This is a genomic window from Agromyces sp. CF514 (genome assembly GCF_900113185.1).
Lineage (GTDB): Bacteria > Actinomycetota > Actinomycetes > Actinomycetales > Microbacteriaceae > Agromyces.
The window spans coordinates 1,829,615-2,058,655 of sequence record NZ_FOZD01000001.1 but is presented as its reverse complement, the minus strand read 5'-3'; the positions used below and the strand labels follow the sequence as shown (position 1 = coordinate 2,058,655).

Genomic DNA, 229,041 nt, shown 5'->3' with positions numbered 1-229,041 from the left:
TTGCCCGCGTCGGCCGCCCGCTGGAACCCGATGACGTCGGCGCCGAGCAACCCGTCGATGACCTGGCGGCGCCAGGGCAGCTGCGAGTAGATGCCGTATGCCGGGAACGGAATGTGGTTGAAGAAGCCGATGACCAGGTCGGGGCGGGCCTCGCGCAGCATCTTCGGCACGAGTTGCAGCTGGTAGTCCTGCACCCACACCACGGCGCCGTCGGAGGCCGCGCGGGCCGCGGCCTCCGCGAAGCGGCGGTTGACGCGCACGTAGGCGTCCCACCACTCGCGGTGATAGGTGGGCGGTGCGATGACGTCGTGGTAGAGCGGCCAGAGCGTGTCGTTCGAGAAGCCCTCGTAGTACTCCTCGAGCTCGGAGGCGCTGAGCGGCACCGGGATGATCGAGATGCCGTCGTGCTCGAAGGGGTCGAACTCGCGGTCGGCGACGCCGGCCCAGCCGATCCAGGCTCCGTCGGCCGCACGCATGACCGGCTCGAGCGCCGTGACCAGCCCGCCGGGCGAGCTGCGCCAGCCGACCTCTCCGTCTGATCGCTCCTCGTAGTCGACCGGGAGGCGGTTCGACACCACGATCATGTCGTACACGTGGTCGACGTACAGGTCTTCGGAATCCGGGTGAACGGTGTTCATGCGACGGGAGTCCCTCCTCGCGATCGTCCTCAGGCTAACAGCGGGCCCGCGGATGCGGCCGGGCGGCCCGCCCTCTCGCCACGCACCGCATCGCCGGGTAGCGTTGCCCCCATGCGCAAGTACCTCTTCAGCGGAGCCGTCCTCGGAGCGATCATCAGCGGAGTCGGAGTCGTGCGCGCCACCGCATCGGGCCCGCGCGACTGGCGCCTGCTGCTCATGTGGGTGTCGTGGGCGGCCAGCCTCGCGATCGCGATCGGCACGGTCGCCGAAGAGGCGCGCGAAGGCGAGCTGACCGAGGAGTAGCATCGGGGATCGCGCCGATTGCGGCGTGTTCAGCGGCATCCCGCCCGCCTCCGGGCTGAGACTGGATGCAGTTCCGCACGGCCCGAACCGTGCGGCCACCGTTCCCACGAGAGGGGCCACCGATGTTCCGCCGTTGGCGCAGAGCGCGGCTCGCCGCACAGGCATCCGCGCACGCCGTCGCAAAGCCGCCGCGCCCCACCGCGGCCGACCTTCGCGGCGAGCACCTCTTCGAGCTGCTGAACGCGAAGCTCTCGGAGTTCATCGGCCCGAACGGCGCGTGGTCGCTCGTGCGTCGTGCCGAGGGCGACACCGATCGCATCTTCGACGCGGTCATCACCCACCAGATCTCCGCCGAGCTCACCCGTGCCGTGCTCGACGAACGCGACGCCGTCGCGGTGATCGTGCCCGCAGAGGCGGAGCCGCTCGCGCTCAGCTGGGAGCCCGCGCCCCTCGTGGTGTGGGCCGAGCCCGCCGTCGACGAGACGTCGGACACGTCGGCCGAGACGATCGACGAGACCCCCGTCTACACCGAGCACGGGTTCGAGGCGCGCGCCGCCTGAACGCACGGGTCCGCAGCGACCCCGGCCGGGCCGCTCCAAATTCCGGCCCGGATTCTTGTACGGCGATCGGAGCGGCGGCCCGTCGGCGTTGCCTAGCGTGAGGTGCGGGCCATCCGGCCCGAATCGGGCCACGGGCCCGCATCCCCACGACCCGGGAGACGACGATGACCGCCGCCGAACCCACCACGCACGACTCCCCCGACGACGAGCGCGCGCAGAGCCCGAGGCGTCGCGGCACCGCGACCGACCTCGCCCAGATCGCGGTCTTCGCGGCCCTCATCGCGGCGCTGGGCCTGCCCGGTGCGCTCTACCTCGGCGGCACTGCCGTGCCGATCACGTTCCAGACGCTCGGCGTCATGCTCGCCGGCGCCATCCTCGGCGCGCGCAAGGGCTTCCTCTCGGTGCTGCTGCTCATCGCGCTCGTCGCTGCCGGCCTGCCGCTGCTCTCGGGCGGTCGCGGCGGCCTGGGCGTGTTCGTCGGCCCGTCGGTGGGCTACCTGCTCGGTTGGCTGCTCGGCGCCCTCGTGATCGGCTGGGCGACGGCTCGCCTGCTGCCGAAGTACCCGATCCTGCCCGCGCTGCTCTGGACCGCGCTCGGCGGCATCGTCGCGATCTACCTCGTCGGGGTGCCGGTGTTCGCCGCGATCACCGGCACGCCGCTCGGCGTCGCGCTCACCGGATCGCTCGTCTTCCTGCCGGGCGACCTGGTGAAGGTCGTCATCACGGTGCTCGTCGCCAAGGGCGTCCACCGTGCGTGGCCGGGCCTGATCGCCCCGAAGCAGTGGCCATGGAAGCGCGAGAAGCCGGTCACCGCCTCGGCATGATCGACTGGCTGAACGGATCCGCCGCCGACGTCGCACTCGACTTCGGCGGCGAAGCCGTGCGCTTCGGCGAGTTGGCGCGCGCCGTCGGCTCGACGGCGCTGGGCACCGGGGTCGGACCCGTCGGATGCCCCATCGGCAGCGACCCGATCTCGCTCGTCACGCGCGTGCTCGCCGCCCTCCATCGCGGTCGGCCGGTGCTCGTGGGCGGCTCCCAGCGCGAGGCCGACGCGGTGGCGCGCAGGCTTCCGGCCGGAACGCAGCTCGCGCTGCTCACGTCGGGATCCTCGGGCGCCTCTCCCCGGGTGGTCGCTCGTACGAACGAATCCTGGCTGGCATCGGCCGAACCGCTCGCCGCGCTCGCGGGCCTCGCCGCCGACGATCGCATCGCGGTGACGGGCCCGCTGCACGTCTCGATGCACCTCTACGGGGTGCTGCACGCCCTCTGGGTGGGCGCGACGGCGACCGACCGGCTCGACGGCGCGACCACGATGCACGCGACGCCGACGAGGCTCGCACGGGTGCTCGACGGCGGGGCGCACCCTCCGGCGGCGATCGTCGCGGGCGCCACGCTCAGCCCGGCGCTGCGCGAGCGGGCGGCCGCCCGAGGCATCCGCCTCACCGAGTACTACGGCGCGGCCGAGCTCTCGTTCGTGCTCGCGGGCCACGACGGCGCGCTCCGACCGTTCCCGGGCGTCGAGGTCGAGGCCCGAGCGGATGCCACGGGCGACGCGCTCTGGGCGAGGTCGCCGTACCTCGCGCTCGGCGTGGTCGGCGGCGGCATGCTCCGACGCGACGATGCCGGGTTCGCGACGGTCGGCGACCTCGCCGAGCGCACCGCGGACGGCGGCTGGCGGGTGCTCGGACGCGGCGACGCGGCCATCACGACGGCCGGTGCGACGGTCGTCGCGGAGTCGGTCGAGGCACGGCTGAACGGCTTGGCCGGCGTGCGTGCGGCGGCCGTGCTCGGCGAACCCCATGCACTGCTCGGCGAGCGCATCGTGGCCGTCGTCGAGCTGCTCGACGGCGCCTCGCTCGACGAGGTCGCCTCCGCCGCTCGCCGCGAGCTCCCGGTCGAGGAGCTGCCGCGACGCTGGTTCGCGGCTCCGGTGCCGCTGACGGCGGCGGGCAAGGTGGCCCGCGGCGCGCTTCGCGCCGCGATGGCCGACGGCGCGCTCGGCACGGCCTCCGCCGTCATGGTCGAGCGGAGCAGCTCGTGAGCGGCGCCATGGCGCCCGGCCCGCCCGTGATCGTCGCCGCCAGGCGCACTGCGATCGGCACCGCAGGTCGCGGGTTCGCCTCGCACACCGTCGATGCGCTCGCGGCGCCCGTCCTGACCGAGGTCGCGCGGCTCGTCGCACCCGCCGGCGTGCCGATCGACGACGTGGTGCTCGGCAACTGCATGGGCCCCGGCGGCGACGTCGCGCGGGTCGCCGCACTTCGCGCGGGCCTCGGCGACGAGGTTCCGGGCGTCACGGTCGACCGGCAGTGCGGCTCGGGGCTCGACGCCGTGCTCCAGGCCGCATCGCGCGTCAAGGCCGGCGACGCCCGGCTCGTGCTCGCGGGCGGCGCCGAGTCGGCCTCGACCGCCCCGCACCGCACGTGGCCCGAGTCGGGCGAGCGGTACACGCGCGCGCCCTTCGCTCCCCCCGGCCTGCCCGATCCCGACATGGGGCCCGCGGCCGATCACCTCGCAGCGGTGCGCGGCATCACCCGGGCCAGGCAGGACGCCTGGGCGGCGCGGTCGCATCGGCTCGCGGCATCCGCTCGCGACTCGGGCGTCTTCGACGCCGAGCTCGTGCCGGTCGACGGCGTCGACCGCGACGACCGTCCGCGTGCGAGCCTGGCCGTCGAGCGCCTCGCGCGCTTCGCACCCGCGTTCTCGTCGGCTCCCGACGCTACCGTCACGGCCGGCAACTCGTGCGGGTTCTCCGACGGCGCGGCCGCGATGGCCGTGACCACCGAGCAGGTCGCGCGCGAGCTCGGACTGCCGGCGATGCGCATCCGCGCCGTGGCCGTCGCCGGCGGCGACCCCGCCCTGCCCGGCCTCGGCGCCGCGCCCGCCGCGCGTGCGGCCCTCGCCCGCGCGGGGCTCGACGCCCGCGATCTCGGCTTCGTCGAGATCACCGAGGCGTTCGCCGCACAGGTGCTCGCCGTGAGCGACGAACTCGGCCTCGACGAGCGCCTCATCAGCGGCGACGGCGGCGCCATCGCCCTCGGGCACCCGTGGGGGGCATCCGGAGCAGTGCTACTCGTGCGGATCGCCGCCCGCATGGCGGCGGCGTCCGACGACGACCGCCCCGGCCTCGCGGCCTGCTCGATCGGCGGCGGCCAGGGCGTCGCGATGATCGTGGAGCGGCTCGCATGAGGGCCCGAACCCGCAACCGCATCCGGACCGAGCAGGAGCACACCGCATGACCGTGATCGCCTTCGAGGGCGTCAGCCACGACTTCGGCGCCGAGCGCGTGGTCGACGACGTGTCGCTCGTGCTGACCGAGCGGCGCATCGGCATCGTCGGGGCCAACGGCTCGGGCAAGTCGACCCTCGCCCGCATGATCAACGGTCTCGTCACGCCGACGACGGGGCGCGTGCTCGTCGACGGGCTCGACGTCTCCCGGCGGGCGCGAGACGTGCGCCGCCGGGTCGGCTTCGTCTTCACGAACGCCGACAACCAGATCGTCATGCCCACCGTGCGCGAGGACGTCGCGTTCACCCTGCGACGCCACAAGCTCGAGAAGGCGGATGCCGCAGCTCGCGTCGATGCGGTGCTCGACCGCTTCGGGCTCACCGACCTCGCCGACCGTCCGGCGCACCGGCTCTCGGGCGGGCAGAAGCAGCTGCTCGCGATCGCCGCCGTGCTCGTCGCACGGCCCGAGATCGTCGTCGCCGACGAGCCCACGACCCTGCTCGACGCCCGCAACGCGCGGCTCATCGCCGGCCACTTCGCGGGCCTCGAGCAGCAGCTCGTCGTCGTCAGCCACCAGCTCGAGCTGCTCGAGGACTTCGACCGCGTGATCGTCATGGAGGACGGACGCGTGGTGGCCGACGACGTGCCGGGGGTCGCGCTCGACGCGTATCGGGCACTGATCGCATGAGCGGCGCAGGCTCGGAGCCACGATCGTGATTGGCGTCTTCCATCCCGGCACGTCGATCGTGCACCGCGCGCCCGCACTCGTGAAGCTCGGCCTGCTCGCCGTGCTCGTCACGGCGGTCGCGCTCCTGGGGTCGCCGGCCTGGCTCGCCGCGGCATCCGGCGTCGTGCTGTTGCTCTTCGTGCTCGCGCGCGTGCCGGCGCGTCTGGCGATGCGGCAGATCGTGCCAATCCTCTGGGTGCTCGCGTTCGCGGTCCCCGTGCAGGTGATCTTCGGCGGGTGGGAGGCCGCCGCGATCATGGCCGTGCGGCTGCTCATCGCCGTCGCGCTCGCGGCGCTGTTCACGCTCACGACGCCCGTGAGCGAGACGCTCGACGCCATGCAGGCGCTGCTGCGGCCATTTCGCAGGTGGGTGGACGCCGACCGGGTGGGACTCGCGCTCGCACTCACGATCCGCTGCGTGCCGCTGCTCGCCGAACTCGTGCGCGAGGTCATGGACGCTCGCCGGGCGCGCGGTGCCGAGGGTTCGCTGCTCGCCCTCGCGGTGCCCGTCATCGTGCGCGCGCTCCGCACCGCGGAGCACCTCGGCGAGGCGTTGACCGCGCGCGGCTTCGACGACTGAACCCGTCGCCCGCGCTCGGTCGAGCGGATGCCGCGGCGCCCGCTCGCACGTCCGTCCCCGCCCGGCCGCACGATGTCGGGGGCACCCGGCAGACTGGTCGGCGGCCGATCGGCCGAGCACCGCGCCGACCTGGAGCACCAACGCCATGATGGGCATCACCCACGCCACGAGCGGCGCCGCCGCGTGGATCGCCGTGACCAGCACGATGCCCGTACTGGGGCTCGGCGTGTACCCGCTCGACCCCGTGGGCGTGCTCGCGGGCACCGCCGTCGCCGCCGGCGCGGCGCTGCTGCCCGACGCCGACCATCACAGCGCCACCATCTCTCACTCGGTGCCCGTGCTCGGGCGGCTCGCCGCGCGCACCATCGGCACGATCTCCGGCGGGCACCGCCAGGGTGCGCATTCCGCGGTCGCCGTCGTCGTGATCATGGTGCTCGCATGGGCGCTCACGCTCATCCGGGTGCCGGTCGAGGGCGCCGGCACGATCGCGATCGGCGCGGGCGTCGGCACGGCCGTGCTCACGTGCTTCGGGCTCAAGGCCCGCGACTTCGCGAAGTCGTGGTTCGCCGCCTGGGTCGCCGGGGCCGCGGTCGGCGCCGCCATCGTCGTGTTCGCGCCCGAGCAGGTCGCCTGGTTCCCGCTCGCCGTGACGCTCGGGTTCGTCGTGCACCTGCTCGGCGACTACCTGACGACCGGCGGCGTGCCCAGCGTGCTCTGGCCGCAGGTGATCCGCCCGCCCGAGCGGTTCCGCGAGACGCCCGTCGTCAACCGAATGTGGCTCGCGAGCGGGCACGTCTCGCTGCCGCTGCTCGGCGACACCGGCTCGTTCCGCGAGACCCTGCTCGGCGCGGCGCTCGGCCTCTACTGCCTCGCGAACTTCGGGTACGAGTGCCTGCGCATGATGGGCTTCGCCCCGCTCGTCGGCGGCTGACCGTCGCCCGCCCGCCCGCGACATCCGACGCCCGAAGGCGCCCGTCACGAGGCGAGTGCCCGCTGTGGCCGACGGCGGGTCGTGGCAGGATCGCCCTGTGACCGATCGCCTGATGCTCCTCGACACCGCCTCGCTCTACTTCCGCGCGTTCTACGGCGTGCCGGATTCACTGAAGGCCGCCGACGGCACGCCCGTGAACGCCGTGCGCGGGCTGCTCGACATCATCTCGAGGCTCGTGACCGACTACGAGCCGACCCGGCTCGTCGCCTGCTGGGACGACGACTGGCGGCCCGCCTGGCGCGTCGACCTGATCCCGAGCTACAAGGCGCACCGCGTCGTCGAGGTCGTCGCCGACGCAGCCGACGTCGAAGAGACGCCCGATCCGCTCGTCGTGCAGATCCCGCTCATCCGCGAGGTGCTCGGCATCCTCGGCATCCCGATCGTCGGCGCGGCCGAGCACGAGGCCGACGACGTCATCGGCAGCCTCGCGACGCAGGCGACCGTACCCGTCGACGTGGTCACGGGCGACCGCGACCTGTTCCAGCTCATCGACGACGCCCGCGACGTGCGCGTGATCTACACCGCGCGCGGCATGAGCAAGCTCGAAGTGCTCACCGACGCGTCCGTCGTCGCCAAGTACGCGGTGCTCCCGCAGCAGTACGCCGACTTCGCGGCCCTGCGCGGCGACGCCTCCGACGGACTGCCAGGAGTGAAGGGCATCGGCGAGAAGACCGCCGCGACCCTCCTGCGCGACTTCGTCGACCTCGACGGCATCCGTGCGGCCGCGGCCGACGCATCCGTGCCGCTCTCGGCGACCATGCGCGCTCGCATCTCGGATGCCGCGGCCTACCTCGACGTGGCCCCGAAGGTCGTCGAGGTCGTACGCGACCTGCAGCTCGGCGAGTTCGACGCGACGCTCCGTCCGCTCGACGACGACCGTCGCGCGGCGTTCGACCGCTTCGCCGAGCGGTACAACCTCGGCGGTGCCGCGCCGCGTGTGCTCGCGGCACTCGGCAACGCCGGCTGACCCACGCGGGTCGAGCACCACGCCACCTGCCCACGGCGACCCCGATGTGCTTTCATGAGGTGAGCGACCGCGACACCCGAGGCCGTCGACGATCCGGGTGACCGGTCGTCGCACGGGACCGGGGATGGAGTCTGCATGCACGCACGTCGGTGGTTCGCACCTCTCGCGGTGATGGCCGCGGCGTTGCTTGCGGGCGGTGTCGCACTCGCCGCGATACCCGGATCCGCCTCGGCCTCAGTCTCCGCCGTGGCGTCGAAGGTGCTGCCAGCCAGGAGCGCGGTCGTGCTCGCGCCCGGCACCTCGGCCGTGAACCCGCTGACGCTCGCGGGCGGCTACACCGTCTACGCGCAGGGCAACGCGACGCTCGGCAACTCCGAGTTCGAGGGCAGCATCGCGGTGGGCGAGCGCCTGCGACTCACGCACAGCGCGACCTACCAGTTCGCCCACGTCATCGCCGGAACGGGCTCCTACGTGCTGCCGACGGTCGACGGCGACCCGACCCGGGTGCTCATCGGCGACTACGCCTCCGACCCCGCCAACAACCAGGGTCGCGTGCAGATCACGAGTCTGGGTGCGACCGAGCCGTCGCAGGTCGGCGACCTGAAGATCGTCGACCGCGCCGCGCCGTTCGTCTCGTTCACGCGCGGCGACTGGCTGCGCTATGCGCGCACCGCGGGCACCGACGACCCGCCGCTCATCGACGCGCAGAACCAGGACTACCCCGACGACGCGAACCCCCCTGGGACCTCGGCGGGCGACGGCAGCATCTTCACGTACGAGACCGGCGCCGACTCACGGGCGATCGTCGCCGACTACGTGCAGGCCAGTGCCGACGCGAACCAGGACGAGATCGACGAGTGCTTCGCGAACGTCGTCGACCCGACGCAGCTCGTGGGCCACCCCGTCGAGATCCTCGAGGACGCCGGCGATCGGATCGTGCTCGGGCCGCTCTCGCCCGACCAGCCGAACGTGCTCCAGTACGCCGACATCGAGGGTGCGAGCCTGCTGCAGTTCTCGGACGGCACGCCCGGCCCCCTGAATCCGCTCGTGATCCACGTCGCCGCGGGCACCACGACGATCATGCCGCCCGCGATCGACCCCGAGGGCACCTACTCGCCGTACACCGTCTGGGACCTATCGGAGGTGACCGGCGCGGTCACCATCAGCACCGGGGGGCGCGGTGACGGCTCGATCTACGCTCCCGACGCGAACGTGACCATCTCGGCCCAGCCGTGGGACGGCCAGATCATCGCGAACGACGTCACCATCCTCGGCGGCGAGGTGCACTCGTACCTGTTCGCCGGAGCCCTCCCGTGCGACACGCCGGTCGAGGAGGGCACGTTCTCGGTCGCGAAGGAGCTCTCGGGGGTCGCACCGGGCGACGTCGCCCCCGGAACGACCTTCCAGGTGCGCTATGTGGCCCTGGCCCCCGACGGCACCCGTTCGACCGGCGTGCTCGAACTGAGCCCGGACGGAACACCGGCGTCGCCCGACGTGCAGTTCCCGTTCGGCACCCGGATCGCGCTCTTCGAGGTCCCGCCCGACGACGACGTGCTGCCACCCGACCTCGCCTGGACAGACGTGACGTGGGACGGCGACACCACCTTCGTCATCGACGGGACGCATCCGACGACCGAGCTGGTCGTGACCGACACGGCCGCCCCGATCCCCGCGGGCTTCAGCGTGTCGAAGCAGCTCACCGGCTCCGGCGACACTGCGGTGCCGTCGGGCGCGGAGTTCACCCTGAGCTACACCGTGAACGGCGGCGACCCGATCGGCCTGACGGTCTCGCCCGACGATCCTGCGGTCGTCGCCGACCTCGAGGCCGGCGACGCCGTGACGATCGGCGAGATCGAGTTCCCCGAGGTCGAGGGCATCACGTGGGGCACGCCCGTCTGGACCGTCGACGGCGTGCCCGTCGAGCCCGATGCGAACGGCGACGTCACGTTCACGCTGGTCGGCGGCGAGACCATCGCCGTGCAGCTCACGAACGAAGCCGACGCCGTCGGCTGGATCGCGATCTCGAAGACGGTCGCGGGTGACGGATCGAGCGCCCTGCCCGATGGCACGATGTTCCCGCTGATCTACACGCTCGACGGCGGCGGGGAACAGACGACCGAGATCCCCGCTTCGGAGGCGATCACCTTCCCGCCGCTCCCCGCGGGCACCGTGGTGACCGTACGCGAGGGCGAGCTGCCCGAGATCCCGGGTGTCGAGTGGGGCGCGCCCGGATGGACGGTCGACGGTTCGCCGCAGGTGCCCGACGCCGACGGGAACATCACCTTCGTCGTCATGCCCGGGACGACCGTCTCGCTCTCGCTGACGAACACCATGGACGGCTTCGGCTCCCTCTCGGTCGTGAAGACGGTGACGGGGCCCGGTTCGGACCTCGTTCCGGCCGACACGGCGTTCCCGATCGAGTACCGCATCTCCAACGGCCCGATCATCACGACCGAGGTGACGGCCGGCGTTCCCGTGACTCGTGACGGCCTGCCCACCGGGGTTCCCGTGTCGGCGCGAGAGGCCGCGCAGCCCGACGTCCCCGGCGTCGTCTGGGGGTCGCCGACCTGGACCGTCGACGGCACCGTGCTGCAGCCCGATGCCGACGGCTGGGTCACCTTCGTGCCGACGACGGGCACCACGGTCGAGATCGAGCTCGAGAACACCGCGACGCAACCCGCACCGACGCCCACACCGACGCCGACGCCCGGTCCGACGCCGGACTCCGGCCTCGCCGAGAGCGGCTTCGACGGCGCGCAGTGGTCGGCGTTGGCGGTCGGCGCGATGATCGCGGGCGCGAGCGCGATGGCGGCAGCGGGCCTGGTCCGTCGTCGGACGAAGGGACACCGGGCCTGAACGTCCTCGGCGACGCGATGCGCGCCGAGCGACCCTCGGGCCGAACACGCTGAGCCGGCACCCCGAAGGTCGGCGGCCGGGTGCACTAGCGTTGGCCCCACGACTTGGGGGAGTCGCCGCAGCCCGTTCTCGGGTCGCGACGCAGCCCCCTTTCCATCGGGGGGATGGCGAGCGTGATCGATTCTGGGTCGGCACGAGGGCTCCGACGTCGCGGAGCGTTGCGAGCATCGGGAATCTGGGCCGTCTCGATCGTCGTCGCCCTCTCGCTGGTCGGGGTGATCGGCGATGCGGCCCTGGCATCGGATCGGCCGTCCGTGCGGGAGGCGTCGGCATCGACCGTGGTCGCCGAGGCCGTCGCCCCGGTCGAGCACGCGGAAGCGGATCTGCGGGTGCATCCGAGCATCCTGATCATCGCGACGCCCGAGCGCGTGGCACGGGTCGCGGCATCGCTCCGAGGTGCGACGGATGCCGTCGCCGAGGGCGAGGCCGCACTCGAGGCCGCAGCGGGTCGCACGCTCGACGATGCGGCCGCCGATCAACTCCGAGAGCTCGTCGATCGTCTGCATTCGACGGTGGAGTCGACGCGGGCGGCCCTGCACGACGGCCTGACGGTCGGACACGCGGCGGAGGTCGTCCGGGCATCGGGTTCGGCATCCTCGCTCGCCGAGACCCTCGACGAGGCGACGACCACGCTCGATGCGGACGCGGACGCCGCCGCGAGCTCGATCGCCCTCCTCGACGAAGCGGTCGCGGCATGGCAGCTCGAACAGGACCGCCTGGCCGAGGAGGCCCGACTCGCCGAGGAACGCGCGGCGGCCGCTGCCGCGCAGGCCGCCGCGGATGCCGCGGCATCCGAGTCCGCACTCGAAGGCCGGGACGACGGGGGCGACGGCGGAACCGACACGCCCGTGGCGACGGCGACACCCGGCCCGGCATCGGCCGACTGGACCGAGTACGTCTGGACCAGCGGATTCCAGGCCGAGCTCGACGCCTGCGCAGGCGGAGTGGATCTCTCCGGCACCTACGGCGTTCGGGTCGTCGGCGAGCACTGGCACTGCGGCGGCGCCGGATTCCCGACCTGGTCGGGTGCGATCGTCGACATGAGCGGCGTGATCTCGGGGCGCTACCGGGTCGAGGGCATCGCCGCGGTGCTCGACGGCGCGACCGCCGATTCGAACGACATCCCGGGCGGATTCGACCTGCTGTACCAGACCTGCCTCAACGACTCGCAGTCGCAGATGGCCTTCGTCGGGATGACGCGGATCGGATGAGCCAGGCAGCCGGCGCGACCGGCTGGTCCGAGACATCCTCGCGCCACGCGCTGAGGTCCTTGTCTTCGAGCGTCGGGCGACGATACTGTTCGGCCAATCGCCGACGATGGCGTCGCGCGGGGGTCACCTACGAGTAAGGGGATACCGCAATGAGTGATACCGAAACCAAGGGGATGTCCGGTTGGGTCGGGTGGGTCGGCTTCGCGGCCGTCGTCATCCTCCTGAACGGCCTGTTCAGCATCATCCAGGGCTCCATCGCCCTGATCGGCTCCAACTACTACTACGTCATCGGCGAGGGCGGCCTGGTGCTGTTCGACCTGACCGGGTGGGGCTGGTGGAACCTCATCATCGGCGCGCTCCTGGCGATCACCGGTTTCGCGCTGTTCAGCGGTGCGACCTGGGCCCGCGTGCTCGCCGTGATCATCGCGAGCCTCAGCGCCCTCGGACAGCTCTTCCTCATCCCGGCGCAACCGTGGTGGTCGCTCATCGTCATCGCGATCGACGTGCTCGTGATCTACGCCATCACGGTTCACGGCCGCGACCTGAAGCACTGACGCCGAACCCGCGCACGGGCATGAGAAAAGCCCCGATCCTGGCGAGAGGATCGGGGCTGTTCGTGCACCCCCTGGGACTTGAACCCAGAACCCACTGATTAAGAGTCAGTTGCTCTGCCGATTGAGCTAGAGGTGCGTGATTCGGGCTGTTTTTCGCTTTCCGAACCGAGAGATGACTCTAGCAGCACATCACGGCGAATCGCGAATCGAGGCCGCCGGCCCGAATCCGCCGGGCGTGTCGCGTCCGCGAGCGACATCGCGGACCCGGCCGGCGAGTCGGTCCCGATAGCCTGACACGGTGAACGGCGAACCCACCCCCTCCCCCGGCACCGACCTCTCAGAGGATCTGGCTCTCGCGCTCGAGCTGGCCGACCTCGCCGATCGCGTCGCGCTCGAGCGCTTCCGCTCGGCCGACCTCGCGATCTCGACGAAGCCCGACCGCACGTTCGTGACCGAGTCCGACCTCGCGGTCGAGCGGGCCATCCGCGACCGGCTGGCCGAGGCCCGCCCGTCCGACGGCATCCTCGGCGAGGAGTTCGGCCGAGACGACCGAGGCTCGCGGCAGTGGATCGTCGACCCGATCGACGGCACCTCGAACTTCCTCCGCGGCGTGCCGGTCTGGGGCGCGCTCATCTCCCTCGCGATCGACGGCACGCCGGTCGTCGGCGTCGCGTCGATGCCGACGTTCGGGCGTCGCTGGTGGGCCGCCCGCGGTCACGGAGCCTGGACGAACGCGACCACGACCGCGAGCGCAGCGGATGCCGCGGCCGCACCGGGCGACGACGAGAACGCCGAGTCGGCCTCCGTGCGCCGCGTCCGGGTGTCGGGCGTCGCCGATCTGGCCGACGCCTCGCTGAGCTTCCAGAGCATCGCGCAATGGCGCGACGCCGGACGCCTGCCCGAGCTCCTCGCGCTCGGCGAGGCCGTGTGGCGCGACCGCGCCTACGGCGACCTGTGGTCGTACATGCTCCTGGCAGAGGGGCTCGTCGACATCGTCGGCGAGTTCGACGTGAAGGAGTACGACCTGGCCGCGCTCGTGCCGATCGTCGAGGAGGCGGGCGGCGTGTTCACCTCGGTCGACGGCGTTCCCGGCCACGCCCACGGCTCGGCACTCGCGACGAACGGGGTGCTGCACGAGCAGGTGCTCGCGATCGTGGCCGCGCCACCGGCATCCGGCTCCCCCGTGGCATCCGGCGCCTCGAACGAGCCGAACGCATGACCGACCCGACCCGAGAGGCCCCCATCATCGACACGACGCCCGACCGCCCCGCCTTCGAGGTGTGCCTGTTCACCGAGCCGCAGCAGGGCGCGAGCTACGACACGCAGCTCGCCCATGCGCAGGCGACCGAGCGGTTCGGGTTCGACGGCTGGTTCCGCTCCGACCACTACCTGCGCATGGGCGGCGGCGACCCGCTGCCCGGGCCGACCGACGCGTGGACCACGCTCGCCGGACTCGCGCGCGAGACGAGTCGCATCCGCCTCGGCACGCTCGTGTCGTCGGTGACGTACCGCGTGCCCGGGATCCTCGCGATCCAGGTCGCGCAGGTCGACCAGATGTCGGGCGGGCGGGCCGAGCTCGGCCTCGGCACGGGCTGGTTCGCCGAGGAGCACGCTGCGTACGGCATCCCGTTCCCCGAGAAGCGGTTCGGCCTGCTCGACGAGCAGCTCGCGGTCGTGACGGGCCTGTGGGAGACGCCGGTGGGCTCGACGTTCGACTTCGCGGGCGAGCACTACACGCTCGAGGGTGCGCCGGCACTGCCGAAGCCCCATCAGCAGCGGGTGCCCCTGATCGTCGGCGGCGGCGGTCCGAAGCGCACGCCGGCCATCGCGGCGCGGTACGCGACCGAGTTCAACCTCGGGTTCCGAGGCGAAGACGAGATCATCGCGAAGTTCGAGGGCGTTCGCCGCGCGTGCGAGGCGATCGACCGCGATCCGGCGACCCTGAAGCTCTCGGTCGCGCTGCCCACGGTCGTCGCGACCGACGACACGACCTACCTGCGGCGCCTCGCGGCCATCGACGAGGACCCGGATACCTTCGCCGAGGTGAACGTCGCCGGCACGCCCGCCGCCGCGATCGACAAGATCGAGCGCCTGCGCGAGCTCGGCGCCGACCGCGTCTTCCTGCAGACCGTCGACCAGCTCGACCTCGAGCACGTCGAGCTGCTCGGCACCGAGGTGCTCCCCCAGCTGAGCGGGCGCGCATGAGCGAGCGGCCGAGGTCGGCGAGCGACACGACCGGCCCGACGGATGCCGCGGTCCACCCGGCCGCGCCCGAGACCGACGTGAGCCCCGGCCTCTACGAGCACTACAAGGGCAACCGCTACGAGGTGCTCGAGCTCGCCCGGCACTCCGAGACCGAGGAGTGGTTCGTCGTCTACCGAGCCCTCTACGGCGACCACGGCGTCTGGATCCGTCCGCTCGGCATGTTCGCCGAGACGGTCGACGGCGCCCGGGTGCCGCGGTTCAGGCGAGTCGAGACACCCTGAGCCGGACGTCGGGGCCCGAGCGGAGCCCCGACGCCCTGCGCCGTCAGGTCGACGCGGCGAAGCGCGTTGCGCCCGCTGCGCCGCGGCGGCCGCTCAGCTCGTGCAGGCGCGCCCGTTGAGCGTGAATTGCCACGGCTCGGCCGCCGGTCCCGTGCCCGAGACCACGATCAGGGTCTTCTTGCCCGGTGCGAGCTTCGCGAGCCGCTTGGGAGCGTCGACGGTCACCACGGCGCCGACCTGCTTCGCCGAACCCCCGAGCACCCCGGTCACCTTCTGCGGCCCGGAGAAGGTCCACGTCAGCTGCCACGGGTCGAGCGTCGTGGTGCCGCGGTTCTCGAGCACGACCACGGCCGCGAAGCCCTTGCCGATGCGCGTTCCCGTGACGTCGACGTCGCACGCGAGCGGGGCGAGGGCGGGCGAGGCGAGCGAGACGAGCTCTCGTGCCTGCACGGCGAACCACTGTCCGGCGGCCGGGTCCTCGATCCCGCGCGCGGGGTCGAGCGGGCCGGCCGTGCCGCGGTAGCACTTGCCGTCGGATTCGCCGGGCACCTTGATCCAGAGGTAGGCGTCGACGAGCGCCACGCCGGTGTCGGTGGTCGGCAGCGCGCCCGCGCCGCGGGCGGGTGGGTTGCACCAGTCCTCGTGCACCGGGTAGGCGCCCGCCGGATACTGCCACGGTCCGAGGCCGTTTCGACTGGTGTCGATCACGAAGCGCGTGCTCGGTTCGACGCCCGCGAGGATGCTCGCGTAGCGGGAGTCCACGCCGGCTGTGTTGGCCGCCGGGTCGGCCGCGTCGGTGCTCCATTCGGCGTACTGGCTCATGGCGACGCCCTGCCAGCCGTTGGCGGGTCCGCCGTTCCAGTACTGGTTGCCGCAGTCGCCGAACGCGCCGGGATTCACCTGCGTGACGTAGGCGATGCACGAGGAGACCCAAGTGCCGAAGGACGTGGAGTTCGCGGTGAACTGGTAGTTCGAGGCGTTCAGGAAGAACCCGTCGGCGCGTTCGACGCCCGCCTTGATGAGGCGGTCGGAGATCTCGCCGACGTTCAGCCAGCTCGCGCCGGTTCCGTCGAGGTAGACGGATGTCGCGGCGCCGGCCTTGAGGCGATCGACGGCGCCGTTCAGCTGGGCGAACCGATCCGACGTCGCAGTGGCGGGATCGAGCTCGGCCGGCTGGCACCATTCCTGCTGGCCGTCGAGGGTCGTGTAGTGCGGGATGATGCCGACCCCGTCGGGTTCGAGGATGACGGTAGCCGACCGATCGCCGATGCCGGCCGCGACTCCGTCGACCCAGGCCTCGTAGGCGGCCGTGTCCGCAGCACCACCGGCCGAGTACTGGGCGCAGTCGCGGAACGGCAGGTTGTAGACGACGAGCAGCGGCATCTCGCCTCGCGCCGTCGCGCGGTCGACGATCGAGTCGGCCGCAGCCCGGGCCTCGGCCGGGGTGCCCTTCGTGATCCACGAACCCGACGGGATGCTCCCGAGCAGCTGGGCGTCGGCGCGGGCCTGGCCGCTCAGCGTCTGGGCTGCTTCGAGCGTGGTGCTGAGCGGGTCGACGTAGAGCGTCGACCCGGCGAGGCCCACGGGTTCGTCGGCCGAGGCCGGTGCCGCCAGGGCGGTCAGGCTGACCGTCAGCAGGCCGGCCGCGGCGACCGCCGCGCCGGTCCGCCAGATGTGTCGGGGGTGGGAAGTCATCGTCACGCTCCAGGATCTTCGTCGACCAGCACGGATTCGCATCCGCCGGAACATCTGACTCTCACATCGTGAGAGCGCTCTCATCGTCGAGGGCGATCCCCACGATTCCGTGCATCGCGGTCCGGTGTCAAGGGGTCGCGTCCGTCGAACGCACTGCGGCGGCTCTGCGCCGCCTCGACGCGGAGCGCAGCGCCCGGCGGCACCCATACGATGGCAGGCAGGCCCGAACGACAGGAGACGCGTGATCCGTGGACCTCGCAGCATCGGTCCCGACGAGGTCCGATGTTCCGCATGATCCTGCCTGCGACGCTCCCCGATGTGCTCGAGGCGGAGGCCGGCACCGGCGCACGGCTCGGCGCGATCGACGCCGACGCCGCCGCCGAGCGCACGCGCGCCGACTACGGCCGAACGTCGCGATGGGCGCTCGGACTGCTCGGCACGGCGGGTGCGGCGGTCGCGGTGCTCATCACGAGCTTCGCGATCGAGGTGCTCGCGTCGGGCGCAGACCCGCTCGGCGACGCCGTGTTCGCCGCGTTCGTCATCCTGGTCGCCGCGGCCTTCGGCGTGCCGTCCATCGTGCTGCTCGTGGGGCTGCACCGCTCCGGGCGCAGGCTCGCGCGGGCGGCCGCGTACTGGGCTGAGCTCCCGTACGCGCACGGCCGCCGAGCACCCGGGCGGGGCGACTGGTTCGCGGTTCGCTTCGCCGGGTACTCGGGCGACCTCCTCCCCCGCCTGATCACGTCCTCGCTCGCCGGCCTCGCCGCGGTCTTCGCGGCGTCGGCGGCGATCCGCGCCCTGGTGATCGCCGCGCCCGTGTCGCAGACCGCATTGTGGGCGGGTTGGGCCGTGCTGTTCGCGTGCGTCTGCTGCGGGCAGTTCGGCGGCGTGCAGCGCATCCAGAACGGCCTGCTCGCACGCGAGCCGGCCTGACGCCAGTCGCTCGCCGCGGCATCCGTCGATCGCCCCTGAGCGCCCTCAGGCCTTCGGAGGCCGCGGCGACCGCCTGCTGATCGCGACGCCGGCGAGGCACAGCGCGCCGCCGATCATGCCGAGCAGGGTGGGCAGCTCGCCGAGCAGCAGCCGGCTCAGCAGCACGACGATCGCCGGGACCGCGAGCGTGGCCGAGGCCGTGAGCCCGGCCGGGGTGCGCTTGAGCACGTACGCCCAGAGCAGGAACGCGATCGCGGTCGGGAACACCCCGAGGTACGCCATCGCCCAGACGGCGGGCGCCGGTGCGACGGCGAGCTCGCCGACCGCCTGCGGCAGGAACGGCAGCAGCACCGCGGCACCGATCGCGCACCCCACCCAGGTCGCGCTGAGGGCGTCGGCCGTGCGCAGGGCGACCTTCTGCACGAGCACGCCGAGCGCGTAGAGCACGGCGGCGAGGATGCCGAGCGCGATGCCGAGCGGATCGCTGTGCGCGCCGACGCCCCCGGTGGCGATGACGACGACGCCGACGAACGCGACGAGCATGCCGATCATGAGCGACCGCGGGAAGCCCTCCTTGAGGAACGCGCCCGCGGCGAGCGCGACGAGCAGCGGTGCGATGTTCACGAGCATGGCGGCCGTGCCCGCGTCGAGGTGGCGTTCGGCGAGGTTGAGCACGAGCGTGTAGCCCGCGAACCAGAGCACGCCGTAGAGCGCGATGAGCGCGAGCGTGCGTCCGCGCGGCAGGGGCGGACGGCGGATGATCGCGACCGAGATGAGCGCGGCGGCGCCGACGAGCTGGCGGCCGAGCGCGAGCGGTCCGGGTGAGATCGCGTCGCCCACGTACCGGATCGCGATGAACGCCGAGGCCCACAGCACGAGCACGACGGCCATCGCGGCGAGCACGCGCCATCCGGTCGTCGAGGTCGAGGCGGGCGAGACGAGCGTCGGTGCGGGCACGGATGACTCGGCGGAAGTGGTGCGCATGGGTGAAGCCTGCTCGAGACCACGCTGAAGAACAAGCGAACGATCATTGGCATTCATGTAGCAACGCTGTAGTGTCGGGCCATGGTCGACCCGCATCGCCTCACCGTGTTCCGTGCCGTCGTGCAGACCGGCTCGATCAATCGGGCCGCCACGAGGCTCGGCTACACGGCGTCCGCGGTGAGCCAGCACGTCAGCGCACTCCAGCGTGAGACGGGTCTCACGCTCGTCGAGCGTCGTGGCCGAGGCATCGTGCCCACGGCGGCCGGCGTGGCCGTCGCCGAACGGGCCGCGCGCGTGCTCGACCACCTCGCCGACTTCGACGGCGTCGTCGACGACCTGCGCACGGGTCGCACCGGCACCGTGCGCATCGGAACGTTCTCGTCGGCGAACCGCGCGTGGCTGCCGCAGGTCGTCGCCGCCCTCGCCCGCGAGTTCCCGCAGCTCAGGCTCGAGCTCACGATGATCGAGCTGCGCGGACAGCTCACCGGCGACCCCGACATCGAGCTGTACGTCGCCGAGTCCGTGCGCGCCGACCGGGACCCGTCCGCAGGCGAGGGCGTGGCCGACGCGTACGACCTCGAGGAGCTCCGCGGCGAGGGCTACGTCGTGGTCGTGCCCGCCGGCCACGCGCTCGCCGGCCGCACCGAGGTCGGCCTCGCCGAACTCGCCGACGAGCCGTGGATCGACAACGACCACAGTCGCGGTCCGTGCCGCGAGATCGTGATGGCCTCCGCGGCGACGGCCGGCTTCGCGCCGCGCTTCCGCATCCAGGCGCCCGACTACACGAGCGCGTTCGACTACGTCGCGACCGGCGTCGGGGTCACCGTGCTCCCCCGGCTCGGGGCGATCGCCCTGCCGCCCGGCACGGTCATGATCCCGATCACGGATGCCGCGGCCCGCCGCCGCATCATGATGCGGGTCAAGCGCACGATGCGCACCAACCCCGCCGTGCATCGCGCGAGCGAACTGCTGCGCGCGGCATCCGCCGCCTGACCACGCGCACTCCGAGACCACGAGAGGCCGCCCCGAAGGACGGCCTCTCATGGAGTTCCACAACGTGCGACAACGGCTGATGGTGGAGATGGGGGGAATTGAACCCCCGTCCATCGCTGAGTTTCCACGCCTTCTCCGGGCGCATCCTGTGCAAGCGTTCTGCTCGGCCCCGACCTTTGCCACAGGCACCTAAGTCGACAGGCCCAGCCTGAAGAAAGTCCCACACGGCGCTCAGGCGACGACGTGCAGCGAGTTTCCTAGATGACGCCAGCGACCGGGGCGGAAACGAACCCGGGCTGACGGACTATCGAGCTCGCTTAAGCAGCGAGGGCGAAGTCAGACTGCGTCTTATTGGCAGTTATTTTTTTCCAGAGATCGTTTACGAGATAACCCTGGATCCTCGGCCCGCTTCTCGTGGGTACACAGACGATGTCGAAACCGATCATCCCCATGTCGCACCGCCCGGTCGTACCGGTTCGGCGAGCCGTTGTCACACGCTGTGGAGTTTCCAATGCCGCCCGAACCCGAGGGTTGCGCGGCCTTACAGGATACAACAGTCGGCGGGCGCTGTCATTCCCGATTCAGGCCGACCGCGGCATCCGAGGCCCTCGTCGAGCGGATGCCGCGGCGAACGCGCACCGCGGGCCCGCCCGTCATCGTTCATCGGCCCGTAACCTACGGCGAGCGCCGAGCACGTAGCGTCCCCACATGGCCACGTTGCACGCGACCGACGTTCGACCGGCGTCACCGAAGATCCGGCCGGGGCGAGGATGCCCGGCATGATCGGCCGCGTCGACCCGTTCATCGGAACCGAGGCGACCGCGCTCCCCGCGCAGACGGGGCTCGCGGCGACCTGGTGGTGGCCGAAGCCGCAGGTCGGCAACACGCATCCGGGTGCGACGTATCCGCTCGGCATGGTCTCGGCCTGCGCGTACTCCGGCGCCTACCCGACGGGCTACGGCCGGTACGACCTCGGCACCGAGGGACTGCCGGTCGCGATCCACGATCGCCCCGTGGCCTCGGGGTTCACGCATTTCCAGCAGTCGGGCACCGGCGCGATCCGCAAGTACTACAACTACTTCCGGGTGACGCCCATGATCGAGCCGCTCGACGAGCTCGGCCGCCAGTGGGACATCACCGACGAGACGGCGGAGCCCGGGTACTACCAGGCGACGCTCGAGAACGGCATCCGCTCCGAGCTCACGGTCGGGCCGAAGAGCGCCGTGCACCGGTACACCTTCCCGCGGCATCGCAACGCCCGGGTCGTGATCGACTTCTCGCTCGGCGGTCTCGGCATCCCCTATGGCGAGACGATCCCGCTGCGGGCCAAGCTCGAGTCGGTGGGTCCGGGCGTCGCGCAGGGCGAGATCGTCGTCGAGGGCACGCCGCTCGCGGTCTACATCGAGTGCGACGCGAGTTCGTGGCGGCAGATGCTCTGGTACGACCGACGACTGATGCCGGGCGGCACGCGCCTCGCGTTCGACCACATCCGGCCGACGACCCTGCGGCCGTTCGGGCTCATGTGGGCCGGGCCGAGCGAGCCCGGCCAGTCGATCGAGGTGCGCATCGGCTTCTCGCTGCGCGGGGTCGAGCAGGCGAAGGCGAACCTGCGCGCCGACTGCGGCGAGGGCGACTCGCGGTTCACCCCTCGACGCGAGCGCACGCGCAAGACCTGGCGACGTCAGCTGAAGGCGATCGCGGTCGACGCCCCGAGCGCCGAGCGCGACACCGTGTTCTCGACGGCGCTCTACCACTCGCTCATCAAGCCGTGCCTCGCACCAGAGGAGAGCCCGTTCTGGCCCACCGACGGGCCGTTCGTGTTCGACCTGTCGACCATGTGGGACATCTACCGCACGCAACTGCCGCTCATCACCGCGCTCATGCCCGAGCGCGCGATCGAGCTGGGCACGGCGCTGCTGACCATCTGCGAGGAGGAGGGCAACTTCCCGATCGGCTACCGCATGGCGCGAGGCAGCGACCGGTTCTCGCGGCAGGGCAGCGCGCTCGCGCAGACGTTCCTCGCCGACCTGTGCCAGCTCGACCTGCCGGGCGTCGACTGGGACTGGGCACTCGTGCACATGAATGCCGACCTCCGGCGCACCTACGGAGAGGACTTCCTGCTTCGCGGGCACGCGCATCCGATCAGTCACACGCTCGATCTCGCGTTCGGCTACTGGTGCACGTCCAAGGTGGCCGAACGCGTCGGCGACCGTGCGCTCGTCGAGCAGTTCGTCGGCCTCTCGTCGCGGTGGCGCAACGCGTTCGACCTCGAGACGGGCCTCCTCGTCGATTCGACGTTCTACGAGGGCAGCCGGTACAACTACTCGTTCCGCCTGCTGCACGACATGCGCGGCCGCATCGATCTCGCGGGCGGCGACGAGCGATTCGTCGACATGCTCGACCGATTCTTCGGCTACGGTGCGCAGCCCGTGCAACAGCCAGGGCTCCAACCGGGCATCGACGAGATCACGGCGGGCTACGCGCTCGGCCGGTTCGAGGGCATGAACAACGAGCCCGACATGGACGCCCCGTGGGCCTATCACTACGCGGGCCGGCCCGACCGCACCGCCGAGGTGGTGCACGCCGCGGTGCAGCAGCAGTTCGGCACCGGCCGGGGCGGGCTGCCGGGCAACGACGACTCCGGAGGCCTCAGTTCCTGGTACGTGTGGGCGTCGCTCGGGCTGTTCCCCGTCGCCGGTCAGAACCTGTTCCTCGTGAACGCGCCCGCGCATGCCGAGAGCCGAATCGCGTTCAGCGGCGGCGACCTCGCGATCGAGACGAGGGGCTTCGTCGAGCCCCGGCACGACGGTCCCCCGCAGTACGTGCAGTCGGTCCGCCTGAACGGCGATCCGATCGATCGCACGTGGCTCCGCGGCGACGAGGTGCACCGCGGCGGCCGATTACTCGTCGAGCTCGGGCCCGAGCCCGGCGCGTGGGGCACGGACGCCCGACCGCCCTCGACCCCGAGCGGATGACCCGGCACGACCGCCAGCGCTGAAAGGAACCGTCATGAGCACCAAGCCACGCAATCGCCTCGTCATCGTCAATCGCGCCGACCCCGTGATCTGCGGGCACTCGGTCGAGGGTCGCAACCTCGCCGAGGCCGCGATCGAACGCGGCTTCGACGAGGTGCGCATCATCACCTGGCCGATCGAACGCCTCGAAGCGACGGGCCTGCCGCTGAAACCGCTCGACACGATGCTGCCGTACAGCGAGGGCATCTTCGTCGAACGACCCGACCCGGTCGGCGACTACAAGGTGCCCGACGGCCGCTATCTCGCGGGCATCACGGGCCGCCTGATCGAGCTGTTCACCGACGGCGTTCCGACGGTCTGCCTCTCGCTGTACCTGAGCCCGCACACCATCGCCGTGGCCGACGCCGTGCGCGCCGCGTGGAACACGGGCCTCCCGGTCAACGTCACCACGATCGCCGAGGCCGTCGGGTCGGATGTCACGAACGTCGTGCGCTCGTGCGTCGAGGAGGGTCGCTTCGGCGCGGCCGCGCACGTGCTGTCGAGCTACCTCTCGCAGGACCACTGCGTGGCGGTCTCGGAGTACACGCGCGAGCTCATCGTCTCGTCGGCGGCCGAGATCGACGCCGTGCACGGCACCGCGTTCGCCGAGCAGTGCCGCCAGCGCATCGAGATCTCGTACCCGGCGATCGACACGTCGGCGTATCTCGACCTCGATCCGGCCGTCATCGAGGCGACGCTCGCGGTGCGCGGCCTCGAACGCGACGGCTACGTGCTGTTCCTCTCGCGCCTGACGAAGGCGAAGGGCGTCGACGACCTCATCACGGGCTTCGAGCGCACGGGCGCGAACGAGCGGCTGAAGCTCGTCATCGTTGGTCGCGGGCCCGAGGAGCAGGCGCTCCGAGCGTTCGCGGCCGCCTCGCCCATCGCCGACCGCATCGTGTTCTTCGACGACGTCGACGACGCCGAGAAGCCGTACCTCATGGCCGGCTGCGCCGCCTACGTGCTGCCGAGCAAGCCGCGTCCGGAGTTCGTCGAGACCTTCGGCATCGCGCTGGCCGAGCAGATGCTCGCGGGCGGCGGCGCGGTGATCACGACCGACACGGGCGGCATCATCGAAGCGGTCGGCGATCACGCCGCGATCGTGCCCGTCGACGACCCCGACGCGATCGCCGCGGCGATCGACGCGGCACTCGCCCGCACGCCCGCCGAGCGTGCCGAACGTGCGGTCGCCGCGCGTGCCCACGCCCTGCAGTTCGATCGCGGCGTGGTGTTCGAGCGGCTGTTCGACCGGGCCGGGGCGCTCCCGGCACGGTTGCCCGTCTGAGCCGGCGGCGGCGCCCGAGCAGGTCGGGCGCCGCCGCCACCCCTCCGGTGTCCGCACCTCGGCCTAGGCTGGGCATGTCGAAGAGGGGGACCCATGCAGACCGCCATCACCGTCACCGGGCGCGCCGAATCCCGCGTCGCTCCTGAGCTCGCGGCAGTGCCGCTCTCCGTCGGCAGCTCGGGCGAGGCTCGCGACGAGGTCGTCGCCCGCACCGGTGCGGCGCACGAACGCCTGCTCGCGGCCGTGCGCGAGCTCGAGTCATCCGGAGCCCTCGAGACCTGGTCGGCGCCGCAGCTGCGCGTGTGGTCCCATCGGCCGTGGAACGCCGACGGCCGTCAGCTGCCCCTCGTGCACGAGGCGAGCGCCGACGTCGAGGTCGTCTTCCGCGACTTCGACCGGCTGGGCGAGTGGCTCGGCGTCGTCACCGGCTCAGCCGAGCTCACGGTCGGCGGCATCGACTGGCGGTTGACGGATGCCTCGCGCACGCGCGCCCGGGAATCCGCCCAGCGAGCGGCGATCGCCGATGCGGTCGCCAAGGCGGGCGTATACGCCTCAGCCCTCGGGCTCGGCACCCCGGTCGCGGTCGAGGTGACCGATCACGGGCTGCTCGGCTCGGCTCCCTCGCCCATGCCGAAGGCCATGATGATGCGCGCCGCGGCAGATGTCGGCGGCCCCGCAGCAACCGAGTTCGCGCCGCAGGAGCTCGTCATCGAGGCATCCGTCGACGCGAGGTTCGTGGCCGAACCGGCCTGATCGGCAGGCGTCGACGGCGCGCACCCGACGCGGAATTGAAAACCGCGCGCTACTTGGTATTGTGATCGGCGCCCACCGACGCACTGCAAAGGAGCAGCATGGCCACGTCCACCCCCACGGCCGATTCGCCCGCCACCCCGACGGCGAAGCCCCGGAAGCGCCGCCTCAAGCGCGCACTCGTCATCACGGCCTCCGTCATCGGCGGACTGGCGCTCGTGGTCGGCGCGCTCGGCGCGTGGTTCCTCTACTCGCCCATGCCCGCCGAGCCCGAACTCGCGGCGACGGTCGAGACCCACGCGCTCACGGTCGACGGCCTCGAGCGCACGTACACGACCGTCGTGCCCGACGACCTGCCCGCCGACGCCCCCATGATCCTCGCGTTCCACGGATCGAACGCGAACGGCGCCCAGATGCGCACCATGACCGGCTACCGATTCGACGAGCTCGCCGTCGAGCGGGGCTTCATCGCGGTCTACCCCGACGGCTACCGGAACACGTGGCACGACTGCCGCACCTCGACGCCGTACCCGGCTCGCCTCGACGACATCGACGACGTCGCATTCACCGAGGCGATCATCGGCGCGACCGAGGCCGAGTACGGCATCGACCGCTCGCGCGTGTTCGCCACGGGGCTCTCGAACGGCGGGCACTTCTCGATGCGCCTCGGCGCCGAACGGCCCGACCTCGTGAAGGCGTTCGCGGCGTTCGCGGCGGCGTATCCCGAGGCCTCGAACTTCTCGTGCACCGACTCGACGACTCCGGAGGCCGCGATGTTCGTGCTCGGGACGGCCGACCCGATCAATCCCTTCACCGGCGGCGAGGCGAGCGCCTTCGGCACCGACCTCGGCATGGTCAACTCCGCGGATGATTCGGCGCGCCTCTGGGCCGAGCGCAACGGCATCACCGCCGAACCCGTCGTCACGAGGGTGAAGGACGGCGTCGAGACCGAAGACGGCGAGGTGACCCGCACGGTCTACGGTGCGGACACCGCTGCTCCGGTCGTGCTCTACGCGGTAGAGGGCGGCGGCCACGTCGTGCCCAACCCGAAGTACTCGCAACCGCGCATCATGGGCGGCACCACGCAGGACCTCGACGGTCCGCTCGCGGCGGTCGAGTTCTTCCTCGGACTGGGGTGATCCGGGGTCGCGTCAGTCGGCAGCGACCAGCAGACGCTCGAGCCGTGCGAGCTCGTCGAGCGAGAGGCCCGAGGCGAGCAGGTACTCGCGTGCCGAGCCGTGCGCCCGCTCGACGGTCTCGATGGCGCCCTCGATGGCCTCGCGCGGGCTGCCGCCCATGAGCGTGCGCAGCGCGGGGCTGTCGGGAACGCCGTACCGCCCGATGAGCTCGATCATCTCTTCGAGCCACTCGCCCGCGAGGTTGCCCTCGGTGCGCGCGTAGTCGTCGATGACGGCCTCGCGATCGACGCCGACCGCCAGCAGGGCGATCGCGACGACGACGCCGGTACGGTCCTTGCCGGCCGTGCAGTGCACCAGCACCGAGCGCTCGCCGGCACTCGAGATCTCGCGCACGGCATCGACGACGATCGGCGCGTGCATCGTCACGATGCGGTCGTAGAGCGCCTCGAGCGAGATGCCCGCCGTGCCCTGCGAGGCGCCGGAGCCCTCGAAGACGGGCAGGCGCAGCACCTCGACGTCGAGGCCGTCGATGTCGTCGGGCATGCGCGCGGCCTCGTTCTCGTCGCGCAGGTCGATGATGATGCCGACGCCGAGCTCGCGGAGCTGCTCGCGGCCCTCGTCGCCGATGCGGTACAGCCCGTCGGAGCGGTAGAGCACGCCGTCGCGCACCGTTCCGGTGGCGGCGGGAAGCCCCCCGACGTCGCGGAAGTTGTAGGTGCCGGCAACCGGGATGCGCGTCGGAGTCTTCATCGCGTCGAGCCTACTCCGCGGCACCGGAGGTGCGACTGGGAGCCCGCCGCGAACCGACCGCTATTCGCCGAGGTGGCGCCGGCTCGAGATCGCCCGATCGGCCTCGCGCTTGTCCTGCTTCTCGCGCAGCGCCTGGCGCTTGTCGTACTCGCGCTTGCCCTTGGCGACCGCGATCTCGACCTTCGCCCTGCCGTCGGAGAAGTAGATGCGCAGCGGAACGAGGGTGTACCCGCCCTGCGCCGTGCGCTGGCTGATCTTCACGATCTCCTGCTTGTGCAGCAGGAGCTTGCGCTTGCGCCGCGGCGCGTGGTTGTTCCACGTGCCCTCGGTGTACTCGGGGATGTGCACCGCGTCGAGCCACATCTCGCCGCCGTCGATGAACGCGTAGCCGTCGACGAGCGATGCCCGGCCCTCGCGCAGCGACTTCACCTCGGTGCCCCAGAGCACGATGCCCGCCTCGTAGGTGTCCTCGATCGTGTAGTCGTGGCGCGCCTTGCGGTTGGTCGCCACCACCTTCTGACCGCGTTCCCTGGGCACGGCATGCTCCTTCTGCTCGACGGATGCCCCGGCATCCGGAGCAGCCTTTCACTCTAGTGCACGCGGGCGCACCGTTCGGCACCTGCGACGACCGGCGGTCGAGACCGACCGGCAGTCACGCACGACGGATGCCGCGGCATCCGCTCAGACGCGCAGGTACCGCCTGATCGCGATGCCGGCCGACAGGGCCGCGAGCAGCACGCCGACCACGATCAGGAGCGGAACCACGAGCAGCGCGTCACCGAGGTCGACGAACGTGAACGACAGTCGTTCCGCGAGGTAGCCCTGCACGAAGAAGTGCACGATCGCCACGACCGCCCCGCCTGCGAGCACGGAGCCTATGAGTCCCGCGAACACGCCCTCGAGGATGAACGGCGTCTGGATGAAGCGGTTCGAGGCGCCCACGAGCCGCATGATGCCGAGCTCCCGCCGACGCGAGAACGCCGACAGCCGGATCGTCGTCGCGATGAGCAGCGCCGCGGCGACGAGCATGATCGCGGCGACCGCGATGGCCGTGTAGCTCGCGGCGTTCAGCACGTCGAAGATCTGGTCGAGGTAGCGCCGTTGGTCGACGACCTGCTCGACGCCCGCGAGACCCGCGAGGGCCTCGACGAGCACGTCGGACTGCGAGGGGTCGACGAGGTTCACCCAGAACGTCTCGTTCAGCACCTCGGGCGTCACGTAGTCGGCCGCGGGCGTGCCCGCGAACTGCTCCTGGAAGTTCTCGTACGCCTGCTGGTGGTCTTCGAAGTAGTACTCGTCGATGAACGGCGAGAGCGTGTCGGAGGTCAGCTGCGCCTCGATCGCGTCCTTCTGCTCGACCGTGGCCTCGCCGTCGACGCAGCCCGCGGCCGTCGAGACCGACGTGCAGAGGTAGACCGCGACCTGGGCGCGGTCGTACCAGTAGTTCTTCATCTGGGCGATCTGCAACTGCAGCAGCGCGGCGGTGCCGACGAAGGTCAGCGAGATGAAGGTCACGAGCACGACCGAGACCACCATGGTGATGTTGCGCCGCAGGCCGTTGCCGGCCTCGGCGAGCACGAGTCCGAACCTCATCGCGTCGGGCCAACTTCCTGGTCGTCGTCGCCCTCGCGCGGGCCTCCGGGGGCTCGCAACCCCAGTCGTTCGGCGAGCGTGAGGTGCTGCTTGACGTCGGCCGGCGCGTCCGTCGCGGCGGTGGTTCCGGATGCCGCATCGTCGCCGGGTTCGCCTCCGTCACCGGATGCCTCGGGCTCGCCGCCCGTCGAACCCCGCGGGATCTCGATCGACGCGGTCGCGGCGGCCGTGATCTCGGCCGCGGCGTCGGTCACCTCGTCGGTGGCCTCGGGCTCGACGTAGAGCGGCTGGCTCTGCTGCATCATCTCGGGGGTCACCTTGGGCGCGGCCGCGGTCACGGTCGGCGGGGTCTCGGGTGCGGGCACGATGGGCTCGGGCTGCTCGGCCGCGGCCCGCTTCTTCGAGCGGCCGGCGCGCTTCGACTTCGCGGCGGGAGCCGCGTCGGCCGCCGCGGCCTCGCGTTCGCGTTGCTCGTGGACCAGCGCGGCCGATGCCGCCTCGGCCGCGGCGACGGCTGCCGCTGCGGCAGCCGTGTCGTCGTCGACGGGCAGCGTGCCCTGCACGGCGCCGTAGCCGGCCGAGCGTTCGTCGCGCACGATGTCGCCCGCGGAGAGCTCGATCACTCGGCGGCGCATCTCGTTGACGATGCCGGCCTCGTGCGTGGCCATGACGACCGTCGTGCCGCCCGCATTGATGCGCTCGAGCAGGGTCATGATGCCGGCAGAGGTGACCGGGTCGAGGTTGCCGGTCGGCTCGTCGGCGAGCAGGATCTGGGGCTTGTTCACGATGGCGCGCGCGATGGCCACGCGCTGCTGCTCACCGCCCGAGAGCTCGTGCGGCATGCGCTTGCCCTTGCCGTCGAGGCCGACGAGTTTGAGGGTCTCGGGCACCGCCGTGTGGATGTACCCGCGCGACTTGCCGATCACGCGCAGCGTGAAGGCGACGTTCTCGTAGACGGACTTGTCGCGCAGCAGCCGGAAGTCCTGGAACACCACGCCCAGGTCGCGCCGGAAGTACGGCACCTTGCGGCTCGAGATCGAGCCGAGGTTCTGGCCGAGCACGTGGATCGTGCCGCTCGACGGCTTCTCCTCCTTGAGGATCAGCCGCAGGAAGCTGGACTTGCCGGATCCCGATGCGCCCACGAGGAACACGAATTCGCCGCGGAGGATCTCCACGCCGATGTCGTTCAGCGCGGGCTTCGCCTGCCCGGGGTAGGTCTTGGTGACGGAGTCGAAGCGGATCATCGCGTTCGAGCCTAAGCATCAACGGCTCGAATGCGGGCAGCGACACCGCGAATCCCTGCACCGTTCACCCGAGGAAACCTCAGGTAGCCCTTGACGCGGGCGCGATGCGCCACCATCCTGTGCCGTAGGGTCCGCGGAGCGCCAGAAGCGTGGCGAACACAGGGGTACGGACAACGACGTCGTCACCACCTCCCGCTGGTTGCCGGAATCCGGGCCGAAGGGGTCGTCATGCCTGGAACCCGATCCACCTGGAAGCGCCTCGCCGTCGGCACCGTCGGGCTCGCCGTCGCCGCCGCGATGCTGAGTCCCCTCGGTGCGGCGGCCGCGCCGAGCGACGACGGTTCGCTCGACATCTATCGAGCGGAGGTCGACGCCGCGCAGGCCGCGGAGATCGCCGACGCCGGCTACGACGTCGCCGCGACCGAGGCCACCGTCGACGGCGTCTCGATGGATCTCGTCCTCACCGAGGAGGAGGCCGACGGGCTTGCCAGACGCGGCGTCGACGTGAAGGTGAAGCAGGGCAAGGACGGCCTGTCCGCGCGCCAGCAGGCCGAGGCGCAGGCCGCCTCGGGCTACGACGTCTGGCGGTCGTGGGACGAGCAGGGCGGCATCCGCGACGAGCTGTACCGGCTCGCGAAGGACAACCCGCAACTCGTGAAGCTCGTGGTGCTCGGACACACCTACGAAGGCCGCGAGATCATCGCGCTGAAGCTCACGCAGGGCGCTCGCGGCCAGGCCGACGGCAGCCGTCCCGCCGCGCTGTTCAGTTCGACGCAGCACGCACGCGAGTGGATCTCGACCGAGGTCAACCGCCGGCTGCTGAACTGGTACGTCGACGGGTGGCGGGCGAACGACAGGTCGGTGCGCAACCTGCTGAAGTCGACCGAGCTCTGGTTCCTCGTCGTCGCGAACCCCGACGGCTACCAGTACACGTTCGACCACGAACGGCTCTGGCGCAAGAACCTGCGCGACAACGACGGGAACGGCGAGGTGAACCGCGGCGACGGCGTCGACCCGAACCGCAACTTCCCCGAGCACTTCGCGTACGACGAAGAGGGTTCCTCGGCGCAGGCCGTGAGCGAGACCTACCGGGGCCCGTCGGCGGGCTCCGAGCCGGAGACGAAGGCGATGATGGCGCTGTTCAAGCGAGCCAAGCCGGAGTTCCAGGTCAACTACCACTCGTTCGGCCAGTACCTGCTCTACCCCGAGGGATGGCAGACCGCCACGCCTACCGCGGACGACCCGATCTACACCGCCCTGTCCGGCAACCTCGACAGCCCGGCGGTCGACGGCTTCGAACCGGGCCTCTCGTCGGACGTGCTGTACGTGACCAACGGCGAGACCACCGACTTCGCGCACGTGTCGCGCGGCACGCTCTCGTGGACGCCCGAACTCGGAGAGGGCGACGGCGGCGGCGGCTTCGTGTTCCCCGACGACGAGGCGCAGGTGCAGGCCGAGTTCGAGCGGATCCTCCCGTTCTCGACGGATGTCGCGAAGTCGGCCAAGGACCCGGCGAACCCGGTGTCGCATCTCGGGGCGAAGACGAAGGCGTTCTACCTCCAGAGCGACGACGACTACAAGGTCGGGTTGCCGCAGTCGAACTTCACGTTCCAGTACTCGTTCGGCGACCCGCAGGAGGTGCGCGTGCTCGCCAAGCGGAGCCTCGGCAAGGTCACCGTGAAGTACTCGATCAACGGCGGCAGGGCCCGAAGCGCGCCGACCTCCGAATGGAAGGGCGGCGAACGCTACGGCGGCGCGACCGACGTGTACTACCACGTGATGAGCGGGGTCGTCCGGGGTACGAGCCCCGGCGACTCCGTCAAGGTGTGGTTCGAGAGCGGGCGCACGAAGAGCAACTCGTTCACCTATCAGGCCGTCTCGGAATCGAAGGCCGACGTACTGGTGCTCGCGTCCGAGGACTACACGGGCGCCTCACCGGTGCAGGCCGGCACGACCGCGCCGAAGTACCTCGCCTCGTACACGGACGCGCTCGACGCGAACGGCGTCGCCTACGACGTCTACGACGTGGATGCCGCGGGGCGGGTCGCCGCCGACGCGCTCGGCGTGCTCTCGCACTACGACGCGGTCGTCTGGTACACGGGCGACGACATCATCACGCGTGAGCCGGGCTGGGGCGCCGGCAACGCCTCGCGCCTCGCGATGGACGAACTGCTGAACGTCCGCGACTTCATGAACGAGGGCGGCAGGGTGCTCTACACGGGCGATTGGGCGGGCACCCAGTACGCGTCGGCCTCGTACTTCTTCGACCCCACGTCGGCCAACGCGCAGTGCCAGGCCGACCCGGCGGTGTTGGCCCGATGCAAGCCGCTCGGCGGCTCCGGCGACTCGGTGAACGACGTGCTCCAGTACTGGTTCGGCGGCTACGTCGCGGTCGATTCGGCCGGGCTCGACGACAACGGCGCCGTGCTCGACGCGTTCGGCGTCGACGAGCCGTTCGGCGGGCTCTCGTGGACGTTCAACGGCGCCGACAGCGCCCAGAACCAGGACCACACGAACTCGTTCATCACGACGAGCGGCATCCTCGACCCGGCGACGTATCCGCAGTTCGAGAGCTCGGTCGCGGCCCGCTGGGATCGCGAGGGCGGCCCCTTCGAGCCGCGCACGGGCGACTCCTACGTGTACTCGCAGCTCGGGGATGTCTCGTACAAGCAGGTCACGCGCACGATCGACGTGCCGGCCGGCGGCGCGACGCTGTCGTTCTGGTCGTCGCACGACACCGAGGCGGACTGGGACTTCACCTTCGTCGAGGCCCACACGCCAGGCCAGGACGACTGGACGACGCTGCCCGACCTCAACGGCAACACGTCGCAGTCGACCGGTGAGAGCTGCCCGGCAGGGTGGAACGAGCTGCACCCGCAGCTCGACCACTACCAGACGGTGAACGGCGACGGCACGTGCAGCCCGACCGGTTCGACCGGCTCGTGGAATGCGGCATCCGGCAACTCCGGCGGGTGGCGGCAGTGGACGGTGGATCTCGGCGCCTACGCGGGCGGCCAGGTCGAGGTGGCGCTGTCGTACGCGAGCGACTGGTCGACGCAGGGCCTCGGAGTGTTCTTCGACGATGTCGAGGTGTCGACCGGCCAGGGTTCGACCTCGTTCGAGTCGGATCTCGGCGGCTGGACGCTCGGCGGCCCGCCCGCCGGCAGCGCGCCGAACCCGAACACGTTCATCCGCACGACGGCCGGCGGGTTCCCGGAGGCCGCGGTCGTGGCCACCCCGCAGTCGCTGCTCGCGGGCTTCGGCTTCGAGGGCATCACGGATGCCGCGGTGCGGGCGGACTGGATGGGCCGGGCGCTGGAGCACCTGCTCGACTGAGCGATCACGCGCGCCGATCACGCGCGAACGGCCGGCACCTCTCGAAGGGTCGGCCGTTCGGGTGCGATGACTCACCCGGCTTCCGTCAGGGGGCGAGCACCACCTTGCCGCGCAGTTCGCCGGCGGCACCGCGCGCGTGCACGAGCGGGAGATCTGCCAGCGGATGCCGCTCGCTCACGTCGATCTCGAGCTCGCCCGCGTCGACGAGCTCCGAGAGTCGGGCGAGCTGCTCCGCATCGCTTCTGGCGAAGACGCTCGACACGCGGATGCCGGCGCCTTCGGCGATGCCCGGCGTCGTCGTGGAGACGAACGCCCCGCCCGGCTTCACGAGCGCCACGAGGGCTGCCGTCTCGTCGGGGGTCGTGCGCACGAGGTTCACGACGACGTCGACCGGGCCTTCCACGGCATCGGGAACGGGGGTCGCCGTGTAGTCGATCACCTCGGCTGCGCCGTGCGCGATGACGGCGGCTCGGCTGCGCGCACCCGCGGTCGCGATCACGGTCGCGCCGGCACGTGCCGCGAGCTGCACGACGAACCCGCCGACGCCTCCGCCCGCGCCGTTCACCAGCACGCGCTGGCCTGCGCGCACCTCGGCGTGCTCGGCGACGGCCTGCCACGCGGTGAGTCCGCTCGACGCCAGCGCCGCGGCATCCGGGAGCGGGATCGAGACGGGCGCCGTGGCGAGGAGTGCCGCCGGCACGATGACGAACTCGGCCGCCGAACCCGGCGCGGTCATGGGCAGGAACGCGATGACGTCGCGGCCGACGAGCTCGCCCCCGACCCCGGTGCCGACCTCGACGACGGTCCCGCTGACGTCGATGCCGGGCGTGTGCGGCAGGGCGATCGGGAAGGCCCCCTGCATGAAGCCCGAGCGGATCGCGGCGTCGACCTGGTTGAACGTCGTGCCCGCGACGCCCACGAGCGCCTCGCCCGGCCCGGCGACCGGACGTGGGACGTCGACGGCGCTCAGCACGGCCGGGCCGCCGAAGGTGGAGAACTGGATGGCGCGCATGAGCGTTCCTCTCTGGGTCTGGTGGAGCTGGTCGGTCTGGTGCAGCTGGTCGGGCCGGTCGGCATGGCTCGGTCGGCGGCTCATGCTGCGAGCCGCGGGTAGTCGGTGTAGCCGCGCTCGTCGCCGCCGTAGAGCGTGGCGCGGTCGGGTTCGTTCATGGCCTCGCCGGCGCGGATCCGCTCGACGAGGTCGGGGTTGGCGAGCGCGAGGGCGCCGACGCTGACGACGTCGGCGAGCCCGTCCTCGAGGTCCTGTGTTCGGCGCTCGAGGTCGGCGCCCGCGCGGTTCAGCACGAGCCCGCCCGACCACCGGGAGCGGATGTCGCGGACCAGCGACTCGTCCCCGAGGTGCACGACGTGCAGGTAGGCGAGGTCGAGCTCCGCGAGTGCCGTGACGAGCGCACCGTAGACGTCCGCGACATCCGCTTCGATGATGTCGCCGAGCGGACTGCCGGGGCTGATGCGGTACCCGACCCGGTCAGCCCCGATCTCGTCGACGACGGCCGCGGCGACCTCGAGCGGGAATCGGATGCGGCCGGCGATGTCGCCGCCGTACCCGTCGGTTCGCCGGTTCGCGTTGGTGCTGACGAACTGCTGCAGCAGGTACCCGTTGGCGCCGTGCAGTTCGACGCCGTCGGCGCCGGCGTCGACCGCGAGTCGCGCGGCCCGCCGGAAGTCCGCGATCGTCGTGGCGAGGTCGTGCTCGGTCATCGCCCTGGGCACGGGCATGGGCTGCGGGCCGGAGGCGGTGAACATGTCGCCTGCGGCGGCGATCGCCGAGGGTGCGAGCGGCATCCGGGCGTGCGTCGTGTTCGCCGGGTGCGCGATCCGGCCGACGTGCATGAGCTGGATCACGAGCGACGACCCGGCCTCGTGGACCGCGTCAGCGACGCGTCCCCACGCCTCTGCCTGCGCCTCGGTGTGGATGCCGGGGGTCGAGAGGTAGCCCTGTCCGTCCTCGGAAGGCTGGGTGCCCTCGGTGATGAGCATGGCCAGCGATGCCCGCTGGGCGTAGTAGGCGCGGGTGAGGTCGGTCACGCGCCCGTCGGCCGAGGCGCGGCTTCGGGTCATGGGCGCCATCGCCAGGCGGTGCGGCAGCGCGATGCTGCCGAGGGTGGTCGGCGTCCAGAGGGACTCGGCGGTCGTCATGGTAACTCCTTCGAATTCGAACCAAACTGGTCATCATTCGAAACGAGCGCAGTGCGTGATTTATTTCTGATTCGAAGCAAATCGTTCGTAGAATGTGCGTATGTCCGACGCAGCCCGCGATCACCGACAGCACGAATCGCCCCCGCAGCACGAATCGCCCGCGCAGCAGGTGCCGCCGGGGCTGCCCGCCGAGTTCGGCGTCTACTTCGCGCTGCTCGAGGTGAGCGCGCTCCTGCAGTACGGCGTCGAGCGGCAATTGAAGGTCGACGGCGGCCTGAGCTTCACCCAGTTCCAGATCCTCGCGACCCTCGGCGAACCCGCGGAGACCCCCCGCACGATGACCGATCTCGCCGACCGGCTCGTGCACAGCCGCAGCGGACTCACGTATCAGGTGGGCCGACTCGAACACGCCGGCCTGCTGGCCCGCGAGCCGTCCGTCGACGATGAGCGCAGCGTCGAGGTCTCGCTCACGCGCGCGGGCACGGAACTGCTGTCACGCGTGATCCCGGGTCACGTCGAGATCGTTCGCGAGCTCCTGGTCGACTCGCTCGACGCGCACGACCGTGATGAGCTCATGCGCATCCTCGGCCGGGTCGGCCGGCACATGCGCTCACGGCCGCCACGATCGGCCGCTCGGTGAGCCGCCCGTCTGGCCCGACTGCGACGCCTAGTCGTCGTCCTTGCGCTTGCGCCACTTGATGCCCGCGGCAATGAGACCGTCGAGGTCGCCGTCGAACACCGAGGCCGGGTTGCCGACCTCGTAGCCCGTGCGCAGGTCCTTCACGAGCTGCTGGCCGTAGAGGAAGTACGAGCGCATCTGGTCGCCCCAGCTCGCCGTGATGGTGCCGGCGAGCTCCTTCTTCTTCGCGGCCTCTTCTTCGCGCTTGAGGAGCAGGAGTCGCGTCTGCAGCACGCGCATGGCCGCTGCACGGTTCTGGATCTGCGACTTCTCGTTCTGCATCGAGACCACGAGTCCGGTGGGGATGTGCGTGAGGCGCACGGCCGAGTCGGTCGTGTTGACCGACTGCCCGCCCGGGCCCGACGAACGGAAGACGTCGACCCGGATGTCGTTCTCGGGGATCTCGACCTCGACGGCCTCTTCCATGACCGGAATGACCTCGACCGCGGCGAAGCTCGTCTGGCGCTTGTCGGCCGAGCCGAACGGGCTGATGCGCGCGAGGCGGTGCGTGCCGGCCTCGACCGAGAGCGTGCCGTAGGCGTAGGGCACGTCGATCTCGAAGGTCGCCGACTTGATGCCGGCGCCCTCGGCGTACGAGGTGTCCATGACCTTGACGGGGTACTTGTGCCGCTCGGCCCAGCGCAGGTACATGCGCATGAGCATCTCGGCGAAGTCGGTGGCGTCGTCGCCGCCCGCACCCGAACGGATCGTGACGACCGCGCCGCGCGGGTCGTACTCGCCGTCGAGCAGGGTCTGCACCTCGAGCTGGCCGATGACCTCTTCGAGGGCGGCGAGCTCGGCGCGCGCTTCGGCGGCCGAGTCTTCATCGTCCATCTCGAGGGCGAGTTCGACGAGCACGTCGAGGTCGTCGAGGCGCTGCTCGACGTCGGTGATGCGCTTGAGGTCGGACTGCCGGTGGCTGAGTGCGCTCGTCACCTTCTGCGCGGCGGCGGGGTCGTCCCAGAGGTCGGGCTTGCCGGCCTCCTCGGACAGACGGGCGATGTCGGCCTTGACGGCTTCGACGTCGACGACGGCGCTGATATCGCTGAAGGTGGAGCGCAGCGCGGCGATCTCCTGCGTGAGGTCAAGATCCAACATGGCTCCCCCAGCCTAGTCGCGCCGGGTTCGACGCGAGAACGTCGGTCGAACGGATGCCGCGGCTCGGCGCGTCAGCCCGAGAAGCCCGCCATCCAGACGATGGCGCCCTGGGTCACGAAGATGAAGCCGCCGAGCAGCATGGCGACGAGCGACACCCACGACGGCCCCGTCGCCGGGTCGACCTTCAGCTGGCGCCGCGCGACGAGCCCGAGCACGAAGGCGATGAACGAGACGACGAGCGCCGGGATCGCGGGCAGCAGCAGCGAGATCACGGCGGCGGCGAGGCCGGCGAGCGCGATGCGCGAGGTCGATCGTCCGAAACGTGCACGGCCCTGGGGGTCGGTGGTCATGCGTCCAGTCAAACGCATCCGACCGGGTGCTCGCGCCTTCGCGCGTGCCGACCGACGCTCAGCGTGCGCCCGGCGGTCAGCCGATCGGGATCTCCGTCGAACCGAAGTCGTGGATCGTGTACCGCCCGCAGTCGACGGTCGCGGCATCCTCGAGGCTCACGCCCTCCGGCAACACGAACTCCTCGCTCTGCGAGTCGGTGACGAGGTACGAGACCGAGGGCACCTCGAAGTCGGTGCGGTTCACGAGCCAGGCGTACGGATGCAGGTCGTGCGTCACCTGCAGCAGCATCGCGGGGTCGGCGGCGTACGCCTTCGGGGCGCGGATCGTCCAGAACTGGCCGGCGCCGTCGCGGTCGGTCGCGCCCGCCCAGTCGACGACGCACGCGAGCGAGTCCGATGACGCCGCGGTCGGGGTCGTCGCCAGGCGCACGACGCCGATGCCGCCGAGCACCACGATGACGACGGATGCCGCGGCCAGCGCTGCTGCGATCCCCCGCCGGGTGAGCGCAGCGCCGTCGCCCCGCAGCCGGCGTCGCAGCCCGGGCGGCGCCCAGTCCGCGAGGCACGCGAGCACGAGCACCGGGGCGAACACCCACGGCTGCAGGTAGCGCGGCGACGGGTTGCCGAGCAGCACGACGCCGATCGTGCAGGCCACGGGCGCGATCCACGCGACGGCGACGAGCAGGCCGGTGCCCGGCTGATCCGACGCCGTGCGCGAGAACGTGAGCAGCACGGCGAGCACCGTCAGCCCGAGCAGCACGATGCCGCCGAGGATGCCGCCCGGCCGCTGCAGCTCGAACGCGGCAGCCCGAAGCAGGTCGCCCAAGGCGGTGAGCTGGTTGCCGTCCTTGAGGTACTCGCTCGACTGGGCCACGATGAGGTCGCCGAGCGCCGTGCGAGCGACGATGCCGGCAGCGGATGCCCCGGCGAGCACGAGCAGCGCCTGTGCATGCAGCGTGGGCGACGGCAGCGTTCGCCGCGGCATCCGCCCCCGGTTCCGGATCATGAGCGCGACGAGCACGAGCGCGACCGGGGCGACGGCCCACACGACGATGAGCGGGTTGCTGAACGCCGAGACGGCCACGACCGCCGCGAGCGGCAGCCAGACTCGGGTGCGCAACCGCCCGGAATCGAGCGCCCGTCGCACGAGGCCCACGACGACGACCGCCGCGATCACCGTCGCGCTGTAGTACGTGGTCGTGCCGAGCAAGCTCGCGAGCTGCATGCTGTTGCGGTCGCCGCCGGCCTCGAGCAGGGCGATCGCGCAGAATCCGGCGTACCCGGCAACTGCCCCGACGATCGGTGCGGTCGCGTGGAGCCGGCTGCCGGATGCGACGCGGAACGCGCCGTAGAGCGCGACGAAGTTCAGTGCCGAGCTCACGATCAGCGCCGAGTGGAGGTCGGGGGTGACCAACGAGACCACGGCGAATGACACGACCTCTGGCACGAAGAGCACCGGCGAGAGCGCCCAGTCCTGCGGGGCTCCCGACGCGACCGAGTGCACGACGAGCGCATTGAACATCGAGTCGGCGTCGACGAACACGAGCTCGTCGCGCGTGGTCGCGATGTGCGCCGTGACGAGCACGGCCATCGCGAGCGCGAACGCCCAGCCGAACCCTTCGCGCGCGACGGCACGGCGCGGCGACTCGCGCCTGTGGCCTCGGTCGGGAGTGGATTCGGTGTGGATGCTCACTGCGACGTATCGTATGGCGCGATCGCGAGCGCTGCCTGCGGGCACGCGACGGGGTCGGTGGCGACCGGCGCCCCGGCCGAGGTCAGTGGAAGACGGAGCGTGCCGTCGTGGTGACCTCGATCGGCACGCTGAGCGGCAGGACTTCGGTGTGCAGTGGCGCCGTCCAGACGGCGCGGAGGGTCACGGTCGCGCTTCGGCCGTCTCGGGAGGTGGCCCGCACGAGCTCGACGCCGGTGAGTCGCCCCGCCGCGTCATCGAGGTAGGCGGCTGCCGCGTCGCGGACGGCGGCATCGTCGAGCGCGATCTCGAGCGACTCGTCGCCCACTTCGACCTCGTCGAGGCTCCAGGCCTCGGCTGCGGCGAGCGCGGCCCCGTCGGCGAGCGTGAACAGGCGTTTGCGCTCGAGGTACAACGAGGATGCGGCCACGACGACGAGCACGATCGTGAGCGCGAGGAAGCTGAAGAAGATCGTGAGGAGCATCGTCGAGCCCGCATCGTCCTGGATCGGCCGACCTCTGTTCGGACGACGGCGGCGCACCTCTCGCGACCCCCCGCTCACTCGACGCTCGCGAACCGCGAGATCGTCTGCGTCGCGGCGGACTCGACGGGCACGCTCGCCATGCCGCCGAGATCGAGCACGTCGGGCACGAGCGGCAGGCCGACGCGGGCCTCGATCGTGACATCGAGGCGATCGCCGGGCGCGCAGTCAGCGGTCTCGCATTCGATCGAGACCGATGCGGTGTCGGGGTCGACGCCGAAGTCCTCGAGGGCGATGCGAACGGCGAGCGCGACGTCGCCGGAACCGCCCGCACGCCCGGCTTCGTCAGCGGCGATGCGCGCGGCATGTCGTGCCGCTCCCTCGACCGCGAACGCCCCGGCCTGGATCGCCGCCACGCTCAGCACGAGGTAGACGATCGGCACCAGCAGGAGCAGTCCCACGGTCAGGAACTCGAGGGAAGCGGACCCGCGTTCGTCACCGATCCGCACGCGGTCGGCCGGGGCCGGGCCGGTCGGCGCCGGCGCCGGCGCCGGCGCCGAACTGTCACCCGACCGACTCGAGCGGCGCATGCCCGGTCACCTCCAACCCGTTCGCGACCCCGAGCAGGCCGATGACCGGAAGCGTGGAGCGCACCCGGACCTCGATCGCCGGCGCTCCCCCGATCGAGGCGGTCGTCGCGACCACGTCGCGGGAGTATTCGGCCGAGATCGCCGCGTCGATGAGGTCGCGCGTTCGCGCGACCCCGTCTGCGGGCGACGATCCGGCGAGCGCGGCGAAGCGCGCCCCCTCGGCGGCGGCGTCGAGCAACGTGTTGCGCACGTGCAGCGCGAGCGCCAGTTGCACCACGGCGAGTGCCAGCACGGTCAGGAGCACTCCGACCATCGTGAACTCGGCGACCGCGGAGCCGCGCTCGTCGGCGAGGAACGCTCGTACCTCCAGAGACCGACGACTCCTCGAGCACGAGGCCGAACACCCACCCTCGGCTCGCGCGTCGGGGCCCGTCAGAAGCCCGTCACCCGGTCGATCGCCTGCTCGAACACACCCGAGAGCGCCGGGCCTGCCAGCCCCCAGATCACGATCACCAGTCCTGCGGTCATGAGCGTGATGAGCACCCAGCCCGGCACGTCGCCCCGCTCGTCCGCGAGCGGCGCGAGCAGCTGTCGCGCGGCCCGACGGTACAGACGATCGAGGTGCTTCCGCATGGGGATTCCTTTCGTTCGCGCCGACCTGGCGCGTGGTGGACGAAGCGATGTTCGACGGCATCAGAAGCCCGTCTGGAGCACGAGGTAGCCGGGCAGCAGTGCGAAGGCGATGGTCACCGGCAGGATCAGGAACACGAGCGGCACGAGCATCGCGATCTCCTTCCGACCGGCGAGCTCGATGATCGTGCGTTTGGCCTGATCCCGGGCATCGCCCGCCTGGGATGCGAGGACGGTGGCGAGCGGTGCGCCGCGATCGAGGGCGCCGAGCACCTGGTCGAGCGCACGCGAGAGCGCCGGATGGTCGAGCTCGTCGCGCAGCGAGGTGATCGCGTCGATCACTGGAACGCCGGTGCCGACCGCGGCGACGACCGCCGTGAACTCGCTCGGCAGCTCGCCCGATCCGATCCGGGCGACGCGACGGAGGGCGTCGAGCATGCCCTCTCCGGCGGTCAGGCTGAGGGTCAGGAACTCGAGGACCGTCGGCAGCTCCTCGGAGATGCGTGCGAGGCGCCGCACGGCCGCGCGCTGGAGCGCCCATTCGCGGGCGAGCACGCCGAATGCCGCTGCGAGGAATGGAGCCGCGAAGCGCACCGGGACCGGCAGCGTGGCGAATCCGGGCGCGAACATCGCGAGGACCGCGGCGGCCGCGAACGCCGTCGCGCCCCACGCGAGCTGTTCGCCGCGGAACCGCTCGACCGACTTGGACGAGCCCGCCTGCCTCAGCCGACGGGCCACCGCTTCAGGGCCGCCGAGCCAGGACGCCACCAGCGCACGCACCAGGCGGAGGATCGGCCCAACCACGACGCCGAGGACGGGCGTCGGGTCTCCTGCGCGGCGAACCAGCATCGCCCGTGCCTCCGGCGAGAAGTCGGCGACGTACGGCGCGACGCGCTCGGCGAGCCGGGGTCGCCCGATGCGCGGGATCGCGCTGACCGCGAACCACGCGCCGAGTCCGAACAGGACGCCGAGCAGCACAGCGAGCGGCACCGTGGCGTTCAACGGAACCATCGACGCTCCTCGGGAAGTCGTCCGAGCGCGGTCATGGCCTGGTATGCGACCACGGTCACGATGACCCCGACGACGAGGAGCACCGCCCCGGCAGGCGAGTCGTAGGCGACCATGGTCTCGTGGCGCGACGAGAGCACCACGAGCAGGAGCCAGGGCGCCGCGACACCGAGGCGGGCCGCGTTGCGGATCCACGACTGCCGGGCCACGACCTCGGCGCGCAGTGCGGCGTCGTCACGCAGGTAGCCGGAGAGGGCCCGCAGCACGGTCGTCAGCTCGGTGCCGCCGACCTCCCTCGCCATGCGGAGCGTCTCGAGGATGCGATCGGCGATCGGATCGGCGAGCACCGCTTTCAGCCGATCGAGGCAGAGCGAGAAGTTGCCTGTGCGCCGATAGTCGGCCTCGAACGCCGCGAACGCCGATCGCGTCTGGGCCGGACCGAGCGTTCCGAGCGCGCCGACGCTCTCGGGCAGCGGCACTCCCGAGCGCACCGACGCGACGAGGTGGTCGACCACGTCGGGCCAGACCGCGCGGTTCGCGGCACGACGCCGGTCTGCGCGCGATGCGATGGCGAGCGGCACCGCGGCCGCGCCCAGCAGGGCGGCGACCGCAGTGATGGTGGGCACCTGCATGGCGGACTGCACCACCGCGCCGAGGACCATCGACAGGACGAGCGCGACGATCACAACGACCGCGATCGGCACCTGGCCGAGCCCGGCGAGCGCGAGGTCATCGCGGATACGACGCCCGACGCCCGAGCCGCCGACGGCTGCGGCCGAGACCGGCTTGGCGGGCCAGAGCCGAGGAGCGAGCACGAGCAGCAGTCCGACGCCGAGCATCGCGCCGAGTGCGAGGCTCACGAGCGGTCCTCGTCGGGAGCATCGGGCACGCCGGAGCCCTCGCCCGCGCGCGCAGCCTCGGCGCCGACCGGGGATCCGACCGCGCCCGGCTCGGAGGTCTCGGCGCCATCGTCGGCGACGAGACCGGCGGCCCGGTACTTCTCGAGCCGCTTCGGGCGTCGCCCGGTGGCCCGCAACCGACCGCGGACCGTCGTGAAGATGGGGTCGGCCTCGACGACTCCGCCGGACGACTCGCCGGTCGGTGCGGAGATCTCGACCACGCTGCGACGACCCGCCGCGTCGATGCCGAGGTGCACGACGAGGTCGATGCAGGTCGCGACCGTCGGAACCACGAACGACGAGTCGATGTTGCGGCCGGCCAACAGGGGCAGGGTGCAGAGCTTGGCGAGCGCGTCGCGAGCGGAGTTGGCATGGATGGTGCACATTCCGGGAAGCCCGGAGTTGAGCGCGATGAGCAGGTCGAGGCTCTCCGCCTCGCGCACCTCGCCGACGACGAGACGGTCGGGGCGCATGCGCAGGGACTCCTTGATGAGTCGTCGGAGGGTGATCTCGCCGGTGCCCTCGAGGCTCGGCTGGCGACATTGGAGCGACACCAGATCGCGCACGTCGAGGTCGAGCTCGAAGGTCTCCTCGATCGTGATCACGCGTTCGTCGTTGCGCGCCGACGACATGAGCGCGTTCAGCAGCGTGGTCTTGCCCGTGTGGGTCGCGCCGGAGACCAGGATGTTCGCGCCCGCGACGACGCTCGCACGCAGGAAACCGGCGGCCTCGACCGTGAGCGAGCCCAGCTCGACCAGCGCTTCGAGGGTGCGGATGCGGCGCTGGAACTTGCGGATGTTCACGGCCCAGTGCGTGCGCGCGACATCGGGGATCGCGACGTGTAGCCTGGATCCGTCGGGCAGCGAGGCGTCGACGAACGGCGAGCTCAGGTCGACGCGGCGCCCGCTGTGCTGGAGCATGCGCTCGACCAGCTCGCGCACCTCGCGGTCGCCGAGCACGATCGGCGTGAGCTCGGCGACGCCGTCGCGGGCGACGAACACCCGGGTCGGGCCGTTGATCCAGATCTCCTCGACCTCGGGGTCGTCGAAGTACGGCTGCAGCGGACCGTAGCCCGTGATCGCGGCCTCGACCTCGCGCGCGGTGGCCAGCTCGTCGAGGAGTTCGGCCTGGGAGCCGGCAAGCGCGCGCTCGCTGTAGCGGCGCACCTCTTCGCGGGCGTAGCGCGCTGCGGCCGAGCCGTCGCGACCGAGATCGACGCCCTCGTGCAGCACCCGGGCGCGCACGCGCTCGGTGATCGTGCGCACGGGGTCGGTCATGGGACCCATCTTGGGGTGCTGCCCGCGACGCACCGCGAAGTTATCCACACGGCGGGCCGCGGCATCCGCTCGATCAGCGGGACGGATGCCGCGGGCCGGCCGCGTGCGCGCCCCGACTCAGTCGAGCGTGACCATGACCTTGTCGGCGGCGCCGGGCGTCGCGGCGACCTCGAGGGCGCGCTGCACGTCGGCGATGTCGAAGCGGTCGCTGATGATGAGCTGGTACTTCCGCCAGTTGGCGATGAGGTCATCGGTGACCTCGAAGATCTCGGTCGGGTAGCCCATCGACATGATGATCGAGATCTCGGTGGTGAGCAGGCCGCCGAAGTCGACCTCGACGGGCTTCTTGTGCACGGCCGGAATGACGAGGCGTGCGCCCTGCTTGACCAGGCCGAACACGGTGGTCGGCACGACTGGGGCGCCGGCGGCGTCGAGGTAGACGTCGGTCGCGGGGCGGGCGTCGCGGATGCCGATCACGGGCGGTGCTTCGCCGTGCAACTCGATGAGCCGGGCCTTGACGTCCTCTTCGGCCGAGTTGATCACCGCATCGGCGCCGATCGCGAGGGCCTTCTCGAGCCGCGTCGGCAGGATGTCGATGACGACGACGTGCTCGACGCCCTTGGCCTTGAGGCTGAGCAGCGCGCCGAGGCCGATCGGGCCCGCGCCGAACACAACGGCCTTCTCGCCGGACTTCGCTCCGGAGCGGTTCACGGCGTGGCGGGCGACGGCCATGGGCTCGTTGAGCGCGGCGACCTCGAACGGGATCTCGTCGGGGATCACGCGGAAGTGCGTGCCGGCCACCGCGTCGAACAGCACGACGAACGGCGAGAACGCGCCCTGTGCGCCGCCGGAGCCGATGATGCCGTCGCTCGCGGCCATCGGGTTGATGACGACGTGGTCGCCGACCTGCGCGCCCCGCACCTCGTCGCCGACGTAGACGACCTCGCCCGCGGGCTCGTGGCCGAGCGGGGTCGCGCCCTGCCGCGGCGGGATGCCGCCGTACATCGTGTACATGTGGTCGCTGCCGCAGATGCCGCACGCGCGGATGCGCACGAGCACGTCGCGCGGTCCGGCGGTGGGCTCGGGCACCTCCACGATCTCGGTGGTGTTGGGCGCGGTGACCATGACCGACTTCATCGCCGTCATTCCTCTCTCGTCCGCCTCGCGCTGGGTTCGCGTCGCGGATCACTAAATCGAATAAGTGCAGTCTACGCTGGGATGCTGAGAGGTGGATAAGCCGATGCGATCCAAGCGCGTGACCATGAAGGACGTCTCCGTCGCGGCCGGCGTCTCGCAGGCGACCGTGAGCTTCGTGCTGAACGACAAGCCGACCGAGACCATCTCGCCCGAGACCCGCGAGCGCGTGCGCCGCGCCGCCGCCGAGCTCGGGTACGTGCCGAACGGCTCGGCCCGCGCGCTCCGCGAGGGCACCTCGCGCATCGTGATCCTCAACGTCGCGCGCCTGCCGCACGGCGGCACCGGCCTCGCGGCCTTCATCGACGCGCTCGATGCCGAGCTCGAACGGCTCGACCACATGCTTCTGGTGCGTTACCGGGCCGGCTCCCAGGACATCGACCGCCTGACCGCCATGGTCTCGCCGCGCGCGGTGCTCGACCTCGATCGCATCTACGACTCCCCCGACGCCGAGCAGGCCGACGGCGGCTGGATCGAGGGCCTCGCCGCGCACACCGCGGTGCAGATCCGCCACCTCGTCGGCACCGGGCACTCGGACCTCGGACTCGCCGTGCCCGGCGCCCGCGGCGAGGCCGGTCTCGCACGCCTGGCCGACCTTCGCATCGACTACGCACGTCGAGTGCTCGAAGACCTGCGGATGCCGCAGCCCCACCTGCTCGCCATGGGCCCGACCGTCGACGACGACCGCCGCAGCCTGGCCGAGTTCGTCGAGCTCCACCCGCAGGTCACCGCCGTCGCCGCGCTCGACGACGAGACCGCGCTGCGAGTGCTCGCCGCGGCGAGCACGCTCGGCATCGACGTGCCCGGCCGCCTGGCCGTGATCGGCTTCGACGATGCGGGACTCGGCGAGTTCTCGAGCCCCGCGCTCACCAGCGTGCGCATCGACACGGCGGCGTTCGGCCGGCGGCTCGCCCGAACGGTGCTCGGCCTGCCCGCCGACCCGGCCGCGCCGGCGCCTGCCGCAGCCGCCGTCGTGCATCGCGCCTCCACCTGAGCCGAGACGCCTGCTCGCGACATCCGTAAGGTGAATTGTTCACATCAGGTATTTGATCTGTTACAGTACTGGTCATGACCAAGGACACAGCTTCCGGCGCGACGCCGGACGACGCCTTCGCAGCCGACCTGCTGCGCGGTCACACCGACACGATCGTGCTCGGCGTGCTGCGCCGCAACGACAGCTACGGCTTCGAGATCTACAAGCTCATCCGCGACGCCACCGGCGGCGCGTACGAGATCAAGGAGGCGACCCTCTACGCGAGCTACCGGCGCCTCCAGCGCGACGGGCTCGCCGAGGCCTACTGGGGCGACGAATCCCAGGGCGGTCGCCGCAAGTACTACCGCATCACCGACGCAGGCCGGGCCGCGTTCACGCAGAACGTCGCCGCCTGGGTCGCGACCCGAACCATCATCGACTCCCTGCTGGGCAGCACGCCTGCAGCAACGAAGGGCTCCTGACATGAACGACCACCGCTCCTCCGGCGGCGACCTGCACCGACTGCTCGACGAGGCATTCTCCGGCATCGAGGTCACGCCCGACATCCAAGACCTGAAGGAGGAGATCCGCGGCAACTTGCTCGCACGCATGGGCGAGCTCGAGGCATCCGGACTCTCCCAGCACGACGCCGCGCGCCGCGCCGTCGACGAACTCGGCGACGTGCGCGAACTCGTCGACGCCGACGGCGGGTTCGCTCCCGCAGCGGATGCCGCGGGCACCGCATCGGCACCGTCCGGCCGCATCGGCGGCTCGACGCCCGCCGCCCGCGCCGAGTCGGCGGCCGCAGCCGCGCTGCGCAACCGCGTGCGCCCGAAGCCCGGCTTCGTCGTGCGCACCGTCGTGCTCTCGATCATCGCTGCGGCTGCGCTCGTACTGCTCGTGCTCGGCCTCACGCCGCTGCTCGCGCTCGGCACCGGCGCGCTCGTCGGCCTCGCCGTCGTGTTCGGCCTCGCGCTCGGCGTGGTCACCGCCGACGCGCTCAGCCAGGAGACCACCACGAACCACCGCATGCCCTCCGGGCGCGCGATCGGCTACGGCGCCTCGACCGGCCTGCTGCTGGTCGGCCTCGCCTTCACGCCCGTCGTGATCCTGCACCTCGAGCTCGCCTGGCTCGTGCTCGCCGGCGCCCTCGTGATCGGCTCGATCGGCGCGCTCAGCTACCTCGGCGCGACGCAGACCAACCGGCACAAGCCGTGGGTCGTGCAGCAGCACCGCGAGGCCGCCACGATCGGCAACCGCTTCGAGGAGGACCCCGCCGCCGGCGCCAGGTTCGGCATCTACAGCGCCGTCATCTGGACCGTCGCGTTCGTCGCGATCCCGGTCATCGGGTTCACCGCCGGGTGGATCTGGGCGCCGCTCGCCTTCGTCGCCGGGTTCGTGACGATGATGCTCGTGCTCGCGCGCATGCTCTTCGGCGGCAAGCCCGACCAGGCCGACTGACCTCGACCCAGGCCCGCGCGCGGCATCCGCTCACCTGATCGCAGGGCGAGCGGATGCCGCGTCACGGCGTCTCGGTGAACCCGACGCCCGAGCGCTCGCCGATCGACCGCGCGCGCCGGACGCGAGTCGGCACACGCCCTGCGCACCCGTTGCACAGCGCGCGCCTAGACTGAACGGGCACTCGCGGGAGTGGTGAAATCGGCAGACACGCAGGATTTAGGTTCCTGTGCCTTCGGGCGTGAGGGTTCAAGTCCCTCCTTCCGCACGACGACGACGACGACAACGAAGGACGCCGCCGCCCGCGCGTCAGCGTGCCGCGTTGATGATCCGCGAGACGGCCCATCCGAGCGCCGACACGAACGGCGTGGCCACGACCAGCAGCGTGATCGGGTTCGGCTGGAAGCGCAGGCCGTTCGGTCCGCCGACGTAGGCGCCGATGGGCACCGAGTAGCCGCCGCCCCCGCCGCCGCTTCCCTCGCCGTGGCCCGCAGGCACTGAGCCGCCCTCGGGCGAGTCGCCAGACCCCTGGCCCGCGCCGAAGCCGAAGGCGACGAGTGCGACCGGGATCAACTCCTGGCCGTTCAGCGTCGTCTTCTCGCCGAAGGCCACCTTCGCGCCCCACGAGGGCACCGACTCCGCCAGTCTCTCGGTGATGTTCGTCATGGTTCGACCGTACGCGCGCGCGGGCGTACCGTCGAGAGGCATCGTCGGATGCGACGCCCCAAGTCGGCGGGCCGATGCAGGCGGAGTCTGGCCGCGTGATTCAGCGTCGGGTGATTCAGATCTGCGGCGGCCCTGCCGCGATGCGCGCCCTGGCGTAGGCCTCGACGCCCTCGGCGGGCACGTTCCAGTCGGCCTCGAGCCACCACGTCGCCCCCGATTCGGCCCAAGGCCGCACGACCGCGGCGTCGGCCACCGGGTCGACGCCCGGCGTCGCACCCTCTTGCACGACGTCGAAGGGGCGATCGGCGAGGCCGAGCCGCTCGCGCTCGCGCTGAAGCCACTCGATCGCCTCTGCGGCCACCTCGGGGGTGAAGCCGGGCGATCCGGGCGCGACCTCGGCGCCCGGCGGCGCGAAGTTCGGCAGCCACCCGTCGTAGTGCGCGACGCGGCGCATCGACTTCGGGGCGGGCCACACGCCGACGACCCAGATCGGGATGCGGGGCTGCTGGACCGCGGCCGGCGGGAGCATGGTCTCGGCGCGTGCAACGGAGTAGTGCGCTCCGTCGTGCTCGAACGGCTCGCCCCGCCAGAATCGCTCGAGCAGCCCGAGCGACTCGTCGAGCAGGTCGGCGCGCTCGCGTCGACCCGGGTCGGACTCGAACAGCCAGAAGCGCGGCTCGACCTGCTCGGGCACGCCGAGCCCGGCCGAGAGGATCACGCGCCCCCTCGAGAGCCGGTCGACGGTCATGGTCTGACTCGCGAGCTCCCACGGGCGCCGCCGCGGAACCGGCGTGAGCATGGTGCCCAGCCGGATCGTCGAGGTCTTCACAGCCGCAGCGGCGAGCGTCGACCACGGATCGGTCGCCCAGATGCCCTCCCACACGAAGAACCCGTGCCAGCCCTTCGCCTCGGACAGCGCGGCCAACTCGACCGCGAGCTCGGGATCGTCGCCGGTGTAGATGAAGCCGTACCGCATGCACCGAAGCTAGCGCCGGCCACCGACATCCGCCCGCAATGCGAACCATGTAAGGTGAGCCTTACCTGAATCCCGTACGAAGGACGCGTTCCGATGACCATCGCTCCCCCTGCCGAGGCCGCGGCCGCCACCGAGCCGCTCGACGTCGCCGCGCTCGTGCGCGCCGCCACCGCCGACGACCACCGCAACGCCGAGACCCGCGGATTCATCACGCGTCTCATGGGCGGCGAACTCTCGCTCGACGACTACACGCGCTACCTCGCGCAGTTCGCATGGGTCTACGAGGCGCTCGAGGAGCGCGGCAGCCGCGAGGGCGACGGCGAGGTCTTCGACCCCAAGCTCGCGCGCCTCGCGGCGATCGAGTCCGACCTCGCAGCCCTCGGCGCGGCCGACTGGCGCGAGACCCACCCCGCCCTGCCCGCGACCGCCGCGTACGCCGCACACCTGCGGGCCGTCTCCGACGACGACGTGCGCTACCTCGCGCACCACTACACGCGCTACCTCGGCGACCTCTCGGGCGGCCAGGCCATCGCCGCCCTCGTCGGCCGCCACTACGGCGCGACGCCCGAGCAGCTGAGCTTCTACGACTTCGACCTCGGCGCCGAGGGCCCCGTGCGCTACAAGCGCCGCTATCGCGAGGCGATGAACGCGCTCGCACTGCAGCCCGGCCAGGTCGACGTGCTCATCGAGGAGGCGAAGGCCTCGTTCCGCCTGAACGGCGCGATCTTCGAGGCGCTCGGAGCGTAGTCGAGCAACCTGCACCCAGCGCACCCGCCGGCGCCGCGGCATCCGTTCGACCCGATCGGATGCCGCGGCGCCGATGGTGTCTCACCCCCTGGTTCGAGACGACTCACCCCAGAGGATGATTTCGGGGTTCTCCCCCAGTCGGCAGCCACCTCGGATCGCTAGACTGCAACGACACCACGCCGCACCGAGCCGCTGCACGGCCGCGTCTCGACGCCGACAGGAGCCCCCTTCGTGATCCACACCGCACTCATCCCGTGGCTCGACCCCGAGACCATCATCGGCGGAGCCGGCCCGTGGGCCCTGCTCGTCGTGTGCGGCATCATCTTCGCCGAGACCGGTCTGCTCGTCGGGTTCCTGCTGCCGGGCGACACGCTCCTCGTGATCTCGGGCCTGCTCTCGCACCCGCTGCCCGGCTCGGAGCACGGCGTCTTCGGCATCTCGGTGTGGTGGGTCTCGCTGCTCATCGGGCTCGCGGCGTTCGTCGGCGGAGAGGTCGGGTACTACATCGGCCACAAGGCCGGCCCGTCGATCTTCGAACGCAAGGAATCCGGGCTCTTCAGCGTCAAGAACGTCGAACGCACGAACGCGTTCTTCGACCGCTTCGGCGCCCTCGCCGTGATCCTCGCCCGCTTCGTTCCCATCGTGCGAACCTTCACGCCCATCGCCGCCGGCGTCGGCCACATGCACAAGGGCAAGTACACGATCTACAACCTCATCGGCGCAGTGCTGTGGGGCTTCGGACTGACGATGTTCGGCTACGCGATCGGGTTCATCCCGCCTGTCGCCGACTTCGTGAAGTCGTACATCGACCTCATCCTGCTCGCGGCCGTCGGCGGCACCGCGATCATCACGCTCTGGCACTACCTGCGCGAGCGCTCGAAGGCCAGGAAGGCCGAGCGCGCGGGTGAGGACGTCATCACCGACGAGCACGAGGCCGAGGCGCTCGTGCTCGACCCCGAGGTCTTCGAGCGGGGCCCCGAAGACCAGCGCTGACCTCCGGCCGGGCTGCCCGCGCTCGCGGCTCCGGCTCCGGATGCCGCGCGAGGCGCCGCGCGGGTCACCGCGACGGTTCGAGGCGCCGCGCCGCGACTCAGCGGTGCGAGCCCTGCTCCTGGCCCGCGCGGCCCGCGGGCTCGAGCTGGAACGTCGAGTGCTCGACGTCGAAGTGCGCGGTGAGGCATCCGCCGAGCTCGTCGAGCAACGCCCCCGTCCGACCCGAGGCGAAGACCTCGGGCTCGACCTCGACGTGCGCCGAGAAGACCGGCTGACCCGACGTGATCTGCCACACGTGCACGTCGTGCACGGCGACCACGCCCGGCGTGCGCAGGATGTGCTCGCGGATCTCGGCGACATCCGTGTCTGCCGGGGCCGACTCGAAGAGCACGTGCATGACGTCGCGCAGCAGCGAGACGGCGCGCGGCACGATGAGCACGGCGATGCCGATCGAGGCGATCGGGTCGGCCGCGTCGAAGCCCGTGAACACGATCACGAGCGCGGCGATCATCACGAGCACGGAGCCGATGAGGTCGCCCAGCACCTCGAGGTAGGCGCCCCGCAGGTTGATGGAGTCCTTCGCGCCGCCGCGCAGCACGAGCATCGCGGCGATGTTCGCGACGAGACCGGCGGCGCCCACGATCAGCATGCCGCCGCCCGCGACCTCGTGCGCCTCGCCCGAGGCGCCCTCGACCAGGCGGGACACCGCGCCGATCGCGACCGTCACCGCGACGACCACGAGGATCACGCCGTTCACGAGCGCGCCGAGCACCTCTGCCCGGCGGTAGCCGTACGTCTGCCGGTCGGTCGCCGGGCGTGCCGCGACCGTGGCCGCGACGAGCGCCACCACGAGTCCGATCAGGTCGCTCGACATGTGCCCGGCGTCGGCGAGCAGGGCGAGCGAACCGGTGAGCGCCGAGCCCACGACCTGCACCACGAGGAACACGCCGATGATGGCGATCGCGATCCAGAGCCTGGTGCGATTCGCCGCCCCGTGGGCGTGGCCGTGCGAATGATCGTGTGAGTGAGCCATCACCTCAAGGGTAGGCGGCGAATCGACGCGCCGCCGGTGATGGGAATGAGTCGCGTTCTCAGGCCCCGGCGCCGGCCCGTGCCGCGACCCGCGCCGCCACGCGCTCGAGCTCGGGCAGCAGCTCGACGAATGCGAGCGCCCGGTGGCTCTGCGCGTTCTTCTGCTCGGGCGTGAGCTCGGCCGCGGTGACCTCGAGGCCGTCGGGCTCGAAGATCGGGTCGTAGCCGAAGCCGTGCGAACCACGCGGCTCGTACGCGAGCGTGCCCCGCCAGCGGCCCTCGGCGACGAACTCGGTCGCGTCGTCGAGCAGGCCCTCGGGCACGACGAGCGCGATCGTGCACCGGAACTCGGCCCCACGGTTCGGGCGCGCGAAGTCGGAGAGCTGGTCGAGCAGCAGCAGCCGGTTCGCCTCGTCTCCGGCCCGGTGCCCGGCCCAGCGCGCCGAGAGGATGCCGGGGGCTTCGCCCAGCACGTCGACCACGATGCCGGAGTCGTCGGCCAGCGCGATGCGTCCGGTGTGCGCCGCCGCCGCACGCGCCTTGATGAGGGCGTTCGCGGCGAAGCTGGTGCCGTCTTCGACCGGCTCGGGGCCGTCGTAGGACACGACGGTGGCGTGCGGCATCCGCTCGCCGATGATGCGCTGGAACTCGGCGACCTTGTGCGCGTTGTGGGTCGCGAGGACGATCTCGAGGTTCACGCGTTCGCCCGCGCCTCGGCGAGCACGGCCTTCTGGATCTCGGTGAGCGACGCGGTGCCGCTCAGCGCGAGGTCGAGGAGCGCGTCGAGCTCGCGACGATCGAACGGCGCCCCCTCGGCCGTGCCCTGCACCTCGACGAAGAGGCCGCGCCCCGTCGCGACGACGTTCATGTCGGTCTCGGCGCGCGAGTCCTCGGTGTAGGCCAGGTCGAGCATGGGCGTGCCGGCGACGATGCCGACCGAGATCGCCGCGACCGAGTCGATGAGCGGCTGCGCCTTCTGGCCGATGAACTTCTTGCCGCGGGCCCACTCGATCGCGTCGGCCATGGCGACGTAGGCGCCCGTGATCGCGGCCGTGCGCGTGCCGCCGTCGGCCTGCAGCACGTCGCAGTCGATCTGGATCGTGTTCTCGCCGAGGCCCTTCATGTCGACGACCGCACGCAGGCTGCGGCCGATGAGGCGGCTGATCTCGTGGGTGCGGCCGCCGATGCGGCCCTTGACGGCCTCGCGGTCGTTGCGCGTGTTCGTGGCGCGGGGCAGCATCGCGTACTCGGCCGTGACCCAGCCCTTGCCGCTGCCCGACATCCAGCGCGGGACGCCGTTCGTGAAGCTCGCCGTGCAGAGCACCTTGGTGCGGCCGAACGAGATGAGCGCGCTGCCCTCGGCGTGCTCGCTCCAGCCGCGTTCGATCCGCACCTCGCGGAGCTGGTCGGGGGTGCGCCCGTCGGCGCGCAGGATCTGGTTCTCGGATGCCTCGGTCATGCGTTCTCCTGTCGAAGTCTGACGTGGTCTGGAATGGTCACGGCACCGGTCTGCACGAGCTCGACGCTCGGGATCTCGGGCGCGATGAGGCGGTGCGCGAGGTCGAGGAACGCGCTCGTCGAGCCGCCCGTCGCCTCGTATCGGTAGGTGGGCGGCATGGCGGCGCGCCGCTCCATGCCGTTCGAGACCAGCACGCGGTAGACGTCGTTCGCCGTCTCGACGTCGCTCGACACGAGCGACACGCCCTCGCCCATGACGTACGAGATGGCGCCCTTGAGGAACGGGTAGTGCGTGCACCCGAGCACGAGCGTGTCGACGTCGGCCGCGCGCAACGGCGCGAGGTATCGCTCGGCCACCTCGAGGAGCTCGTCGCCGCTCGTGACGCCCGCCTCGACGAACTCGACGAAGCGCGGGCAGGCGACCGTGTGCAGGTCGAGGTGCGGAGCGGCGGCGAACGCGTCGTCGTAGGCCCGCGACGAGATCGTGCCCGCCGTGCCGATGACGCCGACCCGACCGTTGCGCGTGGTCGCGACCGCACGGCGCACGGCCGGCTGGATCACCTCGACCACTGGCACGTCGTAGCGCTCGCGCGCGTCGCGCAGCATCGCGGCGGAAGCCGTGTTGCAGGCGATCACGAGCATCTTCACGCCCTGCGCGACGAGGTCGTCGAGCACCGCGAGCGCGTAGCCGCGCACGTCGGCGATCTTCTTCGGCCCGTAGGGCGAGTGCTCGAGATCGCCGATGTAGAGGATCGACTCGTTCGGCAGCTGCTCCTTCACGGCTCGGGCCACCGTGAGCCCGCCCACGCCGGAGTCGAAGATCCCGATCGGTGCATCCGTCACGACAGACCAGCTTAGGCGAGTCGGCGGGGGCGGGCGGCCGCCGTTCGCCGGGTCGCGGCATCGCGGCATCGCGGCACTGCGATGCGGCATCCGTCGCTAGGCTGATCGGGTGACCGGGTCTTCAGCGCTGCTCACCGACCGATACGAGCTCACCATGGTGGATGCCGCGTTGCAGAACGGCACCGCGCATCGGGAGAGCCTCTTCGAGGCGTTCGCGCGCCGCCTGCCCGACGGGCGACGCTACGGCGTCGTCGCCGGCACCGGGCGCCTGCTCGAGCTCATCGCGGAGTTCCGGTTCGACGAGGCCGAACTCGAGTGGCTGCGCGCCAATCGCGTCGTGCGCTCCGAGACGCTCGACTGGCTCGCCGACTACCGCTTCCGGGGCGACGTGTGGGGCTACCGCGAGGGCGAGGTGTACTTCCCCGGATCCCCGCTGCTGACCATCCAGGCGTCGTTCGCCGAGGCCGTCATGCTCGAGACCGTCGTGCTCTCGACGCTGAACTTCGACTCCTCGGTCTCGAGCGCGGCGGCGCGCATGGTGTCGGTCGCGCTCGGTCGCCCCATCGCCGAGATGGGGTCGCGACGCACGGGCGAGCGTTCGGCCGTCGCGGCTGCACGGGCGGCCTACATCGCCGGATTCGACGCGACCTCGAACCTCGAGGCCGGACGCACCTGGGGCATCCCGACCATGGGCACCGCCGCGCATGCGTTCACGCTGCTGCACGATTCCGAGGAGCAGGCGTTCCGCGCCCAGGTCGAGGCCTTCGGACCGAACACGACCCTGCTGGTCGACACGTACGACATCCGGCAGGGCGTCGAGACCGCCGTGCGGGTCGCCGGCACGGGCCTCGGGGCGGTGCGCATCGACTCGGGCGACCTGCCGACGGTCGTCGCGGGCGTCCGCGACCAGCTCGACGAGCTCGGCGCGGTCGACACGCGGATCACCGTCACGAGCGACCTCGACGAATTCACGATCGCCGGGCTCTCGGGCGCACCGGTCGACGCGTACGGCGTCGGCACCTCGGTCGTGACCGGCTCCGGGTCCCCCGCCGCGGGCATGGTCTTCAAGCTCGTCGCGCGCCGCGACGACGCCGGCGAGTGGGTCTCGGTCGCGAAGGCCTCGGCCTCGAAGGCGAGCGTCGGCGGGCGCAAGAACGCGGCGCGGCGCCTCGACTCGACGCGCACGGCGCGCGAGGAGCTCGTCTTCGTCGGCGACGGACCGGGCGGCGAAGCCGAGTTCGAGGAGGGCACGCGCCTGCGCCCGCTCATGGTGCCCCTCATGACCGGCGGCGTGGCGGATGCCGCATACCTCGGGTCCGAGGGCACCGCGGCCGCCCGCGCGCACCGCGCCGAGGTCATGCAGGAACTGCCGATCGAGGCGTTCCGGCTCGGACGCGGCGACGCCGCGATCCCGACGACCTACCGCTGAGCGGCGGCGGCGTCGTCGCCGTCGCCGGCGCCGGAGGTGTCGCGCATGCCGGAGTGATGGAGCGGGGCGATCAGCCCTTCTTCATCTTCTCGTAGATCTCCTTGCACGTCGGGCAGACCGGGAACTTCTCGGGGTCGCGCCCGGGGGTCCACTTCTTGCCGCACAACGCCTTCACGGGCTTGCCGGTCATGGCCGACTCGAGGATCTTGTCCTTCTTGACGTAGTGCGAGAAGCGCTCGTGATCGCCCGGCTCGATGGCCTCCTCTTGCAGGAGCTTCTCGAGCTCGCGGTCGAGCACCGAGGTCGTGCCGCCGGGGGCGTCGGGGTCGGCGATGCTGGCGTTCACGGGCATGATCATGGGTTCGATTCTACGGCCAGCGGATGCCCGTCGGTCCGAGCCCGTGGAACGCGGCCGTGCGCGCGGCGAACCGTCCTACGCCTCGCGCGCGAACCGTCCGAGTCGCCGCGAAGGCATGCGGACTCAGGCGCGGAGCGCTGCGCCCAGGATCTCGGGACCGCGTCGGTCGAACACGCGACCGCCGGCGAAGATGCCGAGCACGAGCACGAGCACGCCCGCCGCCGTACCGGCGATGAACGAGTAGGCGTGCCACGTCGCGTCGCCCGTGAGCCCCCGGTACGCGAAGTACACGGCCGGAGTCGCCACGAGCAGCGAGCCGATCATCGTGATCGACTGCACGAGCGCCGAGATCGCCCCGGTGGACTGCGGCTGCTGGAACGGCGAGTCGCCGGGCTTCACAGCCGGATAGGGGAACCGCGCCGACGCGATCGACCCGACGCCGAGCCCGCCGAAGAGCAGCGCCGTGCTCACGCCGATCAGCGAGGGCAGCACGGTGTCGTCGTCGATCGCGATCATCGTGAGCGCGGCGCCCACGCCGATCACGAGCACGCCGCCGACGAGCACGGGAACGAGGCGCCCGAGCCGATCGGCCCATCCGCGCACGCCGGACGCGACGTGCAGCCAAATGGCGGTGCTGTCGTACGCGGTGTCGTTGTGCAGGGTCCAGCCGAGCAGCAGGCAGAGCAGGGGAACCGGGATGAGCGCGGTCACCGTGAGCGGGAATCCGGCGAGCGTCAGCGGCACGAGCACGAGCAGGGGCACGAGCGGCAGCATGACGATCGACACCCAGTAGCGGGCGTCGCGACCCCAGTAGGTGATGCTGCGCGCCGCGATCGCACCGGCGGCGGTGCCCGGCATCCGGTCGAACCAGCCGAGGCCACGGTAGTTCCGTGCGGATGCCTCGCGCCCGGGCGTGACCAGCATGTGGGCGACGAGCGCGCGCCACCCGAGCCAGAGCACGGCCAGGCTCGCCGCCGCGATGAGGAGCTTCAGGATCGCGATCCACCAGAGACCGGCGGCCGCGTCGCCCGGAACGGCGAACGCGGCGCCGAGCGGGGTCCACCCGAGCACGCCGGCGACCGCTTCGAGCAGCAGCAGGCCCTCGGTCTGCCAGTCGAGCGTCACGAGCACCACGATCACGGGCGACAGCACCACGATCAGGACGATGCCCAGCACTCCCCCGATCTCCTTCGCCCGCCGGGTTGCGAGCACGAGCGACGCGACCGAGGTCGCGACCCGCCCGATCAGGAGGCAGGTCGCGAACGCGAGGGCGGCGCCGATCAGCGCGAAGACCACTTCACCGACCCCGCGCGACCAGGTGACGACCGTGCCGAGCAGCGCGATTCCGAGCACGATCGCCGGGATGCCCACGGTCGCGGCCAGCGCGAGGCCCAGTGCGAGCGAGCGATCGGGGATGCCGAACAGTGCGAAGCGCCGCGGGTCCATGGTGTCCTCGCTGCCGAACAGCAACGGGAACACCACGAAGCCGAGCATGGTCAGGCTTCCGGCGACGATGAGGCCGTCGCGCACGAGGGTGACGTCTTCGACGAGCCTGAGGCCGACCAGCACGCTGAACAGCAGCGCCGACATCGCGACGCCGTACACGATGCCCAGCGAGACGCCGACGACCTGCCACGCGCTGCGCTGGAAGATGTTCCCGAGCAGCCGGAGCTTCAGTCGGAGAAACTGTGCAACCACTCCATGCCCTCCGCTGCCTTGCGCCCGCCGGCGAGCTCGACGAACCGATCCTCGAGCGTCTCGCCCTGGCGGACCTCGTCGAGGGTTCCGGATGCGAGCACGCGCCCGCCCACGATGATCGCCGCCGAGTCGCAGACGCGCTCGATCAGGTCCATGCCGTGGCTGGAGAGCACGACGGTGCCGCCGCCCGCGACGTAGCGCTCGAGGATGTCGGTGAGGTTCGCCGCGGACACGGGGTCGACGGACTCGAACGGCTCGTCGAGCACCAGCAGGCGCGGCGCATGGATCATCGCGCACGCGAGCGCGACCTTCTTCGTCATGCCCGCCGAGTAGTCGGCGACGAGGCGGTCCACCGCGTCGTCGAGTCCGAAGGCCGCGATCAGGTCGGCGCTGCGCTCGCGGACCGTGCGGCTGTCGAGGCCGCGGAGCGATCCGGAGTACGCGAGGAGCTGGCCGCCGGTGAGCCGGTCGAACAGGCGCAGCCGGTCTGGAAGCACGCCGGTCGCCCGCTTGGCCGCCACCGGGTCGGCCCAGACGTCGATGTCGTGGATGCGCACGGTGCCCGCGTCCGGGCGGAGCAGCCCGGTGACCATCGAGAGCGTCGTGGTCTTGCCGGCACCGTTCGGCCCGACGATGCCGTAGAACGAACCGGCCCTGACCTCGAGCGAGATGTGGTCGACCGCCGTGTTGCCGCCGAACTGCTTGACGAGGCCGTCGATCAGGAGCGCGCGCGGCGCGTCGGCCGAGGGCGCGGCCCTGGCGACGCGGAGGGTGCGCTTCTTGCGCGGCGCGTTGCGGGCCGTCGTCGGCGCCGCGATGACGGCGACCGCAGTCGCTGCGGCGGCCTCGAGGACCTCGGGTTCGGCCGCAGGAGCGGCGAGCACCTCGGGTTCGGCGGCGGCGGAATCGGCGGCATCGACCTCGGCAGGCTGTGCGGCATCTGCGAGCTGTGCGGCATCTGCGGGCTCCGACTCGGCGGTGTCGTCGACCGTGACGGGCTCAGCTGCTGCGGCGTCATCGGTCGGCGCCGAGGTCTCGACGGCGATCTCGTCGACCGCGACGTCCGTCTCGACCGCCGCCCGAGCACGCGCCGCCTCCGCCTGTGCGGCGGCGACCGCCGCGGCGGTGATGACCGCACCCGAGGCGTTCTCGTCGGCGGCGGGCGTCTCGACGTCCGTCGACTCGACGACGGGCAGCACGACGGCGTCGGGTTCGGGAACGACGTTCGGCGGCGTCTCGAGCGATGCGCTCTTGCGCGAGGTTCGCTCGGCTGCCGTGGTCTCGGTCGTCAGTGCGGCGGCGACGCGCTGCGTCTGACGCTCCTTCGCCGCCGCGGACGCCGCGCGGGTGCGAGCCGTGGGGGCCTCGGTCTTGGCCGCAGTGCGCGCGGATCGCGCCGTCTTCGCCGCATCGGTGCGGGCGGAGGCGGCGCCGGCTGAGGCGGCGCGCGACGCGGCCGTGCGCTTGGAGCCCGTCTGGGCTGCGGAATCGTCGGTAGGCGGTTCCGCGGACTTCGAGGCGGACGACTTCGCCGCGGCGCTCTTCGCCGAAGCGCTCTTCGCCGAAGCGCTCTTCGCGGCGGCGCCCTTCGCCGCAGAACCCTTCGCGACGGTGGTCTTCGCCGTCGCGGGCCTGGCCGGAGCGCGCTTCGCGGCGCTCGTGTCGGAGGCCGTCGACTTCGCGGCGGCCCCCTTCGTCTCGGCCGATGCATCGGCGGCCGCGGTTGGCGCACGTCTGGCCGGAGCGCGCTTCGCCGCCGGCGATGACGCGGGCTTCGAGGCGCCGCCCGTGCCCGAGCGCGCTGATGCCGCCCCCCTGGTGGCAGACACCCCCGTGCCCGTGCCTTCGGGAGCCTCGTCGTCATGTTCTGAGCGCGAAACGGAAGTCACCCAGCCAAGGTATCAACACCGGGGCCTCCGGCGCTCACGTTCGCCCTCTGACGACGCGCGGCGTCTCTGTGCATCTCCTGTGCGCTCGATCACGATCGCGCTACGAAGCGTGAGATCATTCAGGCATCCGTGACCTCGTCCCGCTACGCTGGTCACGGCATAACGGTGTGTCTTCAACAGATCTTCCGGATGAACTGCGCGTAAATTCTCGGCCTCGAGGCGCGGCATCCGATCCTTCCGAAGGAGAACAGCATGACCACCCAGATCGTGATTCTCGCGGCCGGCATGGGGAGCCGGCTCGGGCGATCCCTCCCCAAGCCGCTCACCGAACTCAGCGACGGTCGCACGATCATGCGCCAGCAGTTCGACAACATCGAGCACGCGTTCGGCGCAGGCACCGACGTCACGATCGTGGTCGGCTACAAGCTCGAGCACATCATCGAGGCGTTCCCGCAGGCGTCCTTCGTCTACAACGAGGAGTACGACCAGACGAACACGTCGAAGTCGCTCATGCGTGCGCTCGCGGCATCCCAGCCCGGCGGCGTGCTCTGGATGAACGGCGACGTCGTCTTCGACCCGAGCATCCTCGACCGCGCCCTGCCGTACATCGCGCGCGACCAGTCGTTCGTCACGGTCAACCACGCCAAGGTGTCCGACGAAGAGGTGAAGTACACGATCAGCGCCGAGGGCTACGTCAAGGAGCTCTCGAAGACCGTCAAGGGCGGGCTCGGCGAGGCCGTGGGCATCAACTACATCTCGAGCCGCGACAAGGCCACCTTCCTCGCGCACCTGCGCCGCGTCGGCGACCAGGACTACTTCGAGCGCGGCCTCGAGCTCGCGATCGAGAAGAACGGCCTCCTCGTCGAGCCGATGGACATCACCGACCTCTACGCGGTCGAGATCGACTTCGCCGAAGACCTCGAGCGAGCCAACCACTTCGTGTGATCGCGCGTCGGCCACGGCCGACCCCGCAGTTCGACACAGCAGTGAAGAGCGGATGCCACGCGGCATCCGCTCTTCGCTGTTCGTGGCGCAGACCGGGGCTTTTGGTGGCGCAGACCGGGCCGAGTCCCTGCGGGACGCGCTCGGTCGTCGAGGGTCAGGGTGCGTCGCCCACCGACTGCGCGACGCCGGCGCGCGCGAGCCTGGCCGCGATGAGCCGGCCGACCCACGTGAAGGCCACGGGGCTCAGCACCCAGAGCGGCAGCGCGATCGCCCACGCCCAGACCGTGTAGTGCTCGGCACCGAGGCCGATGAACACGCCGATCGCGAGCACGATGCCCGAGAACACCGCGGAGACGTAGAACATCCAGGGGCTCCAGCGCCGGTAGCGCGTGATGAGGAACGGCAGTTCGATGAGCGCGCCGACGAGCAGCCCCGTTCCGACGAAGCGGCCGATCCACCAGGGCGCGAACACCGCGCCGACCAGACCCGCGATGACCCCGGCGAGCACGGCGGTGCCCGGGCGCTTGAGCAGCGCGAGCGCGACGATGCTCGGCAGGAAGTGGGCGCCGACGGTGATGCCGTAGAACAGCGGACCGAACGCCGCGAACGCCGCGGCGAGGTAGCCGGACGCGCCTGCGACGAGCCCGCCTCCGACGCCGATCGCCGCACAGCTCAGCAGGACCCGGGTGGTTGTACGCCGCACGACGCTCCTCTCAGAAGGCGCCGCAGGAGGCGCCGCTCCAAATCTACCGTCGCTCGCCATCTACGATGAGATCGTGATGAGCACCACCTCGGTCGCCTACGGCGACGCCCACCCGCTGCAGCGCACGCGGTGGTCCCGCTACCGCCATTCGCTCTGGCTGCTCACCACGCGCGATCTCAAGGTCCGGTACTCGACGTCCGCCCTGGGGTACGTGTGGTCGGTGCTCGACCCGCTCGTGATGGCCGGCATCTACTGGTTCGTCTTCACCCAGGTCTTCCAGAAGGGTGTGGGCACCGAGCCGTACATCGTGTTCCTGCTGTCGGCGCTGCTGCCGTGGATGTGGTTCAACGGTGCGGTCTCCGACTCGACGCGCGCGTTCCTGAAGGACGCGAAGCTGGTGCGCTCCACCATGATCCCGCGAACGATCTGGGTCAACCGCATCGTGCTCTCGAAGGGCATCGAGTTCCTGCTCGCGCTGCCCGTGCTCGCCCTGTTCGCGATCATCTTCCAGGCGCCCGTGAACTGGAACCTCCTGCTCTTCCCGCTCGGCATCCTGCTGCAGGCGGTGCTGACCGCGGGCGTCGCGCTCATCGTCGCACCGCTCGTGGTGTTCTTCCGCGACCTCGAACGCGCCGTCAAGCTCGCCCTGCGGTTCCTGTTCTACGCGTCGCCGATCATCTACGGCGTCGCCGACCTGCCGAGCCAACTGCACGTGTGGGCCGCGTTCAACCCGCTCTCGGGCATCTTCGGCATCTACCGCTCGGCGTTCTTCCCGCAGGAGCTCGACTGGTTCGACGTCGTCATCGCGGCGCTCATGTCGGGCGCGCTCCTCGCGATCGGGCTGCTCGTGTTCCGCGGCAGCGTCCGCCAGGTGCTGAAGGAGATCTGATGACGGATGCCACTGCCACCGCACTGCCCGTGGGCGAGGCGTTCGCGATCCGGGCCGAGGGCCTCGGTGTGCGGTTCCGCCGCAACCGCCGGGGTCGGCGCTCGTTCAAGGACCTCCTCGCCGGCCGTAGGCGACGCACCCGGCCCGACGAGTTCTGGGCGCTGCGCGACGTGTCCATCGCGGTGCGCCCGGGCGAGGCCATCGGCGTGGTCGGCCGTAACGGCCAGGGCAAGTCGACCCTGCTGAAGCTCGTCGCCGGCGTCATGATCGCCGACGAGGGCACGGTCGAGGTGACGGGGGGCGTCGCACCGCTCATCGAGATCACCGGCGGGTTCGTCGACGACCTCACGGTGCGCGACAACGTCTACCTGACCGCGGGCCTGCACGGCATGACGAACCGGCAGATCGACGAGAAGTTCGACGAGGTCGTCGAGTTCTCGGGAGTCGGTGCGTTCCTCGACACGCCGTACAAGCACCTGTCGAGCGGCATGAAGGTGCGCGTCGCGTTCGCCGTCATCTCCCAGCTCGAGGAGCCGATCCTGCTCGTCGACGAGGTGCTCGCCGTGGGCGACAAGGCGTTCCGCGAGAAGTGCTACAAGCGCATCGAGGAGCTCCTCGCGGGCGGACGGACGATGTTCTTCGTCTCGCACAACGAGCGAGACCTCCGACGATTCTGCACGCGCGGCCTCTACCTCGACGGCGGCAAGCTCCAGCTCGACGGTCCCATCGACGCCGTGCTCGACCGGTACAACGCCGAGCACGGCACGACCTGACCAGCAGCTGCGAACGATCCGCGCCTCCGCGCAACCCCCCGCTCCGCCCCAGCGCGCTCACGTATCATCGCCGCATGCCCGAACGCGTGCACAAGATCACCTCGATGGGCGTGACCGCGCCCTCCGAGCCCAACGCCGAGTCGTCGGGCGGCGATTCGGGGCGAGCGGATGTCCCGGCGCAGCCCTCTGGCCTCGATCGCGGCATCGACCTCGTGCTGTCGATCCAGCGCCCCGTCGTGGTCGCGCACATCCGCAGCATCCGACGCCGTGCCCCGCAGGCCACGCCCGACGAGCTCATCCGGATGCTCGAGCGGCGCTACCTCGCCGCCGTCACGACCGGTGGGGCGGCGGTGGGCGCGACCGCGGTGATCCCGGGCATCGGCACGGGCGTCACCCTGGCACTCTCGGGCGTCGAGACCGCCGGGTTCCTCGAGGCGACGGCGCTGTTCGCGCAGTCCGTCGCCGAGGTGCACGGCATCGCCGTCGAGAACCCGGCCAGGGCGCGCGCGCTCGTCATGACCCTGATGCTCGGTCGCGAGGGCGTCGACCTCGTGCGCCAGTTCGCCGGACAGGCGGGCGGTCGCGGCGTGGCACGAGACGCGTACTGGGGCGAGCTCATCACGAACGGCCTCCCCCGCGCACTCGTCGGGCCCGTCGCCGACCAGCTGCGCGCGACCTTCATCAAGCACTTCGCCGTCAAGGGCGGGGCGGGCATCATCGGCAAGGCGCTCCCGTTCGGCATCGGCGCGGCGATCGGCGGCACCGGCAACCACCTGCTCGGCCGCAAGGTGCTGCAGCAGTCCAGGCTGGCGTTCGGGCAGGCGCCCGCGGCGCTGCCGCTCGAACTCGAACCGGGCGACTCCCCTGCGCTCGCGCAGGCGGCCGCCTCGGGAGTCATGCGTGCGGCGGCCGCGTTCGGCGCGGTCGCGGTCTCGACGAGCCGCGGCCTGCGAGAGGTCGCCGCGCGCGCCGTGAGACGCGATCGACGGCGCATCGAGTCGACGGATGCCGCGGCATCCGTTCCGGAGCCCGAACCCGAAGCGGCCGGCGAGCGCTGACGCCGAGCGCCCCGCGGTTCGAGGGGCGCGCCCGCGACCCGTCAGTCGGCCCCGTGCGCCCGGGCGCGCCGGACCCGCGCCGCTCTGGCACCGACCGGACGGCTACGCCGTCGTCTCGAGGTCGTCGTCGTCGTCCTCGTCGTGTTCGTCGATCTCGCCGTCTGCGGCGTGCAGGGCCGCGAACCGCTCCCACTCGGCCATGAGGTGCTCGACTGCTGCGTGGAAGCGCGCGGTCGTGACGCCGGGCGTCGTGTCGCCGAAGTAGCGCTCTACCCAGAACCCGAGACGCTCGAGGGCCGCCGCATCGTGCGCGACCTCGTCGACGCGGGCGACGAGACGCGCCGCATCCGACACCGCGAGCCACTCGCACGCCTGCAGGTAGCCGCTCGAGTCGATCTGCGCCGCGGGGTTCGCCGGACGCGTGACGAGCAGGGGCTTTCCGGCCGCGAGCCGGTCGTAGACCATCGCCGAGATGTCGACGATCGCGACGTCGGCCGCGGCGAGCTGCCAGCCGAGGCTCGGGCCGTCGTCGTAGACGTGCCGAGCCGACGGGTCGGCCGCGTTCGCCGCGGCGAGCGACTGGATGATCTGCCGGTTCGCGGCACCGTACGCCTCGTCGACCACGCCCGAACGCGGGTGCGGCCGATAGATGACCCGGTGGCGCCCCGTCGCGAGCAGCCCGCGCACGAGCTCGACGCCGTGGGTCGCGATCGACCCGTAGGCGGCGGCGTCGCGGTCGCCCTCCCAGGTCGGCGCGTAGAGCACGACCTCGCGCTCATCGGGCGTGTACGGCAGCTCGGTGCCGTCGAGGTAGTGGTCGGCCTGCGGGCGCCCGATCGGGATCGCCCGCTTGTCGAAGTCGTAGTCCCAGAGCACCTTGTCGAGCCGTGCGCGCGCGGCGTCGCCCGCGATGAACGCGTAGTCGTAGGCCTTGAACTGGTTCGTGGTCATGTACATCTTGTCAGACTCGCCGTGGTTGATGAACACGTGCCAGCGGCGCCCGTAACGCATCATCTGGAAGTTCTTGGCGTTCTGGTTGACGTAGAAGACCACGTGCAGGTCCTGCTCGTGCACGACCTGCTCGAGGTCCGCGACCCGGCGCACGTACGCGACCGGCAGCGGGGACTCGTCGACCAGCGTGAGGGCGGCGCCGGACGCGCGGCTGAGCAGCAGCACGGGGTACGTCTCGGCGAGCTCGGCCAGGGGCGCGTACCACTGGCGCAACTGGTACAGGTTGACCTTGCCGTCGGCGAAGTACACGCCGATCTTGAAGCGGTGCGGTTCGAGCGGCGCCTGCTCTCGGAGCTTCTCGCCCAGAGCACGCTGCGCCCGTCGCGACCACATGATCTCTTTGGCCAGCTTGACGGCGCGGCGCGCATCTCTTCTCAATCCCACTCACCAAGGGTAGCGATGCCGCCCTGAGCAGATGCCTCGGACGGCCGTCCGCGGGCGGTGACGGGCCTTTCGAGAGCCGATCGTTATCCGGCGCACGCCCGGCCCGACGCCGGATCGGGCAGGTTCAGACGATCGGCGGGCGCCCGGCACGCGTCATGCGCCACACCGTGCGCCAGCGCATCGGCCGACGCGCTCCGGGCGATTCGCGCCAGCCGGCGCGCCAGCCCCCGAACCAGGCCTTGAGCGCCGCGGGCTGCCGCGCCCAGCGCAACATCTGGATACCGGTCCACGAGCCGACGTAGAGCGGCACCAGCACGGCCGGCAGGTTACGGCGGGCGAGCCACACGCGGTTGCGCGCGTTCAACCGGTAGTAGTAGGCGTGCCGGGCGGGATCGATGACCGGGTGCGCGGCTTCGAGGTCGCCCGCGTACCAGGCCACGTGCCCGGTGTCCCAGACGCGCCAGGCGAGCTCGATGCCCTCGTGCGCGTAGAAGAACGGATCGGCCCAGCCGCCGGTCGCGTCGAACACGCTGCGGGGCATGAGCACCGCACCCTCCCAGCACGAGAACACGGGCGAGGAGTCGGCCGGGTCGCCCTTGCGGATGCGCGGGATCCACCGACGCGGCGACGTCAGCCCGGTCGGGTCGACGACGCGCGGCTGGATCAACCCGAGTTCGGGTCGCGCGGCCAGCATGCGGCATCCGTCTCGGAGGAACACGTCGCTCGGCAGGAACGCGTCGTCGTCGAGGAAGAAGAGCGTCTCGCCGCCGACGTCGGGCACGCCGGCGTTCCGGCCGGCGGGGATGCCGAGGTTCTCGGGCAGGTGCCGGGTCTTCACACGCGCGGGCAGCGGCGGCTCGGATGTCGCGGGGTCCCAGCCGTTGCCGACGCAGACGACGTCGACCTCGACGCCCTGCTGGTCGAGCACGCTGCGGATGCCGCGTGCGAGGTCGTCGGGCCGCTTGCCCATGGTGAGCACGACCACGCCGACGCGCGGCAGCGATGCCGCAGCCGCGGGAGCGTCAGGAACGGACACGGTTCGAGGCCATGATCGCGACGAAGTGCCCGATGACGGCGAGGATCGCGAGCGGCACCAGCGCCACGAGCACGATGCGGTCGACGAGCGGCTGCCCGAACACGAGACCGACGAGCGACGCCGCGAAGACGATGAGCGTGAGTTCGACCGAGTGGTAGAGACGGTGGAACGGCACGAACCGTGCGGCCTTGCGGAGCTTCGCGACGAGGCCGCCGCGCGGCGCGGTCTCGCCGTGGGTGTCGGCGAGCCTCGTGAGCCCGGCGTTGGCGCGCGCCACGTGCACCATGTCGTTGAGCGCCTTGTTCAGCACGATCACGAGCGCGAGCAGCGCGCCGAGCGTCGTGAACAGGAAGTCCGCCGGGAACTCGAGCGGATAGGCCGCGGCCCGGATGCCGAGCGCCAGCGGGATCAGCGCCTCGGTCGAGTAGTGCCCGACCTTGTCGAGGAACACGCCCGCCGGCGACGACGTGCGGCGCCACCTCGCGACCTCGCCGTCGCAGCAGTCGACGAGCATCTGCAGCTGGCCGAGCACGACCGCGAGCAGCGCACCCCAGACGCCGGGGATCAGCAGTGCCGCTGCCGTCGACCAGCCCACGAGGATCATGATGCCGGTGACCGCGTTGGCGCTGATGCGCGTGCGCAGCAGCAGCCAGGTGAGGTACGGCGAGAGGTTGCGCAGGTACAGCGACGCCGTCCAGTGCTCGGCGTTGCGTCGACCGCGCACCTCGGGCGGCTGCGCGACGGCGCGGAGTTCGGCGATGCTCGAGGGCTTCGCGGTGTTCGGGTCGGTTCGCGACATCCGTGTCACCTTCCCGTGTGCTGTGCGATGTTGCTCGTCAACGCGAGGTATCCGGGAATGAAGCCGGCGCCCCAGAAGACGTGGATGCATGGCAAGACTACGAGAAACCAGAGCGCCGTGCGCACGCCGTGCCCGCGCGCGTAGACCAGGGTCGCCAGCGCCACGAACACGAGGTAGACCGCCGGGACGACGAATCCGAGCAGCAGCCACGGCGTCGCACCCAGTGCGGCCTGCACGAGACCCGCGATGCCGAGCGCGAGGCCCAGGAACACGCCGACGACCATGAGCGGCGGGATGAAGTACCGGATGCCGCTGGCACCCGGGAAACTGCGTGCGAGCTCGCCCCGCCAGAGCCCCGTCGAGAACATCTGCCTGGCGAGGCGTTCGAGGTTCGCACGCGGACGGTAGATGACGGCGAGCTCGGGCGTGAACCACACGACGCCACCGGATGCGCGGAGGCGGCGGTTGAGCTCCCAGTCCTGCCCGCGCTTGATGCGCTCGTCGAAGAGCCCGACGCGCAGCAGCGCCTCGCGGCGGAACACGCCGAGGTACACCGTGTCGGCCGGGCCCGCCTCGCCGCCGATGTGGAAGGACGAGCCGCCGAGTCCCACCTTGGTCGTGTAGGCCAGGGCGACGGCCTTCTGGAACGCCGTCTCACCCTGTGCGTCCATGATGCCGCCGACGTTGTCGGCACCCGTCTGCTCGAGCACGTCGACCGCGATGCGGGTGTAGTCGACCGGCAGCATCGAGTGCGAGTCGACGCGCACGACCACGGGATGCACCGCAGCCCGGATGCCGAGGTTGAGGCCGGCCGGCGTCGAGCCCACCTCGTTGTCGAGCACGCGCACCCGCGCATCGCGGGCCGCGAGGTCGGCCACGAGCTCGCTCGTGCCGTCGATCGAGGGACCGAGCGAGATGAGCACCTCGACCGGGCCCGCGTAGTCCTGCGCGAGGATCGACTCGACCGCCTGGCGCACGTGCGACGCGTCGTTCAGCACGGGCATGACGTAGGAGACGCCGACGAGCGGCGACGGGGTCGCCTGGTGGTACTGCTCGGGCATGGTCCTCACTCGTGATCGGGTCGATCGAGCCTAGCAGCCGACACCCTGCGAACCTCCGGTGCGCCACCCGGGGGAAGACGCCGAAGCGGGGCCGGGCCGAGTGGCCTGACCCCGCTTGGTGCGGTGCGGTTCGCGCGTGCTCCGGCTCAGCCCTCGAAGGTGCCGAGCGTCACGTCGACGGTCTTCGACTCGCCGTCGCGCGTGTAGGTGAGCGTGGTCTTCGCACCGCCGGGCAGCGCGCGCACCTGCGCGGTCAGGTCGGTCTGGTCGGTGATCGGGTGGCCGTTGAACTCCGTCACCACGTCGCCGGCCTGCAGGCCGGCGTTCGCGGCCGCGCCGCCCGCCGCCGGGTCCTCGGCGATCAGGGCGCCGACCGTGTCGCTGGAGCCGTCGGTCTCTGCCGAGGTCACGGATGCCCCGAGCAGGCCGTGCGTGGCCGACCCGTTCTCGATGATCTCCTTCGCGACGCGCTCGGCGAGGTTCGCCGGAACGGCGAAGCCGACGCCGATGTTGCCGGACTCCGACGACGAACCCGTCGACAGGATCGCGACGTTCACGCCGATGAGCTTGCCGTCGGAGTCGAGCAGCGCGCCGCCCGAGTTGCCCGGGTTGATCGCGGCATCCGTCTGGATCACCGGGAGCGAGACCTGGCTCGTGGCCGTGGCCTGCTGGCCGCCGCCGGAGCCTCCTTCGCCGTCGGGCAGGTCGAAGAAGAAGTCGAACGGGCTGTCGGAGCCGCCCTGGCCGCCGTCGCCGCTGTCGCCGCTTCCGCTGTCTCCGGACGAGTCGTCGGGCGTCGTCGGCGCGGCCGAGGAGGCCACGTCGATCGAGCGGTTCAGCGCGCTCACGATGCCGTTGGTCACGGTGCCCGAGAGGCCGAGCGGCGCACCGATCGCGATTGCCGTGTCGCCGACGTTGAGCTTGTCGGAGTCGGCGAACTCGAGCGGCGTGAGGCCGGACGCGTCGGTCAGCTTGATGACCGCGAGGTCGGAGAGGGGGTCGGTGCCGACGACGGTCGCCGCGTACAGGTGGCCGTCGCTCGTCTTGACCTGGATGGTCGGGTCGGCGATCTCGCCGTCGAGGGTGACCACGTGCGTGTTCGTGAGCACGTACCCGTCGTCGGAGAGGATGATGCCCGAGCCGGTGCCGGCGGCGCTGCTGCCGGAGACCGAGATCGTGACGACGCTCGGGCTCGCCTTCGCGGCGACCGCGGTGATCTGGTTCACCGAGTCGGTGTCGTTCACGACGATGTTCTGCGCGCTCGCGGCATCGCTCGCGGTCGTGCCCTGGTCGTTCGAGGTCACGAGCGCGGTGATGCCGGCGCCGGAGGCACCGCCGATGAGGGCGGCGGCCACGGCCACCGCCGCGATGAGGCCGAAGCCCGCGCGCTTCTTGGGCTGCGCGGCGGCAGCGGGAGCCGCCGGGCCGCCGGGCTGGTACGGCGGCACGCCCGCGTAGGGCTGCGTCGTGTGCGCGTCGGCCGGGCGCGGTCCGCCGAACGCGGGCGGCACCTGGCCGGGCTGCGTGAGCGGCTGGTGCGTTCCGGCGGCCGGCGCCTGCACCTGGGCGGCCTCGGGGGCCTGGGGGTCGATCGGGGTGGTCGGCGCGGTGGCCGGGGTCACGGGCGCCGTTGCGGCCGCGGGCGCGGCCGCACGAGCCGGAGCTGCGGCTGCCGCGGCGTACGGCTGCGGTGCCTGGCCGGGCGTGTACACGGTGCCGGTGGCCTGCACCGGGGCGGGCGCGGCCGGCGCGACCGGGGCCTCAGGGGCCGGGGTGGCGGCAGGGGCCGCGGTTGCGGCAGCGGCTGCGGGCGCGTCGGCGGCGACGTCGGCCGCGGCATCCGTTGCGGGTGCGGTCTCGGCGACCGGGGCGACCTCGCCCTCGGCGACCTGCGCTGCGGAGACTTCGGACGTCTCGGGCTGCGCGACGGCGGCCTGGTCGACCTGCTCGTCTTCGGGCTTGTTGCGTCCGTCGGTGCTGTCGGTCATGGTGTGCTCCTTCCAAAGCGAAGCCAGCTTCTCGCCGCAACCTGTGCAGCAGATCGGCGAAGTCTATGATCCTGCTATCCCCCGGCGGTGAAGGCTCCGAGTGCCGGATGCCGCGGCAGGAACGCCGTGGGTCAGCGTACCCGTGGCACCCTGCCGTACGGTGAGAACGTGAGCGACTTCCCCACGGATTCACGGCTGCCGCGCGACGAGCGGCACGGGCTGCGGCCCTGGCAGCGCACGGCCGCCGGCGCGGGTCTGCTCGCGCCCGACGGCCGCATCGCCGCGACGATCTTCGCCGAGATGAGCGCCCTCGCCGCGCAGACGGGCGCCATCAACCTCGGGCAGGGCTTCCCCGACGAGGACGGCCCGGCCGAGGTGCTCGAGGCGGCGCGCTCGGCGATCGCCGATGGCGTGAACCAGTACCCGCCCGGCATGGGCATGCCCGTGCTGCGCGAGGCGATCGCCCGCCACCAGCACCGGTGGTACGGCCTGACGGTCGACGCGGCATCCGAAGTGCTCGTGACCGCGGGCGCGACCGAGGCGCTGGCGGCGACGATCCTCGCGCTCGTCGACGACGGCGACGAGGTGGTGACCTTCGAGCCGTACTACGACGCGTATGCCGCACTCATCGCACGCGCGGGCGGCGTGCACCGCACGGTCGCGCTGCGGTTCCCCGATTGGCAGCCCGACCTCGACGAGCTCGAGGCCGCGTTCGGCCCGCGCACGCGGCTCATCATCGTGAACACGCCGCACAATCCCACGGGCGCGGTGTTCGATCGCGAGGTGCTAGCGAAGATCGTCGAGCTCGCCGAGCGGCACGACGCCGTCATCGTGACCGACGAGGTCTACGAGCACCTCGTGTTCGACGGCCCCTTCGACGGCGCGCACGTGCCGATCGCGACGCTGCCCGGCGCGCGCGAGCGCACGGTCACGATCTCCTCGGGCGGCAAGACCTTCAGCACGACCGGGTGGAAGGTCGGGTGGCTCGTCGCCCCCGCGGCGCTCGTGACGGCGATCGTCGCAGTCAAGCAGTACCTCACCTACGTGAACGGCGCGCCGTTCCAGCCCGCGATCGCCACGGGCCTCGACCTGCCCGACGCGGTCTTCGCGGATGCCGCGGCCGCCCTGCGCGCCAAGCGCGACGTGCTCGCGTCGGGCCTCGTCGCCGCCGGGTTCGAGATCTCGCCGCCCGCGGCGGGGTACTTCATCGTGGCGGATGCCGCGCCCCTCGGCTTCGACGACGGCGCCGAGTTCTGCCGGCGGCTGCCCGAGCTCGCCGGGGTGGTCGGGGTGCCGATCTCGGCGTTCGTGCACCCCGAGCGCCGCGCCGGCACCCGGAGCCTCGTGCGATTCGCGTTCTGCAAGCGCCTCGAGGTGCTGCAGGACGCATCGACACGGCTCGCGGGGCTCGCCGCCCGCTGACGCAGGGGCGCTTGCGGGCCCGGCAGGCGCGTCAGCGGGGCACGACGCCGAACCGCCGCAGCGCGAGCGCGGGGTTGACGCGCCGCACTGCGGCGATGCGCTCGGTCGAGACCCAGGCGACCGCGACATCCGAGATCTCGCCGATGGTCGCGAGCTCGACGCCCATGGGGTCGACGACCATGCTGTTGCCTGCGCCGACGGGCGGGGCGTGGTCGGCCGCCGCCACGTAGACCGTGTTCTCGAGCGCGCGCGCCGTCGTGAGCACGCGCCAGTGCGCCTCCTTCAGCGGCCCGCGCACCCACTCGGCCGGCATGCAGACGACGTCGGCGCCGGCGTCGACGATGCGCCGGGTCACCTCGGGGAACCGCGCGTCGTAGCAGGTCTGGAGTCCGAAGCGCAGGCCGCCCGCCTCGAACAGCTCGGGCTGCCCCACCTCGCCCGGCACGACCCAGTCGGACTCGCGCTGCCCGAACGCGTCGTAGAGATGCAGCTTGCGGTAGGTCGCGACGAGGCCCGCACCGGGGGCGATCGCGACGACCGTGTTCGCGACTCGCTCGGCTTCGCCGTCGACGCGTTCGATCATGCCGACCACGAGGTGCACCGCGAGCCGGTCGGCGAGCGCCGCGAGTGCGACGACGAACGGCCCGTCGACGGGCTCGGCGGCCTCGTGCCACGAGGCATCGGGCTGCGGCGTGAAGTAGCTGGAGTACTCGGGGAAGACGACGAGCCCGGCCCCGCGCGACACCGCGAGCTCGGCGAGGCGCGCGATCTCGGCGAGGTTCGCCGCCGCGTCGGCTCCCGGTGCGAACTGGGCGACCGCGACGCCGAACGCCTGGGCCCCCACTTCGCCGCGGTCGGGCGAGGACTCGGCCGGCGCGCCGGCGGCATCCGTCTCTGTGCTCATGCTGCGATGCTACGCACGTGCCGCGTCGAGCGTCTCGAGCGCCCACGCGTAGTGACCGCCGAGGCATTCGTGCACGGGCTCGGCGAGCGGCCCGCCGAGCCACTCGTGCGCGGTGGGGTCGAAGAGCTCGTCATCGCTGAGCGACTCGACGCGTGCGAGCACCGTGATGTGGCTCTCGCGCAGCCGCTCCCGCGCGGTGGCGAGCGTGCCGCCGTTCCGGTAGCGCTCGCGCAGCGCGGCGTTCAGGTCGTCGAGCTGCGCCCAGGTGTACCCGGCCGCGGGGTAAGCGACCGGCTCCCCGGCGCGCTCCGCATCGAGCCAGCCGAGGAGCAGCTGATGCCACGCGTAGAGGTGATCGAGCAGGTCGCGGATGTCGCGGTCTCGCCCTTCGCGCGGGAACGGGGCCGCCCGCTCGGCCGCTGGGATGCGCTCGATCGCCTCGTCGAAGCGATGGAACCCGCGCACCGCGGCGGCCTCGAGCTGGACACGGTTGGTCGGTACCGACATGGCCCCATGCTAGGACAGCGGGCGCACGGCCGCGGGGTGCGGCTCGGGGTTCAGCCCGCGTGCGCGATGCGTTCGGCGAAGCGCCAGACGCGCGCGGCCGCGGTCTCGTCGCGCAGGGTCCGGAACAGCTTGCGCGGCTCGGCCGGGCCCGAGAGCTGGAACGGTCCCGAAGGTGCGATGAAGCGGCCGGGCGCGACATCCGTCGTCAGTGCCGCCACCGCGGGCTGCGCGGCCTCGGCCGGCGTGTTGCCCAGCGAGCGGCTGAGCGCCCGGCCGAAGGGCGAGCTCTTCTCGCGGAGCGCGGGCGCGATGCCCGTGTCGGGCACGATGCCGGGATGGCAGAGCGCGACGCGCAGTCCGTCGGCGGAATGGCGGCGGCCGAGCTCGAGGCCGAACAGCCCGAGCGCGAGCTTCGACGAGCCGTACGCGCGCAGCGGCGTGTAGCTGCCCGTCACGAACTCGTCGTCGAGGTCGAGCTTCGCGGATGCCGCGGCCAGGCTCACTTGGACGGCGACCCGCGGTTCGGGCGCGGCGAGCAGCAGCGGCAGGATGCCGAGCACGAGCACCGCGTGCCCGAGGAAGTTCGTGTGCAGGTGCAGCTCGTACCCGTCGGCGCTCATGTGGCGCTCGCGATCGCCGAGCAGCACGATGCCGGCGTTCAGCACGAGCAGGTCGATCGGCCGCCCGTCGTCGAGCAGGCGCTCGACGAGCGCCCGCACCGAGTCGAGCCTCGCGAGATCGACCCGTTCCGGATCGAGCCTGGCCTGAGGATCGGTCGAGCGGATCGAGGCGATCGCCCGCTCGCCGCGCCCCGCGTCGCGGACCGGCACGACGAGGTCGGCACCGGCCCCGGCGAGCCCGCGCGCGATCTCGAGGCCGATGCCGCTGCTCGCGCCGGTGACGATCCCCCGCGCATCGCGCAGGTCGGGCAGTCCGTCTGCGGATGGGCGATCGAGCCTGGCGCCGGTCATGGCGCGAGCGTATCCACGCTGCCTCGGGCGGCGCCTCGGTGCACTCCCTGAGTTCGGATGCCGCGAGCCGCCGTCAGCCCAAGGACGACCGGGCGCCTCGGGAACCCGCTCAGACCGGTCCGCCGCCGGGATCGCCGAACAGGAACCCGTCGTGCTGGAGTCGCCGGTTCCGCTCGACCTCCATGGGGTCGATCTCGTCGTCGGAGACGAGCACCGGCCCTCCGGGATCGCCGCCGCCAACATCGACGGGATCGGCCTCCTGCCGCAGCCGCTCGTCGGCCGCGTGCTCGATCAGCGACGGAACGTACTCGCGGATGGGATTCGAGGCGAGCCGGGCGGTCTCCTCGGCGACGATCGCCCCCACGCGTTCGGCCTCGACCGACGGGAACCGGTCCCGCAGCCTCGACAGGACGTTCGCCACCGCGTTTCGCTCGACCGGATCGCTCATGCGCACATGGTCCTCCGCGGCGACCCCGACGGCAAGGCGCGACCGATGGCGAATGGGTGAATCCTCGGGAGCCGGACGACCGTCCGTCGCGTTGGGCGTGTCGCGCCTCGACCCGCTACATTCGAACACACGTTCGAATCGAGGGAGTGGCGACATGACGATGACACGTGAGACGGCCTCCATCTGGGAGCAGGGCGGAGTGCCCGTCAGGCTCGTGTTCCGCGGCGAGCGCTGGCGGCCCGTCGACACCCCGATCCCGCTCACGCGCGAGCCCGATGCGATGCCGGCGGCGCTCACGCATCCGCCCGAGCGGCTCCTGGGCTGGCGTATCCGGGCCTGCTCGGCGTCCGACGAGCTCGTCACGGTCGACATCGTGCGCGTCGACGGCGGCTGGGTCGTCGAGCACGTGTGGTCGTGAAGGCCCGGTAACGTCGACGCATGGCACTCTTCGGACCCCGTGAGCCCCGAGTCATCCGCCTGCCGAACGCCTCGGTCGGCCTGAGGGCCGATCGGGCGCCGTGGAGCCTCTGGGCCGACGGCTTCGGCAGGCTCGCGATCAGGTCGATCCAGGCGATCGTCGTCGTCGCGATCGCGGCAGGCATCATCTTCGTGATCCAGTCGCTGACGCTCGTGACGATCCCGCTCGTGCTCGCGCTCATCTTCGCGAGCGCGTTCGCACCGGCCATGCGGTGGATGCGCGGGCGCGGCGTGCCGTCGGTGCTGGCGACCCTGATCACCCTGCTCGTCACCGTGAGCCTGCTCGGGCTGCTCGGCTGGCTCATCGTGTGGGCGGTACGCGACCAGTGGGACGACCTGGCGGCACAGGCTCAAGACGGATTCCAGAAGGCGGCCGCCTGGGCGCAGGACCTCCCGTTCTTCCCGACGGCCGATCAGCTCGACGACTGGGTCGCCCAGATCACCGACTTCCTGACGAGCGCGCAGTTCGGGTCGGGCGCGATCGCAGGGGTCGGTGCGGTCGCGAGCTTCATCACGGGATTCGTGCTGCTCGTGACGATCCTCTTCTTCTTCCTGAAGGACGGCCCGCAGATGTGGGAGTTCCTGCTGCGGCCGTTCCGCGGCGAGCACTACGCGCGTGCACGACGCGTCGGCGACAAGACCGTCTCGGTGCTCGGCTCCTACGTGCGCGGCACGGCCGCGGTCGCCGCGGTCGACGCCATCGGCATCCTCATCGGCCTGCTGATCCTCCAGGTGCCGCTGGCCCTCCCGCTCGCGGTGCTCGTGTTCGTGCTCGCGTTCATCCCCATCGTCGGCGCAACGGTCGCCGGCATCCTGGCGGCGCTCGTGGCGCTCGTGTCGAACGGTCTCGTCAACGCCCTGTTCGTGGTCGGCGTGGTGGTGCTCGTCAATCAGCTCGAGGGCAACTTCCTGCAGCCCGTGCTCATGGGGCGGTCGATGAAGCTGCACGCCTTCGTGATCCTCGTGGCCCTGACCGTCGGCGCCGCGCTCGGCGGCGTGCTGGGCGCGATCCTCGCGGTGCCGATCACGGCGGTCGCGTGGGGCGTCGTGCAGGTGTGGGACGGCGTCGACCTCCCGGCGCGATGGGCACGCGCGAAACGCGCACCCGAACCCGTGCGCTGAGCCGTCGCGGCCGGATCCGGCGCGAGTCGTCGGCGCATCCGGTGACGGATACCGCGTCTGGGGGATCCGCCCCGCGCGACGGCGCGGCAGACTGAGGGCATGAGCCAGCACGACGTCGACACGATGCGCGACCTGTCGGATCCGCGTCCCCGCGTGCCCGCGTGGGTGGGCGACGTCATCGCCGGCATCGTCATCGTGGGGTTCGCGTTCGCGCCCGTGCATGTGCCCGAGGCGGCCTATGCCCCGCCGAGCACGTTCGCGCTCGTGCTGACGGCGATCGCGATCGCCGTGCTGCCGTTGCGCCGCAGGTGGCCGATCCCGGTGCTCGGCGCCGAGATCCTGCTGTTCGGCGCAGTCGCGTTCGTGAGCGGCGAGCTGGCTCCCGGGATCGGCGTGGCCATGGGCATCGCGATGTTCGGCGTCACGAACCGCTCCCCGCGCCGGACCGGCATCATCGTCGCCGTGTGCGCGGTCGCCGCCGTGATCGTGCTCAGCCTGCCCGTCACGATCGGCAGCCCACTGCAGCCGCGGGTGGGCCAGTTCGCCCTGCTGCTCGCCTTCGCCGCGGCGGCGGGCGATGCGACGCGATCGCGTCGGGAGTACATCCGCGCGATCACCGAACGCGCCGAACGCGCCGAACAGACCCGCGAGGCCGAGGCCCGCAGGCGCGTGACCGAGGAGCGCCTGCGCATCGCGCGAGACCTGCACGACGCGGTCGCGCACCAGATCTCGGTGATCAGCCTGAACGCCGGGGTCGCGTCGTCCGCGATCGACACCCGGCCCGAGAAGGCCAAGGAGTCGCTCGCCACGATCCGCAGCGCGTCGCGCACGGTGCTCGGCGAGATCGGCGGCCTGCTCGAGGTGCTGCGCTCGGACGAGGACGACCCGCGCACGGCACCGCAGCCGAGCCTCGACCGGTTCGACGACCTCACCCGCCGGTTCGGCGAGTCGGGACTCGAGGTGACGGTCCGGGTCGAGGGCGACCTCGCCGGCGTCGTCGGCGCGACCGGCCTCGTGGCGTACCGCGTGGTGCAGGAGGCGCTGACGAACGCGCACAAGCACGGCGCCGAGCACCGCGCCCACGTGCTGCTGGCGGTGGGCGACCACGAGGTGACGATCGTGGTGACCAATCCGATCGACGCGAACCGAGGGTCGGGGCGCGACGGCGACGCCTTCGTCGCCGGCGGAGGCACGGCTCCCGGTTCCCGGCTCGGACTCACGGGCCTGCGCGAACGCGTCGCCACCGTGCGCGGCACCGTCGAGACGGGACCCGCACCCGGCGGCTGGCGGCTGACCGCGGTGCTGCCGCTCGCCGTGGAGGCGGCGTCGTGACCAGCGTGCTCGTGGTCGACGACCAGGCGCTCATCCGGCAGGCGGTCGTCGACATCCTGACCGGTGCCGAGGGCGTCACGGTCGCCGGGCAGGCGGTCGACGGACGCGAGGCGGTGGCGCTGGCGGCATCCGTCCGGCCCGATGTCGTGCTCATGGACATCCGGATGCCGGTGCTCGACGGCATCGCCGCGACCGCGGCGATCGCGGCCGACCCCGAACTCGCCGCCACGCGCGTGCTCATCCTCACGACGTTCGAAGAGGACGAGTACGTCGTCGCGGCCCTGCGCGCGGGCGCGAGCGGGTTCATCGGCAAGGGCTCCGAGCCCGAGGACATCGTGCGCGCCGTACGCGCGGTGCACGCGGGCGATTCGCTGCTGTCGGCAGCTGCGATGCAGGCGCTCATCTCGCGCCACCTGCACCCCTCCCCCGCGCCGCGGGACCGCTCGGCGCTCGATCACCTGACCGAACGCGAGACCGAGGTGCTGCTCCTCGTGGCCCGCGGACGGTCGAACCAGGAGATCGCAGACGAGCTGTTCATCTCGCCGCACACCGCGAAGACCCACGTGAACCGCATCATGTCCAAGCTGCACGCGCACGATCGGGCGCAGCTCGTGATCGTCGCGTACGAGACCGGGCTGCTGGCGCCGGGCAGCTGACCCGCCTCTTCGAGGCGTCGGCGTCGCGAAGATACCGCGACCGCGGTACGACGGATGCCACGATGGGGCGACGCGCGACGGCGACGAGCCGACGAGTCTCGAAGGGTGACTCCAACCGACTCCTCCGCCCGCACGGGCCCCACGTCCACGGCCTCGAAGGCCACCACCGCACCGCCGATCATCTCCGCCAGGGGGCTGCACAAGTCCTACGGCAAGGGCCAGAATCGGTTCGAGGCGCTCAAGGGGGTGAGCTTCGACATCCGCGAGGGCGAGTCGATCGCCATCATCGGCAAGTCGGGTTCGGGCAAGTCCACCCTCATGCACGTGCTCGCACTGCTCGACGCCCCGGACTCGGGCGAACTCGCGCTCGAGGGCGTCGACACGCGCACGCTGCGGGGGGCGAAACTGAACCGCACGCGCAACAAGACCTTCGGGTTCGTGTTCCAGCAGTTCTTCCTCACGGGCTCGAACTCGGTGCTCGAGAACGTGATCCTCCCGATGAAGATCGCCGGCGTCGGCCGCGGCGAGCGCAGGCGTCGCGGACTCGTCGCGCTCGAGCAGCTCGAGCTCGCCGACAAGGCGGGCAACAAGGCCGTGAACCTGTCGGGCGGGCAGAAGCAGCGCACGGTGATCGCGCGCGCACTCGTGAACAACCCGCGCATCATCTTCGCCGACGAGCCCACCGGCAACCTCGACACGAACACGGGCGCGGTCGTCGAGGACATCCTGTTCGCCCTCAATCGCGAGCACGGCATCACGCTCGTGGTCGTCACGCACGACGAGGAGCTGGCCGCGCGCTGCGACCGCCGCATCCACATCCGCGACGGACGCATCGTCGAGGACTCGGCCGAGGAGATCGCCGCATGAACACCGCAGACCTCGTCGGCACGGCCGTCGCCAACACGTTCCGTTCCAAGACCCGCACGATCCTCACGGTGCTCGCCATCTTCGTCGGCGCGTTCACGCTCACGCTCACGAGCGGGCTGGGCACGGGCATCAACGCCTACATCGACGACACGGTCAGCGCCGTCGGCTCGTCGGACGCCATGACCGTCACGAAGGTGCAGCAGGATGCCGCGGGCGCGACGCCCGGCGACTCCGGCCCGACCGAGTACGACCCCGACGCGGTCGCGACCGGGATTCCGGGCAACACCGTGATCGCGCTGACCCCCGACGACGTCGAGGCGATCGGCGGCATCGACGGCGTGCTCGACGTGCACGCGGCCCGCGCGATCAGCCCCGACTTCGTGCAGTTCGACGGCGGCACGCGCTACAACGCCAACGTCGGCAGCCTGGTCCCCGGGCAGACGACCCTGCTCGCCGCCGGCACCGAGCCGGCCGGCGACGCGACCGACCTGCAGGTCGCGATCCCCGACAGCTATGTCGACCCGCTCGGCTTCTCGAGCGCCGACGCCGCCATCGGCGAGACCGTGCAGATCGCGATCACGGATGCCACGCGCACGCAGCACGTGCTCGACGCCACGGTCGTCGGGGTCACCGAGCAGAGCCTCACCGCACCGGGCGGCGCGAGCCTGCTGCCGAACGACGCGCTCGCCGACGCGCTCTTCGAGGCGCAGAGCACGGGGATCCCCGCCGACGAGGCCGACCGCTACACGTCGGCCACCGTCTGGTTCGACCCTGCCGCCACCGACGCCGACATCGACGCGCTGAAGGCCGACCTCACCGCGGCCGGCTTCACCGGCACCACCGTCGCCGACCAGCTCGGCACCATCACGACCGTGATCGACGGCATCGTGCTCGTGCTCAACGCGTTCGCGATCATCGCCCTGCTCGCCGCGAGCTTCGGCATCGTGAACACGCTGTTCATGTCGGTGCAGGAGCGCACGCGCGAGATCGGGCTCATGAAGGCCATGGGCATGGGCAGCGGTCGGGTGTTCACCCTGTTCAGCCTCGAAGCGGCGTTCCTCGGCCTGCTGGGCAGCGCGATCGGCGTCGGCATCGCCATGCTCGCCGGCACGGCGCTCAGCGGAGTGCTGGCGAACGGCCTGCTCGCCGACCTCAACGGGCTGACCCTCATCGCGTTCGACCCGGTGTCGGTGGCGACGATCATCGTCGCGGTCATGCTCATCGCGTTCCTCGCGGGCACGCTTCCGGCCGCGAGGGCGGCGAAGGCCGACCCGGTGGAGTCGCTCAGGTACGAGTGAGCGCAGGGCTCCAGCACCGAAGGTCACAAGTGGGTCACTTGTCCCACTGAAGGGTTGACAGCCTCCGTACTCAGTACGGAGGCTGTCCTCACCCGATTCGACCCCGTCACGATGGAGTGTCATGCGCACGGTTCGCCGTCCGATCGTCGCGGTCGCCGCGACATCCGCCCTGCTCGCCCTGCAGGCCCTCATCGACCCGACGGGCCTGCTCGCGCTCGTCGGGTGGCCGGGCGGCTCCCCGCAGGCCGATCTCGGGTGGCCGCTCGCGCGCTACCTCGTCTTCGTGCCGGTCATGCTCGCCGTCGTGTGGTGGGCCGCCGTGCGCGCGGGCGACCGCTACTGGACGATGACCGCCGGCGTCGTGCTCGCGGCCCTGCTCGCGCAGGCGACGACGGTCCTCGCCATGACCTGGGATCCCGCGCTCGCGGGCTGGGCGAGCGGCTACATCACCGCCAAGGCCGTACCGTCGGCGCTCATCGTGGCCGGGATCGTGCGGATCGTCGAGCGGGTGTCCGCGCGGCGACAGGGGCTCCAGCCCGGGGCGATGCCTCGTCCGTCGACGGCCGGCGACTGGGCGGGCGCCGTGGCCCTCGGCGCCGCAGCACCCCTGCTCGCCGGTTCCTGGTGGACCGGAGCGGCCTATGCACCGCTCGCCCCGACGCCGAGGGCGGACTCTGGGGTCGTGCTCATGCTGCTCGGCGTCGCGCTGCTCGTCGGCGTGGCCTGGCTCGGACTGCGCTGGATGCGACGGCGCGTGCCGGGCGTGCTCGGCGGCTGGCTCGGCGCGCTCGTCGCCGGCGGCCTGTTCGGCCTCGCGCAGGCGATCGTCGGCTTCGTCGTCGACGACGGGCTCGCGGGCGACCTGTGGCCGCTCATGGCCGCGTACATCCACGTCGCCGACGGGCTCGCGTTCGGCGCCTGCATCGGATGGCTTCCGGGCGTCGTCGCGCTGGCCGTCGAGGCGCTGGCCGAACGGCGCAGGTCGGCGGATGCCTCGCCCGCACCGCTCCCCGTGAAGGCCGGCGCCGCCGTGGCGACCGTGGCGATCGCCGCGATCGCCGCACTGCTCGTCGCCCCGCTCGGCGATGCGGCCGGGGCGGAGCGCCGGGCCGCGGCATCCGCTCCCGCGGGGTTCCTGCGCGTCGAAGGCGGCCGGATCACCGACGGCGACGGCAACGAGGTGCTGCTGCGCGGCGCGAACGTGAACCAGCTCGTGGACTTCTACCAGGCTCGCGCCGAGGTGCCCGTGAACCGTGAACTCAGCGAGCAGGACTATGCGGACATGGCCTCGTACGGCTTCGACGTCGTCCGGCTGAACCTGTCGTGGTCGGCGCTCGAGCCCGAGCCGTCCGACTCCGAAGCGCCCGCCCTCGACCCGACGTACCTCGCCTCGGTGAAACAGGCGGTCGCGTGGGGCGCGGCGCACGGCGTCCGCACCGTGCTCGACATGCACCAGGACGGCTGGTCGAACGCGTCGACCGCCGACGGCACCGACTGCCGCCCCGGCACCGATCCGATGTGGGGATACGACGGCGCACCCGCGTGGGCCACGCAGTTCAACGACGCCCCGCGCTGCTCGTTCACCGGACGCGACATCTCCCCCGCGGGCGACCGCGCGTTCGAGCACTTCTGGTTCGACACTGACGGCATCCGCCATGCGCTCGCGCGCACCTGGGGCGAACTCGCCGGCGAGTTCGCCGATGACCCGGCCGTCGCCGGATTCGACCTGCTGAACGAGCCCGGATTCGGCGAGACCGCGCCCGTGACGACCTCGCAGAAGCTCGGCGAGTTCTCGGGCGAGGCGATCGAGGCGATCCGCGCGGCCGGCGCGCCGCAGATCGTGTTCGTCGAGCCGAGCATCCTGTGGTCGGGCCTCGGGTTCGACAGCGGCCCGGCGCGCGGGTTCACCGACGACGCGAACGTCGTCTTCTCGCCGCACCTCTACGCCGAGTCCATCACGATGGACGCCTCGCTCGGCCTGCCCACGATCGTCAGCACCGAGCGGCAGTTCGAGCTCGGCCTGCGCGTCGCCGACGAACTCGGCATGCCCCTGTGGTCCGGCGAGTACGGGTACTGGGGCGACCCGGCATCCATCGCCGGGCGCATCACGCGATACGCCGCCGAAGAGGACCGCCGCATGCTCGGCAGCGCCTACTGGGTCTGGAAGCAGTCGTGCGGCGACCCGCAGAACGGCATCGGGCCGATCGGCCTCGCGCTCGTGCCCGAGGACTGCGCCACCGGCGAGGACGCCCCGCGCAACGAGCAGCTGCTCGGCGTGCTGTCGCGGGCGTACCCGAAGTCGGTGCCCGGCGAGCTCCGGTCGTTGTCCGCCGGGGTCGCCGGAGACGACGGCGCGAACTTCTCGCTCACCGGCTTCACCGGCGAGCGAGGCTGCGGTCTCGAGGTCTGGATCCCCGGTGCGGCGAAGCCCTCGTTCACCGACACGAGCGGCCTCAGCGACGTCGAACTCGAATCGCTGCCCGGCGGCTGGCGGTTCACCGCCTGCGCCGACGGGGAGTACGCGCTCGCGACCGGCACCCCGTGATCGTGTGAGGATCCACACGTCCCGGTGACGAGGGTTCGAGCGATCGTCCAGCCCATGCCGGGAGTCTTCGTGGCATGACCACCGACGAGATCCAGACCTCCGCCCGCAGCGAGCACCTGCGAGCCGTGCTGTACAACCGCGTTCCCGAGATCACCCTCGTGTTCTGGGTGATCAAGATCCTCTCGACGACGACCGGCGAGACCGCGGCCGACTTCCTCAACGATGCGCTCGGCCTCGGGCTGGCCGTCACCTCGTGGATCATGGCGGGCATGCTCGCCGTCGTCCTCGTGGCGCAGTTCGCGACGAGACGCTACAACCCGCCCGCCTACTGGACGGTCGTGGTGCTGATCAGCATCGTCGGTACCCTCATCACCGACAACCTCACCGACGAGCTCGGGGTGAGCCTGTGGGTGAGCACCGGCGTGTTCCTCGCCCTGCTCGCCGCGACCTTCGTGGTCTGGTTCGCGCGCGAACGCACGCTCTCGATCCACACGGTCTTCACCCGCAGACGGGAGGCGTTCTACTGGGTCGCGATCCTGTTCACCTTCGCGCTCGGCACCGCGGCGGGCGACCTCATCTCCGAGACGATCGGACTCGGCTACCTCGTCTCGACGATCCTGTTCGCGGTGCTCATCGCGGCCGTCGCCGTCGCGTGGCGGGTGTTCCACGTGAACGCGGTCGCGTGCTTCTGGGTGGCCTACGTGCTCACCCGCCCGCTCGGGGCATCCGTCGGCGACCTGCTCTCCCAGCCCACCGACGACGGCGGCATGGGACTCGGCACCACGAGCACGAGCGTGCTCTTCCTCGCCGTCATCGTCGCCCTCGTCGCCTCCCTCAGCGTGCAGATCCGCCGCCAGCGCGCCGAAGCAGAGGGGCGGGTCGGATCGATCGTGCTGGCCGGGGCCGCCGACGCGGCCTAGACTCCGGATCCATGGAGTCGGTGCGAACTGGCCTTCGCGTGCTCGTCGTCGACGACGAACCCGAGATGGCGGACCTCATCTCCCGTTCGCTCGTCGACGACGGCTACGCGGTCCGCACGGCCGCCGACGGCATCCGCGCCCTGAGCATTGCCGACGGCGAGCACTTCGACCTCGCCGTGGTCGACGTGATGATGCCGGGCATGAGCGGCTTCGAACTCTGCCGGCGGCTGCGCGAGCAGATCGACGGCATCGGTATCGTGCTGCTCACCGCGCGCGACGCGGTCGACGACCGGGTGCGCGGACTCGACTCGGGCGCCGACGACTACCTCACGAAGCCGTTCGCCCTCGCCGAACTCAGCGCCAGGCTCCGCGCGCTGCGCCGACGGGCCGACATCGGGGCGATCAGGTCGGAGGTCGGCAACCTCGTGCTCATCGCGCACCGGTACCGTGCGACCGTCGACGGACGAGAGGTGCCGCTCAGCCGCACCGAGTTCGACCTCATCCGCCTGCTCGCGGCGAACGCCGGCACGGTCGTCGCACGCTCGAGGCTGCTCGACGAGATCTGGGGGTCGACCCAGTACCAGTCCAACATCGTCGACCAGTACGTGAGCTACGCACGGCGCAAGCTGCTCGCCGCCGGCGCGAACGTTCGCATCGTGACCGAGCGCGGCGTCGGGTTCGCGCTCACGGCGGACCAGTGAGGGCGCTGTCGATCCGCGCCCGGATCACCCTCGGCGCGAGCCTGATCGCGATCCTGCTCCTCGCCGCCGGAGGCATCGTGATCTACGCCCAGGTCGAGCGCATCGTGCGTGCCGGCGAGGAGGCCGTGCTGGCCGGCATCGAGGCCCCCTACCTCACGGCGATCGCCGAGGAGTCCGCCGAGGAGCTCGACCCGCCGGGCCACGCTCGCAAGGTGCTCGTGACGGATGCGTCTGGGCAGACCAGGCTCGACACGATGCCCGACGCCCTGGCGGCCGAGCTCGCCGCCCGCGGCACGACGACCGACGGCACGCACCGCATCGCAGCGGGCGGGAACACGTACCTCGTGCGCACGAGGCACGTCGAGAGCGCCGACGGCACTTGGATGGTCTCGACGGCGCGCGACTTCCAGAACTCGTCCGAGATCCTCGACGGCGTCATGCTGCTGCTCATCGTGTCGCTCTCGGTGATCGCCGTCGGATTCGGCGCCGCCGCGTGGTTCATCTCGACCGCCGCGCTGCGACCCGTGACGAGGCTGCAGCGCAGCGCCGAGCGCCTCTCGGCCGACGAGCAGGAGGGATACCTGCCGACCGGACCCGTGCACGACGAGATCGAGGCGCTCGCCCGCACCCTGAACGACCTCATCCGCCGGACCCGCGAGTCCGCCGATCGCGAGCGCCAGGTCGTGTCCGACGCGTCGCACGAGTTGCGCACGCCGCTCGCGATCCTGAACGCGCAGCTCGAGGTGGCGGCCGCCGCGAGCGTGTCCGACGAGCAGCGGCGCGCCGACGTCGCAGCCGCGCGCTCGACGCTCCAGCGACTCATCAGGATCTCGCAGGGCCTGCTCGACCTGTCGCGCATGGAAGCCCAACGCTCCCCCGGCACCGCGACGCTCGGCGCGCTCTCCCGCGAGACGGCGGACGCCGTCGACCGCGCCCGCACGGCCTTCGGCGAGCGCGACCCCGACATCGACTTCGAGCTCGTGGACCTCGATCCGACCGCCGAGGTCGCGCTCGGCGCGCAGGACTTCGGTCGCATGCTCGACAACCTGATCAGCAACGCCGTCTGCGCGGCGTCCGCCGACGCGCGACCGCACGTGCTCGTCACCCTGACGGGGTTCACGGACGCCGTGCGGCTGAGCGTCGTCGATCGAAGCGGCGGCATGGATCCCGACTTCGTCGGCCGCGCATTCGAGCGCTTCGCCAGGGGCGAGCACAGCGGCTATCCCGGTGGCGGGCTCGGACTGCCGATCGTCGCGCGGGCCGTCGAGAATGCGGGCGGAGACGTCGCGCTCGAGAACCGGCCGGGCGACGGGCTGACGGTGCGGGTGGCGCTCCCCGTCATCTCGGGGGCGGCAGGCGACCCGGAGGCACGTGCGGCAGGCGATGGGCGAGACGGTACGGCGGGCGGAGACGCGGATGCCCCCTGACCCGCCGCCTCGCGCCGTTCAGGGTGCGTTCAGCCGGAATGCCCACGCTGGCATCAGTGGAGGTGGCGTCCGATGCGGCTGCTGATCGTCGAGGACGAGGTTCGCCTGGCCGACGGCATGAAGCGCGGTCTCGAGGCCGAGGGCTTCGCCGTCGACGTCGCGTCGAACGGCGTCGACGGGCTGTGGTTGGCCGAGCAGCAGCCCTATGCGGCGATCCTGCTCGACCTGATGCTCCCCGGCCTGTCCGGGGACGAGATCTGCCGTCGCCTCCGCGAGCAGTCCGACTGGACGCCGGTGCTGATCCTCACGGCGAAGGACGGCATCCACGACGAGGTCGACGCCCTCGAGACGGGCGCCGACGACTACCTCGCGAAGCCCTACGCGTTCGCCGTGCTGGTCGCGAGGATCCGCGCGCTGATCCGCCGAGGCAGCACGCCTCGCCCGGCCGTGCTGCGTGTGGGCGACCTGTCGCTGGACCCCGCGACGCGGCGCGTCGAGCGCGCCGGCCGACCGATCGAGCTCACGGCACGCGAGTTCGCGGTGCTCGAGTTCCTGCTGCACCGCGCCGGGCAGGTCGTGGGCAAGCGCGCGATCCTCGACGGGGTCTGGGACTTCGGCTTCGACGGGGATCCGAACATCGTGGAGGTCTACATCGGCCATCTGCGCAACCGGATCGACCGGCCGTTCGGCCGCGCGAGCATCGAGACGTTGCGCGGGGCCGGGTACAGGCTGCGCGATGACCTCGACTGAACCTTCGTCGCCTCGCAGACGTCGCCCCGGGGTCCGCGTCCGCGTCACCGTCGTCGCCACCGCCGTCGTGGCCGTCGCACTCGTGACGGGCGCCGTCGCGCTCTGGGCGGTGATCCGGGTGTCGTTGTACGACGGGCTGCGGGAGGGCGCCGCACAGGACGCCTCCGCGGTGTCGTCGCAGATCGAGGAGACCGGGGCGTCAGGGCTCGGCGAGCTCGACGACGATCGGCTCCTGCAGGTGGTCGATGCCGATGGCGTCGTCATCGCGCGCAGCGAGGGAGCCCCGACGACGCCGGTGACCGACGTCGAGCGACCTGCACCCGGCGTGCGGATCGACGGCGACGAGTACGTCATCGCGGTCGAGCACGCCGACGCCGGGGTCTCGGTCATCGCCGGGCGGAGCATCGCCGCCGCCGACCGAACCGTGACCGCCGTGGTGATCGCGCTCGCCGTCGGCGTGCCCGTGCTGGTCGCCCTCGTCGGCGTGGTGACGTGGATCGCCGCCGGACGAGCGCTCGCCCCGGTGGAGCGGCTGCGCCGCCAGGTCGGCGACGTGAACTCGACGACGCTGAACCGACGCGTCGCCGAGCCGGGCACCGACGACGAGATCGATCGGCTGGCCCGCACGCTGAACGACATGCTCGCGAGGCTCGACCTCGCCCAGGCGTCGCAACGCCGATTCATCTCGGATGCCTCGCACGAACTGAAGTCCCCGCTCGCCGTGCTGCGCCAGCAGGCGGAGCTCGCCCGCGCCCACCCGGATCGGTTCGACGCCGACGAGCTGACCGAGACGGTGCTCGACGAGGGCGCACGACTCGAATCGCTCGTGCAGGGCATGCTCCTGCTCGCCCGGGCCGACGAGTCGGCACTGCACCCCGTCGACCATGACGTCGACCTCGACGACCTCCTGTTCGATGAGGCGCGCCGGGTCCGCAGCCTCACGTCGCTCGAGGTCGACACCGACGGGGTGACGGCGACGCGCGTGCGCGGCGACATCCGGCTGCTGAGCCAGGTCGTGCGCAACCTCGTCGACAACGCGGCCGGGCACGCGAGGTCCCGGATCGCCCTCGCCAGCCGCACCACGGCCGATGCCGCCGTGCTGACGGTCGCCGACGACGGCCCCGGCATCCCGACGGAGGAGCGTCGGCGCGTGTTCGAGCGGTTCGTCCGGCTCGACCGCGCGCGAGCACGGAACGACGGCGGGAGCGGCCTGGGCCTGGCGATCGTGGAGGAGATCACGAGGGCTCACGGGGGCACCGTCCGGATCGAAGGGGCTCCCGGGCTCGGCGGCGCACTCGCGATCGTCGAGCTGCCGACGGGCGCGCATCCATCGCACCCATGAAGCTCCGGGCCCGACTTCAGTGTCGCTTCAGCGGCCGCGACGGATGCTGAAGGCTCACGACGAAAGGAATCGCGCCCATGAGGAAACGACTGATCGGAATCACGGCGGCGGCGGCCGGAGCGCTGCTCGTCGCGGGAGGCACCGTCGCGGCGTTCGCGAGCTCGGCCGGCGGAGGTGACGGCGGGCACGAGGACTCCTCGACGGCCATCACCGGAACGGCGCTCGAACAGGCGACGGCCGCGGCGGTCGCGGCGGCCGGCGCCGGAACGGTCACGGAGTCCGAGGCCGGCGGCGACGAGGCGGCGTACGAGATCGAACTGCAGCTCGACGCCGGCGGCTCGGTCGACGTGAGGCTGGACTCGAACTTCACCGTCGTCGACGTCAGCCCCAACACCGGCGACACCGAGCAGGGAGACGGAGACGGCGAGACCGCCGACGACGGCACCCAGCAGAACGAGGGCCCGCAGGGCGACGGCGACGGCGAGACCGCCGACTGATCGCCCTGGAGATGTCCTGACCCAGAGGACGGAAGCCGCCGGGTGCCCCCACCCGGCGGCTTCTGCGCGCCTCCGCCGGCCCCGTCGGTCCGGTGGACGGACCATGTACGGATTCTCAGAATCGGCGAGCCCGGTTCCGTGGCGCCATCCAGCGCCGCCTCCGAGGCTCTCCCCGTCGATTGGGGACGGGATGACGGACACGACCGTTGCTCCGAACGCGACCGCGGTCGCTCGGGTGCCGCCACGTGCGCGCGGCCGAGATCTTGCCGGGCGGATGTCTCCGGCGGTCATCGGGCTCCTCGCCGCTGCGCTCGCGTCGATCGCAGCAGGTGTCCCCTCGTACTGGGGCGACGAAGCGGCGAGCGTGCTCTCGGCGCAGCGCTCGATCCCGAGCCTGCTCGGGCTGCTGGCGCACATCGACGCGGTGCACGGGCTGTACTACCTGTTCCTGCACGGTTGGATCGGCCTGTTCGGCACAGGCGAGTTCGCGACGCGGGCACCGAGCGCGATCGCGATCGGCTTCGCGGCAGCGGGCACCGTGGTGCTCGCCGAGCGGTTGGTCGGGCGTCGGGCCGGGATCCTCGCGGGCCTCGTCTTCGCCGTGCTGCCCGTGGTGACGCGCTACGGCATCGAGGCGCGATCGTATGCCTTCGTCATGGCAGCCTCGGTCTGGATCCTGGTGCTGCTGCTCGCCCTGGTGCGACGTGGCGAGCGCCGTCTCCTCCCGTGGGCGGCGTTCGTGTTCGCGTTCGCGGCCGGCATCCACCTGTTCGTGTACCTCGTGCTGCTCTGGCCGGTGCAGCTCGCCCTGGTGGCCCTGTTGCGCCCCGGCCGCGCGATCATCATGCGGTGGATGGCCGCGAGCGGCGTCGCGCTCGCCCTCGCGTCGCCGTTCATCGCGCTCTGCCTCTCGCAGCGGCAGCAGATCGCGTTCCTCGCGCATCGTCGGTACGCCGAGGTCGATTCGGTGGTCGCCGGTCAGTGGTTCGGCGGGAGCCTCTGGCTCGCCGTACCGGCGTGGGCGCTCATGCTGGTCGCCGTGTTCGCCGGGGCGCGCGACCCCGCGCGACGCCGGGCGACCGCGATCATCGTCGCGTGGGCGGCGGTGCCGACGCTCGCGCTCCTCGCCGGCAACGCCTGGCTGACCCCCATGTACAACCTGCGGTACCCGGCGTTCTCGGCGCCGGCGGTCGCGATGCTCATCGCGCTCGGGCTGCTGGGCATCCCGCGCATGGTTCCGCTGCCTCGCGCGAGCAGATGGATGCCCGCGGTCGGGCTCGCAGCGCTCGTCGCCGTGGCCGTGCCCGGCTTCATCGCCCAGCGCACCGCGTTCGCCAAGGACGGCGGTTCCGACCTCCGCCAGCTCGCGTCCACGATCCTGGCGAACGCCGCCCCCGGCGACGGCATCGTCTTCGACGCGACGACGAAGCCCTCGCGCCGACCGCGGCTCGCCCTCGATCTCTACCCCTCGGCATTCGCGGGCCTCGACGATGTGGCGCTGCGACAGTCGTACGCGCAGCGGTCCCGGCTGTGGGATCGGGTCGCACCGGTCGGCGACCTCACCTGGCTCCGAGCGCGGGCGACCGGCCCCACGCTCTCGGCTGCCGCGACTGCCGGGCCTGCGGACTCGTCCACGGCAGCCGCGACATCCGCGCCGCCCCGAAGCGCACCCGAACACATCTGGGTGATCGAACTGGGCCGGGACACCACCGAGCTCGAGCAGATCGGCGCCATGGGCTACGACGTGCGGCGCGCGATCCCCGTGCACCGCACGACCGTCTACGAACTCGTCGAGGAGTGAGCATGTTCGATCGCAGGCTGGTCCGTCAGCTCGTCTCGTTCATCGGAGTCGGCGGTGCGGGCCTCGTCATCGACGTCGGCCTGTTCAACCTGCTGACCCTGACCGTGCTGCATCCGGGCGTGCACGGCGGGGTGCTGCTGGCGAAGACGCTCTCGTCGGCCGTCGCGATCCTCGCCAACTGGATCGGCAATCGCACGCTGACCTTCCGCGGCCAGGGCCGACCCGATCGGCTCCGCGAGTCGCTCGAGTTCGCGCTCGTGAGCGTCGCAGGCTCGATGATCGCGGTCGGATGCCTCTGGCTGAGCCACTACGGCCTGCACCTGACGAGTCAGCTCGCCGACAACCTCGCGGCGAACGTCGTGGGCCTGGCGCTCGGGTCGGCCTTCAGGTTCGTGCTCTACCGAAACTGGGTGTTCGGAGCGGATCGAGTCACCGAGCCGGCCGGATGACCGACGCTCACCCGGCCCCGAGCAGCTCCCGCTCATACGCCGCCGTCCGCTCCCGCAGCGCGTCGGCCACGGCCGCGACGGCGGCGAGTCGGAGGGAGTCGGGCCGCAGCACCATCCAGTACGGCAGGCGCTCGGCGAACCGCCCGGGCAGGAGTCGCACGAGATCGGGGTGCTGATCGGCCATGAAGCACGGCAGGAACCCGATGCCCGCGCCGGCCCGCGTCGCCTCGACGTGCACGAACACGTTGGTGGACGAGAGCGAGTCGCGCATGGTCGGCACGAGCCGGCGCGGCCCGTCGAGGTCGTCGACGAGCAGCATCGAGTCCACGAAGTAGACGAGCGGATGCCGCGTCAACTGTTCGACGTTCGCCGGTTCGCCGTGCTCGGCGAGGTAGTCGCGCGAGGCGTACATGCCGAGGACGTACTCGCCGAGACGGAACGCGCTCGCGCGGTGCACCTGCGGCTCGCCCACGACGACCTCGATGTCGAGGCCGGACCGGTGCTGTCGCGCCCGCCGGGTGACCGTCTCGATCTCGACCGTGATGCCGGGATGCCTTCTCCGCAGTGCGGCGACGGCCGGGGAGGCGATGTGGGCGCTGAAGCCGTCGGTCGCCGAGATGCGCACCATGCCGGAGAGCTGCTGGTTCTCGGGCGCGTCGGCGACGGCGGTGAGTCGCCCGAGCGCGAGCTCGACCGCCTCGGCTGCGTGCATCGCGCGACGTCCGAGCTCGGTGAGCTCCCATCCGCCGACGGACCTTGCGAGCACATGGCCCCCGAGCGCCTGCTCGAGGTTGGCGATGCGCCGCGAGACCGTCGTGTGGTTGAGGCCGAGGCTCTCGGCGGCGGTCGTGAAGCGGCCCGTGCGCGCGACGGCGAGCAGTACGAGCAGATCGTCCGGGTTCGCCACATCTGCAATTATGCACAGCGCCGTCGCGATGTTGGTCGTTGATGCACGACACCATCCGGGCGACACTCGTTGAGCCGCCGGAAGGCGAGCACGCATCGCGCATCGCGCGATCGGGTCAATGACGACACCGAAGGAGATCGACGCCGATGAGCGTTCAGCAGCAGGACACCGGGGCGCCGACCCCCACGACGGAGGCGGGCACCCCCATCTCGGGCCTCAAGAAGATCGTCGCGGCGTCGATGGTGGGCACCGTGGTCGAGTGGTACGAGTTCTTCCTCTACGCCACCGCGGCGTCCCTCGTCTTCGGCGCGTTCTTCTTCCCCGCAGCGGGCACGCAGCTCGACGGCATCATCGCGGCGTTCCTCACCTATGCGGTCGGCTTCGTCGCGCGCCCACTTGGCGGGATCGTCTTCGGCCAGATCGGCGACCGGCTCGGCCGCAAGCACACCCTGCAGGCCACGATCATCCTCGTCGGCGTCGCGACCTTCCTGATGGGCTGCCTGCCCGGGTTCGACTCCATCGGCTACTGGGCGCCCGCCCTGCTCGTCGCCCTGCGCTTCATCCAGGGCTTCGCCGTCGGCGGCGAATGGGGCGGCGCGGTGCTGCTCGTCGCAGAGCACAGCCCGAGCCGCAGTCGCGGCTTCTGGGCGAGCTGGCCGCAGTCGGCCGTGCCCGTCGGCAACCTGCTCGCGACGCTCGTGCTGTTCACGATGTCGTGGGTGCTGCCGACCGAGCAGTTCCTCAGCTGGGGCTGGCGCGTCGCGTTCTGGCTCTCGGCCGTGATCGTGATCATCGGCTACTACATCCGCACGCACGTCACCGACGCACCGATCTTCCTTGAGGCCAAGGCCGAGCAGGAGCAGGCCAAGGCCGCGAGCGTCGGCGTCGGCGCCGTCATCCGCCGCTACCCGAAGCAGCTCCTGCAGGCGATGGGCCTGCGGTTCGCCGAGAACATCCTGTACTACATCATCGTGAGCTTCTCGATCGTCTACCTGTCGACGGTCGTCGGCTACCAGACGAGCGAGCTGCTGTTCGCGCTCATGATCGCGCACGTCGTGCACTTCCTGGTGATCCCGCAGGTCGGGCGTCTCGCCGACCGCGTCGGGCGCAAGCCGGTCTACCTCGCGGGCGCCGTGCTCGGCGCGATCTGGGCACCGATCGCGTTCCCGCTCTTCGACACCGCGAGCCCCGTGCTCATCGTGCTCGCGATCACGGTCGGCCTGTGCTTCCACGCCCTCATGTACGCGAGCCAGCCGGCCGTGATGAGCGAGATGTTCCCGACGCGCATGCGCTACTCGGGCGTCTCGCTCGGCTATCAGGTGACGTCGATCATCGCGGGCTCGCTCGCCCCGATCATCGCGGTGGCGCTGCTGCAGAACTCCGGATCGTGGATCCCCGTCGCCGTCTACGTCGCGATCGCCTGCGCCATCACGGCGGTGACGGTGCTCACCCTCCGCGAGACGAAGGGCATCACGCTCCAGTCGGTCGACGCGGCCGACGCGGAGCGCTACCCCGCGTGACGCGAGCCTGACCCTGCCCGCCCAGCCCGCGGCGTCGACGAATCCGGTTTCCGCCGGTCGACGCCGCGGGCTTCGTCATGCCCGTGCTCGGCGACGTCCGACACCGGAAGAACGAACGGATGCCGCGGCCACCCGGCCGCCTACGCCTTCGTCGTGCCGCTCACGACCGCTGCCGGCGGGGTCAGCGTGTGCGACATCGAGGCCGCCGCCGCCGCGTACTCGAACTCGTCCGGCTTGCGCGTGACGCCACGTGCGACCAGCAGCGCCAGGGCGATGCCGAGCACGCACCAGATGCCCATCGAGATCGACGACCACGAGAACGCCTGGGCGAGCGCAGCGCTCTGCGAGGCGCCGTCGGCGACCTGCGTCGCCGAGACCGAGCTGTAGACCGAGGCCACGATGGCCGTCATGACCGCGGCACCGACGTAGCGTGCCATGTTCGACACGCCTGACGCCGCGCCCACCTCGCGGGGCTCGACGCACGAGGTCGACAGCGACGAGCACGGGCCGTTCTGCAGGCTCATGCCCGCGGCGACGCCGATGAGGGGCAGCACGAACAGGGCGTACGTCCACGTCTCCTGCACGAATGCGAGCGCGGCGAACGACACGGACATGAGGACGAACCCGACGGCGATGGTCGTGCGTGCGCCGATCCGGCTCACGATGGGCGTGATCAGCGGCGCCAGCACCACCGCCGCCGCCGCGACCGGGAGGGTCGCGAGGCCGGCCTGGAACGCGTCCATGTCGAGGCTCGCCGGGTCCTGGAAGTAGAGGCTGACGACGTACATGATGCCGTTCACCGTTCCCGAGCCGAGCAGGATCGACAGGGTCGCGCCGACGAGCACCTTGTTCTTCAGCAGGGCGAGATCCAGCAGTGGCGCCTTGACACGACGTTCCACGAGCACGAACCCGACGGTCGCGAGGATCGTGATGGCGAAGCATCCGAGGGTCTGCACCGAAGCCCAGCCCCACGCGCTGCCGTTCGTGAGCCCGAAGATGAGCGGGGCGAGGATCGCGGCGATGAGCACGGTGCCCGCGAAGTCGATCGACCGCGGCCTCGTGGGGTCGCTCGACTCGGACACCGCCGCGAGCGTGATCGGGATGCACACGGCCGCGATCGCCGCGTCGATCCAGAACAGCCCCTGCCAGCCGAGCGTCGAGGCGAGCAGGCCGCCGACGAGCGGACCGGCTGCGGCACCCACGGCGGATGCCGCGCCCCACAGCGTGACCGCTCGCAGCTGCGCCTTGCCCGTGCTCGATGCCGACAGCAGGCTCATGCCGCATGCGAGGATCGTCGCGCCCGCCGCGCCCTGGATGCAGCGCCCGGCGATCACTCCGATGCCCTCCTGCGAGAGCGCGATGAGCACGCACGAGGCGATGAACAGGAACAGGCCGCCGAGGAAGATCTTGCGTCGGCCGAAGACGTCGCCGAGCGAGCCCGACGTCACGATCACCGCGGCGCCGACGAGCGAGTAGCCGGTCACGGCCCATTGGAGCGTGTCGGTGGGCGTGCCGGTGTCCGCCGAGATCGCCGGGATCAGGATCGACACCGCCGAGGTGTTCGCGTTCACCACCAGCGCCGAGACGGATGTCGCGATGAGCGCGCCCTGTGCGCCGCGCTGCGCCGCGGTCTGCCCGGGCGCCGAAGTCGAAGTGTCCCCCATGAGGAACTTCCTATCACTGCCTCGGGCGGCAGGGCCAGAGGCGTCCGTGGCCGATTCGCGCGTCGCGAGCGATCCGCCGTTTGGCCGCTGAACGGCCCGCCGAACGGCTCGGCCCACGGATTCGCGCGCGACAGGCTGGCGCGCCGACGCCGCACGGGCGTAAGGTGCCCCCGGGAACGAGCAGTCAACGAGCATTGGGGATGCCATGACGGATGCCGCGACGAAGCCGACCATCGTGCTGGTGCACGGGGCGTGGGCCGACGGATCGAGCTGGGACGCGGTCACGCGAGCCCTGCAGGCGCAGGGGTTCACGGTGCTCGTGCCACCGAACCTGCTGCGCGGGCTCACCGACGACAGCGCCTACGTCGCGTCGTTCCTCGCGCAGCGCACGAGCGGGCCGGTCGTGCTCGTCGGGCACTCGTACGGCGGTGCCGTGATCACGAACGCGGGAACAGCGGGCGACGTGCGCGCACTCGTCTACGTGAACGCGTTCATGCCCGACGAGGGCGAGACGGTCGTCCAGCTGCTCGACGGCTCGACCTCGGCCCTCGGCGTCGCCGACCCGACCACCATCTTCGACATCGCCGGCTACCCCGGTGCGCCCGAGGGCGCCGCCGAGGTGTTCCTCAAGCCCGAGGTCGTGCACGCCTCGTTCGCGCAGGACCTCGACGAGGCGACCCGCTGGACCATCGCCGCGAGCCAGCGACCCGCCTCGCTCGTGGCCAACGTCACGCCATCGGGACCGCCGGCCTGGAAGTCGATCCCGAGCTGGGCGGTCATCGGCACCGACGACCTCGTCATCCCGGTCGATGTGCTCCGCCGCATGGCAGGGCGCGCCGGTTCGACGATCTCGGAGGTCGCCGCCTCGCACGTCTCGATGGTGTCGCACCCCGAGACGACGGTCGACGCGATCCTCGCGGCAGTCGACTCGGTCTGAGTCCGACGGGCACCGCCTTCGCCGCGCGGCCGCCGGGTCAGTCGCCCTTGCGCGCGAACAGTCCGGCGATCCGGTTCTGCCAGCCCACCAGCACGCGCGGCGGGCGGGCGTTCACCGCGGCCGGACTGTGATGCGGGCGAACACCGCGGGTCGCGCGCGCACCGCCCTGCATGGCACGCCCGTGACGGGTGGCGCCCTGGTGCCCTTCTGGCCGCTCCTGATGCCCGGGAACGCCCGGCATGCGATGCGTCGCCTCGTGCAGGGTCTGCATCGCCGCGTGATCCTTCGACATGGCCTCCACCTCTCCGTTGTCCGGTCGTCAGCGCCATCCGCTCTCTACCGGTGATAGAGAATCTACCACTGATAGAGTGCCAGGCGGGTGAGCTGAGCCGAAGGGGCGGAACGATGGCACTGGATCGGCAACAGGTCGTCGCCGAGGCCGTCGCCCTCCTCGACGCCGAGGGCCTCGACGGCGTGACCACCCGCAAGCTCGCCGCCCGCCTCGGCGTGCAGTCCCCCACGCTGTACTGGCACGTGCCCAACAAGGCCGCCCTCGTCACCGCGATCGCCGACGCGATCCTCGCCGACCTCGTGCAGCGGATGTCACGACCATCACCCGACGAGTCATGGCAGGACTGGCTGGCCGACCTCGCGTCCGGACTCCGCCGAGCGCTGCTCGCCCACCCCGACGGAGCCCGCGTGCTGTCGTCGGCACAGCTCTCGGCTGCGATGAACGCTATCTCGGAACTCGCCATGAGCACGCTCGTCGCCGCGGGCGTCCCGTTGCGGCACGCGCGCGTCGTCACCCTGACGATCGAGCGCTTCACCGTCGGCTACGTGCTCGAAGAGCAGGCGCCCCGCCCCGACGAGGCGGCGCTCGCAGGATGGGATCTCGCCGAGTTCACCGCGACCCACCCCACGCTGATCGCCGGCATCACCGACTACTTCGCCGACGGCCGCAGTCCCGACGACCTCTTCGACGACTGCCTGCGGGTCGTCATCGCGGGCGCAGCGGCCTCGAACTGACCGAAATCGCAGCTCGGCTCGGCTCGCTCGGCGTCTCGGCGCGCCGCCGGCGGCGAACGAGCCGAGGAACGAACGAGGGCCGGGAAACGAACGAGGCCGTGATCAGGCCTCCCTGATCACGGCCTCGTTCTTCGGTTGCGGGGACAGGATTTGAACCTGCGACCTCTGGGTTATGAGCCCAGCGAGCTACCGAACTGCTCCACCCCGCGCCAGCGACTCCGGAACGAAGTCGCACGCTGTTGCGTTGTGTCCAGTATACGGGCTCCGCGAGGTGCCTCCGACCACATCCGGGGTTCGGGCAGGGATCCTGCACGGCAAGCGGCGCTTGGAGGTCGGACCCCCAGGCCTTTCTGATCGCCGGGCGACTCAGGCGATCGCGCGCTGGACGAGCTCCCGAAGCCGTGCCTCGATCTCGGGTCCGGCCGAGAGCACCGCGAACGACGTCGGCCAGAAGTCGCCGTCGTCGAGACGGGCCGTCTCGTCGAAGTTGACCGTGCCGTACCTGGTGCCGAACTTCGAGGCGGGCTGGTAGAACACGACGACCTTGCCGTCGGCGGCGTAGGCCGGAAAGCCGTAGAACGTCTTCGGCGAGAGATCGGGTGCGACTTCAGCCACGACCCGGTTCAGGAGCACGCCGATCTCCTTGTCGACGCCCTCGAGCCCGTCGATCGCGGCGACGCACGCCTCGACCTCCTTCGCAAGCTTCGCGGCGCCCTTCAGGCCCTTCGTCTGGCGGATCTCCTCGGCGCGCTGCTGCATCGCCGCACGCTCCTCATCGCTGAACCCCGTCTTGGTGTCCCGAACGTCGCTCATGATTCCTCCTGTTGTGCGGTGGGTTCCGCTCCATCTCGATCCCACGCTACGGTGCCCAGCGCTCGCGCGCTTCTCGATTCCTGACGGCTCGCCGCGTGATCCCGACGCGGTGCGTGCCGGCGCCGAGGCGTCCGGCGCCGCGCAGGCCCGATGGTTCCGTCGCGCCGCATCCGCTGGACGGTCGACGAACGGGTCAGGGGCGCCCCTGTACCGCGCACGACGGCTCGGGAGTAGCGTGTGGCCGAGGCCTCTCGATGCCCGGCCTGCGACGTCGACCGAATCGACCGAGCGCCTCGATCCCGCACTGCTCGCGGAGGTGATCGGCCATGGCCGACGAAGCGGACTATCTCGACACCGTGATCGCCGAGTTCGCACAGGTGGGCGCCAACCGCCTGTTCGACGCGATGTTCGCTCGGGGCGGCGCTCCGACGACTGATCCGCTGACGCTCGACCTGGCGCCGCTCGCCGCGTCGATGCAGCGAATCCACGGCACGAGCCAGGACATCCTCGATGCGATCCGCCGACCGACCCGGACCGCCGCCGACGAGCTGCTCGATCGAGCCGAGCACGCCTACTCGAACGGCTGGCACGAGGAGGCCCTTCGGGATGCGGAGCAGAGCATCGCCACCTACCCGTACCTGGCCGCAGCGCACCTCGTGAAGGCTCTGGCGGCTTTCAGCCTCGGCCGCACCCAGGCGACCGTCGAGGGACTCCTCGGCGCCATGCGCTACGGCGTCGGTGAGCAGACGCCGGTGGCTGCGACCGCCGCCTTGCTCATGGCCGACCTCGCGGACGCCGCAGGGACATCCGAGTCGGCAGTGCAGGTGCTCGACGAGTTCCGTGCCGCACACGGCGAGGTCCCCGAGGTCGCGCTCGCCCTCCACCTGCGCGCACCCGACCACGACGGGTACTTCAGAGCCGCGATCGATGCCCTTCACGGGACGGGCCTGGTGCTCGGCCGAGTGCACGCCCCCAGCGAGCTGTTGGGCCTCACCGACCGGCTCGACGACTACCTCGCCGCACAGGCGCAGCGTGAACTGCTCCACGACCACCACCTGCGCGCGGCGACCGCGCTCGCCGCGCAGGCGAACGCGACCCTCGCCCGCTCCGTGCCGATCGACCCGGGTCTGCTCGCCTACCTCTCGTGGACTCGCCAGACGCCGCTGCCGACGCCGCGAACGGCGGCGACCGTGCGCGAACTCGCGGCGATCTGCGGCATCATCTTCACCACGGACTGGCTGTCGGATGCAGCGCGATTCGCGGCGTGGCTGCGACCACGGATCGACGAGTTCGCGCTGCAGCGCACGACCTGGACCCAGCCGGACACGCCGTTCGCCGATCTCTCGCCGCTCGTCTTCACCCTCGACGAACTGCTCATCCTGCACGGCACGTGGACGGCGGCGATGTCAGCCCTCGCGCAAGACGCCGTGACGGATGCATCGATTCCGCCGTCGCCCGTCTCGTTCCCGGCCTTCGTCGTGCCGCTCGTGCTCGCCGCGCCGAGAAGCCCGATGTTCGCCGTCGCAGATGCCGTCGCGCGCGCTCCGGCACGGGCGATGGACTGGCTCCCCGCGGTTCGGGTCGACCAGACCCGACGGACGAGAACGGCTCGGACCTTCTCGATCACCTCCGCCGCACATGCGTGGGCCCTGGTGGTCGACACCCGCCGACACAGCGCGCACCTCACCGGAGGGCGAGAAGCGCTGCTCCTGCAACTCGCGCAGGGCGGCGCCGTCGACCTGCCGCTCGTGATCGACGACCGTCTCCACACCCTGCGTGTCGATCGCCCATCGTCGGACGAGGCCGACTGCACGCTCTCACTCGACGGCGTCCGACTGCAGATCGGGCAGGCCTGACGGCGAATGCCGGCGGGCCCGTCAGGCGCGGGTCGGCCGTCGCGAGAGTCTCGGACGCAAGCGAAAAGGCCGGGATCGAATTGCTTCGATCCCGGCCTTTTCGTGCGATATGCATACCGCTTCGGTTGCGGGGGCAGGATTTGAACCTACGACCTCTGGGTTATGAGCCCAGCGAGCTACCGAACTGCTCCACCCCGCGGCACAAGAGATAAACCTAGCACGGGACTTTTGACCTCACAAATCGAGGCCTCGACGCGTTGCAGCATACGCACGCACCTGTGCATCAGCTATGGACGCCCGACAGCAGGAGGCGGATTCCGTTGCGGTTCTCCCAGTTATTGTAAGGACTCCTTCCAAACCGGTGCTCCCGGTTGGTAGCGTCGCCGCAATCGCACGGCGTCGTGCCGTGCGGGCACACCGATCGATGAGGATTCACATGCCGAAGCGTCACCTGATCAGAACCGCGGCCATCGCCGCCGCCGCGACCGCGCTCGTCGCGGCATCCGCCGTCTCCCCCGCCCTCGCGCACGGAGGTGGCGACGACCGGGGCGGTCATGGCCACCACGGCGACCATCGCAAGCATCCGCACTCGGCCGGCCCCGAGGACATCAACGGGTACCGCGCCGTCGGCTACCTCATGGCGGACTCCCCCGTGACCCGCGACTACCAGGTCGAGGATCTCCTCACGACGGGTGCCATCGAGGACATCACGCACATCAACTACGCCTTCGGCAACGTGACGTCGAACCTCACCTGCGAGATCACGAACACACCGGGCGAGGGCGACGCGCAGAACGACTACCTGCGGCTCGTCTCGGCCGGCGACTCGGTCGACGGCAAGAAGGACTCCAAGAACCAGAAGCTCGCCGGCAACTTCAACCAACTCCGCAAACTGAAGGAGCAGAGCCCCGACACGAAGATCCTCGTCTCGCTCGGCGGCTGGACCTGGTCCGACAACTTCTCCGCCGCCGCCGCGACCCCCGAGAGCCGCGCGAAGCTCGTCTCGAGCTGCATCGACGTGTACCTGAAGGGCAACCTCCCCGTCGTCGGCAAGCAGGGCGGCAAGGGAGCCGCGGCAGGCATCTTCGACGGCATCGACATCGACTGGGAGTGGCCGGTCACCGGCGGCGAGGTGCCGAGCTCGAGCCCCGACCCGTCCGTCGACAAGGAGAACTTCCTCGCGCTCATGGAGGAGTTCCGCGCCCAGCTCGACGCCTACGGCAAGAAGACGCGGTCGGACTACCTGCTCACGGCGTTCGCTCCCGCCGGCGGATGGAATGCCGGGCAGGGCGGATGGCTCGACCCGCGCCTGTTCGCGTCGGTCGACTTCCTGAACGTGCAGGGCTACGACTTCCACGGCGGCTGGGTGCCCGACAAGACCGGACACCAGGGCAACCTGCACCCCGACGGTACCGAGAACTGGGGGCTCGGCCTCGACGGCGCCGTCGGCATGTACCTGAACGCCGGGGCGGCACCGGAGCAGCTGAACGCCGGTCTCGCGGCCTACGGCACCGGGTGGACCGGCGTCACGGTCGGCGACGACGCCTGGCAGAGCGCCACCGGGTGGATCGGCACGAAGCCCTACTCCGACCTGCGCGAAGTCGGCACCGCCTACTTCGACCCGACGGTCGGCGCCTCATGGCGCTACGACGCCTCGACGGGCGACTGGTGGAGCCTCGACGACCCGGCATCGGTGACGGCGAAGGCCGAATGGCTGACGCAGGCCGGATACGGCGGCGCCATGTGGTGGGACCTCTCGGGCGACTACCGCAACGAACTGGGCGACTCGCTCGGCGATGCCCTCCGCGACGGACCCGAAGGTCCGCTCGACTGACGGTTCGGCCGGCCTCGCGCGCCATCGCTCCCGGCGCGAGATGCACGGCACGCGGGCACGCACGACGATGGCCGGCAGGTATCCTGCCGGCCATCGGTCGTTCTCGGGTCGATCGCGAGGACGAGCCCCGGACGCCCGCTCGCTACTGCCCGCCGTCGGCGAGCGCCAGCATCTTCGCGATCGTCTCGGCGAGCTGCGCGTCGGCCGCGCCGTAGGCCGCCCAGTCGCCGTCGGCGAGGGCCGCCTGCTTCGCCTTCAGGAATCCGGATGCATCCCGCAGCAGCTGCTGCATCTCGGCGCTCTCGCCGCTGCCGCCCGTCGAGCCATCGGTCGAGCCGTCGCCGGATCCATCGCCTTCGGTCGGGGTCTCACCGGTGTTGCCGGGATCGACGGCGTTGTCACCGGCATCCGCACCGGAGTCGCCGCCGAACAGCACGTCGAGTGCGAGGTCGAGCGTGTCCTGGAACGCGATGTCGTCGCCGAACGCCACGAGCACCTTCTGCAGGAGCGGGTAGCTCGTGTTGCCCGTGGACTTGACGAAGACCGGCTGCACGTAGAGCAGACCGCCGCCGACCGGCACCGTGAGCAGGTTGCCGTTGATCACGTCGGACTGGCCCTGCTTCAGCAGGTTCAGCGACTGCGACACCGTCGGATCGGAGTTGAACGTCGCCTGCACCTGGCCGGGACCTGGCACGTTGTCGTCTTCGGGCAGGGTCAGCAACCTGAGCTTGCCGTAGCCGCCCGCCCGTTTGCCGTCGGTGTTGCCGGCGTCGGCGTCGACCGCGAGGTATCCGCGGAGCACGTTGCGGCTCTGGTCGCCGCTCGCTTCGGGGATGAACGTCGAGTAGAGCGAGTACGAGGGCGTGTCTTGGCCCGGCATCTGCATCGTCAGGTAGTACGGCGGCTGCAGGAGCGTCGTGTTGGCGGGCTCGGTCGGCTCCTTCGGAGTGGTCCACGCGTCTTCACGCGAGTAGAAGGCGCCGGCGTCGGTCACGTGGTATCGCCCGAGCACGGCACGCTGCATCTTGAACAGGTCGGCCGGGTAGCGCACGTGGGTCATCAGGTCGCCCGACATCTCGCTCATCGGCTTGATGGTCGACGGGAAGACCTTCTGCCAGGTCTTGAGGATCGGGTCCTCGTCGTCCCACGCGTAGAGCGTGACCGATCCGTCGTAGGCGTCGACCGTGGCCTTGACCGAGTTGCGGATGTAGTTGACCTCGTCGAACGGGAGCGTCTGCGGCAGGCTCTCGCTGTCGGCGATGGCCTCGCTCATGCTGACCTTGTTCGAGTACGGGTACTGGTCGGTCAGGGTGTACGCGTCGACGATCCACACCACGCGACCGTCGACGACCGACGGGTAGGCGTCGGAGTCGGTCGTGAGGTAGGGCGCCACCTTGCGCACGCGCTCGATCGGGTCGCGGTCGTAGAGGATCTGCGACGAGGTGTTCACGGCGTCGGAGAGGAAGATCTGCTCGGACTGGAACTTCAGCGCGTAGACGAGCTTGGTGAACACGTTGTCGAGCTTCGGCCCGCCGTCGCCATCGAACGTGGTCTGCGTCTGCTCGTCGTTCTCGCCGCCGGCAGGATAGTCGAGCTCGACGGGCTTGGTGCCCTCGGGCGAGCCGACGATCGAGTAGTCGGGCGAGGTCTCGCCGAAGTAGACGCGCGGCTCGAATTCGCCGAGGGCGCCCGTCGACGGGATGCCGGACTGCACGAACACCGGCTGGCCGCCGGCCGAGCGCTGGTTGCCCGCCGCCGCCACGAGGCCGTAGCCGTGCGTGTAGACGATGTGCGAGTTGTACCAGGTCTCCGCGTCGCCGAGGCCGGAGACCCGCAGGTCGCGCACGGCGACCACCGTGTCCTGCGTCTTGCCGTCGATCTCGTAGCGGTCGACGTCGAGCGCGTCGGGGAACTGGTAGTACTGGCGGAACTGCTCGAGCTGCTGGAACGCGGGGCTGATGACGAGCGGGTCCATGAGGCGGATGTTGGCCGTGGTCTCGGCGTCGGCGCGCAGCGCGCCGGGCTCGGCCGTGGTCTGCGCCTCGAACGGGATCTCCTCGATGTCCGAGACGCCGTACGCGTCGCGTGTGAGGTCGATGTTGCGCTGGATGTACTCGGCCTCGAGCGTGCGGGGGCTCGGGTCGACCTGGAATCGCTGCACCACCCACGGGTAGAGGGAGCCGATGAGCAGGCTCGAGACGACGAGCAGCGCCACGCCGACGAGCGGCAGCCGCCAGCGGCCGATGATCGCGGTGACCATGAAGAGGATGGCCACGCCGACCGCCGCCACGGCGAGGATCTGGCGCCCGGGGATCACGGCGTGCACGTCGGTGTACGAGGCGCCCGTGATGAGCGAACCGGTCTCGGTCACCGTGGCGTACTGGTCGAACCAGATGCTGACGCCCTGCAGGAGCAGGTAGAGGCCGGCGGTGATCGCGATCTGGACGCGCGCCGACTTCGAGATGACGACCTCGCGGCCGCTGACGCGGATGGCCCCGTAGAGGTAGTTGGTCGCCGCGACCAGCAGCAGCGAGAGCAGCACGACGGCCGATGCGAACCCGATGATCGAGCGGTAGAACGGCAGTTCGAACACGTAGAACCCGACGTCGAACCCGAACTGCGGGTCGGTCTGGCCGAACGGCGTGCGGTTCAGCCAGGTGAGCGTGAGGTCCCAGCGGCTCGACGTCGAGACGCCCGCGAAGATGCCGAGCACGACCGGCACGCCGTACATGGCGAGGCGGCGCAGCGGCTCGAAGACCTCTTGATAGCGATCGAGCTGCGAGTTGAACTTCGCGTACACGGGACGAGTGCGGTATGCGATCTGGATCGAGGCCCACACCGGCACCGCCATCGCGAGGAACCCGATGACGAACAGCACCGAACGCGCGACCCACTGCGTGGTCAGCACCTCGAGGAACCCGAGCTGGTCGTACCAGAGCACGTCGGCGTACAGGCCCGTGAACACGAAGAACGCGATCACCAGCACTGCCAACACCCCGATCGTCAGGGCGATCGGCGCCCGGCGGCGCGAAATCCTCGGTTCTTGCGGCTGTGCAGCGGTCACTCTCGGCCTCATGTTCGGTCTGATCGGGATCGAATCTCCATCCTACGTTCGCCGCGGGGCTCCGCAGCCGGGAGAAGGCCCGCGTCCGGCTGGGAAATTCGTAACGAATGCGCCGAATGGATGCCGCGTGCCGCATGTGTCGGCTCGGCGGCCGCGCACGGGAGCGCTCACGGGCCGTTCAGGACACGGTGCAGGTGGCGAACTCGCCGAGGTCGGCACCCTCACCGGCGGCCTCGACGACCTCGCGGGCCTGGTCGAGCGTCTCGACCGCGAACACGTCGAGACCGTCGGGCACGTTGCCGACGACCTCGTCGCAGTTGGATGCGGGTGCGAGGAACACGGTGGCACCGGCGTCCTTCGCCCCCCAGAGCTTCTGCCGGATGCCGCCGATGGCACCCACGGCCCCGGCCGAGTCGATCGTTCCGGTGCCCGCGACGATCTCGCCCCCGGTCATCGCGCCCGGCGTCAGCTCGTCGACGATGCCGAGCGCGAACATCATGCCGGCGCTCGGACCGCCGACGTCGTCGAGCTGGAGCTCGACGTCGATCGGGAACTCGTAGACCATGCGCACGCCGACGCCGAGCACGTACACGCCGCCGCTGTCGTTCGGCGTGACCTCGAGCGTCTGCTGCTCGCCGTCGCGCAGCACGCGCAGTTCGGCGGGGGCATCGCCGCCGTTCGCCTGCACCTCGGCGCGCAGTTCGTCGATCGAGAACACCTTGACGCCGTTCACGGCCTCGATGACGTCGTCGTCTTCGAGCACGCCCTCGGCCGCGCTGCCCTCGGCCACGCCCGAGACGGTGACCTCCCGGGGGAAGTCGTAGCCGAGCTCGACGAGCGCAGCCGCGATCGCGTCCTGCTGGGAGTCGACCATGGCCGCGGCGTTCTGCGCGTCGCGGTCCTCGTCGGTCACGCCGGCCGGGAAGATCGCCTCGACGGGCACGACGGACTGCCGCCGGTCGAACCACGCCGTCATGACCTCGAACCAGCTGGGCGTCGCCCCCGGGCGCCCCACGACCGAGACGGTGAGCAGGTTGAGCTCGCCCTCGGTGGGGTAGGTCTTCTCGTCGGGGATGGCGATGAGGGGCACCTCTTCGCCGTCGTGCTCGGCCGTGCCGAGCGTGTCGTACACGGGGCCGGGCCGCTCGATCACGTACGGCGAGGGCAGCAGCGCGAAGATGACGGCGATGACCGTCGCCACCACGGCCGCCCAGCCGCCGAACCGCTCCCGGAACGGGCGGGGCGAGGGGCGGAACGCCGGCTCGTCGGGGCTCGGCGAGCGGTCGTCGGCGAACAGTGCCATCGGTGGTTCCTTCCGGACGGAGCAGACGCCGCGATCTCCGGGATCTCGCCTGTTCGCGACGGGCGGACACCGGGAACGCCCAGCTTAAGCCATTTCCCAGCCTGGCGTCCGCACCACGGCGCTACGGTGGAGAGAACTTGACAGGAGGTGGCTCACGTGGCCGATCGGGACGACCAGCCGGGCGACGAGAACTCCGAGGAGGAGTTCCGCGAGATGCTGCGCAACCTGCTGTCGGGCGGCGGCGGCATCGACCCCAGCCAGTTGGCTGGCGCCGCCGGCCTGCCGAACGACCCGGCGAGCGTGGCCGCGCTCTTCAGCCAGCTGCAGCAGGCGATGAACCACGCCGACGACGGCATCGACTGGAGCGCCGCGCTCCGCCAGGGCGAGCAGCGCGCGGCATCCGGTCAGGTGCAGATCACCGACGACGAGCGAGCCCGCCTCGACCAGGCGCTGCAGGTGGCCTCGCTGTGGCTCGACGAGGCCGTCGTGTTCGGCCGCCTGCCCGAGTCCCCCGAGCTGCTCACCCGACGCGGTTGGGTCGCGGCCACGATGCCCGTGTGGACCCAGCTCGCCGAGCCGGTCGCCCTCAGCATCGCCGACGCCCTCACGCGCGTCATGCGCGAGCAGGCCCCCGAAGAGATGCAGTCGATGATCGCCGGGGCGTCCAAGCTCATGCGCGGCATCGGCGGTGCGATGTTCGCGATGCAGCTCGGCCAGGTCGTCGGGCAGCTCGCGACCGAGGTCGTGTCCGGCGGCGACGTCGGCATCCCGCTGCAGGCCGACGGCCGCGCCGCGCTCATCCCGCAGAACGTCGCCGAGTTCGGCGCCGACCTCGACATCCCCTCGACCGAGATCGAGCTCTACCTCGCGGTGCGCGAGCTCGCGCACGCCCGCCTGTTCCGGCACGCGCGCTGGCTGCGGCTGAACCTGATCAGCGCGATCACCGCATACGCACGCGGCATCCAGATCGACACCGAGCGCCTCGAGCAGCTCGCCGACGGCTTCGACCCGGCGAACCCGACGAACACCGACGAACTGCGTCGCGCGGTCGAGTCCGGCGCGCTCATCAGTGCCAAGAGCGACGCGCAGCAGGACGCGCTGGCCCGGCTCGAGACCATGCTGGCGCTCATCGAGGGCTGGGTCGACCTCGCCACGGCCGACGCGACGAGCCGACTGCCGAAGTCCGACGCGATCGCCGAGACCATCCGACGCAGGCGTGCGACCGGCGGCCCGGCGGAGTCCGCGTTCGCGACACTCGTCGGGCTCGAACTGCGCCCGCGCCGCATGCGCGAGGCCGCGGCGATGTGGCGGGCCGTCACCGACGCCGTCGGCATCGAGCGCCGCGACGCGCTCTGGGCGCATCCCGACCTCCTGCCCACGAGCGCCGATCTCGACGATCCGAGCGCCCTGATCGCGCGCCTCACGGGCGGCGAGACGGCGACGAGCGAGGCCGACGACGAGTTCGACCAGGCCCTCGAAGCGCTCCTGCGCGGCGAGACGCCCGCAGGGCCCGGCGAAGGCGGCGAGGCCCCCGACGTTCCCGACGCCGACGGCGGGCCGAAGCCCGTCTGACCCGCGCCAGGCCTGCCCGTTCGACGGCCAGGGCTGCCTTGTGGACGGATCCTCCGGCCCGACCCCGGCTTGGGGCATGCTCGCCGCATGACCCTCCAGCTCGATCCCGCCCTCCCCCTCGTGTGGCGCTCCCCCGACGACCTCCAGCTCGGCGCTGCCGAGCCGGTCGCGGTGATCGAGCGCCCCGGCGACCTCGAGCACGGGCTTCTCTCCGCACTCGGGCACGGCGCGAGCCTCACGACGCTCGTCACGATCGGCGCCGCCTTCGACGCGACGTCCGACGACGTGGACCGCTTCGTCGAGCTCGTCTCCGCGGGCCTCGTCCACCGGCACGCCGCGAGGAGCGCAGCGTCGGCACGAGCGGATGCCACGGGCCGCCCGACCACGGCCGCTTCCACGTCGCGCACGGTCGGCCTCGACGGCGAGGGGCCGCTCGCCGACCTGGTGGCCGCGAACCTCGCGATGCTCGGCCACGAGGTGCGACGACTCGGTCCCGAACCGCACGCGTCGGGGGTGCCGCAAGCCGCGCGACGTCAGGCGCTCGGCGTCGAGGCCGAACCACCAGACCCCGACGCCGTGGTGATCGTCGCCGCATGGGCGATCGCTCCGGCGCGACACCTGCGGTGGCTCCGGCGCGACCTGCCGCATCTTGCCGTCGTGAGCGACGACTCCGGTGTTCGCGTCGGCCCGCTCGTCGAGCCCGGCCGCGGACCCTGCCTTCGGTGCCTCGACCTCGCCGCCCGCGATGCGGATGCCGCGTGGCCCGTGATCGCGGCCCAACTCGCCGGGCGCCCGGCTCCCGCCGACACGGCGCGCCTGCGCTTCGACAGCGCAGCCCTCACCGCGACCGCGGTGGACGCACGGCTCGCCGAACCGGCGGGCGGCCGGGCCCACGACGATGCGCTCGGCCTGGCCGCGGCATCCGTCAGGTTCGACCGACGGGGTTCCGCCGGTCGCCGTCGCGAACACGCGCAGCACCCGTCGTGCGGCTGTCGAGCTCCTGCAGGAATCGCGATTCCTCACGCACTGCCCGCTGCTGACCGCCCAACCGCGCCCAGCTCAGCGAGAGCCGTCGGCGTGCCCGCGTGACGCCGACGTAGAAGAGGCGCCGCTCCTCGTCGATCGCGTCGAGCCCCTTGGCGTAGGCGATCGGCAGCATGCCCTCGGTGAGTCCGACGATGTGCACCTCGTCCCACTCGAGGCCCTTCGCCGAGTGCAGCGTCGCGAGCGTCACGGCCTGCACCGTCGGTTCGTGCTGGGCTTCGGCACGCGAGCGCAGGTCGTCGGCGAAGGCACGGAAGGTCATGCCGGCAGGCGCGTCGTCGACGAGACGTGCGAGCGCATTCAGGGACTCCCACCGCGCGCGCACCGCACCGGGGCCCTCGGGCGCCTGCGCGGTCCAACCGAGCGAACGCAGCACGTCGCTCACCGACTTGAACAGCGGCTCGTTCGCGATCGTGAGCGCCGCGGCCCGCAGCGCCTGCACGGCCTGGCGAACCTCGGGCTGGTCGAAGAAGCGCACGCTGCCTCGAACGCGCGACGCCACGCCGACCTCGTCGAGCGCGTGCTCGAGCATGGCCGACTGCGAGTTCACGCGCATCAGCACGGCGATCTGCTCCGGCGCCGCGCCGGCGTCGATGCGGTTGCGGATCACCGTGGCGACCCCGCGCGCCTCGGCGAGCTCGTCGGCGTACGACGTGATCACCGGCTCCTCGCCGCGCGGGTGTCCTGACGACGTGCGCGGCGCGGCGGCATCCGGAACCGTCGCCCCCTCGCCGGCCATGCGGTCGCGCGCGGTCGCACGGAGCTGCAGCGCACCCGCGCGACCGCGCATGAGCCGATTCGCGGCGTCGACGATCGGCTCGGTCGATCGGTAGTTGCGCTCGAGTCGCACGACCGTGGCGTCGGCGAATCGGCGCTCGAAGCCGAGCAGGTACTCGGGCGTCGCCCCCGCGAACGAGTAGATGGTCTGGCTGGCGTCGCCGACCACGCACAGCTCGTCGCGGTCGCCGAGCCACAGCTCAAGCAGGTGCTGCTGCGCCGGCGAGACGTCCTGGTACTCGTCGACGACGAAGTGCCGATAGCTCTCGTGCACGCGCATCGTGACGGATGCCTCGGCCTCGATCATGCCCGAGGTCGCGAGCAGCACGTCTTCGAAGTCGAGTTGCCTGCGCTCGTCCTTGATGCGCTCGTAGGCCGCGACGAGGTCGTGGAACTGCTCGGCGGAGAGCGACCCGGGGGCGCCGCGGACCGCAAGCCTCGCGTCGTGCGCCTCGGGCGTCAGCATGCCGACCTTGCGCCACTCGATCTCGGCGGCGACGTCGCGGAGCGTCGGCTGGTCGACGCGCAAACGGATCGACTCCGCCGCGGCGCCCAGCAGGCGGCCCTTGTACTCGAGCACGCGCGGCGCCGAACCGCCCACGACGAGCGGCCAGAAGTGGTTCAGCTGGGCGAGCGCCGCCGCGTGGAACGTGCGCACCGGCACGCCGTCGGCCCCCAGCACGCGCAGGCGCTCGCGGAGCTCCGCTGCCGCACGCGAGGTGAAGGTCAGTGCCATCACCCGCGCGGGATCGTAGGTGCCCGTCGCGACGCCGTACGCGATGCGATGCGTGATCGCCCGGGTCTTGCCCGTGCCGGCACCAGCGAGGATGCACACGGGACCGAGCAGCGCCTCGGCGGCGACGCGCTGCTCGTCGTCGAGATCGGCGAGCAGGGGGTCGGATGCCGCGCTCACGCGCCCCAACCCTGCGGAGAGGACTCGATCGGCCCGCCGTACCACTGCTCGAGCAGCCAGCCGGCGATCGAGGTGCGACCGGGGAACCCGACCTCGGGGAGCGCGGCCGCGAGCTCGGCACGGCTGAACCAGCGCAGCTCGAGGATCTCTTCGCCGTCGGGCCTCACCGAAGCAGCGGCTTCGGCCGAGACCGCCCTGGCCGTGAAGCCGAGCATGAGGCTCGCCGGGAACGGCCAGGGCTGCGACGCGACGTAGGCGACGTCGACGACCTCGAGCCCCGCCTCCTCGCCGATCTCGCGCACGACCGCCGACTCGAGCGACTCGCCCGGTTCGACGAAACCCGCGAGCAGCGAGAAGCGGTTGGCCTGCCACATCGCGTTCGATCCCAGCAGCACGCGATCGTCGGCATCGGTCACGAGCACGATGACCGCGGCATCCGTACGAGGGAAGACCTGGCCGCCGTCGTTCCGGCAGCGGCGCGACCACCCGGACTCGATCGGGTCGGTCGGGGCGCCGCAGCGAGGGCAGAACCCGCTCGCACGGTGCCAGTTCACGATCGCCGCCGCCTGCGTGAAGAGACCCGAATCGCGATCGGAGAGCATCGGGGCGGCCTGGCGCAACCCGACCCAGCGCGCGGCCTCGGCTTCGATCGCGTCGGTCGCGGCAGCGTCGATGGCCCACACCTCGATCGGCGCTCCCGAGCTCGCGAGGCCCTCATCATCGAGCGCGCGCCCGAGGTAGACGCGCAGCTCGACCGCGCCTGCACCGGCATCGATTGCACGTGCCGCTTCGGCGGGCGAACGCAGGTCGAGCACCGGCGGCACCCCCTCGACGAGTTCGGTGAGCAGCGCCCGGCCGTCGTGCAGCAGCAGCACACGCGCCTCGGGGTCGGCATCGAACCGCGCGGAACGATCGGGCAGGCCGCGCGTCGCCCCGTCGCGATCGAGGCGTGCCCGAGCCAGCGGCGGGGGTGTCGATTCGCGCACGGCGCCTCTTTCTCGCATCGGGAGCTCGTGTCGGATCGCCCGTCTCGTCGGAACGGACCGGATGAACCGGGGCCGAGCCCGTCGAACTCGCCGAACCGGCGACGCTCGCGGAGTCGGCGCCAAGGCGTGGCGCTCGCCGCCGCAGCCGATCGACCTGCTTAAGCTGTTGGCCATGGCCAGACCCACTCTCACTCTAGCCGCGTTGGCCACGGCGGCGGTTCCCGGCCTCGAGGTCACCGCGGCACGCGCCCACACCCGGCGCTCCGGCGGTGCGTACGACGCCGTCGAGCTTCGCGCATCCGACGGCCGACGCCTGCTCATCCGGGTGCCCCGCACGCAGACGGCCGAGACCGAGCAGTCCGCCGACCTCGTCTCGCTGCGGGCGATGACCACCGGCATCCGCTCACGCCTGTCGTTCGCGGTGCCCGTCTTCGTCGGCCAGGCGCCCGTCGACGGCACGCGTGCGATCGTGACCGAGTTCGTGCCGGGCCGCGTGCTCGGCGCCGACGAGCTCACGGCGCACGACCGCATCGCCGAGTCGGTCGGCAGCGCGATCGCCGCGATCCATTCGCTGCCTCCCGGCTTCGTCGGCGATGCCGGCCTCGCGCGTGAGAGCGACGGCGAGGCACGTGATGCCGTGGTCGAGCTCATCGGCCGCACCTCCGACACCGGCCGCCTGCCCGCCGCCCTGCTGCGGCGCTGGGAGGAGGCCACCGACGACGAATCGCTCTGGCGATTCCGCACCACCGTCGTCAACGGTGCCCTGAGCGCGGACTCGTTCATCGTCGACGAGGAGCGCGTCGCCGCGATCACCGGCTGGTCGGCCCTCGCCGTGGGCGACCCCGCCCGGGACCTGCACTGGCTGCTCACCTCGCGCGGCCCATCCGCCGAGCGCGCCCTCGAGGCGTACATCGTCGGACGCGGCGGCGGCGCCGACGCCGCACTCCCCCAGCGTGCGCTGCTCTACGGCGAGCTCGAACTCGCCCGCTGGCTGCTGCACGGGGTCGAGCAGCGCGATCAGGCCATCATCGACGACGCCGTCGCGATGCTCGACGACCTCGTGGCGGGGGTGCACGACCGCACGACCGAAGCGCTCTCGCCCGAGACCGGACCGATCCTCACGGTCGACGGCGTCGAGCGTCTGCTCGACGAGACGCCGCGTACGGAACCCGCCCGCGAGTCCTCCGCCCTGCTCACCGACAGCTACGACTTCTCGGAGCTCGAGTTGGGCGAACGGGGCGAACGGGTCCCTGTTCCGGCCGATGCGACCGCACCGATCCCGCTCGACCTCAGCGACTGGGGCGACGCGGCGCCGGGCGCCGACGGGCGCGCCCACGAGGAATCGGGGTCGACGGATGCCCCGGCCGACGACGCGGACGAGACCGGGCGCCGGATCGGTCGAACGGGGTCCTGAGGCCCCCGTCGTTCGAATTGCATCCGGCCGACCGCATCGGGCCCCGAACCGGCCCGACCGGGCTCAGGTCGCGACGGCCACGGCCCACGCCCGCCGCAGCGCGGCCTCGTCGTAGAGTTCGGTCGGCCTGATGATCCGGTCGTCTTCGACGAAGTAGAACACGGCGTCGACCTCTTCGGGCGGGACACCGGCCCAGGCGGCGTAGGCCAGGCGATAGAGCGCCAGCTGGGTCTGCTTGAGCTCGAGGTCGCGGGCGTTGCGCGGAGCGCGTCCGGTCTTCCAGTCGACGACCTGATAGCGGATGCCGCGAGCCGCGAGCTCGCCACCCGCGGGCACCGTGTAGACGGCGTCGAGCTTGCACACGAACACGTGCCCGTCGATCGGCAGGTGCAGCTCGATCTCGACTTCGACGGGTCGGCGACCACCCCACTCGGACGCCTCGAACGTCGCCCGGAGCGCCGCGAGCCGATCGAGGTTGTCGTTCGCACCGTTCGACGCGCCCTCGGCGACATCGCCGCCGGGCGCAACGTCCGCCCCGTCGCCCGTGAGCTCGACGGTCTCGGCAGGGTCGCCGAGGCCGAAGGCGCCGAGGCCGAAGGCGCCGAGGCCGAACAGGCCGTCGTCGACGAGCGCGGCTGCGGACTCGCCGGTCGAGCGATGCTCGACCCACTCGTGGAACAGCGTGCCGAGTCGCGTGGCGCGGTACGGGCGCTGCGGCATCGGGCGCCGCAGTTGGGCCGCGACCGCTTCGGGGTCGTCGAGATAGTCCTTGAAGCGTGACGCCGGCACCCGCGACGGGATCGGCGTCGGCCCGGGGCCCGCCTGACGACGCCGACGCTCCTCGATGAGCAGCGTGAGCTCGCCCGAGAGCTGCGGACCGATGCCCGCTCCGGTCGGCCCCTCGGCGGCGAGTTGCACCGCATCGGCGGCGCGCACCACGCCGGGGCGACGGGCGCCGAGCGGATCGAGCGGCCACGACACACGGGCGTCGGCATCGACCCGGGGATTCTCGTCGGACTCGGGGGCGCTCGGCAGCAGCTCGGGGCCGATGACGCCGGCGGCCGCGAGCTCGCGGAGGAACGCGCTCGGCGGCCTGGGGGCCTTCTGGGTCGACCACCAGGATCCGCTGAGCAGCAGGTCGGAGCGGGTGCGCGTGACCGCGACATAGGCGAGCCGACGCTCCTCGTCGGCATGGCGCTCGCGATTCTCCTCGGCGAACGCCGTCACGGCCTCGTCGAACTCGCGCTGGCTCTGCACGCCCCGCCAGCCCAGCTCGGGAAGCTCGTCGCGGTCGCCCTTGAACTCGTTCGGCAGCTCGCCGAACGCCAGCCAGCCCTTGGCCGACCGCGGCTTCGACGGGATCTCCTGGTCGACCATGCGCGGCACGGCGACGACGTCCCATTCGAGGCCCTTCGAGCCGTGGATGGAGAGCACTTGCACGGCTCCCGGTTCGGGCTCGTCTTGACGCGGCGAGAGTCGATCGCGCTGCTCGGCCTCGGTCAGCCAGCTGAGGAACGCCCCGAGCGTCGGATGCTCGGCGTCGGCGGCGAATCCGGCGAGCAGTTCGTCGAACGCCTCGAGGCTCGGCCGGCCGAGCGGCTGGTCGGGGTTCGCCGCGACCTCGATGTCGAGCAGCAGCTCCTGCTGCACGAGGTGCACGAAGTCGATGAGCCCGAGGCCCGTGCGTCGGCGCAGGGCCTGCAACTGCGTGCCCGCGCGGCGCAGCCTCGCGAGCCCGGTCCGGCTGATGCCGGCCAACGCGCGGTGGTCGTCGGGCGCGGTCAGCGTGAAGTCCAGCGCATCGACGATCGAGGGCGACTCCTCGGCTGCCGTCGACGAACGCAACCCGCGACGCACGTCGTCGTCGAGCCGTCGGCGCGCGAGGTCGCGGTCGACGAGCCACCCGGCCACGTCGCGGAGTCCGGCGAGGTCGGCCGGACCGATGCGCCAGCGGGCCCCGCCGAGCACCCGCACGAGCTCGGATCCGGCGGTCGGATCGTGCAGCACCCGCAGCACGCACACGAGGTCGGCGATCACCGGCTGGTCGAGCAGGCCGGCCATGCCGAGCACGTGCACGGGCACGCCGTGCGCGCGCAGCGCCTGCGTGAAGACATCGACGTTCGCGAATGTCCGGCAGAGCAGGGCTCCGCTCCTGCCTGCGCCGACGGATTCGGGGAGCGAATCGGATGCCGCGCCGCCCGCAACACCCGCCGCCGGCCTTCGGCCCAGCCGCTCGGCGAACCACCGCGCGACGCGGTCGGCCTCGTCGTCGATGGTCTCGGCCCAGGCGATGTCGAGCCGGCCGGCGCCTGCGAACGGCGACGGCGCGAGCGGGGCCTTCGGAATGCCGGCGTCGAGGGTCGCGATGAGGGTGTTGGCCGCGTCGAGGACGATGCGGGGATTCCGCCAGCTCGTGGACAGGTGGTAGACCGCCGCCGAGCCCCGACCGAAGTCGCGATCGAACCGGGCGAGGTTGGCGGCGCTCGCGCCGCGCCATCCGTAGATCGACTGATCGGGGTCGCCGACCGCCATGACGGGGTGCCCCTCGAAGAGCGCGGCGAGCAGGCGCGTCTGCACGACGCTCGTGTCCTGGTACTCGTCGAGGAGCACGGTGCGCGAGCGCTCACGGTGCTCGACGACGACATCCGGATGCTCGACGCAGATCTGCAGCGCGAGCGCGACCTGGTCGGAGAACTCGACGTACCCGCGCTCGCGCTTCGCCGCGGCGTACGCGTCGGCGAGCTCGAGCAGCGGCGGCAGTGCGTCGACGACGCCGAGCGCACCGACGAACGAGTCGAAGTCGGTGCGCTTGCGCGGGGCCTCGATGGGCAGTCCGCGCATCGCGAGGAAGTCGCGGGCGAACGCGCGCACGTCGCGGCTGTCGGCCACGTTCTCGGCGAGCGCGCGGCTGAGCGAGAGCGCGGCCGCCGTGACCCGGTCGAGCGAGGCGTCGAGCTCGATGAGCCGTGAGTCGGCCGAGGCGCTCACCACGGATCGAGCGAGCAGCCATGCGGATGCCTCGCCGAGCACGGTGGCGTCCGGTTCGCGACCGATGCGCATGGCGTGCTCGCGGTAGATTGCACTCGCGAACGAGTGATACGTGCTGACGGTGGCCGACTCGAGCGGGTCGATGACGAGCTCGGCGATGCCCTCGTGCACGAGCTGGGCGACGCGTTCGCGCACGCGCTCGGCGAGTTCGCCGGCCGCCTTGCGCGTGAACGTGAGCCCGAGCACGTCGGCCACGCCCACGTGCCCGTTGGCGAGCAGCCAGACGACGCGGTTGGCCATCGTCTCGGTCTTGCCGCTGCCCGCCCCCGCCACGACGATGCTCGCCCCGTGCGGGTCGGCCTCGATGACCGCCTGCTGTTCTGGCGTCGGCACGTGCAGGCCGAGCCTCGTGGCGATCTCCGCTGCGCTGATGCCGGTCGCGGCGCTCATGCCGAGACCGCCGGCACGAGGTGCACGCGGTACTGCCAGGATCCGAACCTCGAACGGTGGCCCGGCTCGGTGGTGCCCTCGAAGCTCGACCCGGCCATGATGCGCCCGACCTCGCCGAGCCGCTCGCGGAACGCGGCTTCAGCCTCGTCATCGAAGGGCTGCTGCGCCCGTTCGGTGTACGCGAGACCGCGCGAGGGGGTCGCGACGTAGACGAGCTTGGCTCCCCCGAGCACGCCTGCCGACGGAACCGCCTGACGCCGTGCCGCGAGCTGGTAGGCGGCCAGCTGCGGGTGCGCGGCCGTCTGCGCGAAGGTCGGCGCCGTGCGCCCGGTCTTGATGTCGACGATGACCGTCGTGCCGTCGGGCGACGCCTCGATGCGGTCGATGGTGCCCGTGATGCGAACGCGGTCGATGGTGATGGTGAACCTTCCTTCAGCGCCGAGCAGCACCTTGGCGTCGTCGTCGAAGCCGCTCAGGTACTCGGCCGCCCCCTCGGCCATGCGACGGGCGCCGCGGCGTTCGCGCTCGGCCACCCATCCGGCCTCGAAGCGCACGCCCTTCAGCCGCTCTTCGACGGCCGCCCAGATCTGCTCGACGTCGGTCGCGCCGTCGTCGCGACCGCCGACCTCTTCGACGACCGCGTGCACGATGGTGCCGATCGACGCGGCGACGCCCGACGGCGGTGAGGCGACGTGATCGACGAACCAGCCGAGCGGCGACTCCTCGACGCGGTCGATCTGCGACGGCGACACCTGCACGGATGCCTCGGGGTCGCCGTCGAGATCGACGAGCGGCGCCTCGTTCGAGAGTCCGGCCAGCCCGTACCACTCGCCGGGGTTCGCCCCGGGGACGCCCTCTTCGGCGAGCAGGGCGAGCGCCGCGGCGGACTCGGGATCGCCGGTGACCGCCTCGCGGCGCAGCGCCCCGACGAGCGAGCGCAGTTGCAGCGGTCGGCGGCGCGGGCGGACCCGTTCGCGGGCGTACCCCATGAGCACCGACGGCTGCTCGTCGTCGTTGGCGGTGCAGGCCAGCACCACTTGGCTTCGGGCCCGCGAGACGGCGAGCACGAACATGCGCAGCTCGTCGTCTCGCACCGACGCACGCGCCTCGACCGGGGTCTCGACCCCGGGCAACGGCGCGCCTGCGCGAGCCGCGGCGACGACGCGCGGCAGGAGGCCGGCGTGCAGGAGCGTGCCTCGCGGCCGGAGGTTCGGCCACACGGCGTCTTGCAGGCCGGCGACGACGACCACGTCGAACTCCCGCCCGACGACGCCCTGCGGCGTCGTGACGAGCACGGTCTCGGCCGTGCGCCGCGGCGCGAGCGAGTCTTCGGGCAGCTCGCTCGCGAGCACCTCGTCGACGAAGCGCACGGCGGGCGCCCCTGGCTCGCGCTCGACGAACCTCGTCGCCGCCGAGAACAGTGCGACGGCGGCGTCGAGCGACCGGTCGGCCTCGTCGGCGAGCACACCGCTGCCCGCGGCCTGGCGCCCCCATTCGGTGCCGAGGCCGCCGCCCTCCCAGAGCGACCAGAGCACCTCTTCGATCGTGCCGCCGCCTCGCGCGACCTCGGTCGCCGCGTCGAGCACGGCCGCGAGCCTCGCGGCTCGCCGGCCGGGTGCCGCGTCGATCGTCACGAACCCGCCGGGGGCCGCGAGCGCATCGACGAGCAGCTCGTCTCCGGTGCGCGTGCCGCCGGACGCGAGCTCCTCGTGCCGGAGCGCGAGTCGCAGGCGTCGGAGCCCGATGCCGTCGAGGCGGCCGATCGGGCCGGTGAGCAGGGCGACGGCGAGGTCCGCGGTGAGCGGTTCGCGGCCGAGCACGAACGAGCAGGCCGTGAGCAGTGCCGCAGCGGCAGGCGCGTCGCGCAGGGCGAGGCCGGCCGCCGCGCCGGCGGTCGGCACGTCGGCGAGCGCGAGCGCGCGCTCGACGGACGGCACGTCGCCGCCCGATCGCAGCACGACGGTCATCTGCGACCACGGCACCCCGTCGAGCAGGTGGCGCTCGCGCAGCAGCGACGCGATCGCGAGATGTTCGGCCGCGCTCGACGCGGCCTCGATGCCGAGGACCGGTGCGAGCGGATGCCCGCCCGTGACGTGGCTCGCACCACCCCGAGCGGCAGCGACAGCGGCAGCAGCAGCCGTACCGGCGCCGTCTGCCCCGTCGGCGATGCCGGCCGGCTGCGATCGGGTCTCGGCGAGCGCGGCCGACCGGTGCGAGCCGCCGAGCGCCGTGCCGACGTGGGCGCGCACGCCCGAGATCACCTCGAGGATCTCGGCTCGGCCGCGATGCACGGTCGGCAGGTCGATGCGCCGGACGGGGGCGCCGTCGAGCATCTGCCCCAGCGAGCCGAGGAGCTCTGGGCGGCCGCCGCGGAACCCGTTGCTCGCCACGTCTGGGTCTCCGACGGCGATGATCTGCACGCCGCACGCTGCGAACGCGGCGATGAGCGATGCCGACGCCTCGGTCGTCTCTTGAGCATCGTCGACGACCAGCAGTCGCAGCCCTGCCAGTGGGCCGAGCACGGCGGATGCCTCGGGGTCGACGCGGCTTCGCCGCACGATCGACGCGGCGAACGCCCCGAGCTCGGCCGAGTCGAACTGGTCGGGCCGCACCTGGTCCTTGACGTCGGCGTACTCGGCCATGAACTCGGAGGCGGCGATCCACTCGGGCCGACCGGCCGCCTCGCCGAGCCGGGCGAGCTCTAGCTCGTCGACGCCGAGCTCGACCGCGCGCATGAGCAGGTCGCGCAGTTCGGTGCGGAATCCGCGCAGTACCCTGACCTCGGGCGAGAGCGGGTCGGGCCACTCGGGACCGAACCCGTCGCGGATGCCGCCGTCGACGAGGTCGGCGACGATGCGGTCGTGCTCGCCGCCGGTGAGCAGCGTCACCGGCCGACCGGTGTACGCACGCACGAGCTGGAACGCCATGGAGTTGGCGGTGCGAGCCAGGGGCCCCCTGGTCGTGACGCCGAGGCGCACGGCGATGCGGTCGCGCAGCGCCGTGGCCGTCGAGCGGCTCGCGCACAGCACCAGCACGTCGTCGACGCCGTAGCCGAGCCGCCCGATGCGATCGGCGACCAGTTCGACCGCGAGCGTGGTCTTGCCCGACCCCGGCGCGCCGAACACCGCGTGGTGCAGGCCCTCGGGAAAGGTGCCCGCGAGCTGCTCGACAGCGCCGGCGTGAGGTGCTTCGCGCACGGGCGCCGAAGGGGGCGCGACGCCGGTCGCATCGGGTTGCGACGGGGCGCTGGAGCGGGGCATGCCCACACGTTAACCCGTTCCGCCGACAGTGAACGCGCTCCGGGCCCCGCGAGCCGTGTCCTAGGGTTGACGCAAGGACAGAAAGGCCCACTGTGGACGTACGGATCGGCATTCAGAACTCCCCCCGCGAACTCGGATTCGAGTCGTCGCAGTCGGCAGAGGAGGTCCAGGCCCAGGTCGCCGCCGCGCTCGCCGGCGACGCGACGTCGCTCAAGTTCGTCGATTCGAAGGGCACCGTCTACCTCGTGCCCGCCGCGGCCCTCGCCTACGTCGAGATCGGCTCCGAGGAGTCGCGTCGCGTCGGATTCGTGGCCTGACGTGGAACTGCTCTTCGTCGTGCTGGGCGGAGCGATCCTCGGCCTCGCGGCGCGCTACCTCCTGCCGCTCCGGAACACGCACGGCGTGCTGCTGATCCCCTCGATCGGCGCGGGCGTCGCGGCCGTCGTGTGGGTCGCGCTGACCTGGCTCGGCATGGCGTGGGACGGCGGCTGGATCTGGGTGATCTCGCTCGTGGTCGCCGGGCTCGCCGCCGCGGCATCCGCCTACCTGATCGGGCCGAGGCGCGAGCGCGCGGACGTCGCGCTCTTCGAGCGGCTCTCGCGCCCGGCCGCCGCGTCGCGCGGCGCCACGGCCGCCTGACCGTCACCGGCATGCACGACGGCGTCCTCCTCAGGGAGGGCGCCGTCTTCGCGTCCGGCGGCGACCGCGCTCGGCGACCCGTCGAACGGCCGTCAAGCCGTCAGGCCGTCAGGCAGTCAGGCCGAGAGCGTCCATGCGGCGCGTGTGATCGGCGATCAGCTCGGTGAAGATCGGCTCGACCCGCTCGTCGAGGCCGCGCGCGTCGGAGCCGTGCAGCGCCGACCGGGCGATGAGCAGCGTGTCGCCGACGAGGCTGCGCCCCCACAGCGCGAGGCGGTCGGCCAGACCGGGCTGCTCGGCGATCGCGAGGCCGAGCTCGTGTTCGAGCACGGTCGCGGAGCCGGCCTCGTCGAGGATCGCCCGCACCCGGCGGGCGAGGTCTGCGTGCAGTCCGTTCGCGAGGCGCGAGAAGTACCCGTCGAGCATGCCCGAGACCACGTGGATGGCGAGGAGCAGCTCGTGCCAGTCGCTGCTGCGCATCGAAGCCTGCAGTCGATCGGTGGCGGGCGCGAACGGCGCCATGACGTCGACCGGCTCGACCCCGAGCAGACGCAGCTCGGCGATGAGTGCGTGGTGCTTGCGCAACGCGACGCCCGCGGCGGCGCTCAGTCCCTCTTTCGCACGGATCGTCGGCGCGTTCTGCACGGCGGTCGACAGGCCTTCGAAGAACACGAGCTGGATGTATGCGGCCTGGCCGAGGAACGGCACGCGCTCGGGCACCAGCTCGGTGAAATCGACCTTGGTGAGCTCGGTCGGCGCGACCCGGGGTCGCAGCCGCGGCGCCTCGGGGCGGGCGACGCGTCGATTCATCCAAGACACCACGGCACACAGCCTAACCGAGGCTTTCAGGCTCTCTCGGATAGGCTGGAGGGTGCATGCGGGCATCGGACCCGCAGCCGTGCGCCTGAGGACAAGCAGAGCGCACCTTTCCCGCTGAACCGACAGGCAGATTCTTGACTACATTCGCAGAACTCGGCGTCGCGTCCGACATCGTCGACGTGCTCGCCACGAAGGGCATCGTCGATGCCTTCCCCATCCAGGAGCAGACCATCCCCCTCGCCCTTTCGGGCCAGGACATCATCGGTCAGGCCAAGACCGGTACCGGAAAGACCTTCGGCTTCGGCCTCCCGCTGATCCAGCGACTCGGCGACGACCCGTCGCACGGCGTCAAGGCACTCGTCGTCGTGCCGACCCGCGAACTCGCGGTGCAGGTCTCCGAGGACCTCGAACTTGCCACCTCGAACCGCCCGACCAAGATCGTCTCGATCTACGGCGGCAAGGCCTACGAGGGGCAGATCGAGCAGCTCAAGGCCGGCGCGCAGATCGTCGTCGGCACCCCCGGGCGTCTGCTCGATCTCGCGAGCCAGCGCCTCCTGAACCTCGGCGAGGTGCAGGAGATCGTGCTCGACGAGGCCGACAAGATGCTCGACCTCGGCTTCCTCTCCGACATCGAGAAGATCTTCTCGAAGGTGCCCGCGGTGCGCCACACCATGCTGTTCTCGGCCACGATGCCCGGCCCGATCGTCGCGCTCGCGCGCCGCTTCATGTCGAAGCCGATCCACATCCGCGCGAACGACCCCGACGAGGGCCTCACGCAGGCGAACATCAAGCACCTCGTCTACCGGGCGCACTCGCTCGACAAGGACGAGGTCATCTCGCGCATCCTCCAGGCCGAGGGCCGCGGCAAGACCGTCATCTTCACGCGCACCAAGCGCGCGGCGGCCAAGCTCGTCGAGGAGCTCAACGACCGCGGCTTCAACGCGGCCGCGGTGCACGGCGACCTCAACCAGGACCAGCGCGAGCGCGCCATGGCCGCCTTCAAGGCGGGCAAGAAGGACGTGCTGATCGCCACGGATGTCGCGGCACGCGGCATCGACGTCGACGACGTCACGCACGTGATCAACCACACCATCCCCGACGACGACAAGACGTACCTGCACCGTGCAGGCCGCACGGGCCGCGCCGGCAAGACCGGCATCGCGGTCACCTTCGTCGACTGGGACGACCTGCACAAGTGGGCGCTCATCAACCGCGCGCTCGAATTCGGCCAGCCCGATCCGACCGAGACCTACTCCTCGAGCCCGCACCTGTTCAGCGACCTCGACATCCCCGCCGGAACCAAGGGCCGCCTGAAGCCGGCCGCCGCGGCCGCTGCGCCGACCCGGTCGAGCACCGCCGGCCGCACCGAGGGCGGCACCGCTCGCGGCGGCCGTGGCGAGGCCCGTCAGGGCGACGCCGAGCGCGCACCGCGCAGCAGCCGTTCGCGCCAGCGCACGCGCGGCGGACGACCGGCCGACGAGTCCGCACCCGTCGAGGGCGGTGCGCCCGCGGCATCCGAGTCCGGCGACTCGGCGACCGTTCGCGAGCCCGGCACCGGCACGCACGACGGCGGCGGCAGCGAGCACCACGATGGCAATGCGGCCCCGCGCCGCCGCCGTCGTCGTCGCGGCCCGCGTCCGGCCGGCTCCACGGGCGCAGCCCCGCAGGCCTGACCCGGTCGACCCGACGACCCGTACGAAGGGGGCGGATGCCACGCGGCATCCGCCCCCTTCGCGGCGCCCGCGGCCCGACGGGCAGCGCGAGACGGTGAGCAGCGGAACGCGCTAGGGCAGCACCGGCGACGACCCGGTGCCCTCGCCGATGATGCGCGCGACGACGTCGGCGCGCGTGCGTTCCTGCCCGAGGCGGTTCGGCTTGCCGGTGCCGTGGTAGTCGCTCGAGCCCGTGACGGCGAGGCCGAACTCGCGCGCGAGCGCGTGCAGCCGGGGCTTCGCGGCCGGGTCGTTCTCGGGGTGGTCGATCTCGAGGCCGAAGAGCCCGGCGTCGACCAGCTGCTTCAAGCGCGGGGGCGAGATGACGTACTCCTCGCCGCGGGCGCCAGGGTGGGCGAGCACGGGCACCCCGCCTGCCGCGCGGATCAGCCGCACGCCCGTGAGCGGATCGGGCGCGTAGTGCGGTCGCGCGTACCCGTGACGCGGGTGCAGGATGCCGGCGAACGCCGCCGAGCGCGTGTTCGCGTGGCCGCGCGCCACGAGTGCGTCGGCGATGTGCGGGCGGCCGACGGTGGCGCCGATCGCGGTCTGGGCGAGCACGTCGTCCCACGTGAGCGGGTAGTCGCGCGAGATGCGCCGCACGATCTCCTCGGCCCGCGTGAGCCTCGACTCGCGGATGCGGGTCGTCTCGGCGAGCAGGCCCTCGTCGAACGGGTCGATGAGGTAGGCGAGCACGTGCACGCTCGTGTACTGCTCGCGCGTCGAGAGCTCCATGCCCGGGATCAGCGCGACGCCCGTGGCGGGCACCGCCGCGGCGGCCTCGACCCAGCCCGCGGTCGAGTCGTGGTCGGTCAGCGCGATGGCCGAGAGCCCGGCCTCTGCGGCCTCGACGAGCAGCTCAGCCGGTGCACCCGTGCCGTCGGACACCGTCGAGTGCACGTGCAGGTCGGCGTCGCCGATCGCGGAACCGCTCGCGGATGCCGTCGACGTCGCCATCCCTCCATGCTAGGCCGCGCCGCGGACCTACCAGACCTGGACGCAGCCGTGGCGCCGACACGCCTCCGCGGCCGCCCCTCGCGGCCCCGGCACAGACTCGTGCCCTAGCTTGGTGGGATGCTCCCCCGCATCCTCGGCTGGCTCGTCGTCATCGTGTCGGCGGTCATCGCGGCCATCCTGCTCTGGCCTCAGGCGTTCGGCCTCCAGAACCAGTGGATCGCCACGCACATCGTCGCGCTCCGCGGCTCGGCGGCGCTGGTCGCCGTCGTCGCCGCCGTCGTGTTCGGCCTGCTCGCGATCCCTCGCCGATCGCGTCGCTTCGCGCTCGCGATGGTGCTCGTGCTCGCGGTGTTCGCCGCCGGCAACCTCGCGGTGCTCGCCGTGCGCGGACTCGGAGGGTCGGATGCCGCGGCCGCCGCGTCGTCCGACACCGTCACCGTGCTCTCGTGGAACACGCTCGGCGAGGTGCCCGACGCCTCGACGATCACCGAGCTCGCGCTCGACGAGGGCGCCGACGTGGTCGTGCTGCCCGAGACGACCGAGCCGCTCGGCGAGGAGGTCGCAGTCGCGATGCGCGACGGCGGGCGCCCGATGTGGGTGCACACGGTCGCGTTCGACGAGATCGCCAAGGCCCGCTCGACGACGATCCTGATCACGCCGGAGCTCGGCGACTACGAGGTGACGTCGGCCGTCGTCTCCGGCCCGCCCGGCAACACCAACACGCTGCCGTCGGTCGTCGCCGACCCGGTCTCGGGCGACGGCCCGCGGATCGTCGCGGTGCACGCCGTCGCCCCGATCCGCTGGGAGCTGCGCAACTGGCGCAGCGACCTCGACTGGCTCGCCGAGCAGTGCGCCGGCGAGAACGTGATCATGGCGGGCGACTTCAACGCGACGGTCGACCACTTCGCCGGTCGCGGCGTCGACGGCGGCGACCTGGGGCGGTGCCGGGATGCCGCGGTGCAGGGCGGCGCCGGCGGGGTCGGAACCTGGCCGACCGACCTGCCCGAGATCCTCGGCAGCCCCATCGACCACGTGCTCGCGACGCCCGGATGGCACGTCGACGGCTTCCGCGTGATCGGCGAGGTCGACGGTTCGGGCAGCGATCACCGTCCGATCGTGGCGACGCTCTCCCGCATCGGCTGACCGTCCCACGCGACCCCCGGCGAGTCGAGGTCCGGTGAGACAATGGAGCACATGACCACGAGTGACACCTCCACCACCGAGACCACGGCAGCGGCGACCTCCGCAGACGAGAGCAGGCGGAACGCGAACCGTTCGACCACTCCCGGTTCCGAGGGATTCAAGGACTTCATCAGCAGCGGTTGGGCGACGCGCGACGAGGCGCTGCCCTCCGCCCGCGAGCAGGCCGCATTCGCGGCCGTACGGCGCAGCGCGGTCTCGGCGGCGTTCCCCGGCATCCGTCTCATCGTGCCCGCCGGCGACATGAAGCAGCGGGCGAACGACACCGACTACCCGTTCCGCGCGCACTCGGCGTTCGCGCACCTCACCGGCTGGGGATCCGACAGCGAGCCCGGCGCGGTGCTCGTGCTCGAGCCCGAGGGCGGCGAGGGTCACGTCGCGACGGTCTACTTCCGCGAGCGCGCGGGGCGCGACTCCGAGGAGTTCTACGCGAACCCCGCGATCGGCGAGTTCTGGATCGGCGCGCGTCCGTCGCTCGCGCACGTCGCCGCCGACCTGGCGGTCGCGACGCGCGGGCTCGACGAGTTCGACGCCGTGATCGGCAAGGTCGACACGTCGACGCTCGTGCTGCGCGAGGCCGACGTCGCGATCACCGAGCGCGTCGACCACGCGCGCATCCGCTTCGCCGCTGAAGAGGCGCTGTCGACGAACGCCCAGGACGCGCCGTTCTCGCTCGAGGTCGGCGGCGAGCACGAGCCCGACGGCGAGCTCGCACGCATGCTGTCCGAGCTGCGCCTCGTGAAGGACGACTTCGAGCTGGGCGAGATGCGTGCGGCCGTCGAGGCCACGAAGCGCGGCTTCACCGAGGTGTTCGAGGAACTGCCCCGCATCACGTCCGAGGTGCGCGGCGAGCGCGTCATCGAGGGCGTGTTCGCCACGCGTGCGCGCCTCGACGGCAACGACGTCGGCTACGGCTCGATCGCCGCGGCCGGTCCGCACGCGACCATCCTGCACTGGACGCGCAACGACGGCCCCGTCGTTCCCGGCGACCTGGTGCTGCTCGACGCGGGCGTCGAGCTGGACAGCTACTACACGGCCGACATCACGCGCACGTTCCCGGTGAACGGCACGTTCTCCGACGTGCAGCGTCAGGTCTACGAGGCCGTTCTCGAAGCAGCGGATGCCGCGTTCGCCGTCGCGCGCCCCGGCGCGGTCTTCCGCGAGGTGCACGCGGCCGCGATGGCCGTGATCGCGCGCAAGACGGCCGAGTGGGGCTTCCTGCCCGTCTCGGCCGAGGAGTCACTGCAGCCCGAGAACCAGTTCCACCGCCGCTACATGGTGCACGGCACGAGCCACCACCTCGGCCTCGACGTGCACGACTGCGCGCAGGCCCGCCGCGAGATGTACATGGACGGCGTGCTCGAGGCCGGCATGGTCTTCACGATCGAGCCCGGCCTCTACTTCCAGCCCGACGACCTCACCGTTCCCGAGGAGTTCCGCGGCATCGGCGTGCGCATCGAGGACGACATCGTCGTCACGGCCGACGGCGCCGAGAACCTGTCGGCGGGAATCCCCCGCACGATCGCCGAGGTCGAAGCATGGGTGCAGGGGGCGCAGCAGCGCTGAGCGGCCGACGGCGCCGTCGCTCAGGCGGCGCCGTCCACCGCCGACCTCGCCGCCCGGCGGGCCTGCCACCATGCCCAGAACCGGGCGAGCAGGCGCTTGATGAAGGCGGCCAGGCGACGAGCCCACGCGAACTCCGTGCCGAGGATCGCGAGGCCGACGAAGACGACGAGCCATCCGGGCCCGGGCAACGGCACGAGCGCGAGACCGCCGAGGGCGATCGTGCCGCCGATCACGCCTACGAGCGCGCGGTAGGTGCTGCGGAGCAGCGGGCGGTCGTGGATGCCGCGACGGAGGCCGCGCAGCCAGCTCCTGATCGGACGGTCGGGTCGCTCGGCCGCGACGATGTCACGGGAGCGGTCCTGCTCGGTCACCATGCAGACACGATATATCGCGAATCGGCGGCCTGCTCGGGATCCCGGCGGACTCGCAGGATCGCCGGAGCGGGTCAGGCCCCGCCGCCGGACCGGCGGCGCTCGCGCTCGGCACGACGGGCCGCGTCGAGCGCCTCGCCGTAGGTGAGGCCCTGAGGCTCGGCAGGCTCGGCGGGCTCGGCGGGCTCGGCGGTGCCGTCAGCCTCCGCGTCGCCGGATGCGCCCGCATCGCCCTGCGCGGCATCGCCCGCACCGGGTCCCGGGGCGCCCGCCACGCCCGCAGCCGCATCGTCCGGAACGGTCGGCGCGGCATCCGCGACCGCTCCGTACCGGGGCGCTGCCGCCGGAGCTGCCGGAGCCGACGCGACGGGGGTCGGCTGCACGCCCGTGATCGGTGCTTCGGTCACGCCCAGCACCTGCCTCGCGCGCTCGACATGCGCGGTCTCGGCCACGATCGAGTAGCTCGTCGCGAGCACCTGGGCGACCGAGGTGAAGTCGCGACGGCGTCGGTTGACCGAGTACGAGACGACGCTGAAGATCATGCCGAAGCCGGCGCCGATGAGCACCGCCGAGATCAGGATGCCGACCGACGACGCCGTCGGCGAGAAGATGAAGAAGAGCAGGCCGAGGAAGGTGCCGAACCACGCTCCGGACAGCGCCCCCGCACCCGCCGCGCGGCTCCACGTGAGCTTGCCCGTGATGCGTTCGACGCTCGTGAGCCCCGACCCGACGATCGCGAGTTCCTTCAGGGGGAACTCGGCCTTGGCGAGCGTGTCGACCGCGGCCTGCGCCTCGGCGTAGGTCTCGAAGCTCGCGACCGTCTCGCCCTGCGGCAGGGTCGGGAAGACTCTGGACATGCGGCCGCCGAACGGGGATGGGGTGCTCACTCCCTCATCCTCCCACGGGCTAAGTTGGTACCGTGAGCGCAACGAGAGTCTTCGTCGCCCGACTCGCCGGCTGCGCCGTCTTCGACCCCGCCGGCGATCGGGTCGGAAAGGTGCGCGACGTCCTCGTCGTGTACCGCCGCAACGACCCGCCGCGGGTCGTCGGACTCATCGTCGAGGTCCCCGGCAAACGACGCGTGTTCCTCTCGATCGGCCGCGTGACCTCGATCGGCGGCGGCCAGATCATCACGACCGGGCTCATCAACCTGCGCCGTTTCGAGCAGCGCGGCGGCGAGGTGCGCGTGATCGCCGAGATGCTGGGCCGCAAGGTGACCTTCAACGACGGCTCGGGCGAGGCATCGATCGAAGACGTCTCGATCGAGGAGCTCGAGCCGGGCGAGTGGGAGGTCGAGCAGCTCTTCGTCCGCCGCCCCAAGGGCGCGTCGCCGTTCTCGAAGGGCCAGTCGGCGTACGTGACGTGGCGCGAGGTGCGCGAGTCCGCGACCTCGGGCGAGGCGCAGTCGGCCGAGCAGCTCATCGCGACCTATTCCGAGCTGAAGCCCGCCGACCTCGCGAACACCCTCCTCGACCTGCCCGTCGCCCGACGCCAGGAGGTCGCAGAGGAGCTCTCCGACGACCGGCTCGCCGACGTGCTCGAGGAGATGCCCGAGTCCGACCAGGTCGAGATCCTCTCGGGCCTCGGCGACGACCGCGCAGCCGACGTGCTCGACCACATGCAGCCCGACGACGCCGCCGACCTCATCGCGCAACTGCCAGAGGAGCGCGGCGAGCACCTGCTCGAGCTCATGGAGCCCGAAGAGGCCGAAGACGTGCGCATGCTGCTCACGTACGGCCCCGACTCCGCGGGCGGACTCATGACGACCGAACCGATCATCGTCTCGGCCGACGCGACCGTGGCCGAGGGACTCGCCCTCATCCGCCGTCACGACCTGCCGCCGGCGCTCGGCGCGGCCGTGTGCGTCACGCTGCCGCCCTACGAGGCCCCCACCGGCCGGTTCCTCGGCGTCGTGCACTTCCAGCGCATGCTGCGCTACCCCCCGCACGAGCGCCTCGGCACGCTCATCGACCAGGGCCTCGAGCCCGTCGGCGCCGACACGTCGGCCGCCGAGGTGAGCCGCATCCTCGCGAGCTACGATCTCGTGTCGGTGCCCGTCATCGACGAGAAGCACCGACTCGTCGGCGTGGTCACGATCGACGACGTGCTCGACTACCTCCTCCCCGATGACTGGCGAAGTCATCCCGATGACGACGACGAGGTGAGCAAACGCGCGACCGCCCGCGCACAACTGACGACCGGCAGCATCCCGATCCCGACCAATGCGAGGAGGGCAGCAGATGGCACGCGTTAACACCGCAGACGAGCGGCGTTTCGACACCCCGAAGGGCACCGGCCGCTCGCCGTTCCGTCGCGGCAACCCCGACAAGGATCGCTTCGGCCGCTTCACCGAGTGGGTCGCACGCGCGATGGGCACCCCGGGCTTCCTGCTCGGGCTCTCGCTGTTCGTGATCGTCTGGCTGGTCTGGAACACGTACGCGCCCGAGCAGCTGCGCTTCGACTCCCAGGTCTACGGGTTCACGGTGCTCACGCTCGTGCTGAGCCTGCAGGCGTCCTATGCCGCCCCGCTCATCCTGCTCGCGCAGAACCGTCAGGACGACCGCGACCGCGTGCAGATCGAGCAGGACCGCCAGCGCGCCGAGCGCAACCTCGCCGACACCGAGTACCTCGCGCGCGAGGTCGTCGCCCTGCGCCTGGCCATGCGCGACCTCGCCTCGAAGGACTTCATCCGGGCGGAGCTGCGCGCCGTGCTCGAAGAGCTCGACCGCGCGGCGGCCGACCGCACGACCGACGAGGACGCCGCGAATGCCGCACCCCGATCCTGAGGCGCTCGAGGCGGCGATCCGTCGCTCCCTCGAGTCCGTGATCGACCCCGAGATCCGCAAGCCCATCACCGAGCTCGACATGCTCGAGTCGGTGCAGGTCTCTGGCGGGCGCGCGCACGTCGTGGTCCGCCTCACGATCGTCGGCTGCCCGGCATCCGATCGCATCGAGCGCGACGTGCGGCAGGCCGCCGAGGCCGTGGCGGGCGACGTGCCGGTCGAGGTGACGCTCACGGTCATGACGCCCGAGCAGCGCACCGCGCTCACCGAGCGGCTGCGCGGCGCGAAGGCCGCCCGCGGCAACCCGTTCGGGCCCGGCACGCTCACCCGCGTGATCGCGGTCACGAGCGGCAAGGGCGGGGTCGGCAAGTCGACGCTCACGGCGAACCTCGCCGTCGCGCTCGCTGCGCGCGGCCTCTCGGTCGGGCTCATCGACGCCGACGTGCACGGCTTCTCCATCCCGGCGCTGCTCGGCCTCGTCGACGCCGAAGGACTCGCCGCACGACCGACGCAGGTGAACGACATGATCCTGCCGCCCGTCGCGCACGGCGTGAAGGTCATCTCGATCGGCATGTTCGTCGAGCCCGCCGAGCCGGGCGCCCGTGCCTCGTCGACCGCCGTCGCCTGGCGCGGGCCGATGCTGCACCGCACGCTCAACCAGTTCCTCACCGACGTCTACTTCGGCGACCTCGACGTGCTGCTCGTCGACCTGCCTCCTGGCACGGGCGACATCGCGATCTCCCTCGGGCAACTGCTGCCGAACGCCGAGGTGCTCGTCGTCACGACCCCGCAACCCGCGGCCGCCGACGTCGCCGAACGCTCGGGGGTCGTCGCACGGCAGACCGGCCAGCACATCATCGGCGTCGTCGAGAACATGGCCGGGTTGCCCGGCCCCGACGGCACCGTGATCGACCTGTTCGGCTCCGGCGGCGGCGACGAGGTCGCGCGGCGCCTGTCGATCGGGCAGTCCGAGCCCGTGCCGCTCATCGCGAGCGTGCCGCTCAGCATCGCCCTGCGCCAGGGCGGCGACGAGGGCACCCCGGTCGTGGCCGGCGCGCCCGACGACCCAGCTGCGCGCGCCATCGAGCGCGTCGCCGAGGTCGTCGCCGGCCGCCCCCGTCAGCTCTCCGGCCGCAGGCTCGACGTCTCGGTGCGGTGATCCCGATGCCGCGCGCCGCAGCTCCCCCTCCGGATGGGCGTTCGCGCGTGGTGCCGGGGGCGCGCCGACTGCTCGCCGCGCTGCTCCTCGGCGCGCTCGTCGCCACGTCGGCCGGGTGCGCGCCGCAGCCCGCCGCGACCGGGCAGCTCCCCGACGGCATCACCGCGAGCGTGCTGCAGAGTCGCCAGGACGTCGTCGACGGCCGCCTCGTGGTGCAGATCGACAACGGCACGGGCGCCGAGCTCGAGTTCGCCTCGTTCGACGTCGAAGCGCCCGGCCTCGAGCCGGGGCTGCACTTCGAGGGGCCCCGGACGATCCCCGACGGCCGATCGGTGCAGTACCGGGTCGACGTCACGCCCGCTCGGTGCGACGGCGATGCCGGCCCCGCAGCGGTCACGCTGTCGGTCGTCGCGGCTCCCGACGGCGGCGAGGGCGGCAGTGGCGGCACCGCCGCGGTCGGCACGATCGAGGCCGACGATCCCTACGACACCCTCCCCCGGTTGCAGAACACCGGATGCCTCGCAGGAGCCGTCGAGGCCGTCGCAACGTTCACCCTCGCCGAGCGCCTGCGCTCGACCGGCTCGGGCACCGACCGCCGCGCCTGGCTCGACATCGCGGTCGAGCCGACGGGCGCGGCGACCGGTTCGGTCGACCTCAGCGAGGTCCTCGGCACGACGCTGCTCTCGGCCGAGGACGGCCTGAACTGGTCGACGACGACCGCGCACGTCGAGGCCTCCGATGCGCCGTCGACGATCTCGTTGCCCGTGCGGCCCGCGCGATGCGACCCGCACGCCGGGGCCGAGGACAAGCGCGGCACGATCCTGCCGCTCGAGATGACCACGAGCGAGGGCTGGTCGGGGCAGTACGAGGTGCGCGCGTCGGCGACGCTGAAGCAGGACCTCTTCGCCTACTTCACCGAGCGGTGCGGTCTGCCGTCAAGTTGACGTCGAGACCCGGAGTGCACCCGTCAGCGGCCAGCTGACGCGACGCCTCGACCGCGGAGCGGGGCGGCCTCGCGGGACGCCCCTCAGGTCACGACCGGGGTTCGACCACCCTCGCGAGCAGCTCGACGAGCAGTCGTCCCGTGAGCTGCGACGGCAGCGCCTCGACGAGCGCCAGCACCGGCGCCATCTGCGCGGGAAGCCCGCCGCCCTCGCCGCCCAGCAGGCCGATCGCGCCGAGCAGGCCCGCCGCGGTCTCGGAGTCGAGCCCTCCCCCGGCGGCGAGCAGGGGCTCGACGCCGCCGGGCAGCGCCTCGGCGAGCCCCGCGAGCACGAGCTGCCCGTCGACCTGCGGGACGCCGCGCACCGCGTCGGCGGCCTCGACGAGCGCCTCGGAGAGCTCGTCGACGACCGCTTCGGTGACGGGCGTGATCGTGAGGTGCGTGGTGTGCGGCAGTCGGGTGCCGTCGGACTGCACGAGCCCCGGCTGCAGCTGCAGGAACCAGCCGGCGCCGCGCGCGGCATCCGCCCAGTGGTGCGGATCGACGCGGCGCTCGGGCTCGACCGACTCGTCGGTCGCGACCGCGAACAGGGGACCGGTGGGCACGCCGACGACGCGCAGCCCCTCGATGCCCTCGACGACCTCGCGCAGCGCGGCGGTCGCGCGCGCGGTCTTCGCCGAGAGCTCCGCGAACCCGGGTTCGCCCAGCACCTCGATGATCGACCAGGCGGCCGCGAGGGGGCCGGCGGGCTTCGACCCCGTCATCGTGGGGTTCACGACGGGATAGCCGGGCCATCCGGTCGTGCGGAAGTACTGGTGCCGCTGTCGGTCGCGCCCCCTCGTGAGGAGCACCGAGACGCCCTTCGGCGCGTACCCGTACTTGTGCAGGTCGGCCGAGAGGCTCGTGACGCCCGGCACGCGGAAGTCCCACACCGGCAGCCCATCGGGCCAGAAGCCGAGCGCGAAGCCGCCGATGCAGGCGTCGACGTGCAGGGCGATGCCGCGCGCACGGCAGACCGCCGCGACATCCGCGACGGGATCGAGGCTCGCGAACGGGTAGGACGGCGCCGAGACCACGACGAGCGCGACGTCGTCGCCCAACCGGTCCTCGATCGCGGAGGCCGCCAGCGTGCCCGTCGCCGGGTCGACCGGCACCAGGTCGAGCACGAGCCCGAAGTACTCCGCAGCCTTGTGGAAGGCGGCGTGCACCGTGATCGGGGCGACGATGCGCGGCACGCGCGGCGTTCCCTCTCGCGCCGAACGCCAGGCGTCTCGCGCCGTCTTGACGGCGAGCAGGCAGCTCTCGGTGCCGCCCGACGTCACGGTGCCCACCACGACCTCGGCGGAGTCGGCGCCGCCCCCCGTGTCGCCGTGGAACACGCGTCGCGCGAACCCGACCACGCCGGCCTCCATGGCGGCGACCGAGGTGAACGTCGTCGGGTCGAGGCCGTTCACGGGCTGCACGAGTCGCGCCGCCGAGGCCGCGAGCTCGTCGAGCTCGGCGAGGCCCGAGTCGTACACGTACGAGAGCACCCGGCCGCCGTGCGTCGGGGCATCGCCCTCGCGCAGGGCCGCGAGCTCGGCGAGCACCTCGGCGGGGTCGCGTCGGAAGTCGTTCATGGTCACACCGTCTCCTGCTGGTCGTGCCGGTCGTTCCGCGCCGCCGACTGAGGCGACGCGCCGGATGCGGATGCGACATCCGCATGGATGTCGTTCCGTCGCAGGCCGTACCGTGCGAGCGGGATGAGGCTGAGGAACACGAGCAGCGCCGGCAGCGCGCTGAAGCTCACGGCGATGCCGGCGATCGCGGCCGACGGCTGCTCGACGACGGTCGAGCCGGTCGATTCGAGGTAGCCCGTCAGCGCGAGCACGATCGTGAGCACGGTCGCGCCGAGCGCCATGCCCGCGGTCTCGCCGGCGGTCCAGATGCCGCCGAAGCTGCCGGCGCGCCCCTCGCCGTGCTCGCGCGCGTCGTGCGAGATGACGTCGGGCAGCATCGCCATCGGCAGGGTCTGCATGCCCGCGTAGGCGGCACCCGCCAAGGCCACCGGCACGTACACCCAGTCGCCGGGGGCCCAGATCATGCCGATCATGCTCAGCGAGGCGACCGCGAACAGCAGGCTCGCCCATTGGAACGCGCGCTCCTTGCCGATGCCGCGTGAGATCCGACTCCACAGCGGCGCGCAGAGCACCGCCGGGGCGATGAGCGCGACGAAGAGGAACGTGAGCGCGTCGTCGCTGCGCATCACCCACACCGCGACGTAGTTCGCGCCCGCGAGCATCACGCCCGTGGCGAGTCCCTGCAGGATGAACGTCGCGAGCAGCGCGCGGAACGGGGCACTCCGACGAAGCGCGGCGAATCCCTCGGCATACGCCGCACGGATGCCGCGGCGCGGCGCCTGCACCCCGGGCAGGCCGCGCGGCGCGGTCGAGACGGCGACGAGCATGCCCGCGCCGATCACGAGACCGGCGACGACGGCCATGATCAGGTAGCCGACCGCCTCGTCGTCGCCGCCGACGCGGCGCAGCATCGGTCCGCCTGCGCCGAAGAGCAGGATCGCGAGGCTCAGCACGACGACGCGCCACGAAAGCAGGCGCGTACGGGCGTCGTAGTCGGAGGTGAGCTCTGCGGGCAGCGCGATGTACGGCACCTGGAACAGGCTGAACGCCGTCGCCGTCGCGAGGAACGCCAGGAACACCCAGACGCCGGACGCCGCGGAGCCGAGCCCTGCCGGGACGGCGAACGTCAGCACGAACCCGACGGGCAGTGCGAGGGCGCCGACGCGCATCCAGGTGCGGCGGGTGCCCGTGCGGGCGAGCGCACGGTCGCTGTGCTCGCCGATCCACGGGTCGATGACGACGTCCCACACCTTCGCCGCGGTCACCACGAGCCCCGCGACCAGTGCGGTGACGCCGAGGGTGTCCGTCAGGTAGAAGACGAGGACGAGTCCGGGCAGCGTCGCGAAGCCACCGGTCCCGAGGGAACCGATGGCATATCGGGTGACGACGCCGCGGGAGAGGGGGCGCTCCGTTGCGGTCATGGAGGCATAGTGTAATCCCCCCGTCGACCCCGCATGTCACGAAGTGGGTCAACTGTCCTAGACTGTGCGGCATGCGCGCCACGATGGCCTCCCCCGACCTGTACGCCCGCCTCACCGCCGAGATCGTCGCTTCGGGCGACGCGACGGTCGAGGTGCCGACGCCGTCCACCGGCGAGACGCTCCACCTGCTGCCGCAGTCGAGCGCCGCCGATGTGCTCGATGCGACCGCCAGAGCCCGCATCGCGCAGCTCGCGTGGGCCCGTGCGGGCTTCGCCGAGCGCCGCCGCATCCTGCTGCGCGCGCACGACCTCGTGCTCGAGCGCCGCGAACTGCTGCTCGACCTCATCCAGCTCGAGAGCGGCAAGACGCGCGGCCAGGCCTTCGAAGAGGTGTTCCAGGCGGCCTCGGTCACGCGCTACAACGCGCTCTCGGCGAAGAGGGCGCTGCGCGGCGGCGCCCGTCGGGGCGGCATCCCGACCGTGCTCACGGCGAGCGTCCGGTACAAGCCGAAGGGCGTGGCCGGAGTCATCACGCCCTGGAACTACGCGCTGAGCCTCGCCGCCATGGACGTCGTGCCCGCGCTCGCGGCCGGCTGCGCGGTCGTGCAGAAGGCCGACGACCAGGGTGCCCTGTCGATCCTCGCGCTGCGTCGGGCCTTCATCGACGCCGGTGTTCCCGAGGCGCTCTGGGCCGTCGTCACCGGCCCGGCGGCAGAGGTGGGCGAAGCGGTGACGGATGTCGCCGACTACATCTGCTTCACCGGCTCGACGGCCACCGGTCGCAAGGTCGCCGAGAAGGCCGGTCGCCGGCTCGTGGGCGCCTCGCTCGAACTGGGCGGCAAGAACGCGCTGCTCGTGCTCGACGACGCGGAGCCGATCGATGCCGCCCGCGGTGCGGCGCACGCCGCCTTCTCCGCGATGGGCCAGCTCTGCGTCTCGGTCGAGCGCCTCTACGTCGACCGCAAGGTCGCCGGCGCGTTCCAGCGCGAGCTCGTGAAGCGCCTGCAGGGCGCCGCGCTCGGATCCGACCTCGAGTTCGGGCCCGACTTCGGCTCGCTCACGAGTGCGGCGCAGCTCGCGCGCGTGCAGTCCAACCTCGACGACGCGCTCGCCAAGGGCGCGACCGTGCTGGTCGGCGGCAAGGCGCGCCCCGATCTCGGCCCGTGGTTCTTCGAGCCGACCGTGCTCACCGGCGTGACCCCCGACATGAGCGTCTACGCCGACGAGACGTTCGGCGCAATCGCGTCGCTCTACCTCGTCGACGGCGACGCCGAGGCCATCGTGGCGGCGAACCAGAGCCAGTACGGCCTGAACGCGTCGATCTTCTCGGGCTCGCTGCGGCACGCCTCACGCGTCGCCGACGCCCTCGACGCCGGCAGCGTCAACATCAACGAGGGCTACCGCGGATCGTTCTCGGCCGTCGCCGCCCCCATGGGCGGGGTCAAGCAGTCGGGCGTCGGCCGCCGCAACGGCCATGAGGGCCTCCTGCGCTTCGTCGAACCGGTCACGGTCTCCCGCGCCACGGGCCTGATCGCGCTGCCCCGCACTGGCACCGAGTACCGCACGCTCGTGCCGGTCATGGTGCTCGTCTCGAAGTCGCTCAAGGCGATCCGCCGAGCCTGACGGCCCGCCGCGGCATCCGCTCGCCCGAATCGCCCGACCATCGGCGAAGGGGGCGACGGATGCCTCGGCTCAGGTGGCTTCGGAGTCGAACGGTGCGGCCTCGCCCGCGCCGAGCGCCTCGCGCTTGCGCTTGCGCTGCAGGTAGGCGGAGTTCTCGTTCACCGCGGCCCTGGCCACCACGGGGGCGGCGGGCTCCGCGAACGGGTCGGCGTCGCTCAACGCGTCGCGGATGATGCGGCGCGGGTCGTACTGGCGCGGGTCGAGCTTCTGCCAGTCGACGTCGTCGAACTCGGGACCCATCTCCTCGCGCATGCGGTCCTTCGCTCCGTTGGCGAAGTCGCGTACCGAGCGCACGAACTTGCCGAGCTGGGCCGCGTAGTGCGGCAGGCGTTCGGGGCCGAGCAGGAACACGGCGATCACCCCGATGATGAGGAGTTTCTCGAACGTCAGACCGAACACCGTTACAGGATAGTCGGCGGCGAGGCGTGCGAATCGCACACGCTGCTGGCCGTAGGCTTGGCAGCTGAGAGAGTGCCGGGAGCCGCATCGTGTCCGAACGTGACCTGAACTGGAAGTACGTCGACGAATCCGTCGTCGAGAGCGAAGCGGTCGCCCGCGCGCGCCAGCAGTCCGTCGAGCTCGGCATCGACCCGGTCTCGCCCGCCGTCGGCGCCCAGCTCGCGGTCATCGCGGCCTCGGCGCGCGCCGAGTCGATCATCGAGGTCGGCACGGGCGTGGGCGTCTCGGGCCTCTGCATGCTGCAGGCCGCGCGCGGCGCGCTGCTCACCTCGATCGACACCGAGAACGAGTACCTGCAGGCCGCACGCGAGAACTTCGCCGATGCCGGCATCGCGGCCGCCCGCGTGCGCCTGATCGCCGGGCGCGCGAGCGAGGTGCTCCCCCGCATGAACGAGAACTCCTACGACGTCGTGTTCATCGACGCCGACGCTGGCTCGGTCATCGAGTACGTCGAGCACGGCCTGCGCCTGGCGAAGCCGACCGGCTCGGTGCTCGTCGCCCGCTCGCTCTGGCGCGGGCGCGTGGCCGATCCTGCGCGACGCGACGACGAGGCGACCGCGTTCCGGGCGCTCATCACCGAGCTCGCGGCCTCGCCCGCCGTGGCCACCGCGGTCTCCCCGGCCGGCGACGGGCTCCTGCAGATCGTCAAGCTCGGCGCCTGACCCCGCAGGCCCGGGCCCGCGGCATCCGCTCGCCCGCGTGCTCGGGGCCGCAGGCGCAGCGCTCCGCAGACGACGGATGCCGCGTCACGGCCTCGTGACGCGGCATCCACCCACTTCTCGTGCCCGTCGGAGTCGCCGAACGGCCCGCCGGGCATGCCTCGAGCCGAGCACCGCACGCGGGCTCGGCTCGAAACGGTTGGAACTGATCAGGCCGGGTTGACGACGCCGCCGAGCACGTCGTAGAGCTCCTTGGCCTCAGCATCGTTCACCGAGACGACAAGGCGACCGCCGCCCTCGAGCGGTACCCGCACGATGATCAGACGACCCTCCTTCACAGCCTCCATAGGCCCGTCTCCGGTGCGTGGCTTCATGGCCGCCATTGAGCTACCCCTTTCGTGGCTGGATACAACCATTATCGTGCATCGGAAGCAGTCCTGAGAAATCGCCGTGAGGCTGTGGACGACGCGGCAGGACTCACGGCGGCGTCCAGTCGCGCCCGTCGATGCCCCAGCAGATGAGCAGCCATCCGACCTGGAGCGCGAGGAACACGACGACGATGCCCCAGCGGTACCACCTGGCGCGCGGGATCGCCGCCGCCCCGAGCAGCGGGAAGAGCGGCGACGCGATGCGGAACACGCTCGACTGCGGGAAGAAGACCGCGAGCAGGTAGAGCGCGTAGCTCGTCGACCACAGTCGGATGTCGACGCCGAGCCGTCGCACGGCGGGCGTGACGAGCAGCAGGCCGAATCCGAGGAGCAGCGCCAGGACGGCGATGGTGCCGAGCGGCTGGCCCAGCCACCATCCGCCCGACTCGAACCACGCCGTGAACGGCACGAGCTCGCCGTAGCCGATGTAGGCGGCGCGCCAGGCGAGCTCGGTGTCGGTGTAGGCGTGCAGGTCGCCCGTGCCGATCGCGGCGACGAGCAGCCAGCCGAACCCGAAGAGCACGGCGAAGGCCGTCGCGGATGCCGCGAGCACGCGTTCGCGCAGCGGGAACGGGTCGTCGCGCCGCCGCCACCAGCGCCACACCCAGTGCAGGCCGAGGGTGAGCGCGAACGCGAGGGCTCCCGGCCGAGTGAACGACCACAGCGCGATCACGGGGAACAGCCAGCCGTACCGGCGATCCACGAGCAGCAGCAGCGCCGTCGCGAGCAGCAGGTAGCCGAGCGACTCGGCGTAGCCGAACTGCATGATCGGCGAGACCGGCGCCACGCAGAACAGCACGACCGCGAACATCGCCCGGTCGGGTTCGAGGAACCTCGACATGAGCCGATGGAACACGAGGGCCGCGCCGAGGCCCGCGGCGAGCGCCACCACGACCGACGCCACGTTCCACGGCACCTGGAACCAGGTGAGCATGCCGACGAAGGTCGGGTAGACGGGCATGAACGCCCACGCGTTCTCGGTGACCTGGCCCGTGTCGTTCAGCGGCACCTCGCTCGGATACCCCGCGAGCAGGATGATCTGGTACCAGCGCGCGTCCCACATGTTCGCGTACTCGAAGTACCCGGGATTCGCGCCGGTCCAGGGGTTCGCGCCCTGCGCGCTCGCGAGCAGCAGCACGAACACCGTCGTGATCGCGCGGGCGCCCGCATACACGAGCACGACGCGCGCCCACCAGGGGGCGACCCGCCAGCGCACGCGCGGCGACCACCGCGTCGCGCGGAACGGATCCGGCTCGCGCTCGACCGTCGGCCGGGGCTCGGGCTGCGCCGTCGTCATGCGCGGGTCAGGCCCCGGTGAGCCACGAGCGCAGGCCGACCTCGCACGCGACGATCGCGTCGAGGCGCACGCGCTCGTCGTCGGTGTGGGCGAGGCTCGGGTCACCGGGTCCGTAGTTCACGGCGGGAACTCCGAGCGCGCTGAAGCGCGCGACATCGGTCCACCCGTACTTCGGCCTCGCCTCGGCGCCGACCGCCGCGAGGAACCCCTGCACGAACGGGTCGTCGAGGCCCGGCCGGGCGCCGGCCGAGGCATCCGTCACCGTGAGCTCGTACTCGGGGAAGAGCGCGCGCATGGCGGCGATCGCCTCGTCGACGGACCGGCTCGGCGCGAACCGGTAGTTGACCGTGAGCACCGCCTCGTCGGGCACGACGTTGCCGGCGACGCCTCCCCGGATGCCGACCGCGCTGAGGCCCTCGCGATAGGCGAGCCCCTCGACGTCGACCGTCTCGGCCTCGAACGCGGCGAGGCGCTCGAGCGCCGGTGCGAGCGCGTGGATCGCGTTCACGCCCATCCACGGACGAGAGGTGTGCGCCCGCGTGCCCGTCGCGCGCAGCTCGACGCGGAGGGTGCCGTTGCAGCCGCCCTCGACCTGCCCGTTCGAGGACTCCCCCAGGATCGCGAAGTCGGCCTCGAACAGGTCGGGCCGGGTCTCGGCGAGCCGCTTGAGTCCGTTGAGGTCGGCCTGGACCTCTTCATGGTCGTAGAACATCCACGTCACGTCGTAGACCGGTTCGGCGAGCTCGACGGCGAGCTTCAGGGTTACCGCGACCCCGCCCTTCATGTCGGTCGTGCCGCGCCCCCACAGGTAGTCGACGCCGTCTTCGGTCTCGAACCGGGTCGGCACGTTGCCGTTGATCGGCACGGTGTCGAGGTGCCCGGCGATCACGACCCGGCGCTCGCGCCCCAGGTTCGTGCGGGCGACGATCGTGTCGCCGTCGCGGTACAGCTCGAGGTGGGATGCCGCGGCGAGCGCCCGCTCGACCAGGTCGGCCAGCACCGTCTCATCGCCCGACACGCTCGGCACGTCGCAGATCGCCCTCGTGAGCGCCACCGAGTCTGCGGTCGGATCGAGCGGAGCTGGCATGTCGGCGGTCTCGGCTGGCATTCCCCGATTCTACGGATGCCGCGGCTGCGGCACCCACCGCCGCCGACCGAGTGCGCGGACCGAGCGTCGCCCCGCGTCATCCGCGCGCGGCGCTCGGTACCCTTGATGCATGCCTGCGAACGAGCCCGTCATCGCCCCTGTCCGCACCGCCTCGGCGGCCGGTCTCACGACCATCGCCGGCGACGGCACGGTGCTCGACGCCTGGTTCCCGGCGCCGACGCTGGGCGACACGGCACCGGCCCTCGCTTCAGAGCACGCGGCGCTCGCAGGCGACGACTCGCGTCGGAATGTGCGTGTGGAGGTCGTCGAGCTGACGATCGACCTCGATGCGGCCCCCGCGTCGACCGCCGACGCGTACCTGCGCCTGCACCTGCTCTCTCACCTGCTCGCCGCGCCGAACACGATCAACCTCGACGGCGTCTTCGGACACCTGCCGAACGTGGTGTGGACGAACGCCGGACCCGTGCACCCGGCCGACTTCGACCGGCTGCGCCCGGCGCTGCAGCGCGCCGGCATCCACGCGACCGGTCTCGACAAGTTCCCGCGCCTGCTCGACTACGTCACGCCCGAGCGCGTGCGCATCGCCGACGCCTCGCGCGTGCGGCTCGGCGCGCACCTGGCGCCCGGCACCACGGTCATGCACGAGGGCTTCGTGAACTTCAACGCCGGCACGCTCGGCAACTCGATGATCGAGGGGCGCGTCTCCCAGGGCGTCGTGGTCGGCGACGGCTCCGACATCGGCGGCGGCGCCTCGATCATGGGCACGCTCTCGGGCGGCGGCACGCAGCGCGTCGCGATCGGCGAGCGCGCCCTGCTCGGCGCGAACTCCGGCATCGGCATCTCGATCGGCGACGACACCGTGGTCGAGGCGGGCCTCTACGTCACGGCGGGCACCAAGGTCGCGCTGCTCGGCGGCGGCACCGACCGCACGGTCAAGGCCCTCGAGCTCTCGGGCGTGCCGAACCTGCTGTTCCGCCGGAACTCGGTCAGCGGCCGGGTCGAGGTGCTCTCGCGCGACGGTCACGGCGTCACCCTGAACACCGCCCTGCACGCCTGACGATCCTCGGCCTCCACCTGGGCGGCGCGCTCCATTACAGTGGTGCCTCAGGCCGCCGCACGGCGGCCGTCCTCGGGGGCGAGCACGAAGGAGTGACGTGGGCACCGACGCACCCAGAACCCGACACCACGGCTGGCTGCGAGCGCTCACCTGGGTGCTCGCGATCGTGCTGCTGCTCGTGCTCGCAGCGGGGGGCGTCGGCTGGTGGACCGTACAGCGCTCGTTCCCCACGACGAGCGGTCGCCTCGACGCACCGGGGCTCGTCGCCGCCGTCAGCGTGTACCGCGACGACGCGGGAATCCCCCAGATCGTCGCCGAGAACGACCACGACTTGTTCTATGCCCAGGGGTTCGTGCACGCGCAGGACCGCTTCTGGGAGATGGACTTCCGCCGCCACGTCACCGCCGGCCGCCTCGCCGAGCTCTTCGGCGAATCGCAGGTGGGCACCGACACGTTCGTCCGCACGCTCGACTGGCGCGGTGTCGCCGAGCAGGAGTACGAGCTCCTCGACGATCAGGCCCGCGCCTACTACACCGCGTACGCCGAGGGCGTGAACGCGTACCTCGCGAGCCGCAGCGGCGCCGAGCTCTCGCTCGAGTACGCCGTGCTCGGGCTGCAGAATCCCGGCTACTCCCCCGAGCCGTGGACCCCGGTCGACTCGATCGCCTGGCTCAAGGCGATGGCCTGGGACCTGCGCTCGAACCTCGGCGACGAGATCGACCGGGCACTCCTCTCGACCGCACTCCCGACCGAAGAGGTCGCGCGCCTGCATCCCGACGTCGACTGGTCGACCACGCCGACCATCGTCGACGGCCTGCCCGCCACCGCTGCGCCGGCATCCGCAGGCGACGCGACCCCGCTCGCGACCGACACGGCGACGGATGCCGCCGACGGCCGTGCCGCGACATCCGACGACACCTCGGACTACGCGGCCGCCCTCACCTCGCTGCGTGCGACCCTCGACGGCATCCCGGCCCTGCTCGGACCCGAGGGCAACGACATCGGATCCAACTCCTGGGTCGTCTCGGGCGCGCTCACCGAATCGGGCCGGCCGCTGCTCGCCAACGACCCCCACCTCGGGCCCGCCCTGCCCTCGATCTGGGCCCAGATGGGCCTGCGCTGCGCCCAGGTCACCGAGGACTGCACCTTCGACACGGCCGGCTACACCTTCGCAGGCCTGCCGGGCGTCATCATCGGCCACAACGACCGCATCGCGTGGGGCTTCACGAACCTCGGGCCCGACGTGGCCGACCTCTACCTCGAGCGCGTGACGGGCGACACCTACGAGCTCGACGGGCAGCAGGTGCCGCTCATCACGCGCGAGGAGACGATCGAGGTCGCGGGCGGAGCCCCCGTGACGATCACCGTGCGCTCCACGGGGCGCGGGCCGCTGGTCACGGACACCACCTCCGACTTCGGCGCCGTGGCGGAGCAGTACCCCGCGGCATCCGGCGCCCCGGAGGGCACGGGAGCACTCTCGCTGCAGTGGACCGCCCTCACGCCGGGCACGACCGCGCAGTCGATCTTCGCGCTCGATCGCGCCCGCGACTGGAACGAGTTCCGCGCGGCGGCCTCGCTGTTCGACGTGCCCTCGCAGAACCTGGTCTACGCGGACACCGAGGGCAACATCGGCTACCAGGCGCCGGGCGCCGTGCCGATCCGCAAGCACGGCGACGGCACGCTGCCGCAGCCCGGGTGGACGAGCGACGTCGGCTGGACCGGAGAGGTCGCGTTCGACGACCTGCCCAACGTGCTGAACCCGCCCCGCGGCTACATCGTGACCGCGAACAACGCCGTCGCGAACAACGCGAAGAGCGGCGGGCCGTTCATCACCGCCGACTGGGACTACGGCTATCGCGCCACGGCCATCGAACGGCTGCTGAAGGAGAAGATCGACGCGGGCGAGAAGCTCACGGCCGATGAATTCACGCGCATCCAGCTCGACACGGGCGATGCCAATGCCGCCGCCCTCCTGCCCGTCATCGCCGAACTCGACCTCACCGGCGACGCCGCACGCGGCGCCGACCTGCTCGCCGACTGGAACGGCCGAGCGGAGGCCGACAGCGCGGGTGCCGCGTACTTCGCGATCTTCTGGAAGCACCTGCTCGGCGACATGTTCGAATCGCTGCCCGAGCAGACCAGGCCGACCGGCGGCGACCGCTGGTACCGCGTCGTCGGCACCCTGCTCGGCGAGCCCGACGCCGCCTGGTGGGCGAACGAGCGCCTCGGCGTGACCGGACGCGACGCCATGATCGCCAACGCCCTCGACGAGGCCTGGACCGAGGCGAACAGCCGCATGGGCAGTTCCAGCGATTCCTGGCGTTGGGGTCGCCTGCACACGTTGACCCTCACCAACCAGAGCTTCGGCACGTCGGGCATCGCGCCGATCGAGTGGCTCTTCAACCGCGGCCCCTACGAGCTCGGCGGCGGATCCTCGATCGTGAACGCCATCGGATGGGATGCCACCCAGGGCTACGGCGTCGACTGGGTGCCCTCGATGCGCATGGTCGTCGACCTCGCCGACTTCGACGCCTCGACGTGGGTCAACCTCACCGGTGCCTCCGGGCATGCGTTCCACCCGAACTACACCGATCAGGCGACGCTCTGGCAGCACGGGGAGACCCGCGCGTGGCCGTTCAGCCTCGACGCCGTGCGGCACGCGGCGAAGGACACGCTGAACCTCCGGCCGGTCGCGGGGGTCGCGCCCGCGACGCCCACGCAGACCGAGTCCCCCTCGGCGGGCTAGGAGACTGCCGGCCCAGCACGCCGAAGGGGCGCCACGTCGAACGTGGCGCCCCTTCGGCGTCTGTGCTGCCCGCGGCATCCGATCGCCTCGAAGGCGGGGTGCGGATGCCGCGGTGCGGCGCTCAGGCGCCGGGGTAGCGGCGCTCGGGCTCGCCCACGTAGAGCTGCTGCGGGCGACCGATCTTCGTCTGCGTGTCGAGGTTCATCTCGCGCCAGTGCGCCATCCAGCCGGGCAGGCGGCCGATCGCGAACAGCACGGTGAACATGCGGGTCGGGAAGCCCATGGCCTTGTAGATGACGCCCGTGTAGAAGTCGACGTTCGGGTAGAGACGACGCTCCTTGAAGTAGTCGTCCTGGAGGGCGAACTGCTCGAGCTCCTTCGCGATGTCGAGCAGCGGGTCGGCGACGCCGAGGCCCGCGAGCACCTCGTCGGCCGACTGCTTGACGATCGTGGCGCGCGGGTCGTAGTTCTTGTAGACGCGGTGCCCGAAGCCCATGAGCTTGACGCCGTCTTCTTTACGCTTGACGCGCTCGACGAACTTGCCGACGCCCTCGCCCGAGTCGCGGATCTGCGCGAGCATCTGCAGCACGGCCTCGTTGGCGCCGCCGTGCAGCGGACCCGAGAGCGCCTGGATGCCTGCCGAGATCGACGAGTACAGGTTCGCGCCCGTCGATCCGACGAGTCGCACGGTCGACGTCGACGCGTTCTGCTCGTGGTCTTCGTGCAGGATCAGCAGGCGGTCGAGCGCCTTGGAGAGCGTGGGGTCGATCTCGTACGGCTCGGCCATGTTGCCGAAGTTCAGTCGCAGGAAATTGTCGACGAAGCTCAGCGAGTTGTCGGGGTACAGGAACGCCTGCCCGAGGCTCTTCTTGTGCGCGTACGCGGCGATGACCGGCAGCTTCGCGAGCAGTCGGATCATCGTGAGCTCGACGTCGTCGGGGTCGGAGCCCTCGTAGTACGTCGACAGGGCCGAGACCGCGCTCGAAAGCACCGACATCGGGTGCGCGGTGTGCGGCAGCGCCGAGAAGAACCGCTTGAGGTCCTCGTGCAGCAGCGTGTGCCGACGGATCTTCTCGTCGAACTCGCCGAGCTGGTCGGCGGTCGGCAGCGTGCCGTAGATGAGCAGCCAGGCCACCTCGAGGTACGTGGAGTGCTCGGCGAGCTGTTCGATCGGGTACCCGCGATAGCGCAGGATGCCCTGGTTGCCGTCGATGTACGTGATCTCGGACTGCGTCGAGGCCGTGTTCACGAAGCCGTAGTCGAGGGCGGTCAGCCCGGTCTGTCGCGTCAGCGTCGACAGGTCGATGCTCGAGGCGCCGTCGACGGCCGCCCGGATCGGGAACTCCGCGGTGCCACCGGGGAAGTTGAGGGTCGCCTGAAGGGGCTTCTGGCCTTCGGCGTTGTTCAGAGCGTCGCTCACGGCGCCTCCCGTGATCGTCATGTGCGGTCACCTGCTTTCCGTCACGCAGCCCGGTTCGACCGCGATCCGAACTACAGCCTAGACGTGGCCGGGGCACACTGTCGCATCCGCCAAGACATCCGCTCTGGTGTTGCCGGATTCGACAGTCGACGCCTCAGCGAACCCGCTCATCGCTGTGCGAGACCACGAATTGGTCGGAAGTTCAGGCGACGGATGCCGCGAGTCGACGCGCTGCCGCCGCGATCCGTTCGTCGGTGGCCGTCAGCGAGAGCCGCACGTGCTCGGGGTAGTGCTCGCCGTAGAAGTGGCCGGGGCCGGCGACGATGCCGAGGTCGGCGAGTCGCCCGATGGACTCCCACGCATCGCGCCCCTCGGTGGCCCACAGGTAGAGCCCGGCCTCGCTGCGGTCGATGCGGAACCCGGCAGCCTCGAGCGCCGGCAGCAGCACGTCGCGGCGAGCCCGGTAGCGCTGCTTCTGCACCGCGACGTGCTCGTCGTCGCCGAGCGCGGCCACCATCGCGGCCTGCAACGGCGCCGGCAGCATCAACCCGGCGTGCTTGCGCACGTTGGTGAGCTGCTCGATCAGGCGCCCGCAGCCGACCACGAACGCGGCGCGGTATCCGGCCATGTTCGACTGCTTGCTGAGCGAGTACACGGCGAGCGTATTGCTGCGGTCTTCACCGCTCACGCGGGGGTCGAGGATGCTCGGGACCCGCTCGGCGTTCCAGGGGGCGTCCCAGCCGAGCTCGGCGTAGCACTCGTCGCTCACGATGGTCGCGCCGAGTTCGCGCGCCCTGGCCTGCGCCGCGCGGAGTTCGTCGACGTCGAGCACGCGACCGTCGGGGTTGCCGGGGCTGTTCAGCCAGACGAGCTTCGTCGCGGCGGGCCATTCGGCCGGGTCGTCGGATGCGAGGGCGTCGGCCCCGGCGATCGCAGCGCCGATCGCGTACGTGGGGTAGGCCGCACGCGGATGCACGACCACGTCGCCCTCGCCGACGCCGAGCATCAGCGGAAGCAGCGCGACCAGTTCCTTCGAGCCGATCGTCGGCAGCACGTTGCGCTCGCTGAGGCCAGTGCCGACGACGCCGCGGCGCCGTTCGAACCACTCGACGATCGCCCGGCGCAGCTCGGGGGTGCCGATCGTCTGCGGGTACGAGTGCGCATCGGTCGCAGCGGAGAGCGCGTCGCGGATGACGGCGGGCGTCTCATCGACCGGCGAGCCGATCGAGAGGTCGACGACGCCGTCGGGGTGCGCGGCCGCACGCTCCCGGTACGGGGTCATGAGGTCCCACGGGTAGTCGGGGAGAGCGCCGAGCGCCATGCTCAGTGCGCCTGCGGGGGCAGGGCGGAGATGACGGGGTGGTCCTTCGCGATGACGCCGACCTTGGCGGCGCCGCCGGGCGAGCCGAGGTCGTCGAAGAACTCGACGTTGGCCTTGTAGTAGTCGGCCCATTCGTCGGGGAGGTCGTCTTCGTAGTAGATGGCCTCGACCGGGCAGACCGGTTCGCAGGCGCCGCAGTCGACGCATTCGTCGGGGTGGATGTAGAGCGAACGCTCACCCTCGTAGATGCAGTCGACCGGGCATTCGTCGATGCAGGCGCGGTCTTTGACGTCGACACACGGAAGGGCGATGACGTAGGTCACGGTGGCTCGCGGTCCTTTCGGAAGACTGGGACTTCAGTCTATGCCGCGCCGAACCCTACGCGACGCCGTAGCCCGGCGACGTCGGCCGCGCGGCCGCGCGAGCGGGCAACCGCGGCCATGCCACGACGAACACCGTCACGAGTGCAGGCCCGATCGACCAGATCGTGCCCGTGAGGTCGCCGACCACGAGCACCGAGCCGCCGGGGCCGGGGAGGGTGAGCAGCCCGACCATGAGGATCACGCCGAGCCCCGCGACTGCCGCGACCAGCCGGCCGCCGCCGATCGTGCGGAACGCCACCAGCAGCGCCGCGACGCCGATGAGCGCCACGACGAGCCCCCAGGGGAGGCTGACATCGCCGACCTGCCAGACCTGACGGTGACCGACGGTGCCGAGCGTGCCGTAGACGGCTCCGACGAGGAGCGCGAGCACGAGCGTCGCGATGCGACTCCAGAGGCTCGCGCCGTCGACCGCGCTCACTTCGGCGTCACCGTGTACGAGACCGTGTCGTCCTGCACCGCGAGCAGGACGACGTAGGTGCCGTTCGAATAGACGTTGGCGTCGAGCTGGCCCCCGGTCAGCGCGTCGCGCTGCTCCTGCGTCATCGACGTGTCCTCGGCGAAGCCGGCCTCCTCGAGCGCCGACGCCGCGGCTGCCGCGGGGTCGGCCTCGGTCGAGGTCACGACCACGACCCAGCCGTTCGAGTCGCCCGTGCCGATGCCGACCGTGATCTGCCCCTCGACGATCGGGATCTCGGCCGGGAACCCCTCGGGCAGTTCGCCGCCGAGGCTCACGTCACCGCCCGTGGCTCCCTCGATCGCGTCTTCGACGCCGTTCTGCACGAGGTCTTCGACGGGGTTCACGCAGCCCGTGAGCATGCCGGCGGCGAGGCCCGCCGCGGCGATCGCGAGGAGGCCGCGGACGGCTGCGCGCGGCATCCGCACCGCGGTCTGGGATGAAGGCATCGGAACTCCTCGGTGGTTTCGGGGTGTCCTCGGATCCTACCGGCGCGCCGATGCGGCGGCCACGGGCGCACCGGCCCGACGCGCGCGGCACGATGCCGTAGCGTGAGGGCACAGCCCATCGAGAGGACCGATCGACGATGACGACGCCCGAATCCGAACCCGCCCGTCCCGAGGTCGACCTCGCGTTCGACGGCGACGTGGCGATCATCACGATCGACCGCCCGAAGGCGCTCAACGCGCTCTCGGCGAGCGTGCTCGAGGCCCTCGACGACGCGTTCGTGCGCATCGCGGAGGCTTCGGCATCCGTTCGGGGCGTGCTGCTCGTGGGTGCCGGCGGACGCGCGTTCGTCGCCGGCGCCGACATCGCGGGCATGGCGGGAGCGACGCCCGCGGAGGGAGAGCGATCGGCACGCCTCGGGCACCGCGTCGCGGCGCGCATCGAGGCCTGCCATGCTCCCGTGATCGCCTGCGTCGACGGCTTCGCACTCGGTGGCGGCCTCGAGCTCGCGCTCGCGTGCGACATGATCTACGCGACGGATGCCTCGGGGTTCGGCCAGCCCGAGGTGCGACTCGGGCTCATCCCCGGGTTCGGCGGCACGGTGCGCCTTCCGCGCGTCGTGGGCCCGGCGCACGCCAAGGAACTCATCTACAGCGGACGACGCATCGGCATCGACGAGGCCGTCGAGGCGGGCCTCGTGCTGCGCCGCTTCGCCGACCGGGAGGCGTTGCTCGCCGGTGCGCGCGAGACGGTGGCGCAGATCGCGCAGAACTCCCCCGTCGCCGTCGCCAATGCCAAGCGCGTGCTCGTCGAAGCCGCCGGTCGCAGCACCGCCGAGGCCGTCGCACGCGAGATCGCGGGGTTCGGCGAGGCGTTCGGCACCGACGACATGCGCGAGGGCGTCGCGGCGTTCCTCGAGAAGCGCGCACCCGGCTTCAGCCGCTGACGCCGGGCGCGACCCGGCGGCCCGGGCCTCGGCCGGTCGTGCCCGTTCGCGGCGCTCAGCCGGTGACGCGCATCGCCAGCCAGGCGAAGCCGTCGAACCGCACGCCGTCGGTGCCGAACATCTCGAGGTGCAGGTGGGGTCCGGTCGACTGACCGGTCGTGCCGACGAGCCCGATCTGCTGCCCGGCCGTGACGTGGTCGCCGACGCCGACCGTCATCGAGCCGCTCTGCATGTGGGCGTACGACGAGGTGACCAGCGTGCCGGCGATGTTGTGCTGCACCTCGATGTTCACGCCGAGGCCGCCGCTGTTCTCGGTCGCGAGCACGACGACGCCGTCGGCGATCGCCATGACCGGTGAACCGTTGCCGGGGTTGAAGTCGACGCCGTCGTGGTTCGTCGAGCAGCCGGCGCACGGCGCCGACCGAGGGCCGAAGCCGTCGCTCTGCCGCTCGGGCGTGAGCACGGGCCACACGATGCGCTCCGACTCGATGAGCGAGACCGAGCCCACGCTCGCGACCTGGGAGACGATGGGCGGCGGTGCCGCCTCGACCGCGTACGAGCTCGCGCCGGCGACGGCCGCCGGCATCACGACGTCGCTCGCGACCTCGACCGTCTGGGGGGCGAGCTCGACGGTGTCGCCCGAGTACTCGGCCGGCGCGTAGACCGAGGCGGTCGTGTCGGCGGCACTCACGGCGAGAGCCGGGACGCTCGAGCTGACGACCATCGCACCGACGAACCCGAGCCCGAGGAGCACGAGGACGGAGCGGCGCGGCAGCAGGTCGCGTGCGGATGGCACGGTCGCGACGGCGGCGCGGAACGCCTCGGAGGAGAAGGGCGAGCGGATGCGGTGTCCGCGAACGGCCGCGCGTGATCGCGCTGCGGCTCGGCGGCCGGTGTGGGGGAAGGTCATAGCTGGTGCAGGGATTTCCGGTCGGGGCGTCCAGGGGAACCATTCCAACGTATGAAACGTTTCTGGACAAACCCTCAACTTCTCATGCGCAACCCGTGTGTACGCCCCACCGACCAGCGCCTCCGGAGACGCGAACGGGGCGGATGCCGCAGACCCAGGCCCGCGGCATCCGCCCCGTTCGAAGCGACTAGCCCTGCTTCTTCAGGCGCGACGTCGTGCGAGCACGGGTCGTCGCGTCGAGCTCGACCTTGCGGATGCGCACGGCGGCCGGGGTCACCTCGACGCACTCGTCTTCGCGCGCGAACTCGAGGCACTCCTCGAGCGAGAGCTGGCGCGACGGAGTCATCGACTCGAAGTTGTCGGCCGTCGACTGACGCATGTTGGTCAGCTTCTTCTCCTTGGTGATGTTCACGTCCATGTCGTCGGCGCGCGAGTTCTCGCCGATGACCATGCCCTCGTAGACCTCTTCGGTGGGGTTCACGAAGAAGGTCATGCGCTCCTGCAGGGCGATGATCGCGAACGGGGTCACGACGCCGGAGCGGTCGGCGACGATCGAGCCGTTGTTGCGGGTGACGATCTGGCCCGCCCAGGCGTCGTAGCCGTGCGAGATCGCGTTGGCGATGCCGGTGCCGCGCGTGGTGGTCATGAACTCGGTGCGGAAGCCGATGAGGCCGCGGCTCGGAACGATGAACTCCATGCGCACCCAGCCGGTGCCGTGGTTGGACATATTGTCCATGCGGCCCTTGCGCGAGGCGAGCAGCTGCGTGATCGCGCCGAGGTACTCCTCGGGTGCGTCGATCGTGAGGTGCTCGTACGGCTCGTGCGTCTTGCCGTCGACCTGCTTCGTGACCACCTGGGGCTTGCCGACGGTGAGCTCGTAGCCCTCACGGCGCATCTGCTCGACGAGGATCGCGAGCGCGAGCTCGCCGCGGCCCTGGACCTCCCACGCGTCGGGGCGTCCGATGTCGACGACCTTGAGCGACACGTTGCCCACGAGTTCGCGGTCGAGGCGGTCCTTGACCATGCGCGCGGTGAGCTTGTGGCCCTTGACCTTGCCGACGAGCGGCGAGGTGTTGGTGCCGATGGTCATCGAGATGGCGGGCTCGTCGACGGCGATGATGGGCAGCGGGCGCACATCTTCGGGGTCGGCCAGGGTGTCGCCGATCATGATGTCCTCGAAGCCGGCGACCACGGCGATGTCACCGGGGCCCGCGCTCTCGGCGGGGTAGCGGTCGAGGGCCTTCGTGAGGAAGAGCTCGGTCACGCGGACGTTCTGCACCGAGCCGTCGTGCTTGACCCAGGCGACCGTCTGGCCCTTCTTGATCGTGCCGTGGAACACGCGGAGGAGCGCGAGGCGGCCGAGGAACGGAGACGCGTCGAGGTTGGTGACGTGCGCCTGCATGGGGTGCTCGTCGTCGTAGACCGGGGCCGGGATGTGCTCGAGGATCGCCTCGAAGAGCGGCTCGAGGTCGTCGTTGTCGGGCAGTTCGCCGTCTTCGGGCTTGTTGTGGCTCGCGGCGCCGTTGCGGCCCGAGGCGTAGACGACGGGAACGTCGAGGATCGCGTCGAGGTCGAGATCGGGCACGTCGTCGGCCAGGTCGGAGGCCAGGCCGAGCAGGAGGTCCTGGCTCTCGGCGACGACCTCGTCGATGCGCGCGTCGGGGCGGTCGGTCTTGTTCACGAGGAGGATGACCGGCATGCGGGCCTCGAGCGCCTTGCGCAGCACGAAGCGGGTCTGGGGCAGCGGGCCCTCGCTCGCGTCGACGAGCAGCACGACGCCGTCGACCATCGACAGGCCGCGCTCGACCTCACCGCCGAAGTCGGCGTGACCCGGGGTGTCGATGACGTTGATCGTGACGGGGCTGCCGCCCGAGTGCTTGCCGTCGTACGAGATCGCCGTGTTCTTGGCGAGGATCGTGATGCCCTTCTCGCGCTCGAGCTCGTTCGAGTCCATCGCGCGCTCTTCGACGTGGGCATGCTCGGCGAACGAGTGCGTCTGGTTGAGCATCGCGTCGACGAGCGTGGTCTTGCCGTGGTCGACGTGAGCGACGATCGCGACATTGCGCAGGTCGTTGCGGGTGGCGTTCGCCATGTTCGGTCCTCTGGGCTGGTGGGCTTCGAATGCCGCACCCCGCGGCCGCGAGGGCGGCACGACGGAGAACGCGGGAAGCGCTTTGGTGAAGGTCTGGGGATGCGCGACCGAGATCGACGGCCCGCGCCCGACAAGCCTACCTTGCCGAGCGGACGTTCACCTGAGAACCGCGGAACGCCCGGCATCCGTGGGTGGATGCCGGGCGTTCCGGACGCGCAGCGGACCGCGCAGAGCGTGCGGCGGGTTAGGCGCCGAGCTCGATGTTCGCGCCGGGGATGGCGGCGAGCAGGTCCTGCGTGTACTGCTGCTTCGGGTTGTCGAACACCTCGTCGGTCGACGATGCCTCGACGATGCGGCCGCGCTGCATCACCGAGACGTGGTCGGCGATCACGCGGACGACCGCGAGGTCGTGCGTGATGAAGAGGTAGGTCAGCCCCAGCTCGCCCTGCAGATCGGCGAGCAGGCGCAGGATCTGGGCCTGCACGAGCACGTCGAGCGCCGAGACGGCCTCGTCGAGCACGACGATCTCGGGCTTCAGTGCGAGCGCACGCGCGATCGCGATGCGCTGACGCTGGCCGCCCGACAGCTCGTTCGGGTAACGGCTGACCAGCGTGCGCGGCAGCGACACCTGGTCGAGCAGCTCGAACACGCGCTCGCGACGCGAGGCCCGGTCGCCCACGCTGTGCGTCGAGAGCGGCTCCGAGATCGTGTTGCCGATGTTGCGCAGCGGGTTCAGCGAGCCGTACGGGTCCTGGAAGACGGGCTGCATGCGGCTGCGCAGGTCGAACAGCTGCTTGCCGGTGACGCTCGCCAGGTCTTGACCGCCCACGACGATCTTGCCAGAGGTCGCGTCTTCGAGCTTCAGGAGCATCTTCGCGACGGTCGACTTGCCCGAGCCGGACTCGCCCACGAGCGCCATGGTGGTGCCCTTGGGGATCTGGAACGACACGCCGTCGACCGCGGTGAAGTCGCCCGCGCCACGGATCTTGTAGACCTTGGTCAGGTTCTCGACCGTGATCGCCGGCGGAGCAGGCTCGGCCGTGGCGAGCGCCTCGGCACGCGCCTCGGCCGTGGCGAGCAGGTCGATCTCGTCGCCGGCTGCGGCCTCGGCATCGGACTGCATCGCGGCTTCAGCGGCCGCGATGCTGCCGGTCGACTGGATGCGACGCGACGCGAGGCTCGGAGCCGCCGCGACGAGGCGCTGCGTGTACGGGTGCTGCGGGTTCTGCAGGATCTCGACCGAAGGACCGGACTCGACGACCCGACCCTTGTACATGACCACGAGCTGCTCCGCACGCTCGGCCGCGAGGCCGAGGTCGTGCGTGATGAACAACAGGGTCGTGCCGAGCTCGCGGGTCAGCGACTCGAGGTGATCGAGGATCACGCGCTGCACCGTGACGTCGAGCGCCGAGGTGGGCTCGTCGGCGATGAGCAGCTGCGGGTCCGCCGCGAGTCCCATGCCGATGAGCACGCGCTGGCGCATGCCGCCCGAGAACTGGTGCGGGAACTGCTTGAGGCGACGGTCGGCGTCCTGCAGGCCGGCCTGCTTGAGCACCTCGATGGCGCGCTGCTTGATCGCCTTGCGGCCGGTCGCGATGCCGTTGGCCTTGATGGCCTCCTCGACCTGGAAGCCGATCGACCAGACCGGGTTGAGGTTGGACATCGGGTCCTGCGGCACGAAGCCGATCTTGCGGCCGCGGATGCCCTCCATCTCCTTCTTCGACGCCTTGGTCAGGTCCTGACCGTCGAGGAGGATCTGGCCGCCGGTGACCTCGCCGGTACCGGGGAGGAGGTTGATGATCGCGTGCGCGGTCGTCGACTTGCCCGAGCCCGATTCGCCGACGATCGCGAGGCTCTGCCCGCGGTAGAGCGTGATGTTCACGCCGTCGACGGCCTTGACGAGGCCGTTCTGGGTGTTGAACCCGACCTGGAGGTCCTTGATCTCGAGGATCGGACGCTCGTCGCCATCACGGCGCACGGTCGGTTCGGTCGCGTTGCTGATGTCGGTCATCGACGTGCCCTCGCCTTCGGGTCGAGCGCGTCGCGGACGACCTCGCCGAGCATGATGAAGCTGAGCACCGTGATCGACAGCGCGATCGACGGGAGGATCAGCACCTGCGGCGCGGTGCGGAGGTCGGTCTGTGCCGCGCTGATGTCATTGCCCCACGACATGGTGCTCGACGGCAGGCCGACGCCGAGGAACGACAGGGTCGCCTCCGCGACGATCGCCGAGGCGAGCGAGATCGTGGTGATGACGATCACGGGCGCGATCGAGTTGGGCAGCACGTGGCGGAGCAGGATCCGGAACTGCGAGACGCCGAGGGCGGTGGCCGCCATGACGTAGTCGGAGTTCTTCACCCTCAGGATCTCGGCTCTCAGCACACGCGCTGTGGCCGGCCACGCGAATATGCCGATGGCGAGCGAGATCACCCACACGTTCGCGTACTTCGAGAACACCGACATGATGACCACGGCCGCGAGGATGTAGGGGATCGAGAAGAAGATGTCGCCCAGGCGCGAGAGCACCGAGTCGATCCATCCGCCGTAGAAGCCCGCGAACGCGCCGAACGTGATGCCGAGCACGGCCACGAGCACGGTCACGATGATGCCGACCGAGAGCGAGGTCGACGTTCCGTGGATGATGCGCGAGTAGATGTCGCAGCCCTGCTTCGTGAAGCCGAGCGGGTGACCGTCGGTCGGCCCGCCGTTGCTGTTCGAGAGCTGGCAGTCGTTGTTCGGCGGCACCTGCGTGAACAGGCCCGGGAACAGTGCGACGACGACGACGAGCACGATGAGCGCCGACGAGATCCAGAACATCGGGCGACCGCGGACGTCGGCCCATGCGTCGGTCCACAGGTTCGTGGGCTTGCCCTCGGCCTTGACCTTGTCGATCGCGACGAGGGGGGTCTCTTCCAGCGGCGCGACGAAGTGCTGCTGATCGGGTCTGGTGTTACTTGGCATAGCGGATCCTCGGGTCGAGAACGGCGTACAGCAGATCCACCAGCAGGTTCACCACGAGGTAGATCAGCACCATCACGGTCACGAACGAGACGACCGTGGGGCCCTCGCCGCGAATGATCGCCTGGTAGAGCGTGCGTCCCACACCGGGGACGTTGAAGATACCCTCGGTCACCGTCGCACCGACCATGAGCACGCCGAAGTCGACGGCGAGGTAGGTCACGACGGGGATGAGGGAGTTGCGCAGGATGTGCACGGGGACGATGCGCCCACGGGACAGGCCCTTGCTCGCGGCGGTGCGAACGAAGTCCTGGCCGTCGGTCTCGATGACTGACGCCCTCGTCAGTCGAGTGATCTGCGCGAAGCTGATCGTCGCGAGCACGATGGCCGGGAGTATCAGGTCTTGAGTCGGAGCACCTGGCCCGACCGTGGTTCTGAACCACCCCAGCTGGATGCCGAAGATGAACTGGGCGACGAAGGCCACGACGAACACCGGCAGCGAGATGAGGATCAGGCTCACGACGAGCGCGCTGGCGTCGAAGATGCCGCCCTTGCGCAGGCCCGAGATGAGGCCGACGGCGATGCCGAACACCATCTCGATGACGACCGCCATGAGCGCCAGGCGCAACGTGACCGGGAAGGTCTCGGCGAGGATCTCGGAGACCGGCTGACCGGAGAACGACGTACCGAGGTCACCGCGGAAGATGTTGCCGAGGAAGATGAGGTACTGGACGATGAACGGCTGGTCGAGGTTGTACCGCTCGCGGAGCTGTTCGAGCACCTGAGGCGGCGGGGTCTTGTCGCCGAACAGGGCGACGATCGGGTCGCCCGGCATGGCGAAGACCATGAAGTAGATCAGGAACGTGGTGCCGAGCAGTACAGGGATCGCCTGCAGCAGTCGGCGCGCGATGTAACCGGCCATCGATCAGGCCTCGCGCTTCGGATTAGTGGACATTGTGGAGAAACCTCACCCTTATGCGAGTTCGTCCTCACGATGCTACGCCGATCGAGCGAACACCGGAGGATACGTGAGTGTGGGGCGGCAGCCGATGGCTGCCGCCCCACGGGCGCCTCAGAGTCTAACCCCGAGACATCCCAGATCGAGAATTACTCGCTCTTGGTGATCTCGTAGTACAGCGGCACGGAGTTCCAGCCGAACTGCACGCTCTCGACGTTCTGGCTCCAAGCACCGTTGACGGTGGAGTACCACAGCGGGATCGCGGGGAGGTCCTTGAAGAGGATCTCCTGCGCCTGCTGGAACTTCTCGTTGGCGCTCGCGAGGTCGGTGTCCGCGCGGCCCTCCTTGAGGAGCGCGTCGAAGTCGGCGTTCGAGTAGTCGCCGTCGTTCGAGCCGGCACCCGTCGCGTAGATCGGGCCGAGGAAGTTGAACAGGGCCGGGTAGTCGGCCTGCCAACCGGTGCGGAACGCGGTCTCGATCGTGCGGTCGGTGATCGCGGTGCGGACCTCGGCGAAGGTCGGGTACGGAGCGCCCGACGCGTCGATGCCGAGGTTGTTCTTCAGCTGGTTCGCAACAGCGTCGACCCAGGCCTGGTGGCCGCCGTCGGCGTTGTAGGCGATCTGGAAGGTGCCGCTCCACGGGGAGATGGCGTCGGCCTGAGCCCACAGGTCCTTCGCCGCGTCGGCGTCGAAGTCGAGGACGTCGGATCCGGGGATGTCCTCGGAGTAGCCGTCGATGACCGGCGACGTGAAGTCGTGTGCCGGGGTGCGGGTGCCCGAGAAGATCACGTCGGTGATCTCAGCGCGGTCGATCGCCTTCGAGATGGCGGCACGACGGAGGTTGCCCTCTTCGCCACCGAAGTGCGCGAGACGCGACGGAACGGTGAACGACTGGAAGATCGCCGCGGCCTGGGTGACCGAGCGGTCGCCGAACTCGTCCTGGAAGGTCGAGAGCGCGCCGTCGGGGATGGCGTCGAGGACGTCGAGGTTGCCGCCCTGGAGGTCGGCGTACGCTGCCTCCTGCGTGGCGTAGAAGACGATGTCGAGGCCGCCGTTCTTCGGCGTGCGCGGGCCGTCGTAGTCGGGGTTCGCGACGAGGCTGATGCGCTCGTTGTGCTTCCACGCGCCTTCGCCGTCGAGCATGTACGGGCCGTTGCCGATCGGGTTCTCACCGAAGGCGTCGATGTCGTCGAACGCCGAAGCGGGCAGCGGGTAGAACGCCGAGTAGCCGAGGCTGAGCGGGAAGTCCGACTCGGGCTGGATCAGGGCGACCGTGAACGTCGTGTCGTCGACGACCTTGAGGCCGGGGAGCTCCTCGACGGCCTCGTCGTAGGAGAAGCCCTCGATGTCGGCGAAGAAGTACTGCGAGAGCTGCGGGCCGTTGGCCGTGTTCGCGCCGTAGTTCCATGCGTCGACGAAGGAGCTCGCGGTGACGTCTTCACCGTTGGTGAACTTCAGGCCCTCGCGGATCTTGATCGTGTAGTTCTGCGCGTCTTCGGTGTCGATGGACTCGGCGACGTCGTTGTGCACGGCGCCGTCGGCGTCGTAGTACACGAGGCCAGCGAAGATCGAGTCGATGATCTTGCCGCCGCCGGTCTCGTTGGTGTTGGTGGGAACCAGCGGGTTCTGGGGCTCGGAGCCGTTGGTGGTCACGACCGCGGACGTGCTCGCCCCGTCGGTCGCCTCGGGCGAGCCGCTCGTGCAGCCGGTGAGCACGAGGGCTCCGGCCGCAGCAAGAGCAATGGCTGCGACGCCGATTCTCTTGATCTTCAATGTTCCTCCTGTAGACGTGCGTCGGCAGTGCGGCTTCTGGCCGCCCTGGCGCGCGGGATGAGTCGAGACTATGAATCGCAAACCCTCGAAGCAAACTCCTGCGCAAACCGTTACCGACGCGCAACCTTGTGGGGGGAACGTGCGACAGATTCCGTCACACTACGCAGGATCTTTGCGCCACGTGACGATATGCGAGGATCACTGCATGTCGGCTGCTCGTTTGCGCATCGAGATCGTCATCGTGCTGGGGCTCTCGCTCGGCGCCTCGGCGGTGTACTCGGTGGTCTCCATCATCGCGAAGCTCACCGCCGAGCAGGCTCTCGGCGACCAGTCCGTCGCGCTGAACCCCAGCCGTTCGCAACGCGAGTGGCTCGACTTCACGTACCAGTTCCTCGACGTGTTCTTCGGGTTGTTCGCGGTGGCGCTCGTGCTGTACCTGCTCTGGCAGCCGGGCCGCAGCTCGTTCCGCCGCATCGGCTTCGACCTGACCCGGCCCGGCCGCGACGTGGCGTCCGGCCTGCTGCTCGTCGCCGTGATCGGCGTGCCGGGCCTCGCGCTCTACGCGGCCGGCCGCGCGCTCGGCATCACGGTGGCCGTCGAGGCCTCGCCCGCGGACTGGCTGTGGTGGACCGTGCCGATCCTGGTGCTGCGCGCGCTCGAGGCCGCGCTCACCGAGGAGCTCATCGTGGTCGGGTACCTGTTCACGCGACTGCGCGAGCTCGGCGTCGGCCCGTGGGCGACGATCGTCTCGAGCGCCCTGCTGCGCGGCACGTACCACCTGTACCAGGGCTTCGGGCCATTCGTCGGCAACGCCGCGATGGGCATCGTCTTCGGCTGGTGCTACCAGCGCTGGGGGCGCACCATGCCGCTCGTCGTCGCGCACTTCGTGCTCGACGTGATCTCGTTCGTCGGCTACCCGCTGGCCGTGGCGTGGTGGCCGGGGCTGTTCGCGGCCCCCGCGGCCTGAGGTTCGCGCGACGGCTCGGGCTGCGGATGCAGCGGCTCCGGTTGCGGATGCCGCGGCCGCACGCGCGGCACGAGGTGCGTGCCGTCGGCGAGCGCGAGCACCGTCGCGGGCATCGGGGGCAGCGCCTCCTCCGGCGGTTCGACCCGGAGGTCGGAGTCGCTCGCGCGAACCCGCGCCATGTCGAGTCCGCTGCGGCGCGACGGCGTGCAGACGGCCGAGATGCCGTCGGCTCCGTAGCCTGCGAACGCGAGCGAACCCATCGCGTCGGCGCGCCGCAGGGCCTCGGCCCGGCCGGGGTCGCGTCGATCGAGCAGGCCGGCCTGCTGCTCGAAGCCGAACATGCGCGAGGCCGCCGCGCTGCAGACGACCATGGCGGCGACGAAGCCGACGCCTCCGACGATCGAGACCAGATCCATGAGCATGCCGGACACCCCCTCGTGAGAGTGCCCTCAGTGTAGACCTGAGGACACCTCACGTACAGGGGATGTGTGCCGCATGGCGCGGGCGACCCGGAAGGCGGTTCCCGGATGCCGCGGGCGGCCGCCCGCGGCATCCGGAACCGCCTGCTCAGCGGCGCGTTACGCGAACGCCTCCACCGGCGGGCAGGCGCACACGAGGTTGCGGTCGCCGTAGGCCTGGTCGATGCGGCGTACGGGCGCCCAGTACTTGTTGCGCACGAGCGAGTGCACGGGGTACACGGCCTGCTCACGGGTGTAGGGGTGGGTCCACTCCCCCGCGATGACCGACTCGGCCGTGTGCGGGGCGTTGCGCAGCGGGTTGTCGTCGGCCGGCCACTCGCCGCGCCCGACGGCGTCGGCCTCGGCCTTGATGGCCACCATGGCCTCGACGAAGCGCTCGAGCTCCGCCAGGTCTTCGGACTCGGTCGGCTCGACCATGAGCGTGCCCGCGACGGGGAACGACATGGTTGGCGCGTGGAAGCCGTAGTCGACCAGTCGCTTCGCCACGTCGTCGACGCTGACCCCGGTCGACGCCGTGAGCGGCCGCAGGTCGAGGATGCACTCGTGCGCGACGAGGCCGTTCTCTCCCGTGTAGAGCACCGGGTAGTGCTCGCGCAGGCGCGAGGCGACGAAGTTCGCCGCGAGCACGGCCGACGCGGTCGACTGCGCGAGGCCCTCAGCCCCCATCATGCGCACGTAGGCCCACGAGATCGGCAGGATCGACGGGCTGCCGTACGGCGCCGCCGAGACCGGGCCGCCGCCGTGCACGAAGCCGCCCGCGTGGTCGTCGCGCTGGGCCATCGGGTGGCCGGGCAGGTAGGGCGCGAGGTGCGCCTTGGCCGCGACCGGGCCGACGCCCGGGCCGCCGCCGCCGTGCGGGATGCAGAACGTCTTGTGCAGGTTGAGGTGCGACACGTCGCCGCCGAAGTCGCCGAAGCGCGCGAAGCCGAGCAGGGCGTTGAGGTTCGCGCCGTCGACGTAGACCTGCCCGCCCGCGTCGTGCACGGCCTGGCAGATGTCGCGCACGTCGTGCTCGTAGACGCCGTGCGTCGACGGGTAGGTGATCATGAGCGCCGCGATGGATGCCGCGTGCTCGGCGATCTTGGCCCGCAGGTCGGCGAGGTCGACGTTGCCGAGCTCATCGCAGGCGACCACGACGACGCGCATGCCCGCGAGCACGGCGGAGGCCGCGTTCGTGCCGTGCGCGCTCGACGGGATCAGGCACAGATCGCGCTCGGCCTCGCCGTTCGCGCGGTGGTAGCCGCGGATCGCGAGCAGGCCCGCGAGCTCGCCCTGGCTGCCCGCGTTCGGCTGCAGCGACACGGTGTCGTAGCCCGTGACCTCGGCGAGCCAGCTCTCGAGCTGCTCGACGAGTCCGAGCGTGCCCACGACGTCGGCCTCGGGCGCGAACGGGTGCAGGTTGGCGAACTCGGGCCAGGTCACGGCCTGCATCTCGGTGGCCGCGTTGAGCTTCATCGTGCAGGAGCCGAGCGGGATCATGCCGCGGTCGAGCGCGTAGTCGCGGTCTGCGAGGGTCTTGAGGTAGCGCATCATCTGCGTCTCGGACTGGTGCGTGTTGAACACGGGGTGCTCGAGGTACGCGCTCGTGCGACGCAGCCCCTCGGGAACGCTCGAGGGCAGCGACGACAGCGACACCGGGACATCCGCCCGCTCGCCCAGGCGGAACGCCTCGACGACGAGCGAGAGCTCGTGCTCGGTCGTCGTCTCGTCGACGGCGACGTGCACGGTGGCCTCGTCGGCCTCCCAGAGGTTCAGGCCGAGCTCGTGCGCCTTCGCGACGACGTTCTTCGCGAGACCGGGCACGTGCACGCGGATCGTGTCGAAGTAGTCGTCGTGCGCGAGCGTCAGGCCGTAGCCGGTGAGCGCGTCGGCGAGGGCCTTCGCCTTCGCCGCGGTGGTCACGGCGATGTGGCGGATGCCGCGGGGGCCGTGGTAGACGGCGTACATCGACGCCATGACGGCCAGCAGCACCTGCGCGGTGCAGATGTTCGACGTCGCCTTCTCGCGGCGGATGTGCTGCTCGCGCGCCTGCAGGCTGAGGCGGTAGGCGGGGTGGCCCGCTGCGTCCTGCGAGACGCCGACGAGGCGACCGGGCAGCTGGCGCTCGAGGCCCTTGCGCACGGCCATGTAGCCCGCGTGCGGACCGCCGAAGCCCATGGGCACGCCGAAGCGCTGGCTCGTGCCGACCGCGACGTCGGCACCGAGCTCGCCGGGGCTCGTGATGAGCGCCAGGGCGAGGAGGTCGGCGGCCACGACGGCGAGCGCGCCCTGCGCCTTCGACGCGGCGATGACGGATGCCGGGTTCCACACGCGCCCCGAGGCGCCCGGGTACTGCACGAAGACGCCGAAGTGCTCGCCGAGGGCGGCGACATCCGTGCCCTCGTGCAGGTCGGCGACGACGAGCTCGATGCCCACGGCCTCGGCGCGCGCGACGAGCAGCGCGTGCGTCTGCGGCAGCGCGTCGGCGTCGACGACGAAGCGGTTCGACGACGACTTCGAGCCGCGGCGGGCGAGCAGCATGCCCTCGACGACCGCGGTGCCCTCGTCGAGCATCGACGCGTTCGCCGTGTCGAGGCCCGTCAGATCGGTCACCATCGTCTGGAAGTTGATGAGCGCCTCGAGCCGGCCCTGCGAGATCTCGGGCTGGTACGGCGTGTAGGCGGTGTACCAGCTCGGGTTCTCGAGCACGTTGCGCTGGATCACCGCGGGCGTGATGGTGCCCGAGTACCCGAGGCCGATCATCGAGGTGCGCACGGTGTTCTGGTCGGCGAGGGCCGCGAGCTCGGCGAGCGCCTCGCGTTCGGTCGCGGCCTCGGGGATGGCCGAGTTCAGCACCTCCGCCATGCGGATCGACGACGGCACGGCGGCCGTCATGAGGGACTCGAGCGAGTCGTAGCCGAGCTCGGCGAGCATGAGGCCGTGGTCGCTCGGCGTGGTGCCGATGTGGCGACGCCCGAAGGCGTCGAGGTCGAACGTGGAGGAGGTGCTCATCGGGTGCGGTCCTTACTCGGGGGTCACTCGCCCGTGAGGGCGCGGTACTCGGCGTGGCTCAGCAGCTTCGGCAGCTCGGGCGCGGTGATCTTCAGCAGCCAGCCCTCGCCGAACGGGTCGGAGTTGACGAGCTCGGGCGAGTCGATGACGGCCTGGTTGGGCTCGACGACCTCGCCGTTCACGGGCGCGAAGAGCTCGCCGACCGACTTGGTCGACTCGATCTCGCCGACGACGGTGCCCTCGGTGACCGCGGTGCCCGCGGCGGGCAGGTCGACGTAGACGATGTCGCCGAGCTTCTCGGCGGCGTAGTCGGTGATGCCGATGGTGACGGTGTCGCCGTCGACCAGCACCCACTCGTGCTCTTCGGTGTACTGCAGTGCGGTCTGATCGGTCATGGGGTTCTCCTCGAGTGTTGGGTGTGCCGGTGGAGCCCGGCCCGGGTCGCCGGCCTCGATGCCGAGCCGGCGGACGTCGGGGTCAGGCGCTGCGCTTGTAGAAGGGAAGGGGGACGACGGATGCCGCGATGCGCGTGCCGCGCACGTCGACGTAGAGCGGGCCGCCCGTTGCGGCGGGCTCCACGAACGCCATGGCCACGGGGTGGCCGAGCGTGGGCGAGAGGGCGCCGCTCGTGACGACGCCGACGAGTGCGGCGTCCGCGGCGTCGCCGTCGTAGACCTCGTAGTCGGCGCGCGGCGCGCGACGGCCCTCGGTCGTGAGTCCGACGAGCACTCGGGCGTCGTCGGCAGGGCCCTCGGCGGTCGCCGCGCGTCCGACGAAGTCGCCCTCCTTGGCGTGGGCGACGACGCGGCCGAGACCGGCCTGCGCGGGGAGCATGTCACGGCCGAGCTCATGGCCGTAGAGCGGCATTCCGGCCTCGAGGCGGAGCGTGTCGCGGCTCGCGAGCCCGCAGAGCACGACGCGCGGACCGCCGGTCTCGACGAGCGCGGCCCAGAGCGACGACGCGCGATCGGGGGCGACGTAGAGCTCGAAGCCGTCCTCGCCGGTGTAGCCGGTGCGTGCCACGAGCACGGGCTGCCCCTCGAAGGTCGCCGGGAACGCGCGGTAGTACTTGAGGCTCGCGATGCTCGCGTCGAAGTCCTCTTCGTCGTTGCCGGGGCCCGCGACGCCGAATCCGGGCGTCTCGAGCAGCACGGCGCGGGCGTCGGGGCCCTGGAGCGCGATGAGCGCGACGTCGTCGCTCTCGTCTTCGACGATGGTGTCGAACCCGGCGGCGCGGACGCGCAGCTCTTCGGCCACGACCGCCGCATTGGATGCGTTCGCGACGACCATGAAGCGGTCGTCGCCCGTGCGGTAGACGACGAGGTCGTCGATGATGCCGCCGTCTTCGGCGAGCAGCAGCGAGTACTTCGCCTGCCCGACCTCGATGGCCGACAGCTTGCCCGCGAGGGCGTAGTCGAGGGCCGCGGCGGCCTGGGGGCCGATGAGGACGATCTCGCCCATGTGGGAGAGGTCGAACAGCCCGGCGCGCTCGCGCACGGCATGGTGCTCGGCCAGGTCGGACGAGTACCGCACCGGCATGTCCCAGCCTGCGAAGTCGGTGAACGACGCCCCGGCCGCCTCGTGCACCGCGTGCAGCGGGCTCTGTCGTGGCGTCGATGCGCCCTCTCGTGTCGTCTCGCTCATGCGGACCTCCTCAACATTCCACCACATTGACGGCGAGCCCGCCCATGGCGGTCTCCTTGTACTTCTCGCTCATGTCGCGCCCGGTCTGGCGCATGGTCTCGACGACCGTGTCGAAGGACACGCGGTGCGAGCCGTCGCCCCACATGGCCATCTTGGCCGCGTTGATCGCCTTTCCGGCAGCGATCGCGTTGCGTTCGATGCACGGGATCTGCACGAGCCCGCCGACGGGGTCGCACGTGAGCCCGAGACTGTGCTCCATCGCGATCTCGGCCGCGTTCTCGACCTGGGCCGGCGTGCCGCCGAGCACCGCCGCGAGCGCGGCGGCGGCCATCGACGACGCGGAGCCGACCTCGCCCTGGCATCCGACCTCGGCGCCCGAGATCGACGCCCGGCGCTTGACGATGCCGCCGATGGCGGCCGCGGTCAGCAGGAACTCCACGGCGAGGTCGTCGAGGTCGTCGCCGCGACGCGCGCGCGGCGTGTAGGTCGACGCGTAGTGCAGCACCGCGGGCAGGATGCCGGCCGCGCCGTTCGTCGGCGCGGTGACGACCCTTCCGCCGGCCGCGTTCTCCTCGTTCACCGCGAGGGCGACGAGGTTCACCCAGTCGAGCGCGTCGGCGGGGTCGCGGTCGGGGTCGTGCTCGAGCAGGTGCGCGTGCAGCGCCGGCGCTCGACGGACGACGCCGAGCCCTCCGGGGAGCGTGCCGTCTCGCCGCAGCCCCGACTCGACGCACTCGTGCATCGCGTCGCGGAGGTGCAGCACCCGGGCTCGCACGTCGGCCTCGGTGGCCTGCACCGTCTCATTCCGCATCGCGAGTTCGGCGATCGACACGGACTCGCGCTCGCAGGTCGCCACGAGCTCGTCGGCGGTGCCGAAGTCGTGGGGCACGAGGCGGCTCGCATCGCCGACGACGATGCCCGCCGTCTCGCCCTCGCGCTCGATGAAGCCGCCGCCCACCGAGAAGTAGGTGGCGTCGTCGAGCAGGCGGCCGTCGGTCGCGTGCGCGACGAGCCTCATGGCGTTCGGATGCCGCGGGTGCACGGTCAACGGCCGGAGCACGATGTCGTCGACGCCGAAGGCGACCTCGGCGAGCCCTCCGACGCGGATGCGGCCGGAGGCGGCGGCCGCCGCCAGGCGCTCGTCGATCTCGTCGACCGCGATCGAGTCGGGCCGGCATCCCTCGAGGCCGAGCAGCACGGCGGTCATCGTGCCGTGTCCGCGGCCGGTCGCGGCCAGCGAGCCGAAGAGCTCGACCTCGACGCGCACGATCTCGGCGGCGTCGGGCCCGAACCGGTCGACGAAGTCGGCGGCCGCGCGCATCGGCCCGACCGTGTGCGAGCTCGACGGGCCGATCCCGATCGTGAACAGGTCGAACACGCCGATGTGTCCGGCGAGCGGGATGACGGTCATGCGCGGTCCGAGAGCGCGGCGACGGCGCCGTCGTAGAGCGGGAACCGGGCGACGAGCTCGTCGACCCGTGCGGCGAAGCCGGCGAGGTCCGCGTCGTCGCCCGCGGTCAGCACGCTCGCGATGACGTCGGCGACCTCGCGGAACGCCTCGTCGTCGAAGCCGCGCGCCGCGAGCGCGGGGGTGCCGATGCGCAGGCCGCTGGTGACCATGGGCGGGCGCGGGTCGTCGGGCACGGCGTTGCGGTTGACGGTGATGCCCACGCCGTGCAGGCGGTCCTCGGCGGTTCGGCCGTCGATTGCGCTGTCGCGCAGGTCGACGAGCACGAGGTGCACGTCGGTGCCGCCGCCGACGACGCGGACGCCTGCCGACGCGCAGTCGGGCTGTGCCAGCCGCTCGGCGAGGGCCTGCGCTCCGGCGACGGTGCGCTCCTGGCGGTCGCGGAACCCCTCGCCGGCGGCGATCCTGAGCGCAACGGCCTTGGCCGCGATCACGTGCTCGAGCGGTCCGCCCTGCTGGCCCGGGAAGACCGCGGAGTTGAGCTTCTTCGCCAGGTCGGCGTCGTTCGAGAGGATGAGCCCGCCGCGCGGGCCGCCGAGGGTCTTGTGGGTGGTCGTGGTCGTGACGTGCGCGTGCGGCACGGGCGACGGGTGCAGGCCCGCGGCCACGAGCCCGGCGAAGTGCGACATGTCGACGAGCAGGTAGGCGCCGACCTCGTCGGCGATCGCCCGGAAGGCGGCGAAGTCGAGAGCCCTGGTGTACGCCGACCAGCCCGCGATGATGAGGGCCGGGCGATGCTCGAGCGCGACGGCGCGCACCTCGGCGAGGTCGATCTCCTCGGTCTCGGCCGAGCGGTGGTACGGCACCACCTGGTAGAGCCGCCCCGAGAAGTTGAGCTTCATGCCGTGCGTGAGGTGGCCGCCGTGCGCCAGGTCGAGGCCGAGGATCGTGTCGCCCGGGGTGATGAGCGCGTGCATGGCGGCGGCGTTGGCCTGCGCGCCGGAGTGCGGCTGGACGTTCGCGAAGCCGGCGCCGAACAGGCTCTTCGCCCGCTCGATGGCGAGCGTCTCGATGACGTCGACGTGCTCGCAGCCGCCGTAGTAGCGACGGCCGGGGTAGCCCTCGGCGTACTTGTTGGTGAGCACCGAGCCCTGGGCCTGCATGACGGCGACGGGCGCGTGGTTCTCGGAGGCGATCATCTCGAGGCCGGCACGCTGGCGGCCGAGCTCGGCGTCGATGGCGGCGGCGACCTCGGGGTCGAGGTCGGCGAGCGGCGCGGTCAGCTCGTCGGCCGCGAGGAGGGACGGGGAACGGGACATGGGAGAACTCCTTCGATGGGCATCTGCGATGATGCGATGAGTTCCTCCCGCTCTGTCATTGGCCTGAGAGTTTCGCGAGGCCGAAGCCCGCTTGCACCGACGGCGGGCACCCGGAGGCGCCGCTTTTCAGAGTGACCTGCCGCCACGGTACGTGTGCCTGAGAGATTCCGGGGAGGGTTTGCTCCTACGGCAGCCGCATCGATCGCGGCGTTCTCCCGTGACGGGTGAATGGTCGTGTTCAGTTTGGTGTCGATCATAGCCGCTCGTCGCAACGGGCGGCGGATGCCGGGGGCCGGCGGTTCGACGGTCCCCGGCCCCCGGTTCGGATCAGCCGATCAGCGCCCGCTCGGCGTGGTCGGACGCGATGACGTGCGCCTCGTTGCCCGCACGGAGCGGCGGCGCGACGACGCCCTCGGGGATCGGGCAGTCGTACGGCGTCTCGGCGATGATGCCGTCGAACTCGGCCCGGGCCGCGGCGAGCAGCTCGGGGTCGGTGAACAGGTCGATCGCGGTGGCCGCCATCGCCTTCGCGGCGTGCAGCATGCCCTTGTGCGCGGCCGGCAGCTTGCCCTGTGCGACCATCTGCCACGAGTGGGCGGGCGTGCCGATCGCGGCGGTCGCACCCGTGATCTGCACGGTGGGCACGGTCCAGCTGACGTCGCCGACGTCGGTCGAGCCCGTCATCTGCTGCCGTTGGTTCGGGTTGCCGAGGGGCAGCACGCCATCGTGCAGCACGGCGCCGGCCGGCAGGCCCAGGAAACGGCGCATGCCGACGACCTCGCGCTCGGGCACGGTCGCGGTGAAGGCAGCCGCGAGCTCGCGGTCGGCGTCGTCGAAGGGCACGCCGCCGATGGACTCGACGTTGGCCTGGAGCGCGCGTTCGAGCGTCACGTTGGGCAGGATCTCGGCGCACGCCCCGTCGAAGTCGATCTCGAGGGTCGTCTCGGTCATGAGCGCCGCGCCCTGCGCGATCTTCACGACCCGCTCGTAGAGCTCGCGCATCTCGCCGACGGTGTTCGCCCGCACGACGTAGTAGGCGCTCGCGTGCGCCTGCACGACGTTCGGCGAGTCGCCGCCGGCATCCGTGATCGCGTAGTGCACGCGCGCCGTGTCGGGCATGTGCTCGCGCAGGAAGTTGACCCCCACGTTCAGCAGTTCGACGGCGTCGAGCGCGCTGCGGCCGTGCGCGGGGTCGGCGCCCGCATGCGCGGCGACGCCCGTGTAGCGGAAGGAGACCTGCGCGTACGCGAGCGTGAGGATCTGCGTTGCCGTCATGACCGGAGCCGGATGCCACGACACTGCGCCGTCGACCCCCTCGAAGGCGCCACCCTGCACCATGAACGTCTTGCCGGCCGCGGCCTCCTCGGCCGGGCATCCGTAGTAGCGCACCCGCCCGGGCAGCCCCTGCTGCTCGAGGTACGCGGCGGCGGCCGCTGCCGCGAGCAGCGACCCGCTGCCGAGCAGGTTGTGGCCGCACCCGGCGCCGTTGGTGTTCGCGGTCTCGGGGTTCGGGGTGGGGCTCGCCACGCCGCTCGCCTGGCTGAGGCCGGCGAGCGCGTCGTACTCGCCGAGGAACGCGATGACCGGACCGCCCTCGCCCTTCTCGGCGAAGAACGCGGTCGGGATGCCGCCGGCCTCGCGCTCGATGCGGAAGCCGTGCTCCTCGGCCGCCTCGATCTGCTTGGCCATCGAGCCGTACTCCTGCCAGCGCAGCTGCGGGTCGTCCCAGATCTCGTCGCTGAGCCGGGTGAAGCGTGGACCGTACGACTCGACGATCCGTTCGATGGGGGTGGTGTCCTGCATGGCACTCCGTTCTTCGGTCGTCACCGAGTGAACAACGGTGGCGTTTCGCCAGCATTTCACGAAGATGTCGGCCATGGAAAGACTTTGCATTGATCTTTTCAGCCATCATTGCGCCATCACGGACAACCGGAGGTCGGCCGGCGAAACCCTCGCCCGCGACGCGAAGACCTCATGGTCGGCGGGCGGCCGTCACACGATTTCACTTCGTGTCACCCCGACTGTAAGATGGACCAACACTTAGAGTCACGATGACACGAAGGAGGCGCGGATGTCTCGAAAGATCGAACTGGCCGAAGCACGCCTCGCCGTGTCGACCGTGATCTTCGCGCGCGAACCCGGCGTCGTGCCCGGCGAGCAGGCCGAGGCGCCCGTGCAGCCCGCGGAGCCGGCCGACCGCTCGCTCTGGATTCCGCTCGTGCGCCGGCTCCGCGAACCCGGCGAGGGCCGGTGGGCACTGCCAGGCGGCTGGCTCGGCGCGGCCGAGAGCCTCGAGGGGGCCGCGGCGCGGACGCTCGACGAGACCACCGGCGTCACTCCGCGCTACCTCGAGCAGCTCTACACGTTCGGCGCCCCCGACCGCTCCCCCGACGAACGCGTCGTGTCGGTCGTCTACTGGGCGCTCGTGCGTCCTGAAGAGACGAGCGGCGCCATCGAGGACCCGAACGTGCGGTGGTTCGACGCCGACGCCCTGCCCGAACTGGCCTTCGACCACGACGAGATCGTCGCGTACGCGCTCGGGCGCCTGCGCACCAAGCTCGGGTACTCGCAGATAGCGCACGCCTTCCTCGACGAGACGTTCACGCTCGCCGAACTGCGCGAGGTCTACGAGACCGTGATGCGGCGCCGCCTCGACCCGGCGAACTTCCGTCGCACGGTCGAGGCCTCGGGCGCCCTCGTCGAGACGGGCGAGGTGCGCACCGGCACCCCGCACCGCCCGCCCAAGCTGTACCGCCCGGCCGATCCCGCGGAGGCGGGCATCCAGGGCGCGTTCCGAATCCCCGTCGCACCGCACCTGAGGAGACACCCATGACGCTCGTCCAGCCCGCCGACACGCGGCTCGCGGCATCCGTCGACCGTTCGATCCAGCTGATCCAGACCGGCAGGGCGGCGGGCAGCACCTGCTCCCCCGACCTCGCGAAGGGGCCGTGGGAGTTCGACGCGGGTCCCGTCGCCTACGGGCCCGGCTCGTCGATGGGCGACGTCATCCCCACCGGTTCGCCGCGTCAGGGCGCGCTGCCCGAGTCGTACAAGACGGCGACCGACGCCGAGCTGCACGACCGCATCCGCGCGGCCAAGGCGACCCTCGGCGAGCGCGTCGTCGTGCTCGGGCACTTCTACCAGCGTGACGAGGTGATCGAGCACGCCGATTTCGTGGGCGACTCGTTCCAGCTCGCGAACGCCGCGCTCACGCGTCCGGATGCCGAGGCCATCGTCTTCTGCGGCGTGCACTTCATGGCCGAGACCGCCGACCTGCTCTCCACTCCCGAGCAGGCCGTGATCCTGCCGAACCTCGCCGCGGGCTGCTCGATGGCCGACATGGCCGACGAGGAGTCGGTCGAGGCGTGCTGGGCGGAGCTCGAGGAGGTCTACGGCGATCTCACGGCGACGGATGCCGCGGGGCGCGTGCCCGTGATCCCCGTCACGTACATGAACTCCTCGGCCGCGCTCAAGGGCTTCGTCGGGCGGCACGGCGGCATCGTCTGCACGTCGTCGAACGCGAAGACGGTGCTCGAGTGGGCGTTCGAACGCGGGCAGCGCGTGCTGTTCTTCCCCGACCAGCACCTCGGCCGCAACACCGCGAAGGCGCTCGGCGTGCCGCTCGAGCAGATGCCCATGTGGAACCCCCGCAAGGCGCTCGGCGGCTCGACCGCCGAGGTGCTTGAGGATGCCCGCGTCATCCTCTGGCACGGCTTCTGCTCGGTGCACCGGCGGTTCACGGTCGAGCAGATCGCGCAGGCGCGCATCGACCACCCCGGCGTGCAGGTCATCGTGCACCCCGAGTGCCCGATGCCCGTCGTCGATGCGGCGGATTCCGCGGGCTCGACGGACTTCATCGTGAAGGCCATCCAGGCGGCGCCCGCCGGCTCGACCTTCGCGATCGGCACCGAGATCAACCTCGTGCAGCGCCTCGCCGCCGAGTACCCGCAGCACGAGATCTTCTGCCTCGACCCCGTGGTGTGCCCGTGCTCGACGATGTACCGCATCCACCCCGGCTACCTCGCGTGGGTACTCGAAGAACTGGTCGCCGGCCGGGTCGTCAACCGCATCACCGTGGGCGACGACGTCGCGGAGCCCGCACGCGTGGCCCTCGAGCGGATGCTCGCAGCGAAGCCGCCGGCATCCGTCTCGCCGGCACCGACCGACGCCGTGCCGACCGGAGCCTGACCATGGTGCACGTGCTCGTCGTCGGCGGCGGCATCGCGGGGCTCTGGACCGCGGTGCGCGCGGCCGACGCGGGCCACGACGTCGAGCTCGTCACGAAGACCGAGCTCGCCGACGGCAACACGCGCCACGCGCAGGGCGGCATCGCCGCGGCACTCTTCCCCGACGACTCCGCGGCCCGGCACTACGCCGACACGCTCGCGGCCGGCGCCGGGCTCTGCGACCCCGAGGCCGTGCGCGTGCTCTGCGACGAGGGGCCGGCGCGCGTGCGCGACCTCATCAGGTTCGGCGTCGCGTTCGACCACGGCGACTCCGGGCTCTCGCGCGGACTCGAGGCGGCGCACTCGCGCGCCCGCATCCTGCACGCCGGCGGCGACGCCACGGGTGCGGCCATCGAGCGCGCGCTCGTGGCGACCGTGCGGCGCCGGGCCGTGCGCATCCACGAGCAGACGATGCTCGTCGACCTGCTCACCGAAGGCGCGGCCGGTGGCGACGCTCCCGCCGACGGCGGTGGCGACAGCGGCGCCGACAGCGACCGGCCCGACGGCGTGCGCGTCGTCGGGGCGCGCCTGCTCGCGGCATCCGGAGACCTGATCGAGGTGCGCGCCGACGCCGTGGTGCTCGCGACGGGCGGCGCCGGGCAGCTGTTCCGGCACACGACGAACCCCGACGTGGCGACCGGCGACGGCGTCGCGGCGGCCTGGCGTGCGGGCGCCGAGATCGCCGACCTCGAGTTCGTGCAGTTCCACCCGACCGCGCTCGCCGCCCCCGGCACGCCGCTCATCTCCGAGGCGGTGCGCGGCGAGGGCGCCGTGCTGCGCGACCGCGACGGGAACCGGTTCATGCTCGAGCTCCATCCCGAGGCCGAACTGGCGCCGCGCGACGTCGTCGCGAGGGCCGTCTGGCGACGCAGCCTCGAGCAGGGCGGCGAGCCCGTGACCCTCGACGCGACCGCGCTCGGCCGCGAGTTCCTCGACCGCAGGTTCCCCGGGCTCGGGGCGGCGTGCCGCGATGCCGGCCACGACTGGGCGGTCGAGCCCGTGCCCGTGACGCCCGCGGCGCACTACGCGATGGGCGGCGTGGTGACCGACCTCGACGGGCGCACGAGCCTGCCCGGCCTCTACGCCGTCGGCGAGACGGCCCGCACCGGCGTGCACGGCGCCAACCGGCTCGCGTCGAACTCCCTGCTCGAGGCCGCCGTGTTCGCCGACCGGGCCGCGCGCGCGCTCGACGCCGATGCGCTCTCGTCGGCTTCCCCCCTCCCATCCCTGCATTCGCCGAATGTCGGATCGATCGAACGGCTCGCCGGGCACGGCGCCCACGCACGCGGCGCGTCGCTGGAGGCATCCGACATTCGGCGAATGCCGATGGGGGCTGCGGAGCAGGAGCGAGCCTCGGCACGCGCCGCCCGGGAGACCGGGGAGCCGGTCGACCGGGCCGCACTGCAGGCGCTCATGTGGGAGCACGTCGGACTCGAGCGATCGGCCGAGGGCCTGGCCGAGGCATCCGACGCCCTCGAGGGCTGGCGTTCGCCCGAGGTGCGCGACCGCCGCAGCGCCGAGGACCGCAACCTCCTCGACCTCGCACGGCTGACCGTCGCCGCGGCGAGCGCGCGCAGCGAGAGCCTGGGCGCGCACTTCCGATCGGATGCCGCGGCGACCGCCGCGCGCATTCCCGCCGAGCCAGGGGCCGGCGACGCGCACGGCGCGCCCTCGGGCTCCGCACCGCTCCCCCTGCACGACCTCGTGCCCCTGGAAGCCGACGCCGAGGAGGCAGCATGAGCACCGACCGCCGCGAGATCGATCGCATCGTGACGGCCGCACTCGACGAGGACGCACCATGGGGCGACCTCACGAGCGAGACCCTGATCCCCGCGGATGCCACGGCCACCGCCGCGCTCGTCGCACGCGAGCCCGGCGTGCTCAGCGGCGTCGAGGTCTTCGCCGCGGCGTTCCGCATCGTCGACCCGGCGATCGAGGTCGAGCGGCTCGCCGCAGACGGCGACCGGTTCGCGGCCGGCGACGTGCTCGCCCGCGTGCACGGGCCGGCCCGCGGCATCCTCACCGCCGAGCGCGTGGCGCTGAACCTCAGCCAGCGCATGTCGGGCGTCGCGACGCTCACCGCGCGGTACGTCGCCGCCGTGACCGGCGTCGCCGGTTCGCGGGCGCGCGTCGTCGACACCCGCAAGACGACGCCCGGCCTGCGAAGCCTCGAGCGGCAGGCCGTGCGCGACGGGGGCGGGCGCAACCACCGCCGCTCGCTCTCCGACGCGATCATGGCCAAGGACAACCACCTCGCCGTGCTCACGGCCGGCGGCGTCGACCTCGCCACGGCGCTCCGCGGCGCACGCGCACGCATGCCGCACACGGCCCACCTCGAGGTCGAGATCGACCGGCTCGACCAGCTCGACGCCGTGCTCGACGGCGGCGCCGACACGATCATGCTCGACAACTTCGACCTCGACGACCTGCGCGAGGGCGTCCGACGCATCGGCGGCCGCGCGGTGGTCGAGGCGTCGGGCGGCGTGAACCTCGACACGATCGCGGCGATCGCGGCGACCGGCGTCGACGTGATCTCGGTCGGCGCGCTCACGCACTCGGCCCGCGCGCTCGACCTCGGGCTCGACATCGACATCGCGCTCGGCCGGGCCTCGGACGGCACGGCCGGCGGGGCGCGCCCGGAGCAACCGTGATCTACCTCGACCACGCCGCAACGACCCCGGTGCGCCGCGAGGCGATCGAGGCCATGTGGCCGTACCTGACGGGCTCGTTCGGCAATCCGTCGAGCCGGCACGAGCTCGGCGACGAGGCGGCCCGCGCGCTCGCCTGGGCGCGCGCCGAGGTCGCGGCGGTCATCGGATGCCGGCCCGGCGAGATCGTCTTCACGAGCGGCGGCACCGAGGCCGACAACCTCGCGATCAAGGGCATCTCGCTCGCCCGACCGCGCGGACGTCACCTCGTGATCTCGCCGATCGAGCACGAGGCCGTGCTCGAATCCGCCGCCCACCTCGTGCGCCACCACGGTTTCACGGTGACCGAGGCGGCCGTCGACTCGGCAGGCCTCGTGCATCCCTCGGCGCTGGCTGCGGCGATCAGGCCCGACACCGCCCTCGTGTCGGTGCAGCTCGTGAACAACGAGATCGGCACGATCCAGCCGGTCGCCGAGCTCGCCGCGATCGCGCACGCCGCGGGCGCCCTCATGCACACCGACGCCGTGCAGGCGGCCGGGCACCTCGACCTGCGACTCGACGGGCCGTCCGGGCTCGGCGTCGACGCGCTCTCGCTCGCGGGCCACAAGGTCGGCGCGCCGAAGGGCACCGGCGTGCTCGTCGCGCGCGGCCGCGTAGCGCTCGAGCCCGTGCTGCACGGCGGTGGACAGGAGCGCGGCCGGCGCTCGGGCACCGAGAACGTCGCCGGCGCGGTCGCGTTCGCCACTGCACTGCGGCTCGCCGAGCAGGAGCGGGCGGATGCCGCGGCGAGGGCGGCCAGGCAGGGACTCGAGTTGCGCGAGCGCATCCTCGCCGGCGTCGACGGCGCCCGGCTCACGGGCGACCCCGACCGGCGCCTGCCCGGGACCGTCTCGTTCGTCTTCCCCGGCACGAGCGGCGAGGCGGTGCTGCTCGAGCTCGATCGGCTCGGCGTGACCTGTTCGAGCGGATCGGCGTGCGCAGCCGGCAGCAGCGACCCGTCGCATGTGCTCACTGCCATCGGCATCCCAGGCGATCTCGCGCAGACCGCCGTGCGGTTCACGCTCGGCCCGACGACGACCGACGAGGAGATCGCGGATGCCGCAGCATCCGTCGCCCTTGCCGTGTCGGCGGTGCGGTCTATCGTGGAGTCATGACCGACGCGAACACTCCAGAGAAAGACGCCGACGCGGCTGCTCCGGTAGATCCGGAGCTCGAAGAGCGACTGCGTTCCGAACTCGCCCCCGAAGAGGCGATGTTCAAGGATTGGCTGCCCCGCCCGTCGCCGATCGACGGGCCGGCACCCGCCCCCTGATCCACCGCTGCGGCACCGGTGTTCGATGCATTGCGATGCATCACCCCGATCGGGAATAGTCCGCCGAGCGCCTGCGGTTGTCTCTGTGGTCGGTGACTTCCGTCACAGCTGACGCCCAGTTTGCGCAACGACGCGCGACTCCATTTTCTGCCGATTGGATCCGCACCGTGACCGAACGCGCCCTTCCAGACGTCTCACCAACCACCCGATCGGCCGACGACGTCGTGTCGTCACCGTCGGCGGTCGCCGGCGAGCACCACCACACCGACGCCGAAGCCCTGCACGGAGCGCGCAACTCGCGCGTGATCTGGCTGCTGCTCGCGGCCGCCTTCGTCGTGATCCTCAACGAGACGATCATGGGCGTGGCGATCCCCCACCTCGTCACCGATCTCGGCATCACGATCTCCGAGGCGCAGTGGCTCACGACCGCCTTCATGCTCACCATGGCGGTCGTCATCCCGATCACCGGCTTCCTGCTGCAGCGCTTCTCGACCAGGGCCGTCTTCATCGCGGCCATGGGGCTGTTCTCCGCAGGCACCCTGATCGCCGCCCTCGCGCCCGGCTTCGAGGTGCTGCTCGGTGCGCGCGTCGTGCAGGCGTCGGGCACCGCGATCATGATGCCGCTGCTCATGACCACGCTCATGACGCTCGTCGCGCCCTCCGACCGCGGCCGTTTCATGGGCCGGGTCTCGACCGTGATCTCGGTGGCACCCGCGATCGGCCCCACGATCTCGGGCCTGATCCTCAGCTTCCTGTCGTGGCGCTTCATGTTCTGGCTCGTGCTGCCGATCGCGCTCGCCATGCTCGTCATCGGCATCCGCCGTGTCGAGAACGTCAACACGCCGAAGCGCCTGCCGCTCGACGTCTTCTCGGTCGTGCTCTCGGCGATCGGGTTCGGCGGGCTCGTCTACGGACTCAGCCTGATCGGCGCCGAAGCCGCGGGCACCGCGACGCCCGCGCAGATGTGGATCTCGCTCGGCGCCGGAGCCCTCGGCATCCTCGGATTCGTCGTCCGCCAGCTCGTGCTGCAGCGCGGCGACCGTGCGCTGCTCGACCTCCGGACCTTTAAGTCGGCCAACTTCGCGATCTCGATCGCGCTCATGACGGTCATGATGGCCGCGCTGTTCGGCACGATCATCCTGCTGCCCATCTACCTCCAGAACGTGCTGCACCTCGAGCCGATCGTGACCGGCCTGCTGCTGCTGCCCGGCGGGCTCGTGATGGGCCTGCTGGGGCCGACCGTCGGTCGTCTCTACGACCGGTTCGGCCCCCGGCCGCTGCTCGTGCCGGGCAGCATCGTCGTGAGCGGCGTGCTCTGGTCGTTGACGCTCGTGAACGAGTCGACCTCCGCGTGGTGGCTGCTCGCGGCGCACATCGTGCTGTCGGCCGGCCTGGCGTTCATGTTCACCCCGCTGTTCACGACCGCACTCGGCTCGGTCGAACCCCGGTTCTACGCGCACGGATCGGCCATCGTCGGCACCGTGCAGCAGGTCGGCGGCGCGGCCGGCACGGCGCTCTTCATCACGGTCATGGCCGCGGCGAGTGCCGCTGCGGCGCCCACCGCGGCTTCGCCGGAAGCTGCCGAGGCCGCCGGCATCCACACGGCGTTCCTCGTGGGCGCGATCCTGTCGCTCTTCGCGATCGTGGGCAGCGCGTTCGTGCGTCGTCCGGCCGACTCCGAGGCCGAGTTCGTCGCGCACTGAGCGCGCGACCCACGAGAGACGGATCGGGCCCGCCCGGCGCAGTGCGCCGGGCGGGCCCGATCCGTTCGTCAGGTCACCCGCAGTTCGGGCGGCAGCTGCGCTGCGAGATGGCGTCGACGAGCACGATGCCGAGGTCTTCGGGCTTCGACGCCGAATAGGCGCCGCCCTTCGTCACCTCGGCGATCTTCTGCATCGCCGCGAGGTCGGTGTCGGGTCCGAAGCCGATCATGATCACCGGAACCGGCTTCGTGCCGTCGTCGGCCTTCTGCAGCTCTGCCAGCAGCGTGTCGAGGTCGATGCCGTTCTCGTCCTCGTTCTTGCCGTCGGTGATGAGCAGCACCGCGTTGACCTTCTCGGGGTCGTATCCCTCGCGCACGCGGTTCACCGACGCGAGCACGGTGTCGTAGAGTCCGGTCGCACCGCCGAGCCGGCTCGGCAGCGACTGGATGATCCCCGCGATCTGCTGCGTGTGCGCGGCATCGCCGAGCGGCGCGATAGGCGCGAGTTCCTCGTAGTCGAGGTCGCCGTTGCGCATGGTCGAGAACGCCCAGACGCCGAGGTCGACCTCGCCCGAGAACTTCGAGACGGCGTTCATCGCTGCCTGCTGGAAGATGTCGATGCGGCGCAGGCCGTTGGCGGCCGGCTCCTCCATGGATCCGGAGACGTCGACCACGGCGAGGTAGCGTGCGCGGAGCGAGAGCACGCCCCACGTGCGCAGCAGCGTGAGCGCCGTGGCCGAGTCGACGGGCACGACCTGGGCGGCGGGGCCCTCGGGCGCGATGCCGAGCGTGTCGATCTCGCCGACGCCGTCGGCCGTGCGGAATCCGGCCGCGTTCAGCCGCTCGGTGGCGGATGCCGCTGCCTGCTCGAATGCGGCGAGCATGCGCGCTCGCGCCGACGGCTCCGCCGTCGCAGGGAGGTCGTCGGTGCCCTCGGTCGTGTACGAGGCGGTGCGGACCGCACCGGACGCGTCGCCCGCGGCCTCGGGGGCCGGGGTCTCGGTCGCGGGGGCGTCGGCAGGGGCTTCGGTGGCCTGCTGCGCCTCGTCGGCGGCGACCGCTTCGTCGGCCGCGTCGCCGACGAGCACGAGCGGGTAGTCGAGCATGAGGGTGCCGTCGGTCGGGTACCCGGCGGTGAGGGTCTCGGTGGGGCCGTCGGAGTTGTACTCGGCGACCTGGGCCTCGCTCGTGAGCACGACGCTCGGCGTCTCGGCGGACGAGAGCGCGCCGAACGCCGCGCTCGTCGAGGCCGGGATCGACTTGCTCAGGGCGATCATCGCCGCCGCGAGGGGCCGAGGGTCTTCGGCGGGCGCGTGCGCGCCGAGACCGACGAGGCTCGAGAGGCTCGCCGCGGATGCCTCGGGGTCGGGCAGGATCGCAGGCAGCGTGCCGTCGAGCACGCGCGTCCAGGTGAGGGGTTCGGCCGCGACCTCGGCGGCGTCGGAGGCGGTCGTCGCGAACACGACCGGCGAGGCGGCGAGGGTGTCGCCCACGTAGGCGTTCGGCGTCGCGCGGCCCAAGGAGGCCGCCGTCGCGGCCGCACGATCGACCCAGACGGCCGACTGCGGCACCCAGGCGTCGGCGTCGAGGCCTCCTGAGGCGAGCACGGCTGAGGTGTCTGCGGACTCCTGCGCGGTGATCTCGGTCGTGACGCAACCCTCGTTTGCGGCGTCGAAGTCGGAGGCGATCACGGTGAGCACCGACGCGATCGTCGTGTCCGCCACGATGTGCAGCTGCTCGGCGCTCTCGCACTCGGAGCCCGCAGCAGCCTGATCGGGGTCGAAATGCCCGCCGATCCAGAGGTAGACACCCGACGCGACGACGCCGACGACGACGACTGCGGCGATCACGGACAGGTAGAGACCGCGTCTCGACGTCTTCGTCGGCGCGGTGACGCTGTGACGCCCCACGGACACTCCAAGCTCGACGGCAGCAAGGGCACCGTCGCATCCTTCGGTTCGGGTTCCCCCGGGCAGGGGAAAGGAATTCGTTCAGTGTAGGTTACGCACGCCCTGAGGCGAAAAAAACTCGTGTTCGCCGTCGGTGGGCGACGGTCCGCCGCCGCCGGGTGAGCACCGGCGACGCTTGACGCCTGGAGCCGCCGACGGTAGGCAGGGCGCAGGGACGGTCATGACGCAACGGGTGTTCGAGGATCGACGTGACGCGGGGCGCCGGCTGGCGCACCTGCTCGAGGAGCGCGGCCCGTGGCCGGGAGTCGTGGTGCTCGGACTGCCTCGCGGCGGCGTTCCGGTCGCAGCGCCGATCGCCGAGGCGCTCGAGGCGCCGCTCGACGTGCTCGTGGTGCGCAAGCTCGGCCTGCCGCATCACGAGGAGGTCGCCATGGGTGCGATCGGCGAGCAGGGCGTCCGCGTGGTCAACGAGCAGGTGCTGCGCTTCGAACTCGTCGACGACCGCAGTCTCGCGGCGGTCGAGCGGCGCGAGCGCGCCGAGCTCGAGGCGAGGATCCGGCGGTTCAGGGGTGACGCGCCCCCGGTCGACCTCGCCGGCCGCACGGCGCTGCTCGTCGACGACGGCGTAGCGACCGGGGCGACCGCGAAGGCGGCGAGCCTCGTGGCGCGAGCGCTCGGCGCGGCATCCGTGGTGCTCGCCGTGCCCGTCGCGTCGCCGGATGCCGCGATCGACCTCGTCGCGTGGCCGGCGGTCGACGAGCTCGTGTGCCTCGCGACGCCCGCGGGGTTCATGGCCGTCGGGCAGTCCTACCTCGACTTCACGCAGACGACGGATGCCGAGGTGCAGGCGCTGCTCGCCGCGCACCGGTGACGGCGAGCAGGGGCAGCCGCGGCCATGCCGGGCGACCACTGGCGGGCGACCACCGTCACGCGACCGTTGTCACGCGACGTGCAGGTCAGCCGAGGTCGGGCGAGGCGGAGCGGGTGCCGACGACGACGGTGCCGCCGCGCTCGTCATCGCGACGGACCTCGGTCGCGAGGCCGCCCGCCACGACGAGCGCCTCGGTGGCGGCGGCCTGGTCGCGGCTGGTCTCGAGGAGCAGCCGGCCGCCGGGCGCGAGCCAGTCGCGTGCGGACGCCGCGACGCGCCGGTGCACGTCGAGGCCGTCGCCTCCCCCGTCGAGCGCGACGAGCGCCTCGTGGTCGCGCGCCTCGGGCGGCATCATGGCGATCTCACCCGTCGGCACGTATGGCGCGTTCACGGCGAGCACGTCGACGCGTCCGCGGAGGTCGGCCGGGAGCGGCGCGAAGAGGTCGCCCTCGACGACGCGCGCGCCGCGGGATTCGAGGTTGCGCCGGGCGGCGCGCACGGCCGCCGGGTCGACGTCGGCCGCGACGAGCTCGAGCGGCGCCGCGGCATCCAAGATCACGGCTCCGATCGCGCCCGCACCGCAGCAGAGGTCGACGACGACGGCCGGCCGATCGGATGTCGCGACCTCCGCAGCGAACCCCGCGGCCGTCTCGGCGAGCAGCTCGGTGCGCCGCCGCGGCACGAACACGCCGGGTTCGAGGAGCACGCGGATGCCGCCGAACTCCGCCCAGCCGAGCAGCTGCTCGAGCGGGTCGCCGACCACGCGCCGGGCCACGAGGCGTTCGAGTTCGACCGCGGCATCCGAGCCGCCTTCGATGGCTCCGACCGCTCCCGCAGCTCCGACGCCGAACCGCTCTGCGATCGCGGCTTCGAGCAGGGCCGCCTCGTCTTCGGCGAACACGCAGCCCGCGGCGCGCAGCCGCGCGACGAGCATGGCATCGGGTTCGGGGTTCGTCACCCCCGCATGCTAGTCCGCCGAGGTGCCGCGGCGCCGGTCGGACGACCTCGCGCGACGGCTCGGGATGCGCGCCGCGCTCCGATGCCCTAGCATCGAGCGCATGACCGCGTCGACCTGCAGCTGGTGGCCCGCCTCCTAGGCGGACTCCACGTTTCGACGTACGACGACCGCCCGAGGGCGGTCGTTTCGCGTTTCTGCGGAAGGTTCCGGCCCGAGGGCCCGAAGACCACCGGAGACCCCATGAACGCACCGCACACGGTCGGCGCGAACGCCGCAGACCAGCCCGCCGACCGGCCCGTCGATCGGCCCACCGCACTGCTCGCCTCGCTGCTCGCGGCCGGCGCGGACGCACCTCCGTTCGCGGTGATCCGCCGCGAGCACGAGCCCACGCTCGACGTGCTCGTGGGCGAGGTGATCGACGTCGACCTGCTCGCCGACATCCCGCTCGACGGCGCGGAGGTGCTGGCGCTCGTGCCGTTCCGCCAGGTGCGCGAGCGCGGGTTCGAGGCGCACGACGACGGCGCGCCGATCCGGTGCCTCGTGGTGCGCGAGCGGGTCGAGCTGCCGGTGGCCGATGCGATCGATGCGCTGCCGCGGCATCCGATCGCCGTCGACCTCGACGTGGACGTGAGCGACGAGGCCTACGCCGACATCGTGCGCCGCGTGATCGACGAGGAGATCGGTCGCGGTGAGGGAGCGAACTTCGTGATCAGGCGCGAGTTCGTCGGTGGGGTCGACGTGGCTCCCGCGATCGCGGTGCTGGGTTGGCTGCGGGCCCTGCTCGAGCACGAGCGTGGTGCGTTCTGGACCTTCGCGGTGCACACGCCCGGGCTCGCGGCGGTCGGCGCGACGCCCGAGAGGCACGTCTCGTCGATCGACGGGCTCGTGTCGATGAACCCGATCAGCGGCACGTTCCGGCACGACGTGCTGACCGAGGCGGATGCCGCGGCCGTCTCGCTCGAGGACCGTCTGACCGCGTTCCTGCACGACGTCAAGGAGCGCGAGGAGCTCGTCATGGTCGTCGACGAGGAGCTCAAGATGATGAGCGCGGTGTGCCCGGAGGGCGGCCGCATCCGGGGGCCGTTCCTGAAGCGGATGTCGCGGCTCACCCACACCGAGTACCTGCTCGAGGGGCACTCCGACCTCGACCCCCGCGAGGTGCTGCGTCGCACGATGTTCGCACCGACCGTCACCGGATCGCCCATGGGCAACGCGTGCTCGGTCATCGCCCGGCACGAGCCGACCGCCCGCGGCTACTACGCGGGCGTGTTCGCGCGCTTCACGCCGACGGCCCGTGGGTACGACGTCGACGCGCCGATCCTCATCCGCACGGCGTACCTGCGCGACGGACGTGTGAGCGTGCCGGTCGGTGCGACGCTCGTGCGTCACTCCGATCCCGTCGGCGAGGTCGCCGAGACGCGCGCGAAGGCGGCGGGCATGCTCACGGCGCTCGGCGCGATCCCGCGGGCGGAGCTCACGACCCGGCCCTCCCCGGCGGAGACGGGCCCGTCCGGCCCAGCGAGCTCAGCCGGCCCGGCCGTGACCGGCGACGCCGAGCCGCACGCCGACCTCCTCGCCGCCCGCAACGACCACCTCGCGGCGTTCTGGCGTGCACCGCAGCAGGCGCACGCGTCGCGCGGCGTCTCGGCGCTCGTCATCGACGCGAACGACGACTTCACGACGATGCTCGCCCACCAGCTGCGTCACCTCGGTCTCGACGTGCGGCTCGTGCCGTGGCACGAGGCGCCGGATGCGGCATCCGACGATCTCGTGGTGTTCGGTCCAGGCCCGGGCGACCCGCGCGACGCGGGCGACCCGCGCATCGCCCGCATGCGCGAGCTGATCGCCGCCCGCCTCGAGACGGGCCGGCCGCTGCTCGCGGTGTGCCTCAGCCACCAGGTGCTCGCCGACCTGGCCGGGCTGCCGCTGGCCCCGCTCGCGACCCCGCGCCAAGGCGTGCAGATCCCGGTCGACGTCTTCGGCGAGCGCGCCGCGATCGGCTTCTACAACACGTTCTCGGCACTCGCTCCCGACGGTTCGACGACTCCCGAGCTCGATCTCGAAGTGGCCGCGGATGCCGCGACGAACGTCGTGCATGCGCTGCGCGGGCCCGGCGTGGCATCCGTGCAGGGGCACCTCGAATCGGTGACCTCGCCCGACGGGCTCGCGCTGCTCGAGCGGCTCGTCGACGGCGTGCTGACACGGGCGGCGCTGGTGCCCTAGCCTGCTCGCATGGGTGATGGGCGCTCGCGCGAGGTCGAGCTCGAGCTGTGCCTGCCCACCGGCGAGATGCTGGGCACGACCGCGTCGTTCACCGCTGCCGAGCCGTGGACGCAGTTCGTGCACCCGGTCGTCGCGGCCGCCCGCGAGCAGCTCGGGCTCGACGTGACGGTGCTGCGCGTGCGCGACGTCGAGACGCTGCCGATCTGGGCGTCGGCATCGGCGTCGGCGTCGGAGCCGGCCTCGACCTCCACGTCGGCCCCGGCCTCGGCGTCGGCGCCCGTTCGCGTGCGATACCTCGCGGAGGTCGCCGCACGCCCCGACCCGTCACTCTCGCTCCTGCCGGTCGACGCCGAGGCGGCTGCGGCGACCCGTCCCGATCCGCTGCGCATGCCGTGGGCGACGCCCGGCGGACCGGCGACGACCCTGAGCTGGGCCGATTCCCGCCTCGCCGAACTCTGCGTCTCCCGCGTGGCACCCGCCGTGCAGGTGCGCTCGTGGAACCTCTCGAGCCTGTGGCTGCTGACCACTGATGCGGGCACGGTCTGGCTCAAGCAGGTGCCGCCGTTCTTCGCGCACGAGGGCGCCGTCATCGAGCGGATGTCACGGCACGCCGTGCCGCGCGTGCTCGCCAGGCGCGACGACGCGGTGCTGCTCGCCGAGATCCCGGGCGAGGACCTGTACGAGGCGTCCCGGGCGCAGCTGGCGACGATGATCGACCTGCTCGTCGCGATGCAACGCGACTGCATCGACGACGTCGACGACCTGCTCGCCCTGGGGTTGCCCGACTGGCGGCTGCCGGCGCTCGCCGAGCTCGGTTCGCACGCCCTCGGAGTCTGGGCCGATCGCCTCCCGCACGAGCTGCGCACGACCGTGGAGTCGCTGATCGCGGGCTTCGACGACCGCGCTCGGCGACTCGACGCGTGCGGCCTGCCCGACACCCTCGTGCACGGCGACTTCCATTCGGGCAACGTCCGGGGCATCGGACTCGACCTGACCGTGCTCGACTGGGGAGACTCGGGCGTGGGGCACCCGCTGCTCGACGTCGCGGCCTTCACGCAGCGCCTGCCGTCAGCCGACGCGGCCTTCGCCCGTGCGCACTGGATGCGCCGCTGGGCCGACACCGGAGCCGACGCGGCCGAAGCGCTGAGACTGCTCGATCCGGTCGCCGCGTTGCGGCAGGCGATCATCTACCAGGGCTTCCTCGAGCGGATCGAGGCCGACGAACGCGTCTACCATCGCGACGACCCCGTGCCGTGGTTCACGCAGGCGGCCCGGCTCGCGGGCGATGAGCGGGCGGCCGGCTGAATCGGCCCGGCAGCGGCTCAGCCGAGTGCGATGACGGCCTGCAGGGTCTCGTCGGCGAGCGAGCGGTCGGCGAAGACCAGGCGCTCGAGGTGCGTCGTGTCGTCGGCGGAGGCGGGCGCGGTGCTCGAGGTGCCGCTCCAGACGAGATCGAGCTCGAGACGCTCGAGCACGCGGACCGAGGCGGGGTTGTTCGCGAGCACGCGCGCGGTGACGGGCGCCTCGGGCTGCGTCGATCGCGCAGCCTCGAGCGAGACACGCGCCGCTTCGCCCGCAAGCCCATGACCCCAGGCTTCTGGCGCGAACCGGTACCCGAGATTCCAGGCGCCGAACGGCAGCATCGATGCCCCCGCAGACCCGATGAACGACCCGGGCGCGAGCCCGCCGACCGGTTCGCGCAGCACCACGGCGCAGTGTCCGAAGCCGAACTCGCGAAGACTCGCCATGGATCGTTCGATCGCGCGGGCCGAATCGCCGCGGCTCGTGTGCACGCCGCCCGGCAGGTGCTCCCACGTGCGCGGGTCTCCGTAGACCCGGAAGTAGTCGTCGACGTGGTCGAGGGTGAGCGGGGTGAGCAGCAGGCGGTCGGTGTGCAGTTCGTCGGTCATCACCCGCAAGTGTGGCAGCCGCATCCGACACTCCCGCGCGGCGACTACTTCAGCAGACGCGACAGCACGCGGTCGGCGAGCGGCTTGCCGCCCGTCTGGCAGGTCGGGCAGTACTGGAACGTCGAGTCGGCGAAGCGCACCTCACGCACGGTGTCGCCGCACACCGGGCAGGCCTGACCGGTGCGGCCATGCACCTGCATGCCCCGGCGCTTCGCGTCTTTGAGATCGGCGGGCGGTCGACCGGATGCCACGGCGACGGCCTCGGCGAGCGTGTCGCGCAGCGCCGCGAAGAGCGTCTCGACCTGTTCGGGCGAGAGCTTCGCCGCGAGCGCGTACGGCGACATGCGCGCCGCGTGCAGGATCTCGTCGGAGTACGCGTTTCCGATGCCCGCGAACACCGACTGGTCGCGCAGCACGCCCTTGATCTGGGTGCGCCGCCCGTCGAGCACCGCACGGAAGTCGTCGAGCGTGAACCCGGGCGCGGTCGGGTCGGGTCCGAGCCTCGCGATGCCCGGCACGTCGGCCGGGTCGCGCACGACGTAGACGGCGAGCGACTTCTTGGTGCCGGCCTCGGTGAGGTCGAAGCCCGAGCCGTCGTCGAGCTTCACGCGCAGTGCGATCGGGCCCTTGCCCGGCTTCAGGATCGTCTTCGGCACCTCTTCGAACCAGCGGAGCCAGCCTGCCCTGGCGAGATGGAAGACGAGGTGCACCGGCTCGGCGTCATCGCCGCCGGAAGCCCCGGCAGCCCCGGCCGCCCCGGCCGCCCCGGCCGCGTCGGAAGCAGGGCCGACGGTCAGGTCGACGAACTTGCCGTGGCGTGCGACCCCCGTGATCGTGCCGCCCGTGAGCGCGGAGAGCGGCGGATCGAAGGTCTTCAGCGCCGAGAACGCCGTGACGACGGCAGAGGTGACCGCGTGCCCGACCGCTCGCTCGCGGAGGAACGCGGCGAGCGCATCGACCTCGGGGAGCTCGGGCACGCACCCCATGCTGCCACCGACCGCCGACGCGGGCCAGCGATCCCGCCGATGGCGTTCCCCGCACGCGACCGTCGGGCTCGTCGCCCGTGCGGACCGACGTTCCCCTCGGACCCCACCGCGGTTAGGGTCGAGGCATGCCGAACGAGCAGCGCAACGACATCCGCGTCTTCGCCCTTCCTGCCGAAGGCGAGCCGATCGCGACCGAAGACGACGCGATCGATCTCATCGGCAGCGTCTGGTCGCACGAGGCGAAGACCGCGGCCGTGCCCGTCGAACGCCTCGACCCCTCGTTCTTCGATCTGAGCACCGGTCTCGCCGGCGCGTTCACCCAGAAGCTCGTGAACTACCGCGTGCGGCTCGTGATCGTCGGCGACATCGCCGAGCACACCGAGGCGAGCCGTGCGCTGAGCGACTACGTGCGGGAGTCGAACCGCGGCGACCACGTGTGGTTCGTTCGCGACGACGCCGAGCTCGCGAAGCGGCTCGCCGCGCTCGGCTGACCCCACGAGGGCGACGGATGCCGCGGCTCGGCGCCCGCGGTATCCGTACACTCGTTCGAATGTCGGTGGTTGGTGAGAAGCTCTCACTATGAAGACGATCGAGCTGCGGCAGGCCCGCCACCTCGAGGTGGGCGACACCCTCGTGAACGTCGCCGGCCATGTCTACGAGGTCACCAAGGTGACCCGTATCGGCCGGGGCATCCGCGTGCAGTACCTGACCAGCGAGGGCCAGCCGGGCCGATTCACCGCGGCGCCCGAGTCGCTCAGCCGGGTCTACGCGAGCGGCACGTCGCGGCAGGCGCCGATCTCAGCGTGAGCCGCACTGCGGCACGCGCGCATACGGCACGCGCGCGCACGCCAGGCGTGCACGGCACGCGGGCGCACCACCACGTCGACGACGACGCGCGGCCCGGCGGTCACGGCTCCCGGCGCGGGCACGGGCCCGGGCGAAGTCATGGCTTGAGCGGCAGGTGCTCGCCGCCCGTCTGACAGGTCGGGCAGTACTGCGCGGTCGTGCTCGCGAACGAGAAGTCGGCGATCGTGTCGCCGCACACCGGACACGCCTCGCCTGCGCGGCCGTGCGCGCGCATGGCGGCGACCTTCGCAGCCTTCAGTCCGGCGATCGGCACCCCCCGCCGCTCGGCGATCGCTGCACCGATCACCCCGACCGTGGCGTCGAACAGGCGGTCGAGGTCGTCGGTGCCGAGCCCCGATGCATGCCCGATGGGTGAGAGCTTCGCCCGATGCAGGATCTCGTCGGAGTAGGCGTTGCCGATGCCGGCCAGCGACTCCTGCTCCTGCAGCACGGCCTTCACCTGCTTGCGCCGGCCGACGACCGCCGCATCGAACTCGGCGCGTGCGAACTCCGGCGCGGCCGGATCCGGCCCGAGCTTGGCGATCGCCGGCACCTCGTTCGGATCGTCGACGACCCAGCATCCGAGCGAGACCCAGGCTCCGGCGTCGGTGAGCTCGAGCGCCGCGCCGGCGTCGAACTCGAGCGTGGCGAGCGTGGGGGGCGGCGGCTCGGACTCGTGTGTCGAGGCAGCGGAGTCCGGGTCGACGACGGATGCCGCGGCATCCGCCTCACCCGCCCATCTCGCCCACCCGTGGCGACCGAGCGAGATGACGAGGTGCCCGGCTTCGCCGAACGACAGGTCGAGCAGCTTGCCGTGGCGCACGACGGCCCGCACCGTCGAGCCGACGAGCGACTCGGGCGGCCTGCCGCGCGTCTTCGTGATGCGGAACTCGATGACGTCGACCCCGGCGAGGGTGCGCCCGGCCAAGCGGGCGTCGAGTTCTTCGGCGAGGACCTGCACCTCCGGTGACTCAGGCATGCCGACAGCCTTGCACACCCCTCCGACGCCGCTACGATCTCGCTGTGGACCCGATCACGGCGCGGCGCGTGCTGCGCATCTTCCCCGACGCCCCGCTCACCGCCGACCTCGTCGAACGCGCGTATTCGACGGAATCCGCGGCGCGGCATCCGTCGCTGTACCCGGATGTCGAACAGCGTGCGCAGGCCGAGGCGTGGGCGTCCGAGCTCGCCTCGGCACGCGCGACCCTCCTGAGCGAGGTCGGCCGGCCGGTCTGGCTCGGGGCGCCGGTCGAGCCCGCCGCTCCCCCGGCCGCCCCCGCGCCGAACGCGCTCACGTACGGCCCGCCGTCGGCGCACACTCGCATTCCCGACCCTGCCGTTCCAAGTGGGCCGACGACCCCGCGGCCTCGAACCCGGCTGCGATGGCCGGCCGTCACGGGCATCGTCGCGGGCGCCGTCGTGCTCGTCGCGCTCATCGTGGTCGCGGTGATCGGGGCGGCAGGCCTCGTGACGACCGCGGTGACCGACGCACGGCAGGAGTTCGAGCAGTCCTCGGTCGAGCGCTACCAGTCCGGCGAGACGGGCTACGCGTTCCCCGCAGCGCTCGAGTACTACTCCGACGGCCGGTACGCCGACCTCTGCGAGGCGAGCCTGTCCGGCGGCTGCTGGCAGGCGGCGCTCTTCACCGAGGCCGACTGCGAACACCTTCAGGTGCTCATCGCCTACACCGACGACGCCGACGCGTGGACGGGCGATCTCGAGGAGACGATCGAGATCGACGACGTCGTGGCGTACGAGGCGACCCCGGTCGTCTACGGCAACGACGCCTACGCCTACGGGTGGCCGCAGCAGGTCACCTGCCTCGACGCGCCGACCACCTGACCGAGCGGCACCGGTGTGCCCGTTCGCGACGGATCAGTCGGCGAACGAGAGCACGAGCGCGGTCGAGCGCGACTCGGGGTCGCGTGCCTCGCGCGCCGTGCGGATCTCGCGGTAGCGGTCGCCGTACTTCGCGGTGAGCGCGTCGTCGAGCACCGTGCGCACGTCGACGGCGTCGTCGATCAGCGCCTCGGCCTCGAAGACGACCGCATCGTCCTCGAGCTCGCCGCGGACATCGGATGCCACGAGCTGCACTCGCCCGGTGTGCGCGATGCGCTTGACCTTGCCCGATGCCGCGACGGTCGTGACGAGCAGGCGTTCGCCGTCGCGCACGACCCAGACGGGCGTGTGCACGGCCGCCCCGGTCCGGCGGAAGGTCGTGAGACGGATGTAGGGCGAGTCGCCGAGCTCGAGGAACCCCTCGAGCGCGGCAGGCGTTGCGGAATGCGGCATCCCTCGATTCTCCCCCAGGCGACCGTCGACCACGGACCGCGGACGGATGACCGCTGACCGCCGGGCCGAGGCCCGGGTGAGCGGACCGGTCGCGATACGGCGAGCCGGGCCGGCGGTCAGGCCGCGCGGCGCGCGACGTCGACGAGGTCGTCGAGCAGCTCGCGCCCCTCGGGCCACTCGCCGATGCCGCTCGCGGCGTTCAGGTGCCCGAGCGGGCCGACCGAGACGAACCCCGCGCCGAGGCGCTCGGCCAGTTCCGCGGCGAAGGCGCGACTGCCGTATGGGTCGTCGTCGCTCGCGACCACGAGCGCGGGCAGTCCGAGCGGCCGCACGCCGTCGCACGCGAACTCCCGCGCCTGCTCGGGGTACTGCTCGCCTTCGGGGTCGGGTGGCGCGACGAGCAGCACGGCCGACGCTCCCCCGGGGTTCCGCGCGAGCCACTCGGCGACCGCGAGGCATCCCATGCTGTGTGCGACGATCACCGCATCGGGTCCGGCCGACTCGCTCGCGCGATCGAGTGCCGCGAGCCAGTCGTCGAGGCGCGGCTCGTCCCATGACGACGGCGCGATGCGTACGCTCTCGTCGAGGTCTCGCTCCCAGAGCGTCTGCCAGTGGGTCGGTCCCGAGCCGCCGATGCCGGGCACGATGAGGTGGGTCATGCGTCCATGGTGCCGAATCGGGCCGGCCGCGGTGCGTCGTATGACTGCCGGTGTCCGCAGATTTCCTGCCGTTGCGCCGACCGGGCCGCGCCCGGGAGCCGCGGCGGCCCCGGTCGAGCCGCGCGAGGCGGTCAGGCTTCGGTGACCAGGCCGCCCTCGACGTGCCAGCGCCGGTCGAGGTTCACGTGCTCGAGCATGCGGCGGTCGTGGGTCACGAGCAGCAGCGTGCCGTCGTAGCTCTCGAGGGCCTGCTCGAGCTGCTCGATCGCGGGCAGGTCGAGGTGGTTCGTGGGCTCGTCGAGCACGAGCACGTTGACGCCGCGGGCCTGCAGCAGCGCCATGCCGGCGCGCGTGCGCTCCCCGGGCGAGAGGTCGTCGACGGGTCGCAGCACGTGGTCGGCCTTGAGCCCGAACTTCGCGAGCAGGGTGCGCACCTCGCCCGATGCGAGATCGGGCACGAGCGTCTCGAAGGCGTCGGCCAGCGGCATCCGCCCCGCGAGTTGCGAGCGGGCCTGGTCGATCTCGCCGATCGCGACCGACGAACCGAGGCTCGCACGACCCTCATCGGGTTCGATGCGACCGAGGAGCAGCCCGAGCAGGGTCGACTTTCCGGCGCCGTTCGGCCCGGTGATGCCGATGCGATCACCGGCCTGCACCTGCAGCGAGACGGGACCCAGGGTGAAGTCGCCACGGGTGACGGATGCCGCGGCGAGCGTCGCGACCACGGACGACGACCTGGGCGCGTGGCCGATCGTGAACTCGAGCTTCCACTCCTTGCGCGGCTCCTCGACCTCGTCGAGGCGGGCGATGCGGCTCTCCATCTGGCGCACCTTCTGCGCCTGCTTCTCGCTCGACTCGCTCGCGGCCTTGCGACGGATCTTGTCGTTGTCGGGCGACTTCTTCATGGCGTTGCGCACGCCCTGGCTCGACCACTCGCGCTGCACGCGGGCCCGGGAGACGAGGTCGGCCTTCTTCGCGGCGAACTCGTCGTAGTCCTCGCGTGCGTGCCGGCGAACGGTCTCGCGCTCCTCGAGGTAGGCGTCGTAGCCGCCGCCGTACACGCGGTTCGAGTGCTGTGCGAGGTCGAGCTCGAGCACCTTCGTGACCGTGCGCGCGAGGAACTCGCGGTCGTGGCTCACGAGCACGACCCCGCCGCGGAGTCCCGCGACGAACGATTCGAGCCTCGCGAGCCCGTCGAGGTCCAGGTCGTTCGTGGGCTCGTCGAGCAGCACGAGGTCGAAGCGCGAGCAGATGAGCGCCGCGAGGCCGACGCGCGCGGCCTGCCCGCCCGAGAGCCCGGTCATGAGCGACTCGGGCGTGATCGCGGGTCCGTCGCCCGGGCCGGTGGCGCCGCCGGCGCCCGTTCCCACGGCGAGGCCGAGTTCGGCGAGCACCGCGGGCAGCCGCTCGTCGAGGTCGGCGGCGCCCGAGGCCAGCCAGCGCTCGAGGGCGACCGAGTACTCCTCGCCCGGGTCGACCCCGGCGGGCGGCTCGGGCAGCGCGAGCAGGTCGGCCGCGGCGTCCATGCGGGCGGATGCCTCGGCGCAGCCCGTGCGGCGTGCCACGTACTGCGCGATGGTCTCGCCTTCGACACGCTCGTGCTCCTGGGGCAGCCAGCCGACGAACGCGTCGGAGGGCGCGAGCGAGACCGTGCCGGCGAGCGGCGCGACGGCCCCGCCGAGGATGCCGAGCAGGGTCGACTTGCCCGCACCGTTCGCGCCGACGACGCCGACGACGTCGCCCGGCGCGACCGTGAGGTCGAGTTCGTCGAACAGCGTGCGGTGGGCGTATCCGCCGGCGAGCCCCTGGGCCACGAGAGTTGCAGTCACCGGACAACCCTAGCCAGCGCGGGCTGGGAGCTCGGCCGCCCTGACGGGCCGGGAGCCATCCGACCGGCGCTACGCGCGGGCGATGCCGGCGATGTGCGTGTTGAACGGCAGCAGGGGCGTGTGCACGCGGTAGCGCTCGACCTCGACTGCGGCGAACCCGGCGGCGCGGAGGGACCGCTCGAGGTCGCGCTCGCACGAGCATCCCTCGAAGGTCCAGGCCCACGGCCGTCGGACCAGGCGCTGCGCGAACCGCGTCGCCGTGCCCTCGGGCGCGGCCACGTGCTCGACGAATCGGTAGGTGCCGCCGGGTCGCAGGATCCGGCCCACCTCTGCCAGCACGGCGTCGAGATCGGCCACCGTGCAGAGCACGAGCGAGGAGATCACCGTGTCGACGCTGTGGTCGGGCAGGCCGGTGCGCTCGGCCAGGCGATCGCGGAGGTCGAGCCGCACCCCGTGATCGCGCGCGGCCTCCCGCAGGGGCGCGTGCATGGCGCGGTTCGGCTCGATCGCGATGAGGCTCCCGCCGGGCGGGAGGTAGCGGAGGTTGGCGCCCGCACCCGCGCCGAGTTCGACGACCTCGTGCGGCAGCGCGCCGAACGTCGCGCGCTTGTGCGGGCCGAGGCTCCGTTCGAGGATCGGGTCCATCGTGCGGAAGAACGCGGCGTTGAACCGCCCGCGAAGGGGGTGCTGCTCGAATTCGGCGAAGGCCGCGTTCGCGGTGTCGGTGTCGGGGTGGGTGCCGGGGTGGGTGTCGGTGTCGGGCTGGATCTCGCTCATGCCCTCATGGTCGCCGGGCCGCCTCGACGCGCGCAGGCGTGGAACCACCCCAGTTCAGCGTTCGGCCCGAGCCGTGAACCACGTGGCGATCTGAGCCCTGGAGTGGAATCCGAGCCTGAGCAGGATGCGCTCGACGTGGCCCTCGGCCGAGCGCTCGTCGATGCCCAGGCGGTTCGCGATCTCCCGGTTCGTCAGGCCCTCGCTGACGAGCGCCGCCACCTCGACCTGCCGTGCCGTGAGCACCCGGCCCGCCCGACGCGAAGCCCGCAGGCCCAGGAAGCGTCGGATCGGCGCGACGACGCTCGCCGCATCGCCCTCGTAGGGCAGGTGCGAGCGCCCGGGCAGCACGACGAGCCGAGACCCGGGGATGCCTCGGGCGAGCGCCTCGGCCTGGGCCACGGGTGCGGCCCGGTCGTGTCGCCGGTGCAGCACGAGCGTCGGCGCCCGGACGTCTGCGAGCAGGTCGGCGACGTCGAGCCCGTAGCTCATCGCGAGCAGCCCCCGTGCGGTGGCGGCGTCGGAACTCGCGCGCTGGTACCCGGCGAACCGCTCGCGCGACGCCGCCGGCGCATCGGGCGCGAAGATGTCGGTGAGCACGTCGGAGGCGAGCCCCCAGTGGGCGTCGATCAGGCCGAGCAGGTGCGCCTGCACGGCGGGCGGTGAGACCTCTGCGCCGCTCGCCCAACCGCCGTAGAGCACGAGACGCCGGACGGATCCAGGATGCGCCGCGGCCCAGGCGGCGGCGACCAGGGCGCCCATCGAGGTGCCCATGAGATCGAACGGCTCGGATCCGAGCGTGTCGACGACGGCGGAGAGCTGCTCGAGCTCGGACTCCATCGACGGCGGCCCCGCCGCCGGGCCCGAGAGACCGCATCCGGCGCGGTCGTACCTCACGAGACGACCGCCCTCGGCGAGGCTCTCGAGGAACGCGCGCTCCTCGGGCAGCTCCCAACTCAGCAGCAGGTGTCCGAGCCATCCGCCCACGTACACCAGCGGGCGGCCCGTGCCGACGGTCGCATACGCCAGGTCGGTGCCGTCGGCCATCGTGAGGCGGTCGATGTGCTGCTGCACGGCTCCATTATCGCGACGGCGTCCGACACGGGCGAGGGCCGGCTTCGGAAGGCGCCCGCCTGGGACGGCTCACCGCCGCCAGAGGTAGGGCGTCGTCGTCGAGACCTTGACGAGTCCGGAACGTTCGAGGATCGGGCGCGAGAACGCCGTCGAGTCGCTGTGGATCAGCGTCTTGCCGAGCGCGACAGCCGAACGTGCCCGCGCCGCGGTGAGCGCGCGGTAGATGCCCCTGCCCCGCCAGGGCTCGAGCGTGGCGCCGCCCCAGATTCCGGCGAAGTCGGTGCCGGCGACGGGCTCGAGGCGCCCGGCGCTCACGATCTCGCCGTCGGCGGTCTCGGCGACCCAGAGCTCCATGCCGTCGTCGAGCGCGAGCCGTCGGAGGATCGCGTCGGCCATGTGCTCCGAGACGGGGTCGCCGAACGCCTCGTCCTGCATGGCGCTCATCCGGCGCACGTCGGGCTCGCCGGTGACGCGTCGCACGGTCACGCCGGCGGGTAGCGGCACGTCGGCGATCAGGGCGGCGGCATCGCCGATCATGATCGACTCGGGCTCGTCGGCCGCCAGGCCGTGCGCGAGCAGCGCCTCGTGCAGGCCGGGTGCGAGGTCGTGGCCGCGCGTCTTCCACTCGAATCGGGTGATGTCGGGTGCGGCCTCGTAGTATGCGACGGCGCCGGCGACGAGTTCGGCGATGCCCGCGGCATCCGCCCCTCCGAGGTCGCGGTACGTGACGAACCCGCGGCCGCCCGCGAAGGTCACGAGCCGCAGCGGCCCGAGGCGTTCGACCGTGATCGCACTCGGCGTCTCCGCATCCGTTCGAAGCTGGTCGTCGTAGGCGCGCAGCAGTCTCGAGCGGTCGGCCGTCGCGCCGCTCGCACCGACCGTCACGCGAACACCGGCGCGAGGAACCGGCGCTCGTACCGGCGGATGCACTTCGTCTCGACGGCGAACCGGTACGCCTCGATGCATTCCGCATCGGTCTGGGCGGCGAGGCGGTACTGCTCGTAGGCGGCGAGCGAGGGGAACGTGAAGAGCGCGAACGCCTCGTCGCTGTCGCCCTCGCTCGGCAGGAAATAGCCGTGATGGGTGCCGCCGAGGCGGTTCACGAGGCGGATCCAGCGCTGCCCGTACTCGCGGAACTCCGCGAGCCTGTCGGCATCGATCTCATAGCGCAGGTGCACGGTGACGGGGTTGTCCATGCTCGAAACCCTACCCACATGCCGCGACGGTCATATGCGACCGCATACGGTTGCCGGATGCTCCGACGACTCGCCTCCAGCGTGTACTGGGCCTGCAGCCGGTGGCAGTTCACCAGCGAGCCCGCGCCCGACCGCCCCACCGTGCTGATCGGCGCGCCGCACACCTCGAACTGGGACTTCGTGCTCATGCTGGGCATCGCCTGGCGGCTCGGCATCGACTTCCGCTGGCTCGGCAAGAAGAGCCTGTTCGCGGGCTGGCGCGGTCCGATCATGCGCGCACTGGGCGGCATCCCGGTCGACCGCGACGACCCGAGCCGCGTCGTCGGCGAGGTCGTCGAGCGCATCCGCGACGGGGAGGTGTTCGGCCTCGTCGTGACGCCCGACGGCACCCGGAGCAACAGCGGCTACTGGAAGTCGGGCTTCTACCGCATCGCACGTGAGACCGGCATGCCCGTCACGCTCGGCTACGTCGACCGCACCACGATGACGGCCGGACTCGGCCCGACCATCGACCTGACGGGCGACGTCGCGGCCGACATGGACGCGATCCGCGCCTTCTACGCCGACAAGGCGGGGCTCCGCCCGGAGTTCCGAGCCGAGCCCCGCCTGCGCGACGAGACGGCCGCGGGCATCTGAGATCCCAACGCGGGCCGTGCTCCCCGCCGGCCCGCACCCGGATCGGGCCGGGAGGCTCCCGGCCCCCCGGGTCACTCCGCGGTGTTCGAGAAGTCGAGCATCGAGTCGGCGACCGCGATGACCGACCACGTGCCGCCGCCGGCATCCGTCAGCTCGTACGCGGGCACGACGAGCACGCTGCCGTCGGGCTGCCACTGGCTCGCGAGGCCGAGACGTGCGCTCACGATCTCGACCTCGTTGACGGGCCACGAGACGACGGTTCCGGATGTCGGCGCCGCGGGCGGCTCGGTCGGCGGCACCCACTCGGTCGACGTCGCGGCGACGTCGCCCTCGCGATACGCGATCGGCAGGGCCGTCATCTGCGCTCCGAACCGGGGGTCGGAGAGGCGCTCGAACGCCTGCTGCTCGCTGACGACCTCGTAGTCGCCGAGCGGCACGATCTCCGCGAGCGCTCCGTACGCGCTCAGCAGCCCTTCCTCGGAGACCTCGGCGGTCCAGCCCTGGTCGAGGCGCTGGCCGTCGATCACCGGGTAGGCCTGCGCCGTGCGGGTGACCGAGCCCTCCCACGTCTCCGACGTGTACTCGAACGCGTCCGCGTCACGGCCGGTCGCCGTGATGATCCCGCGCAGTGCGTCGATCGCGGTGGCCTCGCTCGGCGCGGATCCGGTCGGCTGGCAGGGCTCGACGATGCCGGGCTCGATGCTCGGGTCGGTCTTCGGGTCGACGGCGTCGGCGCCGTCGGAGCTGCCGTCGCCCGTGGCCGGGCACGACCACGGGTCGAGGGTCGGGTCGTAGAACGAGAAGCTCAGCGTTCCGTCGAGCCCGACGGTGAGGCTCGCCGCGGTGCCGTCCTGCGGGCCGACGACCCACGAGCCGTCCTTGAGCTCGGGGGTGCCCTCGACGCCGAGCGCCGCGGCGAGGGTCGCGACCGTCTCGGCATTCGATGCCGAACGTGCGTCGTAGCCGTAGCCCGCTGCGCTGCCCGACTCGGTCGACAGGCCCGACGCGCTGAACACGTTCCGGCCCGAGCCGTACGGGTACATCATCGAGTCGGCCGCTCCCCCGGCTGCCATCTTCTGCGACTGGCCGATCGCCGAGTCGGCGCCCGAGGCGGCCTGTTCGGGCTGGGCCCCGCCCGCCATGCCGCCGTTCATGCCCTGCAGCGAGATCGCGGGGGCCGCACCGCCCGCGAGGTTCGACGAACCGCCGCTCGCCGCGCCGACCGCGTAGCCCGCCCCGCCGAACACGACGAGGGAGGCCGCGACCGCCGCTGCCGGGATCCACCACGGGCGCCTGCGGGCACGCTCGGCTCCCAGGTCGGCGACGGGCGCGGCAGGCGCCTCGGGCGCGTCGGAGGCCGACGCGTCCGCCTGCCGGGCGTCCGCCGCCGCGGAGGCGACCACCCCGTCGACGAAGCCCGCGCCTGGCTCGACGCCGGCGGCCGGGTCTGCGGCGCGCAGCCGCGCCTCGGGGTCGAGTTCGTGGTCGTCGTTCATCTGGATCACCCTCCGATGTGCGGTGTCGAAACCTGTGGCGTGCAACCCGGACTGCGCCAGAATCCGCCTTCACCTAGGCATATGTCGTCGGCGGCCCCGGCCTTGCACGGCGGCACGATCGGCCGCCCGGACCTCCGGGAGCCGCTAGAACGACAGTCGCTCGCCCCAGGCCTCTCGCAGGCGCTTGCGGGCTCGCGACAGCGCGGCATCCGCCCCTGATCTGGAGATCTCGAGCACGGCGGCGAGCTCTTCGCCGTCGAGCCCCTCCCAGGCGTGCAGCAGCAGGATGCGCCGGTCGCGCTCTCCGACGCTCTCGAGCGCGCCGCGCAGCTCGGCGTCGAACAGCGCGCTCAGCTCGGGGTCCTCGGCGACACGGGCCGAACCGGTCTCGGGCACCTCGTCGACGGGCAGGTCGACGTGCTTGCGGCGGTGGTTCGCGAGCGTGAAGCCGGCCGTGCGGTACAGCCACGGCAGCACGGCCTCGCGCGGCACGTCGTCGCGACGGCGCCAGGCCGTGGCGAACACCTCTGCAGCGAGGTCCTCGGCGTCCTGGCGCGGACCTCGACGCGCGAAGTACCTCACGAGCGCGGTCGAGTGCTCGCGGGCGACCTCGGTGAACCACGCGAGGTCGCCGGCCCCCGGCGTCGGGTCGGGCGGCGCGGGCTGCGCGGTGTCGGGCATCGCGGCCTCCCGGGTCGTCTCGGCGGCGTCGGCGTCGGTGCTGGCGGTCGTCACGAACAGATTGTGTCGCGAGGGCCGCGGATCTTGCACGGCGCGCCGACGAGATGCCGTTCCGCATAGTCTGGGGGTGGAACGGACCCGCGCGTCGCGACGTCCGAACGACGAAAGGCCCCTCGTGAAGCTCGTGCACCTGCAGCGGTTCGTCGCCATCGTCGATGCCGACCTGCACGTGCCGCGTGCCGCCGATGCCACCGGCATCCCGCTCGCGTCGCTGTACTCGGCCATCGACACGCTCGAAGAGGAGACCGGACAGCCGCTCTTCACGCGCGCCAAGTCGGGCTGGGGGCTGACCGAGGCCGGTGCGCTGCTGCTCGATGAAGCGCATCGGCGCATCGCCGAGGCTCCGACGCCGACGACGACGCCTGCAGTGGCCGCAGGAGGCAAGGCCAAGGCGTCGAAGGGCAAGGGCCGCGCGCCCATCGTGAAGGGCCAGCCCAAGCCCTACAAGAAGCGCCAGGGGCGCTGAGGCGACGCGTGCCGCGGGCGCATGCCGCGGGCGCAGGCCGCGGGCGCAGGCCGCGGGCGCCACGCCGCGCCGCCGCCACGCCGCGCAGCCGGTGACCTGATTCCGTCGATCGCAGCCCGGCGAAACGCTCACAGCGTTCTCACCGCGGCCGCACAGAGAGACCGAATCCGCGCGCGCTAGCGTGCGAGCATGCAGACCCCCGGCGCGGCAACCTCGAACGACGACCGCACCCTTGGTCTCTCGCTGAGCGGCGGCGCGGCGTTCGGCGCCGCGCACGTGGGCGTGCTGCTCGAACTCGAGGCACGCGGCATCCGCCCCGGTCTCGCGGTCGGCACCAGCTCGGGCGCCATGGTCGCCGCGGCCTACGCCGCCGGATTCGACGCGCAGCAGATCGAGCGCGCCGTGCTCGATTTCAGGTGGCGCGACATCGCCGACTGGTCGTTCGCGCCCCGACTCGGCCTGCTCGACTCGAACGCGATCACCGTCGGCATCCACCGTGCGCTCGGCTTCGACCCGCTCATCGAGGAGCTCCCCCGCGGCTTCGGCGCCGTCGCCACCGACCTGCGCACGCGTCGGGCGGTGACGATCGACCGCGGCCCGTTGAGCACGGCGCTCCGCTCGACGATCGCCGTGCCCGGACTCCTCTCCCCCGTACGCCGCGACGGCGCATGGCTCGCCGACGGCGGCATGGTCGACAACGTGCCCGTCGAGGCCACCCGCGAGATCGGCGCCGAACGCGTGATCGTGGTGCGCCTGCACGCGAAGTTCGAGAACGTGCGCATGATGCGCACCGTCAGCCGCACCGCCGACCTCGTGAGCGACCCGTCGGTCGTGCTGATCCAGCCCGAGATGGAGCGCATGGCGCAGTGGCGCATGGTCGACGCCGCACGCCTCATCGCCGAGGGCCGTCGCGCCGCAGCGTCCGCACTCGACGCCGCCGACGCCCGCGCCCTGGCGCCTGCCGTGCCCGCGGCCGCCTCGCACGGCTGACCTCGATCGCCTGACCTCGCACCGGTTCCCCGCACTGGCCGCCTGCCATCTGCCGAACTCCGGATCGCGGCATCCGCGATCGGCGTGTCGTGCCGCGACACGCGTGCCGAGGCCCGACGTGTCCGGAGTTGCGCCGCTTGACGCCTGCGGCCCGCCTGCCACGATGGGTGCATGACGCGATATGCGATCGATGCGGATGCCGCGCTGCTGATCATCCGCGACGGCGTCGCCGTGAGCCCGGCCCACCAGCTCGTGGCGCCCTCGGTGCTGCGCTCGCACGTGCTGTCGCTGCTCTACCGCGACGTGCGCGAGGGGCGGCTCGACGAACGGAGCGGACGCGATCAGCTCGAGCGCCTCGCCGAGCTGAAGATCCGGCTGCTCGGCGACCGCGTCTCCCGCTCGACGGCCTGGAAGCTCGCCGCGCGCCTCGACTGGAGCGACACCCCGCTCGCCGAATACCTCGCGGTCGCCTCGCTGCAGGCCGATGCCCTCATCGCGTTCGACGAGCGCCTCGTCGGCGCGGCCGACGGCATCGTGCCGCTCGCGACGCTCGACGACCTGCGCGCCTGATTCGGTCGCTCCGCGCTCGCTCGCGGCCGGGTCGCTGCTGCCCTCCGGCAGCGCCGACCCGAGACGTCCGGCGATCGCACGAATCGAACCCGCGCCCGCGTGCATGGCAGAGATGCGGGCGCGCCACAACCCCTTGGTGCCTCCGCGAGGTCGGCGGTTGAATGACCCGGAACGCGAGAAAGGCTGGTCTCATCATGGACACGAGCATCTGGATCTGGATCGTCGTCGCGATCGTCGTCATCGTCGTCATCGTGGTCGTCGCGGTCATGGCCTCGTCACGACGGCGGGCGCAGGGCAGGATCGAGGCCGACCGCCGGCGTTCGGCCGAGCTGAGGGCGAAGGCCGAGGCGACGGAACGCGACGCCCGCGAGCAGGCGGCCGCCGCCGCCCAAGCCGAGGCCGACCGCCTGGCCGCCCAGTCGAGCGCCGCTCAGGCGGAGGCCACCGCGGAGCGCGCGCGGCTCGAGGCCGAGCGGCTCGAGCGCGAGGGCGCCGAGCGAGCGGACCGCGCGGCGGGCCTGCGCGAAGAGGCCGACGAGCACGCCCGCCGCGCAGCGGACCTCGATCCCGACGTGCCGGCGCCGACGCCGGCGCCGGACGACCGTCGCGATGCGCCCGTCGCGGCGGATCGGCCCACGACGACCCCGGTCGACGAGCACGATGCCGACTCCGCCCGCGTCGAGGCATCCGGCATCGAGGCATCGGATGCCGCAGCGCACGCCGACGCCACCGGAACACGCCGCGCCGAGCACCGTCGCGACGACCGCACCGGCCCGAGCGGCACTGGCCAGAGCGGCACCGGCATCTGACGGCGTCTGCGGTCGGCAACTCAGGACGAACGGGCGCCCGCCCGGCGTGTGCTCCTGCGGCGCTCGGCGCGTCGCCCGTTCATCCTGAGTTGCGCGCACGCGAGCATGCCCGTGTGCGGGCGACTACACGTTGAAGCGGAACTCCAAGACATCGCCGTCACTCGACTGAGCCACGGACAGTGTCTCTCGCAGCCTGGAGCAGCCGGTCGTAGTCCTTTCGGAACGGCGCAACCAGCGCCTTCTCCAACTGCCCGATGAGACTCCAAAGAACCAGTTGCTCTGCTTTGTCCGCGAAGGCCGGTTCCAGCGTCTCGTCGTCCTCCTGCTCGGCTCGGGTGAGCCACTCGAAAAGCACCAGCGCTTCCTCGGAGCTGAGTTCGAGGACGATTCGCTCACGACGTTCGACTTCCGACACTGAAGGATGCTCATCCAACCCGAGCCCTCCATTCGGCGTTGTCCAACAGGACGCCCGTCACACTAGACGTTGAAGCGGAACTCTACGACGTCGCCGTCCTGCATGACGTAGTCCTTGCCCTCCATGCGGGCCTTGCCCTTGGCGCGCGCCTCGGCGACCGAGCCGGTCTCGACGAGGTCCTCGAACGAGATGACCTCGGCTTTGATGAAGCCGCGCTCGAAGTCGGTGCTGCTCAAGGTTGAACAGCCAGCCGACAACCGTGGTCGCGCTGAACGGTACAGCGCGCATCTTTGCGGTAGTTCCGCTGCGCCTGCCTTCCGCAGAAGCTGCGTCGCGCGTTCGTCCGCCCCCCGCGCGACTAGAACCAGATCGTCGGCCAGAACGGCGCGCGTTTCGCGCTCACGAGGGATGTGAACTCCTCCCGCGGCTTCAGCGCCGGCATCATCGAACTAGGCCGGCGCAGTTGCAGGCGACCCCAATATTTGATCGCTCATCACGAACCACACCGTTTGAGGAGAATCGGCTCAGGACTTGTCGTCTCGTCCAGGGTCGTTGCCTCCGGTGACGCCAAAGAGCTTCACGACGGTGGCCAACCAGTCGGTCGGCTTCTGGTAGATGATCGATCGCTTCTCCACGGTCCCGTCGGGCAGCTCTCGTTTCACCACCTCGGAGTCAACGCCTCCGGTGGCGATGTAGTGGATCGTGTACATGATGAGTAGCACCCCAAGCGCGGTCTCCACGACTGCGAGTTTCTTGGAAGCCTGCTCGATGTCGTCGCGCAGCATCGCAGAATCCTGCTCGTCCTTGAGCAGCTCAGAGACGACAAGAGCCGTCGCCGCGCGTGCCAGCTCAGGCTCGCCAAGTTGGTCTAGAAGTGGTTGTAATTCGACCCCCAGGGGCAGAGCGCGCGCGAGCTGCCTGCGAAGGTCAGCTTCAGTAGCGAAGCCACTCTTTCGGGCCGCAAAGTACTCTAGCCCGACTCGTATGCGCTCGTCGTTCAGGTTCTCGTCCTCCAGTCGAAGGTCCCACCCGTTGCTCATGCGTCCTCCATCGCCGTTCCTTGGTGGAACAGGGCCCATGCTATCCAACGTGGCAAGCGATCCGCCGCGCTTCGGCAGGCGAGCTGCGTAGCAAGAACGGGATCCTCGCCGCCTAGTATTCGGTCGGCGATGTCGACGAGAATCGGCAGAATCTCGCCAGCGGGGACATCCCATCGGGGCGCGATTAGCGACGTGGTTCCATGACGTCGAAGTGCGCCGAATAGCCCAATCTGCTCTCCGACACCCGCATATTGCGCCACTCCGCTCGAGCACGCGGCGGACAGCACGACGCGCGCCGTTGATGCGAGTTGGTCGCACTCGACGGCCGTGATCCGATGACCTTGAGCGCCCGGCCCTCCCCCGAAGCGACCAGCGGGCGGGAGCACACCGTTATCGGCAACGAGCCACGCCATGGAGCGAGAACCGGCGTCAAAGACGCCGTGGCAAAGGAAGACGGCCATGTCGGCCTGGCTGAGGAGGTCGAGGCACGCAACGCGATCCGCCTCTGCTCCACGAAGGACATGGGTTCGAGATGCGGAGGCTAGTTCGGCGATCGCCGACGCCGCGTTATCAAGCTCAGCCGAGACCGCCGGTTGGTCCCCATACCGCGAGACGGCAACGGCCCCAATTCGCCCGAACTCGATCTTGGATGAACTCGCGAGGAGCAAACTAACAGACGGAACGCAAGTTACTGGGCAGTGAGGTCCGAACAAGACCTGCCACGGAACCTCCACATAGCGCTCGTGTTCCACGATCACGAGTCGCTCAATGCGGAACTCGCTTGCGAGCCAACGCACCCACATCTCGGCCCCGTCCCACGCGGGAATCGCAAACGGCTCGTTGGGGTCATTCGGCTTCCAATAGCGGAGTCTAGGTAGCAACTCGGCGCCGAGGGTGTCAAAGAGAGGTGGCATGTGTATCGCCACGGTTTCCGGATGCGCACCGGTTCTTAGAGTCGTAACAAGGCAGAGGATCTCCTGGCCGCTTTCGAGCCATTCCACGATCGTCCAGCCTCCGTGGCTCGTCGAGAGCACGTCATCCCAGGGCAGGGCGAACTCGACGGGCTTTCCAGTTGCCGTGCGGCCAAGCAAATCGCGCGAAAGCTCTGCGAGGACCCGGCCCAGCTCGGTGGAAGCACCGCGTTCGAGAACCGAATCGACGAGAAGGTCGAGAAGGTTCTGGAGCACCGATGTTGTCGTCGCCGTCAGGGAAACGTTTGCTGCCTCTTTGAACCGACCGACAAGCGCTGCAGACACCTGGTCGAGGTGGCGGCGAAGTAGCCCCATGTCCTCTCGTCGCCACGCCTCGAGGGCCAAGCCGATGAGCGCCTCGGGGGATGGAACACCATAGATGTTCCGCGAGAGACGGTCGAGTTCCAACCATCCTTCGTGCGCGCTCATAGCACCCTGCAGCTCACGACGAGTCGTTCGCACCAGCAGTAGGAGTTCGCGTACGTAAGTGTCGCCAGACGAGCCCTCGTCGTCAAGCACTTCATCGAGAAGGCCCCAAATGGAGCCCTCCCAGCTCGGGCCAATCGACGACTCACGCATATCCAAGTTCAAGAGAGTGACGCAGACTCGAAGAAGTGTGGTGATGTTCGCAAGATGCTCTCGTTGGATGCTCCTAAGCGCCTCGCGCGCGCCGGTTGTGTCCCCGCTCATCGATCGGCACTGCGCCACGAGCGCCAGCGCTGTTCCCCGTTGGGAGCCAGAGCTGCTCCACTCAAGCGCGGACTCGGCCGCCTCGCGTGCAAGTTCGCTTCTGCCAAGAGAGACGTATGACACGGCGAGGCTCGAGTAGAGGTCTGTGCGTTTGTGTTCCGCTACCCCCGGCAACAAGGCGAGAAGTTCGACCAGCGAACCCTCATGATCGTGAGCGTCACGCCGAATGATCGCAATGTTCCGACAGATCAGGAAGATTTGGTCCTGCTTTAGCCGCGATTCCGGCGACGCCTCAACTAATCGACGCATTCTATTGAGCTCTTCGATCGCGGTCTCGAATCGGGACTTTAGCCGCAGCGCGTTCGACCGCTCAGCAGCAAGGGCGAATCGATGCTCCAGGTCCGCCGCATCCTCCCAGTCCCGCGGCGATTCGCCGACGCGGGCAAGAAAGGCATCCGGGAGGCCGTGATCCTTAAGAACCTCGCCAACCCAAGCCTCGACCCGGAGCTGGAGGTTCGGCAGTTCGGAAGGGACACAGTCCCTAAGCAAGGCGTCGGCGAGCGCCCAAGCTGTTCCCGCCCAGTCGGTCGTATCTGCATGATCGACCAACGCGCGGGCAAGTGTCAGCCGAACCTCGAATTCCTGCCCCGCGGCAAAGTGCTCCAGGATTTGCACGCCATCGTCAGGTCCCGTCGGCCGCCCAAACGCGCCAAGAACCTCGAATAGCAAATTGTGCAAGAGATACGATCGGCCGACGGCATCGAGGCAGAAGCTGAGAAAGACTAGTTCCCCAAGATCCTTCCGCGCGATGACGCCTAGGTAGCGGCGAAAACTCTCTGGGCTCGTGGTGGCAGCGACCATTTCTGGGTCCACCCGTCCCAGATCATCCAGCCGCCCCTCTTTCGCCAGCAACCGCTCGCGGTTCAACCACAGTGCCGACCACTCTTGCTCGAATTCGATCGGAATGCCCGCCTGCCAGCCCACGTATGCAGCGATAGCGGCAGCCGTATAGCGGATCTCTCGCTCCGCACCGTCATCCAAGACGACGACCCCCAACCGGGCGAGGACTACGTCTAGGGCTGCGGCTCTCACGGAAGCAGGCACGACGCGGGAAACCAGGCTCTCTGTCAACGGCCGACTGGCCGAAACAGCGTGTATCCAGCTGAGCCACACCATTTCGTCAAGTTGTGCCGACATAAGTTCGAGTGCCTGAACTGCGTCCGGCATCGTCGTCTCGCCATCGAACCCCCACGCCCCCACACCCAAATGCGAACCAATAGGGGGAGCAACCGTCATCGCGTAGAGAGCCGCGAAGAACTCAGGCGTCCAGTCCTCCGTGCCCACGGCGAGATCGTCGGTCAACATCACGCGCATTCGAAATGCCTGATGCTCGTTAAACCGCTGAAGATGGCCGCTCCGCCAAGCGCTTAGCCAGGCTGCAACGGCGGATGTCGATGTCGCGACTCGGGTGTCGATCGACTCGCCAGCCATCGCGCGTTCGCAAATCTGTGCAAGCTCCGCGAGACGATCGTCGGTTGGGAAGAGCAGGCAAGTATTCTGCTCGTAAGACCTCAGTGCCACCACTCGCGCCACACGAATCGCCTGTCCGCACGCCGAGTTACTACAGACCACCAGGTCCAGCTCGCCACGCTGCGCCGCAACCACCGATGGTAGGTCGTCCATCCGAACCTCGTGGACTGTCGTCGTTGGCGTGGGAAGGGGGGTCCCGCATGCAGGGCAAAGTACACGGGGCGTTTCGAACAAGTACGGATCTGCAGGGTGCCCGTCGTACCCAGACGTGTCCCGCCGACGAAGATGCTCGATGTACTCCCGCAGACTTTTTTGTGGCGCACCATCCATTGCGACCGGCTCCCTCCAACGGCGACACGCGCCGCCATGGGCCGCATTATCCCCTGCATACAATGACGAACGATACGTGGGACTGCTGCCGCGTTAGTTGACTCGTAGGGTTTAGGCCGCGAGTGCGACGTTGGTGATCATTTCATACCCGATCGAGGTGAACTTTCCGAGGCCGCGTTGGCGGTGGTAGCTCCGCTCGTTCCCGGTCAACGATTTGCAGACGTGGCTCTTGCCGTTTCCGCCACCTGTCAGGACGTACTTCTGCAGCAGTGAGACGAAGGACTCCATGACGGCGTTGTCGCCGCAGGCGCCGACCCTGCCCATCGATCCCGTCAGGCCTTCCAAGCGGAGGAGCTCGACGAAGGCCTGGTAGCTAAATTGCCCCGCAATCCGAATGCGGAACTGTCCCGTCGGGTTCCCGAAGCGCGTCCGTGTCCCGGAGTGCCGCGACCGCGAGTTGCGCGGTCATACGGGAGACGATCGAGTAACCGACTATCCGACTGAAGTAGACGTCCTTGATCGCGCAGAGGTACAGCTTGCCCTCGTCGGTCCATTGCTCGGTGATGTCGGTCAGCCTCAACTCGTTCGGTGCTGACGCGGTGGAGTCCCGCGCAACGAGGTTGCAATACACCGGCGGGCCGGCCTTCCTATGCAAACCGCGCTACTTCGAGAGCACACACCACAACCGCTGCTCCGAGCACAGTCGCCAGACCCGTCGCTCGCCAGCCGGGATGCCGGACTCGCGATCAACTGGTACCCGAACGCGGGCTCATCGGCATGGATCGCTGCCGCCGCGTTAGTCAGATGCGCGTTGTCCCAGTCTCGTTGCGTGACCGGCTCGGCCCGCCAGGCATAGAACGCCTGTTTGAGAAGCCCAGCACCCGACAGTCCACCGCGACCGGCACCCGGGCGGGCACGTCGACCACGGCAAGGTCACGGACCAGCGGGCAAACTATTCTGGGAGCGAAGCCGCAGCTAGATAGGCCACGGCCCGCCGCCGCACCTCGTTCTCCTGCTCGTGCAGGCGGATGTGCTTCTGGGCATCGCGCAACTCAGCCGCGTCGGCTTGGGTGGCCCCGGGCTTGGCGCCGTCTTCGATGTCGGCTAGCTTCAGTCAGCGTTGCGGGCCCGACTCGGAGATCCCGAAGTTCTTCACCGCCCGGACGATCGGAGCTTCGGCCTTCCGAGTAACCGCGAGAACATCACAGCGGAACTCCAGCACAGGTCAGGAGTCAACAAAACCGACAGCAGCCCCCTTCGACGGCTACCGCTGATCTGCGGACTCTGCGTATCCGACCGCCTGCTGAAGCCTGATAACGACAACATCAATGCCCATGAATACGTCGAGCAGCACTTGGAGCAAGGGCTGTCTCGATGAAGACGGCACGATCGAAAGGACTGCCGGCCATTCTCGCTATGAGGTACTCAGCGCACGCCCACTAGGTCGCAAACAAGCCAATTATCACTTTGAGTACCGCTAGAGCGCACGACTCTGCCGAGCTCCCGCCGAACTAGCCTTTGACATTAATGCGGAGACAAAGCCATCGCAACCACGTTGCGTCCCGCCTCCAACGCCGGTAGAACCCATCGGGCACCGACTAGACGTTGAAGCGGAACTCCACGACGTCGCCGTCCTGCATGACGTAGTCCTTGCCCTCCATGCGGGCCTTGCCCTTGGCGCGTGCCTCGGCGACCGAGCCGGTCTCAACGAGGTCCTCGAACGAGATGACCTCCGCCTTGATGAAGCCGCGCTCGAAGTCGGTGTGGATCACACCGGCAGCCTGGGGAGCCTTGTCGCCCTTGTGGATCGTCCACGCGCGCGACTCCTTGGGGCCGGCGGTGAGGTAGGTCTGCAGGCCGAGCGTGTCGAAGCCGATGCGGGCGAGCTGGTCGAGGCCCGACTCCTCCTGGCCCGTCGAGGCCAGCAGCTCCGCGGCGTCCTCGGGGTCGAGGTCGATGAGCTCGGACTCGATCTTCGCGTCGAGGAACACGGCCTCGGCGGGGGCGACGAGCTCGGCGAGCGACGCCTTCTTCGCGTCATCCGTCAGCACCGACTCGTCGACGTTGAAGACGTAGATGAACGGCTTGGCGGTGAGCAGGCCGAGTTCGCGGATCGGGGTGAGGTCGACGGATGCCGCGGACAGGGGCGTGCCCTTCTGCAGCTCCTCCTGCGCGGCCTTCGCCGCTTCGAGCACTGACGGGTCGAGCTTCTTGCCCTTGATCTCCTTCTCGTAGCGCGGGATGGCGCGCTCGAGGGTCTCGAGGTCGGCGAGGATCAGCTCGGTGTTGATGGTCTCCATGTCGGCCTTGGGGTCGACCTTGCCGTCGACGTGCACCACGTCGCCGTCGACGAACCCGCGCACGACCTGCGCGATGGCGTCGGCCTCGCGGATGTTCGCGAGGAACTTGTTGCCGAGGCCCTCGCCCTCTGACGCGCCGCGCACGATGCCGGCGATGTCGACGAACGACACGGCCGCGGGCAGGATGCGCTCGGAGCCGAAGATGCCGGCGAGCACCTGCAGGCGCGGGTCGGGCAGGTTCACGACGCCCACGTTGGGCTCGATCGTCGCGAACGGGTAGTTCGCCGCGAGCACCTGGTTCTTGGTGAGGGCGTTGAAGAGGGTGGACTTGCCGACGTTGGGCAGGCCGACGATGCCGATAGTGAGAGCCACGGGGGTCTATCGTACCGGTGCCGTGCCATCCGGCATCATTCGCGGGCGGATGCCGCCGGCTGGCGCATCCGCATCGCAGCCGCCGTCGGCCCGGGCAGCCTCAGCCGAGTCGCGCGCGGAAGCACCGCGTGAGGTACGGCACCTCGAGCTCGACGGCGCCCGAGACATCCGGATGCGTGTCGAGCAGCGTCTCGAGGGCGGCGATCGTCGCGGCCTGCTCCTCGGGCGAGGCCATGAGGAAGTACGAGCGAGAGCGCACGAGGTCGAGGAACCGCGCGCGCGTCATGCGCTCGGTCCAGGCGACCGTGTGCTCGTCGACCGGGCCGAACGGCGGGCCGATGCGCACGTACGACTCGAAGGTCTCGCTCGCGTCGTGCCGGTCGTGCATGATCTCGCCAGCCTCGCGAAGCCAGTCTGCGCTGAGATCGCGACTGTTCCAGACGAGCCCGAGCACGCCGCCCGGTCGCAGCACGCGCGCGATCTCGGGGATCGCGCGGTGCGGCTCGAACCAGTGCCAGGCCTGGCCCGCCACGACCGCGTCGACCGAGTCGTCGTCGATCGGGATGTCCTCGGCCGTGCCGAGAATGCGCGGCACTCCGGGCACCGCGAGCTCCAGCTCGTCGAGCATCTCCTCGACCGGGTCGACGGCGAGCACCTCTCGGTCGAGCGACACGAGCGCCTCGGTGAGCTTGCCGGTGCCGGCCCCGAGGTCGAGCACCTGCACGGCGTCGCCGACGAGCCAGGCAGGCCACCGCTTCCTCGGGATAGCCGGGCCTCGCCGCACGGTAGACGGATGCCGCGAGCCCGAAGCTGCGCGCAGGGTCGTCGGTCATGCGCCCATTCCACGCCCGCGGCGAGGCATCCGTCAACCGTCGGCGGGTCATGGCACGATTCCTGTCGTGCCAGTGGACTTCACCGCGATCGACTTCGAGACCGCCAACCCGTCGAGCGCCTCGGCCTGCTCGATCGGACTGGTGAAGGTGAAGGACGGCGTCGTCGTCGATCGCCTGCACCGCTACATCCGCCCGCCGTTCCCCCACGACGAGTTCTCGGAGTGGAACGTGCGCGTGCACGGCATCACGCGCGACATGGTGTCGGATGCCGCGGGCTGGGCCGAACTGCTCCCGGTCTTCCGCGAGTTCGCCGGCGCCGACGTGCTCGTCGCCCACAACGCCGGCTTCGACATGCGCGTCATCGCGGCGACCAGCGAGGCCGTCGGGCTCGAGGTTCCGAACCACCGGTCGCTCTGCAGCCTGCAGGTCGCGCGCAAGACGTACCACCTCGACTCCTATCGGTTGCCCGTCGCGGCGATGGCCGCCGGGTTCGAGGACTTCTCGCACCACGACGCGCTCGCCGACGCCGAGGCCTGCGCGGCGATCATGGTGCACGCCGCGGCGCGGCACGACGTCGACGACCTCGACCGGCTCGCGCACGTGACGCGCGTGGCGTTCGGCGCCATCGGGCAGGCCGCGACCGCCGCCCGTGCGGCGTCGCACGGGCCGATGGCGCTGCAGTAGCCCGGCTCCGAGCGAGTCTCGTCGGCCCGCTCGCGGCCTCGCCGGGCGACGTCACCGACGATGTCGGCGGCCCCTGCCACACTTGGCGCCATGGAGATCCTGCTGCTGGTCATCGGCCTCGTCGTCGGCATCGCGCTCGGCGCGCTCGCCACGTGGTTCCTCGCCTCCAAGCGGGCGACGGATGCCGCGGCCGGCGCCCCGGCGGTCGAAGACCCCGCGCTGGTCGAGGCCCGTCACCAGGCCGCGATCGCGGCCCTGCAGGCCGGCGGTTCGGCCGAGCAGGCGCGCATCCGCGCCGAGGAACAGCAGGTCCAGTCCAACCTCCGCGCCGAGCTCGCCGCGGTCGAGGCCACCGCGTCCGGGCTCCGCGAGCAGATCGAGTCGGCCCGCGTGCAGTACCGCGAGATCGTCGAGCGGCAGCGGGCCGAGCAGCAGCAGCGCGAGGCGCGCGAGGCCGCCGACAGCCGCGTGCTGCAGGCGCTCGCCCCCGTGAAGCAGACCATCACCGAGATGCAGGCCAAGGTCACCGACCTCGAGACCCAGCGGCACCGCCAGCACGGCGAGCTCAGCGAGCAGCTGCGCATCGCCGCCGAGAACGAGGAGCGGCTGCGCTCGACCGCCGAGACCCTCGCCTCGGCGCTGCGCTCGAACAGCACGCGAGGCGTCTGGGGCGAGACGCAGCTGCGCAGCGTTGTCGAGGCGGCGGGCCTGCTCGAGCGCGTCGACTTCGACACCCAGCACTCGATCAACACCGACTCGGGCGCGGGCCGCCCCGACATGGTCATCCACCTGCCCGGCGGCAAGAACATCGCCGTCGATGCCAAGGTGCCCTTCAACGCCTATCTCGAGGCCAGCCAGATCCCCGCGACGGCGACCGGCGCCGAGGCGGCGCGCCGCGAGGCCCTCATGAAGCAGCACGTCAAGGCCGTGCGCGATCACATCACCGCCCTCGGCGGCAAGACGTACTGGGCCGGTCTCGGCGCCTCCCCCGAGATGGTCATCGCGTTCATTCCGAGCGAGTCCCTCGTCTCGAGCGCGCTCGAGACCGATCCCGCGCTCATGGACTACGCATTCTCGAAGCGCGTCGCGCTCGCGTCGCCGGTCACGCTCTGGTCCGTGCTGAAGACGGTCGCCTTCAGCTGGCAGCAGGACGTGCTCACGAAAGAGGCGAAGACGCTCTTCGACCTCAGCCGCGAGCTCTACACGCGACTCGCCGTCACCGCGGGCCAGATCGAGAAGCTCGGCCGCACCATCGAGCGCACCGTCAAGGACTACAACGCCTTCGTCGGCTCGCTCGAGACCCGCGTCATGCCCACCGCCCGCAAGCTCAAGGCACTCGACGAGACCAAGGTGCTCGCGCAGCTCGAGGGCATCGAGGAGAGCCCTCGCGAACTCACGGCCTACGAGTTCACCGCCGCGGCATCCGGAGAGACGCCCGCAATCGAAGCCGACCCGTCCAACTCCCACGGGGTCGACCCGCTCGGCGTCGACACGGTCGCGCTCGACGTGACGGCGCTCGAGCACGGCACCGACTCGACGTCGTCAGCCGACGCCGCGCTCGACCTCGGTGCCGAGTTCAGCGCCGACATCGACCCCGAGATCCGCTCGATCTGATCAGTCGCGCCTGCGAAGGCGATCGGGGTCGAATCCCCGCGTCGTCAGCTTCAACGGCCGAAGCCGCACGACCTCGTCGACGACCTCCAGCTCGGCCGGGCCGTCGCCTCTCAGGTCTGCCGTCGCATCCGCGAAGCGCAGGCGACGCGCGTCGTCCTCGCCGACCTCATCGAGCAGCGCTCGGCGACGGGCCCGCTCCCCGTCGGGTGCCGAGAGTGCATCGTCCTCGCCGACGAAGGTGTGGCCGAACACGGCACGTCCGCTCTCCGGATCGAACAGCACGCTCGTGCGCTGACGGGTGACTGCGTCGTCACTGCTCGCGGTCTCATCGAACATCGGTCCGTCCTCACCAGAAGTTCCGCGCGACGCGGCCGCGCGCGAACGAATTGACGACGAACATCCGCACGCTGACGCTCGTCACCCCATCGCGGGCGAGCACGGGTGGACCGTCGTCGCCGAAGTCCTCCACTCCGTCGTCGCTCACGATCTGCGAGATGCCGAAGCGCGCGAACGTGCCGTCGTCGTCATCGACGCTGTTCACCGAGGTGAGGGCGACCTCGACGATCGTCCTGCCCGGATGGGTCACCTGATAGGTCCAGGTATGCGTGTAGACGCCGCCACTCGACGCCCAAGGCGAATTCAGCTTCTGCCCGTCCATACGTCGGGTCTACCACCCGGCCTGTGAGCCCGGAAGGCGCTCCCCCGCGGTCTGCCCGGTCGGGCAGCATCGATCACCCGCTCGGCTGGAGCGGGCTCGGCGTCAGCTCTGGATCAGGCTCAACACGTTGCCGGCGGGGTCGCGGAACCAGCAGATGTCAGGCCCCTGGCCCGAACCGGACCCCCACGCGATGCCGCGCTCGTCGGTGCCGAACGCGTGCGGATCCGTGTAGATCTTCGTCACGACGCCCTGCGCGTTCAGTGCGTCGACGGCGGCGCCGATGTCTGGCACCTCGAAGTTCAGGATGGTGAAGGAGGCCGGCTGGTGGTCGTCCTTCGGATACACGAAGACCCCTTGCCCCGACGGCAACGAGAACTGCAGGCCGCCCATCTGCTCGCGCACGTCGAATCCGAGCACGTCGCCGTAGAACGAGCGCGCGGCACCGACGTCGTCGACGCTGAAGCCGGGGAACGCGTCGTTGATCTCCACCATGAGAACCCTCCCTGTTCGCGCCAACCCTCGCATATGCGCCGGCCGCCGTCGAGGGCTTGCCTCAGTCGCGCGACGGCTCACTGTCGGCGACGCGCGGGTGCGGCTCGTCGACAGGCGCCGCGAACCCCGCCGCCGCCTCGGGGCCGGTGGCGATGCCGGCATCCGTCGGGGGTGCCGCGTCGAGCGGATGCGCGAGCTCGTCTTGGCCGAGCCGGGCGATCGCGAGCGTCGCGAAGGCGATGAACGGCGGCACGAGGCCGGCGATGAGGAACGCGGGCGCGATGCCGATCGCCTCGCCGACCGGCCCGGCGACCGCCATCGAGACGGGCATGAGCGCCAGCGAGACGAAGAAGTCGAGGCTCGAGACCCGCCCGAGCATCGACGGCGGCACGCGTCGTTGCAGGAGCGTGCCCCACACGACCTGCGCGCCGTCGAACAGGAGCCCGACCAGGAATAGCGCGATCACCATCACCCAGAGCTGCGAGGTGTATCCGATGATCGCGAGCGGGAGACATCCGACGCCCCACGCGAGGATCATGAGCGTGAGGTAGCGACGCGGCAGCCGGAACGACGCGACCGCGAGCGAGCCGACCGCCCCGCCCACGCCGAATGCGGCGAGCGCGAGGGCGAACGCGCCCGCTCCGCCGCCGGTCTGGTCCTTCACGGCGAACGGCAGCAGCACCTCGATCGGCCCCATGATGACGAAGACCAGCGCGATCGAGAAGACGAGCGTCGCGAGCAGCCACTTCGTGCCCAGCAGGTAGCGGAACCCGTCGCGCAGGTCGACGAACACCTGTCGCACCGGGTGCTGCACGACCTCGTCTGCTTCGCGTCGCACCGGCGTGGAGCGCATGACGCCCAGCACGATCGCGGCGACGACCTGCATGCCCGCGACGGTCGCGAACGCGAGCCACGGCCCCTGGAGCGCGATGAACGCGCTCGCGATCGCCGGACCGGCCGCCTGCATGACGGCGGGGCGGAGCACGCCCTCGATGCCGTTCGCCGCGAGCAGCTGGTCGGCGGGCAGCAGGGCGGGCAGCCACGCCGAGTACGCGGGATAGAAGAACCCGTCGGCGAGGCCCAGCACGAACGAGATGAGTGCGATGTGCCACACCTCGATGACCCCGGTCGCGGCGAGCACCGCGGCGACCGCGAACGCGGCGCCACGCACGATCTCGACCGTGATGAGGATGCGTCGCTGCGGGATCCGGTCGGCTGCGACCCCGCCGACGAGCACGGCGAGCACGAGCCCGAGGCTCGACCCGACCGCGACGAGCGAGAGGTCGATGGGGGTTCCGCCGAGCTCGACGACCTGCCAGACGGCCGCGACGAGCCAGGCGCCCGCCGAGAGCAGCGAAGCCGCGAGCGCGACCGCGAGCAGCCGGTACTGCCCGGCCTCGAAGGGACGCAGGGCGCGCGGCAGCGAGCGGGAGCGTTCGGTCATGCCTCCATTGTCGAGGGCCGCACCGTCATCGGCGACCCCTCAGACGGTCACCGGTCGGCGTCGTCCAGCCACTTCTCGACGAGGTGGTCGGCGACGATACGCCGGATCGTGCCCGACTTACCGCGCAGCACGATCGACTCGGTGCGGATGATCGGGCCCTTCTTGCGCACGCCCTCGAGCAGTTCGCCGTCGGTCACGCCCGTGGCGACGAAGAAGGTGTTGTCGCCGCGCACGAGGTCGTCGAGCTCGTAGACCCGGTCGCAGTCGAGTCCGGCCGCCTCGCCGCGGGCGCGTTCGGCGTCGTCCTTCGGGGCGAGCACGCCCTGCATGAACCCGCCGAGCGCCTTGATCGCGCACGCGGTCGTGATGCCCTCGGGGCTGCCGCCGATGCCGACGCACATGTCGATGCGCGACTCGTAGCGTGCGGCGTTGATGCCGCCGGCGACGTCGCCGTCGCTCATGAGCCGCGTTCCGGCTCCCGCTTCGCGGATGTCGGCGATGAGCTGCTCGTGTCGGTCGCGGTTCAGCACCGCGACGCGAAGCTCGCCGACGTCCTTGCCCTTCGCGGCGGCGAGTGCGCGCAGGTTCTCGCCGATCGGGCGGCGGATGTCGACGACGCCGATGCCCGAGGCATCCGTCACGATCTTGTCCATGTAGAAGACCGAGGACGCGTCGAGCATGGTGCCGCGGTCGGCGACCGCGATGACCGAGAGCGCGTTGTGGCGGCCGGCGGCCGTGAGCGAGGTGCCGTCGATCGGGTCGACGGCGATGTCGCACGCTGGGCCTCGGCCGGTGCCGACGCGCTCGCCGTTGAAGAGCATGGGGGCGGCGTCCTTCTCGCCCTCGCCGATCACGACCACGCCCTCGAAGTCCACGGTTCCGAGGAAGGCGCGCATCGCGTCGACGGCCGCGCCGTCGGCGCCGAGCTTGTCGCCCTTGCCGATCCAGGGGTAGGAGCGGATCGCCGCGGCCTCGGTCGCTCGAACGAGCTCGATCGCGATGTTGCGGTCGGGGTGCAGGAACAGGCTGTCGTCGGCAGGTGTCATCATCGGGCGTCCTCCGGGTTGGTGCGATGGCCTCGAGCGGCCCCTCGCGGGCCGTCGGCTCCGTGCGCGCTCACCGTCAAGCCTAGGCACGTACACCTCGACCTCGGCGGTTTCTGCACGAACGTGCGCCGAAAGAACCTTGATTCTTAATCGCTGGGCAAGGCGGCGGTCACCAAGGCGGGCGCCCGGTCATCGACCACGACCAGCGGCGACCTGGCCGGTGCGAGCGCGCACGCCGTGACCGGCGCGATGACGACGAGTGCGGATGCCGCGCACAGGCGTGCGAGCGCGATTCCCCGCGGTGCCGCCAGTCCTCGTTCCGCGGCGTCGGGCGCGAGTCCGTCGGCGAAGGCCGCGACCCGATCGGCTTCGACTGCGGACTGCGGCGCGAAGCGGGCGAGCATGACGCCGCCGTGCGCGCGCACGATCGCCGCCTCGAGCAGCCCCTCGGGCGCGCCGCCGATGCCGAGCAGCAGGTCGAGGTCGCCCTCGGCCGCGGCCGCGTACGCGACGCGTTCGACGTCGCCGTGCTCGAACCGGTGGAGGATCGCTCCGGCGGCACGCACGGCGTCGGCCACGGCGGCGTTTCGGGGGCGCGCCTGCACGGCGACCCGCAGGCTCGAGACCGGGCGGTCGAGCGCGGAGGCCAGACGTGCGAGGTTCTCGGCGACGGGCAGGTCGAGCGAGAGCCCCGCGTCGGGCGGGCCTCCGGCGACAGCAGCGGGCCGCGCGTGCACGAGCTTGTCGAGGTAGAAGGCGGGACCGGGGTCGGCGTAGGCGCCGCGCGGCGCGACCGCGAGGATCGCCATCGCCCCCGGGCGTCCGGCGGCAGCGAGGCGCGTGCCGTCGACCGGGTCGACGACGAGATCGAGCGCAGGCCCCGCCCCGGTGCCGAACCGCTCGCCCGGGTGCAGCATCGGCGCATCGTCCTTCTCGCCCTCGCCCGAGACGACGCGGAGGTCGGCCGGCACTGCGGCGAGCGCGAGGCGCAGCGCGTCGACCGCGGCGGCATCCACCGCATCGCCGTCACCCCCGCCCACGAGCGGACGCGCCGCGTCGGCGGCCGCGCGCACTGCCGCGAGCAGCGACGCGCGCAGGTCGTCGTCGAACGCGGGTTCGGTGATCGGGGGCACCGACCCATCATGGCCCAGCCCGCGGCATCCGCTCTCCGCTCACGGCCCCGGGCGCGCAACGCACGTGAGCACTCCTCGCGACCTCGGTAGACTCGCTGGTGAATCCTGTTGCCTTCCGAAGGAGCGCCATGCCCATCGCAACCCCCGAGCAGTACGCACAGATGCTCGACACCGCCAAGGCGAAGGCATTCGCCTTCCCGGCGTTCAACGTCTCGTCGACGCAGACCCTCAACGCGGTGCTGCAGGGCCTCACCGAGGCCGGCTCCGACGGCATCATCCAGGTCACCACGGGCGGCGCCGACTACTTCGCCGGCCACACGGTCAAGGCACGCGCCACCGGCGCCCTCGCCTTCGCCGCCGCCGCGCACGAGATCGCGAAGAGCTACCCCGTCACGGTGGCGCTGCACACCGACCACTGCCCGAAGCCCGCGCTCGAGGACTTCGTGTTCCCGCTGCTGGCCGCGTCCGAAGAGGCCGTCAAGGCCGGCGGCAACCCGATCTTCCAGTCGCACATGTGGGACGGCTCGGCCGTGCCGCTCGCCGAGAACCTCGAGATCGCGCAGCAGATCCTCCCCCGCATGAAGGCGATCAACGCGATCCTCGAGGTCGAGATCGGCGTCGTCGGCGGCGAAGAAGACGGCGTGAAGCACGAGGGCTCGAACGAGGCGCTCTACACGACGCTCGACGACGCGATCTCGACCGTCGAGGCGCTCGGCCTCGGCGAGCAGGGCCGCTACATGGCCGCCCTCACGTTCGGCAACGTGCACGGTGTCTACGCGCCCGGCAACGTCAAGCTCCGCCCGTCGCTCCTCAAGGACATCCAGGACGGCCTCGCCGCCAAGTACGGCACCGGCCCGAAGCCGCTCGACCTCGTCTTCCACGGCGGATCGGGCTCGACCGACGCCGAGATCGCCGAGGCCGTCGCGAACGGCGTCGTGAAGATGAACATCGACACCGACACGCAGTACGCCTACACGCGTGCGATCGCCGACTACATGTTCAAGAACTACGACGGCGTGCTCAAGGTCGACGGCGGCGTCGGCAACAAGAAGCTCTACGACCCCCGCGCCTGGGGCAAGGTCGCCGAGACCGCCATGGCCGCTCGCGTGGTCGAGTCGACCCGTCAGCTCGGCTCCGCCGGCAACTCGATCTCGGCGTAAGGCAGTATCCGCATGACGCACGACGAGGCCGCTCGCACGACCGGAGCCGCGGGGCAGGATTCGCCTCGGCCGACTCCCCCGATCGACGAGCGGCCTCGTCCGCGCTACGGCGAGTACGCCCCCGAGGGGTGGACCTGGCAGCCGCCGGTCGACCCGAACGCGGTTCCGGATGCCGCGGCGGCAGTCGCAGCGAACGACCCGTCCGCCGCAGCGACCGCAGCACCCGGTGCGCATGGTGCAGCTGGTTCAGCTCCGGTGCCGGCGACCGCGCCCGCCGTGCCGAAGGACCGCCTCTGGACCATCGCGCTGCTCGTCTTCGGCGTGTTCGGTGCGATCTACAACATCATGGCCATCGTGCAGCTGCCGGCGACGGCGCTCGAGTCGGCCAAGCTGTCGTCCGCGATGCTCGGCGTCGACGGACCCACCTCGTTCACGCCGGGCCCGGCCGTGCCGACGATCCTCGCGACGGGCGTGGTGCTGCAGATCGCGCTCTGGATCGGCGCGCTGCTGTGGTCGCGCGCGCGACTACGCGCCGGCCGCCTGTCGTGGTGGATCCCGCTCGTGGCGGGCGTCGTCGCGTTCGTCGTCGTCACCGTCATCGGCATCCTCGTGTTCGCGAGCGACCCCGAGTTCCTCACCTCCCTGAGCACCGCGAACGTCTGACCCGCGCGACAGCTCGCGACAGGGCGCGGCAGGGCAGGCAAGGCAGGGCAGGGCAGGGCAGACGACAGTCGCGCCCGAGCCGCGTTCTGCGCTAGCTTGACGGTCGATGCCGTCACCACTCTCGCGAATCGGCGACCGCACCTCGCGCGTCGCGTCCCGTGTCTCGACGATCGAGCTCCTCTTCGACCTCGTCTTCGTCTTCACGATCAGCCAGGTCGCCTCGATCGTCGTGCACGATCCCACCTGGCCGGGCGTGGCTCGCGCAGCGCTCATCCTCGGCCTCGTGTGGTGGATGTACGACGCGTTCGCGTGGCTCACGAACCAGACCACGCCCGACACCGCGCCCGTGCGCGTCTGGCTCATCGGCGCGATGGCCGCGTTCCTCGTGATGGCGCTTGCGATCCCAGAGGCGTTCGGTGAGACGGGCGTGCTCTTCGGAGCCGCCTACATCGTCGTGGCGATCATCCACGCGTCGTTGTTCGTCGCCCGGGGCGGATCGGGCGCCGCGCGCCGCATGCTCGCGGTCGGCACGTCGAACGTGCTCGTGGGCGTGCTGCTCGTGTGCTCCGGGTTCGTCGAGGGGCCGATCGACTGGGTGCTGTTCGCGCTGCCGTTCCTCGCGTTCCTCGCCTCGGCGTTGCAGAGCATCCGCGGCGGGTTCGATCCCGGTGCGGCGCACATGGTCGAACGCCACGGCCTGCTGATGATCATCGCGTTCGGCGAGTCGATCGTCGCGGTCGGCATCGTCGCGTCGGAGCATGCGCTCGACGTCGCGGTCATCGCGGGCACGGTGCTGTCGGTGGCCACGGTCGCCGCGCTCTGGTGGTGCTACTTCACGGGCGACGACCTTCGCGCCGAGCGCACGCTCGAGCAGGCCGATGCCCGCACCGGCACCCGCCTGGCGCTCGTGGCGTTCTACCTCGAGCACCTCGCCATGATCTTCGGCCTCGTGCTCCTGGCGGCCGGCCTGCACGAGGTGCTCGAGCACGCCGCCGAGCCGGCGTCCGCCACGGCCGCGGTGCTCGTGAGCGGCGGCGTCGCACTCTACCTGCTGGCGGATGCCGCGTACCGCCGCACCCTGGCGCTCGGCCCGATCGCGTGGCGGCTGTCGGCCGCCCTGCTCGTGGCGCTCGCCGCGTTCGCCGGCATCGCGCAGTCGGGGCTGCTGCAGCTCGCGCTGATCGTGCTGGTCGTCGGCGGGGCGCTCGCGATCGAGGCCCGCACGTCGCGCCGCCGCGGCGCGACGGCCGCGGCGGCGCCTGCCTGAGCGCGCGGCCTAGGCGCGCGTGCGCCCGCCGAGCGCGCGCTCGTCGGGCTTGCCCGCGAGGTCGCGGCGGAGTTCCTTGGGCAGCGAGAACATGAGGTCCTCCTCGGCGGTCTTCACCTCGGTGACCGCGCCGTAGCCGGCGTCGGACAGGGCCTCGAGCAGTTCGTGCACGAGCTCTTCGGGAACGGATGCCCCGCTGGTCACGCCGACCGTCTCGACGCCGTCGAGCCATTCCTGCTTGACCTCGCTCGCGTAGTCGACGCGATAGGCCGCCTTGGCGCCGTACTCGAGGGCGACCTCGACGAGGCGAACGCTGTTCGAGGAGTTCGCCGAGCCGACCACGATGACGAGGTCGGCGTCCTGCGCGACCTTCTTGATCGCGACCTGTCGATTCTGCGTGGCGTAGCAGATGTCGTCGCTCGGCGGATCCGCGAGGTTCGGGAACCGCTCGCGCAGGCGTCGCACCGTCTCCATGGTCTCGTCGACCGAGAGGGTGGTCTGCGAGAGCCAGACGACCTTGTCGGGGTCGCGCACGTCGATGTTCGGCACGTCGTCGGGGCTGTTCACGATGGTGACGTGGTCGGGCGCCTCGCCCGCCGTGCCCTCGACCTCTTCATGGCCCTCGTGGCCGATGAGCAGGATCTCGAAGTCGTCGCGTGCGAAGCGCACGGCCTCGCGGTGCACCTTGGTGACCAGCGGGCAGGTCGCGTCGATCGCGTGCAGCCCGCGGTCGGAGGCCGCGTTGACGACGGCCGGCGAGACGCCGTGGGCGCTGAAGACGATGTGGGCGCCCTCTGGCACCTCGTCGACCTCTTCGACGAAGATCGCGCCCTTGGCCTCGAGCTCGGTGACCACGTGGATGTTGTGCACGATCTGCTTGCGCACGTACACGGGGGCACCGTAGTGCTCGAGGGCCTTCTCGACGGCGATCACGGCACGGTCGACGCCGGCGCAGTATCCGCGGGGGGCTGCGAGCAGCACGCGCTTGTGTCCGGGGACGGGGATATCCTTGAGCCGGCCGCGCAGGCCGGGCACGCGGGGCATCCCGAGGCCGATCTTGGGGGTGGTGGTCGTCACCGTCCCATCCTACGCGGGGCCGACCGGGCGTCCGCCGACCACGGCCCAGCCGCACGCACGAACCTGAGGAGACCCACGATGACGGATGCCACGGCCACCCGCGAGGCTCCGTGGCCGGTCTCGACGCTCTCCGGCAAGCTCAAGGACTGGATCGAGCGGCTCGGCATGGTCTGGGTCGAGGGCGAGATCACGCAGTGGGGCGGCTCGGGCGGCAACGTCTACGGCAAGCTGAAGGACCTCGAGGCCGACGCGACGATCTCGTTCACCATGTGGTCGTCGGTGAAGGCCAAGCTCACCGAGCAGTTCAAGCAGGGCGATCACGCCGTGCTGCTCGTGAAGCCCACGTGGTGGGTCAAGGGCGGCTCGCTCTCGTTCCAGGTCTACGACATGAAGCACGTCGGCCTCGGCGACCTGCTCGAGCGGCTCGAGCGGCTGCGCGCGACCCTCGCCGCAGAGGGCCTGTTCGCGGCCTCCCGCAAGCGACCGCTTCCGTTCCTGCCGGGAGTGGTGGGCCTCGTGACCGGCCGCGACAGCGACGCCGAGAAGGACGTCCTGCGCAACGCCCGCCTGCGCTGGCCGGCGGTCGAGTTCCGCACCGTCTACGCGACCGTGCAGGGCGACCGCACGCCATCGGAGGTCGTGTCGGCGATCCAGCGGCTCGACGCCGATCCCGAGGTCGAGGTCATCATCGTCGCGCGCGGAGGCGGCGACTTCCAGAACCTGCTCGGCTTCAGCGACGAGCGGGTCGTGCGCGCGGCCGCCGCCGCGACGACGCCCATCGTGAGCGCCATCGGGCACGAGGCCGACCGCCCGCTGCTCGACGAGGTCGCCGACCTCAGGGCCTCCACGCCGACCGATGCCGCGAAGCGCGTGATCCCCGACGTCGGCGAGGAACTCGCGAAGGTCGACCAGGTGCGCGCCCGCCTCGGCATGCGGCTCTCGTCGATCCTCGCGCGCGAGATCGACCGCATCGGGCACCTGCGCCAGCGCCCGGTGCTCGCCGACGGCTCGTGGATCGTCGACCGCCGCGCCGAAGACCTGACGCGCTGGGTCGCCCGCGGATCCGAGCTCGTCGACCGGCAGATCGAGCGCCAGACCTCGCGCCTCGGCGAGCTGCGCGGCCACCTGCGCGCCCTCTCGCCGCAGGCGACGCTCGACCGCGGCTACGCGATCGTGCAGGGGCCCGACGGGCACGTCGTGCGGGGGCCGGCCGGTGCGCCCGCAGCGACCCGCCTCACCGTCACGCTCGCCGAGGGCACGATCGCGGCCGACTCGCTCGGCGCCCTCGACGCGGGCGCGACCCCGCACGCGCCCGACGACGCGCTCGACGCCCCGCCCGCGGCATCCGCACCGCAGATCGCCCCGGTGACGCCGGCCGACGAACCTGTCAGCGGCGCCGAATAGAATGGCGGCCATGCCCCCCACCACGGATGTCTCCGAGCTGAGCTACGAACAGGCGCGTGACGAGCTCGTGCAGGTCGTCGCCGAGCTCGAGCAGGGGTCGGCGACCCTCGAGCACTCGCTCGCCCTGTGGGAACGCGGCGAGGCCCTCGCGGCCCGCTGCGAAGAGTGGCTCGTCGGCGCGAAGGCCCGGCTCGACGCGGCGCGCGCCGCGGCGGCCACGGCCTCGACCGGCCGCGCTGCGGCATCCGACGAGGGCGCGTTCTGATGGCCGAACCCGGCCAGGGGCCGATCGTCGCCGAGCTCGGTCGCCCCGAGACCCCCGCAGAGACGGCCGCCCGCAAGGCGAAGAACTCCCGCGAGTACCGCGAGCGCAAGACCGTGAGCAACCTCGTGTACGCGCTCGTCGCGTGCGTCGCCGTCGTGGTCGTGATCGTGCTGGCCGTGCCGCGAAGCGACGAGCCGATGCACCCCGACGTCGATGTCGCGACCATCGCAGAGCAGGCCCAGGCCGTCAGCGGCGAGCCGCTCGCGGTGCCGGTGCTGCCAGAGGGCTGGAGCGCGAACGCCGCAGAACTGCGTCGCCAGAGCGACGGCATCACCGCCTGGTACACCGGCTACCTCACGCCGAGCGGCGAGTTCATCGGCCTGTACCAGGGCCTCGACGCGAACGCGACGTGGTCGGCCGACCTGCTCGCGCGCACGCTCGCGACGGGCACCGTGCAGGTCGACGGCGCCGACTGGACCATCTACGACAACCGCGATTCGAGCGACGACGTCGGCAATGCCCGATACGGCCTCACGACCGAGGCGGGCAGCACGGTCTTCGTGCTCGCCGGCACCGCGACCGATGCCGAGTTCGCGACCCTGGCTGCGGCGATCGCCGACACGGTGACGGCGCAGCAGTGACCGGCACCGCCGGTTCGTCGAACGTCCGAACCGCACTCCGCACGACCTGATGAGCACCGCCCCTATTGCACGAGGAGCAGCAGTGACCGAAACCCCCGTTCGCCCCACCACCCCGGCCGAGACCTGGCGCGAGCTGCGCAGCGGCAACGTGCGCTTCGTCTCGGGCAAGCCGCTGCACCCTCGCCAGGACGTCGAGCGACGCGCTTCGCTCGCCGAGGGGCAGCGCCCGCTGGTCGCGATCTTCGGATGCGCCGACTCCCGCCTCTCGGCCGAGATCATCTTCGACGTCGGCCTCGGCGACGCCTTCGTGGTGCGCAACGCCGGCCAGGTCATCTCCTCGTCGGTCGTGGGCTCGCTCGAGTACGCGGTCGGCGTGCTGCACGTGCCGCTCATCCTGGTGCTCGGGCACGACGCGTGCGGTGCGGTCAACGCCGCGATCACCTCGCAGACCGCCGACGCCGAGCCGCTGCCCCCGCACATCGCGGGGCTCATCGCGAGCATCATCCCGTCCGTCCGCCGCGTCGCCGGAGGCGACCCCGACGCCCCCATCGACCTCTCGAAGGTCGACGCGGGCTACGTCGGGCGCGAGCACCTGCGCTCGACCGTCTCGCGCCTGCTCGAGGAATCCGAGATGATCAGCGACGCGATCGCAGCGGGTACGCTGGCCATCGTGGGCGCGAACTACCGCCTCTCCGAGGGATTGGTCGACACCGACGTCGTCGTCGGTCAGATCTGACGCTCGCCCGAGGCATCCGCCACACTCATCCCGCCCGCTGCACGAGTCTCACGGGCACGCGAACCGGAAGGAACCACACCTTGGTCGACAACACCGCCGACTACCGCATCGAACACGACACCATGGGCGAGGTGCGCGTTCCCGCCGCAGCGCTCTACCGTGCGCAGACGCAGCGCGCCGTCGAGAACTTCCCGATCTCGGGCAAGGGCCTCGAGCCCGCCCAGGTCGCCGCGCTCGCGCGCATCAAGAAGGCCGCCGCGCAGGCGAACGCCCAGCTCGGCGTGCTCGACGGCGCCATCGCCGACGCGATCGTCGCGGCAGCCGACGAGGTCATCGCCGGCAACCACGGGTTCATCGAGCACTTCCCGGTCGACACCTACCAGACCGGTTCGGGCACCTCCTCGAACATGAACATGAACGAGGTCCTCGCGACCGTCGCGACGCAGAAGCTCGGTGCCGAGGTGCACCCGAACGACCACGTCAACGCGTCGCAGTCCTCGAACGACGTGTTCCCGACCTCGGTGCACATCGCCGTCACCGCAGCGCTCATCGACGACCTGATCCCGGCGCTCGACCACCTCGCGGTCGCGCTCGAGGCCAAGGCCGAGGCCTGGGCCGAGGTCGTCAAGGCCGGCCGCACGCACCTCATGGACGCGACCCCCGTCACGCTCGGCCAGGAGTTCGGCGGCTACGCGCGCCAGATCCGCCTCGGCATCGAGCGCGTGCGCACGGCGCTCCCCCGCGTCGCCGAGGTGCCGCTCGGCGGCACGGCCGTCGGCACGGGCATCAACACGCCCGCCGGCTTCCCGCAGCTGGTCATCGAGATCCTGCAGCGCGAGACCGAGCTGCCGATCACCGAGGCCGCAGACCACTTCGAGGCCCAGGCCAACCGCGACGGCCTCGTCGACGCGTCGGGCGCGCTCCGCACCATCGCCGTGAGCCTCACGAAGATCTGCAACGACATCCGCTGGATGGGCTCGGGCCCCAACACGGGCCTCGGCGAGCTGCACATCCCCGACCTCCAGCCGGGTTCGTCGATCATGCCCGGCAAGGTCAACCCCGTCATCCCCGAGGCGGTGCTCATGGTCGCCGCGCGCGTCATCGGCAACGACGCGACGGTCGCCTGGGCAGGTGCCTCCGGCTCGTTCGAGCTCAACGTGCAGATCCCGGTCATGGGCACCGCACTGCTCGAGTCGATCCGCCTGCTCTCGAACGCCTCGCGCGTGCTCGCCGACAAGACCGTCGACGGCCTCGAGGCCAACCTCGAGCGCCTCACGGCCCTCGCCGGCATGTCGCCGTCGATCGTGACCCCGCTCAACAAGCTCATCGGCTACGAGGCCGCGGCGAAGATCGCGAAGCACTCGGTCAAGCAGGGCATCACGGTGCGCGAGGCCGTCATCGACCTCGGCTACGTCGAGCGCGGCGACCTCACCGAGGCGCAGCTCGACACCGCGCTCGACCTGCTCTCGATGACGCGCCCGCCGCAGGCGAAGTAGTCCCGCCGAAATCGCCGCAGGGCGATTCGATCGAACCCGGATGCCTCGGGCCGCACGTCGGCCCGAGGCATCCGTCGTCTCCGCCGCGCCACGCAGTCAGGCCGGAATCATGCGGTTTCTGACCGGAGTCCGACGGTAGTGCCCTCGAAACCGCAGATCGCCGGGCGTAGGTTGGCGGTATGGATCACGGAGGCACGCCCGTCACGTCCGTCACCGAACTCGAGGAGCTCGTCGGTCGACCGTCGCCGGCCGTGCGCGACAAGTCCCGCACGTTCCTGCACGAGATCGACCGGCAATGGCTCGAAGCCTCACCGCTGTGCTTCGTCGCGACGGCCGACGCCGCCGGCAATCAGGACGTCTCGCCGAAGGGTGACCCGGCCGGCTTCGCGCTCGCGCTCGACGCCCACACGATCGCCCTCCCCGAGCGCCCCGGCAACCGACGCGCCGACGGGTTCCACAACCTGCTCGAGAACCCGCACGTCGGGCTCGTCTTCGTGATCCCGGGGCGCGGCGACACGCTGCGCGTCAACGGCACGGCACGGGTCCTGCGCGATGCGCCCTACGCCGAGCGCATGCGCGTGCGCGGCCACGTGCCGGCCCTGGTCGTCGAGGTCGCCGTCGAGGGGGTCTTCTTCCACTGCTCGAAGGCGTTCCTGCGTTCGAAGACCTGGCAGCCCGAGACCTGGCAGCCGGATGCCGCGCCTCGCCGTGCGGTCATCGCGCAGGCGCTCGAGCGGCCGACCGAGACGCTCGAGTCCCTCGAGGAGTACTACGGCCCGTCGTACGCCGAGAAGATCTACGGGTAGCACCCACGAAATGCGGAGGAGATTCGCGCGAGGGGAGGTCCTTGCGCGCCAAAGGTCTCCTCCGTTAGTGCGAATCTCCTCCGCAGGAAGGCGGCGCGGCGGCGCAGCGGCGCGATGGCCCGCCGGCGCGTGACGGCCGTCCGCAGACGACGGATGCCGGCGGCTGGTCGCCTGCCACCGGCATCCGTCGTCCGATCCTCCGGTCGGGTCAGGTCAGTTCGGCGCCGTCGAGCATCTCCGAGACGAGGGCCGCGATCGCCGAGCGCTCCGAACGGGTGAGCGTGATGTGCGCGAAGAGCGGATGCCCCTTCAGCGTCTCGATGACCGAGGCGACGCCGTCGTGCCTTCCGACGCGCAGGTTGTCGCGCTGCGCCACGTCGTGGGTGAGCACGACCCGGGAGTTCTGCCCGATGCGCGAGAGCACCGTGAGCAGCACGTTGCGCTCGAGCGACTGGGCCTCGTCGACGATGACGAACGCGTCGTGCAGCGAGCGTCCGCGGATGTGCGTGAGCGGAAGCACCTCGAGGATGCCCCGATCGACGACCTCGTCGAGCACGTTGTCGGAGACCACCGAGCCGAGCGTGTCGAAGACCGCCTGCCCCCAGGGGTTCATCTTCTCGCCCTGGTCGCCGGGCAGGTAGCCGAGCTCCTGCCCGCCCACCGCGTAGAGCGGGCGGAAGACCATGATCTTCTTGTGCTGCTGACGTTCGAGCACCGCCTCGAGCCCGGCGCAGAGCGCGAGCGCCGACTTGCCGGTGCCGGCGCGCCCGCCGAGCGAGAGGATGCCGATCTCGGAGTCGAGGAGCAGGTCGATCGCGAGGCGCTGCTCGGCCGAGCGTCCGTGCAGGCCGAACACGTCGCGGTCGCCGCGCACGAGGCGCACCTCGCGCTCCCCCGTGACGCGCGCGAGCGCCGAGCCGCGGTCGGAGTGGATCACGAGGCCCGTGTTCACGGGCACGCCCTCGACCTCGGGGATCGAGAGGTGCTCGTGCTCGTACAGCTTGGCCATGTCGTTGGAGCCGAGCGTGAGTTCGCTCATGCCGGTCCAGCCGGAGTCGTGCGCGAGCTCCGCACGGTACTCCTGCGCGTCGAGGCCGATCGAGGCGGCCTTCACGCGCAGCGGCAGGTCCTTCGAGACGACGGTGACGGCGATGCCGTCGTTGGCGAGGTTCGCGGCGCACGCGAGGATGCGCGTGTCGTTGTCGTTCAGCTGCAGGCCGCTCGGCAGCACCGAGGTGCTCGAGTGGTTCAGCTCGACGCGCAGCGAACCGCCGTCGCCGACCGGGATCGGGAAGTCGAGACGCTCGTGCTCGATGCGCAGCTCGTCGAGGATGCGCAGGGACTGGCGCGCGAAGTACCCGATCTCGGGGTCGTTGCGCTTGGCCTCGAGTTCGGTGATGACGATCACCGGCAGCACGACCGCGTGCTCCGCGAAGCGGAACAGCGCACGGGGATCCGACAGCAGCACGGAGGTGTCGAGCACGTACGTGCGCTCGTCCTGCGCGACGCCGGCGGGCGTTGCGGCATCCGGTCGCTGCTCGCGCCCGGTTGACCCTGCGACGGACTTGGAGGTTTCGAGTGAGGCCACGACCGCTCCTGCCCCGAGCGTTTCCGCTCGGCTCTCGCGCCGGCCGGCGAATCCTCCTACGAGCGCTTCACGAGCCGACTCGTTCGGGCACCTTGCCCGATGTGTGCGACGCTACGTCCGTCGTTCGCATTCGCGTCGAGCGACACGCGGCGAGTTGCGGCGACGTCACACAGAGTTCACATTCGTCGGCGAGCGGATGCCGCGGGCAGGCGCAGGCGGCCAAGCCCGCGTCCGCGCGGCGGCCGGGAGACGGCCGCGGGAATCCGCCCGACTCGCCGTCAGTACGTCGCGGCGGAGCCGTACGACACGAACGCGGAGCGCAGCATGTCGAGGGTCTCGGCATCCGTGCCCGCGTGGGCGCTGAGTCGCACCTGGCCGAGGCGGGTGGTGGCGGTCACGCCGTGGTTGTGCAGCGACGCCGTGAGCACCGAGAGCTGATCGGCCGGCGGCTCGAGCACGACGATGCCGGCTCGCTCGTGCTCGTTGCGGGAGGAGGCGACCGCGATCGCGAACTCGTCGGCCAGGTCGATGACGCTGCTGACGTTCGATGCGACCGCGGCGTTGACGTTCGCGACGCCGACCGCGGCGAGCTCCTCCATGGCGGCGGCGAAGCGCGCCTGGGCGATGGGGTCGGGATTCGACACCCGGAAGGCCCTGGCACCGGGCGCGGGCGGCGGCACGAAGCCCCACGGCTCGACCTCCTCGGTGGCCGAGAAGCCCGAGAACACGGGGGTCAGCTGCTCGATCGCCCGGTCGGACATCGCGAGGAACCCGGTGCCCCACCCAGCCCGGCACCACTTCTGGCCACCGGTGGCGACGACATCCGCCGCCTGCCACGGCGCGTCGACGACGCCGAACCCCTGGATCGCGTCGACGATGAGCAGCCGGTCGCCGATGACCTGGCGGATGCCCTCGATGTCGCACAGGTAGCCCGTTCGGGCGTCGACGAGGCTCACGGCGACAGCGCCGACGCCGTGTTCGAGCTGGTCGCGGATCTGCCCGGGGGTCACCTTGCCGTGGTCGGTCTCGAGCCAGACCGGCTGCACGACGTTGAGCGCCTCCTGGGCGCGCACGGCCGCGATCGGCAGGCTCGGGAACTCGTCGGGCGAGAGGAGCACGCCGCCGGTCAGTCCGAACAGCGCGTGCATCAGGCCGGTGCTCGTGTTGGGCGTGAAGACGACCTGGTCCGCGGGGAAGCCGGTCAGTGCGGACGCCGCTTCGCGCACGCGCGCATCCTGCTCGAGGAACACCGACGAGCTGCCGTGGCGCGAACGCTCGAGCACATGGGTGAGGGCGTTGCTCTCCTCGGCGGCGACACGCGAGAGCGGCCCGAACCGCCCGTAGTCGAGGTACCCGGGTTCCTCGCCGAACCCGTCGACGAACGCGTCGATGCCCATTCATGCCCCCATTCTTCGAGCGATATCATGGCACGCCGCGGCGCCCCGTGTGCAAGCGGAGTTCAGCCGCCGAAGCGGCGGTGTCGCTTCGCGTAGTCGCGGATGGCGCGCAGGAAGTCGACCTGCCGCAGGTCGGGGCCGAGGGCCTCGACGAAGTAGAACTCGCTGTGCGCGGCCTGCCAGAGCATGAAATCGCTGAGGCGCTGCTCGCCCGACGTCCGGATGACAAGATCGGGGTCCGGCTGTCCGCCGGTGTAGAGGTGCTGTCCGATGAGGTCGGGCGTGAGCCGGTCGGCGAGGTCGTCGAGGCTCCGCCCCTCGGCGTGGTGCGCGGCGACGATCGAGCGCATGGCGTCGACGATCTCCTTGCGGCCTCCGTATCCGACGGCCAGGTTCACGTGCATGCCGCGCTTGTCGGCGGTTCGGTGTTCGGCCGCGTCGAGCGCGGCGACGAGCGGCTGGGGCAGTCCCGCGTCGGATCCGACGTGCTGCACGCGCCAGTCGCGGTAGTGCGAGAGCTCCTCGGCGAGCTCGGCGATGATCTCGATGAGCGCGGCCAGCTCGTCGCTCGCCCGGTTTCCGAGGTTGTCGCTCGACAGGAGGTACAGGGTGACGACCTGGATGCCGAGGTCGTCGCACCACTCCAGGAACTCGCGCACCTTCGCGGCACCGGCCCGGTGGCCGTGCGCGGCCGAGTCGTAGCCGAGCTGCTTGGCCCATCGCCGGTTGCCGTCGATGATCATCGCGACGTGTCGAGGCAGCGACTCCTGCTCGAGTCCGCGTCGGAGGCGGCGCTCGTACAGCCGGTAGAGGATGCCGCGACCGAGGGGCGGATCGCTGGATTGCACGCGACTACGCTACCGCTACTGGGGCTCCAGCACTCACAGCGGACCGTGACCGGTGAGGCCCTACGCTGTGAGCATGACCCCCAAGCGCCACCGCGAGTCCGCCGACCTGGCGCACGAGCTGACCCGGCCCGTCGCACCGGAGGACCCGACGGACGCGGCGATCGACGCCGAGCAGCACGGCCCCGACCTGCCGAACATCCCGCTGCTCGACGACGCGATCGCGCACCCGACCGAAGACGTCAAGCCGACGTGGCGCGGCTGGATCCACGCGGGCACGTTCCCCGTCGCGATCGCCGCGGGCATCGTCCTCATCGGCCTCGCGCAGGGGGCGCCCGCCAAGTGGGCCTCGGCGGTCTTCATGCTCACGTCGCTGCTGCTGTTCGGCAACTCGGCGCTCTACCATCGCTTCAACTGGAAGCCGAAGACCAAGGTCGTCCTGAAGCGCATCGACCACGCCAACATCTTCCTGCTGATCGCCGGCACCTACACGCCGCTCGCGGTGCTCGCGCTGCCGCCCGAGAAGGGCTGGGTGCTGCTCGCGGTGGTCTGGGCGGGCGCGCTGCTCGGCATCGGGTTCCGCGTGTTCTGGATCACGGCGCCGCGCTGGCTGTACGTTCCCCTCTACCTGCTGCTCGGGTGGGCCGCGGTGATGTACCTGGGCGACCTGCTCGCCGCGAGCGTCGCCATGATGGTGCTCGTCGTCGTCGGCGGGCTGCTCTACACGGTCGGCGCGGTGATCTACGGCTTCAAGCGCCCCAACCCGTGGCCGGGCGTGTTCGGCTTCCACGAGATCTTCCACACCTGCACGGTGCTGGCGTTCATGTGCCACTGGACCGCGACGCTCATCATCGCGGTCGCACCCGTCTACCACGTGGGCTGAACCGAGCCCGGGTCGCCCGCCGTCGCGGTCGCGTACGTCGGCGCACCTCGTTCAGCGGGTCGGTGCGTCTCCGGATGGCGCGTCGTCGGCGTCGCCCGACGGATCGACTCCGTTCGGTCGAGCGCCGTCTTCCGAACGGTCGGATGCCGCGGCATCCGTCTCGGGGTCGATGCCGTCGACGC

The 229,041-nt window shown here is 71.3% G+C and carries 208 protein-coding genes, 4 tRNA genes, 1 other RNA gene, 2 pseudogenes and 2 riboswitches (2 of these 217 only partly in view); of the genes and pseudogenes, 102 read left to right on the top strand and 113 right to left on the bottom strand.

All coding sequences use genetic code 11. The features are described 5' to 3' along the window. On the bottom strand, positions 1–584 hold the 5' portion of the coding sequence (locus BM342_RS09155) for a bifunctional alpha,alpha-trehalose-phosphate synthase (UDP-forming)/trehalose-phosphatase (RefSeq protein WP_369823152.1). 1,624 nt of this gene lie to the left of the window's left edge; 584 of the gene's 2,208 nt are visible here — the first part of the coding sequence; its start codon is at positions 582–584; its stop codon lies beyond the left edge, outside the window. 165 nt (positions 585–749) lie between these two features. On the opposite strand from BM342_RS09155, the gene BM342_RS09150 reads away from it, so the two are divergent. The 12 genes from BM342_RS09150 to BM342_RS09095 all read left to right on the top strand — a co-directional run bounded on the left by BM342_RS09150 (position 750) and on the right by BM342_RS09095 (position 12,675). Next, positions 750–941, top strand: coding sequence for a hypothetical protein (locus tag BM342_RS09150; RefSeq protein WP_092965062.1), 192 nt, complete (start codon positions 750–752; stop codon positions 939–941). A 122-nt stretch (positions 942–1,063) separates the two neighbouring features. Beyond that, the gene (locus tag BM342_RS09145; RefSeq protein WP_092965061.1) at positions 1,064–1,501 is read left to right on the top strand and encodes a hypothetical protein; all 438 of its coding nucleotides are present in this window, start codon (positions 1,064–1,066) and stop codon (positions 1,499–1,501) included. A gap of 164 nt (positions 1,502–1,665) precedes the next feature. Continuing rightward, positions 1,666–2,325 (top strand): biotin transporter BioY, encoded by a 660-nt coding sequence (locus BM342_RS09140; RefSeq protein WP_092965060.1) that lies wholly within the window; start codon positions 1,666–1,668, stop codon positions 2,323–2,325. Then, positions 2,289–3,542: an AMP-binding enzyme gene (locus BM342_RS09135; RefSeq protein ID WP_092965059.1), complete on the top strand. Its 1,254-nt coding sequence runs from the start codon at positions 2,289–2,291 to the stop codon at positions 3,540–3,542. The genes BM342_RS09140 and BM342_RS09135 overlap by 37 nt, the downstream gene beginning before the upstream one ends. Beyond that, positions 3,539–4,690 carry a thiolase family protein gene (locus BM342_RS09130; protein WP_369823124.1) on the top strand — a complete coding sequence of 384 codons (1,152 nt, stop codon included), beginning with the start codon at positions 3,539–3,541 and terminating at the stop codon, positions 4,688–4,690. The genes BM342_RS09135 and BM342_RS09130 overlap by 4 nt, the downstream gene beginning before the upstream one ends. Before the next feature lie 46 nt (positions 4,691–4,736). Beyond that, positions 4,737–5,417, top strand: a complete 681-nt coding sequence (locus BM342_RS09125) for an energy-coupling factor ABC transporter ATP-binding protein (RefSeq protein WP_092965057.1) — start codon at positions 4,737–4,739, stop codon at positions 5,415–5,417. Positions 5,418–5,442: 25 nt separating this feature from the next. Further along, the gene (locus tag BM342_RS09120) at positions 5,443–6,036 is read left to right on the top strand and encodes an energy-coupling factor transporter transmembrane component T family protein (RefSeq protein WP_092965056.1); all 594 of its coding nucleotides are present in this window, start codon (positions 5,443–5,445) and stop codon (positions 6,034–6,036) included. Between the two features lie 145 nt (positions 6,037–6,181). Then, entirely contained in the window at positions 6,182–6,967 is a 786-nt protein-coding gene (locus BM342_RS09115; protein WP_092965055.1) for a metal-dependent hydrolase, read from the top strand. Between the two features lie 97 nt (positions 6,968–7,064). Further along, entirely contained in the window at positions 7,065–7,994 is a 930-nt protein-coding gene (locus tag BM342_RS09110; RefSeq protein WP_092965054.1) for a 5'-3' exonuclease, read from the top strand. A 135-nt stretch (positions 7,995–8,129) separates the two neighbouring features. Then, positions 8,130–10,850, top strand: coding sequence for a collagen-binding domain-containing protein (locus tag BM342_RS09105; RefSeq protein WP_092965053.1), 2,721 nt, complete (start codon positions 8,130–8,132; stop codon positions 10,848–10,850). A 218-nt stretch (positions 10,851–11,068) separates the two neighbouring features. Further along, the gene (locus tag BM342_RS09100) at positions 11,069–12,121 is read left to right on the top strand and encodes a hypothetical protein (RefSeq protein ID WP_092965052.1); all 1,053 of its coding nucleotides are present in this window, start codon (positions 11,069–11,071) and stop codon (positions 12,119–12,121) included. A 149-nt stretch (positions 12,122–12,270) separates the two neighbouring features. Continuing rightward, positions 12,271–12,675, top strand: coding sequence for a DUF7144 family membrane protein (locus tag BM342_RS09095; protein WP_092965051.1), 405 nt, complete (start codon positions 12,271–12,273; stop codon positions 12,673–12,675). Positions 12,676–12,738: 63 nt separating this feature from the next. Here BM342_RS09095 and BM342_RS09090 read toward each other — a convergent pair. Beyond that, positions 12,739–12,811 (bottom strand) — tRNA-Lys (locus tag BM342_RS09090). 162 nt (positions 12,812–12,973) lie between these two features. Here BM342_RS09090 and BM342_RS09085 point away from each other — a divergent pair. The 3 genes from BM342_RS09085 to BM342_RS09075 are packed head-to-tail and all read left to right on the top strand — an operon-like array spanning position 12,974 to position 15,161. After that, positions 12,974–13,894 (top strand): inositol monophosphatase family protein, encoded by a 921-nt coding sequence (locus tag BM342_RS09085; protein WP_092965050.1) that lies wholly within the window; start codon positions 12,974–12,976, stop codon positions 13,892–13,894. After that, a complete protein-coding gene (locus BM342_RS09080; protein WP_092965049.1) occupies positions 13,891–14,880 on the top strand; it encodes an LLM class F420-dependent oxidoreductase in 990 nt (329 codons plus the stop codon). The genes BM342_RS09085 and BM342_RS09080 overlap by 4 nt, the downstream gene beginning before the upstream one ends. Further along, on the top strand, positions 14,877–15,161 hold the full coding sequence (locus BM342_RS09075) for a DUF1653 domain-containing protein (protein ID WP_092965048.1): 285 nt from the start codon (positions 14,877–14,879) through the stop codon (positions 15,159–15,161). The genes BM342_RS09080 and BM342_RS09075 overlap by 4 nt, the downstream gene beginning before the upstream one ends. A 93-nt stretch (positions 15,162–15,254) precedes the next feature. Here the strand turns inward: BM342_RS09075 and BM342_RS09070 are convergent, their stop codons facing one another. After that, positions 15,255–16,856, bottom strand: coding sequence for a glycoside hydrolase family 6 protein (locus BM342_RS09070; RefSeq protein WP_092966737.1), 1,602 nt, complete (start codon positions 16,854–16,856; stop codon positions 15,255–15,257). A 291-nt stretch (positions 16,857–17,147) separates the two neighbouring features. Here BM342_RS09070 and BM342_RS09065 point away from each other — a divergent pair, with 291 nt between their 5' ends. Further along, positions 17,148–17,786, top strand: coding sequence for a hypothetical protein (locus tag BM342_RS09065; protein WP_143109802.1), 639 nt, complete (start codon positions 17,148–17,150; stop codon positions 17,784–17,786). A 45-nt stretch (positions 17,787–17,831) separates the two neighbouring features. Here the strand turns inward: BM342_RS09065 and BM342_RS09060 are convergent, their stop codons facing one another. Continuing rightward, on the bottom strand, positions 17,832–18,770 hold the full coding sequence (locus BM342_RS09060; protein ID WP_143109801.1) for a DMT family transporter: 939 nt from the start codon (positions 18,768–18,770) through the stop codon (positions 17,832–17,834). Positions 18,771–18,851: 81 nt separating this feature from the next. On the opposite strand from BM342_RS09060, the gene BM342_RS09055 reads away from it, so the two are divergent. Next, entirely contained in the window at positions 18,852–19,763 is a 912-nt protein-coding gene (locus BM342_RS09055; protein ID WP_092965046.1) for a LysR family transcriptional regulator, read from the top strand. A gap of 80 nt (positions 19,764–19,843) precedes the next feature. Here BM342_RS09055 and ssrA read toward each other — a convergent pair. Continuing rightward, positions 19,844–20,213, bottom strand: a transfer-messenger RNA (tmRNA) gene (ssrA, locus tag BM342_RS09050). 329 nt (positions 20,214–20,542) lie between these two features. Between ssrA and BM342_RS09045 the strand changes: the two genes are divergently transcribed. The 4 genes from BM342_RS09045 (at position 20,543) to BM342_RS09030 (ending at position 25,951) form a co-directional block, all read left to right on the top strand. After that, on the top strand, positions 20,543–22,738 hold the full coding sequence (locus BM342_RS09045) for a glycoside hydrolase domain-containing protein (protein ID WP_092966733.1): 2,196 nt from the start codon (positions 20,543–20,545) through the stop codon (positions 22,736–22,738). Positions 22,739–22,772: 34 nt separating this feature from the next. Continuing rightward, the gene (locus BM342_RS09040) at positions 22,773–24,062 is read left to right on the top strand and encodes a glycosyltransferase (protein WP_092965045.1); all 1,290 of its coding nucleotides are present in this window, start codon (positions 22,773–22,775) and stop codon (positions 24,060–24,062) included. A gap of 93 nt (positions 24,063–24,155) precedes the next feature. Further along, the gene (locus BM342_RS09035; RefSeq protein ID WP_092965044.1) at positions 24,156–24,815 is read left to right on the top strand and encodes an SIMPL domain-containing protein; all 660 of its coding nucleotides are present in this window, start codon (positions 24,156–24,158) and stop codon (positions 24,813–24,815) included. Between the two features lie 98 nt (positions 24,816–24,913). Further along, positions 24,914–25,951, top strand: coding sequence for a CE1 family esterase (locus tag BM342_RS09030; RefSeq protein WP_092965043.1), 1,038 nt, complete (start codon positions 24,914–24,916; stop codon positions 25,949–25,951). Positions 25,952–25,963: 12 nt separating this feature from the next. Here the strand turns inward: BM342_RS09030 and BM342_RS09025 are convergent, their stop codons facing one another. The 4 genes from BM342_RS09025 to ftsE all read right to left on the bottom strand — a co-directional run bounded on the left by BM342_RS09025 (position 25,964) and on the right by ftsE (position 29,538). Further along, complete coding sequence (locus BM342_RS09025; RefSeq protein WP_092965042.1) at positions 25,964–26,701, bottom strand: tyrosine-protein phosphatase; 738 nt, start codon at positions 26,699–26,701, stop codon at positions 25,964–25,966. A gap of 60 nt (positions 26,702–26,761) precedes the next feature. Next, positions 26,762–27,238, bottom strand: a complete 477-nt coding sequence (gene smpB, locus BM342_RS09020; RefSeq protein ID WP_092965041.1) for an SsrA-binding protein SmpB — start codon at positions 27,236–27,238, stop codon at positions 26,762–26,764. A 144-nt stretch (positions 27,239–27,382) separates the two neighbouring features. Next, on the bottom strand, positions 27,383–28,294 hold the full coding sequence (gene ftsX / locus BM342_RS09015; protein WP_092965040.1) for a permease-like cell division protein FtsX: 912 nt from the start codon (positions 28,292–28,294) through the stop codon (positions 27,383–27,385). Beyond that, positions 28,291–29,538 carry a cell division ATP-binding protein FtsE gene (gene ftsE, locus BM342_RS09010; protein ID WP_092965039.1) on the bottom strand — a complete coding sequence of 416 codons (1,248 nt, stop codon included), beginning with the start codon at positions 29,536–29,538 and terminating at the stop codon, positions 28,291–28,293. The genes ftsX and ftsE overlap by 4 nt, the downstream gene beginning before the upstream one ends. A 228-nt stretch (positions 29,539–29,766) precedes the next feature. Here ftsE and BM342_RS09005 point away from each other — a divergent pair, with 228 nt between their 5' ends. After that, positions 29,767–32,874 (top strand): M14 family metallopeptidase, encoded by a 3,108-nt coding sequence (locus BM342_RS09005; RefSeq protein ID WP_092965038.1) that lies wholly within the window; start codon positions 29,767–29,769, stop codon positions 32,872–32,874. Positions 32,875–32,959: 85 nt separating this feature from the next. Here the strand turns inward: BM342_RS09005 and BM342_RS09000 are convergent, their stop codons facing one another. Both BM342_RS09000 and BM342_RS08995 read right to left on the bottom strand, forming a co-directional pair. After that, the gene (locus BM342_RS09000; RefSeq protein WP_369823123.1) at positions 32,960–33,970 is read right to left on the bottom strand and encodes an NADP-dependent oxidoreductase; all 1,011 of its coding nucleotides are present in this window, start codon (positions 33,968–33,970) and stop codon (positions 32,960–32,962) included. Beyond that, the gene (locus BM342_RS08995; protein ID WP_092965037.1) at positions 33,967–35,034 is read right to left on the bottom strand and encodes an alkene reductase; all 1,068 of its coding nucleotides are present in this window, start codon (positions 35,032–35,034) and stop codon (positions 33,967–33,969) included. The genes BM342_RS09000 and BM342_RS08995 overlap by 4 nt, the downstream gene beginning before the upstream one ends. A 100-nt stretch (positions 35,035–35,134) precedes the next feature. Here BM342_RS08995 and BM342_RS08990 point away from each other — a divergent pair, with 100 nt between their 5' ends. Further along, positions 35,135–35,674, top strand: coding sequence for a MarR family winged helix-turn-helix transcriptional regulator (locus BM342_RS08990; RefSeq protein ID WP_092965036.1), 540 nt, complete (start codon positions 35,135–35,137; stop codon positions 35,672–35,674). Between the two features lie 27 nt (positions 35,675–35,701). On the opposite strand, the gene prfB is transcribed toward BM342_RS08990, so the two are convergent. The 11 genes from prfB to BM342_RS08935 form a co-directional block, all read right to left on the bottom strand. Then, the gene (gene prfB / locus BM342_RS08985) at positions 35,702–36,811 is read right to left on the bottom strand and encodes a peptide chain release factor 2 (RefSeq protein ID WP_092965035.1); all 1,110 of its coding nucleotides are present in this window, start codon (positions 36,809–36,811) and stop codon (positions 35,702–35,704) included. 71 nt (positions 36,812–36,882) lie between these two features. Then, positions 36,883–37,161 (bottom strand): hypothetical protein, encoded by a 279-nt coding sequence (locus BM342_RS08980; RefSeq protein ID WP_092965034.1) that lies wholly within the window; start codon positions 37,159–37,161, stop codon positions 36,883–36,885. 76 nt (positions 37,162–37,237) lie between these two features. After that, complete coding sequence (locus BM342_RS08975) at positions 37,238–38,854, bottom strand: hypothetical protein (RefSeq protein WP_092965033.1); 1,617 nt, start codon at positions 38,852–38,854, stop codon at positions 37,238–37,240. Between the two features lie 82 nt (positions 38,855–38,936). Beyond that, complete coding sequence (locus BM342_RS08970) at positions 38,937–39,335, bottom strand: pilus assembly protein TadG-related protein (protein ID WP_092965032.1); 399 nt, start codon at positions 39,333–39,335, stop codon at positions 38,937–38,939. 74 nt (positions 39,336–39,409) lie between these two features. After that, positions 39,410–39,793, bottom strand: coding sequence for a TadE family protein (locus tag BM342_RS08965; RefSeq protein ID WP_143109800.1), 384 nt, complete (start codon positions 39,791–39,793; stop codon positions 39,410–39,412). A 103-nt stretch (positions 39,794–39,896) separates the two neighbouring features. After that, positions 39,897–40,292, bottom strand: a complete 396-nt coding sequence (locus BM342_RS08960; RefSeq protein ID WP_255368768.1) for a TadE/TadG family type IV pilus assembly protein — start codon at positions 40,290–40,292, stop codon at positions 39,897–39,899. Between the two features lie 62 nt (positions 40,293–40,354). After that, a complete protein-coding gene (locus BM342_RS08955) occupies positions 40,355–40,555 on the bottom strand; it encodes a hypothetical protein (RefSeq protein ID WP_092965029.1) in 201 nt (66 codons plus the stop codon). A gap of 60 nt (positions 40,556–40,615) precedes the next feature. Then, on the bottom strand, positions 40,616–41,563 hold the full coding sequence (locus tag BM342_RS08950; protein WP_092965028.1) for a type II secretion system F family protein: 948 nt from the start codon (positions 41,561–41,563) through the stop codon (positions 40,616–40,618). Continuing rightward, a complete protein-coding gene (locus BM342_RS08945; RefSeq protein WP_092965027.1) occupies positions 41,551–42,420 on the bottom strand; it encodes a type II secretion system F family protein in 870 nt (289 codons plus the stop codon). Before BM342_RS08945 ends, BM342_RS08950 begins: the two co-directional genes overlap by 13 nt. After that, positions 42,417–43,736 carry a CpaF family protein gene (locus BM342_RS08940; protein ID WP_369823122.1) on the bottom strand — a complete coding sequence of 440 codons (1,320 nt, stop codon included), beginning with the start codon at positions 43,734–43,736 and terminating at the stop codon, positions 42,417–42,419. Before BM342_RS08940 ends, BM342_RS08945 begins: the two co-directional genes overlap by 4 nt. 117 nt (positions 43,737–43,853) lie before the next feature. Next, complete coding sequence (locus BM342_RS08935) at positions 43,854–44,882, bottom strand: zinc-dependent alcohol dehydrogenase (RefSeq protein WP_255368634.1); 1,029 nt, start codon at positions 44,880–44,882, stop codon at positions 43,854–43,856. 94 nt (positions 44,883–44,976) lie between these two features. Here BM342_RS08935 and BM342_RS08930 point away from each other — a divergent pair, with 94 nt between their 5' ends. The 4 genes from BM342_RS08930 (at position 44,977) to BM342_RS08915 (ending at position 47,629) form a co-directional block, all read left to right on the top strand. Beyond that, positions 44,977–45,924 carry a LacI family DNA-binding transcriptional regulator gene (locus tag BM342_RS08930; RefSeq protein ID WP_092965025.1) on the top strand — a complete coding sequence of 316 codons (948 nt, stop codon included), beginning with the start codon at positions 44,977–44,979 and terminating at the stop codon, positions 45,922–45,924. Positions 45,925–45,998: 74 nt separating this feature from the next. After that, positions 45,999–46,385 (top strand): PadR family transcriptional regulator, encoded by a 387-nt coding sequence (locus BM342_RS08925; RefSeq protein WP_092965024.1) that lies wholly within the window; start codon positions 45,999–46,001, stop codon positions 46,383–46,385. A gap of 1 nt (position 46,386) precedes the next feature. Then, complete coding sequence (locus BM342_RS08920) at positions 46,387–47,364, top strand: permease prefix domain 1-containing protein (protein ID WP_092965023.1); 978 nt, start codon at positions 46,387–46,389, stop codon at positions 47,362–47,364. Between the two features lie 183 nt (positions 47,365–47,547). After that, positions 47,548–47,629, top strand: a tRNA-Leu gene (locus BM342_RS08915). Positions 47,630–47,670: 41 nt separating this feature from the next. Here the strand turns inward: BM342_RS08915 and BM342_RS08910 are convergent. Further along, positions 47,671–48,027 carry a hypothetical protein gene (locus BM342_RS08910; protein ID WP_092965022.1) on the bottom strand — a complete coding sequence of 119 codons (357 nt, stop codon included), beginning with the start codon at positions 48,025–48,027 and terminating at the stop codon, positions 47,671–47,673. A gap of 115 nt (positions 48,028–48,142) precedes the next feature. Further along, positions 48,143–49,003 (bottom strand): LLM class flavin-dependent oxidoreductase, encoded by an 861-nt coding sequence (locus tag BM342_RS08905; RefSeq protein ID WP_092965021.1) that lies wholly within the window; start codon positions 49,001–49,003, stop codon positions 48,143–48,145. A 93-nt stretch (positions 49,004–49,096) separates the two neighbouring features. On the opposite strand from BM342_RS08905, the gene BM342_RS08900 reads away from it, so the two are divergent. After that, positions 49,097–49,750, top strand: coding sequence for a biliverdin-producing heme oxygenase (locus BM342_RS08900; protein WP_092965020.1), 654 nt, complete (start codon positions 49,097–49,099; stop codon positions 49,748–49,750). A 234-nt stretch (positions 49,751–49,984) separates the two neighbouring features. Next, positions 49,985–50,743: a DedA family protein gene (locus BM342_RS08895; RefSeq protein WP_092966727.1), complete on the top strand. Its 759-nt coding sequence runs from the start codon at positions 49,985–49,987 to the stop codon at positions 50,741–50,743. 97 nt (positions 50,744–50,840) lie between these two features. Here BM342_RS08895 and BM342_RS08890 read toward each other — a convergent pair whose 3' ends face one another. Genes BM342_RS08890 through murI form a run of 4 tightly spaced genes read right to left on the bottom strand, consistent with a single transcriptional unit; the run spans position 50,841 to position 54,076 of the window. After that, a complete protein-coding gene (locus BM342_RS08890; RefSeq protein ID WP_092965019.1) occupies positions 50,841–51,776 on the bottom strand; it encodes a cation diffusion facilitator family transporter in 936 nt (311 codons plus the stop codon). A gap of 58 nt (positions 51,777–51,834) precedes the next feature. Beyond that, positions 51,835–52,473 carry an RdgB/HAM1 family non-canonical purine NTP pyrophosphatase gene (rdgB, locus tag BM342_RS08885; protein ID WP_092965018.1) on the bottom strand — a complete coding sequence of 213 codons (639 nt, stop codon included), beginning with the start codon at positions 52,471–52,473 and terminating at the stop codon, positions 51,835–51,837. Next, entirely contained in the window at positions 52,470–53,234 is a 765-nt protein-coding gene (rph, locus tag BM342_RS08880; RefSeq protein WP_092965017.1) for a ribonuclease PH, read from the bottom strand. The genes rdgB and rph overlap by 4 nt, the downstream gene beginning before the upstream one ends. Beyond that, positions 53,231–54,076 (bottom strand): glutamate racemase, encoded by an 846-nt coding sequence (gene murI, locus BM342_RS08875; protein ID WP_092965016.1) that lies wholly within the window; start codon positions 54,074–54,076, stop codon positions 53,231–53,233. Before murI ends, rph begins: the two co-directional genes overlap by 4 nt. A 109-nt stretch (positions 54,077–54,185) precedes the next feature. Between murI and BM342_RS08870 the strand changes: the two genes are divergently transcribed. Beyond that, on the top strand, positions 54,186–55,505 hold the full coding sequence (locus tag BM342_RS08870; protein ID WP_092965015.1) for a nicotinate phosphoribosyltransferase: 1,320 nt from the start codon (positions 54,186–54,188) through the stop codon (positions 55,503–55,505). Positions 55,506–55,575: 70 nt separating this feature from the next. On the opposite strand, the gene BM342_RS08865 is transcribed toward BM342_RS08870, so the two are convergent. From BM342_RS08865 to BM342_RS20270, 3 genes are all read right to left on the bottom strand, one after another. Then, on the bottom strand, positions 55,576–55,857 hold the full coding sequence (locus BM342_RS08865) for a DUF3039 domain-containing protein (RefSeq protein WP_092966725.1): 282 nt from the start codon (positions 55,855–55,857) through the stop codon (positions 55,576–55,578). 129 nt (positions 55,858–55,986) lie between these two features. Continuing rightward, positions 55,987–57,561, bottom strand: coding sequence for a hypothetical protein (locus tag BM342_RS08860; RefSeq protein ID WP_255368633.1), 1,575 nt, complete (start codon positions 57,559–57,561; stop codon positions 55,987–55,989). After that, complete coding sequence (locus BM342_RS20270) at positions 57,537–59,390, bottom strand: ABC transporter ATP-binding protein (RefSeq protein ID WP_369823121.1); 1,854 nt, start codon at positions 59,388–59,390, stop codon at positions 57,537–57,539. Before BM342_RS20270 ends, BM342_RS08860 begins: the two co-directional genes overlap by 25 nt. A 312-nt stretch (positions 59,391–59,702) precedes the next feature. On the opposite strand from BM342_RS20270, the gene BM342_RS08850 reads away from it, so the two are divergent. Beyond that, positions 59,703–60,395, top strand: coding sequence for a phosphocholine cytidylyltransferase family protein (locus BM342_RS08850; RefSeq protein WP_092965014.1), 693 nt, complete (start codon positions 59,703–59,705; stop codon positions 60,393–60,395). A 154-nt stretch (positions 60,396–60,549) separates the two neighbouring features. Here the strand turns inward: BM342_RS08850 and BM342_RS08845 are convergent, their stop codons facing one another. Beyond that, entirely contained in the window at positions 60,550–61,098 is a 549-nt protein-coding gene (locus BM342_RS08845) for an ECF transporter S component (protein WP_177232114.1), read from the bottom strand. Between the two features lie 76 nt (positions 61,099–61,174). Here BM342_RS08845 and BM342_RS08840 point away from each other — a divergent pair, with 76 nt between their 5' ends. The 3 genes from BM342_RS08840 (at position 61,175) to BM342_RS08830 (ending at position 63,818) form a co-directional block, all read left to right on the top strand. Next, on the top strand, positions 61,175–61,987 hold the full coding sequence (locus tag BM342_RS08840) for an ABC transporter permease (RefSeq protein WP_092965012.1): 813 nt from the start codon (positions 61,175–61,177) through the stop codon (positions 61,985–61,987). Then, positions 61,987–62,760 (top strand): ABC transporter ATP-binding protein, encoded by a 774-nt coding sequence (locus BM342_RS08835; RefSeq protein WP_092965011.1) that lies wholly within the window; start codon positions 61,987–61,989, stop codon positions 62,758–62,760. The genes BM342_RS08840 and BM342_RS08835 overlap by 1 nt, the downstream gene beginning before the upstream one ends. Positions 62,761–62,834: 74 nt before the next feature. Beyond that, positions 62,835–63,818, top strand: a complete 984-nt coding sequence (locus BM342_RS08830; protein ID WP_092965010.1) for a hypothetical protein — start codon at positions 62,835–62,837, stop codon at positions 63,816–63,818. Positions 63,819–63,920: 102 nt separating this feature from the next. On the opposite strand, the gene BM342_RS08825 is transcribed toward BM342_RS08830, so the two are convergent. From BM342_RS08825 to BM342_RS08805, 5 genes are all read right to left on the bottom strand, one after another. Further along, positions 63,921–65,213, bottom strand: coding sequence for a CDP-glycerol glycerophosphotransferase family protein (locus BM342_RS08825; protein WP_092965009.1), 1,293 nt, complete (start codon positions 65,211–65,213; stop codon positions 63,921–63,923). A 124-nt stretch (positions 65,214–65,337) separates the two neighbouring features. Continuing rightward, positions 65,338–66,183, bottom strand: a complete 846-nt coding sequence (locus tag BM342_RS08820; RefSeq protein WP_092966719.1) for a glycosyltransferase family 2 protein — start codon at positions 66,181–66,183, stop codon at positions 65,338–65,340. Between the two features lie 52 nt (positions 66,184–66,235). Beyond that, positions 66,236–67,048, bottom strand: coding sequence for a CDP-alcohol phosphatidyltransferase family protein (locus BM342_RS08815; RefSeq protein ID WP_092965008.1), 813 nt, complete (start codon positions 67,046–67,048; stop codon positions 66,236–66,238). 5 nt (positions 67,049–67,053) lie between these two features. Beyond that, complete coding sequence (locus BM342_RS08810) at positions 67,054–68,109, bottom strand: glycosyltransferase family 2 protein (RefSeq protein ID WP_255368632.1); 1,056 nt, start codon at positions 68,107–68,109, stop codon at positions 67,054–67,056. Positions 68,110–68,255: 146 nt separating this feature from the next. Next, positions 68,256–70,097, bottom strand: coding sequence for a S1C family serine protease (locus tag BM342_RS08805; protein WP_092965007.1), 1,842 nt, complete (start codon positions 70,095–70,097; stop codon positions 68,256–68,258). 168 nt (positions 70,098–70,265) lie between these two features. Here BM342_RS08805 and BM342_RS08800 point away from each other — a divergent pair, with 168 nt between their 5' ends. Then, on the top strand, positions 70,266–71,519 hold the full coding sequence (locus BM342_RS08800; protein ID WP_255368630.1) for an aminotransferase class I/II-fold pyridoxal phosphate-dependent enzyme: 1,254 nt from the start codon (positions 70,266–70,268) through the stop codon (positions 71,517–71,519). A 31-nt stretch (positions 71,520–71,550) separates the two neighbouring features. On the opposite strand, the gene BM342_RS08795 is transcribed toward BM342_RS08800, so the two are convergent. The 4 genes from BM342_RS08795 to BM342_RS19865 all read right to left on the bottom strand — a co-directional run bounded on the left by BM342_RS08795 (position 71,551) and on the right by BM342_RS19865 (position 74,349). Beyond that, positions 71,551–72,423, bottom strand: a complete 873-nt coding sequence (locus tag BM342_RS08795) for a carbon-nitrogen hydrolase family protein (RefSeq protein WP_092965006.1) — start codon at positions 72,421–72,423, stop codon at positions 71,551–71,553. Positions 72,424–72,432: 9 nt separating this feature from the next. Beyond that, positions 72,433–72,930, bottom strand: a complete 498-nt coding sequence (locus BM342_RS08790; RefSeq protein ID WP_092965005.1) for a ClbS/DfsB family four-helix bundle protein — start codon at positions 72,928–72,930, stop codon at positions 72,433–72,435. 50 nt (positions 72,931–72,980) lie between these two features. After that, entirely contained in the window at positions 72,981–73,901 is a 921-nt protein-coding gene (locus BM342_RS08785; RefSeq protein WP_177232113.1) for an SDR family NAD(P)-dependent oxidoreductase, read from the bottom strand. A gap of 109 nt (positions 73,902–74,010) precedes the next feature. Beyond that, positions 74,011–74,349: a three-helix bundle dimerization domain-containing protein gene (locus BM342_RS19865; protein ID WP_177232112.1), complete on the bottom strand. Its 339-nt coding sequence runs from the start codon at positions 74,347–74,349 to the stop codon at positions 74,011–74,013. A 154-nt stretch (positions 74,350–74,503) separates the two neighbouring features. Between BM342_RS19865 and BM342_RS08775 the strand changes: the two genes are divergently transcribed. The 15 genes from BM342_RS08775 to BM342_RS08705 all read left to right on the top strand — a co-directional run bounded on the left by BM342_RS08775 (position 74,504) and on the right by BM342_RS08705 (position 90,533). Beyond that, entirely contained in the window at positions 74,504–74,767 is a 264-nt protein-coding gene (locus BM342_RS08775; protein ID WP_092965003.1) for a hypothetical protein, read from the top strand. Between the two features lie 20 nt (positions 74,768–74,787). Further along, positions 74,788–75,948, top strand: a complete 1,161-nt coding sequence (locus tag BM342_RS08770; RefSeq protein ID WP_092965002.1) for an AI-2E family transporter — start codon at positions 74,788–74,790, stop codon at positions 75,946–75,948. 99 nt (positions 75,949–76,047) lie between these two features. After that, complete coding sequence (locus BM342_RS08765; protein WP_255368629.1) at positions 76,048–77,280, top strand: sensor histidine kinase; 1,233 nt, start codon at positions 76,048–76,050, stop codon at positions 77,278–77,280. Next, the gene (locus tag BM342_RS08760) at positions 77,277–77,936 is read left to right on the top strand and encodes a response regulator transcription factor (RefSeq protein WP_092965001.1); all 660 of its coding nucleotides are present in this window, start codon (positions 77,277–77,279) and stop codon (positions 77,934–77,936) included. The genes BM342_RS08765 and BM342_RS08760 overlap by 4 nt, the downstream gene beginning before the upstream one ends. A 177-nt stretch (positions 77,937–78,113) precedes the next feature. Beyond that, complete coding sequence (locus tag BM342_RS08755) at positions 78,114–78,803, top strand: ABC transporter ATP-binding protein (RefSeq protein WP_255368765.1); 690 nt, start codon at positions 78,114–78,116, stop codon at positions 78,801–78,803. After that, positions 78,800–80,101, top strand: a complete 1,302-nt coding sequence (locus BM342_RS08750; RefSeq protein WP_092964999.1) for an ABC transporter permease — start codon at positions 78,800–78,802, stop codon at positions 80,099–80,101. The genes BM342_RS08755 and BM342_RS08750 overlap by 4 nt, the downstream gene beginning before the upstream one ends. Before the next feature lie 121 nt (positions 80,102–80,222). Further along, a complete protein-coding gene (locus BM342_RS08745) occupies positions 80,223–82,646 on the top strand; it encodes a cellulase family glycosylhydrolase (RefSeq protein WP_092964998.1) in 2,424 nt (807 codons plus the stop codon). 74 nt (positions 82,647–82,720) lie between these two features. After that, positions 82,721–83,566: a COG4705 family protein gene (locus tag BM342_RS08740; RefSeq protein WP_092964997.1), complete on the top strand. Its 846-nt coding sequence runs from the start codon at positions 82,721–82,723 to the stop codon at positions 83,564–83,566. 11 nt (positions 83,567–83,577) lie between these two features. After that, positions 83,578–84,267, top strand: coding sequence for a response regulator transcription factor (locus tag BM342_RS08735; protein ID WP_092964996.1), 690 nt, complete (start codon positions 83,578–83,580; stop codon positions 84,265–84,267). Next, positions 84,264–85,694 carry a sensor histidine kinase gene (locus BM342_RS08730; protein WP_092964995.1) on the top strand — a complete coding sequence of 477 codons (1,431 nt, stop codon included), beginning with the start codon at positions 84,264–84,266 and terminating at the stop codon, positions 85,692–85,694. Before BM342_RS08735 ends, BM342_RS08730 begins: the two co-directional genes overlap by 4 nt. 72 nt (positions 85,695–85,766) lie before the next feature. Next, on the top strand, positions 85,767–86,444 hold the full coding sequence (locus BM342_RS08725) for a response regulator transcription factor (RefSeq protein ID WP_092964994.1): 678 nt from the start codon (positions 85,767–85,769) through the stop codon (positions 86,442–86,444). After that, the gene (locus tag BM342_RS08720; protein WP_092964993.1) at positions 86,431–87,786 is read left to right on the top strand and encodes a sensor histidine kinase; all 1,356 of its coding nucleotides are present in this window, start codon (positions 86,431–86,433) and stop codon (positions 87,784–87,786) included. The genes BM342_RS08725 and BM342_RS08720 overlap by 14 nt, the downstream gene beginning before the upstream one ends. A gap of 77 nt (positions 87,787–87,863) precedes the next feature. Beyond that, positions 87,864–88,283, top strand: coding sequence for a PepSY domain-containing protein (locus BM342_RS08715; RefSeq protein ID WP_092964992.1), 420 nt, complete (start codon positions 87,864–87,866; stop codon positions 88,281–88,283). Between the two features lie 190 nt (positions 88,284–88,473). Further along, on the top strand, positions 88,474–90,084 hold the full coding sequence (locus tag BM342_RS08710; RefSeq protein ID WP_177232111.1) for a glycosyltransferase family 39 protein: 1,611 nt from the start codon (positions 88,474–88,476) through the stop codon (positions 90,082–90,084). Positions 90,085–90,086: 2 nt separating this feature from the next. Then, positions 90,087–90,533 carry a GtrA family protein gene (locus BM342_RS08705; protein ID WP_092964990.1) on the top strand — a complete coding sequence of 149 codons (447 nt, stop codon included), beginning with the start codon at positions 90,087–90,089 and terminating at the stop codon, positions 90,531–90,533. Positions 90,534–90,540: 7 nt separating this feature from the next. Here BM342_RS08705 and BM342_RS08700 read toward each other — a convergent pair whose 3' ends face one another. Further along, positions 90,541–91,440 (bottom strand): LysR family transcriptional regulator, encoded by a 900-nt coding sequence (locus tag BM342_RS08700; protein ID WP_369823119.1) that lies wholly within the window; start codon positions 91,438–91,440, stop codon positions 90,541–90,543. 146 nt (positions 91,441–91,586) lie between these two features. Here BM342_RS08700 and BM342_RS08695 point away from each other — a divergent pair, with 146 nt between their 5' ends. Further along, a complete protein-coding gene (locus BM342_RS08695) occupies positions 91,587–92,960 on the top strand; it encodes an MFS transporter (RefSeq protein ID WP_092964988.1) in 1,374 nt (457 codons plus the stop codon). A gap of 140 nt (positions 92,961–93,100) precedes the next feature. Here the strand turns inward: BM342_RS08695 and BM342_RS08690 are convergent, their stop codons facing one another. Beyond that, positions 93,101–94,624, bottom strand: a complete 1,524-nt coding sequence (locus tag BM342_RS08690) for an MFS transporter (protein ID WP_092964987.1) — start codon at positions 94,622–94,624, stop codon at positions 93,101–93,103. A gap of 205 nt (positions 94,625–94,829) precedes the next feature. Between BM342_RS08690 and BM342_RS08685 the strand changes: the two genes are divergently transcribed. Then, positions 94,830–95,561, top strand: coding sequence for an alpha/beta fold hydrolase (locus BM342_RS08685; protein WP_092964986.1), 732 nt, complete (start codon positions 94,830–94,832; stop codon positions 95,559–95,561). A 37-nt stretch (positions 95,562–95,598) separates the two neighbouring features. Here BM342_RS08685 and BM342_RS08680 read toward each other — a convergent pair whose 3' ends face one another. Next, positions 95,599–95,832, bottom strand: coding sequence for a hypothetical protein (locus tag BM342_RS08680; RefSeq protein ID WP_143109799.1), 234 nt, complete (start codon positions 95,830–95,832; stop codon positions 95,599–95,601). Positions 95,833–95,966: 134 nt separating this feature from the next. Here BM342_RS08680 and BM342_RS08675 point away from each other — a divergent pair, with 134 nt between their 5' ends. Beyond that, positions 95,967–96,587, top strand: coding sequence for a TetR/AcrR family transcriptional regulator C-terminal domain-containing protein (locus tag BM342_RS08675; protein ID WP_092964984.1), 621 nt, complete (start codon positions 95,967–95,969; stop codon positions 96,585–96,587). 135 nt (positions 96,588–96,722) lie between these two features. Here the strand turns inward: BM342_RS08675 and BM342_RS08670 are convergent. Both BM342_RS08670 and BM342_RS08665 read right to left on the bottom strand, forming a co-directional pair. Further along, a tRNA-Met gene (locus tag BM342_RS08670) sits at positions 96,723–96,796 on the bottom strand. 157 nt (positions 96,797–96,953) lie between these two features. After that, a complete protein-coding gene (locus BM342_RS08665; protein ID WP_092964983.1) occupies positions 96,954–97,400 on the bottom strand; it encodes a hypothetical protein in 447 nt (148 codons plus the stop codon). Between the two features lie 326 nt (positions 97,401–97,726). On the opposite strand from BM342_RS08665, the gene BM342_RS08660 reads away from it, so the two are divergent. After that, on the top strand, positions 97,727–99,256 hold the full coding sequence (locus BM342_RS08660) for a tetratricopeptide repeat protein (protein ID WP_092964982.1): 1,530 nt from the start codon (positions 97,727–97,729) through the stop codon (positions 99,254–99,256). A gap of 125 nt (positions 99,257–99,381) precedes the next feature. Here BM342_RS08660 and BM342_RS08655 read toward each other — a convergent pair. Beyond that, positions 99,382–99,455 (bottom strand) — tRNA-Met (locus BM342_RS08655). A gap of 237 nt (positions 99,456–99,692) precedes the next feature. On the opposite strand from BM342_RS08655, the gene BM342_RS08650 reads away from it, so the two are divergent. Then, positions 99,693–101,090 carry a glycoside hydrolase family 18 protein gene (locus BM342_RS08650; RefSeq protein ID WP_143109798.1) on the top strand — a complete coding sequence of 466 codons (1,398 nt, stop codon included), beginning with the start codon at positions 99,693–99,695 and terminating at the stop codon, positions 101,088–101,090. Between the two features lie 142 nt (positions 101,091–101,232). On the opposite strand, the gene BM342_RS08645 is transcribed toward BM342_RS08650, so the two are convergent. Further along, positions 101,233–104,166, bottom strand: a complete 2,934-nt coding sequence (locus tag BM342_RS08645) for a UPF0182 family membrane protein (RefSeq protein ID WP_177232110.1) — start codon at positions 104,164–104,166, stop codon at positions 101,233–101,235. Between the two features lie 166 nt (positions 104,167–104,332). Beyond that, positions 104,333–105,457: a YlbL family protein gene (locus tag BM342_RS08640; protein WP_092964979.1), complete on the bottom strand. Its 1,125-nt coding sequence runs from the start codon at positions 105,455–105,457 to the stop codon at positions 104,333–104,335. Positions 105,458–105,670: 213 nt separating this feature from the next. On the opposite strand from BM342_RS08640, the gene BM342_RS08635 reads away from it, so the two are divergent. Further along, positions 105,671–107,029, top strand: a complete 1,359-nt coding sequence (locus BM342_RS08635; protein ID WP_092966712.1) for a zinc-dependent metalloprotease — start codon at positions 105,671–105,673, stop codon at positions 107,027–107,029. Between the two features lie 925 nt (positions 107,030–107,954). On the opposite strand, the gene BM342_RS08630 is transcribed toward BM342_RS08635, so the two are convergent. Both BM342_RS08630 and nudC read right to left on the bottom strand, forming a co-directional pair. After that, a complete protein-coding gene (locus BM342_RS08630; protein ID WP_092964978.1) occupies positions 107,955–109,763 on the bottom strand; it encodes an ATP-dependent helicase in 1,809 nt (602 codons plus the stop codon). Then, the gene (nudC, locus tag BM342_RS08625) at positions 109,760–110,749 is read right to left on the bottom strand and encodes an NAD(+) diphosphatase (protein WP_255368628.1); all 990 of its coding nucleotides are present in this window, start codon (positions 110,747–110,749) and stop codon (positions 109,760–109,762) included. The genes BM342_RS08630 and nudC overlap by 4 nt, the downstream gene beginning before the upstream one ends. Before the next feature lie 172 nt (positions 110,750–110,921). Here nudC and BM342_RS08620 point away from each other — a divergent pair, with 172 nt between their 5' ends. Next, positions 110,922–112,163, top strand: coding sequence for a phosphotransferase (locus BM342_RS08620; protein ID WP_177232109.1), 1,242 nt, complete (start codon positions 110,922–110,924; stop codon positions 112,161–112,163). Between the two features lie 63 nt (positions 112,164–112,226). On the opposite strand, the gene BM342_RS08615 is transcribed toward BM342_RS08620, so the two are convergent. Beyond that, positions 112,227–115,601 (bottom strand): ATP-dependent DNA helicase, encoded by a 3,375-nt coding sequence (locus BM342_RS08615; RefSeq protein ID WP_092964976.1) that lies wholly within the window; start codon positions 115,599–115,601, stop codon positions 112,227–112,229. Continuing rightward, positions 115,598–118,861 (bottom strand): UrvD/REP family ATP-dependent DNA helicase, encoded by a 3,264-nt coding sequence (locus BM342_RS08610; protein WP_143109797.1) that lies wholly within the window; start codon positions 118,859–118,861, stop codon positions 115,598–115,600. The genes BM342_RS08615 and BM342_RS08610 overlap by 4 nt, the downstream gene beginning before the upstream one ends. Before the next feature lie 92 nt (positions 118,862–118,953). Between BM342_RS08610 and BM342_RS08605 the strand changes: the two genes are divergently transcribed. Together BM342_RS08605 and BM342_RS20185 are read left to right on the top strand one after the other, a co-directional pair. Beyond that, positions 118,954–119,178 carry a DUF3107 domain-containing protein gene (locus BM342_RS08605; RefSeq protein WP_092964974.1) on the top strand — a complete coding sequence of 75 codons (225 nt, stop codon included), beginning with the start codon at positions 118,954–118,956 and terminating at the stop codon, positions 119,176–119,178. 1 nt (position 119,179) lies between these two features. Further along, on the top strand, positions 119,180–119,500 hold the full coding sequence (locus BM342_RS20185) for a hypothetical protein (RefSeq protein WP_255368627.1): 321 nt from the start codon (positions 119,180–119,182) through the stop codon (positions 119,498–119,500). Between the two features lie 108 nt (positions 119,501–119,608). On the opposite strand, the gene BM342_RS08595 is transcribed toward BM342_RS20185, so the two are convergent. Next, on the bottom strand, positions 119,609–120,310 hold the full coding sequence (locus tag BM342_RS08595; RefSeq protein WP_092964973.1) for a ferritin-like fold-containing protein: 702 nt from the start codon (positions 120,308–120,310) through the stop codon (positions 119,609–119,611). Positions 120,311–120,453: 143 nt separating this feature from the next. On the opposite strand from BM342_RS08595, the gene BM342_RS08590 reads away from it, so the two are divergent. Then, positions 120,454–121,992, top strand: coding sequence for a DEAD/DEAH box helicase (locus tag BM342_RS08590; protein ID WP_092964972.1), 1,539 nt, complete (start codon positions 120,454–120,456; stop codon positions 121,990–121,992). A gap of 111 nt (positions 121,993–122,103) precedes the next feature. Here the strand turns inward: BM342_RS08590 and BM342_RS08585 are convergent, their stop codons facing one another. Next, positions 122,104–122,988 (bottom strand): PHP domain-containing protein, encoded by an 885-nt coding sequence (locus BM342_RS08585; RefSeq protein ID WP_092964971.1) that lies wholly within the window; start codon positions 122,986–122,988, stop codon positions 122,104–122,106. Positions 122,989–123,105: 117 nt separating this feature from the next. Between BM342_RS08585 and BM342_RS08580 the strand changes: the two genes are divergently transcribed. Next, positions 123,106–124,131 (top strand): endonuclease/exonuclease/phosphatase family protein, encoded by a 1,026-nt coding sequence (locus BM342_RS08580; protein WP_092964970.1) that lies wholly within the window; start codon positions 123,106–123,108, stop codon positions 124,129–124,131. 51 nt (positions 124,132–124,182) lie between these two features. Then, a complete protein-coding gene (locus BM342_RS08575) occupies positions 124,183–125,754 on the top strand; it encodes an aminopeptidase P family protein (protein ID WP_255368626.1) in 1,572 nt (523 codons plus the stop codon). 20 nt (positions 125,755–125,774) lie between these two features. Here the strand turns inward: BM342_RS08575 and BM342_RS08570 are convergent, their stop codons facing one another. Together BM342_RS08570 and BM342_RS08565 are read right to left on the bottom strand one after the other, a co-directional pair. Then, entirely contained in the window at positions 125,775–126,128 is a 354-nt protein-coding gene (locus BM342_RS08570; protein WP_092964968.1) for a TIGR02611 family protein, read from the bottom strand. Positions 126,129–126,199: 71 nt separating this feature from the next. Next, a complete protein-coding gene (locus tag BM342_RS08565; RefSeq protein ID WP_092964967.1) occupies positions 126,200–127,012 on the bottom strand; it encodes a YflT domain-containing protein in 813 nt (270 codons plus the stop codon). A 32-nt stretch (positions 127,013–127,044) separates the two neighbouring features. Here BM342_RS08565 and BM342_RS08560 point away from each other — a divergent pair, with 32 nt between their 5' ends. The 4 genes from BM342_RS08560 to BM342_RS08545 are packed head-to-tail and all read left to right on the top strand — an operon-like array spanning position 127,045 to position 131,011. Next, positions 127,045–128,379: a magnesium transporter MgtE N-terminal domain-containing protein gene (locus BM342_RS08560; RefSeq protein WP_092964966.1), complete on the top strand. Its 1,335-nt coding sequence runs from the start codon at positions 127,045–127,047 to the stop codon at positions 128,377–128,379. Then, positions 128,366–128,911 (top strand): DUF1003 domain-containing protein, encoded by a 546-nt coding sequence (locus BM342_RS08555; protein ID WP_092964965.1) that lies wholly within the window; start codon positions 128,366–128,368, stop codon positions 128,909–128,911. Before BM342_RS08560 ends, BM342_RS08555 begins: the two co-directional genes overlap by 14 nt. After that, positions 128,892–130,067, top strand: coding sequence for an Mrp/NBP35 family ATP-binding protein (locus BM342_RS08550; RefSeq protein WP_092964964.1), 1,176 nt, complete (start codon positions 128,892–128,894; stop codon positions 130,065–130,067). The genes BM342_RS08555 and BM342_RS08550 overlap by 20 nt, the downstream gene beginning before the upstream one ends. Positions 130,068–130,072: 5 nt before the next feature. Beyond that, entirely contained in the window at positions 130,073–131,011 is a 939-nt protein-coding gene (locus BM342_RS08545) for a hypothetical protein (RefSeq protein ID WP_143109796.1), read from the top strand. Between the two features lie 88 nt (positions 131,012–131,099). Here BM342_RS08545 and BM342_RS08540 read toward each other — a convergent pair whose 3' ends face one another. Together BM342_RS08540 and BM342_RS08535 are read right to left on the bottom strand one after the other, a co-directional pair. Next, on the bottom strand, positions 131,100–132,629 hold the full coding sequence (locus tag BM342_RS08540; RefSeq protein WP_092964962.1) for a pyridoxal phosphate-dependent decarboxylase family protein: 1,530 nt from the start codon (positions 132,627–132,629) through the stop codon (positions 131,100–131,102). A gap of 2 nt (positions 132,630–132,631) precedes the next feature. Next, positions 132,632–134,050, bottom strand: coding sequence for an MFS transporter (locus tag BM342_RS08535; RefSeq protein WP_092964961.1), 1,419 nt, complete (start codon positions 134,048–134,050; stop codon positions 132,632–132,634). Positions 134,051–134,121: 71 nt separating this feature from the next. Here BM342_RS08535 and BM342_RS08530 point away from each other — a divergent pair, with 71 nt between their 5' ends. Further along, complete coding sequence (locus tag BM342_RS08530) at positions 134,122–135,672, top strand: succinic semialdehyde dehydrogenase (RefSeq protein ID WP_092964960.1); 1,551 nt, start codon at positions 134,122–134,124, stop codon at positions 135,670–135,672. 69 nt (positions 135,673–135,741) lie between these two features. Here BM342_RS08530 and BM342_RS08525 read toward each other — a convergent pair whose 3' ends face one another. Continuing rightward, positions 135,742–136,131, bottom strand: a complete 390-nt coding sequence (locus BM342_RS08525) for a sec-independent translocase (protein ID WP_092964959.1) — start codon at positions 136,129–136,131, stop codon at positions 135,742–135,744. 89 nt (positions 136,132–136,220) lie between these two features. Here BM342_RS08525 and BM342_RS08520 point away from each other — a divergent pair, with 89 nt between their 5' ends. Next, positions 136,221–136,853 carry an O-methyltransferase gene (locus tag BM342_RS08520; protein WP_092964958.1) on the top strand — a complete coding sequence of 211 codons (633 nt, stop codon included), beginning with the start codon at positions 136,221–136,223 and terminating at the stop codon, positions 136,851–136,853. Positions 136,854–137,059: 206 nt separating this feature from the next. On the opposite strand, the gene BM342_RS08515 is transcribed toward BM342_RS08520, so the two are convergent. The 3 genes from BM342_RS08515 to dapE form a co-directional block, all read right to left on the bottom strand. Beyond that, entirely contained in the window at positions 137,060–137,233 is a 174-nt protein-coding gene (locus BM342_RS08515; RefSeq protein WP_067875042.1) for a DUF3117 domain-containing protein, read from the bottom strand. Between the two features lie 94 nt (positions 137,234–137,327). Beyond that, positions 137,328–138,575: a hypothetical protein gene (locus tag BM342_RS08510; RefSeq protein ID WP_255368622.1), complete on the bottom strand. Its 1,248-nt coding sequence runs from the start codon at positions 138,573–138,575 to the stop codon at positions 137,328–137,330. Positions 138,576–138,582: 7 nt separating this feature from the next. Further along, the gene (gene dapE, locus BM342_RS08505; RefSeq protein ID WP_255368621.1) at positions 138,583–139,683 is read right to left on the bottom strand and encodes a succinyl-diaminopimelate desuccinylase; all 1,101 of its coding nucleotides are present in this window, start codon (positions 139,681–139,683) and stop codon (positions 138,583–138,585) included. A gap of 109 nt (positions 139,684–139,792) precedes the next feature. On the opposite strand from dapE, the gene dapD reads away from it, so the two are divergent. Next, positions 139,793–140,740 carry a 2,3,4,5-tetrahydropyridine-2,6-dicarboxylate N-succinyltransferase gene (gene dapD / locus BM342_RS08500; RefSeq protein WP_092964957.1) on the top strand — a complete coding sequence of 316 codons (948 nt, stop codon included), beginning with the start codon at positions 139,793–139,795 and terminating at the stop codon, positions 140,738–140,740. 97 nt (positions 140,741–140,837) lie between these two features. Then, entirely contained in the window at positions 140,838–143,486 is a 2,649-nt protein-coding gene (locus tag BM342_RS08495; RefSeq protein ID WP_218154902.1) for a penicillin acylase family protein, read from the top strand. A gap of 121 nt (positions 143,487–143,607) precedes the next feature. Here BM342_RS08495 and BM342_RS08490 read toward each other — a convergent pair whose 3' ends face one another. From BM342_RS08490 to BM342_RS08470, 5 genes are all read right to left on the bottom strand, one after another. Beyond that, a complete protein-coding gene (locus BM342_RS08490; RefSeq protein WP_092964956.1) occupies positions 143,608–144,927 on the bottom strand; it encodes a citrate synthase in 1,320 nt (439 codons plus the stop codon). Positions 144,928–145,108: 181 nt separating this feature from the next. Then, on the bottom strand, positions 145,109–146,227 hold the full coding sequence (dapC, locus tag BM342_RS08485) for a succinyldiaminopimelate transaminase (protein ID WP_092964955.1): 1,119 nt from the start codon (positions 146,225–146,227) through the stop codon (positions 145,109–145,111). A gap of 2 nt (positions 146,228–146,229) precedes the next feature. Then, entirely contained in the window at positions 146,230–146,550 is a 321-nt protein-coding gene (fdxA, locus tag BM342_RS08480) for a ferredoxin (RefSeq protein WP_092964954.1), read from the bottom strand. A gap of 55 nt (positions 146,551–146,605) precedes the next feature. Beyond that, the gene (locus BM342_RS08475) at positions 146,606–147,028 is read right to left on the bottom strand and encodes a hypothetical protein (RefSeq protein ID WP_092964953.1); all 423 of its coding nucleotides are present in this window, start codon (positions 147,026–147,028) and stop codon (positions 146,606–146,608) included. After that, positions 147,025–147,513 (bottom strand): hypothetical protein, encoded by a 489-nt coding sequence (locus BM342_RS08470; RefSeq protein ID WP_143109795.1) that lies wholly within the window; start codon positions 147,511–147,513, stop codon positions 147,025–147,027. The genes BM342_RS08475 and BM342_RS08470 overlap by 4 nt, the downstream gene beginning before the upstream one ends. A 137-nt stretch (positions 147,514–147,650) precedes the next feature. Between BM342_RS08470 and BM342_RS08465 the strand changes: the two genes are divergently transcribed. Continuing rightward, the gene (locus BM342_RS08465; protein WP_092964951.1) at positions 147,651–148,457 is read left to right on the top strand and encodes an enoyl-CoA hydratase/isomerase family protein; all 807 of its coding nucleotides are present in this window, start codon (positions 147,651–147,653) and stop codon (positions 148,455–148,457) included. A 55-nt stretch (positions 148,458–148,512) separates the two neighbouring features. On the opposite strand, the gene BM342_RS08460 is transcribed toward BM342_RS08465, so the two are convergent. The 6 genes from BM342_RS08460 to BM342_RS08435 form a co-directional block, all read right to left on the bottom strand. Continuing rightward, complete coding sequence (locus tag BM342_RS08460; protein WP_092964950.1) at positions 148,513–149,367, bottom strand: M23 family metallopeptidase; 855 nt, start codon at positions 149,365–149,367, stop codon at positions 148,513–148,515. Positions 149,368–149,554: 187 nt separating this feature from the next. Beyond that, on the bottom strand, positions 149,555–151,459 hold the full coding sequence (gene typA / locus BM342_RS08455; protein ID WP_092964949.1) for a translational GTPase TypA: 1,905 nt from the start codon (positions 151,457–151,459) through the stop codon (positions 149,555–149,557). Positions 151,460–151,703: 244 nt separating this feature from the next. Beyond that, complete coding sequence (locus BM342_RS08450) at positions 151,704–153,470, bottom strand: dipeptide ABC transporter ATP-binding protein (RefSeq protein ID WP_092964948.1); 1,767 nt, start codon at positions 153,468–153,470, stop codon at positions 151,704–151,706. Next, positions 153,467–154,420, bottom strand: a complete 954-nt coding sequence (locus tag BM342_RS08445; RefSeq protein ID WP_092964947.1) for an ABC transporter permease — start codon at positions 154,418–154,420, stop codon at positions 153,467–153,469. Before BM342_RS08445 ends, BM342_RS08450 begins: the two co-directional genes overlap by 4 nt. After that, the gene (locus BM342_RS08440; RefSeq protein ID WP_092964946.1) at positions 154,410–155,339 is read right to left on the bottom strand and encodes an ABC transporter permease; all 930 of its coding nucleotides are present in this window, start codon (positions 155,337–155,339) and stop codon (positions 154,410–154,412) included. Before BM342_RS08440 ends, BM342_RS08445 begins: the two co-directional genes overlap by 11 nt. 185 nt (positions 155,340–155,524) lie before the next feature. Beyond that, positions 155,525–157,147, bottom strand: coding sequence for a peptide ABC transporter substrate-binding protein (locus tag BM342_RS08435; RefSeq protein ID WP_092964945.1), 1,623 nt, complete (start codon positions 157,145–157,147; stop codon positions 155,525–155,527). A 205-nt stretch (positions 157,148–157,352) separates the two neighbouring features. On the opposite strand from BM342_RS08435, the gene BM342_RS08430 reads away from it, so the two are divergent. Continuing rightward, positions 157,353–158,114, top strand: a complete 762-nt coding sequence (locus tag BM342_RS08430) for a CPBP family intramembrane glutamic endopeptidase (RefSeq protein WP_092964944.1) — start codon at positions 157,353–157,355, stop codon at positions 158,112–158,114. Here the strand turns inward: BM342_RS08430 and BM342_RS08425 are convergent. The 7 genes from BM342_RS08425 to BM342_RS08395 form a co-directional block, all read right to left on the bottom strand. After that, a complete protein-coding gene (locus BM342_RS08425; RefSeq protein WP_143109794.1) occupies positions 158,060–158,536 on the bottom strand; it encodes a hypothetical protein in 477 nt (158 codons plus the stop codon). The two genes, BM342_RS08430 and BM342_RS08425, sit on opposite strands and share 55 nt — an antisense overlap. 156 nt (positions 158,537–158,692) lie before the next feature. After that, positions 158,693–161,584 (bottom strand): aminomethyl-transferring glycine dehydrogenase, encoded by a 2,892-nt coding sequence (gene gcvP / locus BM342_RS08420; protein WP_092964942.1) that lies wholly within the window; start codon positions 161,582–161,584, stop codon positions 158,693–158,695. Between the two features lie 23 nt (positions 161,585–161,607). Next, entirely contained in the window at positions 161,608–161,979 is a 372-nt protein-coding gene (gcvH, locus tag BM342_RS08415; protein WP_092964941.1) for a glycine cleavage system protein GcvH, read from the bottom strand. A gap of 82 nt (positions 161,980–162,061) precedes the next feature. Beyond that, positions 162,062–163,228, bottom strand: coding sequence for a glycine cleavage system aminomethyltransferase GcvT (gcvT, locus tag BM342_RS08410; protein WP_092964940.1), 1,167 nt, complete (start codon positions 163,226–163,228; stop codon positions 162,062–162,064). 10 nt (positions 163,229–163,238) lie between these two features. Beyond that, positions 163,239–164,639, bottom strand: a complete 1,401-nt coding sequence (locus tag BM342_RS08405; protein WP_092964939.1) for an L-serine ammonia-lyase — start codon at positions 164,637–164,639, stop codon at positions 163,239–163,241. Then, positions 164,636–165,955, bottom strand: a complete 1,320-nt coding sequence (gene glyA, locus BM342_RS08400; RefSeq protein ID WP_092964938.1) for a serine hydroxymethyltransferase — start codon at positions 165,953–165,955, stop codon at positions 164,636–164,638. Before glyA ends, BM342_RS08405 begins: the two co-directional genes overlap by 4 nt. Positions 165,956–165,997: 42 nt before the next feature. Then, positions 165,998–166,090, bottom strand: a riboswitch (glycine riboswitch). After that, positions 166,091–166,183, bottom strand: a riboswitch (glycine riboswitch). A gap of 99 nt (positions 166,184–166,282) precedes the next feature. Continuing rightward, the gene (locus tag BM342_RS08395; protein ID WP_092964937.1) at positions 166,283–167,758 is read right to left on the bottom strand and encodes an amidohydrolase; all 1,476 of its coding nucleotides are present in this window, start codon (positions 167,756–167,758) and stop codon (positions 166,283–166,285) included. 268 nt (positions 167,759–168,026) lie between these two features. Here BM342_RS08395 and BM342_RS08390 point away from each other — a divergent pair, with 268 nt between their 5' ends. The 7 genes from BM342_RS08390 (at position 168,027) to BM342_RS08365 (ending at position 175,844) form a co-directional block, all read left to right on the top strand. Further along, complete coding sequence (locus BM342_RS08390) at positions 168,027–168,788, top strand: NUDIX hydrolase (RefSeq protein WP_092964936.1); 762 nt, start codon at positions 168,027–168,029, stop codon at positions 168,786–168,788. Beyond that, entirely contained in the window at positions 168,785–170,143 is a 1,359-nt protein-coding gene (nadA, locus tag BM342_RS08385; protein ID WP_092964935.1) for a quinolinate synthase NadA, read from the top strand. The genes BM342_RS08390 and nadA overlap by 4 nt, the downstream gene beginning before the upstream one ends. Positions 170,144–170,145: 2 nt before the next feature. Further along, positions 170,146–171,921: an L-aspartate oxidase gene (gene nadB, locus BM342_RS08380; protein ID WP_092964934.1), complete on the top strand. Its 1,776-nt coding sequence runs from the start codon at positions 170,146–170,148 to the stop codon at positions 171,919–171,921. Then, positions 171,918–172,832, top strand: coding sequence for a carboxylating nicotinate-nucleotide diphosphorylase (gene nadC, locus BM342_RS08375; RefSeq protein ID WP_092964933.1), 915 nt, complete (start codon positions 171,918–171,920; stop codon positions 172,830–172,832). The genes nadB and nadC overlap by 4 nt, the downstream gene beginning before the upstream one ends. Then, on the top strand, positions 172,829–173,983 hold the full coding sequence (locus BM342_RS08370) for a cysteine desulfurase family protein (RefSeq protein WP_092964932.1): 1,155 nt from the start codon (positions 172,829–172,831) through the stop codon (positions 173,981–173,983). The genes nadC and BM342_RS08370 overlap by 4 nt, the downstream gene beginning before the upstream one ends. Further along, complete coding sequence (locus BM342_RS19860) at positions 173,980–174,141, top strand: hypothetical protein (protein WP_177232108.1); 162 nt, start codon at positions 173,980–173,982, stop codon at positions 174,139–174,141. The genes BM342_RS08370 and BM342_RS19860 overlap by 4 nt, the downstream gene beginning before the upstream one ends. A gap of 167 nt (positions 174,142–174,308) precedes the next feature. Then, the gene (locus BM342_RS08365) at positions 174,309–175,844 is read left to right on the top strand and encodes an MDR family MFS transporter (protein ID WP_369823117.1); all 1,536 of its coding nucleotides are present in this window, start codon (positions 174,309–174,311) and stop codon (positions 175,842–175,844) included. 73 nt (positions 175,845–175,917) lie between these two features. On the opposite strand, the gene BM342_RS08360 is transcribed toward BM342_RS08365, so the two are convergent. Further along, positions 175,918–177,753 carry a VWA domain-containing protein gene (locus BM342_RS08360; protein ID WP_143109793.1) on the bottom strand — a complete coding sequence of 612 codons (1,836 nt, stop codon included), beginning with the start codon at positions 177,751–177,753 and terminating at the stop codon, positions 175,918–175,920. 220 nt (positions 177,754–177,973) lie between these two features. Between BM342_RS08360 and BM342_RS08355 the strand changes: the two genes are divergently transcribed. After that, positions 177,974–178,624 (top strand): phosphoribosyltransferase, encoded by a 651-nt coding sequence (locus tag BM342_RS08355; protein ID WP_092964930.1) that lies wholly within the window; start codon positions 177,974–177,976, stop codon positions 178,622–178,624. 85 nt (positions 178,625–178,709) lie between these two features. Here the strand turns inward: BM342_RS08355 and BM342_RS08350 are convergent, their stop codons facing one another. Then, positions 178,710–179,558: a putative protein N(5)-glutamine methyltransferase gene (locus tag BM342_RS08350; RefSeq protein WP_092966703.1), complete on the bottom strand. Its 849-nt coding sequence runs from the start codon at positions 179,556–179,558 to the stop codon at positions 178,710–178,712. Between the two features lie 264 nt (positions 179,559–179,822). On the opposite strand from BM342_RS08350, the gene BM342_RS08345 reads away from it, so the two are divergent. Beyond that, positions 179,823–181,805, top strand: a complete 1,983-nt coding sequence (locus tag BM342_RS08345) for an anthranilate synthase family protein (protein WP_092964929.1) — start codon at positions 179,823–179,825, stop codon at positions 181,803–181,805. Positions 181,806–181,814: 9 nt separating this feature from the next. After that, the gene (locus BM342_RS08340; protein WP_092964928.1) at positions 181,815–183,110 is read left to right on the top strand and encodes an aminoglycoside phosphotransferase family protein; all 1,296 of its coding nucleotides are present in this window, start codon (positions 181,815–181,817) and stop codon (positions 183,108–183,110) included. 17 nt (positions 183,111–183,127) lie between these two features. On the opposite strand, the gene BM342_RS08335 is transcribed toward BM342_RS08340, so the two are convergent. Both BM342_RS08335 and BM342_RS08330 read right to left on the bottom strand, forming a co-directional pair. After that, on the bottom strand, positions 183,128–183,715 hold the full coding sequence (locus BM342_RS08335; protein WP_177232107.1) for a GNAT family N-acetyltransferase: 588 nt from the start codon (positions 183,713–183,715) through the stop codon (positions 183,128–183,130). A gap of 44 nt (positions 183,716–183,759) precedes the next feature. Beyond that, positions 183,760–184,692: an Fpg/Nei family DNA glycosylase gene (locus tag BM342_RS08330; RefSeq protein WP_092966701.1), complete on the bottom strand. Its 933-nt coding sequence runs from the start codon at positions 184,690–184,692 to the stop codon at positions 183,760–183,762. Positions 184,693–184,826: 134 nt separating this feature from the next. Here BM342_RS08330 and BM342_RS08325 point away from each other — a divergent pair, with 134 nt between their 5' ends. Continuing rightward, positions 184,827–185,192: a DUF4180 domain-containing protein gene (locus BM342_RS08325; protein ID WP_092964926.1), complete on the top strand. Its 366-nt coding sequence runs from the start codon at positions 184,827–184,829 to the stop codon at positions 185,190–185,192. Between the two features lie 88 nt (positions 185,193–185,280). Beyond that, positions 185,281–185,508, top strand: coding sequence for a hypothetical protein (locus tag BM342_RS08320; protein ID WP_092964925.1), 228 nt, complete (start codon positions 185,281–185,283; stop codon positions 185,506–185,508). A gap of 136 nt (positions 185,509–185,644) precedes the next feature. On the opposite strand, the gene BM342_RS08315 is transcribed toward BM342_RS08320, so the two are convergent. Next, a complete protein-coding gene (locus BM342_RS08315; protein WP_092964924.1) occupies positions 185,645–186,526 on the bottom strand; it encodes a DNA-formamidopyrimidine glycosylase family protein in 882 nt (293 codons plus the stop codon). A 44-nt stretch (positions 186,527–186,570) separates the two neighbouring features. Between BM342_RS08315 and BM342_RS08310 the strand changes: the two genes are divergently transcribed. Next, positions 186,571–187,389 (top strand): hypothetical protein, encoded by an 819-nt coding sequence (locus tag BM342_RS08310; protein ID WP_092964923.1) that lies wholly within the window; start codon positions 186,571–186,573, stop codon positions 187,387–187,389. A gap of 33 nt (positions 187,390–187,422) precedes the next feature. On the opposite strand, the gene BM342_RS08305 is transcribed toward BM342_RS08310, so the two are convergent. The 7 genes from BM342_RS08305 to BM342_RS08275 all read right to left on the bottom strand — a co-directional run bounded on the left by BM342_RS08305 (position 187,423) and on the right by BM342_RS08275 (position 193,371). Continuing rightward, a complete protein-coding gene (locus tag BM342_RS08305; protein WP_092964922.1) occupies positions 187,423–187,839 on the bottom strand; it encodes a PPOX class F420-dependent oxidoreductase in 417 nt (138 codons plus the stop codon). 116 nt (positions 187,840–187,955) lie between these two features. Then, the gene (locus BM342_RS08300; protein WP_092964921.1) at positions 187,956–188,498 is read right to left on the bottom strand and encodes an RBBP9/YdeN family alpha/beta hydrolase; all 543 of its coding nucleotides are present in this window, start codon (positions 188,496–188,498) and stop codon (positions 187,956–187,958) included. Positions 188,499–188,629: 131 nt separating this feature from the next. Continuing rightward, a complete protein-coding gene (locus tag BM342_RS08295; RefSeq protein WP_092964920.1) occupies positions 188,630–190,327 on the bottom strand; it encodes an ABC-F family ATP-binding cassette domain-containing protein in 1,698 nt (565 codons plus the stop codon). 69 nt (positions 190,328–190,396) lie between these two features. Then, positions 190,397–191,104, bottom strand: coding sequence for a class I SAM-dependent methyltransferase (locus BM342_RS08290; RefSeq protein ID WP_092964919.1), 708 nt, complete (start codon positions 191,102–191,104; stop codon positions 190,397–190,399). 54 nt (positions 191,105–191,158) lie between these two features. Continuing rightward, the gene (locus tag BM342_RS08285) at positions 191,159–192,175 is read right to left on the bottom strand and encodes an alpha/beta fold hydrolase (RefSeq protein WP_092964918.1); all 1,017 of its coding nucleotides are present in this window, start codon (positions 192,173–192,175) and stop codon (positions 191,159–191,161) included. Positions 192,176–192,244: 69 nt separating this feature from the next. Then, on the bottom strand, positions 192,245–193,060 hold the full coding sequence (locus BM342_RS08280; RefSeq protein WP_218154901.1) for a GNAT family N-acetyltransferase: 816 nt from the start codon (positions 193,058–193,060) through the stop codon (positions 192,245–192,247). Further along, positions 193,057–193,371 carry an NIPSNAP family protein gene (locus tag BM342_RS08275; RefSeq protein ID WP_092964917.1) on the bottom strand — a complete coding sequence of 105 codons (315 nt, stop codon included), beginning with the start codon at positions 193,369–193,371 and terminating at the stop codon, positions 193,057–193,059. The genes BM342_RS08280 and BM342_RS08275 overlap by 4 nt, the downstream gene beginning before the upstream one ends. Positions 193,372–193,428: 57 nt before the next feature. Between BM342_RS08275 and BM342_RS08270 the strand changes: the two genes are divergently transcribed. Beyond that, positions 193,429–194,007 (top strand): 1-acyl-sn-glycerol-3-phosphate acyltransferase, encoded by a 579-nt coding sequence (locus BM342_RS08270; RefSeq protein ID WP_092964916.1) that lies wholly within the window; start codon positions 193,429–193,431, stop codon positions 194,005–194,007. A gap of 71 nt (positions 194,008–194,078) precedes the next feature. On the opposite strand, the gene BM342_RS08265 is transcribed toward BM342_RS08270, so the two are convergent. Both BM342_RS08265 and BM342_RS08260 read right to left on the bottom strand, forming a co-directional pair. Beyond that, positions 194,079–195,503 (bottom strand): hypothetical protein, encoded by a 1,425-nt coding sequence (locus BM342_RS08265; RefSeq protein WP_092964915.1) that lies wholly within the window; start codon positions 195,501–195,503, stop codon positions 194,079–194,081. A 144-nt stretch (positions 195,504–195,647) separates the two neighbouring features. Further along, positions 195,648–196,238 carry an RNA polymerase sigma factor gene (locus BM342_RS08260; protein ID WP_255368614.1) on the bottom strand — a complete coding sequence of 197 codons (591 nt, stop codon included), beginning with the start codon at positions 196,236–196,238 and terminating at the stop codon, positions 195,648–195,650. 121 nt (positions 196,239–196,359) lie between these two features. Here BM342_RS08260 and BM342_RS08255 point away from each other — a divergent pair, with 121 nt between their 5' ends. The 4 genes from BM342_RS08255 (at position 196,360) to BM342_RS08240 (ending at position 199,079) form a co-directional block, all read left to right on the top strand. After that, entirely contained in the window at positions 196,360–196,710 is a 351-nt protein-coding gene (locus BM342_RS08255) for a LysR family transcriptional regulator (RefSeq protein ID WP_092964914.1), read from the top strand. A gap of 189 nt (positions 196,711–196,899) precedes the next feature. Then, positions 196,900–197,700, top strand: coding sequence for a patatin-like phospholipase family protein (locus tag BM342_RS08250; RefSeq protein WP_092964913.1), 801 nt, complete (start codon positions 196,900–196,902; stop codon positions 197,698–197,700). 171 nt (positions 197,701–197,871) lie between these two features. Further along, on the top strand, positions 197,872–198,270 hold the full coding sequence (locus BM342_RS08245; protein ID WP_092964912.1) for a PIN domain-containing protein: 399 nt from the start codon (positions 197,872–197,874) through the stop codon (positions 198,268–198,270). 194 nt (positions 198,271–198,464) lie between these two features. Beyond that, on the top strand, positions 198,465–199,079 hold the full coding sequence (locus tag BM342_RS08240) for a hypothetical protein (RefSeq protein ID WP_092964911.1): 615 nt from the start codon (positions 198,465–198,467) through the stop codon (positions 199,077–199,079). Between the two features lie 157 nt (positions 199,080–199,236). Here the strand turns inward: BM342_RS08240 and BM342_RS08235 are convergent, their stop codons facing one another. The 7 genes and pseudogenes from BM342_RS08235 to BM342_RS08205 form a co-directional block, all read right to left on the bottom strand. Next, positions 199,237–199,494 (bottom strand): hypothetical protein, encoded by a 258-nt coding sequence (locus BM342_RS08235; protein WP_092964910.1) that lies wholly within the window; start codon positions 199,492–199,494, stop codon positions 199,237–199,239. Between the two features lie 62 nt (positions 199,495–199,556). Beyond that, a pseudogene (locus BM342_RS08230) lies at positions 199,557–199,724 on the bottom strand (DUF933 domain-containing protein); the annotation flags it as partial. A gap of 294 nt (positions 199,725–200,018) precedes the next feature. After that, positions 200,019–200,534, bottom strand: coding sequence for a hypothetical protein (locus BM342_RS08225; RefSeq protein WP_092964909.1), 516 nt, complete (start codon positions 200,532–200,534; stop codon positions 200,019–200,021). Continuing rightward, on the bottom strand, positions 200,531–203,560 hold the full coding sequence (locus BM342_RS08220) for a CHAT domain-containing protein (protein ID WP_177232106.1): 3,030 nt from the start codon (positions 203,558–203,560) through the stop codon (positions 200,531–200,533). The genes BM342_RS08225 and BM342_RS08220 overlap by 4 nt, the downstream gene beginning before the upstream one ends. Positions 203,561–204,166: 606 nt before the next feature. Continuing rightward, positions 204,167–205,277 (bottom strand): annotated as a pseudogene (locus tag BM342_RS08215) (IS3 family transposase). A 376-nt stretch (positions 205,278–205,653) separates the two neighbouring features. Continuing rightward, the gene (ychF, locus tag BM342_RS08210) at positions 205,654–206,727 is read right to left on the bottom strand and encodes a redox-regulated ATPase YchF (RefSeq protein ID WP_092964907.1); all 1,074 of its coding nucleotides are present in this window, start codon (positions 206,725–206,727) and stop codon (positions 205,654–205,656) included. Positions 206,728–206,827: 100 nt separating this feature from the next. Beyond that, positions 206,828–207,451, bottom strand: coding sequence for a class I SAM-dependent methyltransferase (locus tag BM342_RS08205; protein WP_218154900.1), 624 nt, complete (start codon positions 207,449–207,451; stop codon positions 206,828–206,830). Between the two features lie 175 nt (positions 207,452–207,626). Between BM342_RS08205 and BM342_RS08200 the strand changes: the two genes are divergently transcribed. Then, positions 207,627–208,244: an exonuclease domain-containing protein gene (locus BM342_RS08200; protein ID WP_092964906.1), complete on the top strand. Its 618-nt coding sequence runs from the start codon at positions 207,627–207,629 to the stop codon at positions 208,242–208,244. A gap of 90 nt (positions 208,245–208,334) precedes the next feature. Further along, entirely contained in the window at positions 208,335–209,858 is a 1,524-nt protein-coding gene (rmuC, locus tag BM342_RS08195; protein WP_092964905.1) for a DNA recombination protein RmuC, read from the top strand. On the opposite strand, the gene BM342_RS08190 is transcribed toward rmuC, so the two are convergent. From BM342_RS08190 to BM342_RS08165, 6 genes are all read right to left on the bottom strand, one after another. Then, positions 209,859–210,194 carry a hypothetical protein gene (locus tag BM342_RS08190; RefSeq protein WP_092964904.1) on the bottom strand — a complete coding sequence of 112 codons (336 nt, stop codon included), beginning with the start codon at positions 210,192–210,194 and terminating at the stop codon, positions 209,859–209,861. It lies immediately after the preceding gene. Between the two features lie 10 nt (positions 210,195–210,204). After that, positions 210,205–210,516, bottom strand: coding sequence for a hypothetical protein (locus tag BM342_RS08185; RefSeq protein WP_143109792.1), 312 nt, complete (start codon positions 210,514–210,516; stop codon positions 210,205–210,207). Positions 210,517–210,618: 102 nt separating this feature from the next. Next, a complete protein-coding gene (locus tag BM342_RS08180) occupies positions 210,619–211,008 on the bottom strand; it encodes a VOC family protein (RefSeq protein ID WP_092964902.1) in 390 nt (129 codons plus the stop codon). Between the two features lie 61 nt (positions 211,009–211,069). After that, entirely contained in the window at positions 211,070–212,452 is a 1,383-nt protein-coding gene (locus BM342_RS08175) for an MFS transporter (RefSeq protein WP_092964901.1), read from the bottom strand. Positions 212,453–212,499: 47 nt separating this feature from the next. Continuing rightward, positions 212,500–213,501 (bottom strand): class II fructose-bisphosphatase, encoded by a 1,002-nt coding sequence (gene glpX, locus BM342_RS08170; RefSeq protein WP_369823115.1) that lies wholly within the window; start codon positions 213,499–213,501, stop codon positions 212,500–212,502. A 143-nt stretch (positions 213,502–213,644) separates the two neighbouring features. Beyond that, positions 213,645–214,631 (bottom strand): fructose-bisphosphatase class II, encoded by a 987-nt coding sequence (locus BM342_RS08165; protein WP_177232105.1) that lies wholly within the window; start codon positions 214,629–214,631, stop codon positions 213,645–213,647. Between the two features lie 128 nt (positions 214,632–214,759). On the opposite strand from BM342_RS08165, the gene fbaA reads away from it, so the two are divergent. The 3 genes from fbaA to BM342_RS08150 all read left to right on the top strand — a co-directional run bounded on the left by fbaA (position 214,760) and on the right by BM342_RS08150 (position 217,721). Then, positions 214,760–215,791, top strand: a complete 1,032-nt coding sequence (gene fbaA, locus BM342_RS08160) for a class II fructose-bisphosphate aldolase (protein WP_092964899.1) — start codon at positions 214,760–214,762, stop codon at positions 215,789–215,791. Between the two features lie 12 nt (positions 215,792–215,803). Continuing rightward, entirely contained in the window at positions 215,804–216,454 is a 651-nt protein-coding gene (locus tag BM342_RS08155; RefSeq protein WP_092964898.1) for a DUF6264 family protein, read from the top strand. A gap of 106 nt (positions 216,455–216,560) precedes the next feature. Beyond that, positions 216,561–217,721 (top strand): low temperature requirement protein A, encoded by a 1,161-nt coding sequence (locus BM342_RS08150; protein ID WP_092964897.1) that lies wholly within the window; start codon positions 216,561–216,563, stop codon positions 217,719–217,721. A gap of 9 nt (positions 217,722–217,730) precedes the next feature. Here BM342_RS08150 and BM342_RS08145 read toward each other — a convergent pair whose 3' ends face one another. Beyond that, positions 217,731–218,765: a 4-hydroxy-3-methylbut-2-enyl diphosphate reductase gene (locus tag BM342_RS08145; RefSeq protein ID WP_092966694.1), complete on the bottom strand. Its 1,035-nt coding sequence runs from the start codon at positions 218,763–218,765 to the stop codon at positions 217,731–217,733. A 111-nt stretch (positions 218,766–218,876) separates the two neighbouring features. On the opposite strand from BM342_RS08145, the gene xseA reads away from it, so the two are divergent. The 6 genes from xseA (at position 218,877) to BM342_RS08115 (ending at position 224,146) form a co-directional block, all read left to right on the top strand. Beyond that, a complete protein-coding gene (gene xseA / locus BM342_RS08140; RefSeq protein ID WP_092964896.1) occupies positions 218,877–220,202 on the top strand; it encodes an exodeoxyribonuclease VII large subunit in 1,326 nt (441 codons plus the stop codon). A 10-nt stretch (positions 220,203–220,212) separates the two neighbouring features. Continuing rightward, positions 220,213–220,467, top strand: coding sequence for an exodeoxyribonuclease VII small subunit (locus BM342_RS08135; protein WP_369823114.1), 255 nt, complete (start codon positions 220,213–220,215; stop codon positions 220,465–220,467). Next, positions 220,467–221,108, top strand: coding sequence for a DUF4245 domain-containing protein (locus BM342_RS08130; RefSeq protein WP_092964894.1), 642 nt, complete (start codon positions 220,467–220,469; stop codon positions 221,106–221,108). The genes BM342_RS08135 and BM342_RS08130 overlap by 1 nt, the downstream gene beginning before the upstream one ends. A gap of 49 nt (positions 221,109–221,157) precedes the next feature. Then, a complete protein-coding gene (locus BM342_RS08125; RefSeq protein ID WP_092964893.1) occupies positions 221,158–221,844 on the top strand; it encodes a carbonic anhydrase in 687 nt (228 codons plus the stop codon). An 80-nt stretch (positions 221,845–221,924) separates the two neighbouring features. After that, positions 221,925–223,340, top strand: coding sequence for a class II fumarate hydratase (locus BM342_RS08120; RefSeq protein ID WP_092964892.1), 1,416 nt, complete (start codon positions 221,925–221,927; stop codon positions 223,338–223,340). A 179-nt stretch (positions 223,341–223,519) separates the two neighbouring features. Beyond that, positions 223,520–224,146: an MSMEG_1061 family FMN-dependent PPOX-type flavoprotein gene (locus BM342_RS08115; RefSeq protein WP_092964891.1), complete on the top strand. Its 627-nt coding sequence runs from the start codon at positions 223,520–223,522 to the stop codon at positions 224,144–224,146. 208 nt (positions 224,147–224,354) lie between these two features. On the opposite strand, the gene BM342_RS08110 is transcribed toward BM342_RS08115, so the two are convergent. The 3 genes from BM342_RS08110 to BM342_RS08100 all read right to left on the bottom strand — a co-directional run bounded on the left by BM342_RS08110 (position 224,355) and on the right by BM342_RS08100 (position 227,979). Beyond that, on the bottom strand, positions 224,355–225,734 hold the full coding sequence (locus BM342_RS08110) for a PhoH family protein (RefSeq protein WP_255368611.1): 1,380 nt from the start codon (positions 225,732–225,734) through the stop codon (positions 224,355–224,357). 278 nt (positions 225,735–226,012) lie between these two features. Continuing rightward, positions 226,013–227,131, bottom strand: a complete 1,119-nt coding sequence (locus BM342_RS08105; protein ID WP_092964890.1) for an aminotransferase class V-fold PLP-dependent enzyme — start codon at positions 227,129–227,131, stop codon at positions 226,013–226,015. 62 nt (positions 227,132–227,193) lie between these two features. After that, positions 227,194–227,979, bottom strand: a complete 786-nt coding sequence (locus tag BM342_RS08100; RefSeq protein ID WP_092964889.1) for an isoprenyl transferase — start codon at positions 227,977–227,979, stop codon at positions 227,194–227,196. Positions 227,980–228,052: 73 nt separating this feature from the next. Here BM342_RS08100 and BM342_RS08095 point away from each other — a divergent pair, with 73 nt between their 5' ends. Beyond that, entirely contained in the window at positions 228,053–228,859 is an 807-nt protein-coding gene (locus tag BM342_RS08095) for a PAQR family membrane homeostasis protein TrhA (protein WP_092964888.1), read from the top strand. Positions 228,860–228,910: 51 nt separating this feature from the next. Here BM342_RS08095 and BM342_RS08090 read toward each other — a convergent pair whose 3' ends face one another. Further along, positions 228,911–229,041 carry the 3' portion of a hypothetical protein gene (locus BM342_RS08090; protein WP_092964887.1) on the bottom strand. Its footprint extends 235 nt past the window's final position, so the window shows 131 of its 366 coding nt (coding positions 236–366); the start codon falls outside the window, past its right edge — the gene reads right to left on this strand; it ends in the stop codon at positions 228,911–228,913.

Bases quoted from the DNA above. Each gene is read 5' to 3' on its own strand.
- BM342_RS09150 (WP_092965062.1), top strand. From the start codon at position 750: ATGCGCAAGTACCTCTTCAGCGGAGCCGTCCTCGGAGCGATCATCAGC.
- BM342_RS09145 (WP_092965061.1), top strand. From the start codon at position 1,064: ATGTTCCGCCGTTGGCGCAGAGCGCGGCTCGCCGCACAGGCATCCGCG.
- BM342_RS09140 (WP_092965060.1), top strand. From the start codon at position 1,666: ATGACCGCCGCCGAACCCACCACGCACGACTCCCCCGACGACGAGCGC.
- BM342_RS09135 (WP_092965059.1), top strand. From the start codon at position 2,289: ATGGAAGCGCGAGAAGCCGGTCACCGCCTCGGCATGATCGACTGGCTG.
- BM342_RS09125 (WP_092965057.1), top strand. From the start codon at position 4,737: ATGACCGTGATCGCCTTCGAGGGCGTCAGCCACGACTTCGGCGCCGAG.
- BM342_RS09115 (WP_092965055.1), top strand. From the start codon at position 6,182: ATGATGGGCATCACCCACGCCACGAGCGGCGCCGCCGCGTGGATCGCC.
- BM342_RS09105 (WP_092965053.1), top strand. From the start codon at position 8,130: ATGCACGCACGTCGGTGGTTCGCACCTCTCGCGGTGATGGCCGCGGCG.
- BM342_RS09095 (WP_092965051.1), top strand. From the start codon at position 12,271: ATGAGTGATACCGAAACCAAGGGGATGTCCGGTTGGGTCGGGTGGGTC.
- BM342_RS09080 (WP_092965049.1), top strand. From the start codon at position 13,891: ATGACCGACCCGACCCGAGAGGCCCCCATCATCGACACGACGCCCGAC.
- BM342_RS09075 (WP_092965048.1), top strand. From the start codon at position 14,877: ATGAGCGAGCGGCCGAGGTCGGCGAGCGACACGACCGGCCCGACGGAT.
- BM342_RS09070 (WP_092966737.1), bottom strand. From the start codon at position 16,856: ATGACTTCCCACCCCCGACACATCTGGCGGACCGGCGCGGCGGTCGCC.
- BM342_RS09065 (WP_143109802.1), top strand. From the start codon at position 17,148: ATGATCCTGCCTGCGACGCTCCCCGATGTGCTCGAGGCGGAGGCCGGC.
- BM342_RS09060 (WP_143109801.1), bottom strand. From the start codon at position 18,770: ATGCGCACCACTTCCGCCGAGTCATCCGTGCCCGCACCGACGCTCGTC.
- BM342_RS09055 (WP_092965046.1), top strand. From the start codon at position 18,852: ATGGTCGACCCGCATCGCCTCACCGTGTTCCGTGCCGTCGTGCAGACC.
- BM342_RS09045 (WP_092966733.1), top strand. From the start codon at position 20,543: ATGATCGGCCGCGTCGACCCGTTCATCGGAACCGAGGCGACCGCGCTC.
- BM342_RS09040 (WP_092965045.1), top strand. From the start codon at position 22,773: ATGAGCACCAAGCCACGCAATCGCCTCGTCATCGTCAATCGCGCCGAC.
- BM342_RS09035 (WP_092965044.1), top strand. From the start codon at position 24,156: ATGCAGACCGCCATCACCGTCACCGGGCGCGCCGAATCCCGCGTCGCT.
- BM342_RS09030 (WP_092965043.1), top strand. From the start codon at position 24,914: ATGGCCACGTCCACCCCCACGGCCGATTCGCCCGCCACCCCGACGGCG.
- BM342_RS09025 (WP_092965042.1), bottom strand. From the start codon at position 26,701: ATGAAGACTCCGACGCGCATCCCGGTTGCCGGCACCTACAACTTCCGC.
- ftsX (WP_092965040.1), bottom strand. From the start codon at position 28,294: ATGAGGTTCGGACTCGTGCTCGCCGAGGCCGGCAACGGCCTGCGGCGC.
- ftsE (WP_092965039.1), bottom strand. From the start codon at position 29,538: ATGATCCGCTTCGACTCCGTCACCAAGACCTACCCCGGGCAGGCGAAG.
- BM342_RS09005 (WP_092965038.1), top strand. From the start codon at position 29,767: ATGCCTGGAACCCGATCCACCTGGAAGCGCCTCGCCGTCGGCACCGTC.
- BM342_RS09000 (WP_369823123.1), bottom strand. From the start codon at position 33,970: ATGAGCCGCCGACCGAGCCATGCCGACCGGCCCGACCAGCTGCACCAG.
- BM342_RS08995 (WP_092965037.1), bottom strand. From the start codon at position 35,034: ATGACGACCGCCGAGTCCCTCTGGACGCCGACCACCCTCGGCAGCATC.
- BM342_RS08990 (WP_092965036.1), top strand. From the start codon at position 35,135: ATGTCCGACGCAGCCCGCGATCACCGACAGCACGAATCGCCCCCGCAG.
- prfB (WP_092965035.1), bottom strand. From the start codon at position 36,811: ATGTTGGATCTTGACCTCACGCAGGAGATCGCCGCGCTGCGCTCCACC.
- BM342_RS08980 (WP_092965034.1), bottom strand. From the start codon at position 37,161: ATGACCACCGACCCCCAGGGCCGTGCACGTTTCGGACGATCGACCTCG.
- BM342_RS08970 (WP_092965032.1), bottom strand. From the start codon at position 39,335: ATGCTCCTCACGATCTTCTTCAGCTTCCTCGCGCTCACGATCGTGCTC.
- BM342_RS08955 (WP_092965029.1), bottom strand. From the start codon at position 40,555: ATGCGGAAGCACCTCGATCGTCTGTACCGTCGGGCCGCGCGACAGCTG.
- BM342_RS08950 (WP_092965028.1), bottom strand. From the start codon at position 41,563: ATGGTTCCGTTGAACGCCACGGTGCCGCTCGCTGTGCTGCTCGGCGTC.
- BM342_RS08940 (WP_369823122.1), bottom strand. From the start codon at position 43,736: ATGACCGACCCCGTGCGCACGATCACCGAGCGCGTGCGCGCCCGGGTG.
- BM342_RS08935 (WP_255368634.1), bottom strand. From the start codon at position 44,882: ATGACGGCGATGAAGTCGGTCATGGTCACCGCGCCCAACACCACCGAG.
- BM342_RS08930 (WP_092965025.1), top strand. From the start codon at position 44,977: ATGCGATCCAAGCGCGTGACCATGAAGGACGTCTCCGTCGCGGCCGGC.
- BM342_RS08925 (WP_092965024.1), top strand. From the start codon at position 45,999: ATGACCAAGGACACAGCTTCCGGCGCGACGCCGGACGACGCCTTCGCA.
- BM342_RS08920 (WP_092965023.1), top strand. From the start codon at position 46,387: ATGAACGACCACCGCTCCTCCGGCGGCGACCTGCACCGACTGCTCGAC.
- BM342_RS08910 (WP_092965022.1), bottom strand. From the start codon at position 48,027: ATGACGAACATCACCGAGAGACTGGCGGAGTCGGTGCCCTCGTGGGGC.
- BM342_RS08905 (WP_092965021.1), bottom strand. From the start codon at position 49,003: ATGCGGTACGGCTTCATCTACACCGGCGACGATCCCGAGCTCGCGGTC.
- BM342_RS08900 (WP_092965020.1), top strand. From the start codon at position 49,097: ATGACCATCGCTCCCCCTGCCGAGGCCGCGGCCGCCACCGAGCCGCTC.
- BM342_RS08890 (WP_092965019.1), bottom strand. From the start codon at position 51,776: ATGGCTCACTCACACGATCATTCGCACGGCCACGCCCACGGGGCGGCG.
- rph (WP_092965017.1), bottom strand. From the start codon at position 53,234: ATGACCGAGGCATCCGAGAACCAGATCCTGCGCGCCGACGGGCGCACC.
- BM342_RS08865 (WP_092966725.1), bottom strand. From the start codon at position 55,857: ATGCCCGTGAACGCCAGCATCGCCGACCCCGACGCCCCCGGCGGCACG.
- BM342_RS08850 (WP_092965014.1), top strand. From the start codon at position 59,703: ATGACCACCCAGATCGTGATTCTCGCGGCCGGCATGGGGAGCCGGCTC.
- BM342_RS08840 (WP_092965012.1), top strand. From the start codon at position 61,175: ATGAGCACCACCTCGGTCGCCTACGGCGACGCCCACCCGCTGCAGCGC.
- BM342_RS08835 (WP_092965011.1), top strand. From the start codon at position 61,987: ATGACGGATGCCACTGCCACCGCACTGCCCGTGGGCGAGGCGTTCGCG.
- BM342_RS08830 (WP_092965010.1), top strand. From the start codon at position 62,835: ATGCCCGAACGCGTGCACAAGATCACCTCGATGGGCGTGACCGCGCCC.
- BM342_RS08820 (WP_092966719.1), bottom strand. From the start codon at position 66,183: ATGGGCAAGCGGCCCGACGACCTCGCACGCGGCATCCGCAGCGTGCTC.
- BM342_RS08815 (WP_092965008.1), bottom strand. From the start codon at position 67,048: ATGTCGCGAACCGACCCGAACACCGCGAAGCCCTCGAGCATCGCCGAA.
- BM342_RS08810 (WP_255368632.1), bottom strand. From the start codon at position 68,109: ATGCCCGAGCAGTACCACCAGGCGACCCCGTCGCCGCTCGTCGGCGTC.
- BM342_RS08805 (WP_092965007.1), bottom strand. From the start codon at position 70,097: ATGACCGACAGCACCGACGGACGCAACAAGCCCGAAGACGAGCAGGTC.
- BM342_RS08795 (WP_092965006.1), bottom strand. From the start codon at position 72,423: ATGAGCACAGAGACGGATGCCGCCGGCGCGCCGGCCGAGTCCTCGCCC.
- BM342_RS08790 (WP_092965005.1), bottom strand. From the start codon at position 72,930: ATGTCGGTACCGACCAACCGTGTCCAGCTCGAGGCCGCCGCGGTGCGC.
- BM342_RS08785 (WP_177232113.1), bottom strand. From the start codon at position 73,901: ATGACCGGCGCCAGGCTCGATCGCCCATCCGCAGACGGACTGCCCGAC.
- BM342_RS19865 (WP_177232112.1), bottom strand. From the start codon at position 74,349: ATGAGCGATCCGGTCGAGCGAAACGCGGTGGCGAACGTCCTGTCGAGG.
- BM342_RS08775 (WP_092965003.1), top strand. From the start codon at position 74,504: ATGACGATGACACGTGAGACGGCCTCCATCTGGGAGCAGGGCGGAGTG.
- BM342_RS08770 (WP_092965002.1), top strand. From the start codon at position 74,788: ATGGCACTCTTCGGACCCCGTGAGCCCCGAGTCATCCGCCTGCCGAAC.
- BM342_RS08765 (WP_255368629.1), top strand. From the start codon at position 76,048: ATGAGCCAGCACGACGTCGACACGATGCGCGACCTGTCGGATCCGCGT.
- BM342_RS08750 (WP_092964999.1), top strand. From the start codon at position 78,800: ATGAACACCGCAGACCTCGTCGGCACGGCCGTCGCCAACACGTTCCGT.
- BM342_RS08745 (WP_092964998.1), top strand. From the start codon at position 80,223: ATGCGCACGGTTCGCCGTCCGATCGTCGCGGTCGCCGCGACATCCGCC.
- BM342_RS08740 (WP_092964997.1), top strand. From the start codon at position 82,721: ATGACCACCGACGAGATCCAGACCTCCGCCCGCAGCGAGCACCTGCGA.
- BM342_RS08735 (WP_092964996.1), top strand. From the start codon at position 83,578: ATGGAGTCGGTGCGAACTGGCCTTCGCGTGCTCGTCGTCGACGACGAA.
- BM342_RS08725 (WP_092964994.1), top strand. From the start codon at position 85,767: ATGCGGCTGCTGATCGTCGAGGACGAGGTTCGCCTGGCCGACGGCATG.
- BM342_RS08720 (WP_092964993.1), top strand. From the start codon at position 86,431: ATGACCTCGACTGAACCTTCGTCGCCTCGCAGACGTCGCCCCGGGGTC.
- BM342_RS08715 (WP_092964992.1), top strand. From the start codon at position 87,864: ATGAGGAAACGACTGATCGGAATCACGGCGGCGGCGGCCGGAGCGCTG.
- BM342_RS08710 (WP_177232111.1), top strand. From the start codon at position 88,474: ATGACGGACACGACCGTTGCTCCGAACGCGACCGCGGTCGCTCGGGTG.
- BM342_RS08705 (WP_092964990.1), top strand. From the start codon at position 90,087: ATGTTCGATCGCAGGCTGGTCCGTCAGCTCGTCTCGTTCATCGGAGTC.
- BM342_RS08695 (WP_092964988.1), top strand. From the start codon at position 91,587: ATGAGCGTTCAGCAGCAGGACACCGGGGCGCCGACCCCCACGACGGAG.
- BM342_RS08690 (WP_092964987.1), bottom strand. From the start codon at position 94,624: ATGGGGGACACTTCGACTTCGGCGCCCGGGCAGACCGCGGCGCAGCGC.
- BM342_RS08685 (WP_092964986.1), top strand. From the start codon at position 94,830: ATGACGGATGCCGCGACGAAGCCGACCATCGTGCTGGTGCACGGGGCG.
- BM342_RS08680 (WP_143109799.1), bottom strand. From the start codon at position 95,832: ATGCAGACCCTGCACGAGGCGACGCATCGCATGCCGGGCGTTCCCGGG.
- BM342_RS08675 (WP_092964984.1), top strand. From the start codon at position 95,967: ATGGCACTGGATCGGCAACAGGTCGTCGCCGAGGCCGTCGCCCTCCTC.
- BM342_RS08665 (WP_092964983.1), bottom strand. From the start codon at position 97,400: ATGAGCGACGTTCGGGACACCAAGACGGGGTTCAGCGATGAGGAGCGT.
- BM342_RS08660 (WP_092964982.1), top strand. From the start codon at position 97,727: ATGGCCGACGAAGCGGACTATCTCGACACCGTGATCGCCGAGTTCGCA.
- BM342_RS08650 (WP_143109798.1), top strand. From the start codon at position 99,693: ATGCCGAAGCGTCACCTGATCAGAACCGCGGCCATCGCCGCCGCCGCG.
- BM342_RS08645 (WP_177232110.1), bottom strand. From the start codon at position 104,166: ATGAGGCCGAGAGTGACCGCTGCACAGCCGCAAGAACCGAGGATTTCG.
- BM342_RS08640 (WP_092964979.1), bottom strand. From the start codon at position 105,457: ATGGCACTGTTCGCCGACGACCGCTCGCCGAGCCCCGACGAGCCGGCG.
- BM342_RS08635 (WP_092966712.1), top strand. From the start codon at position 105,671: ATGCTGCGCAACCTGCTGTCGGGCGGCGGCGGCATCGACCCCAGCCAG.
- BM342_RS08620 (WP_177232109.1), top strand. From the start codon at position 110,922: ATGGCCAGACCCACTCTCACTCTAGCCGCGTTGGCCACGGCGGCGGTT.
- BM342_RS08615 (WP_092964976.1), bottom strand. From the start codon at position 115,601: ATGAGCGCCGCGACCGGCATCAGCGCAGCGGAGATCGCCACGAGGCTC.
- BM342_RS08610 (WP_143109797.1), bottom strand. From the start codon at position 118,861: ATGCCCCGCTCCAGCGCCCCGTCGCAACCCGATGCGACCGGCGTCGCG.
- BM342_RS08595 (WP_092964973.1), bottom strand. From the start codon at position 120,310: ATGAATCGACGCGTCGCCCGCCCCGAGGCGCCGCGGCTGCGACCCCGG.
- BM342_RS08585 (WP_092964971.1), bottom strand. From the start codon at position 122,988: ATGGCGACGTCGACGGCATCCGCGAGCGGTTCCGCGATCGGCGACGCC.
- BM342_RS08580 (WP_092964970.1), top strand. From the start codon at position 123,106: ATGCTCCCCCGCATCCTCGGCTGGCTCGTCGTCATCGTGTCGGCGGTC.
- BM342_RS08575 (WP_255368626.1), top strand. From the start codon at position 124,183: ATGACCACGAGTGACACCTCCACCACCGAGACCACGGCAGCGGCGACC.
- BM342_RS08570 (WP_092964968.1), bottom strand. From the start codon at position 126,128: ATGGTGACCGAGCAGGACCGCTCCCGTGACATCGTCGCGGCCGAGCGA.
- BM342_RS08555 (WP_092964965.1), top strand. From the start codon at position 128,366: ATGGCACGCGTTAACACCGCAGACGAGCGGCGTTTCGACACCCCGAAG.
- BM342_RS08550 (WP_092964964.1), top strand. From the start codon at position 128,892: ATGCCGCACCCCGATCCTGAGGCGCTCGAGGCGGCGATCCGTCGCTCC.
- BM342_RS08545 (WP_143109796.1), top strand. From the start codon at position 130,073: ATGCCGCGCGCCGCAGCTCCCCCTCCGGATGGGCGTTCGCGCGTGGTG.
- BM342_RS08540 (WP_092964962.1), bottom strand. From the start codon at position 132,629: ATGAACGACTTCCGACGCGACCCCGCCGAGGTGCTCGCCGAGCTCGCG.
- BM342_RS08535 (WP_092964961.1), bottom strand. From the start codon at position 134,050: ATGACCGCAACGGAGCGCCCCCTCTCCCGCGGCGTCGTCACCCGATAT.
- BM342_RS08530 (WP_092964960.1), top strand. From the start codon at position 134,122: ATGCGCGCCACGATGGCCTCCCCCGACCTGTACGCCCGCCTCACCGCC.
- BM342_RS08515 (WP_067875042.1), bottom strand. From the start codon at position 137,233: ATGGCGGCCATGAAGCCACGCACCGGAGACGGGCCTATGGAGGCTGTG.
- BM342_RS08510 (WP_255368622.1), bottom strand. From the start codon at position 138,575: ATGACGACGGCGCAGCCCGAGCCCCGGCCGACGGTCGAGCGCGAGCCG.
- dapE (WP_255368621.1), bottom strand. From the start codon at position 139,683: ATGCCAGCCGAGACCGCCGACATGCCAGCTCCGCTCGATCCGACCGCA.
- dapD (WP_092964957.1), top strand. From the start codon at position 139,793: ATGCCTGCGAACGAGCCCGTCATCGCCCCTGTCCGCACCGCCTCGGCG.
- BM342_RS08490 (WP_092964956.1), bottom strand. From the start codon at position 144,927: ATGACGATCACGGGAGGCGCCGTGAGCGACGCTCTGAACAACGCCGAA.
- dapC (WP_092964955.1), bottom strand. From the start codon at position 146,227: ATGGCGCTCGGCGCTCTCCCCGACTACCCGTGGGACCTCATGACCCCG.
- BM342_RS08470 (WP_143109795.1), bottom strand. From the start codon at position 147,513: ATGCCTTCATCCCAGACCGCGGTGCGGATGCCGCGCGCAGCCGTCCGC.
- BM342_RS08465 (WP_092964951.1), top strand. From the start codon at position 147,651: ATGACGACGCCCGAATCCGAACCCGCCCGTCCCGAGGTCGACCTCGCG.
- BM342_RS08460 (WP_092964950.1), bottom strand. From the start codon at position 149,367: ATGACCTTCCCCCACACCGGCCGCCGAGCCGCAGCGCGATCACGCGCG.
- typA (WP_092964949.1), bottom strand. From the start codon at position 151,459: ATGGCGAACGCCACCCGCAACGACCTGCGCAATGTCGCGATCGTCGCT.
- BM342_RS08450 (WP_092964948.1), bottom strand. From the start codon at position 153,470: ATGACCGACATCAGCAACGCGACCGAACCGACCGTGCGCCGTGATGGC.
- BM342_RS08445 (WP_092964947.1), bottom strand. From the start codon at position 154,420: ATGCCAAGTAACACCAGACCCGATCAGCAGCACTTCGTCGCGCCGCTG.
- BM342_RS08440 (WP_092964946.1), bottom strand. From the start codon at position 155,339: ATGGCCGGTTACATCGCGCGCCGACTGCTGCAGGCGATCCCTGTACTG.
- BM342_RS08430 (WP_092964944.1), top strand. From the start codon at position 157,353: ATGTCGGCTGCTCGTTTGCGCATCGAGATCGTCATCGTGCTGGGGCTC.
- BM342_RS08425 (WP_143109794.1), bottom strand. From the start codon at position 158,536: ATGCTCATGGATCTGGTCTCGATCGTCGGAGGCGTCGGCTTCGTCGCC.
- gcvP (WP_092964942.1), bottom strand. From the start codon at position 161,584: ATGAGCACCTCCTCCACGTTCGACCTCGACGCCTTCGGGCGTCGCCAC.
- gcvH (WP_092964941.1), bottom strand. From the start codon at position 161,979: ATGACCGATCAGACCGCACTGCAGTACACCGAAGAGCACGAGTGGGTG.
- gcvT (WP_092964940.1), bottom strand. From the start codon at position 163,228: ATGAGCGAGACGACACGAGAGGGCGCATCGACGCCACGACAGAGCCCG.
- BM342_RS08405 (WP_092964939.1), bottom strand. From the start codon at position 164,639: ATGACCGTCATCCCGCTCGCCGGACACATCGGCGTGTTCGACCTGTTC.
- glyA (WP_092964938.1), bottom strand. From the start codon at position 165,955: ATGTCCCGTTCCCCGTCCCTCCTCGCGGCCGACGAGCTGACCGCGCCG.
- BM342_RS08395 (WP_092964937.1), bottom strand. From the start codon at position 167,758: ATGCAGGACACCACCCCCATCGAACGGATCGTCGAGTCGTACGGTCCA.
- BM342_RS08390 (WP_092964936.1), top strand. From the start codon at position 168,027: ATGTCTCGAAAGATCGAACTGGCCGAAGCACGCCTCGCCGTGTCGACC.
- nadA (WP_092964935.1), top strand. From the start codon at position 168,785: ATGACGCTCGTCCAGCCCGCCGACACGCGGCTCGCGGCATCCGTCGAC.
- nadB (WP_092964934.1), top strand. From the start codon at position 170,146: ATGGTGCACGTGCTCGTCGTCGGCGGCGGCATCGCGGGGCTCTGGACC.
- nadC (WP_092964933.1), top strand. From the start codon at position 171,918: ATGAGCACCGACCGCCGCGAGATCGATCGCATCGTGACGGCCGCACTC.
- BM342_RS19860 (WP_177232108.1), top strand. From the start codon at position 173,980: ATGACCGACGCGAACACTCCAGAGAAAGACGCCGACGCGGCTGCTCCG.
- BM342_RS08355 (WP_092964930.1), top strand. From the start codon at position 177,974: ATGACGCAACGGGTGTTCGAGGATCGACGTGACGCGGGGCGCCGGCTG.
- BM342_RS08350 (WP_092966703.1), bottom strand. From the start codon at position 179,558: ATGCTCGTCGCGCGGCTGCGCGCCGCGGGCTGCGTGTTCGCCGAAGAC.
- BM342_RS08345 (WP_092964929.1), top strand. From the start codon at position 179,823: ATGAACGCACCGCACACGGTCGGCGCGAACGCCGCAGACCAGCCCGCC.
- BM342_RS08340 (WP_092964928.1), top strand. From the start codon at position 181,815: ATGGGTGATGGGCGCTCGCGCGAGGTCGAGCTCGAGCTGTGCCTGCCC.
- BM342_RS08335 (WP_177232107.1), bottom strand. From the start codon at position 183,715: ATGACCGACGAACTGCACACCGACCGCCTGCTGCTCACCCCGCTCACC.
- BM342_RS08325 (WP_092964926.1), top strand. From the start codon at position 184,827: ATGCCGAACGAGCAGCGCAACGACATCCGCGTCTTCGCCCTTCCTGCC.
- BM342_RS08320 (WP_092964925.1), top strand. From the start codon at position 185,281: ATGAAGACGATCGAGCTGCGGCAGGCCCGCCACCTCGAGGTGGGCGAC.
- BM342_RS08315 (WP_092964924.1), bottom strand. From the start codon at position 186,526: ATGCCTGAGTCACCGGAGGTGCAGGTCCTCGCCGAAGAACTCGACGCC.
- BM342_RS08305 (WP_092964922.1), bottom strand. From the start codon at position 187,839: ATGCCGCATTCCGCAACGCCTGCCGCGCTCGAGGGGTTCCTCGAGCTC.
- BM342_RS08300 (WP_092964921.1), bottom strand. From the start codon at position 188,498: ATGACCCACCTCATCGTGCCCGGCATCGGCGGCTCGGGACCGACCCAC.
- BM342_RS08290 (WP_092964919.1), bottom strand. From the start codon at position 191,104: ATGAGCGAGATCCAGCCCGACACCGACACCCACCCCGGCACCCACCCC.
- BM342_RS08275 (WP_092964917.1), bottom strand. From the start codon at position 193,371: ATGGACAACCCCGTCACCGTGCACCTGCGCTATGAGATCGATGCCGAC.
- BM342_RS08270 (WP_092964916.1), top strand. From the start codon at position 193,429: ATGCTCCGACGACTCGCCTCCAGCGTGTACTGGGCCTGCAGCCGGTGG.
- BM342_RS08265 (WP_092964915.1), bottom strand. From the start codon at position 195,503: ATGAACGACGACCACGAACTCGACCCCGAGGCGCGGCTGCGCGCCGCA.
- BM342_RS08250 (WP_092964913.1), top strand. From the start codon at position 196,900: ATGCAGACCCCCGGCGCGGCAACCTCGAACGACGACCGCACCCTTGGT.
- BM342_RS08245 (WP_092964912.1), top strand. From the start codon at position 197,872: ATGACGCGATATGCGATCGATGCGGATGCCGCGCTGCTGATCATCCGC.
- BM342_RS08240 (WP_092964911.1), top strand. From the start codon at position 198,465: ATGGACACGAGCATCTGGATCTGGATCGTCGTCGCGATCGTCGTCATC.
- BM342_RS08225 (WP_092964909.1), bottom strand. From the start codon at position 200,534: ATGAGCAACGGGTGGGACCTTCGACTGGAGGACGAGAACCTGAACGAC.
- BM342_RS08220 (WP_177232106.1), bottom strand. From the start codon at position 203,560: ATGTTGACCGACGATCTCGCCGTGGGCACGGAGGACTGGACGCCTGAG.
- rmuC (WP_092964905.1), top strand. From the start codon at position 208,335: ATGGAGATCCTGCTGCTGGTCATCGGCCTCGTCGTCGGCATCGCGCTC.
- BM342_RS08190 (WP_092964904.1), bottom strand. From the start codon at position 210,194: ATGTTCGATGAGACCGCGAGCAGTGACGACGCAGTCACCCGTCAGCGC.
- BM342_RS08185 (WP_143109792.1), bottom strand. From the start codon at position 210,516: ATGGACGGGCAGAAGCTGAATTCGCCTTGGGCGTCGAGTGGCGGCGTC.
- BM342_RS08180 (WP_092964902.1), bottom strand. From the start codon at position 211,008: ATGGTGGAGATCAACGACGCGTTCCCCGGCTTCAGCGTCGACGACGTC.
- BM342_RS08175 (WP_092964901.1), bottom strand. From the start codon at position 212,452: ATGACCGAACGCTCCCGCTCGCTGCCGCGCGCCCTGCGTCCCTTCGAG.
- glpX (WP_369823115.1), bottom strand. From the start codon at position 213,501: ATGATGACACCTGCCGACGACAGCCTGTTCCTGCACCCCGACCGCAAC.
- fbaA (WP_092964899.1), top strand. From the start codon at position 214,760: ATGCCCATCGCAACCCCCGAGCAGTACGCACAGATGCTCGACACCGCC.
- BM342_RS08155 (WP_092964898.1), top strand. From the start codon at position 215,804: ATGACGCACGACGAGGCCGCTCGCACGACCGGAGCCGCGGGGCAGGAT.
- BM342_RS08150 (WP_092964897.1), top strand. From the start codon at position 216,561: ATGCCGTCACCACTCTCGCGAATCGGCGACCGCACCTCGCGCGTCGCG.
- BM342_RS08145 (WP_092966694.1), bottom strand. From the start codon at position 218,765: ATGCCCCGCGTGCCCGGCCTGCGCGGCCGGCTCAAGGATATCCCCGTC.
- xseA (WP_092964896.1), top strand. From the start codon at position 218,877: ATGACGGATGCCACGGCCACCCGCGAGGCTCCGTGGCCGGTCTCGACG.
- BM342_RS08135 (WP_369823114.1), top strand. From the start codon at position 220,213: ATGCCCCCCACCACGGATGTCTCCGAGCTGAGCTACGAACAGGCGCGT.
- BM342_RS08130 (WP_092964894.1), top strand. From the start codon at position 220,467: ATGGCCGAACCCGGCCAGGGGCCGATCGTCGCCGAGCTCGGTCGCCCC.
- BM342_RS08125 (WP_092964893.1), top strand. From the start codon at position 221,158: ATGAGCACCGCCCCTATTGCACGAGGAGCAGCAGTGACCGAAACCCCC.
- BM342_RS08115 (WP_092964891.1), top strand. From the start codon at position 223,520: ATGGATCACGGAGGCACGCCCGTCACGTCCGTCACCGAACTCGAGGAG.
- BM342_RS08105 (WP_092964890.1), bottom strand. From the start codon at position 227,131: ATGGGCATCGACGCGTTCGTCGACGGGTTCGGCGAGGAACCCGGGTAC.
- BM342_RS08095 (WP_092964888.1), top strand. From the start codon at position 228,053: ATGACCCCCAAGCGCCACCGCGAGTCCGCCGACCTGGCGCACGAGCTG.